This window comes from Bacillus sp. AFS029637 (genome assembly GCF_002584985.1).
Classification (GTDB): domain Bacteria; phylum Bacillota; class Bacilli; order Bacillales; family Bacillaceae_G; genus Bacillus_A.
Map to the genome: position 1 here is coordinate 1 of NZ_NUPZ01000017.1, position 200,205 is coordinate 200,205.

At 34.8% G+C, this 200,205-nt stretch carries 212 protein-coding genes, 14 pseudogenes, 4 riboswitches and 1 other annotated feature; of the genes and pseudogenes, 185 read left to right on the plus strand and 41 right to left on the minus strand.

Features of this window, described 5'->3' with window-relative positions:
* The first annotated feature begins 327 nt into the window (after nucleotides 1-327).
* Nucleotides 328-3,675, plus strand: a complete 3,348-nt coding sequence (locus tag COE49_RS06955; RefSeq protein ID WP_098840882.1) for a trifunctional glycoside hydrolase family 18/polysaccharide deacetylase/glycosyltransferase family 2 protein — start codon at nucleotides 328-330, stop codon at nucleotides 3,673-3,675.
* A gap of 253 nt (nucleotides 3,676-3,928) precedes the next feature.
* The gene (locus COE49_RS06960) at nucleotides 3,929-4,195 is read left to right on the plus strand and encodes an ArsR/SmtB family transcription factor (RefSeq protein ID WP_088229778.1); all 267 of its coding nucleotides are present in this window, start codon (nucleotides 3,929-3,931) and stop codon (nucleotides 4,193-4,195) included.
* Between the two features lie 258 nt (nucleotides 4,196-4,453).
* Here COE49_RS06960 and COE49_RS06965 read toward each other — a convergent pair whose 3' ends face one another.
* On the minus strand, nucleotides 4,454-4,777 hold the full coding sequence (locus COE49_RS06965) for a winged helix-turn-helix transcriptional regulator (RefSeq protein WP_088229777.1): 324 nt from the start codon (nucleotides 4,775-4,777) through the stop codon (nucleotides 4,454-4,456).
* A 124-nt stretch (nucleotides 4,778-4,901) separates the two neighbouring features.
* On the opposite strand from COE49_RS06965, the gene COE49_RS06970 reads away from it, so the two are divergent.
* From COE49_RS06970 to COE49_RS06980, 3 genes are all read left to right on the plus strand, one after another.
* On the plus strand, nucleotides 4,902-5,435 hold the full coding sequence (locus tag COE49_RS06970) for an NAD(P)H-dependent oxidoreductase (RefSeq protein ID WP_140417302.1): 534 nt from the start codon (nucleotides 4,902-4,904) through the stop codon (nucleotides 5,433-5,435).
* Between the two features lie 187 nt (nucleotides 5,436-5,622).
* On the plus strand, nucleotides 5,623-6,186 hold the full coding sequence (locus COE49_RS06975; protein WP_098253171.1) for a GNAT family N-acetyltransferase: 564 nt from the start codon (nucleotides 5,623-5,625) through the stop codon (nucleotides 6,184-6,186).
* Nucleotides 6,183-6,887 carry an SDR family NAD(P)-dependent oxidoreductase gene (locus tag COE49_RS06980; RefSeq protein WP_098883074.1) on the plus strand — a complete coding sequence of 235 codons (705 nt, stop codon included), beginning with the start codon at nucleotides 6,183-6,185 and terminating at the stop codon, nucleotides 6,885-6,887. Before COE49_RS06975 ends, COE49_RS06980 begins: the two co-directional genes overlap by 4 nt.
* A 55-nt stretch (nucleotides 6,888-6,942) precedes the next feature.
* On the opposite strand, the gene COE49_RS06985 is transcribed toward COE49_RS06980, so the two are convergent.
* Complete coding sequence (locus COE49_RS06985; protein WP_088229773.1) at nucleotides 6,943-7,152, minus strand: hypothetical protein; 210 nt, start codon at nucleotides 7,150-7,152, stop codon at nucleotides 6,943-6,945.
* Nucleotides 7,153-7,235: 83 nt separating this feature from the next.
* On the opposite strand from COE49_RS06985, the gene COE49_RS06990 reads away from it, so the two are divergent.
* The 18 genes from COE49_RS06990 (at nucleotide 7,236) to COE49_RS07075 (ending at nucleotide 22,108) form a co-directional block, all read left to right on the plus strand.
* The gene (locus tag COE49_RS06990) at nucleotides 7,236-7,985 is read left to right on the plus strand and encodes a Nif3-like dinuclear metal center hexameric protein (protein ID WP_098945793.1); all 750 of its coding nucleotides are present in this window, start codon (nucleotides 7,236-7,238) and stop codon (nucleotides 7,983-7,985) included.
* Nucleotides 7,986-7,990: 5 nt separating this feature from the next.
* Nucleotides 7,991-8,482 carry an NUDIX domain-containing protein gene (locus COE49_RS06995; protein WP_098945794.1) on the plus strand — a complete coding sequence of 164 codons (492 nt, stop codon included), beginning with the start codon at nucleotides 7,991-7,993 and terminating at the stop codon, nucleotides 8,480-8,482.
* A 108-nt stretch (nucleotides 8,483-8,590) separates the two neighbouring features.
* Complete coding sequence (locus COE49_RS07000; RefSeq protein ID WP_088229770.1) at nucleotides 8,591-9,445, plus strand: aminoglycoside phosphotransferase family protein; 855 nt, start codon at nucleotides 8,591-8,593, stop codon at nucleotides 9,443-9,445.
* A 4-nt stretch (nucleotides 9,446-9,449) separates the two neighbouring features.
* Complete coding sequence (locus tag COE49_RS07005; RefSeq protein ID WP_088229769.1) at nucleotides 9,450-10,007, plus strand: DUF7010 family protein; 558 nt, start codon at nucleotides 9,450-9,452, stop codon at nucleotides 10,005-10,007.
* Between the two features lie 28 nt (nucleotides 10,008-10,035).
* A complete protein-coding gene (locus tag COE49_RS07010) occupies nucleotides 10,036-10,860 on the plus strand; it encodes an MBL fold metallo-hydrolase (RefSeq protein ID WP_088229768.1) in 825 nt (274 codons plus the stop codon).
* Between the two features lie 16 nt (nucleotides 10,861-10,876).
* Complete coding sequence (locus COE49_RS07015; RefSeq protein ID WP_098253165.1) at nucleotides 10,877-11,443, plus strand: SGNH/GDSL hydrolase family protein; 567 nt, start codon at nucleotides 10,877-10,879, stop codon at nucleotides 11,441-11,443.
* Between the two features lie 371 nt (nucleotides 11,444-11,814).
* Nucleotides 11,815-12,210 carry a transcriptional regulator SpxA gene (spxA, locus tag COE49_RS07020; RefSeq protein WP_098253164.1) on the plus strand — a complete coding sequence of 132 codons (396 nt, stop codon included), beginning with the start codon at nucleotides 11,815-11,817 and terminating at the stop codon, nucleotides 12,208-12,210.
* Nucleotides 12,211-12,258: 48 nt separating this feature from the next.
* Entirely contained in the window at nucleotides 12,259-12,393 is a 135-nt protein-coding gene (locus tag COE49_RS07025; RefSeq protein WP_088229765.1) for a BA3454 family stress response protein, read from the plus strand.
* Nucleotides 12,394-12,586: 193 nt separating this feature from the next.
* Nucleotides 12,587-13,000 (plus strand): Rrf2-family transcriptional regulator SaiR, encoded by a 414-nt coding sequence (gene saiR, locus COE49_RS07030; protein ID WP_088229764.1) that lies wholly within the window; start codon nucleotides 12,587-12,589, stop codon nucleotides 12,998-13,000.
* A 121-nt stretch (nucleotides 13,001-13,121) separates the two neighbouring features.
* Nucleotides 13,122-13,457 carry an IDEAL domain-containing protein gene (locus COE49_RS07035; protein WP_088229763.1) on the plus strand — a complete coding sequence of 112 codons (336 nt, stop codon included), beginning with the start codon at nucleotides 13,122-13,124 and terminating at the stop codon, nucleotides 13,455-13,457.
* Nucleotides 13,458-13,832: 375 nt separating this feature from the next.
* On the plus strand, nucleotides 13,833-14,216 hold the full coding sequence (locus COE49_RS07040) for a hypothetical protein (RefSeq protein ID WP_088229762.1): 384 nt from the start codon (nucleotides 13,833-13,835) through the stop codon (nucleotides 14,214-14,216).
* A 101-nt stretch (nucleotides 14,217-14,317) separates the two neighbouring features.
* Complete coding sequence (locus COE49_RS07045) at nucleotides 14,318-14,890, plus strand: histidine phosphatase family protein (protein ID WP_088229761.1); 573 nt, start codon at nucleotides 14,318-14,320, stop codon at nucleotides 14,888-14,890.
* Nucleotides 14,891-15,825: 935 nt separating this feature from the next.
* Complete coding sequence (locus tag COE49_RS07050) at nucleotides 15,826-17,145, plus strand: aromatic amino acid transport family protein (RefSeq protein WP_098253163.1); 1,320 nt, start codon at nucleotides 15,826-15,828, stop codon at nucleotides 17,143-17,145.
* 359 nt (nucleotides 17,146-17,504) lie between these two features.
* Nucleotides 17,505-17,981, plus strand: coding sequence for a heme-degrading domain-containing protein (locus tag COE49_RS07055; protein ID WP_088229759.1), 477 nt, complete (start codon nucleotides 17,505-17,507; stop codon nucleotides 17,979-17,981).
* A 307-nt stretch (nucleotides 17,982-18,288) separates the two neighbouring features.
* Entirely contained in the window at nucleotides 18,289-19,773 is a 1,485-nt protein-coding gene (zwf, locus tag COE49_RS07060; protein ID WP_098945795.1) for a glucose-6-phosphate dehydrogenase, read from the plus strand.
* A gap of 187 nt (nucleotides 19,774-19,960) precedes the next feature.
* Complete coding sequence (locus COE49_RS07065) at nucleotides 19,961-20,083, plus strand: NAD(P)-binding domain-containing protein (protein WP_260985581.1); 123 nt, start codon at nucleotides 19,961-19,963, stop codon at nucleotides 20,081-20,083.
* A gap of 54 nt (nucleotides 20,084-20,137) precedes the next feature.
* Entirely contained in the window at nucleotides 20,138-20,806 is a 669-nt protein-coding gene (gene fsa, locus COE49_RS07070) for a fructose-6-phosphate aldolase (RefSeq protein WP_088229757.1), read from the plus strand.
* Nucleotides 20,807-21,040: 234 nt separating this feature from the next.
* Nucleotides 21,041-22,108 carry a lactonase family protein gene (locus COE49_RS07075; protein WP_088229756.1) on the plus strand — a complete coding sequence of 356 codons (1,068 nt, stop codon included), beginning with the start codon at nucleotides 21,041-21,043 and terminating at the stop codon, nucleotides 22,106-22,108.
* Between the two features lie 126 nt (nucleotides 22,109-22,234).
* Here COE49_RS07075 and COE49_RS07080 read toward each other — a convergent pair whose 3' ends face one another.
* Nucleotides 22,235-22,411 (minus strand): DUF1272 domain-containing protein, encoded by a 177-nt coding sequence (locus tag COE49_RS07080; protein ID WP_088229755.1) that lies wholly within the window; start codon nucleotides 22,409-22,411, stop codon nucleotides 22,235-22,237.
* A gap of 195 nt (nucleotides 22,412-22,606) precedes the next feature.
* On the opposite strand from COE49_RS07080, the gene COE49_RS07085 reads away from it, so the two are divergent.
* Both COE49_RS07085 and COE49_RS07090 read left to right on the plus strand, forming a co-directional pair.
* The gene (locus COE49_RS07085; RefSeq protein WP_088229754.1) at nucleotides 22,607-23,428 is read left to right on the plus strand and encodes a pentapeptide repeat-containing protein; all 822 of its coding nucleotides are present in this window, start codon (nucleotides 22,607-22,609) and stop codon (nucleotides 23,426-23,428) included.
* A 20-nt stretch (nucleotides 23,429-23,448) separates the two neighbouring features.
* Nucleotides 23,449-23,985, plus strand: coding sequence for a hypothetical protein (locus COE49_RS07090; protein ID WP_088229753.1), 537 nt, complete (start codon nucleotides 23,449-23,451; stop codon nucleotides 23,983-23,985).
* A gap of 18 nt (nucleotides 23,986-24,003) precedes the next feature.
* Here COE49_RS07090 and COE49_RS07095 read toward each other — a convergent pair whose 3' ends face one another.
* Nucleotides 24,004-24,888 carry a DMT family transporter gene (locus COE49_RS07095; protein ID WP_088229752.1) on the minus strand — a complete coding sequence of 295 codons (885 nt, stop codon included), beginning with the start codon at nucleotides 24,886-24,888 and terminating at the stop codon, nucleotides 24,004-24,006.
* Nucleotides 24,889-25,346: 458 nt separating this feature from the next.
* Between COE49_RS07095 and COE49_RS07100 the strand changes: the two genes are divergently transcribed.
* The 4 genes from COE49_RS07100 to COE49_RS07115 all read left to right on the plus strand — a co-directional run bounded on the left by COE49_RS07100 (nucleotide 25,347) and on the right by COE49_RS07115 (nucleotide 28,409).
* Entirely contained in the window at nucleotides 25,347-25,754 is a 408-nt protein-coding gene (locus COE49_RS07100) for a MerR family transcriptional regulator (RefSeq protein WP_025149265.1), read from the plus strand.
* A 119-nt stretch (nucleotides 25,755-25,873) separates the two neighbouring features.
* On the plus strand, nucleotides 25,874-27,202 hold the full coding sequence (locus COE49_RS07105) for a hemolysin family protein (RefSeq protein WP_088229751.1): 1,329 nt from the start codon (nucleotides 25,874-25,876) through the stop codon (nucleotides 27,200-27,202).
* Nucleotides 27,203-27,254: 52 nt separating this feature from the next.
* Entirely contained in the window at nucleotides 27,255-27,668 is a 414-nt protein-coding gene (locus tag COE49_RS07110) for an ATP synthase subunit I (RefSeq protein WP_088229750.1), read from the plus strand.
* Nucleotides 27,669-27,860: 192 nt separating this feature from the next.
* On the plus strand, nucleotides 27,861-28,409 hold the full coding sequence (locus tag COE49_RS07115; RefSeq protein WP_088229749.1) for a DUF2179 domain-containing protein: 549 nt from the start codon (nucleotides 27,861-27,863) through the stop codon (nucleotides 28,407-28,409).
* A gap of 521 nt (nucleotides 28,410-28,930) precedes the next feature.
* Here COE49_RS07115 and COE49_RS07125 read toward each other — a convergent pair.
* Nucleotides 28,931-30,790 carry a GMC family oxidoreductase gene (locus COE49_RS07125; protein ID WP_098945796.1) on the minus strand — a complete coding sequence of 620 codons (1,860 nt, stop codon included), beginning with the start codon at nucleotides 30,788-30,790 and terminating at the stop codon, nucleotides 28,931-28,933.
* Nucleotides 30,791-31,272: 482 nt separating this feature from the next.
* Between COE49_RS07125 and COE49_RS07130 the strand changes: the two genes are divergently transcribed.
* Nucleotides 31,273-31,902, plus strand: coding sequence for a LysE family translocator (locus tag COE49_RS07130; RefSeq protein ID WP_098356794.1), 630 nt, complete (start codon nucleotides 31,273-31,275; stop codon nucleotides 31,900-31,902).
* Nucleotides 31,903-32,076: 174 nt separating this feature from the next.
* Nucleotides 32,077-32,604 carry a DUF3841 domain-containing protein gene (locus COE49_RS07135; protein WP_098356795.1) on the plus strand — a complete coding sequence of 176 codons (528 nt, stop codon included), beginning with the start codon at nucleotides 32,077-32,079 and terminating at the stop codon, nucleotides 32,602-32,604.
* 42 nt (nucleotides 32,605-32,646) lie between these two features.
* Here the strand turns inward: COE49_RS07135 and COE49_RS28325 are convergent, their stop codons facing one another.
* From COE49_RS28325 to COE49_RS07145, 3 genes are all read right to left on the minus strand, one after another.
* A complete protein-coding gene (locus tag COE49_RS28325) occupies nucleotides 32,647-32,883 on the minus strand; it encodes an IS3 family transposase (protein WP_141555242.1) in 237 nt (78 codons plus the stop codon).
* The gene (locus COE49_RS27545) at nucleotides 32,847-32,990 is read right to left on the minus strand and encodes a hypothetical protein (RefSeq protein WP_000945246.1); all 144 of its coding nucleotides are present in this window, start codon (nucleotides 32,988-32,990) and stop codon (nucleotides 32,847-32,849) included. The genes COE49_RS28325 and COE49_RS27545 overlap by 37 nt, the downstream gene beginning before the upstream one ends.
* A 97-nt stretch (nucleotides 32,991-33,087) precedes the next feature.
* Nucleotides 33,088-33,230, minus strand: a riboswitch (cyclic di-AMP (ydaO/yuaA leader).
* Between the two features lie 33 nt (nucleotides 33,231-33,263).
* Complete coding sequence (locus COE49_RS07145) at nucleotides 33,264-33,731, minus strand: GNAT family N-acetyltransferase (protein ID WP_098945797.1); 468 nt, start codon at nucleotides 33,729-33,731, stop codon at nucleotides 33,264-33,266.
* Nucleotides 33,732-33,939: 208 nt separating this feature from the next.
* Between COE49_RS07145 and COE49_RS07150 the strand changes: the two genes are divergently transcribed.
* Together COE49_RS07150 and COE49_RS07155 are read left to right on the plus strand one after the other, a co-directional pair.
* Nucleotides 33,940-34,188: a GlsB/YeaQ/YmgE family stress response membrane protein gene (locus tag COE49_RS07150; RefSeq protein WP_088229743.1), complete on the plus strand. Its 249-nt coding sequence runs from the start codon at nucleotides 33,940-33,942 to the stop codon at nucleotides 34,186-34,188.
* Nucleotides 34,189-34,251: 63 nt separating this feature from the next.
* A complete protein-coding gene (locus COE49_RS07155) occupies nucleotides 34,252-35,373 on the plus strand; it encodes an AI-2E family transporter (RefSeq protein ID WP_140417287.1) in 1,122 nt (373 codons plus the stop codon).
* Nucleotides 35,374-35,402: 29 nt separating this feature from the next.
* Here the strand turns inward: COE49_RS07155 and COE49_RS07160 are convergent, their stop codons facing one another.
* The gene (locus COE49_RS07160) at nucleotides 35,403-36,560 is read right to left on the minus strand and encodes a 1-deoxy-D-xylulose-5-phosphate reductoisomerase (RefSeq protein WP_088229741.1); all 1,158 of its coding nucleotides are present in this window, start codon (nucleotides 36,558-36,560) and stop codon (nucleotides 35,403-35,405) included.
* A 138-nt stretch (nucleotides 36,561-36,698) separates the two neighbouring features.
* Nucleotides 36,699-36,906: a binding site (T-box leader), on the plus strand.
* Nucleotides 36,907-36,949: 43 nt separating this feature from the next.
* Here COE49_RS07160 and COE49_RS07165 point away from each other — a divergent pair.
* The 6 genes and pseudogenes from COE49_RS07165 to COE49_RS07190 all read left to right on the plus strand — a co-directional run bounded on the left by COE49_RS07165 (nucleotide 36,950) and on the right by COE49_RS07190 (nucleotide 41,927).
* Complete coding sequence (locus COE49_RS07165) at nucleotides 36,950-37,948, plus strand: tryptophan--tRNA ligase (protein WP_088229740.1); 999 nt, start codon at nucleotides 36,950-36,952, stop codon at nucleotides 37,946-37,948.
* A gap of 211 nt (nucleotides 37,949-38,159) precedes the next feature.
* Nucleotides 38,160-38,723 (plus strand): maltose acetyltransferase domain-containing protein, encoded by a 564-nt coding sequence (locus tag COE49_RS07170; protein ID WP_098356796.1) that lies wholly within the window; start codon nucleotides 38,160-38,162, stop codon nucleotides 38,721-38,723.
* Between the two features lie 56 nt (nucleotides 38,724-38,779).
* Nucleotides 38,780-39,972: pseudogene (locus tag COE49_RS07175) on the plus strand (MFS transporter).
* Between the two features lie 123 nt (nucleotides 39,973-40,095).
* The gene (locus COE49_RS07180; RefSeq protein WP_140417286.1) at nucleotides 40,096-41,136 is read left to right on the plus strand and encodes an ROK family transcriptional regulator; all 1,041 of its coding nucleotides are present in this window, start codon (nucleotides 40,096-40,098) and stop codon (nucleotides 41,134-41,136) included.
* 61 nt (nucleotides 41,137-41,197) lie between these two features.
* Nucleotides 41,198-41,578: a VOC family protein gene (locus COE49_RS07185; RefSeq protein WP_088229737.1), complete on the plus strand. Its 381-nt coding sequence runs from the start codon at nucleotides 41,198-41,200 to the stop codon at nucleotides 41,576-41,578.
* Nucleotides 41,579-41,672: 94 nt separating this feature from the next.
* The gene (locus COE49_RS07190; RefSeq protein ID WP_088229736.1) at nucleotides 41,673-41,927 is read left to right on the plus strand and encodes a YbeF family protein; all 255 of its coding nucleotides are present in this window, start codon (nucleotides 41,673-41,675) and stop codon (nucleotides 41,925-41,927) included.
* 111 nt (nucleotides 41,928-42,038) lie between these two features.
* On the opposite strand, the gene COE49_RS07195 is transcribed toward COE49_RS07190, so the two are convergent.
* Together COE49_RS07195 and COE49_RS07200 are read right to left on the minus strand one after the other, a co-directional pair.
* A complete protein-coding gene (locus tag COE49_RS07195; protein ID WP_088229735.1) occupies nucleotides 42,039-42,488 on the minus strand; it encodes an NUDIX hydrolase in 450 nt (149 codons plus the stop codon).
* A gap of 17 nt (nucleotides 42,489-42,505) precedes the next feature.
* Entirely contained in the window at nucleotides 42,506-43,345 is an 840-nt protein-coding gene (locus COE49_RS07200; RefSeq protein WP_088229734.1) for a DUF2785 domain-containing protein, read from the minus strand.
* A gap of 123 nt (nucleotides 43,346-43,468) precedes the next feature.
* Between COE49_RS07200 and COE49_RS07205 the strand changes: the two genes are divergently transcribed.
* From COE49_RS07205 to COE49_RS07215, 3 genes are all read left to right on the plus strand, one after another.
* Nucleotides 43,469-44,188, plus strand: a complete 720-nt coding sequence (locus COE49_RS07205; protein ID WP_098883068.1) for an N-acetyltransferase — start codon at nucleotides 43,469-43,471, stop codon at nucleotides 44,186-44,188.
* 51 nt (nucleotides 44,189-44,239) lie between these two features.
* A complete protein-coding gene (locus COE49_RS07210; protein ID WP_098945798.1) occupies nucleotides 44,240-45,079 on the plus strand; it encodes a hypothetical protein in 840 nt (279 codons plus the stop codon).
* Nucleotides 45,080-45,174: 95 nt separating this feature from the next.
* The gene (locus COE49_RS07215) at nucleotides 45,175-46,197 is read left to right on the plus strand and encodes a tyrosine-protein phosphatase (RefSeq protein WP_088229731.1); all 1,023 of its coding nucleotides are present in this window, start codon (nucleotides 45,175-45,177) and stop codon (nucleotides 46,195-46,197) included.
* A 94-nt stretch (nucleotides 46,198-46,291) separates the two neighbouring features.
* On the opposite strand, the gene COE49_RS07220 is transcribed toward COE49_RS07215, so the two are convergent.
* Complete coding sequence (locus tag COE49_RS07220; protein WP_098945826.1) at nucleotides 46,292-46,717, minus strand: DUF1648 domain-containing protein; 426 nt, start codon at nucleotides 46,715-46,717, stop codon at nucleotides 46,292-46,294.
* 286 nt (nucleotides 46,718-47,003) lie between these two features.
* Between COE49_RS07220 and COE49_RS07225 the strand changes: the two genes are divergently transcribed.
* On the plus strand, nucleotides 47,004-47,714 hold the full coding sequence (locus COE49_RS07225) for a YjjG family noncanonical pyrimidine nucleotidase (protein WP_098945799.1): 711 nt from the start codon (nucleotides 47,004-47,006) through the stop codon (nucleotides 47,712-47,714).
* A gap of 356 nt (nucleotides 47,715-48,070) precedes the next feature.
* On the opposite strand, the gene COE49_RS07230 is transcribed toward COE49_RS07225, so the two are convergent.
* Entirely contained in the window at nucleotides 48,071-48,568 is a 498-nt protein-coding gene (locus tag COE49_RS07230) for a DinB family protein (RefSeq protein ID WP_088229729.1), read from the minus strand.
* A 697-nt stretch (nucleotides 48,569-49,265) separates the two neighbouring features.
* On the opposite strand from COE49_RS07230, the gene COE49_RS07235 reads away from it, so the two are divergent.
* Nucleotides 49,266-50,228 (plus strand): tubby C-terminal domain-like protein, encoded by a 963-nt coding sequence (locus tag COE49_RS07235; protein WP_098253149.1) that lies wholly within the window; start codon nucleotides 49,266-49,268, stop codon nucleotides 50,226-50,228.
* Between the two features lie 55 nt (nucleotides 50,229-50,283).
* On the opposite strand, the gene COE49_RS07240 is transcribed toward COE49_RS07235, so the two are convergent.
* On the minus strand, nucleotides 50,284-50,487 hold the full coding sequence (locus COE49_RS07240; protein ID WP_000896294.1) for a helix-turn-helix transcriptional regulator: 204 nt from the start codon (nucleotides 50,485-50,487) through the stop codon (nucleotides 50,284-50,286).
* Nucleotides 50,475-50,834, minus strand: a complete 360-nt coding sequence (locus COE49_RS07245; RefSeq protein WP_000859221.1) for a DUF3796 domain-containing protein — start codon at nucleotides 50,832-50,834, stop codon at nucleotides 50,475-50,477. Before COE49_RS07245 ends, COE49_RS07240 begins: the two co-directional genes overlap by 13 nt.
* Nucleotides 50,835-50,992: 158 nt before the next feature.
* Here COE49_RS07245 and COE49_RS07250 point away from each other — a divergent pair, with 158 nt between their 5' ends.
* From COE49_RS07250 to COE49_RS07280, 6 genes are all read left to right on the plus strand, one after another.
* Nucleotides 50,993-51,187 (plus strand): hypothetical protein, encoded by a 195-nt coding sequence (locus COE49_RS07250; RefSeq protein ID WP_048544543.1) that lies wholly within the window; start codon nucleotides 50,993-50,995, stop codon nucleotides 51,185-51,187.
* Nucleotides 51,188-51,275: 88 nt separating this feature from the next.
* Nucleotides 51,276-52,001 carry an ABC transporter ATP-binding protein gene (locus tag COE49_RS07255; protein WP_000570200.1) on the plus strand — a complete coding sequence of 242 codons (726 nt, stop codon included), beginning with the start codon at nucleotides 51,276-51,278 and terminating at the stop codon, nucleotides 51,999-52,001.
* Complete coding sequence (locus COE49_RS07260) at nucleotides 51,994-53,652, plus strand: putative ABC transporter permease subunit (RefSeq protein WP_098253148.1); 1,659 nt, start codon at nucleotides 51,994-51,996, stop codon at nucleotides 53,650-53,652. Before COE49_RS07255 ends, COE49_RS07260 begins: the two co-directional genes overlap by 8 nt.
* A gap of 56 nt (nucleotides 53,653-53,708) precedes the next feature.
* Nucleotides 53,709-54,467 carry an SDR family oxidoreductase gene (locus COE49_RS07265; RefSeq protein WP_088229724.1) on the plus strand — a complete coding sequence of 253 codons (759 nt, stop codon included), beginning with the start codon at nucleotides 53,709-53,711 and terminating at the stop codon, nucleotides 54,465-54,467.
* Between the two features lie 337 nt (nucleotides 54,468-54,804).
* Complete coding sequence (locus COE49_RS07275) at nucleotides 54,805-55,515, plus strand: hypothetical protein (RefSeq protein ID WP_098267523.1); 711 nt, start codon at nucleotides 54,805-54,807, stop codon at nucleotides 55,513-55,515.
* An 84-nt stretch (nucleotides 55,516-55,599) separates the two neighbouring features.
* Nucleotides 55,600-56,670, plus strand: coding sequence for a pyruvate kinase (locus tag COE49_RS07280; protein WP_098945800.1), 1,071 nt, complete (start codon nucleotides 55,600-55,602; stop codon nucleotides 56,668-56,670).
* Nucleotides 56,671-56,720: 50 nt separating this feature from the next.
* Here COE49_RS07280 and COE49_RS07285 read toward each other — a convergent pair whose 3' ends face one another.
* Nucleotides 56,721-57,002, minus strand: a complete 282-nt coding sequence (locus COE49_RS07285) for a DUF1292 domain-containing protein (RefSeq protein ID WP_003271045.1) — start codon at nucleotides 57,000-57,002, stop codon at nucleotides 56,721-56,723.
* Nucleotides 57,003-57,160: 158 nt separating this feature from the next.
* Nucleotides 57,161-57,841 (minus strand): NAD(P)H-dependent oxidoreductase, encoded by a 681-nt coding sequence (locus COE49_RS07290; protein WP_088229720.1) that lies wholly within the window; start codon nucleotides 57,839-57,841, stop codon nucleotides 57,161-57,163.
* 129 nt (nucleotides 57,842-57,970) lie between these two features.
* Here COE49_RS07290 and COE49_RS07295 point away from each other — a divergent pair, with 129 nt between their 5' ends.
* The gene (locus tag COE49_RS07295; RefSeq protein WP_098356803.1) at nucleotides 57,971-58,354 is read left to right on the plus strand and encodes a winged helix-turn-helix transcriptional regulator; all 384 of its coding nucleotides are present in this window, start codon (nucleotides 57,971-57,973) and stop codon (nucleotides 58,352-58,354) included.
* Between the two features lie 314 nt (nucleotides 58,355-58,668).
* Nucleotides 58,669-59,145, plus strand: coding sequence for a hypothetical protein (locus tag COE49_RS07300; RefSeq protein ID WP_098356804.1), 477 nt, complete (start codon nucleotides 58,669-58,671; stop codon nucleotides 59,143-59,145).
* A 79-nt stretch (nucleotides 59,146-59,224) separates the two neighbouring features.
* Here COE49_RS07300 and COE49_RS07305 read toward each other — a convergent pair whose 3' ends face one another.
* Nucleotides 59,225-60,538 (minus strand): histidine--tRNA ligase, encoded by a 1,314-nt coding sequence (locus tag COE49_RS07305; RefSeq protein ID WP_098945801.1) that lies wholly within the window; start codon nucleotides 60,536-60,538, stop codon nucleotides 59,225-59,227.
* 342 nt (nucleotides 60,539-60,880) lie between these two features.
* Here COE49_RS07305 and ybaK point away from each other — a divergent pair, with 342 nt between their 5' ends.
* The 12 genes from ybaK (at nucleotide 60,881) to COE49_RS07365 (ending at nucleotide 74,029) form a co-directional block, all read left to right on the plus strand.
* Nucleotides 60,881-61,357 (plus strand): Cys-tRNA(Pro) deacylase, encoded by a 477-nt coding sequence (gene ybaK / locus COE49_RS07310; protein ID WP_098253142.1) that lies wholly within the window; start codon nucleotides 60,881-60,883, stop codon nucleotides 61,355-61,357.
* A gap of 595 nt (nucleotides 61,358-61,952) precedes the next feature.
* On the plus strand, nucleotides 61,953-62,150 hold the full coding sequence (locus COE49_RS28435) for a hypothetical protein (RefSeq protein ID WP_002096482.1): 198 nt from the start codon (nucleotides 61,953-61,955) through the stop codon (nucleotides 62,148-62,150).
* A 155-nt stretch (nucleotides 62,151-62,305) separates the two neighbouring features.
* The gene (locus tag COE49_RS07320; protein ID WP_000717614.1) at nucleotides 62,306-62,608 is read left to right on the plus strand and encodes a hypothetical protein; all 303 of its coding nucleotides are present in this window, start codon (nucleotides 62,306-62,308) and stop codon (nucleotides 62,606-62,608) included.
* A 623-nt stretch (nucleotides 62,609-63,231) separates the two neighbouring features.
* Nucleotides 63,232-64,851, plus strand: a complete 1,620-nt coding sequence (locus COE49_RS07325; RefSeq protein WP_088229716.1) for an S-layer homology domain-containing protein — start codon at nucleotides 63,232-63,234, stop codon at nucleotides 64,849-64,851.
* 330 nt (nucleotides 64,852-65,181) lie between these two features.
* Nucleotides 65,182-65,285: riboswitch (purine riboswitch) on the plus strand.
* Between the two features lie 174 nt (nucleotides 65,286-65,459).
* A complete protein-coding gene (locus tag COE49_RS07330; protein WP_098253139.1) occupies nucleotides 65,460-66,338 on the plus strand; it encodes a 5'-methylthioadenosine/S-adenosylhomocysteine nucleosidase in 879 nt (292 codons plus the stop codon).
* A gap of 260 nt (nucleotides 66,339-66,598) precedes the next feature.
* On the plus strand, nucleotides 66,599-67,078 hold the full coding sequence (gene rraA, locus COE49_RS07335) for a ribonuclease E activity regulator RraA (RefSeq protein ID WP_098253138.1): 480 nt from the start codon (nucleotides 66,599-66,601) through the stop codon (nucleotides 67,076-67,078).
* Nucleotides 67,079-67,418: 340 nt separating this feature from the next.
* A complete protein-coding gene (locus COE49_RS07340; RefSeq protein ID WP_098253137.1) occupies nucleotides 67,419-69,059 on the plus strand; it encodes a DUF4430 domain-containing protein in 1,641 nt (546 codons plus the stop codon).
* A gap of 56 nt (nucleotides 69,060-69,115) precedes the next feature.
* Nucleotides 69,116-69,913, plus strand: coding sequence for a DUF4430 domain-containing protein (locus COE49_RS07345; protein WP_098253136.1), 798 nt, complete (start codon nucleotides 69,116-69,118; stop codon nucleotides 69,911-69,913).
* Nucleotides 69,914-69,935: 22 nt separating this feature from the next.
* Nucleotides 69,936-70,814 carry an energy-coupling factor transporter transmembrane component T gene (locus tag COE49_RS07350; protein WP_088229711.1) on the plus strand — a complete coding sequence of 293 codons (879 nt, stop codon included), beginning with the start codon at nucleotides 69,936-69,938 and terminating at the stop codon, nucleotides 70,812-70,814.
* A complete protein-coding gene (locus COE49_RS07355) occupies nucleotides 70,793-72,448 on the plus strand; it encodes an ABC transporter ATP-binding protein (protein WP_098253135.1) in 1,656 nt (551 codons plus the stop codon). The genes COE49_RS07350 and COE49_RS07355 overlap by 22 nt, the downstream gene beginning before the upstream one ends.
* Complete coding sequence (locus COE49_RS07360; protein WP_098356807.1) at nucleotides 72,421-73,122, plus strand: ECF transporter S component; 702 nt, start codon at nucleotides 72,421-72,423, stop codon at nucleotides 73,120-73,122. The genes COE49_RS07355 and COE49_RS07360 overlap by 28 nt, the downstream gene beginning before the upstream one ends.
* Nucleotides 73,123-73,306: 184 nt before the next feature.
* A complete protein-coding gene (locus tag COE49_RS07365) occupies nucleotides 73,307-74,029 on the plus strand; it encodes a YwiC-like family protein (protein WP_098253133.1) in 723 nt (240 codons plus the stop codon).
* Nucleotides 74,030-74,061: 32 nt separating this feature from the next.
* Here the strand turns inward: COE49_RS07365 and COE49_RS07370 are convergent, their stop codons facing one another.
* Nucleotides 74,062-74,253 carry a hypothetical protein gene (locus COE49_RS07370; RefSeq protein ID WP_000554029.1) on the minus strand — a complete coding sequence of 64 codons (192 nt, stop codon included), beginning with the start codon at nucleotides 74,251-74,253 and terminating at the stop codon, nucleotides 74,062-74,064.
* Nucleotides 74,254-74,376: 123 nt separating this feature from the next.
* Nucleotides 74,377-74,475, plus strand: a riboswitch (SAM riboswitch).
* A 99-nt stretch (nucleotides 74,476-74,574) separates the two neighbouring features.
* Here COE49_RS07370 and COE49_RS07375 point away from each other — a divergent pair.
* From COE49_RS07375 to COE49_RS07385, 3 genes are all read left to right on the plus strand, one after another.
* Nucleotides 74,575-74,835 (plus strand): hypothetical protein, encoded by a 261-nt coding sequence (locus tag COE49_RS07375; RefSeq protein WP_000171472.1) that lies wholly within the window; start codon nucleotides 74,575-74,577, stop codon nucleotides 74,833-74,835.
* A gap of 204 nt (nucleotides 74,836-75,039) precedes the next feature.
* On the plus strand, nucleotides 75,040-75,477 hold the full coding sequence (locus COE49_RS07380) for an SWIM zinc finger family protein (protein ID WP_098356808.1): 438 nt from the start codon (nucleotides 75,040-75,042) through the stop codon (nucleotides 75,475-75,477).
* 25 nt (nucleotides 75,478-75,502) lie between these two features.
* Nucleotides 75,503-75,865 carry a group-specific protein gene (locus COE49_RS07385; RefSeq protein ID WP_088229705.1) on the plus strand — a complete coding sequence of 121 codons (363 nt, stop codon included), beginning with the start codon at nucleotides 75,503-75,505 and terminating at the stop codon, nucleotides 75,863-75,865.
* A gap of 173 nt (nucleotides 75,866-76,038) precedes the next feature.
* On the opposite strand, the pseudogene COE49_RS07390 reads toward COE49_RS07385, so the two are convergent.
* Both COE49_RS07390 and COE49_RS27200 read right to left on the minus strand, forming a co-directional pair.
* Nucleotides 76,039-76,422 (minus strand): annotated as a pseudogene (locus COE49_RS07390) (TIGR00366 family protein); the annotation flags it as partial.
* Nucleotides 76,412-76,561, minus strand: coding sequence for a TIGR00366 family protein (locus tag COE49_RS27200; protein ID WP_176548502.1), 150 nt, complete (start codon nucleotides 76,559-76,561; stop codon nucleotides 76,412-76,414). The gene COE49_RS27200 and the pseudogene COE49_RS07390, both read right to left, overlap by 11 nt.
* Before the next feature lie 86 nt (nucleotides 76,562-76,647).
* Here COE49_RS27200 and COE49_RS27940 point away from each other — a divergent pair, with 86 nt between their 5' ends.
* The 5 genes and pseudogenes from COE49_RS27940 to COE49_RS27815 form a co-directional block, all read left to right on the plus strand.
* On the plus strand, nucleotides 76,648-76,773 hold the full coding sequence (locus COE49_RS27940) for a hypothetical protein (RefSeq protein WP_222127083.1): 126 nt from the start codon (nucleotides 76,648-76,650) through the stop codon (nucleotides 76,771-76,773).
* A gap of 283 nt (nucleotides 76,774-77,056) precedes the next feature.
* Complete coding sequence (locus COE49_RS07395) at nucleotides 77,057-78,808, plus strand: GMC family oxidoreductase (protein ID WP_098840867.1); 1,752 nt, start codon at nucleotides 77,057-77,059, stop codon at nucleotides 78,806-78,808.
* Between the two features lie 393 nt (nucleotides 78,809-79,201).
* Nucleotides 79,202-79,468, plus strand: a pseudogene (locus COE49_RS27945) (SGNH/GDSL hydrolase family protein); the annotation flags it as partial.
* Between the two features lie 56 nt (nucleotides 79,469-79,524).
* On the plus strand, nucleotides 79,525-80,892 hold the full coding sequence (locus COE49_RS07405; RefSeq protein ID WP_098253127.1) for a short-chain fatty acid transporter: 1,368 nt from the start codon (nucleotides 79,525-79,527) through the stop codon (nucleotides 80,890-80,892).
* A 96-nt stretch (nucleotides 80,893-80,988) separates the two neighbouring features.
* Nucleotides 80,989-81,185 (plus strand): annotated as a pseudogene (locus tag COE49_RS27815) (IS4 family transposase); the annotation flags it as partial.
* A gap of 429 nt (nucleotides 81,186-81,614) precedes the next feature.
* On the opposite strand, the gene COE49_RS07420 reads toward COE49_RS27815, so the two are convergent.
* The 3 genes from COE49_RS07420 to COE49_RS07430 form a co-directional block, all read right to left on the minus strand.
* Nucleotides 81,615-82,874, minus strand: a complete 1,260-nt coding sequence (locus COE49_RS07420) for a serine hydrolase domain-containing protein (protein ID WP_088229698.1) — start codon at nucleotides 82,872-82,874, stop codon at nucleotides 81,615-81,617.
* Between the two features lie 100 nt (nucleotides 82,875-82,974).
* Nucleotides 82,975-84,174, minus strand: coding sequence for an MFS transporter (locus COE49_RS07425; protein WP_088229697.1), 1,200 nt, complete (start codon nucleotides 84,172-84,174; stop codon nucleotides 82,975-82,977).
* A 15-nt stretch (nucleotides 84,175-84,189) separates the two neighbouring features.
* Nucleotides 84,190-84,606 carry a MarR family winged helix-turn-helix transcriptional regulator gene (locus COE49_RS07430; protein ID WP_140417284.1) on the minus strand — a complete coding sequence of 139 codons (417 nt, stop codon included), beginning with the start codon at nucleotides 84,604-84,606 and terminating at the stop codon, nucleotides 84,190-84,192.
* A 174-nt stretch (nucleotides 84,607-84,780) separates the two neighbouring features.
* Here COE49_RS07430 and phaZ point away from each other — a divergent pair, with 174 nt between their 5' ends.
* The 5 genes from phaZ to COE49_RS07455 all read left to right on the plus strand — a co-directional run bounded on the left by phaZ (nucleotide 84,781) and on the right by COE49_RS07455 (nucleotide 88,197).
* Entirely contained in the window at nucleotides 84,781-85,698 is a 918-nt protein-coding gene (gene phaZ / locus COE49_RS07435) for an intracellular short-chain-length polyhydroxyalkanoate depolymerase (RefSeq protein ID WP_140417300.1), read from the plus strand.
* A gap of 60 nt (nucleotides 85,699-85,758) precedes the next feature.
* Nucleotides 85,759-85,983, plus strand: a complete 225-nt coding sequence (locus COE49_RS07440) for a hypothetical protein (RefSeq protein ID WP_088229694.1) — start codon at nucleotides 85,759-85,761, stop codon at nucleotides 85,981-85,983.
* A 111-nt stretch (nucleotides 85,984-86,094) separates the two neighbouring features.
* A complete protein-coding gene (locus COE49_RS07445) occupies nucleotides 86,095-87,291 on the plus strand; it encodes an MFS transporter (RefSeq protein ID WP_088229693.1) in 1,197 nt (398 codons plus the stop codon).
* Entirely contained in the window at nucleotides 87,275-87,475 is a 201-nt protein-coding gene (locus COE49_RS07450; RefSeq protein ID WP_000166302.1) for an NETI motif-containing protein, read from the plus strand. The genes COE49_RS07445 and COE49_RS07450 overlap by 17 nt, the downstream gene beginning before the upstream one ends.
* A 263-nt stretch (nucleotides 87,476-87,738) precedes the next feature.
* Complete coding sequence (locus COE49_RS07455) at nucleotides 87,739-88,197, plus strand: VOC family protein (protein ID WP_088229692.1); 459 nt, start codon at nucleotides 87,739-87,741, stop codon at nucleotides 88,195-88,197.
* Between the two features lie 129 nt (nucleotides 88,198-88,326).
* Here COE49_RS07455 and COE49_RS07460 read toward each other — a convergent pair whose 3' ends face one another.
* Nucleotides 88,327-89,409 carry an S-layer homology domain-containing protein gene (locus COE49_RS07460; protein WP_098945802.1) on the minus strand — a complete coding sequence of 361 codons (1,083 nt, stop codon included), beginning with the start codon at nucleotides 89,407-89,409 and terminating at the stop codon, nucleotides 88,327-88,329.
* Nucleotides 89,410-89,775: 366 nt separating this feature from the next.
* Here COE49_RS07460 and COE49_RS07465 point away from each other — a divergent pair, with 366 nt between their 5' ends.
* The 39 genes and pseudogenes from COE49_RS07465 to COE49_RS07670 all read left to right on the plus strand — a co-directional run bounded on the left by COE49_RS07465 (nucleotide 89,776) and on the right by COE49_RS07670 (nucleotide 117,046).
* On the plus strand, nucleotides 89,776-90,198 hold the full coding sequence (locus COE49_RS07465) for a hypothetical protein (RefSeq protein ID WP_088229690.1): 423 nt from the start codon (nucleotides 89,776-89,778) through the stop codon (nucleotides 90,196-90,198).
* A gap of 27 nt (nucleotides 90,199-90,225) precedes the next feature.
* On the plus strand, nucleotides 90,226-90,531 hold the full coding sequence (locus COE49_RS07470; RefSeq protein WP_088229689.1) for a WXG100 family type VII secretion target: 306 nt from the start codon (nucleotides 90,226-90,228) through the stop codon (nucleotides 90,529-90,531).
* Nucleotides 90,532-90,553: 22 nt separating this feature from the next.
* A complete protein-coding gene (locus COE49_RS07475) occupies nucleotides 90,554-91,273 on the plus strand; it encodes a DUF5081 family protein (protein WP_088229688.1) in 720 nt (239 codons plus the stop codon).
* Entirely contained in the window at nucleotides 91,273-91,596 is a 324-nt protein-coding gene (locus COE49_RS07480; RefSeq protein WP_088229687.1) for an MFS transporter, read from the plus strand. The genes COE49_RS07475 and COE49_RS07480 overlap by 1 nt, the downstream gene beginning before the upstream one ends.
* A 32-nt stretch (nucleotides 91,597-91,628) precedes the next feature.
* Nucleotides 91,629-93,359 (plus strand): DNA/RNA non-specific endonuclease, encoded by a 1,731-nt coding sequence (locus tag COE49_RS07485; protein ID WP_098945803.1) that lies wholly within the window; start codon nucleotides 91,629-91,631, stop codon nucleotides 93,357-93,359.
* Entirely contained in the window at nucleotides 93,360-93,836 is a 477-nt protein-coding gene (locus COE49_RS07490) for an immunity protein YezG family protein (protein WP_098883134.1), read from the plus strand.
* Nucleotides 93,837-94,185: 349 nt separating this feature from the next.
* Nucleotides 94,186-94,314: pseudogene (locus COE49_RS07495) on the plus strand (immunity protein YezG family protein); the annotation flags it as partial.
* 41 nt (nucleotides 94,315-94,355) lie between these two features.
* Nucleotides 94,356-94,550 carry a hypothetical protein gene (locus COE49_RS07500; protein WP_255294742.1) on the plus strand — a complete coding sequence of 65 codons (195 nt, stop codon included), beginning with the start codon at nucleotides 94,356-94,358 and terminating at the stop codon, nucleotides 94,548-94,550.
* 249 nt (nucleotides 94,551-94,799) lie between these two features.
* Nucleotides 94,800-95,557, plus strand: a pseudogene (locus COE49_RS07510) (polymorphic toxin type 15 domain-containing protein); the annotation flags it as partial.
* Between the two features lie 9 nt (nucleotides 95,558-95,566).
* A complete protein-coding gene (locus COE49_RS07515) occupies nucleotides 95,567-96,106 on the plus strand; it encodes a T6SS immunity protein Tdi1 domain-containing protein (RefSeq protein ID WP_098883136.1) in 540 nt (179 codons plus the stop codon).
* Between the two features lie 221 nt (nucleotides 96,107-96,327).
* Nucleotides 96,328-97,074 (plus strand): HNH endonuclease, encoded by a 747-nt coding sequence (locus COE49_RS07520; RefSeq protein ID WP_098945804.1) that lies wholly within the window; start codon nucleotides 96,328-96,330, stop codon nucleotides 97,072-97,074.
* 18 nt (nucleotides 97,075-97,092) lie between these two features.
* Nucleotides 97,093-97,560 carry a DUF6985 domain-containing protein gene (locus tag COE49_RS07525; RefSeq protein ID WP_017673907.1) on the plus strand — a complete coding sequence of 156 codons (468 nt, stop codon included), beginning with the start codon at nucleotides 97,093-97,095 and terminating at the stop codon, nucleotides 97,558-97,560.
* Nucleotides 97,561-97,666: 106 nt separating this feature from the next.
* Nucleotides 97,667-98,235: pseudogene (locus COE49_RS07530) on the plus strand (ADP-ribosyltransferase).
* A 48-nt stretch (nucleotides 98,236-98,283) separates the two neighbouring features.
* Nucleotides 98,284-99,063, plus strand: a complete 780-nt coding sequence (locus COE49_RS07535) for a hypothetical protein (RefSeq protein WP_098883127.1) — start codon at nucleotides 98,284-98,286, stop codon at nucleotides 99,061-99,063.
* Nucleotides 99,064-99,082: 19 nt separating this feature from the next.
* Nucleotides 99,083-99,796: a pentapeptide repeat-containing protein gene (locus COE49_RS07540; protein WP_098945805.1), complete on the plus strand. Its 714-nt coding sequence runs from the start codon at nucleotides 99,083-99,085 to the stop codon at nucleotides 99,794-99,796.
* Between the two features lie 186 nt (nucleotides 99,797-99,982).
* Nucleotides 99,983-100,114, plus strand: coding sequence for a DUF6572 domain-containing protein (locus COE49_RS27950; RefSeq protein WP_255294744.1), 132 nt, complete (start codon nucleotides 99,983-99,985; stop codon nucleotides 100,112-100,114).
* A gap of 105 nt (nucleotides 100,115-100,219) precedes the next feature.
* On the plus strand, nucleotides 100,220-100,876 hold the full coding sequence (locus COE49_RS07550) for a hypothetical protein (RefSeq protein ID WP_071759443.1): 657 nt from the start codon (nucleotides 100,220-100,222) through the stop codon (nucleotides 100,874-100,876).
* Nucleotides 100,877-100,908: 32 nt separating this feature from the next.
* The gene (locus COE49_RS07555) at nucleotides 100,909-101,481 is read left to right on the plus strand and encodes an AHH domain-containing protein (protein ID WP_249278310.1); all 573 of its coding nucleotides are present in this window, start codon (nucleotides 100,909-100,911) and stop codon (nucleotides 101,479-101,481) included.
* The gene (locus COE49_RS07560; RefSeq protein WP_070146731.1) at nucleotides 101,478-101,972 is read left to right on the plus strand and encodes a cytoplasmic protein; all 495 of its coding nucleotides are present in this window, start codon (nucleotides 101,478-101,480) and stop codon (nucleotides 101,970-101,972) included. Before COE49_RS07555 ends, COE49_RS07560 begins: the two co-directional genes overlap by 4 nt.
* A gap of 585 nt (nucleotides 101,973-102,557) precedes the next feature.
* On the plus strand, nucleotides 102,558-103,343 hold the full coding sequence (locus COE49_RS07575; RefSeq protein ID WP_088229682.1) for a recombinase family protein: 786 nt from the start codon (nucleotides 102,558-102,560) through the stop codon (nucleotides 103,341-103,343).
* 156 nt (nucleotides 103,344-103,499) lie between these two features.
* The gene (locus COE49_RS07580) at nucleotides 103,500-104,735 is read left to right on the plus strand and encodes an IS110 family RNA-guided transposase (RefSeq protein WP_088229681.1); all 1,236 of its coding nucleotides are present in this window, start codon (nucleotides 103,500-103,502) and stop codon (nucleotides 104,733-104,735) included.
* Between the two features lie 258 nt (nucleotides 104,736-104,993).
* Nucleotides 104,994-105,257 carry a hypothetical protein gene (locus COE49_RS27955; RefSeq protein ID WP_240522830.1) on the plus strand — a complete coding sequence of 88 codons (264 nt, stop codon included), beginning with the start codon at nucleotides 104,994-104,996 and terminating at the stop codon, nucleotides 105,255-105,257.
* A 37-nt stretch (nucleotides 105,258-105,294) separates the two neighbouring features.
* The gene (locus COE49_RS07590) at nucleotides 105,295-105,993 is read left to right on the plus strand and encodes an SMI1/KNR4 family protein (RefSeq protein ID WP_088229680.1); all 699 of its coding nucleotides are present in this window, start codon (nucleotides 105,295-105,297) and stop codon (nucleotides 105,991-105,993) included.
* Nucleotides 105,994-106,377: 384 nt separating this feature from the next.
* A pseudogene (locus tag COE49_RS27960) lies at nucleotides 106,378-106,452 on the plus strand (AHH domain-containing protein); the annotation flags it as partial.
* A 63-nt stretch (nucleotides 106,453-106,515) separates the two neighbouring features.
* Complete coding sequence (locus tag COE49_RS07600) at nucleotides 106,516-107,490, plus strand: hypothetical protein (RefSeq protein ID WP_088229679.1); 975 nt, start codon at nucleotides 106,516-106,518, stop codon at nucleotides 107,488-107,490.
* Between the two features lie 16 nt (nucleotides 107,491-107,506).
* Nucleotides 107,507-107,962 carry a DUF6630 family protein gene (locus tag COE49_RS07605; RefSeq protein WP_088229678.1) on the plus strand — a complete coding sequence of 152 codons (456 nt, stop codon included), beginning with the start codon at nucleotides 107,507-107,509 and terminating at the stop codon, nucleotides 107,960-107,962.
* Nucleotides 107,963-108,093: 131 nt separating this feature from the next.
* Nucleotides 108,094-108,294, plus strand: a pseudogene (locus tag COE49_RS28330) (cytoplasmic protein); the annotation flags it as partial.
* A gap of 120 nt (nucleotides 108,295-108,414) precedes the next feature.
* Nucleotides 108,415-109,068: an SMI1/KNR4 family protein gene (locus tag COE49_RS07615; RefSeq protein WP_088229677.1), complete on the plus strand. Its 654-nt coding sequence runs from the start codon at nucleotides 108,415-108,417 to the stop codon at nucleotides 109,066-109,068.
* Nucleotides 109,069-109,140: 72 nt separating this feature from the next.
* Nucleotides 109,141-109,608 (plus strand): DUF2004 domain-containing protein, encoded by a 468-nt coding sequence (locus tag COE49_RS07620; RefSeq protein ID WP_088229676.1) that lies wholly within the window; start codon nucleotides 109,141-109,143, stop codon nucleotides 109,606-109,608.
* Nucleotides 109,609-109,636: 28 nt separating this feature from the next.
* On the plus strand, nucleotides 109,637-110,092 hold the full coding sequence (locus COE49_RS07625) for an immunity protein YezG family protein (protein WP_088229675.1): 456 nt from the start codon (nucleotides 109,637-109,639) through the stop codon (nucleotides 110,090-110,092).
* Nucleotides 110,093-110,160: 68 nt separating this feature from the next.
* On the plus strand, nucleotides 110,161-110,628 hold the full coding sequence (locus COE49_RS07630) for an Imm30 family immunity protein (RefSeq protein WP_088229674.1): 468 nt from the start codon (nucleotides 110,161-110,163) through the stop codon (nucleotides 110,626-110,628).
* 12 nt (nucleotides 110,629-110,640) lie between these two features.
* A complete protein-coding gene (locus tag COE49_RS07635; protein ID WP_088229673.1) occupies nucleotides 110,641-111,180 on the plus strand; it encodes a T6SS immunity protein Tdi1 domain-containing protein in 540 nt (179 codons plus the stop codon).
* An 85-nt stretch (nucleotides 111,181-111,265) separates the two neighbouring features.
* Nucleotides 111,266-111,751 (plus strand): immunity protein YezG family protein, encoded by a 486-nt coding sequence (locus COE49_RS07640; protein ID WP_088229672.1) that lies wholly within the window; start codon nucleotides 111,266-111,268, stop codon nucleotides 111,749-111,751.
* A 525-nt stretch (nucleotides 111,752-112,276) separates the two neighbouring features.
* The gene (locus tag COE49_RS07645) at nucleotides 112,277-114,055 is read left to right on the plus strand and encodes a VaFE repeat-containing surface-anchored protein (RefSeq protein WP_088229671.1); all 1,779 of its coding nucleotides are present in this window, start codon (nucleotides 112,277-112,279) and stop codon (nucleotides 114,053-114,055) included.
* A 234-nt stretch (nucleotides 114,056-114,289) separates the two neighbouring features.
* Nucleotides 114,290-114,565: a hypothetical protein gene (locus tag COE49_RS07650; protein ID WP_088229670.1), complete on the plus strand. Its 276-nt coding sequence runs from the start codon at nucleotides 114,290-114,292 to the stop codon at nucleotides 114,563-114,565.
* A 177-nt stretch (nucleotides 114,566-114,742) separates the two neighbouring features.
* Nucleotides 114,743-115,213, plus strand: a complete 471-nt coding sequence (locus tag COE49_RS07655; RefSeq protein WP_088229669.1) for an Imm30 family immunity protein — start codon at nucleotides 114,743-114,745, stop codon at nucleotides 115,211-115,213.
* A 254-nt stretch (nucleotides 115,214-115,467) separates the two neighbouring features.
* Complete coding sequence (locus COE49_RS07660; RefSeq protein WP_088229668.1) at nucleotides 115,468-115,923, plus strand: YrhA family protein; 456 nt, start codon at nucleotides 115,468-115,470, stop codon at nucleotides 115,921-115,923.
* Between the two features lie 60 nt (nucleotides 115,924-115,983).
* Nucleotides 115,984-116,481, plus strand: coding sequence for an ankyrin repeat domain-containing protein (locus COE49_RS07665; protein WP_088229667.1), 498 nt, complete (start codon nucleotides 115,984-115,986; stop codon nucleotides 116,479-116,481).
* A 91-nt stretch (nucleotides 116,482-116,572) separates the two neighbouring features.
* Nucleotides 116,573-117,046 (plus strand): Imm30 family immunity protein, encoded by a 474-nt coding sequence (locus COE49_RS07670; protein WP_088229666.1) that lies wholly within the window; start codon nucleotides 116,573-116,575, stop codon nucleotides 117,044-117,046.
* Between the two features lie 183 nt (nucleotides 117,047-117,229).
* Here the strand turns inward: COE49_RS07670 and COE49_RS07675 are convergent, their stop codons facing one another.
* The gene (locus tag COE49_RS07675) at nucleotides 117,230-117,484 is read right to left on the minus strand and encodes a SunI/YnzG family protein (RefSeq protein WP_000900619.1); all 255 of its coding nucleotides are present in this window, start codon (nucleotides 117,482-117,484) and stop codon (nucleotides 117,230-117,232) included.
* Nucleotides 117,485-117,797: 313 nt separating this feature from the next.
* Between COE49_RS07675 and COE49_RS07680 the strand changes: the two genes are divergently transcribed.
* The 6 genes from COE49_RS07680 to COE49_RS07705 all read left to right on the plus strand — a co-directional run bounded on the left by COE49_RS07680 (nucleotide 117,798) and on the right by COE49_RS07705 (nucleotide 120,495).
* The gene (locus COE49_RS07680) at nucleotides 117,798-118,130 is read left to right on the plus strand and encodes a DUF3895 domain-containing protein (RefSeq protein ID WP_088229665.1); all 333 of its coding nucleotides are present in this window, start codon (nucleotides 117,798-117,800) and stop codon (nucleotides 118,128-118,130) included.
* Nucleotides 118,131-118,228: 98 nt separating this feature from the next.
* Nucleotides 118,229-118,585: an Imm3 family immunity protein gene (locus COE49_RS07685; RefSeq protein WP_088229664.1), complete on the plus strand. Its 357-nt coding sequence runs from the start codon at nucleotides 118,229-118,231 to the stop codon at nucleotides 118,583-118,585.
* Between the two features lie 50 nt (nucleotides 118,586-118,635).
* The gene (locus COE49_RS07690) at nucleotides 118,636-119,142 is read left to right on the plus strand and encodes an ankyrin repeat domain-containing protein (protein ID WP_098945806.1); all 507 of its coding nucleotides are present in this window, start codon (nucleotides 118,636-118,638) and stop codon (nucleotides 119,140-119,142) included.
* A gap of 135 nt (nucleotides 119,143-119,277) precedes the next feature.
* Complete coding sequence (locus COE49_RS07695) at nucleotides 119,278-119,625, plus strand: DUF2185 domain-containing protein (protein WP_098945807.1); 348 nt, start codon at nucleotides 119,278-119,280, stop codon at nucleotides 119,623-119,625.
* Between the two features lie 64 nt (nucleotides 119,626-119,689).
* Nucleotides 119,690-120,178 (plus strand): SMI1/KNR4 family protein, encoded by a 489-nt coding sequence (locus COE49_RS07700; protein WP_098945808.1) that lies wholly within the window; start codon nucleotides 119,690-119,692, stop codon nucleotides 120,176-120,178.
* Nucleotides 120,179-120,261: 83 nt separating this feature from the next.
* Complete coding sequence (locus COE49_RS07705; RefSeq protein ID WP_088229661.1) at nucleotides 120,262-120,495, plus strand: hypothetical protein; 234 nt, start codon at nucleotides 120,262-120,264, stop codon at nucleotides 120,493-120,495.
* A gap of 269 nt (nucleotides 120,496-120,764) precedes the next feature.
* On the opposite strand, the gene COE49_RS07710 is transcribed toward COE49_RS07705, so the two are convergent.
* Nucleotides 120,765-121,382: a DUF4241 domain-containing protein gene (locus COE49_RS07710; protein WP_088229660.1), complete on the minus strand. Its 618-nt coding sequence runs from the start codon at nucleotides 121,380-121,382 to the stop codon at nucleotides 120,765-120,767.
* Nucleotides 121,383-121,964: 582 nt separating this feature from the next.
* On the opposite strand from COE49_RS07710, the gene COE49_RS07715 reads away from it, so the two are divergent.
* The 8 genes from COE49_RS07715 (at nucleotide 121,965) to COE49_RS07750 (ending at nucleotide 126,877) form a co-directional block, all read left to right on the plus strand.
* Nucleotides 121,965-122,270, plus strand: a complete 306-nt coding sequence (locus COE49_RS07715) for a hypothetical protein (protein WP_088229659.1) — start codon at nucleotides 121,965-121,967, stop codon at nucleotides 122,268-122,270.
* Nucleotides 122,271-122,348: 78 nt separating this feature from the next.
* A complete protein-coding gene (locus COE49_RS07720; RefSeq protein ID WP_141552067.1) occupies nucleotides 122,349-123,182 on the plus strand; it encodes a DUF2262 domain-containing protein in 834 nt (277 codons plus the stop codon).
* 200 nt (nucleotides 123,183-123,382) lie between these two features.
* Entirely contained in the window at nucleotides 123,383-124,171 is a 789-nt protein-coding gene (gene imm47 / locus COE49_RS07725; protein WP_141556619.1) for an Imm47 family immunity protein, read from the plus strand.
* Nucleotides 124,172-124,291: 120 nt separating this feature from the next.
* Nucleotides 124,292-124,843 carry an SUKH-4 family immunity protein gene (locus COE49_RS07730; protein WP_098945810.1) on the plus strand — a complete coding sequence of 184 codons (552 nt, stop codon included), beginning with the start codon at nucleotides 124,292-124,294 and terminating at the stop codon, nucleotides 124,841-124,843.
* 63 nt (nucleotides 124,844-124,906) lie between these two features.
* Nucleotides 124,907-125,419, plus strand: coding sequence for a SecY-interacting protein Syd (locus COE49_RS07735; RefSeq protein ID WP_170933748.1), 513 nt, complete (start codon nucleotides 124,907-124,909; stop codon nucleotides 125,417-125,419).
* 41 nt (nucleotides 125,420-125,460) lie between these two features.
* Nucleotides 125,461-125,850 carry an immunity 22 family protein gene (locus tag COE49_RS07740; protein WP_088229655.1) on the plus strand — a complete coding sequence of 130 codons (390 nt, stop codon included), beginning with the start codon at nucleotides 125,461-125,463 and terminating at the stop codon, nucleotides 125,848-125,850.
* Between the two features lie 64 nt (nucleotides 125,851-125,914).
* Nucleotides 125,915-126,343: an SMI1/KNR4 family protein gene (locus COE49_RS07745; protein WP_141524750.1), complete on the plus strand. Its 429-nt coding sequence runs from the start codon at nucleotides 125,915-125,917 to the stop codon at nucleotides 126,341-126,343.
* Between the two features lie 66 nt (nucleotides 126,344-126,409).
* Nucleotides 126,410-126,877 carry a DUF6985 domain-containing protein gene (locus tag COE49_RS07750; RefSeq protein ID WP_088229653.1) on the plus strand — a complete coding sequence of 156 codons (468 nt, stop codon included), beginning with the start codon at nucleotides 126,410-126,412 and terminating at the stop codon, nucleotides 126,875-126,877.
* 159 nt (nucleotides 126,878-127,036) lie between these two features.
* Here the strand turns inward: COE49_RS07750 and COE49_RS07755 are convergent, their stop codons facing one another.
* Complete coding sequence (locus COE49_RS07755) at nucleotides 127,037-127,744, minus strand: DNA alkylation repair protein (RefSeq protein ID WP_088229652.1); 708 nt, start codon at nucleotides 127,742-127,744, stop codon at nucleotides 127,037-127,039.
* 291 nt (nucleotides 127,745-128,035) lie between these two features.
* Between COE49_RS07755 and COE49_RS28440 the strand changes: the two are divergent.
* A pseudogene (locus COE49_RS28440) lies at nucleotides 128,036-128,110 on the plus strand (immunity 22 family protein); the annotation flags it as partial.
* A gap of 204 nt (nucleotides 128,111-128,314) precedes the next feature.
* On the opposite strand, the gene COE49_RS07760 reads toward COE49_RS28440, so the two are convergent.
* Nucleotides 128,315-128,761, minus strand: a complete 447-nt coding sequence (locus COE49_RS07760; RefSeq protein ID WP_098840865.1) for a DUF7832 domain-containing protein — start codon at nucleotides 128,759-128,761, stop codon at nucleotides 128,315-128,317.
* Nucleotides 128,762-129,335: 574 nt separating this feature from the next.
* On the opposite strand from COE49_RS07760, the gene COE49_RS07770 reads away from it, so the two are divergent.
* The 11 genes and pseudogenes from COE49_RS07770 (at nucleotide 129,336) to COE49_RS07825 (ending at nucleotide 140,711) form a co-directional block, all read left to right on the plus strand.
* On the plus strand, nucleotides 129,336-130,103 hold the full coding sequence (locus COE49_RS07770) for a DnaD domain-containing protein (RefSeq protein ID WP_088229650.1): 768 nt from the start codon (nucleotides 129,336-129,338) through the stop codon (nucleotides 130,101-130,103).
* Between the two features lie 78 nt (nucleotides 130,104-130,181).
* Complete coding sequence (locus COE49_RS07775) at nucleotides 130,182-132,572, plus strand: penicillin acylase family protein (RefSeq protein WP_098840864.1); 2,391 nt, start codon at nucleotides 130,182-130,184, stop codon at nucleotides 132,570-132,572.
* Between the two features lie 309 nt (nucleotides 132,573-132,881).
* Complete coding sequence (locus COE49_RS07780) at nucleotides 132,882-133,247, plus strand: hypothetical protein (protein ID WP_088229648.1); 366 nt, start codon at nucleotides 132,882-132,884, stop codon at nucleotides 133,245-133,247.
* Nucleotides 133,248-133,342: 95 nt separating this feature from the next.
* Nucleotides 133,343-133,540 (plus strand): annotated as a pseudogene (locus COE49_RS07785) (hypothetical protein); the annotation flags it as partial.
* A gap of 194 nt (nucleotides 133,541-133,734) precedes the next feature.
* On the plus strand, nucleotides 133,735-134,802 hold the full coding sequence (locus COE49_RS07790; protein ID WP_098252541.1) for a glycoside hydrolase family 113: 1,068 nt from the start codon (nucleotides 133,735-133,737) through the stop codon (nucleotides 134,800-134,802).
* 89 nt (nucleotides 134,803-134,891) lie between these two features.
* Nucleotides 134,892-135,083 carry a DUF378 domain-containing protein gene (locus COE49_RS07795; protein ID WP_002084566.1) on the plus strand — a complete coding sequence of 64 codons (192 nt, stop codon included), beginning with the start codon at nucleotides 134,892-134,894 and terminating at the stop codon, nucleotides 135,081-135,083.
* Nucleotides 135,084-135,295: 212 nt separating this feature from the next.
* Nucleotides 135,296-136,378, plus strand: coding sequence for a 3-phosphoserine/phosphohydroxythreonine transaminase (gene serC / locus COE49_RS07800; RefSeq protein ID WP_098252549.1), 1,083 nt, complete (start codon nucleotides 135,296-135,298; stop codon nucleotides 136,376-136,378).
* A 12-nt stretch (nucleotides 136,379-136,390) separates the two neighbouring features.
* Nucleotides 136,391-137,563, plus strand: coding sequence for a 3-phosphoglycerate dehydrogenase family protein (locus tag COE49_RS07805; protein ID WP_098840863.1), 1,173 nt, complete (start codon nucleotides 136,391-136,393; stop codon nucleotides 137,561-137,563).
* A gap of 122 nt (nucleotides 137,564-137,685) precedes the next feature.
* A complete protein-coding gene (locus COE49_RS07810; RefSeq protein ID WP_098945811.1) occupies nucleotides 137,686-138,843 on the plus strand; it encodes an RNA-guided endonuclease InsQ/TnpB family protein in 1,158 nt (385 codons plus the stop codon).
* 157 nt (nucleotides 138,844-139,000) lie between these two features.
* Entirely contained in the window at nucleotides 139,001-140,248 is a 1,248-nt protein-coding gene (locus COE49_RS07820) for a DUF1015 domain-containing protein (protein ID WP_088229644.1), read from the plus strand.
* A gap of 85 nt (nucleotides 140,249-140,333) precedes the next feature.
* Nucleotides 140,334-140,711, plus strand: coding sequence for a hotdog family protein (locus COE49_RS07825; protein ID WP_098252539.1), 378 nt, complete (start codon nucleotides 140,334-140,336; stop codon nucleotides 140,709-140,711).
* An 86-nt stretch (nucleotides 140,712-140,797) separates the two neighbouring features.
* Here the strand turns inward: COE49_RS07825 and COE49_RS07830 are convergent, their stop codons facing one another.
* Nucleotides 140,798-141,208: a DUF3224 domain-containing protein gene (locus COE49_RS07830; RefSeq protein ID WP_088229642.1), complete on the minus strand. Its 411-nt coding sequence runs from the start codon at nucleotides 141,206-141,208 to the stop codon at nucleotides 140,798-140,800.
* A gap of 217 nt (nucleotides 141,209-141,425) precedes the next feature.
* Nucleotides 141,426-142,457, minus strand: coding sequence for a S66 family peptidase (locus COE49_RS07835; protein WP_098252538.1), 1,032 nt, complete (start codon nucleotides 142,455-142,457; stop codon nucleotides 141,426-141,428).
* Nucleotides 142,458-142,814: 357 nt separating this feature from the next.
* Here COE49_RS07835 and COE49_RS07840 point away from each other — a divergent pair, with 357 nt between their 5' ends.
* The 4 genes from COE49_RS07840 to COE49_RS07855 all read left to right on the plus strand — a co-directional run bounded on the left by COE49_RS07840 (nucleotide 142,815) and on the right by COE49_RS07855 (nucleotide 146,693).
* A complete protein-coding gene (locus tag COE49_RS07840; protein WP_098945812.1) occupies nucleotides 142,815-143,654 on the plus strand; it encodes a YitT family protein in 840 nt (279 codons plus the stop codon).
* Between the two features lie 307 nt (nucleotides 143,655-143,961).
* Nucleotides 143,962-144,639: a response regulator transcription factor gene (locus tag COE49_RS07845; protein WP_088229639.1), complete on the plus strand. Its 678-nt coding sequence runs from the start codon at nucleotides 143,962-143,964 to the stop codon at nucleotides 144,637-144,639.
* A 1-nt stretch (nucleotide 144,640) separates the two neighbouring features.
* Nucleotides 144,641-146,017 (plus strand): sensor histidine kinase, encoded by a 1,377-nt coding sequence (locus COE49_RS07850; protein ID WP_098840862.1) that lies wholly within the window; start codon nucleotides 144,641-144,643, stop codon nucleotides 146,015-146,017.
* Nucleotides 146,018-146,222: 205 nt separating this feature from the next.
* On the plus strand, nucleotides 146,223-146,693 hold the full coding sequence (locus COE49_RS07855; RefSeq protein ID WP_098252536.1) for a DinB family protein: 471 nt from the start codon (nucleotides 146,223-146,225) through the stop codon (nucleotides 146,691-146,693).
* A gap of 102 nt (nucleotides 146,694-146,795) precedes the next feature.
* Here COE49_RS07855 and COE49_RS07860 read toward each other — a convergent pair whose 3' ends face one another.
* Nucleotides 146,796-148,055, minus strand: coding sequence for an MFS transporter (locus COE49_RS07860; RefSeq protein WP_098945813.1), 1,260 nt, complete (start codon nucleotides 148,053-148,055; stop codon nucleotides 146,796-146,798).
* A 69-nt stretch (nucleotides 148,056-148,124) separates the two neighbouring features.
* Complete coding sequence (locus COE49_RS07865) at nucleotides 148,125-148,748, minus strand: ArsR/SmtB family transcription factor (RefSeq protein WP_098945814.1); 624 nt, start codon at nucleotides 148,746-148,748, stop codon at nucleotides 148,125-148,127.
* A 184-nt stretch (nucleotides 148,749-148,932) separates the two neighbouring features.
* On the opposite strand from COE49_RS07865, the gene COE49_RS07870 reads away from it, so the two are divergent.
* Together COE49_RS07870 and COE49_RS07875 are read left to right on the plus strand one after the other, a co-directional pair.
* Nucleotides 148,933-149,997: an ABC transporter permease gene (locus COE49_RS07870; protein WP_088229634.1), complete on the plus strand. Its 1,065-nt coding sequence runs from the start codon at nucleotides 148,933-148,935 to the stop codon at nucleotides 149,995-149,997.
* Nucleotides 149,997-150,674 carry an ABC transporter ATP-binding protein gene (locus tag COE49_RS07875; protein ID WP_088229633.1) on the plus strand — a complete coding sequence of 226 codons (678 nt, stop codon included), beginning with the start codon at nucleotides 149,997-149,999 and terminating at the stop codon, nucleotides 150,672-150,674. The genes COE49_RS07870 and COE49_RS07875 overlap by 1 nt, the downstream gene beginning before the upstream one ends.
* 67 nt (nucleotides 150,675-150,741) lie before the next feature.
* Here COE49_RS07875 and COE49_RS07880 read toward each other — a convergent pair whose 3' ends face one another.
* A complete protein-coding gene (locus COE49_RS07880; protein ID WP_141556620.1) occupies nucleotides 150,742-151,824 on the minus strand; it encodes an LPXTG cell wall anchor domain-containing protein in 1,083 nt (360 codons plus the stop codon).
* 144 nt (nucleotides 151,825-151,968) lie between these two features.
* On the minus strand, nucleotides 151,969-152,553 hold the full coding sequence (locus COE49_RS07885; protein WP_098252533.1) for an AAA family ATPase: 585 nt from the start codon (nucleotides 152,551-152,553) through the stop codon (nucleotides 151,969-151,971).
* Nucleotides 152,554-152,767: 214 nt separating this feature from the next.
* Between COE49_RS07885 and COE49_RS07890 the strand changes: the two genes are divergently transcribed.
* The 7 genes and pseudogenes from COE49_RS07890 to cuyA all read left to right on the plus strand — a co-directional run bounded on the left by COE49_RS07890 (nucleotide 152,768) and on the right by cuyA (nucleotide 157,778).
* The gene (locus COE49_RS07890) at nucleotides 152,768-153,688 is read left to right on the plus strand and encodes a class I SAM-dependent methyltransferase (RefSeq protein ID WP_098945815.1); all 921 of its coding nucleotides are present in this window, start codon (nucleotides 152,768-152,770) and stop codon (nucleotides 153,686-153,688) included.
* Between the two features lie 161 nt (nucleotides 153,689-153,849).
* Nucleotides 153,850-154,275 (plus strand): ester cyclase, encoded by a 426-nt coding sequence (locus COE49_RS07895; protein ID WP_098252531.1) that lies wholly within the window; start codon nucleotides 153,850-153,852, stop codon nucleotides 154,273-154,275.
* A 193-nt stretch (nucleotides 154,276-154,468) separates the two neighbouring features.
* Nucleotides 154,469-154,663 (plus strand): annotated as a pseudogene (locus COE49_RS07900) (RtcB family protein); the annotation flags it as partial.
* 53 nt (nucleotides 154,664-154,716) lie between these two features.
* Entirely contained in the window at nucleotides 154,717-155,052 is a 336-nt protein-coding gene (locus COE49_RS07905) for a hypothetical protein (protein WP_098252530.1), read from the plus strand.
* Between the two features lie 59 nt (nucleotides 155,053-155,111).
* Complete coding sequence (locus COE49_RS07910) at nucleotides 155,112-156,224, plus strand: aminopeptidase (protein ID WP_088229627.1); 1,113 nt, start codon at nucleotides 155,112-155,114, stop codon at nucleotides 156,222-156,224.
* Between the two features lie 182 nt (nucleotides 156,225-156,406).
* A pseudogene (locus tag COE49_RS27210) lies at nucleotides 156,407-156,478 on the plus strand (DUF4073 domain-containing protein); the annotation flags it as partial.
* Nucleotides 156,479-156,782: 304 nt separating this feature from the next.
* Nucleotides 156,783-157,778: a D-cysteate sulfo-lyase gene (gene cuyA / locus COE49_RS07920; protein ID WP_098252528.1), complete on the plus strand. Its 996-nt coding sequence runs from the start codon at nucleotides 156,783-156,785 to the stop codon at nucleotides 157,776-157,778.
* A gap of 312 nt (nucleotides 157,779-158,090) precedes the next feature.
* On the opposite strand, the gene COE49_RS07930 is transcribed toward cuyA, so the two are convergent.
* Together COE49_RS07930 and COE49_RS07935 are read right to left on the minus strand one after the other, a co-directional pair.
* Complete coding sequence (locus COE49_RS07930) at nucleotides 158,091-158,396, minus strand: monooxygenase (RefSeq protein WP_088229624.1); 306 nt, start codon at nucleotides 158,394-158,396, stop codon at nucleotides 158,091-158,093.
* Between the two features lie 414 nt (nucleotides 158,397-158,810).
* Nucleotides 158,811-159,659, minus strand: coding sequence for a DUF2935 domain-containing protein (locus COE49_RS07935; RefSeq protein ID WP_088229623.1), 849 nt, complete (start codon nucleotides 159,657-159,659; stop codon nucleotides 158,811-158,813).
* 182 nt (nucleotides 159,660-159,841) lie between these two features.
* On the opposite strand from COE49_RS07935, the pseudogene COE49_RS27965 reads away from it, so the two are divergent.
* The 15 genes and pseudogenes from COE49_RS27965 to COE49_RS08000 all read left to right on the plus strand — a co-directional run.
* A pseudogene (locus COE49_RS27965) lies at nucleotides 159,842-159,907 on the plus strand (MarR family winged helix-turn-helix transcriptional regulator); the annotation flags it as partial.
* A 326-nt stretch (nucleotides 159,908-160,233) separates the two neighbouring features.
* Nucleotides 160,234-161,679: a L,D-transpeptidase family protein gene (locus tag COE49_RS07940; protein ID WP_088229622.1), complete on the plus strand. Its 1,446-nt coding sequence runs from the start codon at nucleotides 160,234-160,236 to the stop codon at nucleotides 161,677-161,679.
* Nucleotides 161,680-162,600: 921 nt separating this feature from the next.
* A complete protein-coding gene (locus tag COE49_RS07945) occupies nucleotides 162,601-163,845 on the plus strand; it encodes an MFS transporter (protein WP_098945816.1) in 1,245 nt (414 codons plus the stop codon).
* 14 nt (nucleotides 163,846-163,859) lie between these two features.
* Nucleotides 163,860-165,119: an ATP-grasp domain-containing protein gene (locus COE49_RS07950; RefSeq protein ID WP_140417297.1), complete on the plus strand. Its 1,260-nt coding sequence runs from the start codon at nucleotides 163,860-163,862 to the stop codon at nucleotides 165,117-165,119.
* 152 nt (nucleotides 165,120-165,271) lie between these two features.
* Complete coding sequence (locus COE49_RS27550) at nucleotides 165,272-165,433, plus strand: hypothetical protein (protein ID WP_000441003.1); 162 nt, start codon at nucleotides 165,272-165,274, stop codon at nucleotides 165,431-165,433.
* A 419-nt stretch (nucleotides 165,434-165,852) separates the two neighbouring features.
* Complete coding sequence (locus tag COE49_RS07955; RefSeq protein ID WP_088229620.1) at nucleotides 165,853-166,239, plus strand: DUF1259 domain-containing protein; 387 nt, start codon at nucleotides 165,853-165,855, stop codon at nucleotides 166,237-166,239.
* Nucleotides 166,240-166,482: 243 nt separating this feature from the next.
* Nucleotides 166,483-167,055: a TetR/AcrR family transcriptional regulator gene (locus COE49_RS07960; protein ID WP_088229619.1), complete on the plus strand. Its 573-nt coding sequence runs from the start codon at nucleotides 166,483-166,485 to the stop codon at nucleotides 167,053-167,055.
* 184 nt (nucleotides 167,056-167,239) lie between these two features.
* Nucleotides 167,240-169,687: a YhgE/Pip domain-containing protein gene (locus COE49_RS07965; RefSeq protein WP_098945817.1), complete on the plus strand. Its 2,448-nt coding sequence runs from the start codon at nucleotides 167,240-167,242 to the stop codon at nucleotides 169,685-169,687.
* Nucleotides 169,688-170,276: 589 nt separating this feature from the next.
* Nucleotides 170,277-171,305 carry a WD40 repeat domain-containing protein gene (locus COE49_RS07970; protein WP_098945818.1) on the plus strand — a complete coding sequence of 343 codons (1,029 nt, stop codon included), beginning with the start codon at nucleotides 170,277-170,279 and terminating at the stop codon, nucleotides 171,303-171,305.
* A gap of 485 nt (nucleotides 171,306-171,790) precedes the next feature.
* Nucleotides 171,791-175,225 (plus strand): DUF4132 domain-containing protein, encoded by a 3,435-nt coding sequence (locus COE49_RS07975; RefSeq protein ID WP_088229616.1) that lies wholly within the window; start codon nucleotides 171,791-171,793, stop codon nucleotides 175,223-175,225.
* 15 nt (nucleotides 175,226-175,240) lie between these two features.
* The gene (locus tag COE49_RS07980) at nucleotides 175,241-176,347 is read left to right on the plus strand and encodes an ATP-binding protein (RefSeq protein WP_088229615.1); all 1,107 of its coding nucleotides are present in this window, start codon (nucleotides 175,241-175,243) and stop codon (nucleotides 176,345-176,347) included.
* Nucleotides 176,308-178,614: a DUF5682 family protein gene (locus tag COE49_RS07985; protein WP_088229614.1), complete on the plus strand. Its 2,307-nt coding sequence runs from the start codon at nucleotides 176,308-176,310 to the stop codon at nucleotides 178,612-178,614. The genes COE49_RS07980 and COE49_RS07985 overlap by 40 nt, the downstream gene beginning before the upstream one ends.
* Nucleotides 178,604-179,710 (plus strand): VWA domain-containing protein, encoded by a 1,107-nt coding sequence (locus COE49_RS07990; protein ID WP_088229613.1) that lies wholly within the window; start codon nucleotides 178,604-178,606, stop codon nucleotides 179,708-179,710. The genes COE49_RS07985 and COE49_RS07990 overlap by 11 nt, the downstream gene beginning before the upstream one ends.
* Entirely contained in the window at nucleotides 179,686-181,323 is a 1,638-nt protein-coding gene (locus COE49_RS07995; RefSeq protein ID WP_098945819.1) for an SWIM zinc finger family protein, read from the plus strand. Before COE49_RS07990 ends, COE49_RS07995 begins: the two co-directional genes overlap by 25 nt.
* Nucleotides 181,295-181,573: a hypothetical protein gene (locus COE49_RS08000; protein ID WP_098945820.1), complete on the plus strand. Its 279-nt coding sequence runs from the start codon at nucleotides 181,295-181,297 to the stop codon at nucleotides 181,571-181,573. Before COE49_RS07995 ends, COE49_RS08000 begins: the two co-directional genes overlap by 29 nt.
* A 326-nt stretch (nucleotides 181,574-181,899) precedes the next feature.
* On the opposite strand, the gene COE49_RS08005 is transcribed toward COE49_RS08000, so the two are convergent.
* Nucleotides 181,900-182,328, minus strand: coding sequence for a hypothetical protein (locus tag COE49_RS08005; RefSeq protein WP_088229610.1), 429 nt, complete (start codon nucleotides 182,326-182,328; stop codon nucleotides 181,900-181,902).
* 369 nt (nucleotides 182,329-182,697) lie between these two features.
* Here COE49_RS08005 and COE49_RS08010 point away from each other — a divergent pair, with 369 nt between their 5' ends.
* Nucleotides 182,698-183,432 carry a DUF975 family protein gene (locus COE49_RS08010; RefSeq protein ID WP_088229609.1) on the plus strand — a complete coding sequence of 245 codons (735 nt, stop codon included), beginning with the start codon at nucleotides 182,698-182,700 and terminating at the stop codon, nucleotides 183,430-183,432.
* 273 nt (nucleotides 183,433-183,705) lie between these two features.
* Here COE49_RS08010 and COE49_RS08015 read toward each other — a convergent pair whose 3' ends face one another.
* Together COE49_RS08015 and COE49_RS08020 are read right to left on the minus strand one after the other, a co-directional pair.
* Nucleotides 183,706-184,038 (minus strand): hypothetical protein, encoded by a 333-nt coding sequence (locus tag COE49_RS08015; protein WP_098252522.1) that lies wholly within the window; start codon nucleotides 184,036-184,038, stop codon nucleotides 183,706-183,708.
* Nucleotides 184,039-184,136: 98 nt separating this feature from the next.
* Complete coding sequence (locus tag COE49_RS08020) at nucleotides 184,137-184,529, minus strand: VOC family protein (RefSeq protein ID WP_098882360.1); 393 nt, start codon at nucleotides 184,527-184,529, stop codon at nucleotides 184,137-184,139.
* Between the two features lie 111 nt (nucleotides 184,530-184,640).
* On the opposite strand from COE49_RS08020, the gene COE49_RS08025 reads away from it, so the two are divergent.
* The 11 genes from COE49_RS08025 to COE49_RS08075 all read left to right on the plus strand — a co-directional run bounded on the left by COE49_RS08025 (nucleotide 184,641) and on the right by COE49_RS08075 (nucleotide 196,250).
* Nucleotides 184,641-186,950, plus strand: coding sequence for an AAA domain-containing protein (locus COE49_RS08025; protein WP_141556621.1), 2,310 nt, complete (start codon nucleotides 184,641-184,643; stop codon nucleotides 186,948-186,950).
* A 75-nt stretch (nucleotides 186,951-187,025) separates the two neighbouring features.
* A riboswitch (SAM riboswitch) is annotated at nucleotides 187,026-187,127 on the plus strand.
* An 88-nt stretch (nucleotides 187,128-187,215) separates the two neighbouring features.
* A complete protein-coding gene (locus tag COE49_RS08030) occupies nucleotides 187,216-188,421 on the plus strand; it encodes a M20 family metallopeptidase (protein ID WP_098945822.1) in 1,206 nt (401 codons plus the stop codon).
* 319 nt (nucleotides 188,422-188,740) lie between these two features.
* A complete protein-coding gene (locus COE49_RS08035; RefSeq protein WP_088229603.1) occupies nucleotides 188,741-189,094 on the plus strand; it encodes an ArsR/SmtB family transcription factor in 354 nt (117 codons plus the stop codon).
* Nucleotide 189,095: 1 nt separating this feature from the next.
* Nucleotides 189,096-189,536 carry a DNA mismatch repair protein gene (locus COE49_RS08040; RefSeq protein WP_088229602.1) on the plus strand — a complete coding sequence of 147 codons (441 nt, stop codon included), beginning with the start codon at nucleotides 189,096-189,098 and terminating at the stop codon, nucleotides 189,534-189,536.
* A 133-nt stretch (nucleotides 189,537-189,669) separates the two neighbouring features.
* Nucleotides 189,670-191,433 carry a SulP family inorganic anion transporter gene (locus COE49_RS08045; protein ID WP_088229601.1) on the plus strand — a complete coding sequence of 588 codons (1,764 nt, stop codon included), beginning with the start codon at nucleotides 189,670-189,672 and terminating at the stop codon, nucleotides 191,431-191,433.
* 415 nt (nucleotides 191,434-191,848) lie between these two features.
* Nucleotides 191,849-192,154 carry an arsenical resistance operon transcriptional regulator ArsR gene (gene arsR / locus COE49_RS08050; RefSeq protein ID WP_000046018.1) on the plus strand — a complete coding sequence of 102 codons (306 nt, stop codon included), beginning with the start codon at nucleotides 191,849-191,851 and terminating at the stop codon, nucleotides 192,152-192,154.
* 60 nt (nucleotides 192,155-192,214) lie between these two features.
* The gene (locus COE49_RS08055; RefSeq protein WP_098252518.1) at nucleotides 192,215-192,652 is read left to right on the plus strand and encodes an ArsI/CadI family heavy metal resistance metalloenzyme; all 438 of its coding nucleotides are present in this window, start codon (nucleotides 192,215-192,217) and stop codon (nucleotides 192,650-192,652) included.
* Between the two features lie 18 nt (nucleotides 192,653-192,670).
* Entirely contained in the window at nucleotides 192,671-193,711 is a 1,041-nt protein-coding gene (gene arsB, locus COE49_RS08060) for an ACR3 family arsenite efflux transporter (RefSeq protein WP_098945823.1), read from the plus strand.
* Nucleotides 193,712-193,731: 20 nt separating this feature from the next.
* Nucleotides 193,732-194,136, plus strand: a complete 405-nt coding sequence (arsC, locus tag COE49_RS08065) for an arsenate reductase (thioredoxin) (RefSeq protein WP_098252516.1) — start codon at nucleotides 193,732-193,734, stop codon at nucleotides 194,134-194,136.
* Nucleotides 194,137-194,977: 841 nt separating this feature from the next.
* The gene (locus tag COE49_RS08070) at nucleotides 194,978-195,544 is read left to right on the plus strand and encodes a class I SAM-dependent methyltransferase (protein ID WP_098356826.1); all 567 of its coding nucleotides are present in this window, start codon (nucleotides 194,978-194,980) and stop codon (nucleotides 195,542-195,544) included.
* A 145-nt stretch (nucleotides 195,545-195,689) separates the two neighbouring features.
* A complete protein-coding gene (locus COE49_RS08075) occupies nucleotides 195,690-196,250 on the plus strand; it encodes a class I SAM-dependent methyltransferase (RefSeq protein ID WP_098356827.1) in 561 nt (186 codons plus the stop codon).
* A gap of 72 nt (nucleotides 196,251-196,322) precedes the next feature.
* Here COE49_RS08075 and COE49_RS08080 read toward each other — a convergent pair whose 3' ends face one another.
* Entirely contained in the window at nucleotides 196,323-196,793 is a 471-nt protein-coding gene (locus tag COE49_RS08080; protein WP_141556622.1) for a hypothetical protein, read from the minus strand.
* 479 nt (nucleotides 196,794-197,272) lie between these two features.
* Here COE49_RS08080 and COE49_RS08085 point away from each other — a divergent pair, with 479 nt between their 5' ends.
* The 3 genes from COE49_RS08085 to menA all read left to right on the plus strand — a co-directional run bounded on the left by COE49_RS08085 (nucleotide 197,273) and on the right by menA (nucleotide 199,942).
* On the plus strand, nucleotides 197,273-198,337 hold the full coding sequence (locus COE49_RS08085; RefSeq protein ID WP_483295618.1) for an endonuclease/exonuclease/phosphatase family protein: 1,065 nt from the start codon (nucleotides 197,273-197,275) through the stop codon (nucleotides 198,335-198,337).
* 435 nt (nucleotides 198,338-198,772) lie between these two features.
* The gene (locus COE49_RS08090) at nucleotides 198,773-198,952 is read left to right on the plus strand and encodes an FAD-dependent monooxygenase (protein ID WP_088229593.1); all 180 of its coding nucleotides are present in this window, start codon (nucleotides 198,773-198,775) and stop codon (nucleotides 198,950-198,952) included.
* Nucleotides 198,953-199,030: 78 nt separating this feature from the next.
* Nucleotides 199,031-199,942: a 1,4-dihydroxy-2-naphthoate polyprenyltransferase gene (gene menA / locus COE49_RS08095; RefSeq protein WP_088229592.1), complete on the plus strand. Its 912-nt coding sequence runs from the start codon at nucleotides 199,031-199,033 to the stop codon at nucleotides 199,940-199,942.
* Nucleotides 199,943-200,205 lie beyond the last annotated feature (263 nt).

The window sequence follows — 200,205 nt, forward strand, 5'->3', positions numbered from 1 at the left end:
ACAACGGCAGAGGGTCTCAACAAGAAAATAGCGGTAATAATGGGCTGAAAAATGAGGAGAAAAACGTTCCTGCCGAACAACATCAAGGGAATGAAAAGAAGAATTCATAGAAAATTTAAGATGGGAATTCGTTTCATGTTAGGGTTGAAATCATTTCGTGTAGCATGTAGCAACCTCACTAAAGGGTGAAATCTGTCCAAAGTGGGATTGCATGCATTCGTAAGTTATTTGGAGTAGTCATTTGATCTCAAAGCTAACATGAAATTCCTATTAATATAGTTTGCACTTGTACTTAAAATAAGGAAAAAGGAGTATGTGAAAAATATAATGGAGAAAAACATTCAACAAGAGAAAGATAAATCAAAACCTGTTTTTTATGATCCTAAAGGGAGGAGAAACATAGCTTTTAGCTGGTTTCTATGTATCTCAATAGTTAGCGTAAGTATTGTATTTTATTTTTTCTTTCAAAGTATTTTTTCAACACCAGAAATTCCAAATATGAATCCTACTGTAAAACAAGATACTAAACTTGTACCAATTAATCAAAAGCTTAGTGACCAGCAGTTAAAGAAGGAAGAATTCAAACTAAATACCGAAATGAAGGATAATAAAAATTTGGTGAATTCGACGAACGATAGTAAACAAGCTAAAGAAGTGTATGGTTTTTATGTAAATTGGGATGAAAATAGTACAGCGTCTTTAAAGGAAAATATCGATTCATTAACCACGTTAGTACCAGAATGGTATCATTTAAAAGCAGATTTAACGATTAAAAGTGAGATAAAACCTGAGATTGTAAAACTAGCGAAAAAAAATCATGTGAAAATTATGCCGTTACTTACTAACTATACAGAAGAAGCTTCTGGACCTGATAGTGAGCTTATCCATAAGTTACTGAATTCTGCGAATGATGCGAAGACAAAGTTTATTAATGATTTAGTAAACCAAGTTGAAAAGAATCAGTTTTCAGGTATTAATATTGACTTTGAGGCCGTACCTGAAAGTGATAGAGAAAACTTAACAAATTTTATGAAAGAACTTACTACGGTCTTTCATAAACATGATTTGCTCGTTACACAAGATGTTCCAGCTAATGATAAGGCTTTTGATTATAGTGCATTAGCAAAAGTAATAGATCGAATGATTGTAATGATGTACGATGAGCACTATGGAGCGGGGGAACCAGGACCGATTGCTTCAAATAAATGGTTTCAACACACATTGAAAGAACTGAATATTCCGTCTAATAAACTTATAGTTGCTTTCGGTAACTATGGATATGATTGGGAAGTAAATAGTAAAGAACATGCGAAGTCTTTAACTTTTTCAGAAGTTATGACAATGGCTCATGATTCAAATATGAAAATTCAATGGGATAAGATTAGTGGAAATCCTTATTTTAGATATAAAACAGGAGAGAAAGAACATATTGCTTGGTTCTTAGATGGTATCACTCTCTATAATCAAGTGAAAGTCGCAATGGACAACAATGCAAAGGGATTTGCATTATGGAGACTAGGAGCAGAAGATCCTGCAATATGGAAAGTTTTAAAAAATCCTATTGAGATACAAAAAAATCCTAATGTATTACATAAAATTACTAGTTTAGATGAAGTGAATTATTCTGGAGAAGGTGAAATTTTACAGATTGAGAATGAAAGACAAAATGGATTGAGAGATTTTAAGGTGGGGAAAGATGGTTATCTTTCAGATGAAGTATATCAATCCTTATCGTCTGCATACGAAGTGCAACGATATGGAAAACCAAATGGGAAACAAGTAGTGTTAACATTTGATGATGGACCAGATCCGAAATATACGCCGGAAATTTTAGATATATTAAAAGAGAATCAAATAAAAGCTGCTTTTTTTGTACTGGGTGAAAACGCGCAACTAAATTCTAGTATTGTGAAAAGAATATACGATGAAGGGCATGAAATTGGTAATCATACTTTCAAGCATCCTAACGTCGCTGATACGTCTTTACTACGAACAAAAGTAGAGCTTAATACGACGCAACGTTTGATTCAAGAAATAACTGGACATTCTACGGTTTTATTTAGGCCACCATATGAAGCGGATGCTAACCCGGATTCATCAAATGAAATATTGCCTATTTTACGTGCACAAAATATGAACTATACAATGGTAGCAGAAAAAGTTGATCCTGAGGACTGGGCAACACCATCAACAAATGAATTAGTAAAGCGTGCTCTTAATCCCGTTTATAAGGGAGAGGGAAATATTATTCTTCTCCATGATGCGGGAGGGAATCGTACCCATACAGTAGAGGCGCTGCCAATCATTATTAAAGAACTTAAAAAGCATGGATATAGTTTTGTAACAATTTCTGATTTAATGAATAAAGAACGAGATGAAATTATGCCTCCTGTTTCTTCTGAGGGGAAGCAATATGTACTTTACAATAAAGCTGTATTTTCAGGAGCGGGATACTTTAAACATATATTAACAATTATTTTTTATATTGCTATTGGATTAGGTATTTTTCGATTCTTATTCTTAATTTATTTTGCATGGAAGCAGAAAAGAAAAACGCTATCTCGCTCTATTAATTCGTCCTATCAACCTTTTGTTAGTGTTGTCATAGCAGCATATAATGAAGAAAAGGTTATAGCCAAGACAATTCGCTCAATTTTGGATAGCAATTATAGAGAGTTTGAAGTTATTGTTGTGGATGACGGATCGACAGATGATACGTCAAAAGTAATGCAAGAAACATTTTATAAACACCCTAAAGTTCGTTTAATTCAGAAAGAAAACGGCGGGAAATCATCGGCAATGAACTTAGGGTTTCAACAATCTCGAGGAGAGATCATTGTCACTTTAGATGCGGATACTATTATTGCGCAAGACGCTATTTCTCTAATGGTTAGACACTTTGAAGATCAGAATGTAGCAGCAGTTTCAGGTAATGTCAAAGTGGGGAATAGGCGAAACTTGTTAACTACTTGGCAACATGTTGAGTATATTACAGGGTTTAATTTAGAACGTAGAGCTTTTGATGAGTTAAATTGTATTACAGTAGTTCCAGGAGCTATTGGGGCATGGCGTAAAAAGAATGTAGTTGAATGTGGCTATTTAAGCGAAGATACATTAGCAGAAGATACGGATCTTACTATTACATTTTTACGTCAAGGACATAGAATTGTATATGAAGAAAAGGCTTATGCTTTTACGGAATCACCTGAAGATGTGAAAAGTCTCATTAAACAGCGATATCGTTGGTCATATGGTACACTCCAATGTCTTTGGAAACATCGAAAAGCATTGTTTCATGCGAAACATAAAACGTTAGGATTTATTGCATTGCCTAATATGTGGTTATTCCAATATGTTCTACAATTCATTGCTCCTTTAGCAGATATATTAATGATTATGGGGCTATTTGGTAGCAATCCGCTAAAAGTTTTAGGATTTTATTTTGTATTCTTTTTATTGGATCTTCTGGCGTCTCTGTTTGCATTTAAATTAGAGAAAGAGGACCCTAAACCGTTAGTGTGGTTAATTTTACAACGCTTTATTTATCGTCAATTTATGACTTATGTTGTCATTAAATCTATATTCTCATCTATTCGAGGAGTAGCGGTAGGATGGAATAAATTAAAGAGAATGGGGAGTGTTAAGCATTCCTCGGAACATAAGGAGGCATCATAAGAGGGCAGGTTACCTGCTCTCTTTTTCATTGGTTTTATTAAGTTGAATCTAGAGTAGATGTAATATAAAACATTCTGTTTCCATAACGAAATTTCTATTCATTACTGATAGTGAGACATTATGTTAAGACACTCCTTTAGTTTCGGACTAAAGTTTTTAAAAATATTTTTTTTATGACGGACACAAAATCTTATATCCTTTCGAATTATATATATGAATATCATTAATATTTATATAAAAGGGGAGAAAACATATGAAAGAAATGTATGAAGAAATCACTGAGGTATTAAAGGTATTGGCGCATCCTGTCCGTTTATCTTTAGTAAAAATAATGATTACAAAAGGACCAATTAACGTAACAACAATGTATGAAACATTAGGAATGCCTCAAAGTACAATTAGTCAACATTTATCCAAACTAAAAGCTACGAAAGTTGTTACAGGTACTCGAAAAGGATTAGAAATTTATTATGAAGTAACGGATAGTCGCACAAAAGCGATATTATTAAGTTTGGGTTAAAGGGTGACTGTTTAGAATTTAAAATTAAGAAGAGGGTACGAAAGCAATTCAGCGCCTATAATTTTCTTATTAACAGTAGTCGTATGCGTTGTTGTTTTTAATTTGTTTAATATATTTCTTTATTTGGGTCTTGCCGTATCACTATCAAGCTAAAGTTTAAATGGACTATAAAAATGACAGTTTTCTTATTAGGGTCTTTTTGTTAGCTTGATAGTGATGTGCCGTTCCCACTAGTATGTAAAGAAGTTGGTAGTTTTTTTAGTCATGTAATCTTTTGATTTGATGATCTTTTCCCCATGCAAATAATTCATCCATAATTTGTATTAAAGATTTTCCATGTTCACTTATTGTGTATTCAACCTTTGGTGGTACTTCTTGATATACAGTACGATGGATAATCCCATCAGCTTCAAGTTGCCGAAGTTGTTGTGTGAGAACTTTTTGGGTAATGTTTGGAATTTCTCGCTTGATTTCATTTGTTCGCATTTTTCCATCTGCCAAAACACATAAAACATGAACTTTCCATTTTCCACCAATTACTTCGAGTGTCGTTGCAATTGGGCAATCATCATTTTGATTCATATAACACCTCCACAGGTACTTCAAGGTTCCTAAAGCACTTGAAAGTACGTACTTTTCAATTATATGTAACTCATACATACTCATACGTAAAGGATTGAATAATTTACAAAGGGGATGGAAAATGATGAGAACACTTGTAATTGTAGCACACCCTGAAATTGAAAAATCAAAAATTAATAAAAGATGGATAGAAGAACTTGAGAAATATTCGGATGAAATTGCGGTGCATGAATTATATAAAGCGGCACCAAATTGGGAGTTTAATATTGAAGAAGAGCAAAAGCTGTTAGTAGAACATGACAGATATATATTCCAATTTCCGCTTTACTGGTATAGCTCACCACCATTATTAAAAAAATGGTTCGATGATGTATTAACATATGGATTTGCTTACGGATCAAAAGGGGATAAAGTGAAGGGGAAAGAATTTGGTGTAGCTATTTCGATAGGTGGATTAGAAAAAGACTATGAAAATAGCGGAATCACAATGGATGAATTAACGAAACCATTTCAAGCTACGTGCTTATATACAGATATGAAATTTATACCTTCATTTTATTTATACGGTGCAGAATATAAACTGAGCGATGAAGAGATTGATAAAAGCGCACCTGAGTATGTGCGCTATGTGATGAATAAGGAGTATTCGAATATATAAAGAGAAGTATCCCTGAGAAGGGATACTTTTTTTATGTATTAAAATTACATTTTTTTCATTTAGTATACCAGATGATAACTTTGGAGGAATACTTGTTAATAATGGAAAGGTTAATGTTTTACTATATAATTTATATTGTGTAAGATGATATAGAATATTCAATTAACTAATAAGGGAAGAGATGTAAATGAAGCTGCCGTTATTAGAAATAGAGACAAAAAGACTCATGATTCGTCCGTTTCAAAAAGAGGATTATGAAAGTTGGTTAGATGGTTTTAATAAGAGGCTTACATCTCAGTATAAATATGATGATGGCTATCAAGCTATGCCGTCTTCAACAAAAGAATGGTTTACGGAATGGATAAGAGGTTTTGATGAAGCGGCACATCGAGATGAGATGTATGTATTAGGCATTTTCAGAAAAGAAGATGGGGCCAATATTGGAAAGTTAGAGCTTATAAAAATTTTGCGTATGGATTATCAATGGGCGATGATGGGATATTCAATTCATAATCAATATTGGAAAAATGGATACGGGATTGAAAGTGTAAAATCGGCGTTACCGTTGTTTTTTAATAGTCTTCAATTTCATAGAATCGAATTACATATACATGTTGATAATGAGCCATCCGTTCGTTTGGCAGAGAGATCGGGGTTTTCTTTTGAAGGTAAGAGAGAGGCGTTTTCTTTAGAAAATGGTAAGTGGGTGGATTTTCTTATTTATTACCAGAATAAGGAGATGAATGTATGAGAGTGTTTATTACAGGAGGAAACCGAGGGTTAGGACTGCAGTTAGTAAAAATATTTCATGAAAATGGGCATATCGTTTATCCGTTAGTTAGAACTGGGGTTGCGGTAACGCAATTACAGCAAACGTTTAGTTGTAGATGTTTTCCTATATTAGCAGATTTATCGTCTGATGAGAGTACCACGCAAATTAAGGATCAGCTCGCGGAACATACAGAGTATATTGACTTAGTTATAAATAACGCTGGGATACCTGGAAAGGAAACTGAGATTTTACATACGAATTCAGAAGAGTTAGCGGACTTATTTAATATTCATTGCTTAGGTGTAATTCGAGCTGTAAAAGGTACATATGTAGCTTTAGCTAAATCGGATCATCCGAGAATAATAAATGTGTCCTCTCGATTAGGTTCATTGCATAAGATGGCGAACAAAGAGTTTCCGCAAGGGCAGTTTTCATATTCTTATAGAATTGCTAAGGCTGCACAAAATATGTTGACACTCTGCTTACAGCAAGAGCTTGAGAATAAAGGAATTGGTGTAACTGCAATTCACCCTGGAAAACTAAAGACTGAAATTGGTGCTTTTGATGCGAATTTGACTCCGGCTGAAGGTGCCCAAAATATATATGAGTGGGTAATAGAGTTAAATGAGGGAAATTCAGGAAGGTTTATTGAGCCGGGTGTAGGGGAGCTGAAGTGGTGAGAAGTTTGAAATTTCAATATAAAAGAATAAAGCCCAGCACATAGCAGGGCCTTCATTATCTGTTCAATACTTCAATATACGAAGCATCTCCCGTTGTTCGTAAAGCGGAGCGGAAATTATGATTTTCTAACGTTTCAGCAACGTGTTTTAATTGCTGTGCATCATCATGGTGAATAAGTAAACTATCTGAACCGCTTTCTTCTATATGAATGTGTTCGACATTTCCAATGGCATCATGTATAGCTTTTAAAAATTCAGGCTTCATATTGTCCTCCTATATGTATGTAACGTCGTTATTAGTATTTCCTTATTTTTGAAATATAAAAGTGAAAGAAGGGAGAAATAAAAATGAATATAAAGCAGTTTAAAGAGCATATTACATCACTTTTTGAAGAGCATCTTCATAAATACGGTGATGACGAATATGGTTTTACTCATATTAGTAAAGAAGAATTTCACAAAATAGGTTACACAACAAATGTAACGTTAGAAACGATTGAAGAAGCGTATCGAAATGGAGTCGATATGATCGTTACACATCATGCACCTTGGAGTTTTTTATTTGGTATGGAAGAGGCTTGTATTGAGAAATTAAAACAATACGAAATGAATCATTTTTGGATTCATTTGCCGTTAGATTTTGTGGAATTTGGAACGTGTACGTCGCTATTTCATGAAATTGGGATAGATACAATTTTAGAATACTCTACGTATGAGGAAGAGGAATTACCTGGAATAGGTGAGTTTGAAGAAGCGATTCCCTTTTCAAACTTAGTTGGAAAACTGGAAGAAAGAATGGAAGAGAAAGTGAAGAGCTGGAGGAATCATGATAAACCAGTAAAACGAATTGCGATTTTAACTGGTGCAGGAAACAATACAAATTTGATTGAGCGAGCGTTAGAAAAAGGTTGTGATACGTACATAACAGGAGAAAAAACATTATATACGGTGCAACATGCGAAATTTAAAGGCATTAATTTAATTGTAGGTAGTCATACGTTTACAGAGGTGTTTGGTGTAGAGAGCTTGGCTCGTAAGCTAAAGGGAATAGATAAATCAATAGAAATTACTAGATTAAATGAAGATCATTTGGAGTGAGGGAAATGGTAACTATATACGCAAATTATGGGGAATCAAAAGTGAAGTTAACATGGAAAAAAGATTGTATATTGCCAGAATACGAAAGGATCACGAGTGTTCACGGTTTTTGTTTTCATAAAAATAAGGTTTTACTAATAAACCATGAACAGCGTGGTTGGGACTTTCCTGGTGGGCATATAGAAGAAGGAGAACTATCAGAAGAATGTTTTAAAAGAGAAGCATGGGAAGAAGGGTATGTAAAAGGAGAATGTGCTTTATTGGGATATATTATCGTTGATCATAGTGATAATCCTAATTGGAATGAAAATAGTCCGTATCCGAAAGTGGGATATCAGCCATTCTACCGAATGGAGATTAATGAAATACATGAGTTTGATGGGGAATATGAATCTGATAACAGGATGTTTGTTAACGTAGAAGAAATTGCGTCGCATTATCATAAATGGAATGAATTATATGATGAAATATTGAAGGAAGCCGCTGCAATAAAATAATATTGTTTTTTGTTACATTAAGATGTCCCGAGAGGATTCTCCTTATTTTTATCAAATAGTAAAGTTGTCTTTTAAATTGAAGGAATATTCAGAATCGAGAGTGGAGAAATGGAAATTTCAATAATAGCTGAACAACTAGTTAATGAGAAAGTTATTTCACATTATCCAAATAGTATAAAAGCGTTGAATGGAGGAACGACAAGTACAGTATATTTGTTGGACGAAAAATATGTAGTAAAGCTGAATGAATCGGAAGTGATGCGTGAAGAAGCTAATTTTTTCTCATTTTATGAGGGGAATACTTTGTTTTCAAAGCTTTTGTATAAGGACCCTTTACATACATATATTGTGTATTCTTTCCTTGAAGGGAGTACGTCTTGCGAACGAGGACATAAACGAAGTGCACTACGTACACTTGTAAAAGAAGTTATCAATAAGTACAAAATTGTTCCAGGGGCAGAGGGGTGGGGGTGGAAAGAAAGTCCGGTTCAATGTTGGAATGAATTTTTAACGGAAAATGTGATGGAGGCTTATGGAAATGTAAGACGGTATATAAGTGATGAAGAGTATGAAACGGTTCTTAAACTAGCAAATAGTCCGAATAGGGGAACTGGAATAAATCAGCCATTTTTATTGCATGGTGATTTTGGATTTCATAACTTTATATTCAGGGAGAATAAGCTATATGGTGTAATTGACCCGTTACCAGTCCTGGGAGATCCTATATACGATTTAATTTATGCGTTCTGTTCAACCCCGGAAGATTTGACAAAAGAAACAATTAATTATGCGATGAAACAGTGTGTATTTCATAAAAAAGACTGTAATTTACATGAAGAAATAGTCATAGGATTATATTTGCGTATAGATACATGTGTAAGACACCATCCGAAAGATTTAGAAGATTATTTAGTAGCTTGGCGTTATTGGATGGCCGAAATTGAGCCGACTTTGGGGGGATAGTGAGATGAATGTTGCAGAAGCGAAAAAGGATTTAGCAATAAAAACGAAGAGAGGCTTACCAATTATATTAGCTGGCGTTTTATTTTGGATAGTTATGAGTATAACGGGCTTTGTTCTTCCAGAAAAACAAGTGGTGTGGGTATATTTAATCGGTATGGGATGTGTGTTTCCTTTCGGCTTAATGATAGCTGCTATATTGAAAATTGACATGTTTGCGAAAGGAAATCCGTTAGGGATTTTAGCAGGATTAATTGGTGGGATAAATGTATTAAATATTCCGCTTGTATTACTTGCCTATTTTCAATTTCCAGAATGGTTACCTTTTGTAGTAGCAATGTTAATAGGTGTTCATTTTATCCCGTACGTATGGATTTATGAAAGTAAAAGTTATGGTTTATTGTCAGTAGGGACTGTATTCGTAACGTCAGTTTGCGGGATTCTTTTTGCGGAAAAAGGATTTACTGTAATTCCATTATCGGTTACAGCTGTTTATTTACTTACTTTTATAAGTTTATTAATTGAAAATAAAAAAGCAGATCATTATCAACAAAAATCAGCTTAATAAAAATATAGGGATAGGGGAAATGATTATGAAAAATTACGTTTGTACAACGTGTGGCGTACAGTATGCGGCGAGTGTAGAAGAACCGGTGAGTTGTCATATTTGTGATGAAGAAAGGCAATATGTTAATCCAAAAGGACAATCTTGGACGACACTAGAAAGCTTACAAACGAGTGATACATACAAAAATGAAATAATCGAAGAGGAAAACGGGCTTTATAGTATTACGACAAAACCAGGGTTTGCGATCGGTCAAACGGCATTTGTAGTGAAAACAGAGTCATATCGTTTATTATGGGACTGTATTACTTATTTAGATGAAATGACAATTGAGAAGATAAAAGAGGGGGGCGGGTTAGATGCGATTGCACTATCTCATCCTCATTATTATTCAACGCAAGTAGAGTGGGCAGAAACGTTTGATGTACCAATTTATATACATGAAGACGATAAAGAGTGGGTGATGCGCCCGAGTAGTCGCATAATTTATTGGTCTGGGGAGAGTTTACAATTGGCCGATGGCTTAGTTATTCATCGTTTAGGAGGACATTTTAAAGGGGGATCTGTGTTACATTGGGAAGAAGGAAATGATGGAAAAGGAATTTTATTAACTGGTGATATTATTCAAGTTGTAGCGGATGAGCAGTGGGTAAGCTTTATGTACAGCTATCCGAACTTAATTCCATTACCAGCGAGAAAAGTGGAGGAAATGGCGAATCGAGTGAAGCCGTTACAGTTTAATCGTTTATACAACGCTTTTCATCGGGTAGTAAAAGAAAATGCAAATGAGGCAGTGGAACGGTCTGCTGAAAGATATATGAAGGCGGTAGAAGGAAAGTTGTTTCATACGTAAAAGGAGAGTTAGCTTCATGAAAACGTTAGTATGTTTTGGAGATAGTATTACAGCTGATGAAACGTTTTTTGATGGAACGCCGAGGTTAACACCGCGTTTGCAAGAGATGTTTCCGAAATGGAAAGTAGTGAATGCAGGTGTTCCAGGTGATAATACATTCGATGCGCTAAATAGGATTGAAGAGGATGTATTGTCATATGAACCGGAATTTGTAATAGTTTTTCTTGGTACGAACGATGCCGTTTCTTTTGCTCAAGTACCATTACAAATTTATAAAGAAAACTTAGAGAAAATTGTGAACCAGATTTCATCACATAAAGTATTGATTATTAGTCCTGCACCAGTTGATGAAGAAAGGCAGCATAATAGAACGAATAAAGTGCTCGGTCAGTATGCAGACGTGGTAGAGGAAGTGGCGAAAGAAACAGGAAGTCATTTTCTAAATTTGTATGCTGAAATGATTCAAGAAAAGGATTATAAGAGGTTTGTAGAAGATGAAGAGAAGGATGGATTACACTTTGGGCAAGTGGGTTATGAGTATTTAGCGGGGCTAATGGGTGAAAAGTTAAAAGGGATTCTGTAAAAAGCAAAGCGTGGGCGCTTTGCTTTTTTTTGTTCCATGCAGCTTTGGCAAGTAATTGTCTCAAGCTGTTTATTTATGTCCACGAGGGAATTCATCCAGCATTTACCGGTTGATTAATAGAACTGTAAAGTTTAAATTTACAGTATGATTTTTGGAAGTGAATTGTCATCGTTTGGAAAATGAAGTGCCGATAATTTTATTGAAGTAGCATTTTCAAAAGAAACGAATAGTCTAAGATAACTTAAATATTCTCGAATAAATAACATTACGTGTATTTGATTCTAAACTGTAATTTTTTTTAATACATTTCAATAACACATATGTAAATGAATTGTACATTTGATGAAAAACAGTAAAGGAGTGTGTAAAATATGGTGATTCTATATACGACAGCAAGCTGTAGTTCATGCCGAAAAGCAAAAGCATGGCTTGAAGAGCATCAAATTGATTATACCGAAAAAAATATCGTATCCAATTCTCTTACAGTCGATGAACTTAAATCCATTCTTCGTTTAACTGAAGAGGGGGCTACTGAAATTATTTCAACTAGATCTAAAACTTTTCAAGAGTTAAATATAAATATCGAGGCGCTTTCGCTTAATGAATTTTATAAGTTAATAATTGAGTATCCTCAAATGTTGCGTCGTCCAATTATGTTGGACGAAAAAAGATTACAAATTGGTTTTAATGAGGAAGAAATTCGTAAATTTTTACCGCGTAGCGTTCGAACAGTTTTGAATATTGAATTGCAAAAAATGGCTAATTAATAAGTAATATTTTTTAAGGGGAATTTTTTTGAAAGGAGGAAACAGGAGATGATTGAAGTATTGGTTACAGTCAATTATAACAATAGAAATTATCAAACAAATGTTATTGTGAGTAAAGATACGATCTGGACAAAAATTAAACAGTTGGCAGAAGAACAAGTTAAGAAACAGTGGAGTGTTTAAATGTATTTTTAACTTAAAAAGCTAAATGAAGTGATGAGATATAGGGGAGTTCGGATAGAATATAAAGGGATTTATTTTTATAGCAAGAATTATTTATATATATTTTAACGTTCGACTAACCTATCTGTAATATTTATGGCTACAGTATGTGAAGTAGCGAGAAATCATATTTTTTTATCGTAGGAGGAAAACAATGAACAGCGACTTTACCTTGGCCATCCACAGTTTAACTTATTTAGCTTTACAATCAGACCGGATGTCAACAAGTACTGCTATTTCAGAGAGTGCGGGTGTTCATCCAGTACGTATTCGCAAAGTGCTAAGTTTGTTGAAAAAACATAAGTTTATACAATCAAAAGAGGGGACTGGCGGAGGATTTATTTTTGCTCGCAATTTAAGTGAAGTTAATCTTTGGCATATTTATCAAATAACTTCAGAAGGTGCTTTGCAGCCTAAGTGTCCTGAATCAAATGGTCAGTGTATTGTAGGTTCGAATATGAGAAAAGTTCTTTTCACTATTTTCTTAGGTGCTGAAGAACATCTAGGTGAATATTTAAAGAATTATACAATGAAAGAAGTTGTTGATCTTATCAATCCAGAACGTTAAGTGGCTGAATTGTTATATAGCCGTGAGCTCTTAACATTTAAATGTAATGAAAAATAATACAGTTTAGTTTTTATATTTTGTTTATCGTCACGAAAAAATAAATTGTAAGAAGGTGAAAAGTATGATGTCAAATAATAACCATGTTTTAAAAGTTGGAGATTGGGTTCGTGGAATATCAAATGAAGGTGAATTCATACTTGGTTACATTGCATCACTTGATGACGTAGAAGGTGTAGTTACAGTTATTATTGTGAAACGTGACAACAAGTACACAAAAAATGAAGCAATTTTACTTCTTAGTAAACACGTTACGAAACTCCCTGAATCAAAAGCAATCAATAAGGAGCAAATCCTTTATCTTATAGACCTCGCATTATTAACAGGAGATGAAGAGTGGTTTATCGAGCTTTCTTCAAAATTAAACTCGATAAAAGAGCTAGTTAGTGGGGGATTTTAAAAAATTTATAATAAATATAATTTCTTTCAGAATCTTTAGCTGTAATACAATCAATTCTTTAATTTTAAAAGGCCCATTACATTAGGGAATCGGGAAGAAGCGTAATAATATGATTTATAAGTTTAAGTTAAGAGCATGCAGGATTTTATACAGATCTAGTAACAAACGAGAACACCAAAATGTATAAAATCTTGCATCTTTTTTATATCAAAAAATGAGATAATTCCCTCGGTATAGAATGATTACTGATGATATCCAACTGTTTATAATGAGGTGATATGTTAACTTTACATGAATAAGATATGTATATTTCTTTATTTATGGTAATTGTCGTACAATCAAGACAGTAGTATGAATTGTATGAAGGAGGGAGAAATGAAAAAATTTATAGTTAGTTATTTAGTATGTCTCCTGTTTTTTTCTATATTTACATCTAGCTTGCAATTTATAATAAATGACCCAGAAGGGATGGAAGGATGGGGTTCTCCCTGGTCGATGGCTCTGCTTTACATTATGTACGGCAGTATACCTGTACTTATAGGTAGTCTATTAGGAGAATTCTTTTATAGGAAAGTAAAAAGAAGTTACAAATTAAATATTGGAATTCCGCTGTTTATAGTATTAGGTTTTTCTTATGCATATTTAATGGGTATCGGGTTATTAGGAGGATATGTATCTTACTCTATAATGGATTTTATTAAATTTAGTCTTCCAATTACTTTGTCTTCCATAGTTTTCTATTTTATAAGACGTATCTAATTAATTGTCGATAACAAAGATATGTAAGTTGAAAATCTATACCTTCGATAAATGTATAGATGATAAAATAGATTAATTAGGAAAATTAGGAGGTCTTACACATGACCGTTATATATTTAGTAAGACACGGTGAAACGGATTGGAATTCTGTGGGGAGACTGCAAGGAAGAGAAGATATACCATTAAATGAAAAAGGCAAAAAGCAGGCTAATGATTGCGGTCTACATTTAAGTAAAAAAGATTGGGATGTTATTATTAGCAGTCCTTTAAAAAGGGCAAAAGAAACAGCAAGGATTATAAATGTATATACTAAAACATCGATTGAGATCGAAATGAAAGAGTTTGTGGAAAGAGATTTCGGTAAAGCTTCAGGATTAACTGTGGAAGAACGTACAAAACTTTATCCTAATCGAAAGTATGAAGACCAAGAAGAGAAAGAAATCTTTACTCAACGTATAATAAATGGGCTAGAAAAAATTCAACGATGTCATAAAGATAGAAATATAATTGTTGTAGCACATGGAGCTGTTATAAATGCCATCCTTGCTTACTTGTCAAAAGGGGAAATTGGCTCTGGAAAAACTGTACTAAGAAATGCCTGTATAAGTCATATTTATTACGAAGAAAATCAATGGAACATACATACATATAATCAAATTACTCACTTGTCTTAATGATTTATATAATGTTCACTCTCCATAATTATGCAAATAAGCTGTCCATATGGGCAGCTTATTATATTTTTTTGAAAAGTGTATATGAATTCAATATCAATAATATATATCCTAAAATTTGGTTTGTGTACGTTTGAATATATTTCTTTTTAGTCATATTAATTGTTTATTAGAATATCTTTTGTGTCTAAAAAAGATTTTATAATAAAAGAGGGATATAAATATCTTTATAATGAGTAACCTTGATAGGTAATGTGTTATTGTATTTTTTTACTAACTAATCCAACTTTAAACACTTGAAATAATTGCTACATACTAACTGTAAAATATTATCCATGTAAAATTATGGCCGTTAAATATTTCTGAAAATATAAAAATATTAATTTTATAAATATACACGTTATAATGAGGGCGTCGAGAGAAAAATTTATTATCTCTGGAGAAAATACAAAAAATGCAATTACTAGTAAGAAAGGTGTGTGATTAGAGGCGAAAGGTATTTAAAATGCTTTAGTGGCTTGTGTAAGCAATAGCATTTATGCTGACGAAGTTATTAAAGTAATGCACAGAGTCGAGAGACAAATGCCTCACAAATTAAGAGAGGCCGGTTTATCTGAAATTACTGTTAAAAGTAAAAAGAGAGAAACCATTAAGGTAATAAACAGTTAGTAGAAACGTTGTAACGCATTTAGGAAATCTATTCTATATTGTTCTCTTAGCGGGTCTTTATATAAAAGGTCAGTATTATGAGTAAACTATTTTGTGAACGCTAACAATTATATAATGAGGCCGACTAGCGAATGTTTCAATTTGGATTCATTTTGATGAAGGACATACATGTGGGGCAACTTGTAAGTCATTCATTTTTTCAAAAGGAAAATATTCGTTAGCGATAAAGAGAGACGTAAGAATAGGAGATAAGGGGGATTTATTATATGAACGGTAATACTGCAAAAAAAATAGAAGTTCAAGCTGAAAATACCGCAATCAAAAATGAGAACTATCTAGATCCAAAAAAGTGGCATAAGCAGGATACTACTTGGGCACTCAGTCTATTTGGAACTGCAATTGGAGCAGGGGTGCTCTTCTTACCAATTAATGCAGGTTCAGGTGGTTTATTATCATTATTACTCATTACATTACTTGCATACCCAGTTATGTATTATTCACATAGGGCGCTTGCTAAAATGATATATGCTTCTAATTCTGCTGATGAGGGGATCACAGGTACAATTAGAGAGTATTTCGGAAATAAAGCAGGTATCATTTTTAACATCGTATATTTCGTTTCAATTTATACAATCGTATTAATGTATTCGGTTGCGCTTACAAATACTGCAAGTAGTTTTATCGTGCATCAATTGCACATGCCGGAACCTCCAAGAGCCATTTTATCTCTTGTATTAGTGCTTGGTCTTATCGCTATACTAAATTTCGGTCAAGATATTACCGTGAAAATAATGAGTATGCTAGTGTATCCTTTCATAGCTTCTCTACTGTTTATTGCAATATCTTTAATTCCACAGTGGAATACGTCAATGCTTAGCTTTTCAGCTGTTTCTACTGCTTCAACAGGAACAGGATATTTTGGAACGATATTGATGATTCTACCAATCATCGTATTCTCATTTAATCATTCACCTATGATTTCATCATTTGTTGTGAAGCAGAGAGCTACGTATGGAATCGAAGCCACTGATGCGAAATGTGCGCAAATACAAAAAGTTTGTTATATCATGACATTCGTTGTTGTTATGTTCTTTGTTTGGAGTAGCACACTAAGTTTGACTCCAGAGGATCTAAAAATAGCGAAAGAACAGAACTTATCAATCCTTTCATATCTTGCTAATGAGCTTAATTCGCCTGTAATCACAATTGCAGCTCCTATCATTGCTTTTGTGGCTATAACAAAATCGTTCCTTGGCCATTATATAGGAGCATATGAGGTAATGCGTGACGTAATTATTAAATTCGGTAAAACACGCGGAAAAGATATCGAAGAAAAAACAGTTAAGACAATGGTTCTTACTTTTGTCGTATTAACATGCTGGTACGTTGCTTATGCAAATCCAAGTATTCTTGGAATTATTGATGCTCTTAGCGGTCCGTTAGTTGCTGCCATCTTATGTCTATTACCAATGTATGCGATTCGTAAAGTACCAGTACTGGCTAAATACAGAGGGAAAATGAGCAATGTATTTGTCGTTATTATAGGTATCCTTACGGTCTTAGCGAGTATTAAGTCATTATTCTAATCACTATTGTTAATTTTAATGTGATCTGAAAAAAGAAGAAGATTATAGATAAGATATAACGATTTTGGGACAAACTTCTCCGGTTGGAGAGTTTGTCCCTTTTTTTATGTTTTCTCTATGATATTCACTTAAAAGAAGTTCTTAATAAACCAATTAATAAAAGTACACAAAATGTTTAGTGTCGATAGCACTTTACAGTACATACATTTTTGTTGCGTTAAATATAATTCATAATAGCACCAGTAAGAAGAGAGCAAGCTTTACGCTAGTAGATCCAGAAGTATTGAAAGGTCGCACGATAGAGTCACATAATTTCAAAAATATCAATGTGGTAGAAAGCGATTAGGGAGGTTAAATGTATGAGTACTTCAAATTTGAATGAAATAAGTAAACAAATTTTAATAGAAGAGGAGACACTTCAGTTTTCTTCTTTTACAAATGAAGATGCGTTGCAATTAGGCTTATTTATCGTTGAAACAGCGAAGCAAGAGGGGAAAGTGATTGCTGTTGATATAGCCAAAAACGGTGTGCAATTATTTCATTTCAAGATGACAGGGACAACTGAGGAAAATACGAAATGGATTGAACGTAAAAAACGGGTCGTTTCCCTGCATAATCATAGCTCGTATTATATGCAGATACAAAGTGAAATAACTGGCGTCTCATATAATGAAAAATATCTTTTAGATACTTCGGAATATGCTGCGTTTGGTGGATGTTTTCCTGTTCAAATAAAAAACGTAGGGGTAATCGGAATGATAACAGTCTCCGGATTACCACCAGAAGAAGATCATGAATTGGTTATAAGGGCAGTTAAAAATCATTTACAGCAATAATAAAAAGGCAAAAATGAACATGTTTCTGTTCGTTTTTGCCTTTTTATTATTTGGCTACCAGCATTTAATAAACAGACAAAAGTGGAAAATCTTTAATTCGAGATATTTTATATTAATTTCAATAAGTAGGTAGGGTGTAGTAATGCTTTGAATTGCCGCTATTAATGTTGGGGACAATTAGAAAGCGACAAATATAAAAAAATAGAAGCTAATAGCTTTTTGCATTGTATAAAACTGTGAATTAGCCTTCTGTACAGTTCATTTTTACCATATTGACAATGACTATACACCACGAGGGGGACTGAAATTGGAATCGATGACCTTTGTTTTATTTGGAGCAACAGGGGACTTAGCTAAAAGAAAAATTTACCCCGCATTATATAACTTATATATAGATCAAAAACTTCCAAAGCAAATATCCGTTATTGGGCTTGGAAGACGTGAAGTATCTCATGAAGATTTTCAAGGAAAAATAAAAGACTCAATAGAAACTTTTTCTCGGAGCAGAGAGGAAGGTGCTCCAAAAATAGAGGATTTTTTAGAGTATTTTCGTTATTGTCCGTTAGATGTGAATAAGCCGGAAGATTATAAGAGGTTGTTACAAGTCGTTCATGAAAGGGAAGAGGAACAAAATATAACAGGGAATAGAATGTTCTATCTTTCAGTTGCTCCTGACTTTTTCGAGACAATAGCATTAAATATTAAGGAAAGCGGACTTGCTAAAACAGATGGATGGAAACGCTTGATGATTGAGAAACCGTTTGGGCACGATCTGAAGTCTGCTCGTGAGCTTAATGATAAGCTTAGTCGAACGTTTGAAGAAGATGAAATATACCGTATTGATCATTATTTAGGTAAACCGATGATTCAAAACATTGAAGCGCTTGAATTTGCAAATCCAGTTCTCCAATCGATTTGGAATAAAGAACATATAGCGAATGTACAAATAACAGCTAGTGAAACGGTTGGGGTTGAAGAAAGAGCAGGATATTATGATCAGGTAGGAGCCATTCGTGATATGGTTCAAAATCATATGTTACAAATATTAATGATGACTGCTATGAACCTTCCGGAAAAGATTAACGCCTCTGAAATTCGAGAGGAAAAACGAAAGGTAATGGAGACTCTTCGTAGAGTGAAAAAAGAAGACGTTCAGAACCATATCGTTCGTGGGCAATACGCTTCAGGTGAGATAAAAGGCGGGCAAGTTGTTGCGTATAGAGAGGAACCAGGAGTAGATCCTTCTTCTAAAACAGATACGTTTGTTGCTGCTCGCTTATGGATCGATAATCCATTTTGGACTGGCGTTCCATTTTATATACGAACAGGCAAAAGAATGAAAGAAAAATCTACTCGTATTGTAATTGAATTTAAAAATACGTTAAAACAACAATATCAAGATACGAATCCAAAGGCAGAGCCTAATTTGTTAATGATTGAAATTAGCCCAAATGAAAATGTTTCACTGCAATTAAATAGTAAAAACCCGTTGAAAAATGGAGAGCTTGAACCGATACGTATTCATTTTACTTGTGAGCAAACAGGAGTGGGCATACCAGAAGCATATGAAAGACTCATTTATGATGCTGTATGTGGAGATTCTACATTCTTTGCCCATTGGAAAGAAGTTGAATTATCATGGGAATGGGTACAGCCAATTCTTGAAGCATTCGAGGAAAACGTATTGCCTCTTTACGAATATGAGTCTGGTTCATATGGACCAGATGAGGCGAATGCCTTATTGCAAGAAAGGGAATTTAAATGGTGGTTAGATGGGGAATTGAAAAAATAAGTACGTTCTTAAATGAAGGTATTTAGAGTGAAGTTTACTATTGAAACATGTGCAGGAGCTGAAGCTAAGGTCATGCATTTACGACAGAAAATGTTGTCTAATACGTAAAAGTTATATGAAAAAAAGGTATTCATGATTTTAGTGATATGTATTTATGATAAAGGGTAATTTAAGTGGGAATTATATTATGAAAGTAGGATTAATTGGCTTAGGTAAAATGGGATTGAATTTAGGGAGATATTTAATTAATCATAAACATGAAGTAGCAGTTCTGCGCAATGAATTCGGCGGACATGCAGTCGAGAAGTAATAAAAACCCTAAAATTATAACTCGTTAACGTTTAAAAACTGGAGGGAATTGATCATGAAATTTTTTATTGATACTGCAAATCTTGAGGACATAAAAAAAGCATATAAACTAGGAGTTTTAGCTGGTGTTACAACGAATCCTTCTTTAGTAGCAAAAGAGGGCATTAAGTTTGAAGACCGTATTGCAGAAATTTGTCAGGCAGTACCTAAAGTTGAATCTGTTTCGGCAGAAGTAACGCCAGATGCTGTTACAGCTGAAGAAATGATCGCTCAGGCAGAAGAGTTGATTAAAATTAACGGTGGCGATAAAAACGTCACGATAAAACTTCCAATGACGCTAGCAGGGCTAGAAGCTTGCCGCTACCTTACTGAAAAAGGTGTTAAAACGAACGTTACACTTATTTTCACTGTGAACCAAGCACTTTTAGCTGCTCGAGCAGGTGCAACGTATGTTTCTCCATTTTTAGGTCGCTTAGATGATATTTCTGAAGATGGCGTACTATTAGTTGCTAAAATTGCTGAATTATTCGATATTCATCAATTAGATGCACAAATTATTGCTGCTTCTGTTAGGCACCCAGATCATGTAACTCGTGTTGCGATGGCAGGTGCTCACATTGCAACAATTCCTTATAAAGTAATTGAGCAACTTGCTATGCATCCATTAACAGACCAAGGTATTGAAAAGTTTGCTGCGGATTGGGCAAAAGCGCCTAAGTTATAATGAAGTGAGGCTGCCATTCTTCAAAAAAGCATGATAGTTATGAAAAGGACCTCCTTATGAGAGTGAAGTTTGTTAAAACATATCCCTCATAAGAGAGAGTCTTTTTTCGTATATAGTAGGATAATATGGTAAGTTATAAAGAGGGACTCCGACTTTTTAGGATATTTTTTAATATAAAATAGTTTAAAGCTTTAGTTACGAAGTAGGATGAACAAAAACGATAGGGAGAGAGTTATGAAAATGACTGATAACAAAAAATTTATTGGATATGTTGGAACGTACACGAAAGAAAATAGTGAAGGAATATATACTTTTACTTTAGACACGGAAGCAAAAAAAATTAGTAATGTAGCACTTGCGGCCAAACTGGATAACCCTACATATGTAACCATTACCCGAAATAATCAATATCTCTATTCTGTTGTAAAAGAAGGAGAAACTGGCGGGATAGCTGCTTATTCGATTGATAGTCATACTGGAGAGCTTAAGGAGAAGAACAGACAAGTAGTAGAAGGTGCGTCTCCTTGTCATATTAGTGTTGATAGTGGAAATCATGTGGTAGTTACAGCAAATTATCATAAAGGAACGATTGAGTCTTTTGAAGTAAATGAAGAAAATGGAACGGTAAATTCAGCTTCCTCTATCATTACACATGAAGGTTCGGGACCGAATAAAGAAAGACAAGAAAAACCACATGCGCATTACGCGGGATATACTCCTGACGAAAAATATGTGGTGGGTGTTGATTTAGGAATAGATAAATTAATTACATATGAAATGAAAGATAGTACATTAATAGAAGTGAATAGCTTGTCTGTGAATCCAGGAAGTGGTCCAAGACATATTACTTTTCACCCGAATGGAAAGTACGCTTATGTGATGACGGAACTTAGTTCAGAAGTCATTGTATTAACGTATAATCCTGAAGGAGGATCCTTTACCGAATTGCAGTATATTTCTACCATTCCAGAACAATTTGATGAAAATAGTCAAGGAAGTGCGATTCATATTTCTTCTGACGGTCGCTTTGTATATGCAGCTAATCGAGGTCATAACAGTATTGCTGTATTCAGTGTAGATCAACATTCAGGTCAGCTTACATTTGTTGAACATACATATACAGAAGGAAATTGGCCGAGGGACTTCGTGTTAGATCCTACTGAAAAGTTTCTTGTTGCGACAAATGAAAAGTCGCATAATCTTGTACTATTTTCAAGAGATGAATCTACAGGGAAGTTAACGCTCATCCAATCTGATGTTGTTGTGCCGGAGCCTGTTTGTGTTAAGTTTTTAAATGTTTAAGTTGTGTTGAAGCTGAATGCGTATAGAGATGTCGTTATTTGTTGGTAAGTCGATATATTAAAAAAATCGTTGATATAATTTCATATACCTAGAAAACAATAAAAGCAAAGCGATATCGCTTTGCTTTTATTGTTTCTTTTTCGGTCTACGTACCAATTCGCCCCCGCAGTTTGGACAAACGTTTTTTCTTTCTTCTGTACATGGTGCACAAAATGTACATTCATACACGCAAATGTATGCTTCAGAATCTTGCCCCAGTGATTGATCGCAAATTTGACAGTTTGTTTTCATTTCTAGTGCCATTATAGTTCTCCTTTTAATTTGAATATTTACAATTTAATTATAATTCATCGAATAGAAGCTGTCTTTTTCAATTGAAAGGAAAATGACTGATAAAGTTATGAATTGAGATGAAAAATGCCTGTTTCTATTAAAATTGATTATTTATTGCAGTTAGAATATTATGAAATAGTCAAAAGACAACAGGGGGTATAGATTTTGACTATTCATAACGATCATTTAAAAGCGAACTGCGAAACATGTTTCGGTCTATGTTGTGTGGCGTTACCGTTCGCAGCATCGGTAGATTTTGCAGTGAATAAAGATGGGGGTAAACCGTGTTCCAACTTACAATCAGATTTTAAATGTAGCATACATAAAAATCTGAGAGGGAATGGTTATAAAGGTTGTACAGTATTTGAATGTTTTGGCGCTGGACAGAAAATTTCTCAAGTTACGTTTAAAGGGATTGATTGGCGGAAAGATGCTGAGCATGCAAGGAAAATGTATGATGCTTTTCCGGTTATGCATCAGCTCCATGAAATGCTTTGGTATTTGAATGAGGCTATTCTTTTAAAGGCGACGCAGTCAATTCATAAAAAACTAAGTAGAGCGATGGAAGAGACGGAGCGTCTTTCAAATTTAAATGCGGACGAGTTAATGAAAGTAAATATTCCATTACACCGTGCAGAAGTAAATGTTTTACTTTTAGAAACGAGTGAGCTAGTTTGGAAGGAAATGAATGCCGCGCGTAAGAAGCGAATTAGTCACCGCGGAGCAGACCTTATGGGAGCGAATCTGAAGAAGAAAGATTTGCAAGGAGCGAATTTAAGAGGCGCATATTTAATTGCGGCTAACTTAAATGGTGCAGACTTACGAGGAGCAGATCTCATCGGAGCAGATTTGCGGGATGCAGATATTCGCGGGGCGGACTTTACAAATAGTATTTTTCTTACGCAAGTTCAAATTAATGCAGCGAGAGGGGATACACATACGAAATTACCGAAATTGTTGTCCCGTCCCGCGCATTGGAGTGCGTAAAGAGTATGGAGTGAGCTAGTTTGGATATGTTTCAGTATTTAGAAGAGATGCAAGAGGATATCTTTTCGTTATCAGTAAAGCAAGTGGAAGTGAAGTATTATGGTATTTGCAGCACGTTAGCATCAGGTGCGCACGCCGAGCGAATTAAAATGATTCGATTAGATTCATACGAAGAGAGTGTGGGAAAAGGCTTGAGGGAAACATTAGAAATTGCTGAAAGTGAAGAAGTAAAGGCAATTTATTTTGAGTATGATCTCGATAATGAATGGAATAGTCAGTTTTATATTTGTGAGGAGTATGTTCCGCTTGAAGAAGAGGATGATGATTGGGCTTCTGAATGGACATATGATATTGAGGGACCGAAGGCTATAGAATTAGCGAATCTGTATGATGAGAACGGTTTTGATACAAGCGAAAAGGCAATGGGTATTACTTTATATTTAATTGCAAGAACGGTATGTAGTTTTATAAGTGCATGTAGTGAAGTGCGAAGTAATATACAAATTTGCATTGGTTTTCACGATCAAGACCCAATTATGCGAACAGGCAGAGATTAAAAATCTCTGCCTGTTTTTTTATTTCTTTTCAAGAGTGGTAATTAAAACGCTACATATAATAAGAATACCACCAATGAAAAAGTTGCTATTTAATGTCTCGTTTAAGAGAAACCAACCAAGTAACGATCCAACGATAGGTTGGAAGAAGAAAAATAATGAGCCGATGCTTGCGTCCATTAATTGTAATCCTTTATTCCAAAGGAAAAATGCACCTGCCGTTGAGATGATTCCTAAATAAAGCACACCTAATAATACGTACATGTTCATATGGCTAATAGGATTGGATTGGAATTCCAAAATCATAAAAGGTGTGATGAAAAAGAGTGAAAAGAATATTGCGTACGTTGTAATAACTAGTGATGAAAAGCGGACTGAAGCAATTTTTACATAAATGGATAGTAAAGCCCATGTGATAGCGGCTCCAACTAATATAATTGTACCGATAAAATAGGAGCCAATTTCAATATCCCATCCAATTACGATAATGACACCGATTGTCGCTATGATAGTAGATAGCATTCTACGGGCAGTTAGTTTTTCTTTTAAAATGAGCGCTGCAAATATAACCATAAATGCAGGTGTAGCTGATGTTACTAAAGAGCCTGTATGAGCGTCGGATAGTTTTGTTCCGATGAATTGACATGTGATCGAAATGAAATATCCGATAAATCCAATCCAAGCGAATAGGAGCCAGTCTTTTTTGCGAATGGTTGTTTTTTTCTTTTGTTTTTTCTCAGCTATTTTCAAAATGGCATATAAAACAACAAAAGCGATAATAAAGCGTAGCCAAACGAGTGTAAGCGGTGGGATAAAGTCGAGTACATATTTGCTAACAACATACATACCGCCCCATATACTTGCTGCTAGTGATAAACAGATAGCTCCTAAAATTGTTTGTTTCATTTGAATTACCTCCGTCTATGTTTAGGGTTAGGATACATTCCCTAAGACGAGGCATAGCGCACTTGTTATATGAATGCCCGTCTTAGATTATAGACGGCCTACAGGTTGATCGTTTTCGAATGAAGTGTTGTAGTACATGTATATATCCCCCTTTTAATTTTTATAATGATATTATAACTTAATTTTCAGTTTATTGGGGTATGTATTGTGTGGATCTGATTTTTGAAAATGGAGTAGTATGTTCTAAAAGTAAGGGGGGGTGAGAAGGGAAAAGATTTCATTAATATATTTCGTTAATTTGATAATCTGATTATTTAGTTGAAATCATAGTTTATAAATGTAAGAGAAAATGTGGGGATTTGTATAAAATGTGAATGATAAACCATCACGTTTGACTGTACAGTTTGTGTGTTGTATGATGATAGTAATATAAACAAGGGGGGAAGATCGTTGGGAAGGTGTATCGAATCGGACAGTTGGCTCTCATGGCTCACGTGTCGAAACGAACGATTGATTATTATACGAATCTAGGTATCTTAAAAGCGGAGCGATCTCAATCTAATTATCGCTATTACGACGAAACAGCATTTGAGACATTACAATTTATTGAGAAGTGCAAAGAAATGCATATGCCGCTTTGTGAGATTAAAGAGAAAATCGAGGAGAAGAAGAAGCTGCTCGGTATCAATGAACACGTTTCGAAACAAGTGAATGAAGTGACAGACCATATTCATCGATTAGAAGCAGAGTTAACGGAGTTAAAGCCGCTTTTAGATGAGTTGACTGATTCACAACGTGAAAAAATATCGAAATCTTTATCTGGTCAAACGACAGCTTTAATACAGACACTTGCTCTATTATTATAGAAAAAGTGAAATCCGACCTCTTTAATTTTTGTATCGGGCTATGTTTTCTCATGAGCACATAAGAAAACATTATAGTATACAGGAGGTGGACACCTTAGTTTTTTAACTAAGGGGATTCATTGGGAATATTTAATTTAGTCATGGTTGCGATTTTAATCGCATTTACTGGATTTTTCGTAGCAGCAGAGTTTGCGATTGTAAAGGTGCGTTCAAGTCGCATTGATCAGCTTGTTGCGGAAGGGAAACGCGGTGCTTTAGCAGCGAAAAAAGTAACATCAAATTTAGATGAATATTTATCAGCTTGTCAATTAGGTATTACGGTTACAGCGATGGGACTAGGTTGGTTAGGTGAACCGACGATAGAAAAATTATTACATCCGTTATTTGAGAAATTGAATTTAAATCCTTCTATTTCATCAGTATTAACGTTTGGTCTTGCATTTATGACGATGACGTACTTGCACGTTGTAGTCGGGGAATTAGCTCCGAAAACGATGGCAATTCAAAAAGCTGAAAAAGTGACATTGTTATTTGCGGGTCCGTTAATGATGTTCTATAAAGTTATGTATCCGTTTATTTGGGTGTTGAATAATTCTGCTCGTGTAGTAACTGGTTTATTCGGTTTGAAGCCAGCTTCTGAACATGAAGTAGCTCATTCAGAAGAAGAGTTACGTCTTATTCTTTCAGAGAGTTACGAAAGTGGAGAAATTAATCAAGCTGAATACAAGTATGTAAATAACATCTTTGAATTTGATAATCGTATTGCGAAAGAAATCATGGTACCGCGTACGGAAATCGTTGGTTTCTATCTTGAAGATTCAGTAGAAGAGCACATGAAAGTAATCCAAAATGAACGATACACACGTTATCCGATTTTTGGAGAAGATAAAGATGATATTATCGGTATGGTCAATGTAAAAGATTTCTTTATTCGATATATGAACAATGATAAAGAAGATTTATCATCGATTCGCACGTATATGCGTCCGATTATTGAAGTGATGGAAACGACTCCGATTCATGATTTATTACTGCAAATGCAGAAGAAGCGAATTCCGATGGCTGTTTTATATGATGAGTACGGAGGAACAGCTGGAATTGTAACGCTTGAAGACATATTGGAGGAAATCGTCGGCGAAATTCGTGACGAATATGATGAAGATGAAGCACCACCAATTCAACATGTGAACGAGCAACATATCATTGTTGATGGGAAAGTACTTATTTCAGAAGTGACAGATTTATTTGGATTACACATTGAAGAAGATGATGTGGATACAATCGGTGGCTGGATTATGATGCAAAATCATGAAATTGAAGAAGGACAACACGTTGAGGCGGAAGGTTATGAATTTAAAGTGTTAGAAAAAGACGCTTACCAAATTAAACGTGTTGAAATTCGTAAAATGGAACAAGAACAAGAAGAAGAGAAAGCGGCAACTGTGTAAGTTGCTGCTTTTCTTCTGAAATATAAAAAATGCGAGATTAGGAGCGGATATTTTGATTCAAGCAGCCTTACGTGTATATCGATTACAATTGTATGTGATCTTTAGTGGTTTACTACTTATGTGGACGATTACTCCGTTTGGAAAACAAGTAACAGGATTTGGTATCGGATTAGCTGTAAGCGCATATTGCCTTTGGTTATTAGCTCGCAGAGTGGAGAAACTTGGGAAAAGTATCGTAATGAAAGAAAAGGCTCCTGGATTAGGAGTTTTAAACCGGTTTGCAGCTGCTATATTAGGGGCTATCATTATGTATGAAATTGAGCATGAAATGGAAATGTGGGCATTTGGTACAGGTATTTTAGGTGGTCACTTTTTAATGATTGTGAATTTAGCTTATGCAAATATGCAGTTAGTGAAAGAAGAAGAGAAGCGAAGAGAGAAGGCTTCTAAAAACATAGAGCTATGATAAAGGGGCCTAATGGAGGTTCCTTTTTTGATTTTAAGAAAGTAATCATAACTAAACGACAAATATAATACGCTTCTTTTTTTCGTTTTTCAATAGTATGAAAAATAATAAAAAAAAATTTAAAAACCCATCGATTTCTAAAGCTTATGTATGTTATTATGACAAAAGACTTTTGGAAAGAGGTGGATACCAATGTTACAAGCTCTACTTATTTTTGTGCTTCAAATTATTTATGTTCCTATATTAACAATCCGTACGATTTTGCTTGTAAAGAATCAAACAAGATCCGCTGCTGGTGTAGGATTGTTAGAAGGTGCTATTTACATTGTCAGTTTAGGTATTGTGTTTCAGGATTTATCAAATTGGATGAACATTGTCGCCTATGTCATCGGCTTTAGTGCGGGACTATTATTAGGCGGTTATATAGAGAATAAATTAGCGATTGGATATATTACGTATCAAGTTAGTTTACTAGACCGTTGTAATGAATTAGTAGATGAATTACGACATTCAGGATTTGGCGTTACAGTATTTGAAGGTGAAGGTATTAATTCTATTCGTTATCGTTTAGATATCGTCGCAAAACGCTCTAGAGAGAAAGAACTTTTAGAAATTATTAATGAAATTGCACCGAAAGCGTTTATGTCTTCGTATGAAATTCGTTCATTTAAAGGTGGATATTTAACGAAAGCGATGAAGAAGAGAGCGTTGTTGAAGAAGAAAGATCATCATGCATCGTAAGAAAAGGGAATGGTGCAGCTTTAAAATTCAGTTTAATCAAGGCGCACTATGATCTTATATTTAAATGTAAAAGAGAGGAATCTATTTTGAAAAAGATTCCTCTCTTTTTTATAAGAAGATCTCTCAGATAATCTGAGAAATCTTTAAAATATGTATAATTATTTTTTACTGGCAACATAAATAAAGGTTACTTTATTTTCATTAATGCCCTCGGTCTTAATTTCTAATTGATTATCTTTTGTTGTAATCGTTAGTGTTAATAATTTAATATTGCCGTTTCCAGTTTCTAAAGAATCTCCTGTGAAAAAAGTTGTAGTTCGTCAGATACAGAAATAGACATACAAAAAACGCCATCCTTTCCTATGATTCTACAGAAAGAATAACGTATTTTTTCATTTTGAGGATATTTCTTTTTATTAGTTTGATAGCGATGGGGTTCGTCCTCACAAGGCAAGCTAGCATTCTAGCTAAAATGCTAGCTCTAAATCAAAAAATAAGAATAAGACTAATAAATATTTAATTTATATTTTTTTAATCTCATTTTCATAATCATCAAGTTCCATATCTGTCATTACATATGAGGAGGAATCCTCTTTTATAAACCGTACCGCATTTAGTCCGATCATCTGAGCAGCGGCTGACGGCTGACCGTCCGGTAAAAGAGGCGAAATAGACAGGTCGGCAACCTTAAGATTTTGTGTACCAAACACATTAAGGAATCCATCGACAACCCCTTCTTGAATCGTCTGTCCCATCCGACACTGCCCGCCTATAGAGAAGTTCGTGTAAGCGGCTTTGACATAATTCTCAAGCTGACGTTGTTTGTTAGGATCGTTGTCAGGTAGCTGGAATATACTCTCGGGAGGATAAACAACTTTCCCGATGCCGTTATTTGGGTATTTCAGTGGATCTCTAGCTTCTACAATAATATTATAAATTCTCTTATATTGATCGACCATATACGTTAGGTCATTGGGATTTTCTAACGGATGAAAGTCAAGGGATGGATAAGCCTCTGGATCGCTATGCTCCACTAGCACTGTCCCTCTGCTTTTTGTATTCACGTCTATAATACCGAAACTCATGATACTTGGAGTGGTTTGGAAAGTTAAATCAAAACTCCAACCATTGCTGATTACATCTGAAGCAGGGAGAAAAAATGGGATAGGAGCCCCTATCAATTGGAGACGACGACTTTCTAGTAGATTCAGTGGATTCTCTGCTTGGAAAGCACCTAGGATTAGTGGATAGTTTGGATCAGCAAAAAATATCGGAAGAAGTTGAGGGGTATCTATCTCGACTCCCAATCCAACATAACCTTGAATTTGAAGATTGTGACCAACATGTGGACTCTCTATCAATGTTGATATACCTGCTTTAGCCAAATCATCCGATTTACCGATTCCTGAACGTTGTAGAATGAGTGAAGAAAAGAATCCTGCAGAGACGATAATGCCTTTTCTTGCAAACTTTCTATGTGAAACGCCATCCTTGACAAATTCAACACCAACCGCAATGTTCAATCCATCTTTTTTCTTAAATAAGATTTTGTTAACGGTTGTTTTAGTTAAAATAACCAACTTTCTTCCATCAACTCCAAATTCATCTGAATTGGACTGGTTTCCTTGGCTGACAACATGGTCATTTAAATACCCTGTTGCGGTTGAGGATCGGACAAATTCACCGGGGCTAACCTCTTTTTGAATAATTTGCGTTTGATGAAATGTACAATCCCTTATGCCGGTATTATAGTCCGTAGCAATCGGTGTTCCCAATACAGTGTTTGTTGCTTGAACTAGCGTATTGATCAATCCATTAGGGGGGATACTCTGTTGCCTAATAAAAATCGGCCCTTGTGTTCCCCGTTCACTAGGGTCTTGTGTTGATCCTGTATAGGTTTCATTTTTTATGAACAAGGAGCTAATATTATCATAACTCCATTGATTACCAATAAGGCTTGCCCAATGGTTATACAACTCTTTACTCCCACGTACGGCGTACATGTCACTAATTTCTGAGCTTCCCCCTATGGTGCGACCATTTGTTGCAATAAGTGTACGTGAAATAGTTGGCTCTAGTTCAGAAGTAACATTAAAACTAAACCTGTTACCACGGGTTGTATTAATGGCGGCAATAACGCTAGGGTTACTTAGCTCATTCGTCATATTTGTTCCTGCTTCAAGCACTAGTACAGAAGTACTTTTGTCATCCGTTAATTCTTTGGCAATTACCCCTCCAGCAGTTCCAGCACCAATCACGATATAATCAAATTTGGTAGGGTCAGGGGGGATCGGCTCTGGAATGGCGCAAGGAAATGCACAAGGAAATAATGAATAAGGAAATGCACAAGGATTGAAACAATTTCTATTTTTTGATGGCATAAATAATCAAGCTCCTTTTTTTGCATTTAGTATATTAAATGTAAAAAAAGGAGTTGTCTCTTGTACCAGTGTCATTACTTTTAAAAATAATGTATGTTCTATACATGTAAGGTTATAGGGGGATTTTGATTCTTTAGGTTGGTGAGCATGGGATATCGCCAGCATTGCGAACAACCTAACAATAGAAACTATCCCATCGCCATTAAGTTAACGGTGCTAAAAGGGGATATGTGAGAGTTGTTTTTTTAAACTTCTACGATTGTACTAAAGATGGGCATAACAAATAAACCTTAACGTAGGTTGTATATTAGTGAGTTAGCTCCACTCCGTTAATTAATAAATAAAAATATGTAATTTTATTTATTAATTATAAACAAAGTGTTATTATTTTATTCTGAATATTAATCCTAATAAGAACTGTTATAAACACAAAAATAATTAAATCCACAAAAGGATAGTCTTAACATCGGAGGGATATTAAGTTGGTTTTTGAATTGTTTATCAAGGGAATAATCATTGGCATTAGTATAGCTGCTCCTGTCGGACCTATTGGAGTTTTATGCATAAGACGTACACTTGAGTACGGAAAATTTATTGGTTTTATTTCGGGTTTAGGCGCAGCAACAGCTGATGGTCTGTATGGAATGATTGCTGGACTCGGTTTAACAGTTGTAACTAATTTTTTAGTTGAACAACAAGGTTGGATTCATTTTATTGGTGGTGTGTTTTTACTATATCTAGGACTGAAAATTTTTATTTCAAAACCGTTAAAAACATCAGCTAAAGCCAATGGTAATACTGTTTTTGGAGCATATACTTCTACCTTTTTTTTAACCATTACAAATCCGGTAACCATTTTATCTTTCTTAGCCATTTTTTCTGGGTTAGGAATTTCTAATCCAAATGATGATACTATGACTGAATTGGCTGTAGTATTAGGAGTTTTTTTAGGTTCTACATTATGGTGGTTAACTCTCAGTAGTGTAACTGGAATATTGAAGAATCGAATAAAAAACTTTCCTTTCAATATTGTAAATCGTGTTTCTGGATTAATTATATTAATGTTTGGTTTATGGTCTATGTACAATTTATCGAAAGGATTTTTTAGTTAAAATAGAGTAGATAAGCTAGAATGGTGCCAACGACGTTTATTAAGGTGAGAAAGTAATGTACTAAGAAGAAGCCAATTGCAAAAGCTGCGTAGTCAATCCATCTTATTTGATGAGTTGTTATTTTAGGGTATATTATAATAAAAGATGATTAATAGTTAGATAGGAAGTGTTTATTTGATAGTATACACAGTAAAACCTCTTCATATATATAGGAAAATGCGAGACGACGGTTTTTATAAGGGTAATGAAAAATATGTTTGGCCAGAATTTAAATCTTCGTATGCTTGGATGATGGGACAGATGAAGGAAAGGCTTCCTAATTATGATGGTTCAACTTATCCTGTATGGCTTTGGCATAAAAGACCAGATCAGAACCGACCAGGGATGCTACCTAAAGGTCAAAAAGGTGTTATCATTGCATTAGACATACCGGAAGAGGATATTCTTTGGTCATGTTTTGATTCTTGGCATTATGTTTTAAACAAATGGCTATTAACTCAAACAGAAGAAGAGTATAACCAATTAGAAGAAGTTTATTCTGAAGAAGAAATGATATCTTCATGGTCCAATATTTTTGATTTTGATTGGTTAAAAAACTCAGAAGAAGATTGGCTTAGATTTGATCCAGATTGGATTCAGGGCGTAACACCACGTATTGAAATGAAAAACGTAATTAAAGTAAATCGGTTTATTGCTAAATAGAGGAGAGGGTTGACACTACAGTGACCTCTTTAAAAGGGGCAACTAAGCAACCTGAGTTCTATATTCATATGGGCTCAGGTGATTTGCTTTCTTTTGAAACCTTTGATGATTATAAAAATGTCTATATTTGTGTACGGCAAGTTTAAATGTAGTGAGGATATTATAAAAGAATAGGAAACAAAAAAGACAAGGAACGTCTTTATAGACACACCTTGCCTTTTTTGTTTTAAATAAATAGTGTTTTATCTTTTCGGTTGAAAAATATGCTGAAAGAAGTATTTGTGATGTAAGTTATCTACAACTTTATTTGCTTGATATGTGCGGTGTTGTTCGAGTCGAAGTCTTTGTTCCATCATTTTTATTGCGTGATCAGATAAACGTAACATAATGCATATCTCCTTTTCTATAAATATAGTCGTCTATTCGGTATCGATTCCATATTTATAATTAAGGAGGCAAAATGTGTAACATAGGCAAAGAGCACCTTCCTCTCCCATTACGCTTACGAGGTTAGCTGTCGGACTCGGGAAGTGAGAGTTTCCCTACTTAAAAAAGATTCGCCCCAAGTAGCATAGCTACAAAAATGGTTCCCCCGCTCCAAATTTTGGATTCAGCAAAAGGTTATATAAGGTAAAAAATAACATAAATAAACGAATGAGTCAAACTATTTTATTTTTTCTGTCTTTTTTAAGTTGTGTAAGTACTAGACCATCAGGGAATTCTGTATTTGTTACTTCAATGAAGCCGTGTTTTTTATATAATGCGATAGCGGGAGTATTTGCTTTTCCTGTTTGTACAATATATGTCATGGAAGAAGGGAACATGTTAAAAATATAAAGTAGTAGTTTCGTTGCGATTCCTTTTTGAAAAAAATCGGGCGATACAACGAGTCGGTGAATATCAATTAGATTTTCTTCGTGTATAAAAGAAATAAAGCCGACAAGTTTATTTTCAGAAAAATATCCATAGAATGTTTCACCGCAACTTTGAATATCGTTTACAGTATCATATAAACGAGGGATTGCGGTACTGTTTATATAGTCCGCTTCAATTGTATAAGCTGGTATTTGAACTTGTAAAATAGATGTTGCTACTTCATAAGAATGGGAAAGTAATTTATGAATCATAAAATATGAATCCTCCTTCAGAATAGTTATATCGATATAATTGATTGTTGGATAAGTTTGACAATGTTTTTCTGTTTTGCATATAATATATGTATCTCCATACGTAAAATAGTAGTAGGTATATTTCTATAGTGAAATATGATTAGTATTGATAAATACATATTTTTGTATTGAATCATACAACTATAATAGAAATGGAGGGCTAAAAATGGGATGGATTATCACATTAATAGTTGGTGCTATTATAGGTGCAATTGCTAGTTCTATAACGGGTAAAAATTTCCCAGGTGGTATGTTCGGCAATATTATCGCAGGCTTATTAGGTGCTTCGGTAGGCAGTAGATTATTTGGATCTTTTGGGCCATCATTTGGTGGGATTCATGTCGTGCCAGCATTATTAGGAGCAATCGTTTTAATTCTTATTGTATCATTTGTAGTGAAAGCTGCAAGGAAATAGAGATATAGATTATGATGAAAAGCCCTGATTAAGGGCTTTTCATCATTCAAAGAGGTGGTTTCATTGGATAAAGAAAATGTAAGAAAAAGAGATAAGTTGAAAAAGTTTTTTAGAGAACAAAATTATTTAGCGGTGTTACTTGGATTTGCATTATTGTTCATTAACATATTATTGCTAACAAAAATCTCCTTTGTATTTACCCCGTTTATTGTCTTTTTAAAAACAATTTTCTTCCCAGTATTATTGGCGGGCGTACTATTTTATATTTTACATCCATTCGTTTCACTTTTAGAAAAGAAAGGTGTTTCAAGAATCGTATCAATAGCTTCTATATATATAATAGTACTAGGATTATTTGTATTTTTAGTAGTAACAGTAATCCCGATTATTAAAGATCAAATTGATGCGTTAATACGTAACTTACCATATTTCGGTCATGAAATTGAACGTGCGGCACGTAGATTTGGGGAAAGTAATGTACTCGGTAAAATTCAAGAGAATTTAAATATAGATGTGGCAAACATGGTAAAAGACTACACAGTTGATTTTACAAAGTCATTATCATCAGTAACTGGGAATGTAACGGGATTTTTGAGTACTGTTACAGAGGTTGTGTTAACATTTGTAATGGTTCCGTTTATATTGTTCTATCTTTTAAAAGATGGTGAGCAATTACCGAATCACTTTTTGAAGTTTATTTCAGAACAAAGACGACCAGCAGCGAAGAACATACTAGATGATATGCATTATGCGATTAGCTCGTATATTAGAGGCCAAATTATCGTTAGCTTATTTATCGGTATTATGCTATTAATCGGTTACCTTATTATCGGTATTAAATATGCAGTACTACTTGCTATTTTAGCGATGATTGTAAATATCGTTCCGTACGTAGGGCCAGTTATTGCAATTACACCAGCTTTAATTATTGCATTTATTGACTCGCCAGCAATGGTTTTAAAAGTAATTATCGTTATGATGGTTGTACAATTAGCAGAAGGGAAATTTATTTCTCCGCAAGTTATGGGGAAAAAGCTAGATATTCACCCAATTACTATCATTTTTATTATTTTAACTGCCGGCAATTTATTTGGAATTATGGGGGTTATTTTAGCAATTCCAGGGTATGCGATATTAAAAGTTTTAGTTACGCATGGTTATAGATTTGTTAAGTTGAATACGTGAAAAAAAGAGCTAAAACAGTGGGAACTGTTTTAGCTCTTTTTTATTAACAATTCATTTGCATATTGGCGCGCCCATTGGTCCGCTTCTAATATAGCATCTAGTGAAGGATCTTTTACGTTATGATGAGCTTCAACTGTTTTGTAAATTGTTTTTTCAATATCGAAAAAGGCAATTTTATTTTTTAAGAATAGTGCATTCGCAATTTCATTTGCTGCATTTAATACAGCGGGAGTAGTACCACCGATTTTGCCACATTCATATGCGTATTGTAGACAAGGGAACTTCTCTAAATCTGGTTTTTCAAAATGTAAACTACCGATTTCTAATAAATTTAATTTTTCATAGGAAGAAGGTAGCCGAGTAGGATAGTGAAACGCATATTGAATCGGCATTCTCATATCAGGAGCACCGAGCTGTGCCATAACTGATCCATCAATAAATTCTACTAAAGAATGAATGATACTTTCTTTATGAATCATTACATCAATTTTTTCATACGGAATATCAAATAGCCATCTCGCTTCCATTACTTCAAAGCCTTTATTCATTAATGTGGCAGAATCAATCGTTAGTTTTGCACCCATTAACCAGTTTGGATGTTTTAAAGCGTCCTTAGCTTGTAATGTTTGCATTTCTTCACGTGTTTTATCACGAAAAGCACCACCGGAAGCTGTTACAATTAACTTCTCAATCTCTTTATTATTTTCGCCGTTTAAACATTGGAAAATAGCTGAATGCTCACTATCTACTGGAATTAAGCGACATCTGTTTTGTTTCGCTAGTTCAGTTACGATATGTCCAGCTGCAACCAAAGTTTCTTTATTAGCGATAGCGATATCTTTCTTCGCTTTTAATGCTTCAATTGTTGGGAGTAATCCTGAAACACCGACAACAGAGCTTAATACAAGATTTGAATCAGGGTGAGTAGCTACTGCAATTAAGCCATCAGTCCCGTGTATGATTTTTGTATTTGCTGAAATACGCGTACGAAGCTTGTCTGCTAAGTCTTTTGTCGCAACGCTTACAATACGAGGTTGAAACGTTTTGATTTGTTGCTCAAGAAGATCGATATTATAATTTGCGGTTAAACCGACGATTTTAAAATGTTCAGGATGAGCTGAAACGACATCTAATGCAGATGTGCCGATGGATCCTGTTGAACCTAAAATTGATATATATTTTACCATGAAAAAACCTCCAAAGTTGTTTCGAATATTTCTGCAAACCTATATAACATTAGACAATTGAAGTGGAAATTCCTGCTATATAAAATAGAAAATTAGGGTTTGTTTGGAAGTGAAATGTGATAAACTGTAAAAAATAACGAAAAAGCAATGAAAGAGAAGAGTACATATTCGGAACTTTTTAGAGAGCTGATGTGTGGTGGAAATCAGTAAGGGATGAATATGGAATGGGCTCCGGAGCTTCTAACTGAAATGAGTAGGTAAAGACGGTTACTTCACGTTAAGAAGTTGAAGTGAGCTATAATGATAGCTAATTAAGGTGGTACCGCGGGAGTTTCTCGTCCTTTTTAAGGATGAGAGGCTCTTTTTATTTTGAGAAAGGAGGAGTTAGTGTGAGTGAAAAAATAATGTTAACAGGAATTAAGCCGACAGGTTATCCACATTTAGGCAATTATATTGGTGCGATTAAACCTGCATTGCAAATGTCAAAGAATAATGAAGGAAAAGCATTGTATTTTATAGCGGATTATCATGCGTTAAATGCTGTGCATGATTCAGAAAAGTTCAGTAGTTATACGAAAGAGGTAGCAGCTACTTGGCTATCACTCGGGCTTGGAGAAGATGTTATTTTTTACCGCCAAACAGAAGTGCCGGAGATTCTAGAATTAGCTTGGATATTAGCTTGTCTAACTCCGAAAGGTCTTATGAATCGTGCTCATGCGTATAAAGCGAAGGTAGAGCAAAATAAAGAAGCGGGATTAGAGAACGATGCAGGAGTGAATATGGGGTTATATACGTACCCGATTTTAATGGCAGCTGACATTTTATTATTTCAAGCTACTCATGTACCGGTTGGAAAAGATCAAATTCAGCATATTGAAATTGCTCGTGATATTGCGACGTATTTTAATCATACGTTCGGCACGACATTTACGCTTCCAGAGTATGTCATACAAGAAGAAGGAGCAATATTACCAGGGCTTGATGGAAGAAAGATGAGTAAAAGTTACGGGAATGTGATCCCATTATTTGCTGAGCAAGAAAAACTGCGAAAATTGATATTTAAAATCAAAACAGATTCTTCACTTCCAAATGAACCGAAAGAACTAGAAACGTTATTTACAATATATAAAGAATTCGCGACAGAGGATGAAATACAGTCCATGCGTGAAAAATATGAGACTGGAATCGGATGGGGAGATGTGAAGAAAGAGTTATTCCGCGTTGTAGATCGTGAATTAGCAGGACCCCGTGAGAAATACGTTATGTATATGAATGAGCCAAATTTATTATATGAAGCGTTAGAAAAAGGTGCAGAGAGAGCGCGTACTATTGCGAAGGCAAATTTAGCAGAAATTAAAAAGCGGATTGGATTTGAGAGGGGACGCTGAGCGTTCCCTCATTTTTTCTATATAAATTATTCGTCATATCGATACGTAAAGTAAGGGGTTCACATTTCCTTTCGAAACTTATAAGTTGCATATATGAAAAAGTATGCTAATATAGGGGTACTTATTAAATGTATTTAATAAGTATAATCAAAGTCACTTATTAAAGTTGTTTAATAAGTGTAATTCATTCTATAACGAAGGAGATGATTGTATGAAAACAGAGAAAGAAAAGATGGTGGCAGGGGAAATGTATATGCCAGATGATGAAGGATTAGTAGCTGATAGGATTGAAGCAAAACGGTTAACGCGTCTTTATAACGAGGCTATGGAAACAGGAGATGAGTTGCGTTTTACTTTATTAAATCAGCTTTTAGGTTCTTCAGCTGACGGAATATCACATATTAAGCCTACTTTTCGTTGTGATTATGGTTACAATATCCATATTGGAAAGAACTTTTTCTCCAATTTCAATTGTGTGATTTTGGACGTTTGTGAAGTTCGAATTGGTGATAATTGTATGTTTGCACCTGGTGTTCACATTTATACTGCTACTCATCCGTTACAGGCAGCGGAACGGAACTCTGGCAAAGAATATGGAAAACCTGTAAAGATAGGTAACAACGTTTGGGTTGGCGGGGGAGCGATTATTAACCCTGGTATTTCAATTGGAGATAATGCTGTAATTGCTTCTGGAGCAGTTGTGACAAAAGATGTACCTAATAATGTAGTAGTTGGAGGTAACCCAGCTAAAGTGATTAAAACGATAGAAGAATAAAAAGTGTTTTCATTAGAGTGTAAATTATCGTATAGACAATTTGAAAGGTGTTTCATATGAAGAAATATTGTACCGATAATCATACAAAGACATTATTTGCCGCTAGAAATGCTCTATTTCTTTTATTTGCTTTGCCAGGTGTCGCGTTTGCTACATGGATTTCAAGAACAGCAGCGACGCGGGATATTTTAGCAGTGTCAAATGCAGAAATGGGCTGGATTTTGTTCGGACTATCTGTCGGCTCAATAATTGGTCTACTAAGTGCAAGTCATTTCATTGACTATAAGGGAGCTAGAGACGTTATTATAGGCAGTATGTTTTTGATGATTGTTGGATTACTATGTTTAGGTATTACTATTTATTTTGTTTCCAGCATGGGGGCTTTTAGTAGCTTACTAGTATTTGGAGTAGGATATGGATTGGCGGAAGTTTCATTGAATGTAGAAGGTTCTTCCATTGAGCAGAAACTAGGAACGACACTTCTTCCGAAATTCCACGGTTTTTTAGTATAGGAACTTTAGTAGGTGCGCTTAGCGGTTCTGTTGCTGCCTCGCTCCATATCCCTATTATATATCAATTTTTTGCAGTTTCTCTTGTGTCTTTATTACTTGTATGTATGTTGTATCGTTTTCTTCCGCATGGAATAGGAAAGAAGGAGATATCGCCGAACAAAAAGCGAGCGAAGCATACGTCCTTACGTATGGAAAAAAAGGTGCTTTTAATTGGTCTTTTTGTGCTTGGAATGGCATTTGTAGAAGGAAGTGCAAATGATTGGCTACCTATTATAATGGTAGACGGACATGGACAAAGTGTAGTGACAGGTTCTATTATGTACACTATTTTTGTATCGGCAATGACGTTAGCTCGTATGTGTAGCAGTTATTTCCTTGATCGGTTCGGTCGTGTGGCTGTCGTACGTGCTACGATTATGATGGCGATTATAGGAATTTCAATCGTCATATTTGGGAGTAACTCGTATTTTCTAGCATTTGGTGTCGTGCTGTGGGGGACTGGTGCGGCGCTAGGTTTCCCGATTGGTCTTTCAGCCGCTGGAGATGATAGTGAAAACGCGACTTCTAATGTTGCTGCAGTTTCTATAATCGGTTTTACAGCCTTTTTAGTCGGACCACCATTTTTAGGTATACTGGGGGAAGCATTCGGAATACGCAATGCCTTGCTAGCTGTTTTATTATTTGTTCTCTTGTCCGGAATCGTATCGTCTGTTACGAGAGAGAATACATCGAGCTAAATAAGGAGTACATGCTAGCGGAAATATAGCATCTCTATTGCTTTAGAAAATGATGTATGATATATTGTCAACGCAACTTATTAAAAGTGTTTAATAAGTATGTTGATTAAGGTGGTGAGCGATTTGAGTGAACAATTTGTTACTCAAAAATCGATTAAAGAGACGATCCTTCGCGGCATTCGTACAGCTCTTCTAGAGCGAGGTAGTGCAACGAAAGTTGAACTTAGTAATACATTAGAAATTAGTTTTCCAACGATAAGCAAATTTATAGAAAAAATGAAACAAGACGGTGAAGTCACTTTAGTCGGTTTAGATGATTCAAGTGGCGGAAGAAGAGCAAAACGATATGCATATAATCCGGAATATATGTTAGGAGTAGCGATATTTTTAGAAAAAAATGAGACGAACTATACAATTTTTAACTGTTTAGGGGAAGTGAAAGAACAAGGCAGTACGTCAAGTGTATTAATGGATACGGGCCTAAGTCTATTAACAGAACATATAGAAAGTCTAATAGCTACATTTCCGAAAATAAGTTCAATATCAATTGGTGTGCCTGGTGCAGTCGATAATGGGCGTATTTTCTACATTCCTGGATATGAAAAGTTTCAAAATTTTAATTTGAAAAATCACTTGGAAGAACGGTTTTCTATACCTGTAGTAATAGAAAACGATATGAATGCTGCAGTGCTCGGCTATCATAAAAACTCAGGAAGTAATGACAATTCATCTCTTGTATATTTGTATGCAGGTCAAAACGGTCCAGGTGCCGGGATTATGGTAAATGGAGATGTCGTACGAGGAAGTACCTTTTTCTCAGGAGAGATATCTTTCGTTCCGCAGTATGATAATAAAAATTTCTTGCAAGCTTTGAGAAGTGGGGACGAAGTGAAAAAATCCGATAATCCAGAGGAATATAATATAGATGCTATGACCCGTTTAATAGCTACATTTATAGCTATTATTAACCCTCATGCTTTTATTTTCTGCGATGATGAAGTGAACCAATTTGTAATAGATCAAATTATAAAAAATTGTCCGCAGTACATTCCAGCAGAGCATATTCCGAAAATAACAGTGAGTGATTGGAAAGAAGATTATTTATATGGATTAAAAAGCCTTGGACTTGATCTCATGATTACGAAAACAAACAAAGAAAGTTAAATGTACTGGCAATGAAGCATCCAATTGCCAGTTGAATAACATAAAAGAAAAGGTGTCGATTATGAAAATTGAACATGTAGCAATTTGGGTGAATGATTTAGAAAGAATGCGTGATTTTTATAAACAATACTTCGATGGTGAAGAAAATAGCTTATATCACAATCCGAAAAAGAAGTTTGAATCTTATTTCATAACTTTTGAAGGTGGTGCGCGTCTAGAACTTATGAAGCAGGTAGGGATAGATGATGCAATACAAACACAAACAATAGGATATGCACATATTGCTTTTTCTGTAGGTAGTAAAGAAAAGGTGAACGAATTAACGAATATATTAAGAGAAGCAGGATACCCTGTGTTAAATGGTCCACGCACTACAGGAGATGGTTACTATGAAAGTGTAGTAAGTGACCCTGAAGGAAATCAAATTGAGATAACAATCTAACATTTTATTACTAATTGATAAAAGTATAAAACTTTGTTGTTCCCCAAAATGTGTATGAGAAATCTATTATTTCTTTAGAAAGGGGGACATAACGGTGAGTGAGTCAATTTTGATTTTCTGTATATATCCATTGCTTATTTGTATTTTTTCAATAGCTGTGACATATAGAATAGGTACACTTTACGTGATGCCAATGGTCACATTTTTTATTTTTCTTACGTTAAATGTTACATTGCATGATCCATCATTTTTCTTTTGGGTTGGCATGTATACTATTTTTGCATTTCTTGTTTCCTATATAACTATACTTTTTGTAAAGGGATATAAAGTTGTAGAAAGAGAACGTTAATATCGTTTTGGGGGAAATAGGGATTTATGGTGAACGGTAACAACCTCATTTCGCGTTATCATGACGGGAAATGAGGTTGTTTTATTTCTATATAAAATTATGTAACGTTTGTTAATTGGAGTGCTGAAACTCCTTAATAATACGCTTAATAACTGGATGAAGAGTACTAGGCAATTCATCAAGTGGGAAAAAGCGTAATTCTTTTGACTCAGTTTGATCACATACAAGCTCACCTTGGAACTCTCGGCAAATATAAACAGCGAGTACACCGTGTACTTGATCGCCATTTGGATAGATTTGAAAGAAATCTGGTCCTGAGTATGTGCGGAACAGTTCTGGCTTTTCAATGATAAGCCCAGTTTCTTCAAATACTTCTCGTTTTAAAGCATCTTCTAACGTTTCGTTATATTCTAAGGCACCGCCAATAATGCCCCAGCGGTTAAAATCTGTCCGGAGCTGCAGTAATACTTCATCGTTTTCATTTAATATAATGGCGTGTGATCCTATTAGAATAAGTGGATGATTTCCTACTAGATTTCTCATATCTTCAATATAACCCATGTCATTGCTCCTTGTATTTAATAATAGTTAGGAAGTTCTTTTAACATTCTTTCTGTTTTACGTGCTGTAAAGGCTAAGTTATGATCATCTTTTGTTCTAAAAAATAATGTGCGTAAAAAGATTTTAATGTTCGCACATAAAATACAATACTCATTAAGTGAAAGGCGTTTTCTAATTTGAGGAAGCCTTTTTATTTTTTTATGAATAATTGAAATTAAAGTATCTTGCGGGAAGTCATGATACAGCATTGCTAGTAATGGAGTAACGATACGTTCATCTTCGTTATTATGAAAAAGATCAGACGGAATGAAAATTTTATTTAATAAACAATGAATTAATTCTTCATACCACTGAAAGGTCGTATAAGAATTGTGAACAATTTCAGTAATGGCATCAGATACGTGGGCGATACAATGAGCCCATCCTTTATTTTCAATATAGCCTCGAAAATCCATTTCCAAGTTTGTATATGTAATGAGTTTGTTTTTTATTTCCTCGATATCCTCCTCTGTAAAAAAGTAGTGCGAGTTAGCGAATTGGAGTATTAATGCAATTAACGAAACAGTGTAAGAACGTGTGAAAACCCCATCTGTTTGTGGGGAGTGAATGTCACAATATAAATACTCATCACTTAAACAAGTATGTAAAAGTAATTTCAGCTGATCGTCCATAAGGAATTCATGATGAATAAAATGAGCAAAACATTTATATATAAGTTGGTAACGAACATAACTGTCAGTCGTTCCGATATATTGAAGCATGTTTAAAGTTAACTCATTTATATCTATATGTTGCAGTTGCGTATAGTCATTTTGTTGTATAAGCTCTAACTGTTGTTGCAGCGCTGTAATATCCAATGGAGAACCTCCTTCGCACTTTAAAGATGCGATCTTTTCTAGTATTCTATATATTCAAGGACAATCCTGCACATGCAAAGAGAACGAGTAGAAATTCGAGTATGACATAGATGAGGGCTGAATATGACGACTATAGAACTGTTAGAAAAACATTTTAAAATAAGAAGAAGTGCTTCTTTAATAATGATAAAAGAAAATAATGCAGAGGTTTTTACAGAAGAGCAATTGGAAGAGATGCTGCAGTATTGCGTTGCTGAGGCGGAGAAAGATGGAATAGAAATACATATTGAGATTTCTTCAAAAAGCCCAAATTATGATGTGTATAAGAAATGTTTCGAAACGTATTCAATTGAATATGTTACGGAAAACATCATTGTATATAAGGATATATACGAAGTAGAAGATGTGGAAAGTGAAATTGATTTTAAGCTTATTGAAGAAGTGGGAGAAGATGCTTTTTATTCCCTTTGGAAGGAAGTAACGGGAGAACAAGTCGCTTCGGATCAATTTGTAATTATGATGGAACAAGAAATTGGTGGGCAATGGAAAGAACATTGTTTAACAGCGGGTGTAGGTGAAAAGCAAATAGGAATTGTAATCCCGCACATTGAAAGAGGTACGTTAGAAGAAGGGAAACTTATGTATTTCGCAGTCACTCCAAATATGCGAAATAAAGGGTACGAAGCAGCATTCTTTACAGGGGCGATGTTCGTTTTAAAAGAAATAGGCGCATCTTATTATATTGGTGAAGCAAATGTGCAAAATGAGTGGATGAAGGATGTTTTTGAAAAGAACGGATGTCAGCTGCTGAGTTCAACTGAGAGATATGTGAGAAAGTTTTAGGAGGATGAATGATGTATACTCTCGAACTCGTATAGCGGGAGGGGACTATATATGTTAAAGCAATCCATGCATTCATTTGTTTTATTGTATCCAGAGGTATTGTTAGAAGGCTGGAAAGTTGAAAAAGTTTCAGAACGTTATGAAGGTGAAAAGTGGGAAACTTTTTGGTTTCAAGTTGTTACGCCAACTAGTATGTTTCGGGTAAAAGAGTTTTTTCTCGATATTATGGAACCAGTATTTCCGGATAGCTGTATTTCTCAAGCAAAAGGAGATTGTTTTCAATATAAAAGGCTTGTGTATTGGAAAGGTGTAAATTATAAGGGAAAAGAAAGTTATGTTACATCTAGATGGAAAACACAAATTGAAATTTCTATTGACCATGGATATGTAAACCAAGATGAAATGGAAAGATTTCTATTTGGGTTACAACCGGTAAATATGGAGTTTGTGAAAACGATACTACATACACCAGTTCACTTATTAAGCTTTCAAGTGAAAAAAGGTGGAAGTGGTGAGATAGGAAGATGCAGAGAGTGGAATTCTCCAGATGACGTATCATATTCGAAATTACCACTTCATGAAAAGTTAAGCTGGAAACTTGAATCGGTCGGTTTCGGAAATGACGAAATGCAGTATGTATATTGGGACGAAGATAATAAACTATATGCGCTTTGGGTTTGTCGGCATAAAAACAAAGCGTATTATCCTGTTTCTTCATGGACAATGAATTATGGCGTGAAACAGATTATAAACGGGTTAGAGTTTTATTCGCACCCTAATCGCGGAACAGTTGTATATGAAAGCCTAGGTAATGAACAAATCGCATACGTATTTCGAGGGAATCCGTGTACAAGTTATGAACAAGTAAAAGAACTTTTCACATGTTTGTAAGATAAATAGAAGAATCGAAACGACAAAGCATGCTTTTCTATAATACAATAAAGAAGGATTAAACTATACTATACGAGGAAAGCGTTGGTGAAAGAATGGAGCAGCAAAGACATTGGCTACAAGCAACTGTAGAACGAAATGCAGATGATACGTTACATATAAAGTGGGAAAATAATATAGAAGAAGTTCGCATTTATTGGAGTACTTCACCAGATCATATTGAAGAGAATGGAGAATTACTTGCAACGGTAAATGGAGAATCATCATATACAATTGAAAACATAAGTGAAAATGAGCGTCCATATTTTAGATTAGTAGGAAGTAATGGACAAGCAGTTACAGTAGCGGAGCGCAGATTACCATTACAAGGAGCTTTTAACTTCCGTGATATGGGAGGATATGAAACACTTGAAGGCCGTAAAGTAAAATGGGGCAAATTGTACCGCTCTGAAGAACTAGCAGGACTAACAGAATGGGATATCGAGTATTTACAAAAGTCTGGACTAAAGTTAATTTGTGACTATCGCACAGACTTTGAAGTAAAGCATAAGCCAAACCCAAGTATTACAGGCGCTCGTCAAGTGTGCTTACCAGTTATGCAAGAGTTGGCGAAAGACTTAAATATAAATGAGTTTTTCCAAGTGGGTGACTTATCTATGTTAGGGAAACCAGGCGAATATCTTGTGAACATGAATCAAGATTTCGTCGATGGCAACGAGGCTTTCGTTAGCTTTTTAAAACTCGCGCAAAATCCGGAAAACTTACCGTTAGTAAACCACTGTACAGCTGGAAAAGATCGTACTGGATTTGGCTCAGCGTTATTATTACTGTTACTAGGTGTACCGGAAAAAACAGTAATGGAAGACTACTTACTAAGTAACGGCTTCCGTGAAAAATTAAACGAAAAAATGATGGCCTTTTTAGGTGCAAAATTACAAAACGATGAAAGTAGAGCAATATTAGGTGCAATGTTTGAAGCACGCGCCGAGTATTTACAAGCTGCGATTGATGAAATCCAAAAGCAATACGGATCAGTTGAAGAGTATGCTGAAAAGGCTCTTGGCTTTACGGAAGAGTCGTTAGAGGAAATGAAAGTGTTATTGCTCGAGGAGAAATAGTGGGGAGGGAGGCTGATTGGATTAGCCTCCTTTTCTTATTGTTGCTATAATTTTGTTCCATAAAGTAATTGATAACCGGATTACGTTGTCCATATTATGAAATTTTTCGTTGCCTTATTATTCCTATGACAATTGGAATAGCTGTTCCGATTAATAATATCGGTAAAAATAATTTTCCAAAACCGCCACTCCACTCTAAAGCTATTGAAATTGTTTCAAATTGGATAAAAGCAAAAATAAGTAAACAGATATTTTTTAATTGATTAAGCATTTTTCTACTATTTAAATAAAACTGCTCAGCATTCGATTCATCAAGTCTTTGTGGATAGTTATGAACTTCTGGAAACTTTTCTAAAGTCTGTATTAATAGGAGTATGAATGCTCCTACTCCTGGTAGCTGCAGAAGTTCCCACTTTGATCCCCAGCGATCTACAACCCCATATGCGTTATAATGTGCAGGTACTTCCTCGGGTAATTCTCCCCAAATGATGATCAAAAAAATGATTGACCCAAAGAACAATGAATATCCAATAATATCTCCAATCCATTCACTTTTTGTTTTTGGGATATTTATTTTTGGTCTTTTCCATGAATTTACTATATTTTCCCGCCCCTTTCTATAGTATCCATTATCCAAATTATCTCAAATTTATAGTATTTTCACAATTAATTATTTTTGAATAACATGACTCGTGTGTCTTAAGCAAGTGTAAAATTTCTGTACAGTAAAAACAAAAAGTTCGACTTAAGAGACAATTAATGAGAAACTACAAGTTATAAATAACGTAATAATTGAGGAGAGAAAAATGAAATACAAAGTTATATTATTCGACGTAGATGACACATTATTAGATTTTCCTGAAACGGAGAGAAACGCATTACATAATGCGTTTGTACAGTTCGGTATGCCTACAGGGTATAATGATTATCTTGCAAGTTATAAAAAGATTAGTAATGGATTGTGGAGAGATTTAGAAAATAAAATGGTTACGTTAAGTGAATTAGCGGTAGATCGATTTAGACAATTATTTGCCCTTCATAATATAGAAGTAGATGCGCAGCAATTTAGTGATGCATATCTTGAAAACTTAGGAAAAGAAGTACATCTTATAGAAGGTGCAGTGCGATTATGTGAGAATCTTCAAGATTGCAAGTTAGGTATTATTACGAATGGATATACGAAGGTGCAACAATCTAGAATTGGAAATTCGCCTTTATGTAATTTCTTTGATCATATTATTATTTCAGAAGAAGTCGGCCATCAAAAGCCGGCACGTGAGATTTTTGATTATGCATTTGAGAAGTTTGGTATTACTGATCAATCAAGCGTACTAATGGTTGGAGATTCGCTAACTTCTGATATGAAGGGCGGAGAAGATTACGGCATTGATACGTGTTGGTATAATCCGAGTTTGAAAGAGAACACGACTGGTGTTAAGCCGACTTATGAAGTGGAGAGTTTGCTACAAATGTTAGAAATTGTAGAAGTGGCGGAAGAAAAGGTAGCCTCATTTTAATCATGGTGATATTTGACGAATCGTCAATATAATTTCATATACTAAGATATGGAACAAAAAAGATGGCACCAAGTCAAAACAATTTTACTGAAAGAAAACAGAAATAACGCTAAATAATAAGCTGTTTGTAATTTGTCATTACAAACAGCTTAAAAATAAAAAAAGATTGCCTCTTAGGATATGAGCAATCTTTTTTTATTTTTTTAGGAGATGAAATGTATATTTTTCTACCCTATCTCCATCAAGTAAAAAAATGTATTTAATTCTCATAAATAACTGTAAAGTGGTAAAAATTTCGTTTTGGGGGTAATTCAAAATCTTAAGTTAATGGGTATGGGGTGGAACCCTTTCTTTGTTTAGAACGGATATCCACCTGTTGGCGGTGGCCAAGCACTAAATAATCTGCGAATCAGCACAATTTCTCCTAAATGGTAGGAGTTGTGAGATGCAATATTGCGTAGAACACCGCCAGTGGTTTCACCAGGCCATTCCTCCAATGTTTTGTCCAATTGAACAGTTTGGGCAATCGTACATGCCTGTTCAATCCCTTGAAGAAAATACTGAATAATCTGTTGCCACTCTTCCTCACCGGCAGGCCCTTCTTCTTCAGGCCAGCTCTCTTTTACATGGGCAGGTAATGCAGGCTTCTTCCCCTGGGCGGATAATAAGAGAAAATCTTGCCAGTAGGTCATGTGTTTTACTAATTGATAAATAGAATAAGGCAGTTCCTCTCTGCGTTTTCCCGCAAGCGCCATGTCTATATCCGACAAAGCATTTTTGATGGGAAGATGTCCTCGTTCTCCTCTTAACGATTTTACTAATGCTTGGCTAAATGCTTTATTTGATTGATCCATAATAATTGACTCCCATCCTGTTTTATTTTCTAATTTGCTGATTTTAAGGTTCCGTCTCTTTTATCCCGCATTAACGGGCAGTAAGACCCCCACCTCAAAATTCACCGAAAGCGAAGAAGTTAGGTGGGGGTCTTACTGCCCCTAAAAGCCCGATTGGTTCAACTAATAATCAGTGGGGGATGGACAAAACCCCCACTGATTAAAGTTTCACTTTATATGTACTAAATAAATTATAGAAGATTTACGACTATTAAGAGAAAGTAAAATAAGGCAAAAATAATAAGAATCACTGACTTCTTAACGCACAGGAAATCGTTGGTTTTTATTTAAATAGTACCTTAATGTACAATTGTAGTAACAGATAAATCAAAGGTTCGAATGACAATATCCAGGTCTGCAATAATGTCAGCCACTTTTGATTTTAGCTTTTCCGATCCCTCCTGAGTTTTATCCAATTGATTTTATTGTGAATGAACTATGAGTTGATTATAATGATTAGAGTGAACTCTAAGTCAAGAAAAAAATAATAAGAGGATAGTTATTCTATTATGAGGGAGTTCGCAAAGCAAAAATAGTATTTCTATACTAAGGTCATTTACGTGTTATAATACATGAATTAAATGTGTATATATACATAGTTTCTCAGAGTGATGCAATGTTAGGTATGAGCTGTGTATCAACTAGAGGTGAGTAAAGGATGTTAACGTTTTTATTTGAGTTAGACAAAAGTATTCCAGATAAGGATGACCCACGATATGCTGCTTATGCAAAAGGCTTTATTGAAGGTGATGTAACGATTTGCGCGAGTGACAAAGTATTTTTTCAGAAGTCACGCATGAAAGTTGCAGAGCTTGGCATTTATTTAGGACAGTGGATGGAGCAAGTGCAACACGGGCAGAACGAACAGATGAATTATGAAACGCCTGAACGTGATGAAGTCATTCTCAGATTCTTCTATGAAGAGGACGATCAGTGGAAGATTTATTCCAGTTGGCAACAATTTGAAATTCAGGAAAGTATCTCTACTACAACATTAGTAGAGAGCGTTCAACGCTATTTATATGAGCTAAATAAAGAACTGCGCGCGATAGAATATCCTGTGACGTTTGATCAGTATTTAAGAGGAGAGCGAATGATGCAGCTTTCTTACAAACGATTGTGTGATAGTAAAGCGGATACTACGCCTATCGAGGTTTACAATGAAAGCAAACAAGTAGGCGTAGTACGGGGCTATTATAAAAATACGTTGATGAAAGTACTAGATTTCATTCCAAAAGTTGGTAGTAATATCATTTATGAAATAAAGGATAGTAAGGACAATATTCGCGTCATTGCAAAGGATGTAAGTAGGCAGCGACAAAGAAAGATTTTAGTAACGTACATCGATAATTATGATGCAGAGCATGAAATACTTGTATGTGATGGAAAGTTATTAGATGCAAATTTCTTATTTACTTTTACATATAAGAGAGAAGAATATGTTGTTCAAAAAACTTCAATTGGGCTTGGAAAGTTATTACGAAAAGGCTATGTGACTGCAGATTGGAATATTCGTCTTGAGGAAGATATGTATTATATCGAGATGAATGTGTTTGATGATGATTATATAGAGGATCAATACTTACTGTTAGGTGTATTTCATGCGGTTTTGTATGGGTGATAGTTGTATAAATGAAAAATACCGATATTCTTTATGAAAAGAATGCCGGTATTTTTTATTTATCTTCAAAAATAAAAATCTCATCAATCGTACTATGAAGTGCCTTCGCTATATCATGAGCAAGCTGCAAGGAAGGATTATATTTTCCTTTTTCGAGATGGCTAATTGTTTCACGGCGTACACCAACTTGCTTCGCTAAATCTTCCTGTGTCATGTTCAATTTGGCGCGGTATTCTTTTATTTTCGTTACGAACGCCATGGTGCATCTTCCATTTCATCAACTGGTTTATCGTAAAAGAACATGGAGAATCCGAATGTAAGAATGAGTGTGCCGAAAATAAGAGCGATATCAATTTCTTGTAGCACCGGGTTTGGAAATAGCATTTCAATAAACATAATGATAGCGGTTGTTAATAATGTAACGATAAATGCATTGCGGCACGATTTATTGACGATTTGTTCAAAAAGCTCATCGTGTTGAACCGTTCTATACGAAGTGAAAAAGGAGAAGAAACAGAACATAGTAAACAATCCTTTTTCGTAAAAAAAGCCGAGGAAACCGAAGAAACCGAGAAATCCTAAATATTTGATCCAAGTTGTTTTCATGATAGGTCCTCCTTATAATGTTATAAATATATCACATTTGGAAATGTATAGTAATAATAGTTTTCCAATTCTTTTCATAATAATAGTAAAAAGAGGAAATATGCTGCGAAATAAAGAGGATAATATTGTAAAATGGTTGTAAGGAGGGGGAGGAAGAAATGTTAACTGGGATCATGATCGTCGTATTACTTGTAGTGATTACTGTAGTGGCGACGGTGTTAATTGGACGAAATGGTGATGCAAATTATAGTAAAGCGACAAAAGGGAATATTAAACGGCTAACGATGATTTATATTATACTAGCTGTCGTTTTAATCGTTGGATTAGGAGTTTACATTTATTTTAAAGGTTAAATAAACTGAAAAATACAAAAATCTAAAAATAGAAGTATGCTATAATATCAATATAGTTATTTGGTAATTAAGGAAAGGATTGGATGTAATGATTGAAATTACGAATGTGTCAAAAAGTTATAATGGATCTACTTATGCAGTAAAAGATTTAAGTTTATCGGTACCTAGTGGAGAAATTTTTGGGTTTTTAGGACCGAATGGTGCGGGTAAATCAACGACAATTAAGATGATTACTGGTATTCACGGAGTGGATAAAGGGACTATTACGATCAACGGCAAAGATATTATGAAAAATCCAATGGAAGCGAAAAAGACGTTTGGTTATGTGCCAGATAGCCCAGATATGTTTTTGCGACTAAAAGGAATCGAATATTTAAATTTTATGGCAGATATGTATGAAGTGCCGAAAGAAGTACGACAAGAACGAATCGAGTCTTTAGCGAAGAAGTTTGATCTTTATAATGCGTTATCTGATCAAATTCAAAGTTACTCACACGGTATGAGACAAAAGATTGTCATTATCGGCGTGCTCGTACATGAACCAGATGTGTGGATTTTAGATGAACCATTAACAGGGCTTGATCCGAAATCTGCATATATTTTAAAAGAAATGATGAGAGAGCATGCAGATAAAGGAAAGATTGTATTTTTCTCGACGCACGTATTAGAAGTAGCGGAAAAAATATGTGACCGCGTTGCGATTATTAATAAGGGGAATTTGCAGTTTAAAGGGAATTTAAATGAAATGAGAGATCATTTTAAATCCAATGAATCACTTGAAAAAATGTTCTTGGAGATGACGGGCAATGAGTAAAATTTGGACGTTAACGAAAGTATTGTTGAAATTAAATTATGCAGATTTTATAGCAGATAAGAAGAAACGATGGGCGTATTTATTTTCATTTGCTGCAATATTATTTGTTGGCTTTTTAATGTTCGGTTCTTTAACGCACGCAATGTATGAGGGAATGATACATTTAGGGCAAGATCCAGGAATGATTATCGCAATGGGACTTGCGATTGCGAGCATATGGGTATTTTTAATGAGTATAACGAACATTTTAACTGTATTTTACTACAGCAATGATATTGAAATGTTACTGCCATTACCATTAAAACCAGCGCAAATTATTTCGGCAAAATTTTTAACGGTATTAATTACACAATACGTAATGAGTTCATTCATTTTACTACCTATCTTCATTACGTACGGTTTAAAAAGTGGCGCATTTATTACATATTACATATACATGATTTTTATTTACTTACTCTTCCCGATCGTGCCGCTAGTATTAGCTTCGTTACTGATGACAATTATTATGAGGTATACAAATATAGCGAAAAATAAAGATCGAGGAAATATATTTATTGGAATCGTAAGTATACTATTTATTGTAGGAATTAACGTATTTATGCAGTGGAGAAATAAAAGTTCGTTTTCTGAAGATGCAATTGCGGATTATCTTGCGAATAACCAATCCTCTCTTTTAGTACAAATGACAAATTATTTTCCAACTACATATTTTGGAGCGGTGGCATTAGTAGAAAATGCAAATTGGAAGGGTCCTTTATATGTAATGATCTTTGCCGTTATTTCATTTGTATTTTTTGTGTTGTTTTATTACATTGCAGAGCGTACATATTTAAAAGGGGTTATTGGACTTTCAACGAGTACTGCAAAAAAAGAGGTCATTTCAGCAGAAGGGTTACAGAAATCAACGGTACAAAGCTCACATTTGAAAGCGTATGTGAAAAAAGAATTTAAAACGTTATTCCGTACACCGCAATTTTTCTTAAATTGCATTGTACAAACTGTCGTTATGCCGATTATGCTGTTCTTTGTTTTATTTGCACAGGACGGAAATTTAAAATGGATTACAGGGTATATTGATAATCCAGAATCGGCAGGTCTTGCAATTGGCGTTGGTCTTTGTGCATCACTATTTTTAATGGGAAGTAACGTTATTGCAACAACGTCATTTTCACGAGATGGAAGCTCATGGTTTGTGAATCGATATTTACCAGTAAAAGCTTCGGATATCTTTTTTGCGAAAGCGATAACGGCTTGGTTAATTAATGTGACTATTTTAGCGATATTCGGTATCACGATGGCAGTTGTAGCGGGAGTTTCTCCAGTCTTCATGATACTTTGGTTCTTGCTAAGTGCGAACGGTTTATTGTTAATCAATTTAATCGGTACACGCTGGGATGCACAAACTGCAGATATTCATTGGGATACAGAGCAAAAATTATTTAAAAGCCGATATACAACTTTGTGGAATTTTTTAGCTAATATTTTAATAGCTTTAGTTATTGTGGCCGGAGTAAGTGTACTATACTTCTTCCTTCAAGTAGGACTGTGGATTATGTTTATTGTTTTATTTGTATTGTTTACCCTTGTTAATTATATTTTAATTAAAATATTAAAATTAGGCGCAGAACGTATATTGTCAAATATTCAATAAAAAGATAGATCCTCTGTATTTGTGCAGAGGATCTACGTATAGATGGAGGAGAAAAGGTGAAGAAAATAGCAATTGTAACAGGGGCCACTCGTCTGAATGGAATTGGTGCAGCTGTATGCAAGGTGCTTGCTCAAAAAGGGATAGACATTTTTTTCACGTACTGGTCTCAGTATGATAAAGCGATGCCGTGGGGAATGCATGACCAAGAACCCTTTTTGTTGAAAAAGGAAATTGAAAGTTACGGTGTCCGATGTGAAATGGCAGAAATTAATTTATCGCAGTCATATTCGCCAAATCGTTTGTTTTATATAGTGTCAGAGCGTTTAGGCGATCCATCTATATTAATTAATAATGCAGCGTATTCTACTCATACGAGAATTGAGGAATTAAATATAGAACAGTTAGATAAACATTATACCGTGAATGTCCGGGCTACTATGTTGTTAAGTTCATTGTTCATAAAACATTATGCACGGAAAACGAGTGGGAGTATTATTAACCTTACTTCAGGACAGTCGCTAGGGCCAATGCCTGATGAACTAGCATACGCAGCAACGAAAGGAGCAATTGAAGCATTTACAAAATCAGTAGCACCGGTTGCGATGGAGAAAGGGATTACAGTGAATGCCGTTGATCCAGGACCGACGAATACAGGATGGATTACAGAGGAGCTAAAGCATCATTTAGTGTGGAAGTTTCCGCAAGGTAGAGTAGGAGAGCCTGTGGATGCAGCACGCTTAATCTCTTTTTTAGTAAGTGAAGAAGCAAAATGGATTACTGGGCAAGTCATTCATTCAAATGGTGGTTACTCATAAATATATTATGTTAACAATTATTGAGAAACAAAAAAATGAAAGGAAATTTTATTTTTTTTGTACAAATAAAATGTCAAGAAAGATAAAAATTTGATAGGAGAGTATATCGTCATATGAAGATAGTAATACTTCATGTGACAATATACTCTTTTTCTTTTACAACAGAGCAGAAAATGAAGTAGAAGAAACTCGAATATTCAAATCGGTTTATCAGTTTTTGTACGTATTATTATGAAGATTACTGTCGGAAAGATGGTAATTCGTGTGAAAAGGGATTTTTTAAGGGGAAATCGAATCGTAAAGGGGAGGGTAAAAATGTAAACATAGGGGGATTTATATGAAAATGAAAAAGGTCGCTATCGCATCGATAACAATTGGTACAATGCTTACTATGGCAGCTTGTAGTCCTTCAGCAGATAAAGAGACAGAAAAGAAGGAGCAAGTAACGGCACAAAATGAAGGCGAAGCAAAAACGACAAGTACAGATGAAGCGTCAAAAACAACGAAAGATACTGAAAAAGAAACAAATACTTCTTCAAATGAAAAAACAGATAAAGATGCAAAAAATACGAAAGAATCATCTGGAACAGAAAGTAACGGCAAAACATCAACTCAAAACGAGAATGTGAAAACAAAAGAAAAAGAAACGACAGGTAAAACGAATGACCAAACGACTAGCGGAAAAACAACAGATCAAAGTACAAGTACAAACTCAAACGGAAAAACAACGAAAGATCCGAAGAAAAGCGTAGCTGTGAAAACAAATGTAAAAGAAGTTGTTGCTTTAATTGATAGCTTAGACAAGCAACTAGCTGCTAACCCTAAATTGGAAACAGTGAATAAGCTTGGAAAACAAATTAATGAGAAATGGGATGTAATTGAGAAAGATTTAGAAGCATCGCACCCAACTGACTTTAAAACCATTGGCCAAAGTATGTACCCGTTAATTGTAGGAGCGGAGAAAGAAAAAATAGATGTTACTAAAATGAAGTCATTAACGACGAAAACGAAAAAAGATTTAAATCTTTTATTGACGAAGTTATCGTAGTGTGAAAAGAGCCTACTCGTGTGAGTAGGCTTCTTTTAGGTTGAGAGTTTATTTTAAAGTTAATGGGAAAACTATCTAAAAAGGATGGTGACAAAAATGACAATCGATCGAATTTGTACAATTGGGCCAGCAAGCAATAATAAAGAAACGTTAGCGCAGTTAATAAAGAACGGTATGAAAATTGTTCGGCTAAATTTATCACATGGCACGCATGAAAGTCATAAAGACATCATTCGTTTAGTGAAATCTTTAGATGATTCTATTAAATTTTTAGGTGATGTACAAGGTCCTAAAATAAGATTAGGTGAAATGAACGGAGAACAAATTACACTTCAGGCGGGCAATTCTTTTATTTTACATACACAACCAGTTACAGGGAGCAATACAGAAGCAAGTATCGATTATGTTGGAATTGCGAATGATGTGAAAGTTGGAAGTAGAATTTTAATTAATGATGGAGAAGTTGAATTAATTGTTGAAAAGGTAAGTGCAGAAAAAATAGAAACAAAGATCAAAACAGGTGGTAATATCTCATCCCATAAAGGGGTGAATTTACCAGGGGCGATTGTTAGTTTACCAGCTATTACAGAGAAAGATAAAAAAGATATTCAGTTTCTTTTAAACGAGAATGTTGATTTTATTGCGTGTTCTTTTGTGCGAAAACCTAGTCATATAAAGGAAATACGGGATTTTATAAAGCAGCATAAAGAATCTTCCCCGAGTTTAATTGCAAAAATAGAAACGATGGAAGCAATCGAGAATTTTCAAGATATATGTAAAGAAGCGGATGGAATTATGATTGCGAGGGGTGATTTAGGAGTAGAGTTACCGTTCCAATTTATTCCGCTCTTGCAGAAAATGATGATTCAGGAATGTAATCGAACGAATACATATGTTATTACAGCAACACAAATGCTTCAATCTATGGTAGAGCATTCTATACCTACAAGGGCTGAGGTGACTGATGTGTTTCAAGCTGTGCTCGACGGAACGAATGCTGTTATGCTTTCTGCTGAAAGTGCATCAGGAGAACATCCAATCGAAAGTGTAAGGACATTACGTCTCGTTTCTGAATTTGCCGAGCATGTAAAAAAAGATGGTCCTTTTGCGATGAAAGATGTACTGGAATTACTGCATAGATCGTTCGGTGAGTGATGAATAAAAAAGAGGGCGGATATGCATCCCCCTCGTGTTTTTAACTCATATTACTCTTGCTCTTGCTCGTCCAAAATCTTATCAAAGGCAGCAGATACTTTGTCAAACTCTTCGTCATTTTCAATGTAGGAAAACTCATTATCTTCTTCTACTTTTAAAAAGAAGATATCAATGTCTTCCTCAGTTTCTGTTTGAATGTCTTCTACGAAGGCAACTGCAATATATTCTGCACCTTCGACATCCATCGCTCCAAGCACTTCTACTTCCTGATCCTCATTATTCTCATCACTAAGTGTAAACACTTCGCCAACTTCAATATCAGACATATTCATTCTCCTCCTGTTCGACTCTAAAAAATTGAGCACTCAAACTGTATACATACTAACATATCTTTCCATGAAAAACCAAATTCATACGTAAGAAAACAACTGATTCTTCTTTAGTATGAGTATACAGCTATTAGGAGCATTATTTTTTGCGTGCTATATTACTAAATCCATTCAACAATTTTATCTGTAGTCTGTCTTGTTTTATCACGCTTTGGCTCTTCTTTACGGTAACCAAAGGCAACCATAACAGATACTTCAAGATTATCGCCCTGTATAATGCCTTCTTGACGAAGTAAAGAGTCTACTTTCTCTTTATCAAATCCTTCTATTGGACAAGAGTCAATGCCAATTTGAGCTGCACTCGTCATCATATTACCTAAAGCAATATAAGTTTGCTTAGATGCCCAATCAAATACAGCCCGGTCGGATTGTAATAAGTTAAAATCTGATTCCTGGAACTTTTTGAAGAATTCATATCTAATTTTTTGAGTGTCTTCAGGTAATCCAATAATATCGTTCATCATATATTTAATATACTCTGCATCATAATGCATATCTTTAATGTTTCTTGAAAGAACAATGACAAAGTGACTAGCTGTTGCAAGCTGCCCACCAGCGCCCCATGAATACGGTTGTAGTTTTTCTCTTAATTCTTTATTTTGTACGACAAGAAATTTCCAAGGTTCATATCCAAAAGAAGAAGGAGATAATCTTCCTGTTTCTAAAATAAATTTAAAATCTTCTTCTGAAATTTTCTGCATAGGATCGAACTCTTTACATGCATGTCTGAAATGAAAAGCCTCCATAATTTTTTCTTTTGTCATTTGTTTTGTATTTGTCATAAAAGTTCCTCTTTTTATTATTTTATTTTTGTAAGTAAATTATATTTTTAAAGTAACATAGAAATAAGTACGCACATTTATGTGGTATAGTATCAAAAAAGATACTATTGATAAGGGAAGGGATTTCTTATGGATTGTGCAAACGAAAATAATATAAATCACCCATTTTTAAATAAATATTCTTGTCCAGTCGAAGCGATGGTTGAGGTGATTGGAGGGAAATGGAAAGGGGTTATTTTGTATCATTTATTAGATGGTAAAAAGAGGTTTAATGAATTAAAGAGATTAAAACCTAATATCACACAAAGAATGTTAACACTGCAGCTGAGAGAACTTGAAGCAGATGGCATCATACATCGTGAAGTGTACCGTGAAGTGCCTCCAAAAGTAGAATATTCGTTAACTGAGCTTGGTGAATCACTTCGTCCAATGATTCTATTAATGTTGGAGTGGGCAACTCATAATATGGAGAAAGTTTTGGAGAGTAGGAATATACAAAATAATAGTAAATAGTTGAATTTGGTATAGTAGAGAGAACGGATGAGAAGTGATGTTAAGAAATAACATTATTGCACTGCGGATTCATCTTTTTGTTGGCGTTTTCATGTGGTTATTATCAAATTTCACAACAGATATATTAAATACGCGTAGTTTTTAGTGTATTATAATTATTTTATGTAAACTGATTTTCGAGTTGCTCTCATCTATATAAAAACTTGTATACGAGATTCTATAATGGTAGGACGGCACTTTTAGTTTAACGGATAATACATCCATTGTTTTTAGGGAACAGTAATTCAAAACTTAAAACAATGGAGGTTATATTAATGAAAAAAGTGCTTTTTTCTTTCTTTTGTATATTTTGTTTCGTAATTGGAAGTTCTTTCACTGTTCATGCTTTTTCTCCAAAGCAGTTACCGATTTCTCAAACGTCAGATCGATGGAAAATTGAAATTAAGCAACCTGATAAAAAACCTGGCTTAGTGACAGCTAAAAAGGATGTTTTTAATACGTATGGTTTCGAGGTTAAGGATATAGGGAAGGACGCTTATCATGTAACTGTTGAAGTATTTCGAAATGAACCAGATTCCCAGACGAAGTATGAGCTTTTCACTTCTAAAAAAGATCATGTGTTAAGTAAAGAAGTTGCTTTTAATCATGCGAATTTTCCTATATCGGTTCAGTCTGATGAACTTGAAGTTATTATAACTTGGCAAGAAAAGCCTTCTAGAATGCTAAAAGATGGAGAAAAAGATTGTGAGGCGGAAAGAAAATATAAACAGACATTTATATTTAAACATTAATAAATAACAGTAAAAACTCCATTATTATTAAATGGAGTTTTTTAGCTTACATAGCTTATGTTTTAGGAAGGATTCACAGTTATAACTTAATGGGTATATTACAATAATTATTAAATGTATTATCTTTCAAAGAAGAAAGGGGAACCTTCACCTCACTACCTTCCTTCATATTCCGCAGCACAACAGTGTCTGTACTAAGTTCTTCTTCCCCAATAATAAGTACATAAGGGATGTTCTCTTTATTGGCGTAATTAAGGGCACGTTTTAATTTACGTCCTGCTAGTTCGAGTTCGACTTTTAAGGAAGTTGTAGAACGTAATTGCTGGGCAATTTGCAAGCATTGTAATTCTGTCCCGAGTGGGATGATAAATAAATCGGCTGTAGATGATGCAGTTTCTTTTTGTGATAGTGCTGTATAAATAACATCCAAACCGAATGAAATACCGACTGTTGGATAGTTCATATTATCACCACGGAATGCTCCGATAATGTTATCGTAACGACCACCGCTACCGATGCTGGATGTAATTGATCCATCTTTTAGGAAGATTTCATACACGGTACCTGTATACATTGTGAGTCCTCGTGCTAAAAATGGATTGAATATAGCATTTTCGTTTATTCCAAGGGCAATCAAATATTGCTGTAATTGTTGCAATTCGTTTATTCCATCGGTAACGAGTGGATTATTAAATGCTTCTTCAAATTCAGTAAGCTTAAACTTCATACAAGATAAAACGGTATTACATATCGTATCGGCCATTTCTACAGTAATTCCTCGCTCCAATACATCTTTCCGTACACCATCTATCCCAATCTTTTCGATTTTGTCTAATGATAAAATTACATCACTCGTTAATTCGGCAGGGATGTTCATAGACTGGAGAATACCGTTTAATAATTTTCGGTTATTATATTGAATGGTTACTTCTAAGTTTAACGTTTGGAACAATTCAAATGCCATGCTCAAAAGTTCCGCTTCCGCCATGACAGACTCTACACCAACTATATCAACGTCGCATTGAATGAACTCGCGAAATCTCCCTTGTTTAATCGGACCATCTCGAAATACTTTTCCAATTTCATACCGTTTAAAAGGGAGGCGAATATTCGGATTCATTGCCACGACTTTTGCGAATGGAATTGTTAAATCGTAACGTAAGGCAAGTTCACGTTTTCCTTGATCTTGAAGTGTATATATCTCTTTTAAAATTTCATCGCCACCGCCGTACTTGTAAGACATAAGCTCATACATATTTAACGTTGGTGTCTCTAACGGTTTACAGCCATAACGTTCAAACGTATCTTCACATGCTCTTTTAATTTTATTTCGCAACACTTGTTCCTCTGGTAAATAGTCTTTCGTTCCTTTTACATTTTTCATTTCCATCATAATCACTCCTCTTTTAAATTAAAAAAAGCTATGCAGGTATAAAAATACCCACATAGCTTTATGAACGCTTCGTGGGTCAACAGGAAAAGCCCTGTACCCACGAAGAAAAATTTTTCTTCGGATACACGGCGTTACGTATGATGATGAAGTTGGAAAGAAGTATTAAAATTTCGCATTACAAATCTCTCCTTAACATAAGTTTTTCCAAATTATATCAGATGTTTTTTGAATTATCAATATTTTTAGTTTTGAAATATACGTGAAGTTATGTAGGAGAAATGGAAAAGGGTGTATAATAAAAGAAAACTTAATAATATGAAATAACCTTTTAAGGAGACCACTATGAAAAAAGATAAAACAAATGCGATGCGAATATTAGATAAAGAAAAAATTGAATATTCGATGATGTCATATGACTCTGGCGATGGGAAAATTGATGGCGTATCAGTAGCTGAGAAAATTGGACGAGAAGTGAGAGAAGTATATAAAACGTTAATTGCTCAAGGGAATAGTAAAAATTATCATGTGTTTATCATTCCAGTAGATGAGGAATTGAATTTGAAGGCTGCCGCAAAAGCAGTAAGTGAAAAGAAAATTGAAATGATTGCTGTAAAAGATATTACGAAAGTGTCAGGGTATATTCGCGGCGGTTGTTCACCAGTCGGAATGAAGAAGTTATTTTCTACATGTATTGATGAGAGTGCTCAATCACTTGAAACGATCATTGTAAGTGGAGGGAAAATCGGTATACAAATTGAGCTGAAAGTTGAAGACTTGGCGAAAGTGACAAGAGCGCAGTTTGGTGAAGTAACGAAGTAGATATACATAGGGAAAAGAAGTTTTAGTTTTATTGAATTTAGATAATAATTTATAGGATAGTTAGTCCATTGTAGGGCTGATCGTCCTTTTTATTTACATGCCTAGATTAAATCTGAAAAGATTGAATGTTCAGTTTAATTTAGGCGTGTAATATGAATCATTTGTTTGGTTTTGGGAGGACGACAAAATCTCGGTGCGAGGACTTTAAATAAACGAGCAGAGTTACTCTTAAAGATAGACAAGTGACGGGGGAGTGTTAATGGTGGTTCAAGAAATACCCATAAGAAAGCATGTATTGGGGGCCAGTATTTTGGGGTAATCCTACGCTAAGAGTATGCAAGATTTTATACAGTTTTTTGGCTAATCAAGTAACAAACAAGAACACTAAAACCGCGTTAGGATAGGGATGTATAAAAAATGTATAGATTCATAGAACTAAAAAAGAAGATTCCCTTGTGAGAGCAGGGTTCTCCTTTTTCCTTGCTACTGATAATAGGACGTTATGTTAACCTCACATGTATAGAATATACAAGAAAAACACGATACATCACTTTTTGTAAATGGTATAATAAGGAAAAAGCGAGGTGAAAAACTAATGGACGACTCTATGTTTGCGTTTCGAGTTGTTTTCAATGCACTAACATCATTCTTTTCCAACGGGGTCTGGGTCGTTTTGTTCTTCTTCTTGTTAAATAAAACGTATGAAAACAAAACTTTCAAAACAGCATCGAGTATTATTACTGTTGTTGTCTTAGTATTTTATTTGTTTTATTGCATTCGGAATAGCATGTAATGCCTTTCTTTGAATAAGGTAGGGAAATCCCCCAGTATCCAAGACTAAATTTTACCCATACATCATTTTTTGGATCTAGCTCTTGAAGATAAAAACTATTTAATTTTCAAGGAACAGTTATTAACTTAAAACTTATTATACGAGGAGGGTGTATCATGAAAAAAATATGCTTTGTATTAATTGTCGACGCTGGTATAAATTATGGTTCAATATTTTCTCTACCATTTTTAAGGAATCAGGATGATTTGAAGGAATATTTTTCTAAGTATTATGATGTTTCAATTAATTATATTAGGGATAAAAACTCAGTTGACTATTTGGTAGTTCCCAAACCGTGTCCACCTTTTGATAATGAAAATAATCTTCCAATAATTGAAGTACCAGCAATCTTATTTATGGAAAAGGATTTTGAAAAAATAAAGACTTATATAGACAATTATTTTTCTAATAACTCATAAAGAAAATAAAAGTACAGTAAAAAGAAGTCCAATAAAAAAACGAGTGGCGTAGAATATTTCTATTAATCATTCGTTTTTTATTATATTTACATATATTTTTTAAAAGAGGATTATAGACGTTCTGAAAAAAATTAATTATAACAAGAACAGTGTTCGTGCTACTATGGGGTTTACTTTACTTCCAATAACGATAATTATGTAAATAATCTATTCACCGGATTCTCATAGAAACCTGTGGTGAGATGAAATTTTTGATTTTGCAGCACTTCAAAATCTTAGCTAGATGGCTATGTATCGGTACCCACAATAAAGTTTCACTTTATAGAAAAGATTAAAAAAAATGTGAATTTCATAGAAAAAGAACGACATATGAAGTAAAATGTTATGTATTGTTTTATCCATTTCGATGGTTGAAATGGATAAAACTATTTTAGTTTCTATCATTCTCTTTAATAATTGTTTGAAATGTTCTTACATATTGATTTATCTGGGAGAATGTATAGATTTCGATTGATTATATGTAATGAAAAATGAAGGTGTTATGTAACAATTAGGATGTACATTAGAAGAAGTGTGAGGAGGAAGGTATATCTATTAAAATAGCGAGATATACTAAATTAAATATGAGTATTAGATTGAATAAAAAAGTAGTAGCATTAACAGCAGGACTAACGGTATTATCCTCATCGATGGTATCGTTTGCAGAAGAACAACCATCTGTAAATAACAATCAATCTATAAGTGTTCAGGAACAAAGCGGGACAGATCAACTTCAAGTATCAGAAGAACAAGTTTTAAAAAGTATTGAAGAAAGTTTTGAAGGGGTAGATGGACGCGGTGGAGGTACTGTCAATAATAAGAAAGTGGACAGTCTTCAAAGTTCAGAAGGTATTTATGAAGAAACGGGTACATTAACGGTTCCTCACAATTCAGGTAGAACAAAGCGTAGTTTTGCTTTCTCAGCACCTACAGTTTCTAGTACGATAAACGGGGTTCCATTCACGGAATGGATTGTTCCAGCAGGTAACGAGAATATTCGCCCTCAAAATCATATGATTCCAAAGTATATTACAATTCATGAGACTGATAATAAAAGCGTAGGAGCAGGAGCTAAAAGCCACGCTCAATACTTATATAACCAAGCAGTAGGGGAAACAGACCGAGCTGCATCATGGCACTTTACAGTAGATGATAAAGAAATTTATCAACACTTACCATTAAACGAGAACGGATGGCACGCAGGAGATGGTGATGGGCCAGGTAATAGAGAATCTATTGCAATTGAAATTGCAGTTAATAGTGATGGTGACTACAATAAGGCAGTCGATAACGCAAAGAAACTTGCAGCTTATTTAATGAAAGAAACGGGTGTACCATTAAACAACATCGTAAAACATCAAAAATGGAGTGGTAAAAACTGTCCCGATATGATGATTAATAGTGGACAATGGGTTCCATTCGTAAATGGCGTTGAAGGATATTATAATAAATTTTATCAACCGACAGACGATATAACGGGAGGTTGGTATGAATCGGCTATTCGTGATTTGAATAGAAGAGGTATTATGGTAGGAGAAGGAAACGGCATTTTTGCGCCTAATAGATCTGTAACAAGAGCTGAGTTTGCGCAATTAATCTCGAATTCTTTAAGTCTTCCAGCTGGAGATGCGACGTTTAAAGATTTAAATGATGCAAATTCAACTTTACGAGATGGTATTAAACGTTCTGCAAGTGCAGGCATCATTTCTGGTAGAGGAGACGGTAATTTTGATCCTAACACACCTATTACAAGAGAAGAAGCAGCGGTCATTGTAAATAAAGCTTTACAGTATAAAGGAATAAATGGACCATTGGTAAACTTACCATTTGCAGATAAAGATCAAATTATCTATAAAGAAGCTGTACAAAGATTATACGGCTTAGGTATTGTAACAGGTATGGGAGATAACATGTATGTCCCTAAAGGAACAACAACTCGTGGTGAAACTGCAGCATTTATTTTAAACATGCTTCAAGTTATTGAAACTGGGAATGTTCAAAAAGGAATTGGTACGGTTGAAATAAATGGTATTGGGGTAAATGTTCGCAGCGGAGCAGGATCTAGCTACTCTGTTGTTAGAAAAGCAAGCAAAGGTGAAAAAGCTACAGTATACGAAGAAAAGAATGGTTGGCTAAGAATTGGTACAGATGAGTGGATTTATAATGAGCCTAGCTACATCGTCTATACGAAAGATAAAAATTAAATAGTTAAGAAGTAAGTCATACATCACATATTTCATGTATTCCCAGGCAATGGACAGCATTTTCTCCATTGCCTGTTTTTGTGTTTCAGTTTTTTAATAGTTATATAGAAATTTGAAATGGAGTTAGAAGGAAGAGTAATTGTCTGTAAAATATTGGACGTTTTAGGTTGGTTTAGTATATGGATATTTAAGTTTTTACGTGATTTTACATTTGTAAATGAGGGTTTTCGTTGTTTGATGGCGATAAAAACGAACGTTATTAAAATATTTCTGAAAAACATTCATATTTTAATTGCAAATATACAAAAAGTTTGTTATATTACCAATATAATAATTTTAAATAACACCACTCGTATATACTCGGTAATATGGTCCGAGCGTTTCTACCTAGTTCCCAATGAAAGAACTGGACTACGGGTTAAAGTATTCGGTCGTTCTGTGTAATGAGCGCTACCGATCTATAATTTAGCATTCTCCTTACCTTTTGCTGAATTCACTTTGACTACCGTAGTTCTAGAAAGTAGAGATTCTTCTACAATTTCTAGAACTTTTTTGTTTGGACCAAAGCATCGAGTATAGAAAACAACAAGAGAAAGAGGAGATTATTTATGAAGAAGAATACGTTAAAAAAATGTGCTGCCCTAGTAACTACTGTTGCATTGTCATTCTCGATACTTGCGGGATGTAATGCGAGTCCGAAACAAGTTGAGGCAAAAAGCAATCAAAAACCAATCTTAATTCAAGGGCCAATGCCGATAGAAGCTGAAAATTTTGCAAAAAGATTAAAAAATGTGAAAGAAGAAAAGTCTGGAACTTTCGTATTTTATAAAGGAACTGTCGATAATTATCCTGTCATCGTAGCGAAAACAGGTAAAGGAATGGAAAATACAGCAGCCGCTACAGCAGTGGCTATTGAAAAATATAAGCCTCAGGCGATTATTAACCAAGGAACATCAGGTGGACATGATCCAAATTTAAATGTATTTGATATCGTTTTAGGAAAACAAGTAGCAAACATAGGTTCATTAAAAACAACAAATATGGATGAGAATCAAGGGATTGAGCCGACAAAATGGATATCTATGGACTTAATGGCTTCTGAAGGAAGTGCAGGAGAAGATCCAAATGCTGAGAAAGTCCGATACTACGAGGGAGATAAGGATTTACTTGCAGCAGCGAATGCGGTAAAAGACACATATACAAAAGGTAAAGTAGTTGAAGGTACGATTGGCTCAGCAGATGTTTGGAATAATGAAGTGGATAGAATTAAATGGTTCCATACAAAATACGGTACATCTGTTGAAGAAATGGAAGGCGCTGCAGCAGCGCAAATCGCAAAAGCGTATGACGTACCATTTTTAGGAATTCGAGTATTATCTAACAATAAAACGAACGGCGGAAAATACAATCCAAACACAGCAGCGGCAAATCAAGAATATGTATATGAAGTAGTTAAAAAGTATATCGATACGTTGCCAAGTAAATAACATTATTTCTAGTAAAGAAAGGCTAAGTAACCCCGACATGAACGACAAAAGTTGTTTGTTTCGGGGTATTTGCTGTTTTCTTATTCACTACTAAAGTAGTTCGTAACGTTTCAATCGTATAGAAGTTTTTGCTGAAGCAAATTGCAATCTAGTTTTCTAAGATCGTTCGTCTACATACAAATTATTGCAACAATAGACAGGGAAACGAAAATAATCCAAGAATAAGTTATATAGAAAGAAAAAGGAAAAGAGGGAAAAAGATGTGGAAAACTACGGATCTATGTGATGAGTTTGAAAAAGAATTACAAATATGCCGCCAGTCTTTTCGGTCTTTTGGGAAGAAAGAACAATTCCACGGGAAAATTGCAACGGTAAAAGTGAAGGATGATAATGTACTAGTGAAGGAAGGATTGCAAACATTACCAGAAGGAACGGTATTAGTTGTTGATGGAGGAGCTTCTACGAATTGTGCGTTACTCGGCGATAATTTGGCAGCTATTGCGGAAGAAAGAAAGCTGGCAGGGATTATTGTGAATGGATATGTTCGTGATTCTAGTGAACTAAAGAATATTAATATTGGTATTTTAGCGTTAGGAACGATGCCAAATAGAAGTGTAAAAGAAGGAAAAGGCGACAGGAATATTTCATTACAATTTGGAGGAGTAGAATGGAAGCCAAATGAATATGTTTATGCGGATGAAGATGGGATTATTATTAGTGAAAAGAGTTTGCATAGTTAAGAGATTAGAAAGTTATTATTCTTACAAAATAAATCCGATAAAGCGTGGACAAAATCCTTTGTCAATAGTAAAATAATACAGAAATTTATAATTTACAGAATGTATAGGTTTATCGTTTTACGATAACTTAAATGGAAGTTAGTTTTGCCTAGAAAAGTGAATGTTATCACAATGATACGTTCATAAACGAAATTATTTTTCCTATACAAATATAGCCGCAAATGATGCGGGTAGGAGGTGTTGTGCATTTTTGTTCGGCACTTACAAAAAAAGAGTGTCAATCGCACGCCCTTGAAGGGCCTTTTTTTGTGTAAATGGTAGTAAGGGAGGAAATTTTGGGATGGCAACATTAAAAAAATGGCTGCTTACGTCGTTAATGGCAGTTACACTTGTATTTGTTTCTTTTGCGAATACAGTACATATTACGTTTGCTGAAGGAAATACAGCAAAACTTGCAATTATTGGTGAATCACAAAAAGGCATTATGTTATGTCCGAAAGAAGAGCAAATTGAAGATGGGGAAACAGCTTTAAGTTTGCTGCAAAAAGTCATGGGGGACAAAGTAACATCTGAAACGATGTCGTTTGGAACGTATGTAAAAGGCATTGACGGCTTAATGGCTGGGGACACAAGCGGTTGGTTGTATGATGTAAATGATAAAGCTGCACAAGTTGGGGCAGATAGTTATAAATTAGAGTCTGGAGACGTTATTGTATTCCGCTATGTTTCAGACTGGAGCAATATGAGTCAAGAAACATTACAACAAACATTAGATAAATTTGGAACTTGTAAAACTGTTGAAGAACCAAAGACAGATGATCCAAAACCAGAAGAACCAAAGCAAGAGAACATTCAAGTTCCTGCAGCACAAGTAAACGAAGCAATTTCTAAAACGTCTGAAAAGATGTTACAAGATGGAATTGAAAGTGATTGGGTAGCTTTAGGACTTGCTCGTTCTGGTAAGAATGTACCAATTGAGGCGCAATTAAATTACGTTAAAGCAGTAACAGAAAAAGTAGAAAAGCGTGTGAATCGTTTTTCAGCAACAGATTTAGCTAGAACGATTATTATGATGAATGCAATGAATGCAGATCCTAAAAAGGTAGGAGAACATAACTTAGTTCAAAAATTGTATGAATCAGATAAAGTGAATTCTGTTACAGGTTATGCATTTGCTTTACTTGCATTTGATACGAAGAAATATGAGATTCCAGTTGAATCAAAATGGAATCGAGTTGCGTTAGTAGAGTCACTTTTAAACACGCAACACACAGATGGTGGCTGGACTTATGATAGTGCAAGCAGTAAAGAAAGTGCTAGTAGCGTTGATGTAACGGCTATGGTGTTATCAGCATTAGCTCCTTATCAAGAGCGACCAGATGTGAAACCAGCTGTGCAAAAAGCTGTTGCGTATTTATATAAAGAGCAGCTAGAAAATGGCGGGTTTTCTGCAGATGGACAAGAAAATTCAAATAGTACTGCGCAAGTAATTATTGGATTATCACTTGTTAAAGATGTAGATCAAAATCGTCTTCACAAGGCAATGCAAAATCTACTGTCATATCAACTTCCAAATGGTGAATTCAAATGGTTACCAAGTGATCAAAACGGTAGTGGAATAGCTACAGAGCAAGCATTATTAGCTTTAATTCAGTTTAAAGAGCCTGGGAAATCGATTTATGATTGGTCAAATGTATCTGTCACTGAAATAGATACAAAACCTAATGTGGATTCAGAAAAAGTTGTAGTAGAAAAAGAAGTTACTGAACAACCACAAGAAGAAAAACAAGTGCAACAAGAAACAAAAAATGAAAATGTAAAAGTTGTTGTAGATAACGAACCGGCTAAAAATAAAAAATCCGGAAATGATAACATGCTACCAAAAACAGGAGCATCTTCTCATAGTGTGGCTGCAGAAGTAGGTATGGGTGTATTATGTATTGCTTCTGCATATGTATTATGGAGACGTAAAGCAGCTTAACAAAAATTAGGAGCAATCATTTGCTCCTAATTTTTGTATGAAAGGTGAGAGATAAGATGAGTAAGGTGAAATGGTTCATTTCTTTAATGCTTTCGCTCGGGCTACTTGCCGGATGTGAAGAGGCGGCTGTACAGCCAGAGAAGAAGGTAGAACCAAAGCAAGAAGAGGTAGCGAAACAAGAAGAACAAAAAGATAAAGTAAAACCGGAAGAAAAACAGGCTGAACCAGAGCAAAATAAGCAAGAAGAGCAAAAAGAGAAACAAGAACAAAAAGTAGAAGAGAAGCCTCAGGAACAACCAGAAGTAAAGAAAGAAGAAAAGCCTCAGGAACAACCGGCTGCTACGAAACAACCAGAACAACAAAAAGCACAAGAAGAGAAACAACAGCAACCGAAAGCGCAAGAAGTAAATGAAGAAGCGAAGGTTGTGAATCAGCCGAAAGAAACACCGAAGCAGGAGCAAAAGGTTGATCCGAATAAAGAGGAGAAAACGATACCGACTCCGGCAGTACCAACTCCTGAACCAAAAAAACCAGATCCAATACCAGAACCTAAAGCAAAACAAGTTACTATTTCCGTAAAAGGTAATGAAGGATACTTATTAGGTGCGAAAAAGATTGATGTACAAGAAGGCGATACTGTTTATAAAGTATTGCAGCGTACAGGATTAGATGTGGATGCGATGGGCTCTAAAGACGGTATTTATGTAAAAGGGATTAATGATTTATATGAAAAAGATATTACCGCTACTAGTGGATGGAAATATCGTGTGAACGGTTCGTTTCCAAACCATAGTGCTGGTGTAGTGACAGTAAAACCAGGAGATACAATCGAGTGGGTGTTTGTATTAAAATAAGAAAGGCATTCGGTAAAGGACTATGAAAATAAGTTTTTCTTCTTTACATCCTTTTGTGAATTTTTTCTATTATATCGGGGTGATGATACTATGTATGATGTGTCTTCATCCTCTTTTTTTAATTGGAGCAATACTATTAATCGTTATGTTAAATGTGATGCAAGGGAATAGCGAAAAGATAAGAAAAATGTTACCGGGCACAATCGTCTTCTTTTTTATGGTGATTTTATTTAATTCGTTATTAACGCATAGAGGCCGAACTACGTTATTCTGGTTAGGTGATAGCCGTATTAAGCTTGAGGCAATTATGTTCGGACTAGTAATGGGATTATTACTAGTTGCGATTATGTTCACGTTCGCGTCGTATAATGATATTATTTCAAGTCATAAATTTTTATATTTGTTTTCTAGAATTTCACCGAAAGTTGCATTGTTAACGATGATTACAGTAAGGTTTGTGCCGTTGTTTATTAGGCGGTTGCAGAAAATTACACTCGTACAAAAAACGAAAGGTGTACAAGTTGATGCAGGTTCCATTATTGAACGCGTGAAAAATGGTATGCAATTGTTGCAAGTGTTATTAATTTGTTCGTTAGAAGATGCACTGCAAACGGCCGATTCTATGCAAGCTCGTGGATTTGGTGTAACGAAGCGTACAACGTATATTCGATATAGAATGGAAAAACGCGATTGGTATATGCTCAGTTATTTAATAATTCTATTTATAGCTGCTGTCATCTTTAGTAATTATGGCGGAGGAAAATTAATTATTTATCCGAAAGTCGAATCTATGCTATTTCAGCAATACGACGGGATGATGTTTGTAGTATTTACGATGTTTATTAGTTTACCAATTATGATGGAAGGAAGGGAGTGGATATGGTGGCGCATGCAGAAATAAACAATTTATCATTTGTATATGCTGATGAAAACGAATACGCGTTACAGCATATTTCTCTTTCTGTTCAAAAAGGTGAGTTCATTACACTTGTGGGCGGATCGGGTTCTGGGAAGACGACTTTATTAAAACATTTTAAAAAGGAGTTACTTCCAATCGGTACGCGTTCGGGAGAGTTGTTTTATGAAGGTGTTTTATTAGAGGGAGTACCAGATTTATTATCTGCACAAGAAATTGGAATGGTGTTTCAAAATCCAGAAAACCAGCTCGTAATGGATACAGTGATTCAAGAATTAGCATTTTCTTTAGAAAATATCGGGTTACCATCTCATATTATTCAAAAACGAATAGCTGAGCTTATTAGTTTCTTAGGATTTCAAGATTTATTGCACCAATCTGTTCATACGCTATCTGGCGGGCAAAAGCAACTTGTCAATTTAGCTGCGGTATTAGTTATGCAGCCGAAACTACTATTATTAGATGAACCGACAGCGCAGTTAGATCCGATTGCTGCAAAAGAGTTTTTAGGATTGTTAAAGCGTATTAATGAAGAGCTTGGAATTACGATTATTTTAAGTGAACATCGTTTAGATGAAGTAATACCACTCGCAACGCGCATCATTTGCATGAATAACGGACGAATCGTGTATGACGGTAGTCCGAAAACGGTTGTATCGAATATGTGGGAAGTAGAAAAGTTCCGTCCATTTATTCCGCAAATTCCAAGATTGTTTTTAGAGTGGAATGCGAAAGATATTCCGTTTACAGTGCGAGAGGCGCAAATGAAAATGAATGATTTTTCAGCAATATCATATGTATATGAGCCAATAGCACAAAGTGAAAAGCAAGAAATTATTTTAAGTGCAGAGCATATATCTTTTCAATATGAAAAAAATAGTCCGCTTATTTTACGAGATTTAACAGTATCGATCGAGAAAGGAAAATGGGTAGCTCTTGTTGGAAAAAATGGTACAGGTAAGTCTACACTTTTGATGATTTTAGCGGGGTTACAAAAAGCGAGAAGAGGGAAAGTAAAGTGGAATGGGAAAGTGATACATAAAATTGATTCGAAAGAACGGTTTAAAAGGATCGGGTATGTATCGCAGCATCCATATTATCATTTTACATTTGATACAGTGTGGGATGAAGTGTATGAACGTGCACGGGAATTATACGGAGAACAAGGAAGAGAAATGGCAGAACAACAGCTTAAAAAGTTTTGGCTATATGCGCTTAAAGAACGCCATCCGCATGATTGTAGCGGGGGAGAGCAACAATTACTCGCGTTATGTACAACGTTATTGTCAAAGCCAACGTTATTATTACTTGATGAACCGACAAAGGGACTAGATCCATGGAAGAAAAAAAGAGTAGGAGAGCTATTTAAGAAGTTGCAAAAAGAAGGGACAACAATTGTAATGGCAACGCATGACATTGAGTTTGCGGCGAAATACGTGGATCAATGCATGATGTTATTTGATGGAACAGTTATTATGAATGATGCACCGAAAGAGTTTTTTAGCGGCAATTTCTTTTATACGACATCGATTAATCGATTCATTCGAAAAGAATTGCCATATGCATTAACGTGGGAGGATGTGTACGAAGCGTGTCCAAACGATATGTTGCATTCATAATATGTATTTTTGCACTACTAATAGGCACATTACTCTTTACGACACTTATTATGGACGGTTATTACATGTTAAGTAGTTTGTTTGTATTAGCTGTTATTATATTACCTTTCTATGTCCGATTTGAAAGGAAAGCATTTGTTTCACGTGAAATTGTTCTCGTTGCCGTATTAGCAGCAATTGCAGCAGTAAGTAGGGTACCATTTTCTATTTTACCAAGTGTACAACCAACTTCTTTTGTCATTATCGTTTCAGCAATTGTGTTTGGGAGTGAAACTGGTTTTATGATCGGTGCAACAGCGGCGATTGTGTCCAACATTTTTTTAGGACAAGGTCCGTGGACGCCGTGGCAAATGTTTTCATGGGGTATGATTGGTTTCATAGCTGGATTATTACGCAATACATTTTTAATGAAAAAGTTATGGGGAAGACTACTATACGGATTTTTCGTTGGCTTTTTATTTGGCTGGATCATGAATTTCTGGGGGCTGCTCGGTTTTATACAGGAAGCAACGTGGGAAACAGTTATTTCATACTATATCGCAAGTTTTTATTTCGATTTGAGCCATGCGATTTCGAATGTTGTATTCTTACTACTATTTAGTACGTCTTGGATTACAATTCTTACAAGATTTAAAAGGAAATATGGCATATTAGATAAGCATAACATGGCATAGAAAAGCATACTCATATAAGGTAGGGTCGCGACTTACATATTCGTTTGCCTCTTTCATGCTTCTTACATATTGTAAGGAGCATTTTTTGTTGTCAAAAAATAGATCCAATATATATCCGTTATTATATAAAATTATTTGTATAATAGTAGGTGAGAACTGTTTTCAAAAGGGAGGTGTATAGTTAATGAAGTTAGTTATTCCGAAGCAACATGGTGCATGGGCCATGCTTGTTATACCATTTCTATTAAGCGTCATAATTGGGAAACCTACTATGTATCATATTCCATTGTTTTTAGCTTGGTTTTTTATCTATTTAGCTACGTATCCATTTCTCATGTACATAAAGCAAAGACGAAAAAAAGAGTTTTTACACGCTGCAATTGTGTATTTTATGATTGCATTCATATTTGGAATGATTTCTTTATTATATGAATGGCGAATTCTTTTATTCGTAGTAGTCATGATTCCATTGTTTATTGTAAATATGTATTACGCTCGTCAAAAGAATGAAAGAGCATTACTAAATGACATTAGCGCGATTATTGTTTTCTGTATCGGTGGTTTAGTCAGTTATTATTTTTCAATGAAACTCATAGATACAACAGCATTATTCATTGCGCTTATTTCATTTTTATATTTTTTAGGAAGTACGTTTTATGTAAAAACGATGATTCGTGAGAAAAATAACCCGAAATATCGTCTTATATCTTGGGGGTATCATATTGTATTAACGATTATCATTTTTACTATGAATCCGTGGTGTTCTCTTATTTTTATACCAAGTGTTATTCGAGCAATAGTGTTGTATGGCAAAAAGATTTCTATCATAAAAGTAGGAATTTTAGAAATTGTTAATTCTGTATATTTTCTAATCATAACGGCAATAATAATGAAGTATGCCATTTGAAAAAGCTTCCCACCGTATGATGGGAAGTTTTTTCAATCTTGTTCTAAAATGTGAACGGTGTAATCGCAGCGTTGAATAGCTTGTTCGATCGCATAAAGGGATTGTTCAATACGAGCGCGATTAAAATCTTTTTCAACAGTCTGTAGTGCTTCTTCTAAACAATGTTTTGCTTCTTGTAATGATTGAAAAGAATCTTGTACATATCCACGGGCGTTTTGATGCATTTCATACTCCTCCTTGAATGTTCATATATGTATAGTATGAACAGTAAAAAAGAAAATATAATTTGTTATATTTGTTTGACAATTAAAGTGAAATTACGTATAGTTAATTTTAAAGTGAATATTTTCTTATCCAGAGAGGTGGAGGGACTGGCCCGATGAAACCCAGCAACCGCGATGCAGGTGCTAATTCCAGCAGAACATATTTGTTCTGGGAGATAAGACGAAGATATACGTAACTTCTTCTTATCGGAGAGGTTTTTTTGTTGCAAAAAAAACCGATTACGAAAATTTATATTAAGAAGAAAGGGGTTGCGCATTACTGTGACACTCGAAAAATACGTAAAACTGCGTAGTACAGTTTATGAATATATGATAGAGCAAGATAAGCCAATATCATTGTTAGATATTCAAGAACATATCGTTTCGCATCATGAAGGAAAATTCACGAAAAAGATGTTACATCAATTTTATTTATCAAGGCTATTAGACGAACTAAAACTGGATGGGAAAATTACTTTAGCTGATGATGAATATCTCTATGCTGAAAAAGGGGTATTTTATAAGGCGAGAAAAGGGAGCTAGGCTCTCTTTTTTTTGAAGTATGTAGTGTAAAAGACTGCTAAAGCAGCCTGATACAGGGAATGGTGTTGAGTGTGTAGTGTCAAAGATTGAATGTGCCTGAAAGAGGCACTTCGTATCGGCTGCAAATGAAAAGAGACACCTCCGCCGAATAGGTGTCAGTCGTTTTGTCATATAGACTCGCTATTTGACAGTTATTAGAATAACATGCAGGTTTTTTTAAGTCAAAAGGGAATTAAAGGAAGAGGTGCAAGTATGTACGCTTACTTATTAAAAGATATAACGAAATGGATTCCAAAGTATATTATAGATAGAGGATATGAATATTACGAAGATGGGCATGTAGAAGATGTTGAAATACACAACAAGAAAGTATTTGCTTTTGTTACTGGAAATGCAGGAAACTATGAAGTAATTATTGATCTAGAAGATTTCGCAGAAAGTAGCTGCGAATGTCCGTATGAGAATCTTTGCAAGCATATGGCGGCAGTTGTTTATGATATTCAACATGTAGGTGAGAGTACAGTTAAAGAGAAACTGGAAGATTTAGAAAAAGAGGAGTTACTTACAGTATTAAACCGATTGTTGCAAAGTTCAAAAAACGTGCAAGTTGTAGAGAAGATGTTAAAGAAGGGGAAGCTTTAACTATGAAAGAAAAGGCTCGTACATTATGAATGAACTTGATCGTATTATAAAGTGTTGTCAGTATGATGATGAACTTTTTCGGACGTACATTACATGTTTACTTCAATTGAAGAAATGTAGCGAAGTGTTCGGGCAAGTTCAAATACAATTAAGAAATGATTATTTAATACGAGGCATTTGTGAAAGAGAAGTGGATGAGGTGGTACGGGGAAGTAAAGAATATGAAATGTATTTTCTTCCTAAAGTGTTACGGTGGGATTTCTTAAGGGGAAATCCACATCTAATTGAAAAAGTATGTGAAGATTTTTTTGCATTTGAGTCATTACATCTTACGGAGATAGAGTGGGAAACGATTATAAATTGCATGGGAAATAAAGTGAAACTTTAATCAGTGGGGGTTTTGTTCTTCCCACTGATTATTAGTTGAACCAATCGGGCATTTACGGGCAGTTGATCTCACACCTAACTGCTTTGCGTATGGATGAGAGTTTACTGCCCGTTAATGCGGGGTAAATAATTTATTATGTAAAAAAGCTAGTATAAAACTAGCTTCTTATTTATTTAAATAAATAAGAAGCATAGACTAATGATAAAACCTGCATATAGTAAGTTAACAACGCAAAATCCCATAATATCACGAGCACCTAAACCAGCTATCGCTAATGCTGGTAATGCCCAGAAAGGTTGAATTAAATTCGTCCAAGCATCGCCTCGCGTAATGGCCATCGCTGTTTTTGCAGCAGGTACACCAAGTTCAGCGCCAGCTGGAATCATAATTGGTGCTTGTACAGCCCATTGACCGCCACCAGATGGAACGAAAATATTAACGATGCCAGCACTTAAAAATGTAAAGAGCGGGAAAGTCGTTTCGTTTGAAATGCTAATAAAGAAATTAGAAATAGCTCCGCCAAGTGAAAGTCCTTCACTATTTGCCTCAATGATTAATCATCTCAACCGGTGTTTGGTGCGTTGCAAACATGCTGAAGAAGATAACGAAAACAGTTAATAAACATGATAAAATAAACGGTTCTGGCAAGAAGCGTTGCACTAAGGCGACGCAACCATTTGTAAATGAACGAAACAAAATAGATCAACCTCCTTATGTATGTCAATTATTCGAGGTTGGTTAGGTGATAATCTTCAATAGATTGAAAATTCGGGTATTTAAAGGTGCTTGAAGTTACAGGAACAGACGTTGTTGCTTTCTGCGATGGACTGATTGAAGAGGTGAAAACTTCGGTTGATCTCTATCAAGAAACGTTCGATCAAAATGTCGATAAGGCTATGAAAAAATAGAAGGAGTAAACAATCTTTCAAATCGGCGGATGGTTGCAATGATTTAAAAACAAAAATCTATAAATGTCTATATATAGATTTTTATAGGCTAGCTACATCGCTATCAAGCTAAGTTTATGCAATATGATATTCATGTAAAGTTAACATAGCATCCTATTATAAGAGCTAAGCCATTTCTAAACTATTAATCTACTACATAAGTACAGGCAGCCAACCCGATATGTTAATAGTATATTGTATAGGAATTTATTGTTTTAAATTTTATACTGAAAGGAATAATAGGATGTCAAAGAAATATATTTTTGATTATATTGTGATTGGTGCCGGTACTGCCGGAGGGGTAATTGCTAAAGAATTAACGGATGATAAATGTACTTCCGTGCTTGTTCTTGAAGCAGGAACAAATATGACAGAGGAATTAAGCAGTCCTAATCTTATAGTTTCTATTTTAAATGCTGCTGATAATAGACATTCATTTCATGTCACTACTATAATTGAGCAAACGTTAGGTCGTCAGTTGATAACACAAAGTGGTCGTGTCATTGGTGGAAGTTCTGAACATAATCAGATGTTAGCTGTACGTGGCAGTCGTGATCTTTATGATGTATGGGCACAATTAGTTGATAATAACGCATGGAATTATGATAGTATTCGCTCATTATTTATTAAAAATGAAACGTATACAGGAATGACGCAAAGTCCTCAAGAACGTGGAAGTAACGGACCTATTTTTATTAGACAACAAAACATTCCTGATCAAGGATTAATCCAAACTTTAGCACAAGCCGCTTCAGAAGTTTTTAATATACCAATTGAAGAGGATTACAATACAGGGATAAGAGATGTTACATCCTTAAAAGGCCAATATATTCAAAAGATGGAAAATGGAAAATTGGTTCGTTCCTCGACAGCAACCGGATATTTAAACAATCAAATTGTTACGCAAGGAAATGAATTCCAATCAGATGAATTTGGAGTTGATCAGAGAAAATTGGTCATCTTTTCAAAAACAACAGTAGATAAAATTCTATTTAAAGAAAAAAGAGGAGTTAACATTGCTGTTGGCGTTCAATATGTTAAGAATGGGGTGTCACAACGAAGTTATGCCCGAAAAGGAATCATTGTCTCTGCAGGCCAATTTTCCTCCGTCATACTTCAACGCTCAGGTATTGGTAAGCCTGAAGATTTAGCTAAAGCTGGCATATCGCCTTTAGTAGAAAGCCCTCAAGTCGGATACAACTTCCAAACACACTATTCTGTCGGTATGGGAATTAGAGTGGAAACAGGAAGACTTCTTCAGGTATTGGCTGCTGATCCTAATCAGCCAGGAGCATTTGGAGCATTTAAAAAAGTCAATAACCCTATTGGTGGCCGGCGCCTTCAATTATTAGGCCTTCCATTTCCGTTTTTTGTACCCAGTCAGGAAATTGCGATAAATGGTTGGGATTTTAATGAGACAAATCCTAGTAATATTATGAGTATCGGAATTGCAGATGTAAATCCAAGCAGCCGAGGTACTGTCATGGTTTCTCATAGTGACCCAGAGGCATATCCAACTATTGATTTAAACCCGTTGGCAAATCCAGATGACCTAAATTTCATGGTGGATCAATATATTGAGACGTATAATATGATTGTTAGAGCACGTGAACTCGATCCGGAAGGCATCTATCAAGTAGTCTTTCCTGATGAAAGTATATTTAAAATTTTGGACGATAATGAAAAGCGGGCTAAATTGGCTGGTTTTGTCAGAGCTTCGTATTCCCTTTTCACTCACTTCGGAGGGCAATGTAAGATGGGGAAAAATATTAAAGAAGGAGTTCTTGATGGATTTTTGAATGTCTTTGGGACCAAAAATCTTAAAGTTGCTGACCTTTCTATCTCTCCGATTTTACCGGATGGTAATACGTCAATACCAGCCCAAATGATAGGATTAAATGCAGTACGTTTTATTCGAGAGGATCCTTGCCCATATGTGGTGGATGATCAGGAAATTAAAGATTATGAATGTAAATCGATAAGAAATAAAAAATGAATTCTATATACATCAATAGTTAACATAACCCCAAATTATCGGGAGTCAATGTATTTAGGAGATTACCAAAAGCCCTCCAGTTAAGTAATATGGAGGGCTTTTGTATTCACATAATTAAGGTTATTGGTAGTTGTATCGTTGTAACATACCTTACTAGCCGAATAACGTAAAAACAGCCAGTCCATTAGGAACATTTAAATCTTCTGCACCAAACTCTCCGACAGCATTTCTTTTGTTTTGAAAAATATGAATTCAAAATTTTTCGCTCCTTTTTTAAAATTGGATATAATTATTTATATTCAAATTGAATAGTTTAGCTTGTATGCTTATCTAATAAAAAGAACTACCCCCTAAAATGAAAAAAATTGCTATTCCTGGAGATTTAAAATAAAGATTCCTGTAGTTAAAGAGTTAAAAAATGAAGCGGATTTAGGAAACTATGTCATTATTGGATTAGGTACAAATGGAGTCTTTACTACTGAGCAACATGTTTCATTAATAAAATTAATTGGAAATGAACGTAAAATGATATGTATTAATAAGAGGATACCACGTTCGTAGGAATCAATCGTAAATGAGAGATTGAAAGTAACGGCATTTAGATATTCGAATGTAGATCTAGTTGATTCGTGTGCAGCAAGTGTAAAAGGATTTTATTTTCTTTTGTGGAATGTTATTTATATTTACCTTATTAAAATTTAGAAAGGAGAATATTTATGAAACATTCCTTATTGGAGACAAATCCAGAACCAGGAAAGAAAGAATCATTGCTTACACGATGTGCAAATGTATTTTCGAGATGGTCTCAGAAATATGTCCCAGATGCCTTTGTTATTGCGGTGCTGCTCACTTTATTTACTTTCATTATAGCTTTGTTGATGAATCCCTCAGATCCGTACAAAATCGTAAAATCTTGGGGGGATGGATTTTGGACTTATTTAACGTTTACAATGCAAATGGTATTGCTAATGGTTACAGGGATGACGCTAGCTTCTGTCCCGTTTATTAATAGAGGCTTGCAGTCTATTGCAAAGTTAGCCGATACACCTCAAAAGGCTTATACGATGACATTTTTGATCAGTGCAATTGCATACTATATCAATTGGGGACTAGCTGTAGTTGTGGGAGCGATCATTGCGAAGGAAGTAGCGAAAAAGAATCCGAATGCACATTTTCCATTACTTGTAGCAGCTGCTTATGCTCCGACAGCCTTATATAGCGCAGGTCTTTCAAGTTCTATTGGCCTGACAATTGCCACAAAGGATCATTTTCTTGTAGATATGATTGGAATTATTCCTACCTCACAAACAATCTTTAGTTATTCTACTCTAATTATTTTTTTCGCTCTACTCATCACGATGCCAATTATTATTGTACTTATGGCTCCAAAAAGTGGGATTATCAGCTATAAAGCACCCGAAACTGATACAAATTCTTTTGTAAAACCTCCTCAAAAGAATTTAACTGTTGCGGAAAAACTAGAATGGACACCGGTTCTAGGAATAGTATTAGGTGCAATTGGCACGTTGTATTGTGTTTATGAATTCGTGAACGGTCGTAGTTTAGATTTAAATATCATTAATTTGTTTTTCTTGTCACTTGGTTTGCTCCTGCATGGTTCTCTTGGTAACTTTGCACAAGGATTCAAAGAATCTGCGCAATCCATCTCTCCGATTATCCTACAGTTTCCATTTTATGCGGGGATTATCGCTGTTTTAGGTAGTTCAGGATTGGGGAGCTCAATCATTGAATGGATGGCATCCATTGCGTCAAAGGATACATTTGATATATTTACATATTGGTCAGCGGGATTGGTGAACTTATTGGCACCATCTGGCGGGGGACAATGGGCTTTGCAAGGGCCACTGCAGGTTCCGGCAGGATTGAAGTTAGGTGTAGATCCGGCTACTATCGCTATGGCGGTAGGCTGGGGGGACGCATGGACAAATTTGATTCAGCCGTTCTGGGCACTACCTCTTTTAGGTGTGCTGGGATTGAAAATTAAAGACATTATGGGGTATTGTTTCATTCTCTGCATTTGGGTTGGGATAGTTACAAGTTTATTGATGTTATTTGTATATTAGCTTTCATAGGAATACACATCACTATCAAGTAATACCATTAAAATGAAAAAAACGCTATTCTTTCTGTAAATACATAGGAAAGGATAGCGTTTTTTTATGTCTATTTCTGTATCTGATGAATTACAATTATTTGCTCAAGAATTTTAAAGATTCTTATCTTCAAATATCTTACGAGATATTGCTAGAGATGTTGGTTTTGTGCAACAAACAGGTAGGTACCAAGCAAGTATTTAGTTACTTTATGTGCTTGGGTGAGTCAAAATGCCACTAAAACTTCTTTCACATGTATGGAATATACAGGGGTTTTTATCCGCAAGCTGTTCTTTATCAAGCTCAGCATGATGACCACCATCAACACCGTGGTTAAAAGTATTCAATATGGTATGGCAGAACCGGGAGTGTTGGAAGTACTACGAGAACTGTTGGACATTATGAATAAGAGACAATAAAAAACTCTTCTTGGATGCAAGAGGATTTTTTTATTGGGAATAGTAAGGGTGAAGGGAGGGATTACATATGGGAAAAGGTAGAAGTAATAATGCTGGTAAAAAGCAACCGAATTTCGATGATTCATCTAATTTCGCTAAACAAAGCCAACCGACAGAAAAGAAAAAGAAATAAGAAAAGAATCTCTCTTTATCAAGAGAGATTCTTTTTTAAATGGTATTTCTTGTTGCAGTATCTTCTAATAACTTATAGGTTTGGTGTAAATAAAACTTCCACTACTGTGGAAGCTTCTCCAAATGATGCGCAATATCAATATACATATTGGAGTAAACTGAATGGATTTCATTACTTGGCGTAGCGTTAGAAGAGAAGTGGACAATTACCATATTTGCTTTCGGATCGATGTAAAGTGTTTGTCCGTAACTACCTAACACTTCGAAAGCATCTTGTTCATTGTGCGGAATCCACCATTGATTATGATAAGAAATGGAAGCTCCAGGGCCAACCTCAAGTTCACCTTCTTGGACATTTTTTATATCTTCAGTAATAGAAGAGGGGAGGATTTGTTTTCCATTATATTCCCCGTTGTTTAATAGTAATTGTCCAAATCTAGCCATATCTCTAGCAGTTGCATTTAAGCCAGCGCTTGCTTGTTCTACTTTTGTTTCATCTGTAACGTAATACGCGTTTTCTTCCATACCAATTTGAGACCAAATTCGTTCACTTACATTTTCAGCTAGAGATTTACCAGTAATGTTTCGAATAATCCAAGCGAGCGTTTCAGCTGATCCGTTATCGTAAGAAAAAGTAGAACCAGATGGTGCAGTTTCTTCCGCTTCTCGCAACATATCATAAATGCTCATCGGACCGTCGTAGTTTTTACCTCGAGGTAAAATATTGCTAGCTAAATATAGTTGCGCATCTTGATTTTCTAACGCTGGATGTTCATATCCGTGAGTCGGGTATTCTGCAGAAACTTGCATGTCCATTAATTGTTGCAGCGAGGCATTACCGAAAGGTGTGTTTTTTAATTCTTTTACGTACGTTTCAGCCGTTTTCTCTACATCAATACGATTTGCTTCAGCGAGAGATTGTATAATTGCCCCGGTAAATACTTTTGCTAATGATGCCATACCATGAGGTTCATTCTCTTTATATCCATTGAAATATCGTTCATAAACAAGTTGTCCATTATGTAAAACGACGAAAGCATCTGTTTTGTTTTCGTCTAAAAGTTTTTTTAGAGGCGTTGTATTTCCGAATCTACGCTCCACAGCAAAATCGTCTAAGTTTTGTAATGCAGTAGGGAAGTGGGAAATTTGATTAGGGTTATTATGTACCTCGTTAATTAAGGTGAATTCTTTCATATGCGTGTACGACCAACGTAAGTAAGGATCGTCTAACCAATTTTTCTTAGTGACATTATCTTTAGATGGAGTCATTTTATTATGTTTGAAGTAAGTAAAACCAAGCCCTGTAATTACAAATATAAATGTGAGTATGAGTAAGAGTAGGGGAGATTTTTTTAGTTTCATATAGGTCCCTCCTTGTTGATGCTATTATAAGTATACGCTTCTATTGAAAGAAATACAAAATAAGGAAAGTAAACGGAGAAGTTTACTTTCCTTATTTATGTTAAGCGGATACTTGTCCGTCTGTACGTTGTTTCTTGAATTTTTGTTTTCGTCCGTGTAATCCATAATATAGAAGTAAAGTGAACGCAACGATAATAGCCGCGATAAAATACATATTATGATAACTTGATTTCGCAGCGACTATACCTAAAATGAAAGAACCAAAGCCAATGCCGCTATCAAAGAACGAGTAGTAAGTAGCTGTCGCAGAACCACGTCGATGGTTTGGAGCGGCAGAAATTGCAATCGTTTGGAAGCTAGGAATTAATGTTCCGTAGCCTAAACCGATTAATACACCTGCGCTTAGGAACCAAAATGGAGTTTGCGCTTGACTTAAAGCGAACATTCCAATTGTGAAGATAATAATAGCTGGATAAATAAGTACATTTTCACCGAAACGATCAAAGATTTTTCCTGTAAATGGACGAGAAATTACAACAACAAGTGCGTATACAATAAAGAAGTAACTAGCAACCTCTCCTAAACCGAGTTCTTTTGCATAAATAGGAATAAAGGATAAAATACCACTATAAGAAAAGGCTAAAACAAATCCTGTTAGAGCGATTGGAATAGAGGATGGTTCAATTAAGTCTTTCCAGTTCATTTTTTCTCGTTTTTGTTTGCTTACCGGTTCTTCATGAGGAATATTCACTACTAATCCTAATAAAAATGCGAGTAATGAAAATACGGAACAAACAATAAATAGTACAGTAAATGAAAAATGGGAAATAATTGTTAAACCTAAAAAAGGACCAATTACCATTGGCAGACTCATAAATACGCCGTAATAAGCAAGTGCTTCACCACGTTTATGAATTGGCGCAACATCAGTTACAATCGTACCAGTTGCAGTAGTTGCCATCCCGAACCCAATGCCATGTAAGAAGCGAAGGGCAAGTAATAAAAATAAACTTTGCGCACCGAAATACATAACAGTAGCGGCTAAAAATAGTGAAAGTGAAATAAATAATATTTTCTTTCTTCCTAAATCATCGAGCCATTTTCCTGTGAATGGTCTACATAAAACAGATGAAATAAGAAAAACAGTTGCAACTAAACCAATTTCCTCAGGTTTTCCTTTTAGGCCGTCTATAACGTAGACGGGTAGAGTAGTCATAAGCATGTAAAATGTTAAAAAGAGAAATAGACTACTAAAACAAGTTCCGAGGAAATCCTTCGTCCAAAGTTTTTCACTTTGCATCGTCATCCCTCCAATTTAATCTAAGTTTTTAATTATTTGTTGTAACACTTGAAATGCTTGATGTAAGTCAGCTTCATTAATACCTTCTAGCGCCTTTTCTTCGAAAGCATCAACTTCTTCTTGCCATAGCGGAATCATTTTTATCGCTGTTTCTGATAAAGAAATGAGCTTCTCGCGGCGATCTTTTCCTTCTGTACGAATAATCCAGCCCATTGTTTCCATACGTGTTAACGTACGAGTCATCGTTGGGGATTCAACATTTAAATACTGGCACAATTCTGTTTGGGTACAAGATCCAGTTTGATTAATGCGAAAAATTACAGCCCATTGTGCACTAAACAACCCAGTTGGAGATACGCGTTCATTAAACTTCTTCGTAAACTTTCGAGAAGTCTGGCTGACAATGTGAAAAAAATGTTGTTTTTCGTCCATATAGTTTGATCCTTTCAAATTAGTTACCTAGCTAACTATATACCTTTTTATTCTTATTGTCTAGTAATAGACATGTTGATTTATGTAAAAAATTCGTAGAGGTTTTATGTTGAGAACATATATTCTACATGGTATTCTTTAATTAAGTAAAGAATTTTCTTTCTATTGAAAAGAATGGGGGAACTTGTGATGATTAAGCCTGCAACAATGGAGTTTGTTTCACTATCAAACGGAGAAACGATTGCGTATCAGGAAGTTGGAAGGCAAAATACAGAAATTCTTGTACTCATTCATGGGAACATGACATCGTCACAACACTGGGATTTAGTCATTGAAAAATTGCAAGGTCAATATCATATTTACGCTCTTGATTTAAGAGGATTTGGAAAATCGACATATAATAAGTCGATAGATTCATTACAAGACTTTGCTGAAGATGTAAAACTCTTTATCGATCAATTAAAACTAGAGAAATTTTCATTAATGGGATGGTCAATGGGCGGTGGTGTTGCGATGCAATTTACAGCAAATCACCCGGATTTTGTAGAAAAGTTAATCTTAGTAGAATCAGTAGGGATGAAAGGCTATCCAATCTTTAAAAAAGATATTAACGGGCAACCGATCGTATCAAGTTTAGTAAAGACAAAAGAAGAAATTGCGCAAGATCCAGTACAAATCGCTCCAGTACTAGATGCGATAAAAAATATGAATAAATTATATTACCGTACAGTATGGAATCTATTAATATATACAAATAACCAACCCGAACCAGATCGTTATGAAAAGTATTTAGATGATATGTTAACGCAGCGCAATTTCGTAGATGTGAATTATGCGCTCATTACATTTAATATTTCGGATGAACATAATGGAGTTGTAGAGGGAAATAAACAAATTCATCATATTAAAGCTCCTACACTCGTCATACAAGGTGACAGAGATTATGTCGTACCGCAAGTCGTCGGTGAAGAGTTAGCAAAGCATTTGCCGAATGCGGAATTGAAGGTGTTAGAAGACTGTGGTCATTCACCGTTTATTGATTGTTTAGATGTGTTTATAAAGCATGTAGAGGATTGGTTAGAACAGAAATAATCCCCGAAATGAACAGTATTGCATATACTATAACATTGTAAGTAAAAGGGGAGAACATCCATGCATCAACCAGTCTTAATTGCACAGTCACCATATAATCATCATTTATATACAAAAATAATGATTAATCCGATGTATATGCAAGTTTCACCAGCTGTAGTTCCTATGCAAATGCAGCAGCCAACAGCTCATGCTCATCATTATTTATATGGACCATCATTTTATGTAAATCCATATTTTAAGCACTTTCATTACAATGTGAAAGCACAAGTTTGGGAAGGGTAAGAAGCTAAAAGGTCCATTCTTTTAGCTTCTTTTTTTATTATTATGAATATTTTGTACACGCATTTGCAGAAACAGTTTATAATGGAAAGCGGAAGAAGGTGAGGGAAGAGGATGTCAATGCGTTTTACATTTTGGATTATGGCTGGGGTTGCAGCAATTTCTGGCTTATCGCAAGGAATGCTACTACCTACAATCGCCATGATTTTTGAACAAGAAGGAGTTAGTTCAAGTATTAACGGTATTCATGCGACGGCCTTATACATCGGGATATTATTTATTTCACCGTTTCTTGAAAAACCGATGCAAAGGTTTGGAATGAAACCAATTATCGTAATTGGTGTTTTTCTCGTTATTATTTCATTATTCTTTTTTACAAAAATATTTTCATTTTGGGTATGGTTTATTCTTAGATTTCTAGTTGGCGTTGGAGATCATATGCTTCATGTCGGAACACAAACGTGGATTACAACAACATCGGACCCTAGTAAAATAGGCAGACAAGTATCGATATACGGCGTATTCTGCGGAATTGGTTTTGCAATTGGTCCTTATTTGGCAAGTACAGTTCAGTACGGTCTAGCAACGCCATTTATCGTATCTACTATACTTTGCTTAATAGGGTGGATTTTACTATTACCAACGAAAAATGCATTCCCAGCACAAGATAAAACGAATACGGAAAGTGAATCATCATTTTCTCGTTATAAACAAGTCGTTGGATTAGCTGGGATTGCACTTATTGGTCCACTTGCATATGGTGTGCTTGAAGCGATGTTAAATAGTAACTTACCAGTATACGCACTTCGCCAAGGGTGGTCTGTATCAGATGTTTCTTTCTTAATACCAGCATTCGCGATTGGAGGTATTATTACACAAATCCCGCTCGGTATATTGAGTGATAAATATGGAAGAGACCGTATATTAACGTGGACGTTCAGCATAAGTACGGGTATTTTCTTGCTTGCGGCAGTATTTGATCAATATTACTGGATCGTCTTTGCCTGTATGCTTTTAGCTGGTATGGTCATTGGATCGTGCTTCTCTTTAGGACTTGGATTTATGACTGATTTATTACCGAGACACTTACTACCAGCAGGTAATATATTATCTGGAATCGCCTTCAGTTTAGGAAGTATTATGGGACCTGTATTAGGAGGCGTATTTATAGAAAAAATACAGTATACAAGCTTTTTTATTGCGGTTATGATTATAATGGGAATTCTCGCAATGGTATATATAATCTACATGAAGAATCAATTCGCATCAAGAAAAATAGAAAGTAGGTTAGGTCATGACAAAACAACCTAATAAAAAGAAATTTGAAGTACTCGAAAACGAAACAATTACAGACTGCTTAGCACGTATGGAACAAGAAGGCTACGCACCGTCTCGTCGCATGGAAGAACCAATCTTTCATGAAGTGAAGAAAGACGGCAAAACAGAAGTGGAACCGTGCGGTAGAAAAATTGTTTTTGAGGGGAAATTGAAGTAATACGAATAGCAAATTTTCTTTCTGGTATAGAGCCATCCAATTCATTTGAGTTGGGTGGTTTTTTTACAATTCAAAAAAAACAAGCTCATGCGGAAGGGTTTGCTATACAAAAATGTAAAAGTAAATTGAAAAGTCCGTAATGGATAGAATTTCGGCGCTGGGACATATTTATACCTTTGTAGGAACGAACAATTATACAAAAGTAGGATGATTTCAAATATATGTATTTGTATTATAAAAATATGAAAGGGGGGATGAATATAATGATACAAAGCATATATGAAACTCATTTACATGTAAGAAATTTAGAAAAGGCGATAAATTTCTATCAAAATAAATTAGGTTTAACATTAGCAAAAAGACTATCGAAAAGACGAGTTGCATTCTTTTGGGTAGGAGAAAACAAAAAACAAATGCTCGGATTATGGGAAGTACATACAAATGTAGATTTTGAGACGAAACACTTCGCTTTTCGTGTAGATTTAGAGTTTTTAAAGACTTCTAAATTGTGGTTAGAGAAACGTGGAATAGAGGTAGTAGGGAGTCAGGGAAAAGGAGATCGAGAACCAATTGTCCAAAGGTGGATGCCAGCTGCAAGCGTATATTTTTTAGATTGTGATGGAAATAAATTAGAGTTTATTTCTATACTAGATGATGATCCAGATGAACTAGAATATGCAACGTATTTAAGTGAATGGGATGCGGAGCATCAAGAAAAATAAAGTTTAATCAGTAGGAGTTTTATAGCTTTGTATTATGTTAAATAGATAGAGACAAATAAAATCCCTCAAGAAAAGGCATGTTCTTGAAGGATTTTTTATGCTTTATATATTTATATTATTTGTAACTTATTAATTATATTCATGATTAGATATTTCAGCGCGTTGAATATAACCATCAGAGAAGCTGAAATAAAGATAATAGCTTCCTCGATTATATACAAAGCCTTCGCTAGTCATATCCCCTCCGATTTCATCGGGTTCACCAAACCACTCTTTTAATTCATTGATAGTTATATCCATTTTTACCCATATATGTCTTGCGTCCGAAGGGTACATGTCAATATTATAATCGCCGTATACTGCTATATTAGGTGCATCACATTCTGTACATGGTGCTTTTTTCAAAACATCAGGCACTCCATATTCTTTTTTTACATCAGATAGATCTTTACCCAATGCATTTAATGTAAATGGACCAAACGTTCCATTCTGTAAAGCTGTTGTTAACATTTGTTTCATTTCTTCTTTTGAATTGATGTTGAAATTATAATCTCTGTTTTTTGCTATTGCATTATATAAAAATTGTGCATACTCCTCACGTTTCACAAGCGTGTTGCCATTGTAATTACCTGCCTCATCACCGTAGGATATTCGGTTACTACGTAGCGTATTTACAAATTTATAGGCCCAATGATCTTGAGGTACATCTTTAAAGTTACTTTGGCCTTTTGATTGTAATTGAAATGCTTTTTGTAATACTACTGCCATTTCATACCGAGTTAATGCATCATCTGGACGAAAAGCACCTGTTCCATCACCTGTCATAATTCCAGCCTGTACAATAGCTTTAATATCCTTTTCAAACATATGATTTTTAATATCGTTAAACATATTGCTCTGTTCATTGTTTGCTGTTAAACCTAAATGACGAGCGATTAAAGAAGTTACCTGGCCTCTAGTAATATTATCCCCAAAACCAAATTTTCCATTTCCATATCCGTTAAAAAGTCCTGCTGACGCTAAGTAATCAATGGCATCTTTTGACCAGTGGTCCTTTGGTACATCTGTAAATACAGTGTTCGCATTGCCAGCTACTTTATAGTTATTCGTAGTTGTTTGTGCGTTTGCTGTGCCTACCATCATTGTAGTTGCTAGTGCTGTGGTGATCACGAATCCCAAAATTTTTTTAGCTTTGCTTGTTTTCTTGCCCATTAGCGAAAGCCTCCCCAGTTTAATTTAACTTTATTAAACATACGTATTACACATATACATCTAATACAATTAAATGTATACATCGCAATTATAACATGTAAACGATGAATATTTGTCATTAATTAACTTAATATAGATAAAATTCCAATAATCTATATAAAACTATAATTTTTAGATGATAAATATTTATTGCTATTTAATTGAAGAAAAATGCGAAAGCTTTGTATAAAATATGGAAATGTTAAAATTGCTTTGATAAAATAGCGATATGCAAAAATAATTATTTGTTAATTCTTAATGTAATGAATATTCATGTTTAAATATACGAATTTAACTACATAGTTATTGTACTAAAGGGGGAGAAAGATGTTAGATGAATTGTACAATGCTTTTTTAAATGCATCTGGTTTTACAGAAAGTGCGAGAAAACGAGATCAGTATGATAAACTGCATGATGAATTAAAAGATGCAGAAAGAGAGTTACAACAATTAATTCAAGACGCTGAATCGGCGAAGAGAGATTATGAGAGTAAAAGCAATGGTTTAGAAGCTAATAAAATTCCGGCAGTGGAATTTGAACAAAAACGTCATGAAAAGGATGAAAAATTAAATACATTAGTATCCTATTTTAAAAGTGCATTAAGCGATGTTGGATCTGCAAAAGGTACAGCTTATGCAAAGTATTTGGAATATAAAGCGAAAGCAGAAGCGGAGAAAGCAGCCGCATATGATGCTGCGACCAAGGCTTTTGAAGAAAAGAAAAAGGAACTTGAAAATCTTATCCATTAAGCATACAAAGAATGTGGGGGAACTAACATGAGTGGTAAAGAGGTTGAAATTATAGGAAGTAACACGACAAGTGCCATTTCTTACGCACAAAACATTGAAAATGGTATGAAGGATTCTTTAAACCAAGCGAAAGACTTAAAAGCATATGTCACAGGTGCGAAATGGAATGGAAAAACGAGAGATGCCTTTTTAAGTTATCTTGATTTAATCATTCAATATAACTCAGAAATGGTAGAGGCATTTGAAGGGCATACGAAAGCTTTGAAAGAGTTAGATAAAAGTATTCAAACGTACGGCGATATACCGAAAGTAAGGGCGATAAAACAATTGTGATGGAGAAACGAGGGATAAAAGAATGGGGAAAGAAATGAGTTTTGCACCTGCTGAATTATATGTTCTCGCAGGTGCAGCTGGAGTTACGGATATATTTGGATTGCCAAATCGTGACGTAATTATTTTACTTGATGAAGAATGTGTCACGAAAGCAACAACGAGCTTAAAAGAAAAAGGCTTACTTACAAGTGAAAATGGAATTACCCGTGCAGCTTTTCAAATGATTGAACTATTAAAGGAATATGAGAATTGTCACGATTACACGAGAATTAATAATTTGTTAATTGGTTTTTTGAAAGAGGATAAAGATCGAGTGGCTGTATTAACAGAAATAGAGCCAAATAAAAAATACGAAATCGACTACATACCAAAGCCAGACGTATATTTTTCATTATTAACACGCATTCCTTTCTTATTGAGAGAACCGAGGGAAATAGAAGATACATTTTTCTCAAAGAGAATGACAGAGGCAGAACAACAAACATTTGAGGAAAAAGATTTATCAAATAAAGACGTTATAGCGATAGAAACGTATACGAGGCCTCGAAGTAATAGAGGAGGAAAATGGGAATGTTTCTTATATTTCACTGAAGGAGAAGATTTCGTTCAAATAGATGTAGATCGTAATCGATATGACTGGGTGAGCCTCTATGCGGTTAATAAGAAATTGTATGACGTGTTAAAAATGCCATATAAAAAGTTAATTGACCCGAGACAATTCTCGTTAGGAGGTATTCAATAATGCAAGTATCAATGGGAGATAGTGGTTCTGGTGGAGAAGAAGTATTAGTTAATTTTCAAGAACTACTTGATATAGTAATGAAATTAGAAAATATATATAAAATCCATTTAGACGTCATTGGAACGAATATTGAGAGTTTATTAAGTAGTGATTTTTATCAAAAAGGTGAAGCGATGAGAGTAATTGAAAAATACCCTGATATATTACACAAAACACTTGAATTGTCTGAACACTATTATAGGTCGGCGACAGTTGTAAGGGACGCATGTGTAGAAATGTTTGAAAAGGACGAACAATTACGTGAAATATTAAGTAAGTTGTAGAAATCACCATACGGCTGGGGGATGAAAACGAAATGGATGTGAAATATAGACCTGAACCATGGCAAAACATGGGGGATGGTATGAATCGAATTACAAAAGATGCACTCATGAAATTACAGAAAGCAAATGAATTATTAAAAAGTGTAGAAGGAAGTATACGAGGTTTAGACTCGGATGGTAGTATACATTTTAATCATAAAGATCAATCGGAAAAAATAGGGGAATTACTTGAAAGCTATACGACATTACAAAAATATTGCGGAGAAGCAGGGGGATTGGTCTCTGAACATATAGATAAACCTTTTTTAGTAGAAATGGATAAATTTGCTCAAAAAATGAGAGATACATCTATTCTCAGTTTCAAAACAGATAACCGAATTGGCTCCACAACAACGACAGTATTACCAGGTGCGCACGCGGGGTACGGAAGTGTACCACAAACAATAAAAACAAAAAAAGATAAAATAACAGTAGAAGATATTTTTAGAGATTCACCTGCATTTGATAACGTACTGAGAGCGGAGTACAAAGAACTAAAAAAACAAAACCCAGATGCAAAACTAAATTATGAAGAATACAAGAAAGTAGTCCCATCCACACGAGGATTCGAATACAAATCGATAGAAGATGAACAGAAAAAACTAGAAATGGTGCGAGACATAGGAATAGGCTTAGGAATCATCATCACAACAATCCTTTGTCCACCACTTGGGACCGCTGCCGCAGTAGTATACGGCGCTGTACAAATAAAAAGCGGTATCGACGGAGAAGACTGGGGAACACACCGGAAATTGAGCCAAGAAGAACGCACAGCAAACATCATTTTTGGCGGATTAGACGCAATTCCAGTTGTTGGAGCAGTAGGAAAAGGAGTAAAAGCATTCAAAGGCACGAATGAATTAGCTGATTTAGCGAAATTATTAAAATTCAAAGAAGGAATGCCTGGTTTTAATCCAAATTTGGGTAAAAATGTGGTACAATCGCTTAAGGAAAATAATCTATTAAAAAATTTAAAAATACAAGGTTGGAAAACCGTAGATAAGATTAATGATGCAGACTACTTCATAAAAGGTCTAGTAGCAAAAGGTGCGGACTCCGTAACCCCATTCGCTAAAGGTGTAGAAATAATGCCAGATGGAAGTGTCGTTAGATCTGGAACGAACTATAGCGGGAAATTCCAAGAAGCCCATGATGTCTCAAAGGTGAGTATTCAGAGTAGGATCTCGAATTTGGAGAGTGGTGGGGTTAAGGGTACGGGTAATACTAGTAAGGCTGTTGATGATGTAGTTAAAGATGGTAGTCACTTTTCAGATGAATTTAAATTGAAACCTAATGTAAAATATGAAACGAATGGATATCTATATCAAACAGATGAACTAGGAAGAATTGAGAGAGCTTCTGGAGAATTAACGTTAGAGATGGGAGAACGTAATAGTAAGCATCAGCTAGCTGCTGGAGGAGAAGACCGAGTTAAAGCTCCTAGTACTCAAGGCGATCATGGTGGACATTTAATCGGTACGCAATTTAATGGATCTCCGCTAATTGATAATATAGTTGCAATGAATGGTAATGTGAATGTAAGTGCTTATAAAAAACTAGAATATGCTTGGGCAAAAGCTTTAAACGATAAGCAAAAGGTTATAGTGGATATTAGACCAATATATGAAGGAGAATCGTTGCGACCAAGTAGATTTAAAATAAAATATAAAATTGATGGTAAGAAGCATGAAGAAATTCTTGAAAATGTATATGGAGGTAAGTAAATGAATACAAAAGGGATGGATCAATTATATCAAAAGATAGGAAGGCAATTAAATTTAATAATTCCTGAATCTTGGGATAAAATTTTATTATATTCAGAAATAACAGAGTGGAGCAATAGAACTTATTTTTATTATTATCCTCATGGGAAAGAAACACCTATTTACAGTTTAGATATTGAAGATATGGACTATATTAATGAAGAAGAGATTAATAGTCAATTACATCAATTATACGAATATTTAAGAGAGTTATGGGAAGAATTTAGAAATAACAAACAAGAACAGTGGACGAATCTAACTTTTGAATTGACATCAACTGGGAGATTTAATATAGATTATAATTATAGAAACTTAGAAAATGATGACAGCTACGAGCAACAAGTGATATGGGAATATGAAAAATTAGGTATAATTCCTAATGAGAATAGAAAACGTGATTTCCGGATAATTGAGGAATATAAAAAGAATAAGGCATAAAGAAAAGCAATTAATAACGTGACACTTGCAAAATAATTGTTATGTTAAATGTTCGCCAAATGACTTATATCTTGGAAGTATTTTACAAGAAAGAAAGCGTTCAACCTTAATTTATTTACTATAAAATGTTTAATAAAAAATTTAAAATAGAAATTTAAATATATAAAATGACTTTGATTCTGTATCAAAGTCATTTTTATTTTAATGTCAATAGACTTTCTTCTAAATCTTCTATATAAAAGATTGGGATTATGTAGTAAAAGGCGTATTTACCAAGGGGGCTATGAAATAGAAAAAGGATTGCTAAAAAAACTATTGAAAATAAAGTAGGATGTTGACTGCATTGAGTATGGAAAAGGGAATGAATAGATTATATAGAGAGATAGCTAAAACAGTTAATGAAATGATTCCAGAAGATTGGAATAAATTTTATTTTTATGCTCAAATATCAGAAAATGGGGGAGGAACTTACTTTTTTATAATACAATGGATAATATAGCTAAAATGGACGGATTTGAGATGTTAACAAGAGAACAACAAATAGAAGTTTTAAATAATCCTAAGAATTTTATTGGATTGAGTGAAGCGGCTAATAAATCAAAGGGGCCGAAATCTTATTCTGATTGGACTGTTTATAAGAAAGAAAATTTAATGATAGATTCAACTTTTAGAAAAAAAATGATTGAAAAAGAACGACAAATAGAAATAGAATAGAAAACAAGGTACAAGCTTAGGCGAGATGACATTTTACTGGATGATGAATATTAAGGCATGGAATGGACATAAAACTAACGAACTCGTACAAACTCGTAAGTTTTAACGTAGTAGTTGTCGCGACATATAAAAGGTGTCATACCGTTACTACAAAACTTACAAATTTACGCTACTTAAAAACAGATGAACTTAAAGCACTTGATTGTCAATTATGGCAACAAGTGCTTTTTTGCATTTTAGCATAGAAATAATGTGGTACAATCGCTTAAGGAAAATAAGACTTTAAAGAATGCACTAGATGCGATGAAAAATACTCCTATTCCAGTAGCAGTTAGGACGGTGGATACTGGAATAGGAATGAAGCTTCCTTATATAGAATCTTCAACTGTTGGAGAAGTAGCTGGAAATTTTTCAAAGGCAAGTACGGCAGTTAAGGATGACGCTTATCAACTTGCGCATGGGCATAGTAAATTAGAAGGAAGTAATAAAACTAGCGGAGTGGGTAATAATAGCTCGCGTACTGACGAAATTGGAATCGAATTTAAACGTAATCCAAAACATAATGAAGATGAGTTTATACGACAATTAAAAAATCAAGAAGATGGACTGGGAAAATTGACAGTTGATGAGTTTATTCAGAATCGGAACCAATTTTTAAAATATGGAAGATCAAAACAAGCAAATTCAGCTCAAAGATTAGCACGAAAACAAGCTGTGCAAGATAAAATAGATGAATTTATGGAAGAAGGTTTTTCATTTAGGGAAGCAGAAGAGCAAGCTTTAAAGTGGATAAAGGATAAAGCTGCATTACATGACCCAGATCAAATTGCGGGTGGAAATCCATTAAAAATAACTGGCATGGGTGATTCTAGAATTAATTCATCAATAGGTTCGCAGTGGAAAAGCAGGATTGGTAATGTGGATAAGGAAATTAGACGAGTTGCTGACACCTTATCGGAGGAAGAAAAAAATTGACATATCTTAATGTTAGATTGAAATCGGAGTAGGGGGATACTATGGAAAATATAAATGATTTTATATCTTTCGAAAAACCATCAACAGAGGTTATTGAAAAGTATACAGGGAAAGTTCCAGATCAAATAATAGATTTATGGAAATGCTATGGGTTTGGGAGTATGTTAAATGGATACTTAAGAGCAATAAACCCAGAAAAATATTTAGATATATTAAAGGAAAGTTATATCCGTTATGAAGAAGCTATCCCAATTTTTACAACAGGTATGGGAGATATTCTTGTGTGGGAAAATAACTATTTATTATTACTTAAGTATCGAAAAGGTACGGTAGATGTAGTAGCTGGAAAATTCAAGTTTTTCTTTAAAAATACGAAAGATGATTATTTTTTAGAGAAAGTATTGGATTGGAAGCATTATCAGGAGGCATTAAATAAATACGGAAAGCTTGAAATAGATGAATGTTTTGGTTACACACCTTTACTTGCACTAGGTGGACCAGAAAAAGTAGAAAACTTACAAAAAGTCAAACTTATCGAGCATGTTTATTTAATTACTCAATTTATGGGGCCGATAGAATAATGAAAGAAGAAACTGGAAGGTGGATTAATCCTCTTTCAGTTTTTTTATTTAAAAGGCTATTAATGTAAATGAAGCTTTAAAAGATACGATTGAGTTAATGTTATAATATAGAAATGTGGTAACGAGAAACTTGGGTTAAATTTATAAAAAGTAATTTTTTATGAATTAAGGCTAACATAAATTCCTAGTATTATATAATTGAAATTAAACTAGCAAAAGGTGTGGACTCCGTAACCCCATTCGTTAAAGGGGTAGAAATACTGCCAGATGGAAGTGTCGTTAGATCTGGAACGAACTATAGCGGGAAATTCCAAGAAGCCCATGATGCCTCAAAGGCGAGTATTCAGAGTAGGATCTCGAATTTGGAGAGTGGTGGGGTTAAGGGTACGGGTAATAGAGAGGCTGAAGTTCCACCAGCCTTCAAGCAAGAGGAATTTGCCAGTACATATGAATCAAGATTCAAGCAAACACCCGCAGAAACGAATTCAAATGTCGTTTTTGAAGGGGTTAGAGGTGAGTCTTTATGTACCCTAAAACCACCACCAGATCCTACGTTACAGAAAATCTTAAATGAAGCTGGTATTAATGGAATTGAGTATAAAAATGGAGTTCCTGATTTTTCACCAGTAGCAAAAGCGCAATTTGAAATTGAATACATGTTAGGCGGGACCGGCAAGCACGGAACAAAAGCTAGAACTATTAATTTTAAACAAGCAGATCAAAAGTTGACTGAACAGCTTAACAATTCACCAGAGTTGGCAAGCAAATTTGGAATGACTCCTGGGAAAATTAAAGCGGGAGACATTGCAGATTATCGAGAAGAATACAAGTTAACGTGGCACGAATTAAATGATGTGAAGACTATCCAACTTGTACCATCAGAAATAAATGGCAAATTTGGGCATCTTGGCGGCGTAGGAGAGATAAATGCAGGAGCGTTTAAGCCAGGGGAATTTGCCAATAAATAGAAAGGGGAAAAATTAAAAATGAAAATAAATGATGAAGTTTTTGGTGAGCTTGAATATGATTATGTCTGGAGTAGAGATACTACCATTGAGTTTTGCGGCAAAGAAGCCGATATTGCTTTGATGATAGATGGTGAAGAAGATGGTGAATTTAGTGAAAAACAGTATGCTTCGTATAATTCTTTAATACAAAATTGGGGGCATCTTCAACAAAGTATTTTGCAACCAATTTTAGATTATTACAAGCAAAAACGACATGAGCTTGGGTATGATGTTTCATATAATGAAAATTATCCTTTAATTGAAACGATTGATCAGCTTCTTGAAAGGATCAGGCTAGTGGGGATTTATGTCCCATCTGCTAGACGCTTTGAAGGCAGATATATTGGACTAACATTTGACTGTACATGGGACATGGAAAATGGGGTAGGTATTCGTCTAATAAATGAAGAAGTAGCTAGGGTAGGATACCAAGATGTTGCAATTTAAGCATTACTATTTGTTATAAATACACATAACAGAGTATGAAAAATTAGTTCGTTTTGGAAGTTAATGAAAAAATTAATCTTGAAGGTTATTCCTATTGTACATACCATTGAGGTCTTTTCCTAAAGATATTGAATTTGTAAATCCATCTGATAAGGGTACGGGTGATAGTAGTAAGGCAAACCCAAACAAAATTAAGTCAACTCCGGAAAGAGAAAAATACTATCGAATGAAAATAGATGAAGCCAAAGCGCGAGGAAGAGAAGAAGAAATAAAAGGGAGAAAAGCTTTGGGAGAACACCTAAATCGTACATTAGAGGACAATAACTCTGGCAAGGTTGTTACGTATACATCCAGTGAAGGGCATTTTACGCTAAGGATGAAATCGATTTAGTTCATGATCACAAACACAAAATAAGTGACAAAGAACACGTTATTCATAATGACAGTCAAATGCGAGCTGAAAGGGAAATGCTCGAAGATAAAAGTGGAAGTCATATTGTGACAATATCAAGTGATAAACCCGATTTGAATGGAATTCCTCCTCATCCAAGACCAAGTGGACCTTTGGGTAAGGATAGTGATGTTTACTACACTGATCCAAATAGCGGTAAAGTGACTCATAAATGGGAGAACAATACACGTTTACCTGGTGGAGGTAGGTGGAAAAAGCTGTGAATAAAAATTATTATTTGACTATATTTTTTAATATTAAGGGGGATATACATGAAACCAGATTTTTTCACAATTACAATGTATCCTACAGTATCTTTTAACGAAGAAGAATTATTAGGTCGTCTTTTGGATGTGTTTGAGTCAAATGAAAAATTTGCTCCTACTCATTGGGGCAACTGTGAAACGGTACGGGTAGAATATAACCGTCAGGAAATGCTGGAAAAAGTAGTTTCAGAGCGTATAGTATCAGAAGTTTACCTGTATCGTGATAAATCTGTGAACTACACAGGACGTTTTCAAGTTAACTGGAGCCATCGTTCATTTTTAGAGTTTGAGTTTCATAAATCAATACCTAAAAAATTATGGGCTGCTTTTTTTGAGTTATCTGACCAAATCGCAGAAATTGCGAAACCAAGTTATGGAGTAACTCAAATTTTTTGGCCTTTATCATATCCGTGGAATACCGAACATGAACGCTTACAAATGTGGATGGAAATATCTTCCCAACCAATACCAGTTAGGTTTCTTCCTAGCGGTCCCTTAGGGATAGGGGCTAGAACATACTTTAGTGGTCATATTTTAGAAATGTTTGATAAGGAATTATTACAAAATAGTCCAGCTGTGGTATCTGAGCTAGATTGGGGTGGTCTTTGTATTGATATTTTAAATAATCCATTAGAGAGTGACAGTGATACATTACTTGATAATTGGCTACAAGTAATGAAGTATTTGGAACCAGCACAAGTAATGGCTATACCAAGTTTTGATGAAGATCAGATGGGTATAACTTATTCTCCAAATGTTGCTTGGAAGGAGTATCTGGAAAGTTAAATGAAAGGAATTTGTAATCATGGATGAGAAAAATAATGATAGAATAAAAGTCATGGAAATATTAAATCGATCTCAATACAATGATGAAATTATAGATGGGCTAGATATGAGCAATTTAGACCTTACTTTTTCTGATTTGTCAGAGGTGATGGCAGAGGGTATCATGGCAAAACAAGTCCATTTAAGAGCTTCTTCACTAATGAGAGCATCTTTTTTTGATTGTGATTTTGAGTTTGCTGATTTCAGAAGCTGTAATTTAGAGGAAATACATATTGCAGATTGTAGATTTGGTGAAGCTAATTTCTCTAAAGCCAATATGAAATATGCAAAGGTAAATATAAGTAGTTGTTTTGAAACATGTTTTGATGAAGTTGATTTTTCATATGGAGAATTAGTTGGAACAATATTAAATCATGCTACTTTTCGCCATGCAAATTTATCAGGAATCAATGCGGAACAGGCCGACTGTACGGGAACAAATTTCAGCAACGCGAATCTTACAGAAGGTAACTTTGAAAAAGCATATTTAGAAGATGCTAATTTATCAGAAGTAGATGCTAGAAATACAGATTTTACAAACGCGGATTTAACAGGAGCGAACCTTTTAAATGGGAATTTCACGGATGCGAATTTTACCGGTGCCAAACTAGACAATGTAGTTTGGAAGGGAGCACAGGTAGAAGGAGCCAAGTTTGACGAAAATGTGAAGGAACAAATCTTAAAAATGATTTAAATATGATGGGAAGTATATACATTTGAGCACTCGAAAACCTATTATTGGTAGCGAGTGCTTTTTTTGTAGAGATATTAGAGATTACTAAATTAGTGAAAATCAATATAGATTATTTTTAAGGATTATTAGATAGATTAAGTCGGGAATATTATATAATTGAAATTAAACTAGTATAGGCTGCGGAAAATGCAACTGTCTTCAGTAAATAAGTTATCACTAATGATTATAGATCATTTAGATTGGGAAAATACACTTCAGCATTTAACGTTGTTACAAGATAAAATTAATGCCTATGTATCTTTTATAGAAAATGGATAAATTATAGTATTTATCCGGATGTTAAGTTAGTAGATGGATTTATATTTAATTTAAGATGCAAATGTAAATTAATTGGAAATTACAAGGAATTATTGGAGGTGTAATGTGAAAGCTAATAAAGCATTTGAATGCGTATGTAATCTAATATCTGAAAAGTATTTAGATAATGGTTGGAAATATTCTAAGTCTGGTCATTGGATGAGTAAAAAAGATAAAAATTTCATTTATAAGGTACTCTTTTATACAAGTTGGAATAATATATCTGATAAAAATGTAGTATTTTATGGTGAATGCGCAATTCTTCCTTTAAAATCTAAAGATAAAATATTTCATATTAATACACGTCAGTGCAATGTACCAAGCGGTCAGTTATATTGGAACATAGCAAATGAGGAAGAGTGGGAGCGGACAGTTAACGAATTCACTAATTGGTTAAATAGTGTATTTATGCCAATTGTAGAAAGGTGTACGAATGATTTGAACAACTTTGTAAAAGAGGTTGTTGAAAGGGGTTTTTATCCTCAAAAGGGTTATATGGTAGATATTAATTTTATATTAACGCACGGGTCGCGTGAATTGGCAGAGGAAGCTATCAAAAGATACTATGACAGTTTGGAAGAGTCAATAAAAAAAGAATTTAAAGATAACTATGAAAGTATGGTGTGTGGTAATGAAGCAGTTAGTGCATATGGTAATAATATGATGAGAAATTACACCAATTTTAGAACTATCATAGATAATAAAATAATTGTTACTTTATAGTACATCAAATGGTTTGACTTAGTAAGCGATAATTGGTAACCCAATTATCGCTTTTGGTTTTAAATAAGGGTACGGGTGAAGCTACTAGACTTATTCCAGGTACCCCTGGAAAGGTTACAGGAGGTAGTTCTACAAAATTAGGGCAAAATTTATTGGAATCCATGGGGCTTCCACGTTCTGCATCACGGAAAGGATATCAGGCGCAACATATAATACCTAAAAACTTAAGAAATCATCCGGTATTAAAGAAAATTGGAATGGATATGGATCATGCTGATAACGGGATATTTTTACCGATACCAGCAAAAGATCCAAGTGCTTTGTCTAGGCATAGAGGATTTCATAGTGTATATAATAATGTGGTTAAAGATCAGTTAGATAAATTAAATATCAATCAAAGTATTAAGGAGTTGGAACAACAAGTATTTGAATTGCAACAAAAATTAAAAAAAGGTACAGAAAGTGGCTTGCCATTATACAAATCAAAGGTATTAGAAATTGGTATTGAGAAGTTTTACAAGACAAAATTAAATGAAGAAATAAAGATTTGGCAAAGAGGTGGCGGCGCTACTGAAGAACTTTGGGAAAGGTGGATAAATAAATGAAGTACGGAAAAAACACTCAATTAGTCGAAGAGGTTATTAATTTTATTACAAATTTACAACTTTTTCATTATGAAAACCTTCTAAATCGTGATGTTGTTATGGTTAATGAGTATGAAAGAGCACAAGAATTGGCATGGTCTCAAGATTTGGATGAGGTTGAAAACGTTTGGGAAGATATTAAATCCTCAGAAGGTGGGGAAATAATAGGACAATTATATGAGCATGATTTAAACTCTATGGAGCGTCCTATAAGGGAGATTATTCAATCGTCCGAGAACTATTCAGGTGATTTTGTATTACAATATATTGATATTTTTGAAGAAATAATTGGAGATTTACATATGTGTGCACTAAATCGTTTAGTAAATGGAAAAGTTGATAATTTTTATGAAAGAATCTTTGAGGTTTATAAGCTTGGGGGATGGCCATGTGGATGGGAAGGTGAATATCCAGAAGGGAGAATAATTGTATATTCACCAGATAAAAAATAAAGTATATTTGCAGTGGAAAGAAAAACAATAAGTGGTTTAAAAGTAGAGACTCATGATGGTTGTACCATCATGGAGTATTACGTACAATGATAGAACAGAAAACGAGGTGCGAGCTTAGGCGAGATGACATTTTAACGAAAGATGAATATAAACGCATGGAAGAGACATAAAATTAACGAACTCGTACAAGCTCGTTAGTTTTAAATTAATATTTGTCACGATATATATAAGGTGTCATACTATTATTATAAAACTTATAAATTAAAGCTACTTAAAAACAGATGAACTTAAAGCGCTTGATTGTCAATTATGGCAACAAGTGCTTTTTTGCATTTTAGCGTAGAAATAAGTTGGTAAACGTATAATTTTATAAATGTATTAAGTGTTAAATTTTATAAACTGTAGTGGCTTTGTACAGTGTACGACACTACTAGAGAAAAAACTATTGTAAAAATAAAGGGTTGTATTATGTTTTGAAGTCATCGTAAAGTACGTTTTAACGGATTTACGTTACGAACACGTTATCCGCAAAAAACAGGTAAACGTTACAGGGACTAAAATTACTGTAACGGGAGGGAATTTATAATGGGAGAGAAAGTAGTTGGTTACATACGAGTTTCAACGGAAGGACAAGTACGTGATGGGTATAGTTTAGCGTATCAAGTAGAAGAGATTGAACGTTACTGTAACGAAAATAATTTAGAACTACTTCGTGTGTATGGAGATAGAGGATTAAGCGGAGCGATTGTTGATGAAGAGGGATTAACAGTTGAACGTGATGGACTACAAGAGCTATTGTCGGATATGGCGTATAAACAAGTAAGCTATGTTGTTGTGTTGAATACATCACGATTGTGGCGCTCTGATATGGCGAAAGTATTGATACAACGAGAATTAAAGAAACATGAAGTAGATGTGAAGGCAATTGAACAATCAAGCTATAGTATTTACATACATGAGCCAAATGACTTTTTGGTGAATGGCATGTTAGAGCTATTAGACCAATATCAACGACTTGAAATTGCATTGAAGCTAAGTAGAGGTAGAAAGAAGAAGGCTGAACAAGGTGGATATGCAGGTGGTGGTGTATTGTTTGGCTACAAGGCAACAAAAGGACAAAAGGTGTTAGAAGTAGATGGTGAGAAAGCAGTAGTTGTACGTAGACTATTTGAATTAAGACAATTTTTTAAACATTGGTCGCTAACTCAATTGGCAGAACGACTAAATAGGGAAGGGTATTGTACTGAGAAAGGAAAGTTGTTTACGAAAGTGCAAGTGAAACGTATGTTAGACCGAGAGAGCTTTTATCGAGGGATATATACATATGGACAAATACAAGCAAATGGGAAACATCCAGCAATTATTTTATAAACTCACTTAAAAAATTAGCTCATTTTACTATACATACTACTAAAGTTATGAAAAATGGATAGGCTTGCGTACCTATGCGCATCGAAAGATGAACGCTCGAACTAAGGTTGCCGACATTTTTATATATGACTAAATCATTGAATAGAGGGATGAGTTATGCATAATAGACAGAACTATTTGTATGTAGGAGTAGATTTACATAAGGAGCATCATACGGCTGTTATTATTAATTGTTGGCAAGAGAAACTAGGAGAAATACAATTTGATAATAAACCATCTGCATTTTCGAAGTTCTTATTAGAAGTAGAGACATATGTGAGTGATGGTTTATCAGTTGTATTTGGTTTAGAAGATGTTGGTGGTTATGGAAGAGCGTTAGCGAAATATTTAGTAGATCACGAACAGGTAGTAAAAGAGGTAAACCCAGCTTTATCATTTTTAGAACGAAAAAGCCAAGTGATGATACACAAAAATGATAGTTGGGATGCGGAATGTGTGGCACGCATATTGATAAACAAATTTAATCAATTACCAGATGCAAAGCCAAACGATTTATTATGGTCAATACAACAATTGGTTTCAAGAAGGAATGCATTAGTAAAAGCACAAAGTGCATTAAAGAACCAATTACATATTCAATTAAACCACCATTATCCAAGTTATAAAAAGTTTTTCTCAGAGTTAGATGGAAAAACAGCATTAGCGTTTTGGCAGCAATATCCGTCACCCTCTTGTTTAGAGGGGGCAAATATAAAGCAATTAACAGCTTTTTTATTAGATGTTAGCAACAATACATGTTCAGTAAAGAAAACAAGCGAAATATTAAAACTTGTAAAAGAAGATGGACATACAATGAAGGAATATCAAGAAACACGAGATTTTTTAGTAAGAAGTATTGTACGGGATATTGAGTTTAAAAAGAAAGAAATGAAATACATCGAGAGAGAATTAAAACAGCTAGTAAATCTACTAGATTATCAATTAGAAACGATGCCGGGAATAGAACTTGTGACGGCATCAGCATTAATTGCAGAAATTGGAGATGTAAGACGATTTCCAAATGCCAACAAATTAGCACGATTTGCGGGGATTGCGCCTGTTTACTTTGGTTCTGGTGGGAAAGGTAAGACACACAAAAGCAAACAAGGAAACAGGGCGCTACACGCTTTATTTTATAATTTAGCAGTGCAGCAAGTGCAAGTAGCAAAAGGAAGTAAGATGCCACGAAACCCAGTGTTTCATGCGTACTATCAAAAGAAACTTAAAGAGGGAAAAACAAAAGGACAAGCATTGGTATGTATTATGAGAAGGCTTGTAAACATTGTATATGGCATGATGAAATATAAAACAGCTTATGAATTGCCGATAGTGGAAGAAAAAGAAGTAGTTTAATAAGGTTTTACAGGGGTTGCTTTTTTATTGTTAGGGTTTAAGATTACAACATAGGGTACGGGTAATATTGGAACACCGCCTCGATACGGGGAAAGAAGAATCTCAAAGGAATTATATGATGAATTAAGAGATGGAACGCCTACTGCAAAGCTACGGGAAAAAGTTAATGAGGGCATTGAGGATAAAATAGGAACGCCTGACCCTGCTTTACCTGGTAAGTATATTACAGATAGACTTCAAGCTGATCATATCGTATCAATGAAAAATATAGAAAAGATGGAAAATTTTTATAAATTAACGAAAGAACAACAACTTAAGGTTTTAAATAATGAAGAGAATTTTCTAGGATTAAGTGAAGCAGCCAATAAATCTAAGGGGTCTAAATCTTATTCTGATTGGACAATTTATAAGAAAGAAAAAATTGAAGTTGATCCTAAGTTTAGAGAAGAAATGATAAAGAAGGAAAAAGAATTAGAAATGAAATTACAAAAACAAATTGATGATTTTGTTGAAAGGAAATAAAAAGGATATAGATAAATAAAGGAGATGACATAGCATAATGGAACAAAAACTTGGGTTTTTAAGAAAATATAAAAGAAATGCACAACTTATATCATGCCATGAGATTAATAAACTTGATTGTGGGAAAATACCAAATTCATGGTATGAATTGTTTCAAGAAGAAAACGTAGACAAGAGAGTTGAGAGTATTTTATCGATATGGAAAGAGCAAGTAGGAGTGGAATTAAGAAACACTATTTCTTATTTGTCTAGGCACCTTGAAGAAGTAGAGTTTATGGACAAAAATGGTAAATATTCAATTTTATACACTATTAAAACAGATAATGGTGAAATTCTATATTATGAGGGGGGAAATCCCAAAGATGAGTTTAATAATGAAGAACTAGAAAAATCTTGGGATAAGATTCCTTCAACAATACGAAATTTTTATCGAACTGTTCATAATGGTTTCTATTTTTATGCGAGCCAATCTATGGGTTTAGTTCCTTTAGAAAATGTAACTTTTTTTGATGATGATGAATGGGGTATTATTGAGGAGTTAGAAGAGCCTTTACAAATTGATTTACAAACTACTTTTGGTTTCTTTAAAAGTGGTATGGGTGGTTATGTTGCAGTAGATTATAAGAATTCTAATAATGATAATGCGACTTTATGGTGGACGAATAAAGAGCCTAGATATAATATGAATTTTTGGGACATAGTTGATGAATGGATAGTAATTGGATTTGAAGTTTAGTTTCAAGGTTCTGTTGCAAAGTTTTTATATAAACAAAAAAATCCTAATTTAGTAGGTAGAGTTTATACAACTTTGAATAGGTTCTCTAATTCATTGTACGTCGAAAAAACGAAGTACGAGCTTAGGAGAGATGACATTTTAATGTGCGACGAATATAAAGACATGGAATGGACATAAAACTAATGAACTCGTACAAGCTCGTACTGTTACTATAAAACTTACAAATTCATGCTACTTAGAAATAGATTAACTTAAAGCACTTGAATGTCGACTAAAGGCAACAAGTGCTTTTTTTATAGATAGGCATGCTATGAATGTATAAAAATTATTTTATGAATTAAGATTAACAGAAATTACTAATATTATATAATTGAAAATACATAAGCCAAAGGTGTGGACTCCGTATCCCCATTCGTTAAAGGTGTAGAAATACTGCCAGATGGAAGTGTCGTTAGAACTTGTTGATGAGTTAAAGGTAAAGGACTGGAATAAGAAAATAGATTAATTCATAGGGAGGATGCAATGATGAACCCCAGAAAGTTAGAAATGGCTTTTAAAAGATATAGCAAAAATTTTGTGGATGGAATCAAATTTGAAGATGTTAAAGATAAATATAATGTCAGTAGAAGTAAGGTTGAGAAAATTGTTGAACAAAATGAAACAGAGAAAGATCACATCCTACTAATCAATTTAAGCAAAATTTTCTCATATCACTTGTCACTATGGAAAAACGATGTATTGATAAGCGGTGGAAACAATGTAGAAGGATTAAAGAACATGCAGAAAGTCTTATTTTACCAGTGCATGGGACAAGATCTTTATAAAATCAGATATCCAAAGATGATTTTGGGGTATACGTTTAGAGAAGTCGTCCTCACATTAGTTCATTTTGCAATGTATGGATGGGAGAAAGAAGAAAATATATTATATGATTTTATGGTTCATCACTTCGGTGGACATTTAATAGATGCTAATGAAGAGAATAGACATATTTGGTTTTTGCTAGAGCTATACTCGCAGTATAGAAATAAAACCATCATGGGGACAAATGAAAAATTGCATCTAGTCGTGAAAAATAAGTTTAAAGAAGCTGAACTACGATGCGATTTAATCCCTGAAGACCTAAATATATATGATGAAGTGTTAGGACGTTGGTCGACTCGTGACTTAGAAGAAATAGAATATCTAATTTCGATAATGTCTCAGTATCATTCTGCGTTAGCTTCTGAAATCGGACAGCTAGGTGAATTTGATGATTTCAGATACGGATTTTATCCTTTTGAAATATTATTTTTAATCCATGTAAGGAAACAACTAGGGTTGCCAGTACCTACTCAAATCGATAATTTTCTGATGAATACTCCAGAAGCTAGAATGGTATTTGGGGAACATGAGTCATATCCTGAATGGGATCCCGTACTTCAGATGATTGATCAATTTTATCATGAAAACTATCCGGAATATATTCCTAACAAGCATGGAGAATTATTTCAATAAAAGGGAGGAAGCTAATATGCATGATCAAGGGATAGCGCAGATTATATTTCTTGATAGCAAGGATTTGGAAACGTTTTTGAAGGAGCAAGGAGGTTATGACTTACATGAAGACCTATTAAAATATGGATTGACGACGAAACAGTTTTTATACGTTGACTATAAAGGTGAGCAATACCAAGAAATTGTCAATTTTATTCTTGATTACGAATTTGCCCACCAAATTGAATTAGCAAGACAAGAGGAACTTGAGAAATTAGAAGCATTTAATTATGAATTTTTACCTGATAAGATCGAGATGGCCAACAAAATACTGTCACCAAAGGGATATGGTCTATTTTTATATCCAAGTTCGGGCGACTTTTACGCATTATTCATTGCGAAAATAGAGAATGTAACAAAGATTCTGCAAGAAGAAGTGCTGCTCGATGATAAAATCCCTTTTCAAGAAAGGTGTATCAAATATTATAGATAGGCCTAAGGATTGTACGCCTTCAACCTTGAATCCGGTCAAGATTTCCTTATAAGTTAATATCAAGATTGCATAACCATCTAGAATGTGCTATTTTTGGCCACGTACGATTTTTATAACACCATGTGTTACTTATTTCTATTGATCATATAAATATTCTTGAAGAAGTAGAAAGAGACCTTGAGATGTGTGCACTAAATCGTTTAGTAAATGGAAAAGTAGATAATTTTTATGAAAAGGTATTTAAGGTGTATAAAATGGGAGGATGGCCCTGTGGATGGAAAGGTGAGTACCCTAAAGGGAAAATGATTGTTTACTTACCAAATGAAAAATGAAGGCTTACATACCGATATACTTTATAAATTTAATGAAATTTATAGTGAAATAATTATAGAGAGATGACAGGGAGTAATCGATACGTATAAATATCTTGATAGTTTAGGAGGGATTATTAAATGATTAATCTATCTAATATTCCAGATTTGATAGCAAAGTCGGCAGCAAGTGATATTGAAATTCAAGCAGTAGAAAATCGTATGAATGTTACATTACCTAATGTATATAAGGAATTATTGAGATGTACAAATGGCTTTTCAATTGGTGGTGGGTTACTTATTTATGGCACGGAGCATATTGCAGAAAGGAACGAGGTTTGGGAAGTAGATGAGTATGCAATGGGGTATGTCGCAATTGGTGATGACGGTGGCGGTAATGTATTTTTAATGGCTCAGCATGCAAAGGAAAAAGAGGTGTTAGTAATTGGTTCTGGGGATATGAATCCAAGCCATGCTACTGTAATTACCGCTGATTTTAAAAAATGGGTGAATAGTGGTTGTTTAAGTGAAATAGAACAGAAAACAATAAATAAGTTATCTGATATTTGTAATATAGTGTTAGTGAAAACTCCTAGTGAAGGTTTGAAAGATTTAATAAAAATAAAGAACGTATTAGGGCTTGAGATTGCCACAGTAGATTTGCTAAAGGGTTCAAAAAATCTTCCTTATATATTAGTAGAGAGATTTCCATACGGTAAGGCGAAAAAACTCATTGAAAAATTAGCAATTGATAGTACTATACTGAGTATAGAAGTGGCTGGAAAAAACAGTTAATATTAGAGGGTAACTTTCATACGAATAGAGAAATCTATATGGATCCAAGGGAGTAAATAGGGAGAGTTAAAAATGATTATAAATGATGCAGTTTTTGGTGAGATTGAGTATACATATGGATGGGTTAAGGACATTACCGTTGAATTTTGTGGAAAAGAAGTTGAAATAGCATTGATAGTGAAAGGTGAAAAAGACGGTAAGTTTGATGAAGAACAATATACTGCTTATAATTCATTATTGCAAAATTGGGAACGACTGCAGCAAGTTTTTTTACAAGCGATTTTAGACTATTACAAGCAAGAGCGTCAACAATTAGGGTATGCTGTTGAATTTAATGAAAATTACCCGCATATCGAAACAATTGATCAATTACTTAAGAGGATCACTTTAGTTGGAATTGTAGTCCCATATGGAGATATTCATGAAGAACGAGATATTGGGATAACTTTCGATTGTACGTGGGATACAGAGAATGGACTAGGAATACGTCTACTAAATGAAAAAGTAACTGAAGTGGGGTATCAAGACGTTGCCATTTAACTTTTAATCTAAGGAGTGAAAAAGTAGTATGAAAGAATTTGAGGAAAAGTTTAGTGAATTGCAAGCTGATATGATATCTATATGCATGGAATATGTTGAAAATAGAGCTGATAAAGTATATGTGTACGCTTCATGTGAAGAAGATATGATTTCTAGTAGTTTCTTTTATTTAATTAACAATAAGTATGTAGAGTGTCACAAGGTTAATGATGCATTGAAAAATGGGGGGAAAAGATATGATGTATATCCAGAACGAATGTTTCAGGTTCTACAAATTATAAGTGAAGATATTGAAGGAATTGAAATGTTATGCAAAGAATACGAAAAAGATATGCCAACTGAGATGAAATTAATATACGATGCTAAGAGTGGTAAGTTTAGAGCTGAATATGAGTATGATTTAATCCATACAAATGATGATATAAAAACGGCTGATGATTTTGCTGATGAGTGGTTTGAGGAAGTGAAAAATAATAACCTTTAAAAGGGGTACAGTAATAGTTATATCTTAGTTAAATAGATAATGAGTGGGAGTAGAAAATGGAGAAATCGATGGATTTTAATGAGCGAATAGCCATTTTATATAAAATGCGTTTTCTAGAGAATGAAGGGGATGATATTGAAGTTTTTGAGAGTATTCTTACTGAATTAGCGAATAAAGGGACAAATGATATAATTCCTGATCTTTGTATAATTTTTGAGGATGATATTGCTGAGCCATCAGCGGGTGACTACCTTATTGAAACGATTTTTTATATTGCTGAACATTCCGGGGTAGAGGAAGGGCTATACAAATTAGCTATTAGTATTCCTAAAATGTTACCTCATGCAGAATTCTGGGCGGAAAGAATTCATCGGACTCTTTTACATTCAAAAGGTTTAGTCGTATCGTATATGAATGTTTTAGAAAATATAAATAATTCAATAAAGCAAATAATTAAAGGGATTCTTCTTGAGATAAGGGAGGACGACCCAGATTTATATTTAGAAAAAGTAAATTCAATCTTAGAGAAATTGTGATAAGGGGATACTATGGAAAAGATAAGTGATTTTATATGTTTCGAAAAGCCGTCGCAAGAGATTGTTGAAAAGTATATAGGTAAAGTTCCTGAACAAATAATAGATTTATGGAAACAATATGGATTTGGAAGTATGTTAAACGGATATTTAAGGTTGGTAAACCCAGAAGAATATTTAGATATATTAAAGGAAAGTTATATCCGTTATGAAGAGGCTATCCCGGTTTTTACAACAGGTATGGGAGATATTCTTGTGTGGGAAAATAACTATTTATTATTACTTAAGTATCGAAAAGGTACAGTAGATGTAGCGGGTGGGAAATTTAAGTTTTTCTTCAAAAATATGAAAGATGACTATTTTCTAGAGAAAGTATTGGATTGGATGCCTTACAAGCAGGCAATACACAGGTACGGAAGTCTTGAAATTGATGAATGTTTTGGTTACACACCGTTACTTCCATTAGGTGGATCAGAAAAAGTAGAAAACTTACAAAAGGTTAAACTTATTGAGCATGTTTATTTAATTACTCAATTTATGGGCCCAATAGAATAATGAATGAAGAAACTGGATGCTAGATAAAGGGGCTTTCAGTTTTATTATTTTGAAAAAAGGATATTATTGTAATGGAGGAAAGTAAATGAATACAGAGAACGTAGAAAGTATTTATCAAAAAGTAGCTATACAGTTAAACAGTATTATTCCAGAAACATGGGAAAAAGTAATGGTATATTCAGAAGTTGATGAATATAGTGATTCGACGGTATTTTTCTACTTTCCAAAAAATAAGCGGGAACCGATATACAGTTTAGATATTGAAGATATGGAAGGGATTGATGAAGACGAGACTGAACGTCAATTAAATCTTCTCGACAGTATCTTCAGAGAGTTATGGGAAGAATTTAAAAGAAATAAGCAGGAACCTTGGACCAATTTAACATTTGAGTTATATTCTACTGGTAAGTTTGATGTTGAATTTGATTATACTTTACTAGAGGAAGAAAATAATTATAATCATTATGAGAGATTAATTATATGGAAGTATAAAAAGTTAGGAGTTTCTCCTGATGAAAAGAGAGAAAGTGATGTGAAACTAATTAGAGAATATATGAATACACAAAAATAATCTCTACTAGAGTTATAGATATAAGGTGTTTGAAAATACATACTCCATGATGGTTGTACCATCATGGAGTATTACGTGCAATGATAAAATAGAAAACGAAGTACGAGCTTAGGTGAGATGATATTTTACTGGATGATGAACATAAAGCTAATGAACTTAAAGCACTTGATTGTCAATTAAAGACAACAAGTGCTTTTTTAATGTAAGTGTCAAATATTCCCCACGCTATTTGTGAGCAGTAAACCTCCCACCTTAAAATTCAGCTAGAGAAAAAAAGTTAGGGGAGAATCGGGCTGCCCGTAAAAGTCTGATTGGTAAAGGCTGATAATTAGTGAAGGATGAACAAAAAACCACTAATTAAAGTTTCACTTTATTTTAAAACAAGTTATGGATAAATCCCTATAATTAAAATTTAAAAAATCAAAAAAATGTTAAAGTATGTAATTTTTTATTTTATAATGGAATTGCAGTTTGGTAAGAATATTTTAAATGTTTGTAATGTAAATCAAACAGGAGGTTGTAAATATGGGGAGGAAATATGTAATTAGGATTCTAGCTTTACTCTCTGTCATATCTCTTTTCTTTAACTTAATGTTACCAAAGGCTAGCGCAGAAATTGAAAAGATTCCATCAGTGAAAACAACAGCTACAAACAAAGCTGATGGCGGAAAAGAGATGCATGCAAAGGAGTCTATCACGATCCAAGACAAAGTTGAGTACACCAACTTAGTTGTTGGTAAAGAGTACACTGTAAAAGGTAAACTAATGAACAAAGTTACGAATAAGCCGTTATTAATTGATGGAAAAGAAGTAAAGGCTGAGACAAAGTTTACAGCAAAAGAAAAGAATGGTTTTGTAACATTAGACTTTCCTTTCGTTGGTGCAGAACAGCAAGGTAGAGAAGTAGTAGTGTTTGAAGAGCTGTATCAAGATGGTGTCTTAGTGGCAACTCATGCTGATATTAATGATGTAGGGCAAACAGTTCGATTTGTAGAACCGACAATCAAAACAACAGCAACAAATAAAGCGGATGGTGGAAAAGAGATGCATGCAAAAGATTCCATCACGATTCAAGATAAAGTGGAATACAAAGATTTGATCGTAGGAAAAGAATATGTTGTAAAAGGTAAACTAATGAACAAAGTTATGAACAAACCATTATTAATAGATGGAAAGGAAGTAACAGCTGAGACAAAGTTTACAGCAAAAGAAAAGAACGGTTTTGTAACATTAGACTTTCCTTTCGTTGGTGCAGAGCAGCAAGGAAGAGAAGTGGTAGTGTTTGAAGAGGTATATCAAGACGGTGTTTTAGTGGCAATTCAATCTGACATTAACGATGTGGGGCAAACGGTTCGATTTGTAGAACCAACAATCAAGACAACAGCGACAAACAAAGCAGACGGTGGAAAAGAGATGCATGCAAAAAAGTCCATCACAATCCAAAATAAAGTGGAATATCAGGACTTAATCGTAGGAAAAGAATATGTTGTAAAAGGTAAATTAATGAACAAGGTTATGAACAAACCATTATTAATAGATGGAAAGGAAGTAACAGCTGAGACTAAGTTTACAGCAAAAGAAAAGAATGGTTTTGTAACATTAGACTTTCCTTTCGTAGGTGCAGAACAACAAGGAAGAGAAGTAGTAGTGTTTGAAGAGGTATATCAAGATGGCGTTTTAGTGGCAATTCAATCTGATATTAACGATGCAGGGCAAACAGTTCGATTCGTAGAACCAACAATCAAAACAACAGCAACAAACAAAGCGGATGGTGGAAAAGAGATGTATGCAAACGAATCTGTCACGATCCAAGATAAAGTGGAATACAAAGATTTAATCGTAGGTAAAGAATATGTTGCAAAAGGTAAACTAATGGATAAAGCAACAAAGAAGCCTTTACTAGTTGATGGTAAAGAAGTAGCAATAGAATCTAAGTTTACTGCAAAAGAGAAAAATGGTTCTATCACAATTGATTTCACATTTAATGCTTCTAAGCTACAAGGTAAAGAAGTAGTAGTATTTGAAGAGCTATATCAAGATGATATTTTAGTAGCAATCAATGTTGACATTGAAGATGCGAGCCATACAATGAAGTTTAAAGAGAAAAAATTAGGAAAACCACAGCCAGAAAAGCCACAGTCAGAAAAACCGCAATCAGAGCAACCTAAAACAGGAAAAACATCAAAAGCAGGAACATTACCAGCTACAGGTGGAAATACGTTCTTTATGTGGTTCTCAGTTGGAGCCGGTCTTTTGTTATTAACTCTTGGAGCCATATTATTTATGAAACGTAGAAATGCATAATAAATAGTTTTTTAGGCAGAAGATATGGATATGAAATAAAGTCATAAAGAAAGGCTCTCTTTTGATTCGTTTTTTCAAAAGAGGGTCTTTTCTTAGTAACATGCTGGTTGGTAAACGAAATGTTACTAAGGAATATATGTATAGAACTAGATACAAGTAATAGTTGAGGAAAGGCCATTGTTGGAGTGGTGAAAAATAGAAATAAAATTTATGATAATTAAATAGGAGGACATAGTGAACAAGAAAAGGCAGTTAATTCAACAAGTAAAAGTCGTGATACATAAGTTGGAGAAAGACTATGTGAAAGATATTAATAGTGGCATTTTACAACTAATATATATAAGATATAAAAAAGCATTAGAAATATTAGAGAATAACGAGGATATTAAGGGAATAACCATTGTGGGTGGTGTGCATGCGTATATGGACAGTTACAATGACTATCCGCATACGCTATTAGAAGAATTACATAAGGCTGAAACGATAATTAAAGAATTAACTAATAGATAGTGATAGAGAAAAAACAAGAAGTGATAAAATAGGGGAGAAGTTTTTTACGAAAAGAAAAATATAATTCTTGCAATGTTAGAGAATAAGGAGAGCTATTATGAAGTTATGGCAACTTATTAAACTATAAATTTTTTGAAATTTTTCAATAAACTCTACTCAAAGTATGGAGGGAAATAAATGTCATTAGAAAAAAAGATATTTATTTTAAAAAGAATACGTTTTCTGGAGCATGAAGATGATAGTATTGAGCTATTTGAGGAAATCTTAAATGAAATATTGCAAACGGCAGATAATAAAGTAATTATTGATTTGTGCAGTGTATTTCATGATGAAATAGATGAACCTTCGATTGTTGGTGATTTAATTGAATCGATTTTTTATATAATCGAAAAAAATGGAGTTGAAGATGGTTTAAATAAAATTATTGAAGGGATAAGCATTGTTTTGCCACAAGCTAAATATTGTGCTAAAAGGTTCTATAGAAGTCTTCTAGCTTCAGATGATTTTATTATTCCATTTATTAATGTGTTGAAGAAGGCTAAAACTACAAATAAAGAAGACGTTATTAAAATTTTGAAAGAAATAAGTGAGAAACAACCACAACAATATTTTGAAAAAGTTGATTTGATTTGTAAAGGGGTTATTTAATACTTTAATTATAAAATAACTCTAAAGTTTGCGTGTAGGATCATGAAAATAGCTTTAATATGTTTCATTAAAATATCAATCTAGATAAATCATATGGTTAATGCTATCTAGAGTGGTTTCGAAAAATATTTGAATAGCACGCCAAAAGCAATGGGCAATTTGAAACCAATTCTTGTAATGGGGTGTACTATTGAGGATTACTTTGTGTAATTCTAGCCTAGAAAAGGATTGAATATTTATTAGAAGGTGAAGTTATGTGGAGAGAGAAGATTAGTCATATATCCAAAATAAGAGAGAAACGAAATCGAAAGCTCAATTTACCTATCAACGAAAAGGAGTTATCAAAAATTCGTAAATCTGTAGTAAAAAAATTTGGTGAAGATGTCCTGCCACAGCAGTACTATGAATTTTTACAAACAGTTAATGGAATTGAATTTAATGGATTAATAATATATGGGATTGACCAAAGTTTTTTAGATTTTAAGCCAATAAATCAGGTAGATAATTTTTTTGATGCTAATGAAGTATGGGAATCAATTAAAGACGAAGATGAGCTGATTTTTTTCGGAGATTCAGATATAGCTTGGTATTGCTATAATGTGTCCAAAAAGAAATTTGTTGAGCTAGACAAGCCTTCAGGCGAGCATATGGAAACTTTTTGCGATTTTGATACTATGCTTAAATCCGCTCTCTCAGTAGCACTTAGCTAAATGTATCCGTAGTCAATGTCTAACTGTTTAAGCTAGATGAAAATAATGCAGGGGGATTCTATGGAAAGTAAGGAAAAAGCGATAAAAATCTATGATTTAATTGACAATGGTGATATAGAACAAGCGAAAGAGATCATTATTACTGATAAAAGTTTACTTGATTTTGTAACGCCGTTTGGAACTTGGCTACATGTTTCGGCTAGAGCTGGTGAACTGGATATGATAAAATTTCTTGTTGAATCTGGTATGGATATTAACCGTAATGAAGGTGTACCAAAGTCAGCGCCTATTGCACATGCAGCTAGTGAAGGTGAAATTGGTATTGTAGAGTACTTATTTGATAATGGTGCAATATTAGATGTTAGTGATCCAAATAGAAATCCTCTATTCTCAGCGATTTATGGTGGGCATCTTAATATTGTAAAGTATCTTGTTCAGAATGGTATTGATAGTACTGTAAAGTATACAGGGGATACTATGAAAGAGATGGGAGCTTACGAATTTGCTATTGAAAGAGGGCAAGTAGAAATTGCTGAATATTTAAAAATGTACACTTGAGATGGCAGCCATATATTGATGTAATAGAAAAGTTGAAAACTAATGGTCATATTAATTTAATTACCCAATTCATTTAAAAGGAGAAATTTATATGGACTCTCAATCTGAGGTTAAGAGATTATATAGTTGTAGATTTTTAAAAAATCAATCGGAATGTGAAGAGTTTGACAGTGTATTAGAAAACTTAGCAGATTGTACTGATGAGAAGCTTATTAAAGAATTGTGTATAGTATTTGAGGATGAAACACAAGCGGAAGAGGTTATGTTTGGTCTAGTTCATTGTATTGAAAGTTTTGAAATGGAAAAATATTTAACAGAGATGCCTAAAGCTTTACCAAAAATGGTTGAGAGTGCAAAAGAGTGGGCAATGCTACTAAACAAAAGAATTTTAAATAGTGATTTATGTAGAAGTGAGTATGCTAAAGTACTTGTAGGAATGAATCATGATATACAACTAACGGTAATTAATTTACTTAATGAAATTATTGCTGATAACCCTAAAAAATTTGAGAGCACTGCCAATGAGGTTCTTAGTCAATTACAAGGAGTTCATAAAATTAAATGAATATTGTAGAACTACTGTATATAGATAAAACTAAGAACACCCTAGCGAAGAGCTAGGGTGTTTGTGTTATATAGTTTCACCATATGCTTCAGAATTCGGAGCAGGAGTAATCAACGAATCTTTTGTAGCGTTTCCTATAATAGAATGTAGGTGTTTAACATTTAAATATAGGAAGAAAAACAATTAAGCTTTTATTTTATTTAAAATGGATACTCTATTAGTAGTGAATAGTAAATAATTTTGCTTTACGGTCTTAATTAAAATACGGTCAGTTGTACCATATGCTGTTCCAATTCGGATTGCGCTTTTTTCTTCAACACCAGCATATGTATTATCTTCCGTTACCTCAGTGATTTCACATAATGGAATATGAATTTTAGAGAATTGCCATGAAATAATTAGTTCATCTTTTGTTTTTTCAACATGAATACCTAACATGTTACCAGAACCTTTCTATAATAAAATTTTACTCTTGCTATTTTATTATACAAATTTATAGATTCTATTTCTATTTTTTTACAGGGGGTATACAACTAACAACGAGAAAAATGTTCATAATTACTTTCATTCCTATTATAACGAATTCTACAATAGAAAACAGAACGTATATTTGGTATAATCGAAATATACTATATGAAACGATGTACATGAGTTTGAGATTTATGAAAAAAGGTAAGTAATACATAATAATAAATACGCTATAGGATTCAGTTCATGTTATACAAATCAATCGTTAGAAAGGAAAAGAAGTATGAATCAAATTTCATTCGAAGATTTATTTGAAGAAGAAAACAAACCAGAAAAGGTGGAGGTAGCTGAGATCCCAGTACCTTTATCGCCCTTACAAAAGGATATTTTAGACTTACTTCATTCTGAAGAAATAAGTGCACTTGAGTTATGCGAACAATTAATACGAGCTGGTAAAATATCAGATGAAAGATTCACAACTGATAAGCCTAAAGCATATGGGCAAGTATGCTTACTATTAGAAGGTTTTGTTAAAGAAGGAAAGCTTATTTTTATCAAAAATGATGAAAAAAGAGATAGGGTATATAAATTGAAAGAAGAAGTTTCTAACGTATAAAATGTATTAAGTATAGTCATGAAATAAGAAAGTCCTTATATTTGTGTTGAAAGATTATTTTCACATAGGTGTGGGGATTTTTTTTTGAGGGAGGATGTATGAAAGATTGGGAGTATAACGAATTATTTCATGCAATTCGGGAGGCGTATGAAGAGTTATTAGATGAAGAGGGAGGGTATCGATATGCTATAGCAAAACTAGCGGATGAATTTGATAATTTAGGAAAGATTGAAGATGTTATTGTTGATACTGCCATAGGAGAAATAGCAGTCAATCATCATATGGTTTTTGCTGGGCGTATTAAAGGTATAACAAAGAGGCTAAGTATGTTTAACCTTCAAGAGGCAGAAGGTGAATTGACAGTAGAGGAAATACAAGATTTATCGATAAGAATAAATAATGTAATAGAAGGATTAAAAAATGTAAAGGTTGCTTATAAATCTTCGATTGAATAGTTCATGGAGACATAGTTAGACAAGAGAACAGAAATATAGGAGGTGATGTTATGGAGGAGAAAAGTATAAATAAAACAATAAGAAATGCTATTAAGCTTGGTGATATTAATGAAGTAAAACGTCTAATAGGTGATAATCCAGAATTTTTACATTCAATGACACCATTTGGTACGTGGTTACATGTTGCAGCAAAGAAAGGGCATATCGAAATTGTTCAGTATTTGATTAATAAAGGGATAGATATGAATGCTAGAGGCGGTACATTTGATGCTTCTGCATTAAATTTGTCCGCAGGAGCAGGACATTTGGAAATAGTAAAATATTTAGTAGAGTCTGGTGCCGAATTGGATGTAAGTTTAGCAAAAAGAAATCCACTATTTGGAGCAATTTATGGCGGACATAAAGAAGTAGTTGAGTTTCTAGTTGAAAAAGGAATAGACATTTCAATTAGATACACTGGAGAAAACTTTAAGAATATGAATGCTTATGAATATGCTGAAAAATTCGGACAAACAGAAATTGCTGCATACATAAAGCGTAAGATGGATAAGAGATAATAAAGATTGTAAAAGGGATAAGACTAAGAATAAAGAGATTAATAGGGGCAGCGTTTAATGATTGTGATTTTGAACTGGCTGACTTTAGAAGTTGTAATAGTTATTGCCTTATTAATATTGTAAAGGAGTATGAACATGGCAATTAGAAATGATGCATATGGAGGGTTTATTGTATCTAGAAATGTTTTGAATGGAGTACCTATTCGATATAGTTTTCGAGAAGAAAGTTCTATTTCTCAATTAAATGGTTGGAACATCTTTTCAGAAGTGGATGATGATGAATATGTAAACAATCCAAAAAACTTTTGCATAATTAGTGCAGAATCAATGTCTTCAATTGCACCTCAAATGCTAGAAATATTTGAAGCACCATATGGAACAGACCTTTTTTGGGTATATGAAGATAATGTACATGTTGGTTTTTACGATTTAGTGAAAGACTGTATGACAGATATAAATAAGATTTTAAATGTAATTTATTAAGGTTTCTTATAACTGTTTTAGATGTGTAGTAATTAATTGAGGGAATTCAGAGGGATGGTGCGAGATGAGTAAAGTGGAATGGAGATCTCCAGATAAGCCTTTATTGCGAGAAAATGTAAAGAATGTGGAAAAAGAGTTGGGCATTCATTTCCCTTTAGATTATATAGAATGTGTAATGAAGAATAATGGAGCACATGTTAGCCCAGAAGTATTTGAAGTTGAGGGGAAGAGAAAAGTTTTTGGTACATTACTAACTTATGATATGGATGATGATGAAAATATTATTGAGGTATTCAATGACTACAATGGCACATTACCTAGTGCATTGGTGCCATTTGCATTTGATCCAGCAGGAAATTTAATTTGCTTTGATTATAAAAATCATAAAGAAGATCCAATTGTCGTCTTTTGGGAACATGAGGGGGCATGGGAAAAGGAAATATTGATGGAAAGTGAAGGGGTTACGGCTGAGGAGGCAGAGGAAGTAGCGAGAGAAAATGTATTTTTTGTAGCTAATAATTTTACGGAGCTTTTAAATAAGTTACATGATTAATAGTGGGAAAGGATTCAAACTTATCTGGCAGTGATAAATGAAAATAGTTACATAAGCTCGTTCTTAATAAAGTAGGGATTAAAATGAAACCGAATAATTTTACAATCGCAATGTATCCTACAGTAGCATTTAAAGAAGAAGAGATATTAAATCGTCTTTTAGATGTATTTGAGTCAAATGAAAAATTTGCTTCTACTCATTGGGGGAACTGTGAAACAGTGAAGGTAGAATATAACCGTCAGGAAATTATAGAAAAAGTAATTTCGGAGCGTAGAGTATCTGAAGTTCACCTGTATCGTGATAAAACAGTGCACTAGTAACTCTAAAATCAACCATTATGAATGTTTTGGAGTTACTTGACGTTAACTCTACATCAGTAGAGTTAATAAATTATTTAAATAAAAAACTGTTAATATACAACTAGAATTAATGACGGGTTATATTCACTTAAGAATATAACCCTATCTATCAGAACCAGTAGTATATAAGGAGATTATCCCACGGGTTATTTGCAAATATTAGACGAGGAATATTTGGCGCTGTAAAAGAAAAAATATTGACTCTTATATCATAATTGATGTTGTCCTCAATTTTCCTCATGTAGCACTTGAAAATCAGTAACAAGTGAAACGATTTTTCCTGCTTCATCGATTCCCCAATAGGAAGGATAAAATCCATCTCCATAACCTGAACGGAATATAATGATATTACTTCTTGTTTCCTCACACACCACGCAATTTCCCCAATCTTCATCATGTTCTGTTAGTATGTCATCTATAAGATCATCATACAAACTAGTAAATTCTTCTCCTAGTTCTTGTTGTAACCTATCTTCTATTTCTTCTAATTTACCAATTGCTTCAACATCTGCAAAGCACCCTAAGCCTGTATCAACTGGGTAACCAAAAATATATCCGTCTTCCAGTTCACTGACATTTTGTCCTGGTTTTGTTGCCATCTTCCATCCTACTGCTTTTGAATCCGACAATTTCAATTCAGCACCAGCAATGACTCCATCTTCCTTATGCCACCAAGCAACAATTGGATATGTACCTGGCTGAATTGTTTGTTCGAAGTGATTTTCATTAAAAATAAGAGGATCACAAGCAACAATTTTACCTGAAGTAACTTTCAACTGTTCTAGTGCTTCGGAACGCAGGGCCTCACTATCCGGTTTAGATAATTCACGTAATAACTTTGACATAATGTTTCTCTCCCTTTCCTTTTAAAAAATTTGTTGGTGCTGCCTCCCATATATTTTTACATGAGTTACATTTGTGTTCTGCGGCATATCGTACACGCGTTTTTCTAATAGTTCCGCAACATATTCTTCATGCGTTTTACGTTTTCGGATATATTGCTCCTCCGTACAAGTGTAGATAGAACAAACCTTTACTCATTGAAAAATATAACAAATGAATTTGACTTTAAGATTAGACCCAGTTTTGAGGATGTAAATAATAATCCACCCGTTGATTATATTATTTTAAGGGTAAAAATGCATTTATTAAAAATTCAATAAAAGAAGATCGAATTAGATAGTCTTTCTAGATTGATCTTCTTATTGTATATTCCCCTTCACTGCAACTCATTGCAAGATGTCTACTTCTGTGACACATTACACAATTGTACAGAGATAATGAAGGAATATGAAAAATAATATAAAGATTTTAATTTAATCCTATATATTTTTTATAAATTCTAAAAGTAAATCCCTTATTTTTGGTATGATTGACAGAGACTATTTAATTTCTTATGAATATTCTTGAAAAGGGAGTGATGCTGTATGAAATCAATAAATGTAAATGGGAATATATATCATATTGAATCTGTTCCTTTTGAAGATAAGAGTGAGCAGGATGAAGAGGGATACTACGAATATTTTTACAAAGGAGTCAATTTATCGTTTCACTCGGACAAAGAAATAATTAAAGCCCGAATTTATGACGACGAAGAAATAATATATTTCTTAAAAAATCCATCTCTTGCTTTTGGTAAAGATTTTGAGGCTATAAAAGTATATATAATTAAAGAATATGATGTAAATAAATTTAAAATTCCAGGTGAAAAAAAAGCCTATATAGAATTATAGCTATAATTCTATATAGGCTTTACCATGACCAATTATAATAAAACAGGAAAACTCACAAAGTACTTATGCCTGTGGGTGATGAAAGGAATGTATTCGAAATTGAGTAAATCAAGTGAAATAAGTAGATTTGAAAATAGATTCTCAGAAAATGTGATTGAAATAGCAGCTGTCACAGGAGCATTAGGAATCGGTGCATCAAAAGGCGGTGACAACATTTTGTGGACTGCGTCAATTGATTTGATTGCGTGGAAAGACTTACATAACAATGAAACGATTACAAAAGAAGACATACGACTCGCATGGTTGGTTGATGATGCAGAATGGAGAAAATCAAAAGACATTTTGACAGCAAATACAGTTGTAGCATTACAGGTGCGCAAGTCAGAAAATTCATTGATGCTTGTTAAGGTTTTGGAAACACCATATAAAGATGATGAGTTGGAAGTCATCTTACAAGATGCAATGAAACCGCTTTATTATCATGATGAGATGTTGGGTGGGTTTGAACTTGATAAAAGAGTGAAAACTTTTGAAAAGAGAATATCTTGGGCTGGTGAAGAATGTCATTTATATTTTGATTGGAGTGAAGACAAACATATGATGAAGTCTGCACTGGAAACAGCACATGCACTTTTCAAAGAGCAAGATGAATGGAAAATGAAAATGAAAATGTACGCTGCAAAAGAATTGGTAGAGTTAGCAAATGAATGGCTACAAGATGATGATGAAGCAGAAATCGAAGAAATTACAAAAGAAATGTTCGTTAATTCCATCACATTAAGCAGCTTAAGCGTTTATTCAGAAGGTGATTTTGAAATATTCTTTTCGGATGGAGATCTATTTTGGGGACATTCTATCATTGTAAGCGGAAATATTCATGAAGGGCTCTCTTCGGCTGAGATTGCAGGATAAAGTGAAACGTCCATCAGTGGGGATTTTTCTGATGGATTATTTGAACCACTCGGGCACTTACCGCCCAAAAGTAGCGCGAGAACATGTATTTTTTGTGGCTAATCATTTTACGGAGTTTTTAAATAAGTTACATGATTAATAATATTATCCATATATAATGGTTCGTATAAATGTAAGCAGCAATAAAAGGAGAGAGAATGATGGACTTAGAGCATTTTAAAAAAGATATTTGGTATGGAGAAGTTTCTAATCATACAATTGAAACTCTTAAGTCTAACCTAAGGGATAGTGCAACAGAGAAAGAATCCTTTATCTTAATTAATGAATTGTTAAAGCTTGGTGATTTCTCTGTAAAGGGGTTACTAATCGAACTTATGAATAGTACTCGAGATGAGCTTGTTTTACATTTATGCACTAGACTATTTTGTTCAGTAGCTACTCATGATGATTTATTAGAAACGAATAATTTGAAATTCCTTTCAAGTGCTTCAGAGGATGGAGTTCATAATTTTGTAGTAAGTGCTGGTGAAACTCTTTCATATCATGTAGTACCATATCTTTTAGCATTACTAGAAGAGTGGGAAGATACCTTTGTTGAAAAAGCTATTAGAAATGAACTTTCATGGATGCTTGGAATTGAGGACGAGTATTATGAAGTATCGTTAGAAGAATTTAATGAAGCTTATTCTGGTTTTATCGAAAATAATGATACGCAAGAATATTATTATCATAATAGACTATCTTTTCCTGGAGACTTGGCAAAGAAGTTAGTGCCGGAAGTTATGAGTTCTTTAAGAGATAGAACTACTTATAATGTTGTTACTATACCTTCCGTTTTATCAATTTGGAGTGGAAGCAAATGTCCAATTCAATACGATACGATTATAACAAATGAAAAAAATAGAGAGTTGATGTCATATATTGATGTTTTAACAAAGAAAGAATGGAAGATTGGTAAAAAGTATTTTTATGGACATGTAGTCGTATAGGGAGTTTTAGTGAATAAGTGTAGATAATAATAGAGGGTATTTTTTATGTGGAAAAATAAAAAAACAACTAATAGCCCAATTAAATCTTAAAAGATATAAACACGTCAAGAAGGTGAAAGAATGATACTACCAGAGGATTTTCGAGAGAAATGGGATGTTAATAAAGATGGCCCACTTATTACATTTCATGAAAAAGAATTAATGGACAAAAACTTTTCAGATGAAGTGAAACGATTTTTGTCCATAGGAGGCTTACCAGAAACACCGTCACCATATTTAGAGTTTACTTCATCTCAGTCTTTCGTAAGGTCTGTTACAAATGTATTTCATATGCCAGAAGAGTTTCGAAAATATTGGTTTTTAGGAACAACTAGTTCTGGAGATCCAATTTGTATAATTGAAAAACAAGAAAATGTAGTATTTCTAAATAGTAGTGATGAGTATAAAGCAGTGTTTATGAATTCTTCTATACATCAATTTGCAGAATGTTTATTAGTATATTCAAAAATGATCGATAAGGCAGTAGAGATAAATGGTGAGGATGCCTTTATCGATAATAATATACCAGAGTGTACAATAAGTTGGTTGAAGGAAGAGTTGAAAAAAATTGATGATAAGTGTATGGAAAAGGGATCTTTTTGGTTTATTGAAATTGAGAACTTATATGAATAATTGAAAGTGAAAAGGAAAATGTATGGTGCATGGAAGAGGAGTATGGTGATAGTGAAGAATGCTATGAGTACATATTTTAAATTAAGAAAAGAATATTTTGATAGAGGTTTGAATTTCTTATTTAAAACACCATATAACGAAAAAGTTGATTTTGTTATATATCAAGGTGAAATAGAGGAAGATGAAATTTCATGGAAACCGGTTGAGAAATATATTGAAACTGATTTAATCCTACTTGAGGAGCAATTTGCAATTAAGTTTCATGATTCAGTTTATCACTATTTTAACTCATATTGGTTTGCTGATTTGGATGGGTTTTTCGGTGACCATTATATTAGTTTAGAGGCTGTATTACCAAATATAGAATTGGATTCTTTTGAAGAGAAGTTAGAAGGATATGAAAAAAATCATCGTAAGCTAGATAAGATTCCTATAGGAGTAGAAGGAAATGGTTCACTAGTTGTTTTAAATAATGTAAGTGGAAAAGTCGAATTGGAGGATTTCGAACGTGGGTTGTTTATAGAGGTTTCGAATAGTTTAAATGAGTTGATTTCCAGTTTGAGGCTACAAAAATAATGTTTATATGAATTATAGACCGGCTAGGTGGGAGTGGAAAAGTGGAATATAGTGGAATGGTTTCAGTTTGGTTTGGAATTTCTAAATCACTCCAAAATCTTGAGGAGTATGTCGATATAGATTACACGATAGATGGTGATTCAGTTCATTCAAAGTTTGGGACGAGCTTTGAATTCGGTTATTATGATGAAGATAATATTGAAGTTTGTTTTTATGAGAATAGTAAAAGGGACGTTGGACATATTTTAAGTGATTTTTCTTATAGTGAACGAATTATTCCTATAATAAAAAAACTAATAAATGGAGATAATTTAGCGAACGATATTAACTTTGCTATTGTTCTTTATGATTTTAAATATAATGAAGCGAAAAGAGAAGATATGTTTGATGGTTTAGAGGTTACATTTATTGGTTCTATGCCATACAGGTAGGTTGTACGGAGTTGCTAATTTATTTCACAAACACATGGATAAACCTTATAAAGGAGGGATACAAATGCATGCTTTGCCGAATTGTTTAGAAGAAGTTTTGGAAGAAGACATATATAAACGGGCAGATAAAGAGCAGGTGAATGAAGTAATAAATAGATTAGGTGTAGAAGTATCTGATACATTTAGAGAGTTTTATTACCGATTTGCAGGACCTTTTTGGGAAGAGCACGTTCCTTATGAATTACTTGATATTATAGATGAAGAGAATAATATTGAATACTACACAATTATTGCTCGAAAGGAACATAGATTTCCTAATAAGTATTTAGTTTTAACAGAAATGACAGCAAATGCTGCATTGGTACTTGATAGTGTAACCGATCAAGTTTACTCAGTAAATTTTGAAGGTGGAGATGAATTACTTTTAAGTGGAAAATTAAAGGAGAGTTGGCCAACATTTTATCTGTTTTTGAAAGACTATTTTAAATGTTAGGTGTTAACAGAAATGAATAATAAACAGGGACGTCTTAGTAATGAGTGCGAGAGGAATGACGGATAAATGACAATGAACGATTCAGTTTTTGGAGAGCTTGAATATAATTATGCTTGGGCTAAGTGTATGCCTATAACTTTTCTAGGAAATGAAACTGAGATTGATTTGATGATAGATGGTGAAGAAGATGGGATGTTTGATGAAGGGCAGTATGTAGCGTATCAATCATTAATGAAAAATTGGGAAGAGGTACAAATAAGTTTATTACAGTCTATATTAGACTATTACAAACAAAGGCGATGTGAATTAGGATATGATATTGGAGTGCATGAAAATTATTCATTAATTGAAACAACTGATCAAATACTAGAGATGATTAGTTTAGATGGTATTGTTGTTCCGTATGCAGATATTATGGGGGGAAGAGAAATTGGAATTACATTTAAGTGTACGTGGGATATAGAAAATGGTGTAGGAGTTCGTTTATTAAATGAAAAGGTAGTTGAAGTAGGGTATCAGGATATTACTTTTTAATTTAAATACGTCTCAACAAACGCCTGTATATTACTTTGAAAATAAAATAGCTGATTCACTGATGGGATTTATGATAAAGATCAATCGGGACAGTGAATATTTTGAAGATAAAAAAAGGTATCAATCTTTATCGGATTGACACCCTAATACGAATCTTTTTTAACACCTTACATATTTACGCTTAAAACCAAGTCTTCCTCTATCAAGTTCTTTCTGAATACTTTCGGAAGCATTTAGAAGGCTGCTTTTTTTCTTATCACGTTTCACTTCAACTATACCAACTTCTTTTGCAGTCTCGACTGCTTTTTCGTGTAGTGGTACATATGAAATTGCTACAGTGTTTAGGAAGTTATTCATAGCGGATTTTGTTCGTTCTGGTGAATCATGAATTGTATTTTTCACCATTTCAAGCATATCGGAAATTTTGCTTTCGGAAAACTCATTGTCTTTACGATTTCCTAAAAGCCAGCAGTAGCAACTCCATCCCGCTGACATTCTCAGCTCGTCCCCACTTGTAATCCATTTATCAGCAACGTCTTGTGCAATATTTGACTCTGATAAAGTTACTGCCACCACATAATCGGATAGCATATAAAAATATGCTCCGTCTATCCAGCGATCAAAATCAGACTCACTCATAGCTTTTGGATCTGCGATAATACCTGCAAAGTACATAGCATCGTAGTTTCCTGTGGCATACAGCTCCTCGGCTAACTCTTGATTTAATTTTATTTTCTTAGCGATTGGTTTCATAGCGCCTGTAGCTACGCCAAAAACTGGTTCGTGTGCACCGTTAGATATGTATATTTTTTTCGTTCGTTCCTTACTGAGGGCTTCAAGCTCTTGCATAACTGTTTTAAAGTCCATAGCTGTGCACTTCCTTCCTTAATATAAAAACCTTTTTAAGTCTTGTATACTTCTCAATGTTAATACTAATTGTATTCTGGAGGTATGTCTACTTTCTAAAGTTCATCGAGACTTGGTCTGATTGTTGAATAAAATGAAGCCAGAGATAATCTGGAGAATGGTATAATATAGAAAAATTGGGCAGTAAAAATCACATAGGGGGAATTTAATTGGAAAAAGAGCTAATTAATAAGTATGACAATGAATTTCCGAATAATCCTATTTGACTGAAAGGAAATAAGAAATGGTTTTTATAATTTTCAGTATGACAATGCCGTTAGTAATTTTGAAGGCTTTGATTTTGTAACTGCTACAAGCTATCTATAGTTGTGAGACAATTACAGTAGGGTAAGGAAGAATAAAAAAATATACAAGTTGTTAGTGGCTAATAAAAGGGGGGATCGTATTGAAAAGAACGCTTGAATTCGTACTAAGTGAAAAGATGTATATCGATGCTAATCAACAAATTGAAATTAAATTCTGTATTAACAAGTCGATTCCTTATTAACATAAGGAATCGACTTGTTATAATTATTTATTTTGTAAGTTGTCTTTCCAAAAATTATAGCTATAATCAATAACTTCTTTTAATTTGAAATAGTTTTCCCAAGTATCTTGCACATGGTAGAGAGTTTCGCCTTCATCTGTAAAAACATCACTGTAATCATTTATATACTTCCACTCCTCGTCATGGTTAAAGTAGTACATTGCGAATTGATTGCCCTCATCATTTAACATGTCGTCTGCTAAAACGCCATCCCAATTCATATAAATTTGTGTACCAGTCATTTGTCTAAGTTTAAACTGGTTAATTTCGTCTTGAGACTCTTCTTCAAATTCTTGACTAAATAAATCATGTTCAATTATCCATCCTAAAAACATGCCAGTATGTACAAAAGCTTGATCGATTGGTAAGTCCTCAGGAAAATCACCTTCAAAATGGTACTTCGCTTTATCATAAACAATCGTATTTAACAATTAGTTCATCTCCTTTAACATATTATCTAATAAACTCGTACTGTTTGTTTTAATATTTTTACTATGTTTTCAAGCCCTTCAAATTCAGTAAATGGTTTCATACGTAAGCAGTGATTTTTATTTAGTGGTGCATGAGCAAAAGATTTTAACTTACTAATTAGTTTCTTCATTACTTTTTGTTCTTCTTTACTTAATGTATCAATATTAGCGAGTAAAATATATCCCCCTTTACATTTGTATTATAGCAATATTTCAAAGGTTTTTTTGGAGGATTAATAACTCTAGAAATTATATTTTTGCAAAATGTAAGTAGAGTGTAGTAGGAATGTGTATGTAGATTGAATTTTTGTATTTCCAAGCCCCTTCCAAGCCCCTTATAAGCACCTACCAAGTAATAAATCACTAAACAAAAACAAAACAAAAACAACTACAAGAACAAAAAGCGCGAAAAAACGTCGTAGTAGTAGTTGTAAAAAAATTTGAATTCAAACGCCAAAAACTAACCCCACATTCCTATATTTAAATTGAAGGATTGACTTGTATCTTTTTACGAATGAAGGGAGGAGGGAAATGTATGGCGGTGTACCGTAATGTGCGGGTGAACTTTTGGCAAGATGAATTTATTTTAGATTTAACACCAGAGGAGCGTTATTTTTACATATATTTGTTAACTGGTACGAAAACGAAGCAATGTGGAATTTACATATTACCGAAGCGTTTGGCAGAGCTTGAAACAGGTTACAGTATGGAAACTGTTGAGAAGTTGTTGAACCGCTTTGTTGAATACGGGAAGATTTTATATGATACGGAAACGAAAGAGTTATACATAATAAATTGGCTACACTATAACCCTATTTTAAATACAAATGTAGAAAAGTGCGTATTACGTGAGTTAAAGGCTGTGAAGAGTAAAGAGTTCATACATATGTTTTTACGTAAATGTCTTGAAGAAGAATGGAAGATTCCATTATTACTACAGCATTTTGGTATGCCGAAAGAGGTGGATAATAGTAGTTCGGAAGCAGTTATTGAAGAAACAGAAGATGTGGAAAAGATAGAAACGGTAGAAGAGGCTACTTCGCATAGTGAAGTTTACAAATTTTACGAACAAAACATTAGTAGTTTATCTCCATATATTGTGAAGGAATTGAAAGGGTGGATACAAAGACTTTCAGGAAGTACAGTACTAGAGGCACTTAAAGTTGCGTTTGAACATAATAAGCGAACGCTCGCTTATGTGAAGGGGATTTTGAGGAATTGGTGTGAAAAAGGGCGAGTAAACTTCAGTAAAGAAAAGGAAGCAGTGCGTAAGAGAGAAGTATTTAGTTTGTATGATCCATAACATGAGAAAGTAAGGTTTTTTCTTTTCTAAAAGGTTCTTTTACGATAGAAGCGAATAGTTTGAGAAAGGAGGGATTGTATGGAAGTCGTCATAAAAAAGAAACGAACGAGGGGTAAGAGAATTTTTCTTTGGTCTAGTAGTATCGTTCTTTTATTCGTTATCTGTACAGCGATTTTTTTGAACATATATACGCTTAGATCTGTGCCAAAGATAGATGGAACGATAAAGCTAGAGGATTTACAACATGCTGTTACGGTGAAGCGTGATAGTAAAGGGGTACCTCATATTAAAGCAGAAAATGCACATGATTTATATTTTTCACAAGGATATGTACAAGCGCAAGATCGTTTGTTTCAAATGGATTTAAGTAGAAGGCAAGCTTCCGGGATGTTGAGTGAAGTTGTAGGGGAAGCGGCTGTTGATCGAGATAAGTTGTTTCGAACGCTCGGTTTACGGCGAGCAGCAGAAGCGTCTATTAGTCAATATGACGGGGAAGCGAAATTTGCCCTGCAGTCATTTGCTGATGGAGTGAACGCTTTTATACGTGAGGCGAAAGCAGACAAGAAATTGCCAGTTGAGTTTACTCTATTAGGCTATGAACCTACTGAATGGTCAATTGTTGATACGTTAACGATTGGAAAGTATATGGCGTTTGATTTAGGTGGGCATTGGCACGGACAGGCGTTTCGATATTGGGCGCTGAAAAACCTCCCGAAAGAGCAAGCAAATGAGCTATTTCCAACATATCCGAAAGATGCTCCGAGATTGCTAGCGGAACTGCAAAATACAAATGTGAATGTAGCACAAAGTTTTTCAAAAACAATTATTCCACCTGAGTTTAACGGTAGTAATAACTGGGTTTTGAGTGGTGAGAAGAGTGCGTCAGGTAAGCCGATTTTAGCGGATGATCCCCATCTTTCTCTTGCGACACCTTCCATTTGGTATCAAACGAAACTAGAAATGAAAGACTTACATGTAAGTGGTGTTATTTTCGCTGGCGTACCAGGTGTTATATTAGGACACAACGACAAAATAGCATGGGGTGTTACGAATACTGGTCCTGATGTGCAAGATTTATATATTGAGAAGCGAAACCCTAAAAATGAAAATGAATTTTTGTATAACGATAAATGGGAAAAGGCTACAGTTGTTGATGAATCTATTAAAGTAAAAGGCGGGAAAACAATTCCTTATAACGTCACGGTTACGAGGCACGGTCCAGTCATTTCAGAGTTTGCGGATAAAGGGAAAGAGAAAACGAAAACTGTATTTGCTTTAAAGTGGACTGCTTTGGAACCGTCAGCTGAGTTAAAGGCTGTATTAAATATGAATAAAGCGAAAGATTGGAATGAGTTTGAAACGGCTCTTCAAGATTTTCATACACCGACTCAAAACTTTGTATTTGCATCAAATGATGGCACGATTGCATATAAAGCGAATGGAAATATACCAGTGCGTAAAAAAGGAGATGGTAGTCTGCCAGTGCCAGGGTGGACAGATGAATATGAATGGGAAGGATATATCCCGTTTGATCAATTGCCAAAAGTAATCAATCCGAAAGAAGGATTTATTTCAACTGCAAATAATAAAATTGTTGATGATAATTATCCGTATCATATTAGTAATACGTGGGCGCAGCCATATAGACAAATGCGTATTCAGGAGTTTTTGCAAGAGAAGGATAAGTATACGGTAAAAGATTTACAGAAGTTACAGATGGATCAAAAAAATTTATATGGGAAAGAGTTTACTCCTATATTTTTAAAAGAGTTAAATAAAGCAGATTTAAATGAAGTTGAGAAAGAAGGCGTAAAACAATTAACAAAGTGGAATTTTTACGATAGTAAAGATGAAGCGGCACCGTTAATTTTTCATTTATTAATGAAAGAGATTTCAAATACGCTCTTTTCAAAAGAAATACCGAAAGATGTGATGGAGTTATTTGAAGGAAAGTCACAAGTTGTTGATGAATTGATTCGAAAACAAGTAGCGGGAGAAAATAGCGCTTGGTTTACGAAGTATGGAGGTTTCACGAAAGTTGTGCATACATCGTACGAGAATGTAATGAAGAAATTACAAAAGGAATATGGACCGAATGTTACGGAGTGGAAGTGGGGCGATTACCATCAACTTGCTTTTACACATCCAATCTCAAAATCATCTAGTATGTTAGCATTCCTTGCATTTAATCGTGAGAAACCAGTTCCAATTGGCGGAAGCCAAGTTACCGTTCAAGCAGCAAATTATGATGATAACGGTATTGTAAATCACGGGGCGTCTTGGAGGTTTGTTATTGATACGAAAGATATGTCAAACGGTTACCATATCGTAGGGCCAGGCCAGTCAGGACATTTTAGAAGTGATTGGTATCATGATCAAATAGATGATTGGGTAAATGGCACGTATCATACGACTACATTGAATACGGATGGAATAGAGGGGAAAGTGTTAACTTTACAACCAAAATGAAACTATGCTTTATTAGCGGATGGCTTGAATCCTGTCACTAATGAAAGTTTCACTTTATGAGAGACTCTTACTATTGTAAGAGTCTTTTTTATAGAGATGTGACAAGTTTTGACAAGAAAATACAAAAGAGCTTGTTATAATACTTTTTGGAATATTATGTTTAGCCCGCTATTTGTGGGCTAATAATCAGTGAGGGATGGACAAAACCTCCACTGATTAAAGTTTCACTTTATTAAAATGGGAATGGATTAGTACGCAACAAGGGAAATTTCTTAATAGTTGCAGTGAAATCTAATAGGGGGATTCTATATGAGTATTAAAGTAATAAGGGCAACAGGAATGATGGGCGGAGCAGCAAGAGTTGCTGTAAAGGTAGATAATGAAGTAGTAATGAAACTTGAAAATAATGAAGAATATACGCTTCCTTTTGAGTTAGATGAAGCAAATATAAAAGTGAAACAATTCTTTTTTGGGAGTAAAGAAAAGAAAGTAAAGGATGGCGATGTAGTGGAAATTAAGATTAATGGTATTGCCATACTACTCATGATTGTGTCAATGATGGCTGTTTTATTCGGGTCTTCAATGGGCATAAATATTGTTGTTTTTGGTGTGATAGGAGCGTTAGTTACGTTAGCATATGGATTGAATAACTGGTTTAGTTTAGAGGTTAAATAAAGTATTGTATCTATTTTTATGTTGATTCATTTGATTTACTATACATGAAGTGTAATGGTTTTTTATAGGGAATGGGAGAGGATCATTATGAAGAAATGGATGCGTTTAATGTTGAATATATAATAACAAAAGATTATAAATTTGAAGAGATGCGCACAACTGTAAAAGTGAGTGAACGTAATGCAGATAAGAAATCTAGCGCGGACAAAGAAAAGATGGATGCAGTTGTGAGTATAAAAATTGATTCATATGAAAAATTTGATTCAATTAAGTTACCAGAGGGAATTCAATAATTTCAATTGTAACAGGAATAAAAGGAGCGGAAATACGCTCTTTTTTTTATTTACCTTACTATTTTTAGGAGGTTAGTATGAATAAGGGATGAATACTCATTTTTTTTGAGGAGAATTCATTAATTTTTTTATGGAATATATGTGAAACGTTGTATAGAATAAGCAAGTATGCCAAAATTTATAGGAGGGAAGTTGTGAAGAAAAATAAGAGTGTATTAAGTTTTATAGGAGTGTGTATTATGCTGTTTTCTTTTTGTTTTCAAGGAAATGTACAGGCAGATGTAAATACTGTTCAGTCTGGAAAAATAAAAGCAGGAAACGTAACGGTATGGGAAGTTGGAAATGTAGCGAAAGTGTTAGAAGATGTGGAGCGCTTGAACTTAAACACAGTGAATGTACCGATCCAAGTTGATATTCCGAATGTAACTTCTACTAATATGGTAATTAATCAGGCGCAAAAGAAACAGGCTATTATTTTAATTCAAGAATTATTAAAGCGTAATATTCAAGTTATAGTGGAGCCGTTCCCATTTATTCAACAAGGAAATGTAGGAGAGACGGAATGGAATCCGAGTAATATGAATGATTTCTTCTGGAATTGGAAAACGGTTGTACTGCAGGATATTTTTAATTCCATTACTAGTAAATACAATGTGTATGGATTAAAGATCGCTTCTAATTTCGTTAATATGGAATATGCGGAAGGATATTGGAGCGATACGATTGACTTCGTCCGTAAGCAGTATAAAGGAAATGTTTTGTATCAAATGAATTGGTGGTTAACGGCAAGCTTTGATCCTTCTTATGAAGCGAAGTTTGTAGAGAAAATAAACCGCCCGTATTTAAAGAAGGTAGACATTGTTAGTATCGATAGTTGGTTTGAAGTGTCAGGAAATAAAAATCCGTCGTACGAAGAAGTGAAGCAAAGTTTATTTGCGACGACAGTATATAATCGTGGACAAAATGTTGTGCAGCAATTGGAACAATTACATAAAGCAACTGGGAAGCCAGTTTATTTTGGTGGATTTAACGTTCCAGCGCGTGAATTTGGCTTGCAAAATCCGTGGAATCCAGATGTTTCAAATGTGTTTTCAAAAGATGTACAATTAAATGGATGGCGTGCTTACCGAGATGTATTAGAACCGATGCCGTATTTTAAAGGTTTTTCCATTTGGTTTATTGGCTCTAATAATAGTACGCATGCGTATCAAATCCATAGCAAAGAAGCAGAGGCAGTTATTAACGGTTGGTACCGAAAATAAATTTTTGAAAATAGGCAAGTTTTGAAGTATAGTACATATATTTTTAGTGAAAGGCCTTTCACCATCTTATCACCTAGGGGGCAATCACAATGAAATTTTTGTCTTACCTTACAGTAATTTTGGTGATTCTTGGCGGTTTGAATTGGTTGTTTGTCGCGTTAGATTACAATGTAGTTGAGAAATGGTTTGGTTCTATGCCGGCGCTTGTGGACACCATTTATTGGCTCTTTGGTCTTTCTGCTATTTATCAAATTTTTGATCGGTTTTTTACGAGTAAGTAGCTATTATACTTTTATTACTAGAGTGTTAAGTACGATTATGTACTTAACACTTTTTTGTATGTTTATGAAAAAAGTGTTTGCATGTGCAAGCGATTCCATTGCGTCTTACGCCGTAATAATAGAAAAGAAATTGACCGTGTCTCGTATTGTGGGGTATAATTCAGAAAGTTTAAAAATTCATAAAAATGAGAAATAGGGAGGTCATCCGGGTGATGGAGAGAGTGTATAATTTTTCTGCAGGACCATCAATACTCCCTTTGCCAGTTTTAGAGAAAGTGCAAAAGGAGCTTGTAAATTATAACGGGACAGGCATGTCTATTATGGAAATGAGTCATCGATCTTCTTATTTTCAAAGTATTATTGATGAAGCGAGCAGCTTGCTTCGTGAATTAATGAACATTCCTGATGAGTATGAAGTATTGTTTTTACAAGGCGGTGCTTCATTACAATTTTCTATGGTACCGTTAAACTTAATGAGTACGTACAAAAAAGCTGGGTACGTACTGACTGGCTCATGGTCTAAAAAAGCACTGCAAGAAGCAGAAAAAGTAGGAGAAGTACAAGTGCTTGCTTCTTCTGAACAAGAGAAGTTTACTACGATTCCTAAAATGGATGATTTACAGCATGATGAAAAACTAGATTATGTACATATTACAACGAACAATACGATTGAGGGGACAAAATATGTGGAAATACCGCATTTAGAAAGAGTGCCGCTTGTTGCGGATATGTCCTCCAATATTTTATCAGAACGATATGATGTTTCGAAGTTTGGTCTTATATATGCGGGAGCGCAAAAGAATTTAGGACCAGCTGGTTTAACGATTGCGATTATAAAAAAAGATTTAATTGGCGGGGCAGATGGCTCTTGTCCGACAATGTTAAACTATGAAACTTACAGCAAAAATAACTCCTTATATAATACACCGCCATCCTTTAGTATTTACGTAACAAAACTTGTACTAGAGTGGTTGAAAGAGCAAGGCGGGGTATCTGCGATTGAAGAACAAAACAGAATGAAATCGTCACTTCTTTATCATTTTTTAGATGAATCTAAATTGTTTACTTCACCAGTTGATCCTATGTATCGATCACTTATGAACATTCCGTTTACAACACCGTCAGAAGAGCTTAACAATCAGTTTTTACAAAAAGCGAAAGAACGTGGTCTTGTTACACTAAAAGGACATCGCTCAGTCGGTGGTATGCGCGCTAGCATTTATAATGCGATGCCAGTACACGGCGTACAGCAATTAGTAAATTATATGAAGGAATTTGAGCTTGAAAATAGATAGGGAGATGGGGATATGTTTCGTGTTCAAACGTTAAATCAAATTGCGGAAAAAGGTTTGCAAGTCCTTGGCGGAGAGCGTTATGAAGTAGGGGATCGCATTGACCACCCAGACGGTATTTTACTTCGCAGCTATTCTTTACATCAAGAAGATTTTTCAAAAGACTTAAAGGCAATTGCAAGAGCTGGTGCTGGTGTAAATAATATTCCTGTAGATCGATGTACAGAAAAGGGAATTGTAGTATTTAACACGCCAGGGGCAAATGCCAATGCAGTAAAGGAACTCATTATCGCGAGTCTTATTATGTCTTCACGTAACATTATTAATGGCGTAAGCTGGACGAAAAATTTAGAGGGTGAAGAAGTACCTCAGCTTGTTGAAACAGGGAAAAAACAATTTGTTGGATCAGAAATTGCTGGGAAACGACTAGGTGTTATCGGCCTTGGCGCAATCGGTGCTTTAGTGGCAAATGATGCGTTAGCGTTAGGAATGGACGTTGTCGGATACGATCCTTACATTTCAGTTGAAACAGCTTGGCGTCTTTCTACACATGTACAAAGAGCGTTTAGCCTAGATGAAATTTTTGCAACGTGTGATTATATTACACTGCATATTCCTCTTACGAACCAAACGAAGGGGATTATTGGTGAACACGCTATCGAGACGATGAAAAAAGGAATGCGACTATTCAATTTCTCAAGAGGAGAACTTGTAGATGAAAAGGTTCTTCAAAAAGCGTTAGAAGAAGATATTATTACACATTACGTAACTGACTTCCCAAATGAAAATGTGATAAAGATGAAAAATGTAACAGCGACACCTCACCTTGGTGCATCTACGTCTGAATCGGAAGAAAATTGTGCGGTCATGGCAGCTCGTCAATTACGTGAGTATTTAGAGACAGGAAATATTCGTAATTCAGTAAACTACCCAAACGTAGAACTGCCGTATATCGGTAAGAAACGAATTACAATTATGCATCAAAATGTACCGAACATGGTAGGACAAATTTCAGGATGTTTAGCTGAACATCATATTAATATTGCAGATATGATTAATCGTAGTAAACATTCTTGGGCGTACACAATGATTGATATCGATAACGGAATTGATGATATAATTAAAGAGAATATTGTGGAAAATATAAGCAAAATTACAGGTGTTGTAGCCGTTCGAATGATTGTGTAAATGAAAAAAATATCTTCATAAGAAGAACTTCTTCAAGATTGGATATCTATCATTCATGTATATAGCTGTAGGATGTATGGATTTAGAAATTATAAAAGTAAAATGTCGGAGGATATAGGGTTATGAAAAGAGCCTATTTGATCGAAATTAAACCGACAAATGAACAAATAGTCAAGATAAATCAAACGATTGGGGTCTGTAGGTATGTTTACAATCTGTATCTTTCTAAAAACAAAGAGATGTATGAATCCGAGGGAAAGTTTCTGAGTGGATATGACTTTTCTAAATGGTTAAACAATGTCTATACAAAAGAATGTAGCCAATGGATTAAAGAGGTATCTAGTAAAGCGGTAAAACAGGCAATTATGAATGGAGATAAGGCCTTTAAGAGATTTTTTAAGGGCTTATCAGGATTTCCACGTTACAAGAAAAAAAAGAATCAAGATGTGAAGTGCTATTTTCCTAAAAATAACAAAACGGATTGGACAATAGAAAGACATAGAGTAAAAGTCCCTACGATTGGCTGGATGAGAGTAAAAGAATATGGTTATATTCCTAAAAATGGGATTGTAAAAAGTGGAACAATCTTTAAAAAAGCAGGGAGATATTTTGTATCTGTACTTTGTGAATTGGAAGAATCAGTAACAAGGGTAATACTCAATCAAACAGGTTTGGGTATTGATTTAGGTGTGAAGGATTTCGCTATACGTAGCGATGGTATCGTTCATGCAAACATCAACAAAACAATACAAGTAACAAAGATAGAAAAACGCTTTAAACGTGAACAACGCTCTTTATCGCGTAAATTTGAAAATGAAAAAAAGAGAGGTGAAAAATCTGTTACTAACAAAAGAGCGAATATAGAAAAAAATATTCTTAGAGTGCAAAAATTGTATGCTCGATTAGCCAATATTCGACTAGAGTATGTAAAGTCTATTGTAAATGATGTGGTGAAAACCAAGCCAACGTTTATTACAGTGGAAGATTTGAATGTAAAAGGTATGATGAAGAATAAACATCTAGCTAAAACAATTGCTAAGCAGTGTTTCTATGCGTTTAAAATGTGGCTCTTGACTAAATGTAAGGAATACAGAATTGAATTACGTCAAGTAGATACATTCTATCCATCATCAAAGTTATGTTCTTGCTGTGGTCAAAAGAAACTGGATTTAAAGCTATCTGACCGAGTATATACCTGTGAATGTGGAAATACAATGGATAGAGATTTGAATGCAGCGATCAACCTTTTACAAGCAAAAGAATATATAATACTAACGTAAATAGACTGTATATATGTACGGTGGGTTACATCGGAATTTACGCCTGTGGAGTGTTACAGCAAACTGTAGTAGCGAGTGATTGGCGAAACAGGACACATAGAAACAGGAATACTCTAAGAATATACATTTGTCTATATTTTTAGTAGCAGAGAGGAATTTGGCAAAAATCCGACCGTTTCGGGCCATTCGTCCAGTAGAAGGTAAAGCATTGCAAGTTGCAGCTTTACCGTATGACGTATTAAATAGTGAAGAAGCAAGAGAAGTTGTAAAAGGAAATCCGTATTCTTTTTTACACGTTGATAAAGCAGAAATCGACTTAGATCCGGCACTTTCACCATACGATGATCGCGTATATGAAAAAGCGGGTGAAAATTTAAAGCAATTTATACGAGAAGAAGTATTCATTCAAGATGAAGAGCCAGCGCTATACATTTATGAGCTGACGATGCAAGGAAGAACGCAGTCAGGTCTTGTCGTTTGTACATCAATTGACGAGTATGAAGATGACACAATAAAAAAACATGAGAGAACGCGTCATGAAAAAGAACTAGATCGTATTCGCCACGTTGATGTGTGTGACGCAAATACGGGTCCTATCTTTTTAACGTACCGTACTAAAGACGAAGTGAAACGTTTAATTGCAAGTTGGAAAGAAGAACATACACCAATTTATAAATTTACAGCAGAAGACGGCGTTAGGCATGTTGCGTGGAAGATTGCAGACGAAGAAGTAATTACGACTTTAGTAAACGCATTTGAAGACATTCCGAACTTGTACATTGCAGATGGACATCACCGTTCCGCATCAGCTGCAAAAGTTGGACTTATGCGAAGAGAACAATATCCGAATTACACAGGAGAAGAGGAGTTTAACTTCTTCTTATCCGTTTTATTCCCTCACGATGAATTATCCATTTGGGACTATAACCGAGTTGTAAAAGACCTAAATGGCTTATCTGAAGAACAATTTTTAAAGCAAATCGCGCAATACTTTTATGTAGAAGAAGCAAATGTTTCTCCGTATAAACCAAATGAACCAAAATCATTTGGCATGTATATAAATGAGAAATGGTATAAGCTCACAGTGAAAGAGGAAACGTTTGATGCGAACGATCTTGTGAGAGGTTTGGATGTATCTATTCTGCAAGATCATTTATTAAGCCAAGTACTTGAAATACATGATCCGCGCTCTGATTCACGCATTGACTTTGTCGGAGGAATCCGCGGATTAGAAGAACTAGAGCGTCTTGTAAATAGCGGTGAATATAAAGCTGCATTTGCATTATATCCAACGTCAATGGAAGCTTTATTAGCAATCGCAGACGCTGGGGAAGTTATGCCGCCAAAATCAACGTGGTTCGAACCGAAACTGCGTAGCGGGTTGTTTGTTCATTCTTTAAAGTAAATATAGACTTCTTTAGTTTGAAAAACCGAAATGATGTTTAATTTCGGTTTTTCTTTTTTTAAAGTGTGTTTGAGGAGGGGTATCAATGAAATTGCAAGTAGGGGAGAAAATCACCTTTGAGCGAACGTTTACGAAAGAGGATGTTGCGTTATTTACAGAAGTGTCTAAGGATGAAGGCGTTCATCATGTTACACCAGATGAGCAGGGGAGATTTGTTGTACAAGGACTTTTAACATCAACGCTGCCTACAAAAATTGGTGGTGATTATAACGTACTAGCTCGCAAAATGGATTTTGAATTTTTACGTCCTGTTTTTAGCGGTGATACAATTCGTTGTGACGTAACCATTGAACAATTTGAACTAGATGAAAAAAATCGCACGAAAATTATTACGACGTTTACATGTAGAAATCAACTAGAAAAGGAAGTAATGAAGGGGAGTTTTTCGGGGATTATTCTTTAGTTAGTAGGAAAAGTAATGAATAGGTGGATAAACTCGTTAACAAAAAGGACATTCCTAGTATTACAAGGAATGTCCTTTCCACTAAATTATAGGATATTTTGCTGAAATTCAAACTCTAAAATTAGTTTACTGGTTTGACCTGTAAACTGATAATTATAGGACCCTCTCAGACTTTCTAAGTTACCGGTGGCTTTGATAATTGTTCCTGGGGAATCTAAATTTCCTTTATCAAATATTCCTTGCTCTATAGCTGTAAATGTCCCTTGTTGTCCCTTATAAATTCCTTCAAAGTGTAAAAATCCAGAAATTTTAGCAGTAGCCAAGTGACCATCATTTATATTTGAGTCTAAATAATATAATAAGTATTCAACAAAAGCTTTTCCTTTTAATTCACCATCAATATCATATTCAACATGGGCAATATTAATAGGGAAATCTTTTCTAGTATCATCGAGTAGTTTTTCATCCCATTTACTTACTGTAAATGTTACTTCCATACACGTAAATCCCCCTTTATCATTAGATAAGTAATCTCCATATCATTTAAAAAGTCCCAATTCACTGTCATATCTCATAGGAGTGTTTTTATTTATTTGAGTGCCGCTATATCGTTATTAAGCTAACAAAATAAAATGCTCCCTAAAATGAAAGATACGCTATTCTTTCTGTAGGATCAGGACAACATAAAACTTATGGCTCTACTTATTTAAAGTTTCACTCCACGCCACTTTCTAAAATAGAGAAAGATCTATTTTCACAATCAATTTCTGCCATCGCGCCGTAAGTTAAAATAAACTTCGGTTCAGTATGACCAAAATTTAAATTATAAAGAATCGGCAAATCTTCTAAGTTATATTCCTTCATAATTTTCAGTATTTCATGTTTATATTCTTCGTAATATTGTTCGTCTTTTGGTTTACCAAAAATGATTCCCTTTGCTTTTTGCAGAATGCCTTGCGCTGCATAATTTCGCAACCAATATTTTATATAACTTGGTTCTGGATGTTCTTCAGATGTTTCAAAGAAAAGGATACTATTCTCCCAATGTTTTTTCTCAGGCCAAAGTTCCGTTCCTTTTACAAATTCGAGTACTTCTATACATCCACCAATTAAACGCCCTTGTACAGTGGTAGAGCCTTGAAGTAGCTCATATCCATTGTTTTGCTGCATCGTACGCCTTGTATTTTTATTTATTTCTATCCATTCCAAACGCTCACTCGTCCATTCATGAGCTGGTTGAATTTCGCCAATCGTTTCATTGGAAAAGAGCGTTCGATTTACCATCTCAATCGTATATGGATCCATTGCTACATTTTCGGCAAAGTCGGTCAAAATTGCTGGACCGTATAAAGAGGAAAGACCTGCTTTATGACAAAATAAATGTGAAACGGTATCGTCAGAGTACCCCATAAAAATTTTCGGGTTTTCACGTATCACATTAAAATCTATATAAGGAAGCAAACGGATGCTATCGTCTCCACCTATATTCGTAATAATTGCTTTCACGCGCGTATCTTTAAATGCAGTCATTAAATCTTCCGCACGAGCCTCTGGGTTGTTATAAAGGTATTCGCTACCTTTTAAACTATTCGGCATTGGGATAACGGTAAGACCGAAAACTTCTTCTAATCTTTTTACTCCTTGCTCATACCGCCATCGTAGCTTAGCATCACCTGCGCCTCCCCACGAAGCACTTACTGTCGCCACAATATCTCCTGCTTGTAATCTTTTTGGTTTTATTAACATTTTAACTCCGCTCCTACATAATGTAATGGACTACGATTATACAAACTGTATAGTTGAAAAACATTGTATGTGACATTAGTTTCTGCATCATGAACCGATATACCTGCTGAGATTCAAGAACATCGCCTTATTGCTGAATATGGGATAATCTATAATGTTAAGCAAGCATGGCATGTGAAATCAAAACTGTACTTGCAGTACATAATAAATAAAGTTACAGCACTTTTTTATGCCATACCGATTTAGAATGAATTTTAATTAAAATAAAAATAGACTACTGTTCGATTTGAATATTCCACGATATAATAGTGAGAGTTTATGGCAGAATAAATATTTACATAAGAAGTGAGGTACTATATGAAAAAACGAACGACAGACATTATTTTTATTATTATTGGTGCATTCCTTTTTGCATTAGGTGTGAATTTATTTGTTATCCCGAATGAGTTCGGTGAGGGCGGGGTAACAGGTATCACGATCATTACGTACTATTTATTTGAATGGTCACCAGGTTTAGTCAACTTAATTTTAAATGCGATTTTATTAATAGTTGGATACAAATTTTTGAATAAGATCACAACAATTTATACAATCATTGCTGTAGTTACGAACTCGCTGTTCCTTCATTTGACAGAAGGATGGACGATTACTTCGGATGAAATGCTCGTAAATGCCATTTTCGGAGGAATATTTATAGGATGTGGTATTGGGCTAATCATTCGAGTTGGCGGAACAACTGCAGGTACTACCATTTTAGCGAGGATGACGCATAAATATTTAGGTTGGAGCATTAGCTACGGTCTATTGTTCTTCGATTTAATCGTTGCGTTCTCATCTTATTTCATCATTGGTGCAGAAAAACTAATGCTGACAATTATTATGCTTTATGTCGGAACGAAAGTAATGGAATTTGTAATCGAAGGTTTGAATCCGAAGAAGGCCATTACGATTATTTCTGATAACCCGAATAAAATTGCCGGGAAGGTTACTACTTTAATGGGCAGAGGGGTTACAGTGTACTCAGGTCATGGCTATTACACGAAAACGCCGAAGGAAATTCTTTATATTGTTATTAATAAGCAAGAAGTAGTGAAGTTAAAGCGGATCGTTCAAACTACGGATCCGGCTGCTTTCATCGCTATACACGATGTTCGTGATGTGTTTGGTGAAGGATTTGTTGATATTTCTAAGGCTTAATAATAGTTAGAACTTGTTTTTTTGTTAAAATAATCTTAATACTAAAATGTGAGAATCTATTTTGAATAATCTTTTTTCAAAATAGATTCTTTTTAATTATCCCGCTATTTGCCGGGCAGTAAGACTCCACCTCAAAATGCAGCGAAAGCAAAGAAGTTAGGTGAGGGACGGGCTGCCGGTAAAAGTCCAATTGGTTCAACTTTTATAAGAAACAACTGTTTCATACCATATTGTTTTTCTTTTTCTTGCAAAAAAACCAATTGTTTCTTAATGTAAGAATGTAGAAGGACGAACGAGAGAGGGTTTAATGAAGATGATACATATTTTATTAGCTGATGATGATAAGCATATTAGAGAGTTATTACATTACCATTTACAAAAAGAGGGATTTAAAGTTTTTGAAGCGGAAGATGGAAAGATAGCGCAAGGCGTGTTAGAGAAGGAAAATATTCATCTTGCGATAGTGGACATTATGATGCCGTATGTGGATGGCTATACGTTATGTGAAGAAATCAGAAAGTATCATGATATACCGGTTATTTTATTAACTGCAAAAGATCAGTTAGTCGATAAAGAAAAAGGATTCATTTCTGGTACGGACGATTATATTGTAAAACCATTTGAACCAGCTGAAGTGATTTTCCGTATGAAAGCATTATTGCGCCGTTATCAAATGCTGAGTGCTGACATTATTACACTCCACGGAACGACAATTGATCGTAAAGGTGTCGAGGTAAAGTGTAACGGTCAAACAATTTTGCTTCCTTTAAAGGAATTTGAGTTATTATCACAACTTGCTAGTTATCCTGGAAGAACATTTTCAAGAGAAGAATTAATTGAACTAGTATGGGGAATGGATTTTGAAGGGGATGAACGAACAGTTGACGTTCATGTGAAAAGACTGAGAGATCGTTTCTCAAAGCGAACAGATGATTTTCAAATTACAACGGTGCGCGGACTCGGTTATAAGTTGGAGTTGAAATAAGATGAAATCATTATATTCTAGATTTGTTTTTATGACGGTTGGTATTATGCTACTTAGTAGTATAATTGGCTTTTTATTAACAAATGTATATTATCAAGTGAAGTTAAAACCTTATAATAGTGAAAAGATTTTAACGTATGCCGAGGAAGTAAAATCATTATATGAAAAGCAAAGTGAAGAGAATAAAGAGGCATACTTACAGTCTATTGCGAAATTAGGATATGAAATTTATATTGTCGATGACCAAAAGAATGGAAGGCGTATCGGCAATGCGTTTCGTAAGACGACAATAAGTGATGATACTGTTCAGAAAGTATTGCATGGCGAAACGTTTAATGGCGTTTCCACATATCCGACCCGCCTATTTATTACAGGTTTCTTCGATAATGAGTTAATTAATAGCGTCGGTGTACCAGTGCAACATGGTGATAAACAGTACGCTTTATTTATTCGTCCTGACATTCAGAACCAATTTGGCGAGATGCGAATTTTCTTAGCGGTATTACTTGTGTTTATCGTGCTATTAAGTATCATTTTTATAGCAATTGCAGCAGGTTATATCGTTCGCCCCATTCGTACATTTACGAGGGCTACGCAAAAAATTGCAAGTGGTAAATATGATATCGAATTAGACGTAAAACGAAAAGATGAAATTGGTACGTTAGCTACGAGCTTCCAGAAGATGACGAAAAGTATAAAAGAATTGGATGAAATGAGACAAGAATTCGTTTCGAATGTCTCGCATGAATTTCAATCGCCGCTTTCTTCCATACAAGGTTTTTCGAAAACATTGCAAACAGAAAAGATGAGTGAAGAAGAAAGAAATTATTATTTACGAATTATTGAGGGCGAAAGTAAGCGAATGTCTAGTTTATGTAAACAGTTACTTACGCTAGCTTCTTTAGATAAAGAAGAGAAAGTATTGCAGATAAAAGAATTCAATTTACAAAAGCAAATTAAAGACGTCATTTTTATGCTCGAATGGAAATGGCGTGAAAAAGATATAGCTGTTGAGTTTGATGTGCCAGACATTACAATACAAGGTGATGAAAACTTACTTCATCAAGTATGGAGTAATATTTTTATGAATAGTATTAAGTTTTCAAACGATGCTGGGACGATTGAATTTTTCGTGGAAGAATTAGAGTCTAGCGTTATGATCTCTATATCCGATAATGGAATCGGCATGGAAAAGGAAGAAATGGAACGTATTTTTGATCGTTTTTACAAAGTAGATACGGCAAGGGCAAGAAACGTGGAAGGTAGCGGATTAGGATTATCGATCGTACAGAAAATCGTTGAACTGCATCAAGGAACCGTTTCGGTATATAGCAAGAAAGGGGAAGGGACGACTGTTCGGGTTGAGCTTCCGAAATAAATGTAAGGGAAGAGGCTGTTTGGAACGGCCTCTTCTTTTTTGTTCGTTAGTCTACGTGTAAAGTGAAAAAATGTGAGTCATTTTAATTACAGAATCGGGACGAGTTTGTGGAGTGAGATTAGCAGGAAGTTTATTTGAAAATGTAGAATCCCTACAGAGTTATAAGGGTTTGATGAGAACTGTAACTATTTAGGGGGAGATTATTTTGAAACGAGTTGATTTGTTATTAAATGCACTAGATTCAACATTCGATAAAGAGAGTTGGTATGCACCGTTTAAACATGCTATAGAAGGACTTACAGCCGAACAGGCTATGTGGAAGCCATCTGGAGAGGTAACGAACACCATTTGGGAGAACGTTAATCATCTCACATATTACAAAGAGCGGCTTGCTGCAAACTTGGAAGGCCGTGAATGGACAAATAATCTCGATGGTGGTGAAACCTTCTATCTTACCAATCAATCTAATGATGAGAAAGAATGGAAGAAAGTCGTTGAACGTTCTGAAAATGCTCAACGTAATTTAAGACAGGTGTTGAGTGCAATTACTGAAAAAGAGCTTGAGCAAAATTCACTTGAGGGGAAATTACTGGACATCATGCTTCATGATGCTTATCATACGGGCCAAATTATTCAATTAAGGAAAATGCAGGGGGCATGGCCAGCAAATCGTTGATAGAACGTTCTAGTTCGTTCTATTAAAGAGCGTTATTATTGAATAAAACTTACATCCGAGCATAACCCCGTTCTAAATTTAGAACGGGGTTATGCTTGTTTGCTATAAAGCTGCACCTTTCCCACGTTCTTCCTTAAACCGAACCCCAAAAGTATCCGCTGTAATTTCATCAGCTTTCGGCAATGCTCGTAATTTCGGATGAAGTAGCCATACGAGAGAAATGAATAAGATTCCGATGCTTGCGAGCGCGAAAATGAGTTGGCTACTAAATACATTCGCAGTGTATCCGCCAATTAAAGAACCAAACGGCATCGCAATGGTGCCCATACTTCGCATGACAGAGTTGATGCGTCCAATATATTGATTTGGAATTACAATTTGACTAATTGTCGCAAATAATATGTTGGTCGCACCAATTGGTATCCAAGCTAGGCCGAATAAGAAAATAGATAGCCATTGAAACGGTACAATCGTAGAGAAAAACCAAAAGACAGCACCAGCCGCAAAGCTAATAATGGAAACACGGCCAACATGACGTTTACCAACCCACGAACTGAATAGTGCTCCGATTAGACTACCAGCTGATATAGCGGCTAAAAAGAAGCCGTATAATTTCACACCGCCTAAAGAGTCAGCGAAAGAAGGGAGTATTGCCATCGTCATACCGATTGAAAAATTAGCGACAACGGAACCGATTAAGAATACGCCCATTAATGAACGGAAGACGATTGAAAAACCTTCTTTTAAATCAGAGAAATATTGTTTAGTTGAAAGTGATGTGTTTGCTTCGGTTTGTTTCGGTATTTTTAATGAAAAGAACAAAAGGGCAGTAATCGCGAATGTAAAAGAGTCGATTACATATAAAGTAACGGCGCCAAATAGTGCTACTAATATTCCAGAAAGAGTCGTACAAATTAAATCGATGCCTTGATATGCAAATGAGAAGAGTGAATTTCCTTTTAATAGTTGTGTTTTATGCAGTAGAAGTGGTAAAGCTTTCGATTGTGCGGGATAGGCGAATTGTTCGATAAAAGCTACGATGGGCATAACGATGAGTAGTAGGTGGACTGTTAGTAGGTCAAAGTAGTGTGTAATAGGAATGATTAAAATAAGAATGCATTGCAAAACTTGTGTGATGACGAGGGTGTTTTTAATTGACCATCTATCAACGAATGGACCGGTAAGAAATTGAAGTGCAGAAGGTAATAACGTAAGAAAACCAGCTAATCCAGAATAAAAAGGATTGCCACTTAGTTTATATACGAGCCACATCGCCGCTACATAATACAAACTATCTCCTATGTTTGTAAAAATTCTCCCTAAAAATAATAAGAAGAAATTCCTGTTTTTTAATACGTCCACTTTATCTACTCCTTTATAAAAAAATTAATCGGTAAAATAAAATTGACCGTTGTTGTAAAAAAAATCGTATTACGATTTTTCTTCTTTTTTCACAAACCGCTGCATTGCTTTTTCATCGATTTGTAGTGCAGTAGTTGAAATGTAGTAGGATTTACTATTTGGATCTTTTTCCGCGTCTTTTATGATCTCGTCTAATTCATACATTAATTCATAAAATTTTTTCACCCACACTTGAAATTGTTCTGGCGTGGCATCAAACTCCCAGCAGGATGAAACGTAATTCCACTCAGCTGGGTCTTCGCTTATTTTTCGTAATGTAAAAGCTTCTTCCGGTGCAGCGAGAATATGGCTTTTCGTTGTCTCCGTCATTTGTAAAAAGATTTGGCGACTTGATTCACTTAATATTTCTAGATGAGGTAATAACTCTGCGGCAGGGGTAAAGCCTTTCGCGACAGATTGATAAAATTTTTGAACGATGCCATTCTTTTCTTCTGTATAAACAATCTCTATAAAACCATTCTTTTCTAATTCTTTTAAATGATAATGAATTTTCGCCCTTGAAATGCCGAATTTCTCAGATAGTAATTGTCCTGTATAAGGACGTTCACATAGACGCATCATCATTTCGACACGTAGTGGATCGCTTATTGCTTTTAGTTGGCTATAAGTAGTGAGTGTTAACATGGGCTTCAAAATGATCAACTCCTTAAATAAAATTACTCGGTCAATATTATTTGACTGAATTGTATCAAGGATTCTATTTGTTTTCAATACTTTCAGAAAATTTAATCTTTATTTTTTGATCTTCTGTTCATCTTCCGTTCATATTTCTTTTTTATTATAAGTGCATAGAAAGTAAGAGAAAGGAGCGAGCGAAATGTTTTTAGCTCTGCGTGAATTAAAACAATCAAAATTAAGATACGGATTAATCGGACTTATTATGGTGTTATTATCATTTTTAGTCCTTGTGATTTCAGGATTAGCAAATGGATTATCATATGATAATGCTTCATCGATTCAAAATATGGAGGCAAATAAGTTCGTTTTAGCAGATGATGCGGAAAATAAATTACTTCGTTCACAAATTAAGCAAGATGAGGTAGATAACGTAGTAAATCAAGTAGGCGAGAAAGAGGCCGTTCCGTTTCGTGTGAAAAATTCAACTTATGAAAAGAAAGGTAGTTCGAAAAAAGTTGATGTTGCTATTTTCTCAAGTGAACGCGATTCATTTTTAGAACCGAAAATTGTAGAAGGTGAGAAATTAGGTACAGCAAACAATGAAATGGTTGCTGATGAATCAATTAAAGAAAAAGGAGTCGATATTGGAGATACAATTATTGATCCTGTTTCAAAGAAAGAGTTTAAAATCGTTGGATTTACGAAAAATCAAATGTTTAGCCATACACCAGTCGTTTATGTAAATGAAGACGTATGGGGCGATATTTCACAACCAAACCAAAAAGATTATAATGCAATTGCACTTAATACAGATAAAGAAGTAAAAAATGCTCACGTAATTGATAAAAAAGAAGTATTACAAAGTATTCCAGGATTTAAAGAAGAGCAAGGAACATTAACGATGATTATTGCGTTCTTACTTGTTATCGCTGCGTTACTAATCGGTGTATTCTTCTACGTAATTACATTACAAAAAACACAACAATTAGGTGTATTAAAAGCAATCGGTACAAAGAACACTTATTTAGCAAATAGCTTAGTTGTACAGGCGTTATTCTTATCAATCGTTGCGATGATAATCAGTATTGTTCTTGTACAAGGGTTAGAACAAATTTTACCAGCAGGTATGCCGTTCTTATTAACAACACCAATGATCGCACAATATGCAGTAATCTTTATCGTAATTAGTATTTTAGGAACACTTATTTCGTTATATCAAGTATTAAAAGTTGATGCATTAGAAGCAATTGGAGGCGGGATGTAATGACTTCATTATTAAAATTAGACAATGTAAGTAAAGTGTACGGAGAAGGGAATACTGAAGTAACAGCCCTTCATCCGATATCGCTTGATGTGAAAGCTGGAGAATTTATCGGAATCGTCGGTCCTTCTGGATCAGGGAAAAGTACGTTATTATCAATCGCGGGTGCATTACTATCACCGTCAAAAGGGGATATTTACATTCGTGAGCAAAATATTACGAAGTTATCAGAAAAGGAAATGACAGACATTCGTTTGAAGAAAATCGGTTTCATTTTCCAATTCGCAAATCTTGTTCCATATTTAAATGTAAAAGAACAATTACTGTACATTGCAAAGCTTAAAAAAGAAAACAAACAAGAATCTGAAAAGCGCGCGGATCACTTACTAGCAACATTTGGATTAGGAGAAAGAAAAAATCATTATCCAAATCAACTATCTGGTGGAGAAAAACAAAGGGTCGCAATCGCTCGTTCGTTCATGAACAATCCAGATTTAATATTAGCTGATGAACCAACGGCAAGCTTAGACTCAAAACGCGCACGTGAAGTTGTAGAAATGATGAAACGTGAAGTGAAAGAAAGTCAAAAAGCAGCTATTATGATTACACATGATGAAAGAATGCTTGATGTATGTGATCGTATATTGACGCTTAGGGATGGACAGTTAATACAAAATTGAACAATGAAAAAGGACAACAATGCATATAAGCGTTGTTGTCCTTTTTATAAATATATTTATAATGGCGTTATTTCGAGAAGTACGTTTTAATTTTTTTTTGTGTTACTAATAAAAGTCCACCTAGAATAGATAACATTCCTAAAGCCATATGACTCGATTGCTCGCTACCAGCGTTAGGAAGTTCTCTAGCATTGTTTTTTGCTGGAACAGTAGTATTGTTATTATCCGCTGTCGTTGGTTTAGGTTGTGATACTTCGTTAATTTTGTTATCTACATTTTGCTGCGTTGTATGTAACTCAGCTAAATTGTCATCAATTTTTTTCTCAGTATGTTTAAAATCGTTTATTTTAATGTCTAAGTCTAGCTTTTTCTGTGTTAAATCATCTGAAACAGTTTGTTTAGATTGCTTAATTTCATTTAATTTATTTTCTAAGTCTTGTCTCGCTTTTTGTAACTCAGCTAGTTTATTTTGTACATCTTGTTTAGCTAGTTCTAAGTTAGCGGAAAGACTATCTAAATTACCTTTAATTTTCTTCAGTTCTTCTAACGTGTTACCAGTATTCGGCTTATTTTCTTTTAACTCAGCAAGTTTATCCTCAGCAGTTTGTTTCGCCTTCTTTAACTCAGCTAATGTTTCATCCGCACGTTTTTTAACTTCCTTCAGTTCAGTAACCTTCTGATCGATGTTCTCTTTATGTTGCTTCATTTCATTCACTTTTTCATCGACAGTTTGTTTATGTTCTTTAATCTCATTAACCTTTGTATCGATAGCTTGTTTATGCTCTTTAACTTCAGCAATTTTCTCATCGGCGATTTGTTTGTCTTGCTGAAGTTTTGCATCTAACTCTTGTTTATGTTGTTTAATTTCGTTGATTTTTTCATCAGCAACTTGTTTATGTTCATGTAGTTCATTCGCTTTTTCATCGATAGTTTGCTTAACTTGGTTAAGTTCTTGTAACGTTTGATCCACATTTTCTTTGTGCTGCTGCAATTTCGCATCTACCTCTTGTTTATGTTGCTTAATTTCAGCTAATCGATCTTCTGCGCTTTGCTGAGGAGTAGCCTCATTTACTTCCGCATGAGCCGAGTTTGCGCCAGCAATCATTGCTAAAGCTAGTGTAGACGCAGCGATTGTTTGTTTTGTTTTCATATTTTGTACCTCTTTCCTATGGATGAATTCCATTGTGTAAAATTGAGCATATAAAAGCAGATTATTATATCATTATATACTATGTTCGGCTCCTAGAGGAATTATTTGCATAATAATCTATGATTATGTAATGTTTAAAATCTATTATTTAGGTAGGGGGATGGGCAATTCTTCAGCAAGATGAACAATTTCTTCTATAGTAGAATTTACATCCTTACTGTCGTGAATAACAAACAAATAATCAGCCTCGTTTTTTATAGGATCTACGACATCTTCATGTAGTGATTCAGCCTGTTGTCGATTGAGTACTTTTTTGAAGCTAGAGTAATCACCTCTAAAAATATTGGTGCTTCGCTTACTACGAGCCACTCTTTCATAAAGTACATTATCTGGGATGTCAAAATGAACGAGTATGCGTACATATTCGTTTTGTGGAAATAATTCGTTTAGTAAATATAATCTTCCGTTTTTACTGCGGTTAGAGTTACAAATAATAAGGTGTAAATTTGTATATTCTTTTGCATAATCAACAATGAATTTTGAAAGTCCGTGTTTAAATGTATTAGGACCTTTAGCCGGCTGTAATTTTTCATAATGCGTGTTAATAAATTCGGCTTGGTTGTCTTGATCCATAACGAAAGAGTGGGGTAACTCTTTTTCAAGTTCTCTAGCAAATGTAGTTTTTCCACTGTGAGTTTTTCCTACTGTAATAATGACGAATCGTTTCATATTGTCCTCCATATATATCGTTGTAATCTGGAATATTCTGCGTAAATCGACAATTTTCCTGCCAGAGAACATACAAAGCACCGGAGAGATAACGAGCTGAAAACTTGACAAAAAAACTTATTTATGCTATAATTTACCAATATAAAAATAACGTGTATAATAGGGTTCTCCTGGCCAGGGGAACCCTATTTTTGTTGTTAAAATGAAGGAGTGTATGTGCGTGAAAAAAGGTGAAGCAAGTATAACGTCGCTAGTATCAGCTTTTGGAAGGGCGTATCATAGTGAGTTTGATAGTTCTAAAATTTTTGATGATTATATCGCCAAAGAGTTCATTTCACAAAAAGAACGTCATGATATTGAAACGAACATGGTTCAAGGGATACATTTTTTCAATAAAGACATTGCACAGCAGTTTCAAGACAATCCGAAAGAAATATTAAAATGGATTACACAAGTGCAGTTATCACCAACACCGTTAGCACGTGCAGCATATTGTGAAAGAGTATTACTACATGAAATGACATTAGGCGCAAAACAATACGTCATACTTGGTGCAGGCTTAGATACGTTCAGTTTTAGACACCGAGAGTTAAAGAATAAAATAGAAATATTTGAAGTGGATCATCCTTCTACACAACGGTTTAAGAAGGAGAGAATAAAAGAAGCAGAACTTGAAGTTCCAAATCACCTTCATTTTGTTTCGATGGATTTTACGAAAGGAATTTCCTATGAACAGTTACGGAATGAAGGATTTGAACATAAAAAAACGTTCTTTAGTCTGTTAGGTGTTTCGTACTATTTAACGAAAGAGGAACTTGCTAGTTTAATAGAATGTTTATTCGAGATGGTTCCAGAGGGGAGTTCTATCGTTTTCGATTATCCCGATGAAAACTTATTTACGGAAAAAGGATTGTCCAATCGAGTTGAAAACATGGTGAAAATGGCTGCAGTAGGCGGAGAACCGATGAAGTCATGTTATTCTTATCGCGAAATGGAAGCACTGTTAGAGAAGTCGGGTTTACTCATTTATGAGCACTTATCGCCAGAGGACATAAATACAGTATATTTTGAAGGACGAAATGATTATTTGAAAGCTTTTGAGACGGTGCAGTATGTGCATGCGGTGAAGAAGTAGATAATTAGTATTGTGAATTTTCAGGAGGAACAATTGGGATATCTTAAGAAAGAAGAGATTTTGTCTTTTTATTGTATACACGAATCAGTTTACTTTAATAGGTAGATTAAAATAAACTATGATATGATTAGCATGGGATTTCTTAATAAGGGGGTTTTTAAATGACGCCAGAACAAATTGTTAGAAAATTTTTTGAAGAAGTACGTTCAGGGAACAATCCGGACTATTCAAATCAATTCATGGCAGAAAAAGTATTGGCACATCAAATTGTATCTGAAGAAGAACAAACAGTTTGCAGAACACCTGAAGATTATGCTGAACATGTAAGAGAAATGATTGAAGTATATGGTAATTTTTCTTTAGAAATTCAAGAATTTTTAGTACAAGAAAGTAAAGTATATGTACGTTGGAAACAAGTAGGTATGCATGTAGGAGAAATCGATGGGTATCAGCCTACAGGACTTCCAATTATTCAAATAGCAAGTGCAGTGTATAGAGTAGAAGATGGGAAAATTGCAGAGTATTGGATTCAAATTGATAGGTCAGGAATTCAAAACCAATTAGAGCGCAATAAAAATAATCAATAGTTAACTTTTAAAGCTATAAGTAGGCATGGGGAGAAATCTCTGTGTCTCTTTTTTTAGGGAAAACAAGGAGATTAAATGTAGTGATGGAAAATATAATTATAAATATATTGCTACATATATATGTGAATACTGCTTTGAGGAAGTTGAAGGAAAGGAGAAATAGAAGATGTTGAAATTACAAGGAAAATACAATGAAGCGAAAGAAGTACTTAACTTAGAGGATTTCCAAAATACAATGACAGAAGTTTGGACTACATCTGTTGCAGAAAGCACGTTAGATGAAACCCTAATGGTATATAAGCCAATGGATGAAATTGTTGAGAATACAAAGGACACAATCGATATCAAGCATGTTATTAAGCCGATTTATAATTTTAAAGCGAACTAAAAAGGGAGTAACGTTTATACATCAGTATGTTGCTATTGGAAGGAAGATAGATTATGAAAAATAATGTATATGTTTATATAGGAGTTTTAGCGGCTATAAGCATTTTTATCCTTTCGATCGTTTTCCTTTATTTCAATCCTTACAGCAATCAAATGCTTGATAGGGAAGTATATATCACTGTATTTTTCATTTTGTTACTTCCTTCTTTTTTAGCAGTAATTGCAGTGCTTGTTAGGAAACCTATTTTGATGATATTTAGCGGATTTTGGTTATTACCTGGGACTCTGTACCTTAGTGTAGCTGCAATACCTACGTTATGGAATTTATACATTATATTTTTAATGATTTATTTTATATCTGTCATTCGGATGAAAAAGAGAAATGCTTGAAGAGTATTTCTCTTTTTTTATTAAGTTTTTGAAACGGGAATGGAAGGGTGAGGAGCGTAATGAAGCGAGGGTTATCTAAATTAGCAGATGTGCTAGTTAATCATTCCACTAAAGTGAAACCTGGTGACCAAGTATTAATTCAAAGTGTTACTGAAATAGATCCTATAGTAGTTCGTGAAATTATCAAGTCAGTGGAAAAAGTAGGAGGATATGCACATGTATCAATGCGTGACGTTTCTGTTACGAGGCAATTGATTTTGTCTGGATCTGAAGAACAATTTAAGTTATTTGCAGATTGGGAGTGTTATCGTTTAAGTAAGATGCAAGTATATATTAATCTCCGTAGTCCTAGAAATGCATACGAATTAGCGGATGTACCAGCAGAGAAAATGAAATTGTATCAAAAGGTATTTGGGAAGGCACATAGTGAAGCAGTGTATAAAACGAGATGGGTGACAACTCGAATTCCGAATGCTGCTTCAGCGCAAGAAGCGAATATGAGCACGGAGGCCTATGAGAAGTTTTATTACGATGTTTGTACGTTAGATTATAATAAAATGTCCAAAGCAATGGATCCGTTAAAAGAATTAATGGAAAAGACAAAGCAAGTGAAAATCATTGGGAATGGTACGGATTTGAATTTTTCCATTGAAGGAATTGGCGTTTTAAAGGGAGATGGTACAGATAATATACCTGATGGTGAAATATATACAGCGCCTGTTAAAAATTCAGTGAATGGGATAGTAACATTCAATACAGTATCTGTTCAACAAGGTTATGCGTTTCAAAATATAAAGTTACGTATTAAGCATGGAAAAATAATAGAGGCATATTCAAATGATACAGAGCGAATGAATCAAATTCTTGATATAGATGAGGGAGCAAGATATATTGGAGAGTTTGCACTGGCTTTTAACCCTTACATACTACATCCGATGAATAATACGTTATTTGATGAAAAAATAAATGGTAGTTTTCACCTAGCGATTGGAGATTCGTTGCAAGGTGCAGACAACGGGAATACATCAGCGATACATTGGGACTTAGTACATATTCAAAGGCCAGAGTATGGCGGGGGTGAAGTTTGGTTTGATGATGTACTGATCAGAAAAGATGGGGAGTTTGTTTTACCAGTGTTACTAGGATTAAATGAAGAGAACTTAAAAAAGTAGCGTATTTTGTTGTGGTTATGTAACGGAAACTAAAAGATTTATCATCTAAATTTACATTTATGCAATGTTAAAGTCTAGAAAGCTAGATTGGCGCGAATGGCTAATTGTGGATTGCAAAAAAAAAAGAAAAAATCTCTTAAAAAACACTTAATTTTTTATTCCATCAATCTTTACAATCCCTCCTTCGCCATAAAGGAGAAATGAATTTACAGCCGGGATTAACACAGCTACTTCGTTTTTCGATAAATAAGTAGATTGGAAGAGGGTCTACTTTTTAATGAGTGGGCTCTTTTTATTTTGTCATTTTTTGTCGGTAAGTCGATATTCCGTGTCGAATCGCTGATATATTTCAAGTTATGAACGATATATTTGAAAAATCGCTGATATATTTCAAGTTATGAACGATATATTTGAAAAATCGTCGATATAAATTTCATATACCGTACTGAAATTGAAATTCAATACATTTTCAATTCAGAAAGATGACGTCATCATTTTTCCGTGTAATAATAGTATCGTTACATATATTGTGAAAGAAGTACAAAAGGAGCGTCATTGATGAATTTATCTAAATTCCCAAGAAAAAAATATACAGAGTCATATACACCAATTGAAAAGTTAAACAACTTTTCTGAAGCACTTGGTGGCCCAACTATTTATTTTAAACGAGATGATTTACTTGGTTTAACAGCTGGTGGTAATAAGACGAGAAAGTTAGAGTTTCTAGTTGCGGACGCACAGGAAAAAGGTGCAGATACGTTAATTACAGCTGGTGGTATTCAGTCTAACCATTGCCGTTTAACTCTTGCAGCTGCGGTAAAAGAAAAAATGAAATGTATCCTTGTATTAGAGGAAGGTCTTGAGCCAGAAGAGAAGCGAGACTTTAACGGTAACTATTTCTTATATCACTTATTAGGTGCTGAAAACGTAATTGTTGTACCGAACGGAGCAGATCTGATGGAAGAGATGCAAAAAGTAGCGAACGAAGTGAGTGAAAAGGGTAATACACCATATGTAATACCAGTTGGTGGATCGAATCCTACTGGCGCAATGGGATACGTTGCTTGTGCGCAAGAAATTATGGCGCAATCATTTGAACAAGGAATTGATTTCAGTTCAGTCGTTTGCGTAAGCGGTAGCGCTGGTATGCACGCTGGTTTAATCACTGGTTTTTCCGGAACGCAAAGCCAGATTCCTGTAATCGGAATTAACGTAAGTAGAGGAAAAGCGGAGCAAGAAGAGAAAGTAGCAAAACTTGTAAACGAAACTTCCGCTCACGTTGGCATTCCGAACTTTATTTCACGTGACGCTGTTACATGTTTTGATGAATATGTAGGACCTGGTTACGCGTTACCAACAGCAGAAATGGTAGAAGCAGTTCAGTTACTTGCGAAAACAGAAGGTATTTTACTCGATCCAGTGTATACAGGTAAAGCAGTAGCGGGACTAATCGACTTAATTAAAAAAGGTAAATTTAATAAAGAGGACAACATTTTATTCGTACATTCAGGTGGTTCACCAGCTTTATATGCGAATACGTCTTTATTTGCGTAAGTAAAAAAGCATTGGGTATCCAATGCTTTTTTGTTATATACCGGAATTATTAGAAGGTGAGAGGGGGGATTGTATGAGTTCAAATTTAAAATGGATCGTATATACGGTACTTAGCATTTCTATTCTATTAATTTTATTTGTAGCTTATGGGGTGTATTTGTATTTCACATCTTAAAAGCATAATGGAAGTGAACCATTATATATATTAAAGGCTGAGAACACTCCTTTATGTACACCTCCACGTGAATTGGAACTGCTAATCTTGTCCTGATACCTTTACTTTCTGTTCATTCTAGTTTTGCGTATCCCTTATTATTTCACATAACCATGATTAAGTTTAGTTAGCTCTTCATTGATGTTAAAAATTCTTACTCTAATATCTTTAACACCAGATGCTTGAAGTCTGTTCTTGTGCATTTCCCCATATTTTTCAGCATCTTGTTTTTCTTCAAATACATAGATGCCTCCAGCTTCTTTTGTTTCTTGATTTTCTGTCCATATTTTCCAATGGAACCCTTCTTCTTCGTTAATACTTTTTGCTAAATCCCAAAATGCTTTTTCCATTTCTTCACCAAAAGGACCTTCGAACGGAAAATCAACTTGTAATAGATATGCCATTTTCACTCACTCCTATTTTCAATGTAAAGTTCACTGGAAATTTCTTTGATTTGATAGCTACTTGATAAAGGTTTCCTTTGTATAAAAAATTGCATCCCATTTGTTGGCTGATTATGATTTTTTGATTCGAATGATGGTAATGTCTCAGTTAATCGTACTGCTATTATTATTCTGCACTAAAAAGTAAGAAAGCTAACAAACCAATGCCAATTCACATTTAGTATATCAGTTAAGAGACCAGCAAGTAACGCTCCAAATGCTAAGTTACACACATTATATTATCTTAATTAGCCACTAAAATACGTAAGATTAATTCCATTACTCAGAAATTCTGAAAGTCATAAGGAAAAGAAGCTAACAATAAATTGTTAACTTCTCAGCGTGAGGAAAAATAGTATCTTTCCTTATTTTCTACTATCTAGGTTGTGATTTAATATTTGTAAGATGAGCATCGAACATATCAATTATTTCAAGAAATCTATCAGCTTCACGGAAAACATGGTCTGCTAATAATGGATGAATGATACTCTTTATTTTGCATTGCTCAATTAAATCACGTGCCGTTTTCTTAAAATCCCGAAGAGATGTAACTGACACACGATTTTGATCTAAAAATTGATCTAAAAGAGGAACAGTTTGAGATTGTGGTTTCATAGATTCTAAATCAATTGCTTGATACATCAATTCATCAAAATCATTGCTAAAATTCCGGGCTGTATCTACAAGCTTTCTTTCCGATGGATCAAGAAGATGACCAATAAATTTAGCATGGTCTGCCATAATCCTTAAAAAGAAAACATTTTCTTTAATAATAGCATCAGGAAGAGCATCTAATTTACCTTCATTTAATTCAATTAAACGTCTTCTAAAATAATCAGCTTCCCTACTTGTATGGTCAACTAACAGTGGAAAATTATTTTGTCCTGGCAATTTACATGTGAGAATTAATCCTAGAATTTTTCGTTTAAATCCCCAAATATTAGTTGCAGCTTGTTGTACTTCTGAATTAAATCTTTTTATTTGCCCAGGATCTGTTTCATTTGTATAGGAATACGCTATTTGTTCGATATGTTCAAACAATCGATAAAATTGATTAGCCTCTTCGATTAATTGGGTATCCTCGCATCTAAACCCCAATCGAAGAAAAAAAGAATGCTCCTTCATGATTCTAGACCAAAAACGAATTTCATTTAATGATCGTTCAACAAACATTACAGATGTAACACCCGTATCAGGATGTAATGAGGTTTCATTTCTATTCATTCTTAATCCCCCCAGTAAATACTAATCTAGTTCTATTCTTATGAGTAAATATATATATAAATACCATCAATAAAAATTCATTATTGATAGCCAAAAAAGCTCACTCCGTATCTATCTTTATATGAATGTATGGGATTGATTTTGACTTAGAAAAATAATAGGTAAATAATTTGACACTTAAAATGACCAATTATTTTACCAAGAGATTAATGCCTTATGGAGTTACCCCAGAGCAGAGGGGGATTATTATTCTTTAACGTCTTAGCGTTTCTCGCTATATTGACAACAAGTATTGTTGTTGGAACCGTTTTTGGAGCAACTTGTTCAGTTAGATTGATAGGCATAGAGTGAGAACACTTGTTATAATAATTTATTACTTGTAAGGGACTATTCAGTGTGAATTGAAAAAAATATCTACCATTTTTCTCTGTCGTTCTATTAAAAAGTCTAAATTTATCAATTTAATGCGATAAAATCTAGTAAAAAATAATGAAATTTCAGGGAAAATCAGGTACACTAGTCAATGGTTTTGGTTTAAAATCGATTGACGTTAATGTATACGGGGGAAAGATTGATGAACAACAATCAAGTAAATGAATCAGTTGAAGAAGTGGGTAAGAAACGGGTAAGATCAAGAAAACGTTTTACAAATTGGAAGCTAATCGCAGCGGGTGTTGGTATAATTGCACTTCTCATTGGGGGAATGAGTTATTATCAGGCAACGCATTTCAATTCAAATGTTACGATTAACGACACAAAAGTCGGTGGTCTGAGTGCTGATCAGGCAATGCAGAAATTAAAAACTTCTGGACTAGCAAATAAAGTCTATGTCGATCAACAGCAAATTTTAGATGAAAAAGATACAAAAACGGAACTTACGGAAAAAGATTTGCCGCAAGTTGAGAAACTATTAAAAAGTCAGTGGACATTTTTCCCTTCTGCAAAGGAAAAAAATTATTCATTGCTACCAGAAGAGGTAGATCAGTATCGTAGTAAAACGATGAAAAAACTTGTAGAAGAAAAGCTCATCTCTATGAATGAAAAATTAAAAGCGCCTCAAGATGCTATGGCGAAGCTTGAACAAGGAAAAATTGTTATCTCCAAAAGTGTTGAAGGAAAACAGTATGACGTTGCGAGTCTACTAAAAGATTACGATAAGCAGAAGCATAAAAGCGAGATTCATTTGAAGTCTACATACATACAACCTATTAAAGAAGACGATCCGATTATCAAAAAAGAAGAGAAAGCACTACAGAATCTTCTTGGGCAGTCCGTTGAATATAAAGTGCAGAATGAAGTGTATCCTTTAAAAGCAAAAGATTTAATTCAAAATGCATCTATGTCAAAGGATATGAAAGTGACAATCGATGAGAGCGACATTAAGAAAAAGATTGCTGAAATTAATAATGCTAAATCTACATTAAATAAAGACTTCGCTTTTAAAACACATTCTGGTTCGGTCATATCAGTAAAAGGACAAGGATACGGCTGGGCATTAGATGTTGAAAAAGAGACAAAACAAGTTGGGCAAGCCTTTGAGAAAGGCGAAAAATCGCTTTCTGCTTCTAATATTCACGGGAATGGCTGGGATAAAGAAGGTATCGGTTATGAAACAACATCGAATAATGGCATCGGAGACACGTATGCGGAAGTTTCAATTGCAGAGCAACAAATTTGGATTTACAAAGATGGAAAATTAGCAGTCACAACAAATGTAGTAACTGGTAAACATAGCACGGGTGAAGATACATCACCAGGTGTGTGGTACGTCCTATACAAACGAACACCATACACGCTGAAAGGCAGCGCAGTAGGTAAAGCTGATTATGCAGTTAAAGTAGATTACTGGGTTCCATTCACAAATAGCGGTCAAGGATTCCATGATGCCGGCTGGCGAAAAGACTGGGCAAATAATGCCTATTTAACAGGCGGATCAGGCGGGTGTGTGAACCTTCTTCCTAATGTTGCAAAAACTGTTTATGATAGTTTGAGCACGTATGATCCAGTTATCGTGTACTAGAAAATAGCTACGTATCAATAACTTAAACGAATAAACAAAGCAGGAAATCTTACCTGATGGTACATGAAAAAACACCTCTTGCATTCGCATACTAAGTGCAAATGCAATAGAGGTGTTTTTGTTTGAAGACAACAGTTTATTGCTTATAAGAAACAAAGTGGCAAGAGATTGAGATAAAAAAATAAGTGTTCAAATAGTCAATAATAATCGATAATGAATATCGCATATTTTAAAAAACTCCTAACAAAATTTGTTAGGAGTTTTTTCATGTTTCTACTCTACTATTTTAAAAGTGGGACCACTACATCGTTATCAAGCTAACAAAACAAAATAGCATCTAATATGAAAAAATACGCTATTCTTTCTGGAGAATCATAGGAAAGGAGTACTTGATATATCACCGCTATAAAAGTATCGGTCCAATCCAAGTGTATAGTTGTGACGTGTTGAATTCAAACTTGATACCTTAGATTCACAGATTTTTCTCCAGTCGTGCGAATTTGATTACGTATAATTACATCACAACTTGTCATTGTAACTTTGTTATCTTGCTGTTACATTCCAAAATGCGTACAACAGCGTACCTTCAAGGTTATACTGAGTCTGGAGGTGATTCAGAGTGACATACGATCGGAAAATGAATTCGAAACAAACTAATTCATAAACTGATTTTTACAAGTAAATTCCATCTGTATTTCAATTGGTTTATAAACGAATGCGGAATTATTTTTCGGAAGATGAGCTTTTCATTAGCCAAGAGAGTTTTAAAGATCAAGTCTTCATTTTGAAACTAAAATCGCTATTATATTAGGCTTCGAATTTTTATGTGGTACAGACATTAGTTGAAAGATAGGTTTTTCCTGTTCTTATTTAGATCGTTAACTTGATAATTTGTAAATATGAATTTAATGGGGGGATATTATGAAAGATAGCAAACGTTTTAATTTTCACAAGCTTTGGCTAGGACAGTCTATAAGTTTATTAGGTACTCAGTTTACAATAGTAGCTTTGCCGCTTTTTGCATTAGAGGTGTTACAAACAAGTGAAGCAAATGCCGCTATGATTCGCGGGGTTATATTCGTCCCATACCTAATTTTCGGGTTAGTAGCCGGTGCTTTAATAGACATTTTTCATAGGAAAAATGTCTTGCTAATTTGTAGTTTATGTCAAGGAGTATTGTTTTTATCAGTATTCATACTGACTGTAACAAATATTATAACGTTCCCTCTACTGGTATTTATCATGTTTTTAAATGGAATATTCACCACATTTTACAACATTGCCATTCCTTCTTTCTTACCGGAAATACTAACAGATAAAGACAACTTAAAAAAAGGAAACGCTCAACTAGCACTTTCGGAGTCTCTTTCTATAGTAATTGGTCCTATGCTTGCTGGAATCGTCATTACTCTAGTCGGATTAACAGGCTCATTCACTGTTGACGCAGTAACGTATTTTCTTTGTTTTATGTTTGTATTATTTATTTCAAAGTTTAAACCACATACAGAAGGTTCTTTAAAAGACGTAAATTTAAAATCTATATACCAAAACATATATGAAGGTTTGGTATATTTCAAAAAACACCCTGTATTGGAACCAATTGTGACATGTGGTGCTGTTTATGGTTTTTTTAAATACATATTAAATAGCATTTTAGTAATATTCCTTTATAAGGTAATGGGTCTATCTGAAATTGAAATAGGATTTGTTGTAGGTTCAGCAGCGGTGGGGTTTTTAATAGGTAATACGATACTCATGAAAAAAAGTCAACAAATTAATAATACAAAAATGCTTATTTATAGTGCCACTGTATCAGTTACCGGTTTGGCTTTTATACCGATAATGGGATATATGGGAACAGTTTACGGAATAGTAGCCGCAAGTATCATACATGGTATGGGAGAAGGTGTATTTGGCCCTTACGCTGCAACTATACGACAACTTGCCTCACCAAATCACATGCTAGGCCGAGTAAATGCTGTACAGCGTACGCTGAATTGGGGAGCTTGGGCATTAGGAAGTTTTGCTAGTGCATTTTTAATTTCTATATTTGGGCTTCAAACTACGTTATTTATAGGGGGATTCGGAACAACATTGTGTTTAGTGGCGTTGTTAAGACGAGGTGTATCAAAAGGAAATGATATTGAATATACGAATTCATTTTAGGGGAGATGATTATGATGCATAAGGTATTAAAAGGAACTGACATAGAAAATAAAACACACATTTTATTTATAGGGGGATGGACAAAGCCTATACAAGATGCATTAGACAGTGGCTATACTGTTTCGTACATAGGATCGTACGCTAAACACATATATTTTGATGGGACTATCTTAGGAAAATGTTTCTATAAAAAAGAATTAGACACGACAAACATACCCTTGTCTATATACTATGCTGAAGAATTATTCAAAGAGAAACCCTTTGATGTGGTTGTATCTTTCAACGAAACAGCATTAGATACAGCTTGCATAATTGCAAAGATTTTTAATGTTAAAGGGCCTTCTTACAATGCTAATATGATAACCCGCAATAAAGACATGATGCGTGAAATGCTAGCAGGTAAAGACTTTTCGATAGATTCGACAGTTTGCAATAACATTAAAGATATTAATAAATTTTTGAACAAAAAAGATAGTATTATAATAAAGCCCCCGATTGGCGCAGGTGGTAAAGGTGTATCTAAGCTAGACACGGGAGATGACGTAGAGGTATTTATTAAAAAAAATGGTATTGAACTACCTGTTTTAGTGGAAGAGTACATTGAAGGTGATGTAGTTTATACGGTTGAAACCGTTTCGTATAACAAAAAACATTCTATACTAGCGATATCAGCTGAAGTATTTAAAGAAGATACGTTTATAATAAACTATACTATTATGCCGGCACCTATAGATGAATCTCAAAAACAATTAATTATGGAAAAAGTAATGCTATTTTTGGACGACATGCAAATGGAAAATGGCATTACTCATACAGAAATAAAGTTAGACAAACAAAATAAGCCAATAATCATAGAGTCTCAAGTTAGAATAGGTGGTGGCAACATCTGGAAGATGGTGGAACTAACAACTGGCATATCTCAATTTGGATACTATTATGATGCGCTAGTTACTGAGACTATAGATGAATTTAGATGTGTACCATCAAAATGTCAAGCTATGTCTTTAAGCTTAATTCCAAAACCAGGTTGCTTAAAAGAAATCAAGTATAAAGGGTTAGCTAACATATCCGAGGTCGTATTAATTGATCTATTAGTAAAAGAGGGCGACACCATACCAAATATTGTGGATAGCACTCAGCGCAAAGGATGTATATTATTTACGGCTAATGATATAAAACATATGTACGAGGTTGCAGAGGAGATATGTGACAATATAACGTTTGTTTATCAGGATTTATCAGAATGGAAGCCTTCTTTTAAAAAATATATGTAAAAAGAAATGTAGCAAATGACTGGTCTATATAAAAAAGAGGAATTTTTGAATTCCCTGATAGTGTTAAGCCTAAGCAAGATAATTAACCATCCAATGCAAGAAAGTTCAGGTAGCTAATCGCATATGTTTTATGGAAAGGATGTGATTGAACTATGGAACGGCCGAATTGGGGAATTGGAGGATTAGTATTCGTTGGCTGCATGTTTCTTGGCGGAGGAGTGGGATCTATATTAGGTGATACTCATGCTGGATGGCTAATAGGGATGGGTGCTGGATTTATTGGGATGGCTTTAACGAGACTGATCAGAAAGTAATGTAACTGGGATTCTTCTTCTGGTAAATAAGGAAATATGTATGTAATTAATTCATGGCATAAGAGCTCTATAAATTATAGTTAGCATCTTCTCTTTTGTATTTGTCTTTTCTAAATTTCTCCATACATAGTTACGATTCTCAAGTCGGAGGATGGCACCTTAGGGTGTCTTTTTTATGCTCTTTAAAAATGTCTTACCATATAATAGCTGAGTTTTGCTTTCAGTCTCCGATGTCCATTAAGCATAAAATAAAAATTCTGCACCATTTAAACTCTAATAACAATTTATACGATCAAGAATAATTGAGTTAATAGCTTTCGGTAGATTGCCATCATCTTTTTTATAATAGAATAGATTCATTACCGTTTCAGACATATGTATGAATTCATATCCTAATAGTAAAAGGGGGGATTTAAGGTATGGCATGTAATGATGAATCAATTTGTCAACAATTTGCAAGAATTATCGGCGGACAAGAAGGATTCGCCGGCGGGAAATGTGTGGCAACGATAAATCGGGATGAAATACAAGCTACAATCTTAGGAAAACGTTTTAGAGTAACAACTTCCTTCTCATTTGAATCACGAGATAATAAAACTGGACGAGCATTATGTCTAGGGCGGGTAGCGCTCTTACAAAAGGAAGTTACAGAATTTGTTGCTGCAATTATTAAACAAGGAATAATCGTTTCGTCTATACACAATGAGTGGTTATGTGATAATCCCAATTTGATTTACGTTAATATCGAAGACGTTGATGATCCACTACATTTCGCTAGAAAAGTAAGACGAGCGTTATGTAATTAACAAATTTATTTAGTTATGAGTGATTAGGTTAATTAGAATATTTTAGAGTGCTAAATGTTATATTAGGAAAACAAATTTAAGTGAATAGTTTTATAAAATAATAGAGGGCATTCCATATTTGGAATGTCTTTTCTTGTTGGAAATAAATAAAATGAGAGGACTTGTAAACAACGGGAAACCGTGATAATATCAAAAACGAACTTATTGACTATATTACCCAAAAGGTCATTTGGAGGTGGAGATGTGGCAGTAGATCGAAAACATTCTATTATTGAAGCTGCAACAAATTCTTTTTCAACGTTTGGTTATAAGGCAACAACAATGGACCAAGTTGCAAAGTTAGCGAATGTTGGGAAGGGAACGATTTATACGTTTTTCAAAAATAAGGAAGAATTGTTTGGTGAAATCATTTTTAATTTGATTACAGAAATGAAGCAAGTAGCAGAAATGACTATCGATTCAAATGAACCATTTTTTGAAAACGTACATAGTACTTTATATAGTATTTTAGAGTTTCGAAAAGATCACCAACTCATGATTAAGCTTATTCAAGAAGAGCGAGATATGGGAACAAAAGAAGTGCAAGATGTGATGAAGCAACTGGATGCTACAATTATTACGTTTGTTAAATCGCGTCTTGAAGATGCCATTGCTAAAGGTGAAATTGTGGAATGTGATCCAGAAATTACAGCATTTATTATGGTTCGTTTGTATGTAGCTCTTATTTTTGATTGGGAAAAACACCATGAACCGTTAGAAAAAGAGCATATTGCTAAACTTTTTGAATTATATTTATTAAAAGGATTGTCAAAATGAGATAATCCTCTTATTATTATAAAATATGACCAATTGAATAATTCAGTCATGTGTCAGTGGAGGAGGAAATGTAAGAAAATACAAACATATACGAGAAGATGAATTGTTCGTTATTTTCTTCTTTTTTTTGCAAAAATTGACTATATGAACAAAGTGGTCAATTATTTAGGAGGAGGAGTAAACAATGCGAGGATTGAAACTGCTTGGAAAAGAGTTTGCTACCATTATGAAAAACAAAAAAATCTTAATTCCAATTATTGCAGTCTTATTTATTCCAGTATTGTACGCTGGTATGTTTTTATGGGCGTTTTGGGATCCATATGATCAATTAGAGGATTTACCAGTTGCAATTGTAAACCTTGATGAAAGTGTAGTGTACAATGGAAAACCGATTGAAGCCGGTAAAGAACTTGTTGATAATTTGAAAGAAAAAGAGGGAGAGGGCTTCAAATGGGAGTTTGTCAGCGAGAAAACAGCAAAAAAAGGAATGGATGATCGCAAATACTACATGACGATTCGCATTCCAAAAGATTTCTCGAAAAATACAACAACATTGATGGATGCAAACCCGAAAAAATCAGAACTAGAGTACATTCCAAATGAAAGCTTAAACTTCTTATCTTCACAAATTGGTGGATCAGCTATTGAAAAAATTAAAGGAGAAGTTTCAGCTGCAGTAACAAAAACATATGCTGAAACAATGTTTGATTCATTACAGGATGTTTCTAAAGGCTTTGCGGATGCGAGTGAAGGTGCTGGTAAGATTTATGATGGCACAGGGAAATTAAAAGACGGTTCTGGGAAAGTAACAGATGGATTGAATAAGATAAATAGCAAGACTGGTGAAATGCAAACTGGTGTTGGAAAACTATTAAGTGGATCTCAGCAAATCGAGGGCGGCTTAGGAAAATCAATAACTGGCTCCCAGCAAATTACGGGAGGTTTAGGACAGTTTGTCGATCCAAAAGGAGAGTTTCAAAGTGGTTTAGGCCAATTATCAGGCGGTTCTAAACAGCTAGCAGATGGGCTTGTTCAATTTCAAGAAGGGCAAGGAAAGTTAGCTGGTGGAGCAAAAGAAATTCAAAAAGGTATGAATGATTTACATGGTGGTTTAGAAAAATCATCAGCTGGCGTTCAAGAAATGCAAAAGAAATTGCCAGATTTAACAAAAGGAACTGAAAATCTTAGCGCAGGTGCTTCCGAGTTAGCGCAAGGTGCAACAAAGTGGCAACAAAAAGCAAATGAGTTAAGTGGTGGCGCTGATAAAACAGCAAAAAGCGCTCAAGACGTTGCGAACGGTTTAGTTGCTTTAAATGAACAAATCAAAAATCTACCTGATGGTGAAGCGAAACAACAATTACAAGCAACTGTTCAACAATTAGAAGCAGGTAGCAAAGGTGTGGCAGCAGGTACAGAACAAGTGTCACAAGGTGTGAAAGGACTTGCTGGAAAAACAGATGAAATGAAAGACGGTGCTACAAATCTTGCCGGTGGCGCAAATGCGATTCATGCTGGTCAGGTAGCGCTTCAAAATGGTGTTGATCAATTACAAAATGGTCAACAGCAGCTTGTTGCTGGCGCCGGTAAATTAGCAGAAGGTCAACAGTCATTTGTAACGAATTTCGAAGTGTTTGGTGAGAAATTAGGAGAAGCATCAAAAGGTGCAAGTGGTTTAAATAGCGGTTTAAATCAACTGTCTAGTAAAGCAACAGCAGGTCTAGGTCAGTTATATACAGGCTCCAATCAATTAACAGGTGGCTTAGGTCAGTTATATACAGGCTCAAATCAACTAGCAGGTGGTTTAGGTGAATTATCTTCTGGTTCAAAACAAATGGCAGACGGTATTAGCCAGTTAGCAGACGGTTCTGGCAAAGTAACAAACGGTCTTGGCGAAGCAAATGACGGTTCAAAAGAACTAGCAACAAAACTTGGCGAAGGTGCTGAGAAAACAAGTGAAACAAAAGGTGACGAGAACAAATATGACATGTTCGCGAGTCCTGTGAAAGTGGAAACTGAGAAAGTAACAGAGGTTCCAAACTACGGAACAGGCTTTACGCCGTACTTCTTATCTCTTGGTTTATTCGTTGGGGCATTGTTATTATCTATCGTGTTCCCGTTACGCGAAACAGTTGGTATACCGAAATCAGGATTTAGCTGGTTTATTAGTAAGTTTGGTGTACTACTTGCCGTTGGTGTGATGCAAGCACTTGTGGCAGACGCAGTGTTACTGTTTTGGTTAGGTGTTGAAGTACAAAGTGTTCCATACTTCATATTATTTAGTATTATTACAAGTTTATCGTTTATTGCGATAGTTCAATTTTTAGTAACAGCTTTCAGCGATGCAGGGCGTTTTATTGCAATCCTGACATTGATTATACAATTAACAACAAGTGCGGGTACATTCCCACTTGAGTTAATTCCGAAACCGCTGCAAATCTTTAACGCATGGTTCCCGATGACATATTCTGTATCAGGATTTAAAGCAGTGATTTCAAGCGGAGACTTCAGTTATATGTGGCAAAACGCAGGTATTTTAATGATTTTCATTGTTCTGTTATCACTTGGAACAATTGGTACATTAACTTGGATGCATAAGCGTCAATATGGAAAGCTTGCTGATGGAATTAAATAATATAAATAAGACGAACAGTCCTTTACTTGATTTTTCTAGTCAAGTGAAGGACTGTTTTATATGTAAGGAAAAAGTATGACGATTACCTTCACGGCAGATTTACGACTTCCACTCCAATAATCAAAACCTAAAATATGTAAGCATAGAAACAATCTTTAAAACTTTTTTCTTATAGGGATCCCCATACATGTCCATCAAGCTAAGGTTTTGACGTACCTCCAAAGTGAAAAATTTTTTCTCTACAGTTAGTTATTTTGAGAAGTTAGCTCTTTTTTTCGTTTTGGGGTATTTATTTTTTGTTAGCTTAATAGTGATGTGGTGGTATCCCTTATAAAACATGTAATTATTTTTAAGCATCGAATTTATTTTTTTATAATATTCAAACCGATTTGTCCATCTGTACGTTTACATAGAACGAAGGGATAAAAATTCAGACACGATTACAAAAGGAGGGAATCAAAAGACGTATAGTAAGTATATTTGCACAGATTCAAACACCCTGTTTACCTGCTGGGCTTACGTGTACCTATGGAAGTTATTCGTTTGTCTTGAAGATCTATTATGTGAAAAAATTTAACGAGGTGAAGAAATGTTAAAAAAAATGAAAATTAAAGGTATATTGGTTGTAGCTTTGATGTTTGTTATTATTCTTCCGACTGCCATTTTTGCTTCATTTACTGAAAATAAAAGCTCCATGGAAAAGGAGAGCTTTGATGGAAGCATCACTAACAACTCCCTCGCTATAAGTCCCGATGAGCAGATTGCGATTGTTTCAGATAGTCGCGAACAATCCATCCGTATTTATGACCTTGCTAAAGGTACTTTACGCAAGAAAATCGATGGCTTTGTTACACCGAGAAACATCGTGTTCGTTAATAATGGTTCAGAATTTGTTGTCTCGGACAGTACGCTAGGCACTTTACGATTCTACAACGCAAAAAGCTTAACCTTAAAGGATGAAGTCGTAGTCGGTCCAGGTGCATTCGGCACCAGCGTCAGCCCGGATGGAAAGACGCTGTACGTGAACAATCAGGCACATAGTTCTGTAACCGTCATAGACCTTGAGAAACGCAAACCGACTGCAGTTATTACTGGTTTCTCCCAACCACGCCAAGGTATTACAGTCTCTCCGGATGGAAAATATGTGTTTGTAACAAACTTTAAAGGAGATAAGGTGTCCGTAGTTGATGCAGCCACTAAGAACATCGTACGTGAGATTGTTGGTTTCTCTATGATTCGTGGAATCTCCGTGACTGCCGATGGTCAAACATTGTATGCCGCAAACAGCGGTCGTGACAGCATTTCCGTGGTGGATATCTCTCTAGGACAAATCGTTAACGAGATAAAAGTTGGACGTGAGCCATATGGTGCAGCCTTGTCGCCCGATGGTAAACTGCTTTTTGCAAGCAGCAAGGCGGACAATACTATCGATGTGATTAACGTCTCTGATAATCATGTGATTAAGACAATCAGTGGTTTCACAGAACCACGGCAAGCCATTGTCTTTAGCCAGGACGGAGAACGCGCTTATGTCCTTAATCGTGACCTCTCCATTTCCCGTGTGAATGTAAAAGACTTATCCATCACCGATACGGTTCGTGATAAGTCAAACAAATAGGTTCTTGTGCAAAAAAAAATAGAAATATCTGGAAGTGATATTTTAAACTTGGACATACTGATGCTAGTACTCTAAAAAAGGACGTGATCAGTATGTTCAAAACCAGAAAAAATTCATCCATCAATTGTTTGGACTAACAGCATAAAATACAATTCCGCTAGAAATATATGCGCTATATTCTCTTTTATTTTATCTTTGTACCAAGACCCGTCAATATACTTTCTCCAAACTTGGTACTTATCTATCATAAAAACATGCATTACTTACTTTGTTTATCTCTAAACCAAATTTTCAATGATTGTTTTAAATTAATATGAAATTTTTAGAAGAAACGTATGTTCGTATTCGAGTTGATATGATATACTAATAATGTAAATATATTCCGAATTTTCGTATCTGAAATTTCAGATTTGTGAGAGAATGGGTATTAGTATATATAAATGATATAACGATGAATTCATAAAAGAACTAGGGAGGCAGTGAAGATGGCAGTCAGTACATATCAGTTGTTTCAACATCTTAATATAACAGGGGAACAAGAAGAATTAGCGTTGCGTTACTTGCAGACGAGAGATGAAGAAGTTTTAAAACATATAGAACAAACGACGATTCGCGAAAATAAGCGTAGTGATTTTTCTTGGCAGTTTATGAATGATTTTAGGAAAACGTATAAGCAAGATTCTGGGTTTTTTCGGTTATTTTATCATTTGCTAGAGGATCAACTGTTGAATGTTCTTCTCGTGCGTTTTTCATATATGAGTTTTCCAGATATAAAGGTTTATTTCGAAAAAAGCGGTCTTTCATTCGATAGACTTGTAGTATGTGCATGTAAGTATTTAACGAATCTTTCACGTTCTGTAAATGAAGCGGATGTTTTTCTTAGACAATTAATAAAGGAGAATCCGAAATATATAGAAGAGCAGTTACAAGTTATAACAGGACAGCAAAAATTACTTTTACTTCTCGTTATGTTAGATGCAGATTATGAGAGATTTCTACCTTATCGTTCTTTACTGGAAGATGAATTGCAAGAGCAAGCGGAGTATATATTGAGGTTAAGCGGAGCAGAAGAGAAGATTGAAGCAGCCAAAAGGTACGTTCGAGGTGAGTCTGTTAGTAAGGTATTAGCTGGTGGGTCTTTACCTGATTTTACTTGGCAGCAAATCTTTCGTATATATCCGCATTCGGATGTTGCAAGAAGATATATGGAATTGTTAATGAAATGCTCTACTAAAAATTTTATGAATTATGCAATTTCACATGTCAGCCATACTCTTGAACAGTCTGGAAATTACAAAAAAACAAAAGGTTTTTATGCGCAATTGTATGAAACAACCCGAGATTTGTGTGAGCAATTTGGTATTTCAGAGGAAAGGTTTTTCGCATATCGCCTTGCGCAGCATCAGTTAGGTATTGTTGATTTTGATCGCGTATATGAATACCAATTGTTGTTTCGTATGGTGGAAGAGCAACCGGAATTTGTGAAGCGTACACTGCAATATGTAAGTAAAAGTCATTATCTTTTTGTATCAATGCTTTTAGCGGAAAAAGGGTACGAGTTACATAGAAACAGAGTACGTGAAGAGTTTTTAACGGTTGTCCTTCAAACGAAATCATCTGACGTACGTGGTACATATCGTGACTATTTATTAGGCAATGTATCATTTGAGGATATGAAGCAACTATTCGAAAGTTCGAAGTATAGAAATAATTACTGGAGAATGCCTGTTTTAGAAATCGCATTACTTTGGGATATAGAGGAAGCTGCAAAGAGAGAAGCAGCTCTTACACTTCAACTTGGGAGAAATTACAGCTATCACTATAGTTTATACGAACTTCTGCAGCGGTATGCTGCGATGGAGAACTCACCAGAACAGGTGCTAGAAGATCTGCTTTCCTACGGTTTATCGATGGAGAAACTCGTTTCTTATTCCATTGAACAAGCTTTCGGGCATAGTGAGAAGCGAGATAAGGCGACGGAGGCACTCGTTCGTTCGTTTGTAAAAGAACGGACATATGTAACGGAGAACTTCGCGGAGTATTCTGCAGATGAACGAATTTTTATTTTGGATGAGTTGACAAAGGATAACGCGGTTCAGACACGTGATCTTCTCATTCAAAGTCTTGGGGATTCTTCTAAAAAGGTACGTATCGCTGCAGTTGAACTTCTTACAAAAGATACGGAAGCTGCAGAAGATGTAGCAAAGGAATTGAATCATAGAAAGAAAGTTGTACGCGAAAATGTAATGCAAACACTTTTATACTATAAATCTGAAAAATATACAAAGCTTGTACAAGAGGCTTTACAAGAAAAGAAAAATGCTTCTTTGATGGAGAAATTTGCTCCATTGCTTAGCGATGGAGACTTAGAAGGAGCATCAGGAAATATAGAAGCTCTTTGCGCACGTATTTTAACGCTGCAAAAAAGGAATGCACTTGTGCAGTGGCTCGAATTTGAACCACAAATTCGTCTTCGGGATTCCGAAACAATTGCAGATGCAATGATTCCACTTGCATATTTTCAGCAGTATATATCAGATTCTGTTATTGAGAAGAAGGAAGTAGCAGAAGCGATTAGCGCTACCCTTAATGAACAAGACTTGAAGGAAAATATACAAGCAATCTATCAGCTATGGGTTTCGCAAGGCGCGGAATCGAAGAAACGCGGTATTCTTTCGCTATATGGTATGTATAGTGATGATGAAATGGCGATGCAACTCAAAAAGCAGATTGATGAGTGGGCACTTGGCATGCGCGGAGCTATTGCTGCTGCAGCTGTTCAGGCGCTAGCGTTGTCCCCGTCACATATTGGACTTATGTCTATTCATGCGATGTCATTTAAGTATAAACATAAGCAAGTGCGTAATGCTGCGAAAGAAGCGCTGAATCTCGCTGCTAAAACGCGTGGTATTACAGAAGAAGAGTTAGAAGATCAACTTGTTCCACACCTTGGTTTTAATAAACGTGGTGAAAAGACAATTGATTACGGAAGCAGGACGTTTACTGCCTATTTAACTCCTAACTTGAAAATCGAATTAAAGACAGAAGAGGGGAAACGACTGAAGTCGCTTCCGAAACCAAATGCAAAAGATGATGCGGAAAAAGCGGAAAGGGCTAAGGCGGAGTTATCTTCTATAAAGAAACAGCTTCGAGGTATGATTACGATGCAAACTCAGCGTCTTGAAACAGCGCTTTCTCTTAATCGCTATTGGTCACAAAATACATGGCAGTCTCTGTTTGTAGAAAATCCAATCATGCAGCAGTTTGCTATCTCCCTTATTTGGGGTGAGTATAAGGAAGGGAAGTTGCTTGCGATGTTCCGCTATATGGAGGATGGCACATTCAATACGATTGAGGAAGAAGAGCATGAACTTACGCCAGATACCGTTATTGGTTTAATCCATCCGCTAGAATTGTCCGAAGAGGAACGGGAATTATGGAAGGAACAGCTAGATGACTATGAGGTGACTCAGCCATTTCCGCAAATTGACCGTGAAGTATTTCAGGTTGAGGAAAATGAGGAAGTTACTGTGGAGAGGTTTGCTGGTATTGAGATGAATGGTCGTTCGCTGTTTGGTAAGATGACGAAGCACGGTTGGAGCCGTGGATCGGTTCAAGATGCCGGTGTATATTATACATTCTATAAAGAAGATACTCGCGCTGGATTAGGGGCGGAGCTTGCGTTTGAAGGGGCACCGGTTGGGTATGAAGGCGAGGAAGATGTGTGCGTCTTTGAAATTCAATTTTACAAAGCAGGCACGGTGAGCCGTGGTTCATATGACTACGACGAAATTAATCATGAGAAACGTGTTTTACCAAAGCAAGTATCGGAACGCTTTTTCAGCGAAATCTTATATGATATAAAACGGGCAACAGAATCGAACCTTGGCCGTGATGAAAACTGGCGCAGTAAGCGATAAGAAAGGAAATGACATATGCAGTCTATTAAACCATTAATGGAAGAATTATATGAAATAGAATTGAATGCGTTAGAAGCGAATGATTCGTTTCCTAAACCACCTAACTGGCGATTGTCGCCACGTGCCGTCCGTACGTTTATTATCGGACAAGAAGAACCACTTCTTTTGGAAGGGAAGGAAGTAGAAGTTAGTCGTAAGTTTTATGGGAATGATGCACTTGTGGAACGAGCGATTGTCACATTAGCGGGAAATCGCGGACTTATGTTAATCGGAGAGCCAGGAACAGCAAAGACAATGTTGAGTGAGCTACTTTCTGCTGCGATATGTAGAAATAGTCGCAACACTGTGCAAGGAACAGCTGCTACGATGGAAGATACAATTAAGTACTCGTGGAACTATGCGCTTCTTCTTGCGAAAGGACCTGTAAGAGAGGCGCTTGTGCCAGGGCCACTTTTCGTTGGTATGGAACAAGGGATATTAACTAGATTTGAAGAATTGACGCGATGCCCGCAGGAAGTGCAAGATTCATTAATCAGCGTTCTAAGCGATAAGGTGCTGAATATTCCAGAGTTTGGAGAACAAGGAATTCTTACAGCAAAGCCAGGCTTCAATATTATCGCGACGGCTAACACACGCGATCGCGGTGTGAATGAGATGAGTAGTGCATTGAAGCGTCGTTTTAATTTTGAAACCGTACATCCAATTAAGGATGTAAAACTAGAAGCAAAAATAATAGAGTCACAAGTAACGCGTCTATTAGGAGCGTCGGGTATCACGCCAGAAGTGGATGAGACGGTTGTTCAGCTGTTAGCGACTGTTTTTCATGAATTACGAGAAGGTGTAACCGCTGAAGGGAAACGAATTGATCAACCTTCTTCTGTAATGAGTACTGCAGAAGCCGTATCTGTATATTATCAAAGTGCAATGGATGCCTACTATTATGGAAGCGGACAAGTGAAAATGGATGCGCTGGTTCGGTATTTATCGGGCACAATTGCGAAAGAAAATAAGGATGATTTAGAAAAGCTGCGTAGTTATTTTACAAGCATCGTTAGGGCGCGAGGTCAAGTAGGGGGAGAGGTATGGAAGTCGTTTTTCGAAGCTCGCAATCAGCTGAAGTAAATGCATTGTTTCAAAGAGCTTACAATTTAGATCACAACGTCGTATACGTGCCAATTCGCCATCATAGTCCTGCGTGCTCTTTTCATGTACAAAAGATCGTTTCATTATATAAACCGGATGCAATCCTTATAGAAGGACCGATAGATTGCAACCCTCTTATTCCGCATATTGTGAGTGCAGAAAGTGAGACCCCGATTTGTATATATTGCAGTTATGATGATAAAACGGATGTGCTTGAAAGAGGAGAAAGTGGAAAGTACCGTGCGTACTATCCCTTTCTTGACTATTCACCGGAACTTGTCGCGCTGCGGGAAGGAACTGCACAGAGCATTCCTGTTTCATTTATTGATCTTCCTTATAAAGAATATTTATTTTTAGCAAGAAATGAGGAAGAGAATGGGAAGTATGACGAACAATACTTTCGACATAGTCAATATGTCCGTATGCTTTCGGAAAAAACTGGGTGTCGAAGTTTCCATGAGTTTTGGGAGAAATACTTTGAGTTGCAAGGCTTTCATATGACAAGTGAGGAGTTTGTCCGTCAGTTATTTCATTATTGTTACTATACACGCGCGGATTACACGCAGGAGATGCTGACAGAAGACGGTTGCGAAGCTAGGGAGATACACATGGCCAAGGAAATTGAAAAAGCGCGTAAAGTGTATGATAAGGTGCTTGTTATTACCGGAGGCTTTCATGTGAAAGGACTTCTTGAATTAGAAGGAAAACAGAAAAAACTGTCCAAAAGTCCATTGTCTAAAACATATGCCAAAAACTGTCTTATGCCGTATTCTTTTTTAGAAAGCGATCAGACCCGTGGCTATGAAAGCGGTATGCCTGCACCTGCTTTCTACCAACATATTTGGGAGAACAGGGATGAAGCGGTAGCTGAGCAATTTATGATACGAATTGCTAGGCAGCTAAAGGCAGAAGGTATATCAATAGCAGATGAGATTGAAGCTGCGCGAATGATACGTGAACTTGCGCTACTTCGCGGAAAGATGCAACCGGGATTGTATGAGCTGATGGATGCAGTCCGTAGTGCATTTGTGAAAGGTGAGATATCCTCGGTAGATAAGTCTTTAACGATGCTTCAGACGAGTTTGCAAGGGACAAAGCGAGGCAAAGTGTCAAAAGAAGCGGATGTACCGCCGCTCGTACATGATTTTCGTGCTTCTGTTCGTTCGTTTCGTCTTCCAGCGCGTTCTACTGTACCACACGAGACGATTCTTGACATATATAAGAAAGAACGACACCAGCGTTTAAGTCAATTCTTTCATTGCCTCACTTTTTTAGGAGTTCCATTTTGTGAGAAGTTGCGCGGTCCTAATCTTGCGAGAAAGCAGAACATCAATCTTATGCGCGAAACTTGGAAATATCGTTTTTCAGCACAAGTGGAAAGTGCTCTTATTGATTTATCTGTGTATGGCGGAACGGTGAGGGAAGCCGCACAGGAAGTGCTAAGAGCAAAGCTACACAAGGCAAAGGGACGAGCTGGTGAGGTGGCCCTTTTATTACTAGAATCCTACCTAAGTGGTTTGTTTTCCGACTTTTCTATATACATCCAATTTATAGAGGAAGCTATACAAGAGGATGGAGATTTTGCTTCAATGGCAGATTGTGCTTACTATTTATCACAAATAGAAAAAGCAAATCAGCAAGCGGATCATGCTAGACATAAAGCGCTTTCGTTATTTTCTGTTTTAGATGGAGGCGAACCAGCAATTATTGTGGAAAAGCTTATTGATTTGTATACAATGCAGCCTGCAGATCAGCAATTTATTGAAGCGTTGGAGCTTTATTTGCAAAAGGAAAAACGAGAAAGCCAAGTAGAGGGAGCAGTATTTGGGCTGTTAACTTCCTTAGCGAAGCGGACGGTAGATGAGGTCATACAAGTGGCAGAAGGATATTTTTATGGAAGTGGCGATATGCAGAAGCAGGCTCCGATATTTTTGAATGGTTTATTGGCTGGCGCAAAAGATATCTTTTTATATAACGAGTCACTGCTTGACGGGATGTCTCATGTTCTAGAAGTACTTGATGAAGAGACATTTTTACAAGTGTTGCCGCACTTGCGCCTCTTGTTCAGCCAATTCACGCCGCTTGAGGTGGATACGATTGCTAGACAGGTGGCCCGGTTATATGGCGCGACAGAAGAAGTGATAAAAGAAGAAGCAATTTCAGAAGATGCGCTCGCGTATGCAATGCAATTAGATCGGAAAGCACGGGAGATTTTAATGAGACGGGGGCTAGAAGATGGAGAATAACATTTCTTTAAATCGCTGGCGTCTTGTCCTTGGAAAATATGCGGATGACCAAATCACATTTCAGGAAGAAAACCATGCATACAGGGAAATGGATGAGGTGCTGGAGTTTTTATACGAACGGGAACGCGGAGAGGAACGTGGCGGGTCGCTGGATCCTTCTCAGTTAACAGTGCCTACTTGGGTTTCGAAAGTGCGGGAGTTATTTCCTCAAGAAACAATTGAAATTATGGAAAATCATGCGCTGGAAAAGTATGAATTAACGGCTCTATTACAAGATAAACAAACACTTGAAAAAATGGAGCCGAATATGAATTTATTAAAATGTATTTTGCAATTTAAGGATTATGTAAAGCCGGATGTATTAGACACAGCTAAACGTATTGTAGCGAAAGTCGCTGAGGAGTTACGCCGTAATTTAGAGCAAGAAGTGAAGCATGCTTTAAGCGGTAGACCGGACCGGAATCGCTCTAGCCGAGTGCGTATGATGCGTAACTTTGATTTTAAGAAAACGATTCGAAAGAACTTAAAGCATTTTGACAAGGAAACGAGCACCATTCATATTGAAAAACCATACTTTTATGCTGCGACAAAGCATGTTAGCCCATGGCGTGTGATCCTTGCAGTAGACGAGAGCGGAAGTATGATTGATTCTGTTATTCATAGTGCAGTTATGGCAGGCATTTTTGCAAGTTTACCGACGATTAAGACAGATCTGTTCATCTTTGATACAGCTGTTGTTGATTTAACGGATCGTATTGAAGACCCGGTGGAAACGCTTATGAGTGTACAGCTTGGGGGAGGTACATATATTGCTCAGGCGCTGCGCTACGCAACGAATAAAATCGAGATGCCTCATAAAACAATTGTCGTGCTTGTAACGGATTTATATGAAGGTGGCAGTTACGCTGAAATGTACCGAGAAGCGATGAAGATTGTAGAATCAGGAGCAAAACTGATTGTGCTTACTTCTCTTGATCCGACTGCACAGCCTTTTTATGATAAACAGGCAGCTAAAAAAATGGCGGCGCTCGGTGCTCATGTAGCCGCGTTAACACCAGGGAGGTTGGCACAGTGGATCGCAACAATCATTTCTTAAATGTTCTTTCCTCTATTGATGAAACATATTTAATCGCCATGTCCAACAAAGGAACATATAAGAGAGCAGTGAAGGATTTGGCTGTTGCAACAAATATCAAAATGGACGTAGAAGAGGGTGCAGCGCAAGTACATCTTGATGATGAAACTACTGTAACGTTTACGGGAGATATACGCAGTTACTCCTGCACTTGTGAAGCACGCTCGATTTGTAAGCATGTCATTATGGCTTTATTAGAAGCAAAGAAGATGTACGAAGGTGAAGAGAACATAAAAGTTGATTTCTCTGCCCTTTTGAATGTGGACGTTCGCAATATCGTCCCCGAAAAAATGTGGGCTGAAATGATGTTCCGCGAAACATTTCAGCAAAAGTTTATTTTGGAAGAAGAGGGTGCTTTAATTACCTCCTTTCCAGAAGAAGATATAACGGTTCGTTTTCTGACAGCTGAATCGGTAGCTGATGCGATTTGTACATGCAAAGCAGAGGGAATATGCCGGCATAAGGCGGAAGCGATATATTGGTATCAAAAAGAGAGAGGAATTTCGCATGAAACGAAACAGATGCAGCCTCTTATTATTGCACCGGATAAGCTATCTATTTTCAAAGAGATGATTGAGCAAATTGTTCACTTTGGATTAACACGTCTTACCGAAAATACAATCTATGAAATAGAACAACTTTCTGTAAAAGTGCGTTCTTTGAAACTAGCAAAGTTAGAAAATTTATTTCGTAAGCTGGGGGCCGATATTAGGCTATACCGGATGAAACATGCATCTTTTCAAATGACATCCTATCGGCAAACGCTGTCTGCGATTTATGAATACATTGTGTTGTTAGAACGTCACCGTCTGCAAGAGAGTCCGTTTCGTTCGGAATACTATGAAGTTCCACCGCTTACTTTGCATGCCTTTGGCGCATCCGGCTGGCAAACGAAGTCCGGTTATGTTGGTGTGACATATTATTTCTATAATCGAGAACAGGAAAAGTGGATCACATATACACAGTCACGCCCCATGTTTTATGAAGGGGGCAACACAACTTCTGAAGAGCTCCATGAAAAGCAAGTTCCATGGGAAATTGCAGGGAAAGGATACGAATTGTCTCGTTCATCTTTCGGGTTAAAGCATGCAAAACTTAACGCCGATTTTCAACTGTCATCTAGCTCACAGACGGTAGGAGAAGTGGAAGGGAAAACAAATGTGGCAGAGTGGCAATCTCTCTTTTTAACCTCATGGGAAGACTTACTAAAAAAAGTAAAAGAGAACAGGTTAGAGACAAATAAACAGGGAGTCTTTTGTATCGAAGTTGCGGAAATAGGAGATTGGCTGTTTCAGAAGCAAGAACAAAAATGGATCGTACCTCTTATCGATAAGAATGGTAAAACATTGCAAATGCAAATGATGAAACGACCAGAAAACGAGCGGATGATTCGACTTGTAAAAATATATTTGGACTCGCTATATGTAAAGAAAATGTTAGTCCATCCTTATCAAGAAGGAACGAAGCTCGTTGTTACACCTGTTATTTTATATACAGAAACAGGAGAAGTTATAAATATTACACTCAATGAAGGGGAAACGTTTTATGATAGAGTTAGTACGCATAATCGATGAATTAGAACAAGTTCTAGATGAGATGCTTATTTCAGGAGCGGGGACTATACCACTTTCTTTGTTCCATGATATAAAACGGGAATGCGAAAAGTACGGACTAACTTATGCTGCCGCGCAGCTGCTTGTCATAGAGGAAGAACGAAACAAAGCCCGCTTTCTTCATAAAGACGAAACAGGGAAATTGACGGAAGCGTTTTGCAAGTTGCAGGAATATATTCAAGTTGTAAAGGCTGAAATGCTACATTTATAAAGATGTGATTGAATAGGAATTTAATTTATCCCGTATTAACGGGCAATAAAATTCCCACCTCAAGATTTAGAGAGACATGAGGAAGATAGGTAGGAGAGGAACTGTCCATAAAAGCCCGAATGGTTCAACTAATAATGAGTGGGGAATGAAGAATCCCCCACTCATTACAATTTCGCTTTATTCATCATATTAGCAGTGGAGGACAAGTAGTAGGAAGACCCATGCCTAGACACACTGATTTTGAAGAAACTTTCTAAACACCTAATCAGTATTTATGGAAAGTCCTTTCGGATAAGAAATCTGTTGATTTGTTATAAAAACGATTATTAAGCCGTTGTAAACCAATATACGGCAAAATAACTTTCTTCCGTTTCCATAACAAAAAATTCATCATTCCATTCTGGTTCATAAGCATAAGCAATTCGGATTCCTTCAATAGGGAACTCGATAGGTTTAATAAGTGGGGCATATCTGTTTCTCAATTCTGTGAATTCTTCTTGGGATATTGTTTTCAGTTTTTCTTGTTCAGCTCTAAATTTTTTTTCGAATTCCCAAATAGGCATATCTTCAACGTGTTTTCCTTTATACCAAAACCAATGCGTATTTCTTCGTTCAATGAATTGGCATGTTGCTGCAAAATCTTCCAAGGTTTTAATCGTGTCGTAACTGTTTTTTCCTTTGCTATGTTCAAAAACATATATTGTCTCTTCACCACAGCTTGATAATTCATCATCTTCTATTACAAAATATTTCATATGTAACATCTCCTAGCTTCTTGTCTTGTAAATAATCAATCTTTTTCTATACCATATTGAACAAGAATAAAAACTAAAAAACTGTTTTGGTAATGGATTTTATGTAGCAAGTATATTCACTGTGTTTTTAAATAAATTACATGATTAATAGATTGGAAATAAACATACTAAAATTAGTCAAGTAGTGTTAGAAAAACATTAGAAGTACTGAATTTGATACTTACTTAAAAATAACACTTTTGGAACAGTTTCACCATTCATTTAGATATTAATGGAATTATATTTAATGTAAATGCTGTTAAAATATTCTATTGCCCCTTATGTAAAAGTAATTCATATAAAAGGAAAAAATTGAAAGGTTGGATCAAAATGATTAGTGGCTTAAAAAAAGCGGCCGTATCTTCATTAAAAGACAAATGGGGATTGGCGGTATTGTCATCGTTTCTTTATCATATTATTTCTAGGGTTTGTATGCTAATTATAGGATTTCCACTTTTGTTTCTTGGTATCTTATTAAGTGAAACAATGAATGCTAGTTATTCCATTACAGGAGACGAAAAATTAAATGCAGCAGGTGCTTTTTCTTATTTACTTGTTTTTGTTGTTCTATTTATTTGTTTAGTAGGTGTACAAGGCATTATGAATTATGGGTATCTTAAAGTTACATTGCGTTTAGCGAAAAAAGAATCTACTACAATTGGTGAGTTATTTGAAGGATTTCGAAAAAGTAATGTGTTTAGATCTATAAAGGTGACTACTTTAATGACTGTATACACACTTTTATGGAGTGTATTATTAATTGTACCAGGTATTATAAAATTTATCTCTTATTCTATGGCTTACTATATTTTGTTAGATCATCCAGAATATACGGCGAGTGAAGCAATTAAAAAGAGCCAAGTACTGATGAAAGGACATAAATTAGATTTATTTCTACTATCGTTAAGTTTTATCGGGTGGTTTATTTTAGGGGTTATCATCGGATTTTTCACATTTGGTATCCCGTTTCTTTGGATCTTTCCATACTACATTACAACAGTATCGCATTTCTACTTGAAAATAGTGAATAGAGATACTGTTATGGAGGAAAAAACAGTTATCTAGAAGGAGAATATAGTTTGTTTTATATTGCTACACGAGGATAGTATAATTTACGAAGAAACTTTGCTGGTAAAGAATTAGTAGATACCTAGGGTTTTGAGAAAGACGGTAATTTTACACATTTTCAATATGAAGATGTCGATTTTCTTGTTTTTGGATAGTTGTTTTCTCGAGAATAAAAAACACTCTTAAACTGCTAAGGAAAGGAGTCAAGAGTGTTTTTATTCTTTCTATTGTTTTAGAAATTATCCCATTATGTCCACTGCATCACTAATTTTATCGTTTGAAAAACACTTTATTTCTATAATAAAATATAATTAGTAAGTCGAAAGTGAAAATAATGATTAGAAGTAACAAGTGTATAAGTGCATCAGTTTTCCCATGTTGTAAAGACTTTATAAAGAAACCCCATTCTTCTTCATAGGGAGGCTCTACCCAATTTCGTTGCATCCCTAAAACGATTCCATTAATGAAAAAGACAATACTTAATAGAACCCTTCCAACAAATACGGCAACTACTTTTATATTCCAATGCTTTATCTTGATTATATAAAGGATTGGAAATAGTATAAGCACCCAAAACAACAAAATATAGACTGTATTCATCATTTTTTACTCCTCGCAAAATGATTGCTTCTTAATCTAGATGAATTTTCAGGGTGTATGGTACTTGCGAAAAAAGGAGTCAGAATCCCGGCTCCTTTTTTCTATCTCTCCGTCTCAAAAAACTCAATCCATTCTCCATCAGGGCCAGCGAAAAATATGTAACGTGTTCCATCTGGTAATGTTTCGATTTCTTCTCCTAGTAAAAAGGTTACGCCGTGTTTCTGTAGTCTTTCAATTTCATCTTCTAATGAATCTACTTTAAAGCAAATGTGATGCACTTTTCCTTCTGCCGGAAGGGAAGAGTTATAACCTTCAATGAGTTCAAGTATCGTTTCCTTCGATTCTTCCACACCTAAAAAAGCGAGTTTTAAGTTTGGGTTTGGATGTTCCATACGTTTAATAAGCTGTAAGCCAACTACTTTTTCATAAAATGAAATAGATGTTTCTAAATCTGCAACCATAAGTCCTACGTGTTCAATTCTTCTAACTGGCATGTAGATTCCTTCTTTCTGAAAATTATATATAAAATAATATTGAAAATTAAGAAAATAAGCAAGATATAATTGTTACAATTTTTAGGGTGTTATATGGTATAGTGAGAAAGTATGTTTGGGGAGAAGGAAGGAGATTATACGATGAATACACCTACTCAAACTCCTTCATTATCGGAAACGATGAAAGAGTGGCATTATGCATTAGCGTATGAAATTAAACATTGGAAAACGATTGGCGGTAGTAAAATTTCTATCATGAACGGTCGTTTTTTATATACAGATTATGAGAATACAGTATATGTATTTCAGCTTATTTCAGAAGTAAGCTTACCTGAAGGTTCACCAATTCGAATTGAGTTCGATGGTGAGGAAGCGACAGGGGAAGTATTATCTGTACATGGATTAGAAATAGAACTGAAATTAAATGATTATATACAAGGTGAAATACGAGAAGCGGTTTTATATAGTGAACCGTGGCAACTTTTAGAACAGCTACAAGAGCGATTAAAAGAAGCTCGTCAAGATAAGCAAAGACGTCAACGAATTAAACGTTTAGTAGAGGGAACGAGCAGTCCGAAGCATCTTGAGAAGATGAAAAATCCGAAAAATGAATTGGCATATCGTTCTTTTTACAATCCGACAACGTACGTGTGGGGACCACCTGGAACAGGGAAGTCTTACAATTTATCGCGTATTATTTCGGCTCATTATCAAAAAGGAAAATCAGTACTTGTGTTAGCTCATAGTAATGCGGCTGTTGACGTATTAATGAGTGAAGTAACGAAGCAAATTGAGAAGAAAAAGAAATGGACGCCTGGCGAAATCGTTCGTTACGGTTATAGTCAACATGAGCATATACGAAATCATGAAACGTTACTCGCGTCGAAGTTAGTTGAAACGACGAACGGGTCATGGGGAGAAGAAAGGCTCTATTTGGAAGAAACACGCCAAGAGCTTCGTGAAAAGATTTTATCGTATAAGGCAACGTCCTCTGATAAGAAACGTATGCAGGAGATTGAAAGCGATCTTCGAAAACAACGAGCGAAAATTAAAGAAGTAGAAAAAGAATACATTGAAAATGCACAAGTAATCGGTGCAACTTTATCGAAATGTGCCATTGATTCACTTATTTATGAGCGTACATTTGATTTAGTTGTCGTAGATGAAGTGAGTATGGCGTTCGTTCCGCAAATTGCATTGGCTGCTTCACTTGGAAAACGTATCGTCGTTTGTGGTGACTTTTTACAGTTACCTCCGATTGCGATGGCAAACCATGAACTCGTTCGAAAATGGCTCGGCGAAGATATGTTTTACCATGCCGGGATTGTTGATTCTGTAAATAAATCAGAAGCACATCCGAACCTTTTCATGCTGCAGGAACAAAGACGTATGCATGCGGATATATCGAAGTTTACAAACTCATTTATTTATAAAAATAGAGTATACGATCATCCGTCTGTTTCAGAACGGAAAGAACTTGCGCAATTGCAGCCGTTCGCAAATGAGGCGAGTGTTTTATTTGATACGAGTTTAATGGGAGCATTTTCGTTAAAAGACGCGGCTTCTGGTTCTCGTTTTAACATTATGTCTGGTTTAGTAGCGATGCAAATGATGTTAATCGGACTGTTAGACGGTGTTCAATCGATTGGTGTTGTTACACCTTACAGGGCACAGTCACGCTTTTTATCAACGTGTATCAGGGAAATGTTGCAGAGAACGAAATATCAAAATATACCAGTATTAGCGGCAACGGTTCATAAGTTTCAAGGTTCTGAAAGAGATATGATGATATTTGATACGGTTGATAGTTATCCGCAAGAACGTCCTGGTGTGTTGTTCTTTGATCATAAAAACCATCGCCTTGTCAATGTAGCAGTAACGAGAGCGAGAGGAAAGTTCATTCAATTATCAGATTGCCATTATATGCGTAAAAACCTTTCGAGAAAACAAGCGTTATCACAATTAACATCGCATATAGAACGCCACGGAGATGTGTATGATCGCACGACATCAAGACAATTGTGGGAACGAAAAATTTCGAAACGATTACGCTGGTTTATGGAAATGAATCTTGAAGAGTCGAAAGGGTTATTAAAAGATATTTTAGCCGCGAAACGAAAAATTATTATTTCACTTCCAAGCACAAAGCAAGTGGATAAACGAGTGTGGCAAGCGTTAATGCGTACAAATGCGCAAATAACAGTGTATAGTGATGGACCAGTTCCGTTAAAGAATGTAAAGTTACAAAGACAAAACAAAGCATTCCCGTTTATCGTAATTGACGATGAAATCTTCTGGGCAGGCGCACCGCTCACATCTCAAATGATATTTGAAGGTAGTACGGAGTTTCCGTATGTATGTGCAAGATTGCAAGCACCGGAAACGATTGGTGTATTAAAAGGATTTTTAGATATTCGGTAAATTCGGATAGGAATTCCTTGACTTTTGCCTGGAATAAATTTAGAATGAAAATAATTTAATATAATTTTATGAAAATTCTTATCACGAGAGGTGGAGGGACTGGCCCTATGATACCTCGGCAGCGGATTCTTTATGAATACTGTGCCAATTCCAGCAAGGTAACTTGAAAGATAAGAAAGAAGCTCATTTTGACTGTATATGCAGAAGCCTCTTTCTATCTTTTAGAAAGAGGCTTTTTTATGTGAAAATAAAAGGAGGAAGAAAAATGGGAGCGACTGGAGTCACGTCACAAAGAAAAACAATTGAAGAGAGTATAGAAAGAAATAAGGAAAAGTACATAGAAACAAGTCATAATATTCATGCGAATCCGGAGATTGGTAATCAAGAGTTTTACGCATCAAGAACGTTAAGTTTATTGCTAGGAAGTGCAGGATTTCAATTGCAGCACAATATAGCTGGACATGAAACAGGATTTATCGCGCGAAAAAGTTCAGGAAAACAAGGACCAGTTATCGCATTTTTAGCTGAGTATGATGCTCTGCCAGGACTCGGTCATGCGTGTGGTCACAATTTAATTGGTACCATTAGCGTTGCGGCAGCAATTGCATTATCAGAAACGCTTGAAGAAATTGGCGGAGAAGTTGTTGTGTTTGGGACACCAGCAGAAGAAGGCGGGCCAAACGGTAGCGCGAAAGCGAGTTATGTAAAAGCAGGTTTATTTAAAAATATTGATGCGGCACTTATGATTCATCCGAGCGGAAAAACAGCGACAACGAGTCCATCACTAGCAGTGGATCCACTTGATTTTCATTTTTACGGAAAAACAGCTCACGCCGCAGCTTCACCAGAAGAAGGGATTAATGCGTTAGATGCGGTGATTCAGCTGTATAACAGTATTAACGCACTTCGCCAACAACTTCCGTCAGATGTGAGAATTCATGGCGTCATTACAGAGGGCGGAAAAGCACCTAACATTATTCCTGACTACGCCGCAGCAAGGTTCTTCATTCGTGCAGCAACGCGAAAAAGATGTGCGGAAGTAACAGAAAAAGTAAGGAATATCGCAGAGGGAGCAGCGTTAGCAACAGGCGCAAAAGTAAAAATTCATCAATTTCAAAATGAAATTGATGAACTACTCGTAACAAAAACATTTAACGACGTCGTAGCCGAAGAACTAGAACTACAAGGTGAAGATGTAAATCGTAAAGAAAGAGTGGGCATTGGTTCAACGGACGCAGGAAACGTAAGCCAAGTCGTACCGACAATTCATCCGTACATTAAAATCGGCCCAGATGACTTAATTGCACATACGAATGAATTTAGAGAAGCAGCACGTTCAGAACTAGGAGATAAAGCATTAATTACATCGGCAAAAGCATTAGCGAATACCGCTTATCGATTAATTACAGAAGAAGGGTTGTTAGAGAAGGTGAAGGAGGAGTTTAGGGAGGCGCAGAGGAATCAGGGGTAGAAGGTTAAAGGGAGTGGGTTTGACCACTCTCTTTTTGTTTTTTTGTATAACTCAAGCTTATAAACTCTCATTATTAAGGGGGGCATGCTTGATACTTGTTCTGGAATAGATGAAGATTTGAAATGCTGTTCTGGCGTTAATAATCCTTTTGCACGCTTTGAAGGAGCGGTTTTCTTTTTTGTAAAATGTAGGGTGAAGTGTATTTTTTAAAAATTTGTATTGAAATTTCAAATTTCTAGAAGTATCATATACATATTCAAAGATTTGAAGATGTATATGATACTTCTGAAAAGAAAAAATAACCAATGGAGGTATTGGAATGGGAAACGAAATGCAACAATTTAAAGCCGATTTCTTTAAGGCTTTATCTCATCCTTTGCGAATAGGTATTCTTGAACTATTATCTGAAGGTGAAAAAAGTGTAAATGAAATACAAACGATCCTAAATAAAGAAGGTTCAGCTGTTTCTCAGCAACTGAGTGTATTACGTTCAAAAAATATTGTTGTTGGCATAAAAGATGGAAAAAGAGTTTTATATTCACTACGAGATCCTATGATTGTGGATTTATTACTAGTTGCAAAGCGAATTTTTAACAATCATTTAATTGATACAATTTCAATGTTAGAGGAACTGGATGAGACAGAGCGTGCACCTATGGTTAAGGAGGGATAGGTTGAGCATTGAAGTTAAGAAAGAAGATATCATCCAACATGGAATAGAGGTATTTCGCTCGATAGGAGCTCATTATGTTTGTAATGTTTGTATTAAAAGTGGGAATTCTTGTTGTTTTTCATGCCAGCATCTACAAGATGGCGTCGGATGTCAAAAAAGAAATACGGCTTGTACAGCTTGGTTATGTGGGATCCAAGGTTTTTTATTTGATCAAATAGGATTATTAGATGAATGGAATCGTTTTTGGATTGAAATTCCAGGTAAAATGTTTCGTAGAGATATTACTCCAGATAAGATAAGGATTACAACGTTTATAGACACGAAGAAGCTAAACAGTCGAGCAGGGGAGCTTCTAGCGGAAAGATTGGAATCCTACTTACAACAAGGTGGAGATATAAGTAAATTAGAGAGACATTTAAGCAAAACGTATAGTAAGTATTAGGCTGGCGTTCTATAAGGGAACAAGAAATACATTTTTAACCTAGATTAATTTCGCATTAACTGCCCGTAAACGCCTGATTGGTGCGGGCTGATTAAAGTTTCACTTTATTAAGAATAGAAAAGAAGGGTTTATAATGAGAGGGTTATTTACAGGAAGGTTTGAAGGCTATTCATTAGGGCATTTGCAAAAGGATCTTCTGTCAGGAATGATTGTTGGGGTTGTTGCGATTCCTCTTGCTATGTCTTTTGCCATAGCTTCTGGTGTTAAGCCAGAGTATGGAATTTATACAACATGTATTGCAGGGATACTTGTTTCGCTATTTGGTGGTTCAAAGTATCAAATTGGGGGACCTACAGGTGCTTTTGTTCCAATTCTTTTAGGAATTGTCATCACCTATGGATATGAAGATTTACTACTTGCTGGTTTATTAGCGGGAATTATTTTATGCCTTATGGGAATTTTTAAGCTAGGGTCTTTAATTAAATTTATTCCACGTCCTGTAACAATTGGCTTTACGTCAGGAATCGCTGTCATGATCTTTACAGGACAGATTGCTAGTTTTTTAGGTCTAACAGGTATAAAAAAGCATGAGGACTTTATAGCAAATCTGCAAGAAATCTTTATGCATATCAGTACGACCAATTTTTACAGTGTAATAACTGCTTTAATTTGTCTTCTTGTCATACTCATAACACCAAAGATTTTGCCAAAAGTACCAGGTTCATTAGTAGGTGTTGTGATTTCGACTATAATTGCAACGGTATTTTTCGCAGGTCATGTACCTACTATTGGCACAGCATATGGTACGATTCCGAATACACTGCCTCAGTTTGATATACCAGAAATCACGGTAGAGCGTATAAAACAGTTAATTGGTCCTGCATTTGTGATTGCTATGCTCGGTGGGATTGAATCTCTTTTATCTGCTGTCGTAGCAGACGGTATGACAAATAGTAAACATAACAGTAATAAAGAGCTTATCGGTCAGGGAATTGCCAATATTGTTACACCATTATTTGGAGGTATTCCCGCAACTGGAGCAATTGCCCGCACAGCAACCAATATTAAGAGTGGAGCTGTATCTCCGTTATCGGGTGTTATTCATGGAGGATTTGTGTTACTCACGCTTTTATTATTAGCTCCATATGCTTCACATATTCCCCTTGCTAGTATGGCTCCTATTTTAATGGTGGTAGCTTGGAATATGAGCGAACAAAAGCATTTTATTCACATATGTAAAATGAAGACAGGGGATTCCCTTGTATTACTTGTAACATTTCTGCTGACTGTATTTACAAGTTTGACAACAGCTGTGGAAATTGGACTTATTTTGGCTGTTATTTTATTTACAAAACGTATGAGTAACATGCTTGTTATATCTAAAGTGCTTCCAGATCACACAAGAAAGAACGAAAAATTGTTACCGCATGTGGTAACTAAAGCTCATGATTGTCCACAAATAAGTATTTACACAATAGAAGGACCATTATTCTTTGGGGCTGCTCAAACATTTGAACAAAACATTCTAGCGACCATTCATTATAAACCAGAAGTTTTAATTTTACGTATGGGAAAAGTTCCTTTTATTGATACAACAGGAGAATCATATTTTAGGAATATTGTTCAGCATTTTAAAAAGCAAGGTGGCGTACTTCTTATATCAGGAATTCAATCAGAGTTAAAAACAACTCTAGATAAGAATGGATTATTTGCTGAAATTGGAGAACAAAACTTTTTTGATCATACAGGGGAAGCGATCAACTGTGCTTTAAGCTATTTGAATACGAAAAAATGTATAGGATGTAAGCACTTCGCTTTTCGTGAATGTACGGGGCTTGCTCAGCAAATTCAGGAAATGGATACGATAAAGAATAAAGTAAAGACATTAGATTATTAAGAAGTTGAAATTTGAATTTGTTAAAAAGGTTTAAATGTGAGGTTCATATAACAGAACTAGTTTAATCTAACTGTTTGAATTCAATGAATATAAAATACTCTTAAGATAGTAGAAGTTAACCATTTTTTTAATAGAAAGACCGCATTCAAAGATACGTATCAAAGATGAGGTCTTTTTATTTTTTGAAATTATTATGAATATACTCGTATATTTTTGAATTAACTATTGTGTTGTAAAAAGAATCGTAGTTTTTCATTCTCAGAAAGCTAAGGTTCTTTTACTTGTGATACAGGTAGGATTAGAGAAAGTGGATCTATATTAATCAAAAAAACTTGATGAATAAGTTGCATAAAGAACTAAACAACGTATATACTATGAATATCAAAAAAATTTGATGAAAGGAGAGTGAACTACAATGGCACAAGATTTTCAGTTATATGAGAAAAAGTTTAAAGCATTGGCTGATCAAAAGCGTTTAGAAATTATGTATGAACTTTGTCAGCGAGGACAGACATGTGTATGTGATTTAACAGAGGTTTTTGAAATGACACAATCTAAGTTGTCCTATCATTTGAAGATTTTATTAGACGCAGGTTTAATTGTAAAAGAAACAAAAGGTACGTGGAGTTATTATGATTTAAATGATGCGGAAGTGAATAATTTATTGTCAGAAGAATTGTGCTGTATTTTTAGAAAAACAGGAAAAGGTAGTTGTTGTTAAAATTTTGCACTATTAATCAAAAAAAATTGATTAATTACATATAAAGAGGAGGAATAAGGTATGAGATATGCTCACGTTGGTATAAATGTTACGAATTTAGAGAAGTCTATTGAATTTTATGAAAAGGTATTTGGTGTGTCACCAGTTAAGGTGAAAACGGATTATGCAAAATTTTTATTAGAGACGCCAGGACTTAATTTCACGCTGAACGTACGAGATGAAGTGAATGGAAATCAAGTAAATCATTTCGGTTTCCAAGTGGATAAAGCTGAAGAAATTACATTACATAAAGAAAGATTAGAAAAAGAGGGGTTCTTTGCGCGTGATGAGATGGATACGACTTGTTGCTATGCGGTGCAAGATAAGTTTTGGGTAACGGATCCTGATGGTAACGAGTGGGAGTTCTTTTATACGAAAGCGGAAAGTGATGTTCACAAAATAGAAGAGTCATCTTGTTGTACGACTTCTAATGAAGTAGCTAAAAATTCTTGTTGTTAATAGGAGATGGAGAATAAAATGAAACGTTTATCATTTCTAGACCGATATTTAACACTATGGATCTTTCTAGCGATGGCTGTTGGAATTGGTTTAGGGTTTGTATTCCCTAGTGTAGTAGACGGACTAAATACATTACAAGTTGGAACGACGTCTATTCCGCTTGCTGTTGGTTTAATTGTAATGATGTATCCACCATTAGCGAAAGTTCGCTACGAGGAAATGGGCCGAGTGTTTAAAGATGTAAAAGTGTTAGTGCTATCTTTAGTGCAAAACTGGATTATTGGGCCGGTACTTATGTTTGTTTTAGCAATTATTTTTCTTCCTGATAAACCAGAATATATGGTCGGACTCATTATGATTGGCTTAGCACGTTGCATTGCAATGGTAATTGTTTGGAACGATCTAGCAGATGGTGATAAAGAATATGCAGCTGCTTTAGTTGCTTTTAATTCTGTATTCCAAATGTTGTTCTTCTCGGTTTATGCATACGTGTTCGTAACAGTAATCCCAGAATGGTTAGGAATTGAAGGGGCTATCGTTGCTATTACAATGGCAGAAGTTGCGAAATCAGTGTTTATCTATTTAGGAATTCCTTTTATAGCAGGTATGTTGACACGATTTGTATTCGTGAAGTTAAAAGGAAGACAGTGGTATGAAGAGGTGTTTATACCTAAGATTAGTCCACTTACATTAATTGCATTGCTATTTACAATCATCGTTATGTTCTCTTTAAAAGGGGAAATGATTGTTAGTGTACCACTAGATGTAGTAAGGATAGCGATTCCGTTATTCATTTATTTTATCGTGATGTTTTTCGTTTCTTTCTTTATGGGAAGAAAAATTGGTGCAAGTTATCCGGTGACGACAACGTTAGCATTTACGGCAGGCAGTAATAACTTTGAATTGGCGATTGCTGTAGCAGTTGGTGTGTTTGGTATTCATTCGGGCGCAGCATTCGCAGCTGTCATTGGACCGTTAGTCGAAGTACCTGTCATGATTGCACTTGTAAATGTCGCTTTTTGGTTTAAAAGTAAATATTTTAATGATCAATCAACTTAAAAACAAAGGTGGAAAACAACATGGAAAACAAAAAGATAATTTACTTTTTATGTACAGGAAACTCATGCCGAAGCCAAATGGCAGAAGCTTGGGGAAAGAAATATTTAGGAGATAAGTGGAATGTATATTCTGCAGGCATTGCAGCACATGGAGTGAATCCAAATGCTATTAAAGCAATGAATGAAGTAAATATCGACATAACAAATCAAACATCAGATATAATTGATACAAACATTTTAAATAGTGCTGATTTAGTTGTTACGCTTTGTAGTCACGCAGATTCTGTCTGTCCTTCGACACCTCCGCACGTGAATCGTGTTCATTGGGGATTTGATGATCCGGCAGGAAAAGAGTGGTCTGAGTTTCAACGTGTTCGTGATGAAATTGGTGAACGAATAAAACGTTTTTTAGAAACAGGTGAATAAATAAAAGAAAGAGTCAATCTTCTATCACAGAGGAGAGTGGCTCTTTTTTTACTATATATTTAACGAGACAAAGTTGATAAGTTTATAGATAGCAGTTACTAATCTCTTCTAGCATACAAAAAAATGATTTTTTACATGTAGTTCTCTTTTTTGTCATCATATCTGTAGAATAAGGTTAATTATAGACAGAAGATCTTATGAAAAAAGAAAAAGAATTCTTAAGTTTTTGGAGGGGAATTATGAGTTTTCTGTATAAGAAATGTTTTAATTTTAATCCCCATAAAAAACCAATAAAGAATACATGTTTTTTGGCTAGGAGTGATTACTTTGTATGACTATTATTTGTGTAGATCTACGTAACTTTTGTGTAATTGTTTCATATATTAAAAAAAGACTCGATTCGCGGTATATAAAATGGGCTGTAGTAGGGGATGCAAATCTGAGGAGAAGAAGTACCTTTAAAAACCGTATGGATGAATAGATGACCAGATTGTACGAAAGACGAAAATGCACTAAATCTACTTATATAATAAGTTTAGCTTTACAATACGTTACACCGGAAAATTTTTATGGATATGACCGCAAGTATGCATGTATTTCCGGGTAATCTCATAAGTTTTATTCGAAATATGAGTGAGAAATATATGGTTTTCTGTACATACCTTTTCCTAGTTCTCTTTATCTGAGGTTTGAAGAAACTATGGTAAAGGGAGGGAGTGTTTGGGGGTACTTTTAGAAAATTCATTCAAACCTTAAGGGTTCTCAAGGATTTTCACTCCAGTTTCTTCAGGTTTAAATTTAAAACTATAGTAATACATTCAAACTATTGGAGTGAGTAAATATGAAACTGTTATCTTTTTTCTCTCTATATATAACTAATCCAAGAAACATTGGTGCAGTACTTCCAAGTTCAAAGTTTCTTGCAGATAAAATGGTGGAAAGTATCGATTTTAAGAAAGCTAAATATATTGTTGAATATGGACCAGGTACAGGTGTATTCACTAATAAATTGCTTGAAAAACGAAATTTGGATACTACTCTTTTATTGGTGGAAAATAATAAAGAATTTTATTTATTATTGAAAGAAAAATTTAAACACGAGAAAAAATTATTCGTTGTATTGGGGTCTGCGGAAAATATTGACGAATATTTAAAGTGCTATCGTATTCCTTATGCAGATTATATTGTTTCTGGTCTTCCTTTTTCTAGCTTGCCCTCAAGTGTTTCAAATAAAATTTTATTAACTAGCACCAAAATTTTAAAGGAAGGCGGAAAATTTGTTACTTTTCAATATACTAAGTTGAAAGAGAAGTTTATTAATCGATTTTTCACTAGAATAGATGTGAAAAGGGAGCTTAGAAATGTACCACCAGCTTATGTTTTTAGCTGTTCAATCCCAAAAAAATAATTGGTTATGGTTGTTTTGCCTACGCAAGTTTTGAATCGAAAGAATTAAATTTAGTTGGACGAACTGGTAGTTTAGTTGAAGAAGGAAAACCTATAGTAAACATAGAAAAAGATTAACGACTTGAAACTCATGCGGGGTGAAAATAATGGCAATAAAACAAGATGAAATAAAAGTAGTAGTTGGAGCTGGGGCATTTAATAACAATCTGGGCTGGATTCAAACGCAAGAAGATACTCTTAACTTATTAGTTGAAACGACGTGGGAAGAAAGATTTGAACATAACTCCATTTCAGCTATTTTAGCAGAGCATGTATGGGAGCATCTTACTTTTGAAGAAGGGGTAAAAGCAGCGGAAATTTGTTATAAATTTTTAAAACCGTCAGGCCATATTCGGTGCGGTGTCCCGGATGCATTTTTTCAAGATGAAACGTATCAAAATATAGTTCAAGTAGGCGGACCTGGCCCGAAAGACCATCCAGCTGCAAGCCATAAAATTGTTTATAATTATAAAACATTAACGAAAATGTTTGAAACAGCTGGATTTGAAGTGGTTTTACTGGAATACTGTGATGAGAATGGGCAATTTTATTACAATGAATGGGACGCAAATGATGGTGTTATCTTCCGCTCCAAAAGATATGATTCTAGAAATCAAGGAGATAAACTTGGTTTCCCATCGCTAATTGTTGATGCGATTAAACGGTAAGTGATTAACGGCATGAGTTAGTATTATAAGTTTATGAGCCGCAAATGCGGCTTTTTATTTATGGTGTAATTATTACTGGGGCGTCTTTTCGAAAAACTGAATGATTTTTTTAGAATTATCTTCACGTAAATCATAACCTTCACCGTGCGTTTCATCGCTCGCTTTTGCCATTACGATGTCACCATCCGATTCTATCCAAACAAAAAATTCCTGTATAGATTTATCTTGATAAGTAATCTTCAATTTTGAATGCATATGACTTCTAGCATCCTGATCTAGAAGAAGTTTTTTCTTTTGGGCGCTTTCCATACTTGTGAAAATTGTTTTCATATTTTCTTTATTTACTACTTTATTACTACTTTTTGAATTCACAGGACTAATCTCAAGTTTTCTCACTTCTTTTTGTTCAAACATAACGTTTTCATATACAATTTCTTTTTCTTTCACTGTTGTGGATGCTTTCGTTTCATTTGAATTGCTTGTACATCCAATTAATAAGGCGATACATAATGCTCCAATTATACCGAATTTTAAAGTCTTCAATAATATGCCTCCCATCTACTATTTTCTATAATTCTATTTCTAATTTGCAATATCCTAGCTATGCTTAATTATGTGAAATACATTTTGTTATGGAGAGCAGAATGAATTACATTCTTACTGAATCACTTCATATGTCTACGATTCACAAAATAAAGCATGAGAGGTGTTCTAAAAATGAAAATTATATATGTATCTTCAGTCAATCGAATCCTCTTATTACACAAGAAATACCCTATAGGATAGATTTTTTTAGTGTCTATTCTATAGGGTACATTTATTTCTCGGCACAGCTGTGTCTTATGACGAACAAGCGATTGAAATTGCGAACAAATCAGAGTTCGATTTCGTTTATATAATGCGTGAATCGTTTCAATCCCTCTTATCGTGCTTGAAGCCTTTAGAGTTACGTTATATATTTTAAGCATAGAAACATTTTAAAATATTTCATATACAAACTATAGAAAGAGAATAAAGGAGCCATGAGATTGAAGAAGACAGCGAAATGTTTATTATGGGGGACAGGCTCTATATTTGGTGCTTTCACAGCATTTATTACTTATGTGGCAATTAAGAATGTGAAGCATAAGGATGTTGAGAAATTGAAGGTGACCAATAATAACGAGCACGTTCTTAAAGTCGGTAAAGAGTTTAAGGTGACAACGTTTAATATTGGCTACGGCGGTTTAGATAAAGAGCAAGATTTCTTCTTAGACGGAGGGAAAGGCTCGCGTTCTAGTAGTAAAGAACAAACAGAAAAGAATATCAGCAATATGCTGTCTTTTTTACAAAAGGAAGATTCTGATTTTATATTAACGCAAGAGATGGATGAGAAGTCACTTCGTTCATTTGATGTGAATCAGTATAAGGCGTTTCAAGATGGACTGAAAGATCATGCGTCTACGTTTGGTGATAACTTTAATGTGCAGTGGGTGCCGGTACCAATTAAGAAGCCACACGGATATACGAACAGTGGACTTGGTTCGTTTTCAAAATATAAAGTAGAAGAAGCGACGAGATATCAACTTCCTGGAAGAGAAATGTGGCTTCGTCAATTATTCGATGTAGATCGGGCGATTGTTGAGCATAAGGTTCCGGTTGATAACGGAAAATATTTACGAATGGTGAACGTTCATTTATCTGCATATGATAAGGGTGGAAACATTCGAAAGCAACAAGTTGAGTTTTTGAAAGAGTATATGAATAAACATTTCAAAAGTGGCGATTATATCGTGCTTGGTGGAGATTGGAATCAACTATTATCTGATGTGCAGTTAAAGGATTCGAAGTTTAAAGAAGGATGGCCAGAGTGGTTAGTACAGTTACCAGAAGATTTCACTGATGATGGGTTCCAGTGGGCTGTTGATGATACGGTTTGGACAGTTCGTGATAATGTGAAGAGCTTTGTTGAAGGTGAGAACTTTGTTACGATTATTGATGGGTTTTTAGTCTCTCAAAATGTGGAGATTGTAAGCGTACAAGGGCATGATTTGAAATTTGAAAACAGCGATCATAATCCAGTTAGTGTGGTATTGAAATTAAATTAGCAAGGGAAGACAATGGTTTCAAGGGAGTATGTGCAAGAAGGGTGTAACCACATGTTGTCTGAAGTTTTATCCAATGTAAATAATCTTTGCCCATTCATTTCATTAACCGGTTCCTTACGTATAAGGTACCGGTTAATTTGTGTCACAGTTTCCTGAAATGATGGGGTGATCCTTCACGGTACAGTTGCTTTTTCTTTTATCAATTCCACAAATGCATCTTGGATTGCTCTTTTGTAAGAACGACTCGTAAATCGATATATATATCACGTAAACGATATTCAACCATCATTTTTTCAACACATTAAGAAAAAATGATGGATATACGACACATCCATCATTTTTAATTGTTGTTAGGAGTTTTACTCAAGATTTATAATTTGAAGTAAAAAACAACACGTTGTTCATTAGTTTGCTTGAAAATGGGGAGGGAAGTTTATGAAGGATCAATTGTTAATTGTTGGAGCTGGATCAACTGGATTAGTTTTAGCTATTGGACTTACAAAACAAGGAATCCCTTTTAGAATTATCGATAAAAATAAAGGACTTGGAGAAACTTCAAGATTTATAGGTATACAAGCAAGGACATTAGAGTTCTATGCCAATTCGTTTTTTTGATATAATAGATGTGCAGCAAGAGATAGAAAGATATTTCTAGTAATTTATATTTAAAATGCAGGGAGATTGAACAGAGTTATGGGGAATGAAAAAGAAATTAGTTCCGCTAAATTAATATGGAAGATGACGCGCCCACATACATTAACAGCAACGTTTTCTCCTGTAATTTTAGGGACGGTGGCATCACTTTATGTTGCCGAAATTCATTGGCTTTTATTTATTGCGATGATGAGTGCATGTTTAGCATTGCAAATAGCAACGAATTTATTTAATGAGTACTATGATTTCAAACGTGGGTTAGATACCGCTGATTCTGTTGGGATTGGTGGTGGAATTGTCCGTCATGGATTAAAGCCAAAAAACGTTTTAACAGTTGCGCTTTTATTGTATGTGGTAGCAGCACTTATTGGTATTTATATTTGTATGAATAGTAGCTGGTGGTTAGTGGTCATTGGTTTAATTGGGATGGCGGTTGGCTATTTATATACAGGTGGTCCATTACCGATTGCGTACACCCCATTTGGAGAATTAGTTTCTGGCTTGTTAATGGGGACATGTTTTGTATTAATTGCTTTCTTTATTCAAACGAATACTTTTACGATTGAAAGTGTATTGATTTCCATTCCAATTGGGATTTTAGTAGGTACGATCAACATGTCGAATAATATCCGAGATATCGATGAAGATATTAAAGGTGGAAGAAAGACGTTAGCTATCCTCCTTGGGAGAGAGAAAGCAGTGGTAACACTAGCTGTAGCCTTTTTTATTGCTTATTTATGGATCGTTGTGATTGTGTTGATGGGTTATATAAGCCCTTGGACATTAATTATGTTCCTAGGTTTGAAAAAGCCAATCTCTGCAATTCAAGGTTTCCAAAAAGGAGTAAAGGAACCTGGATATATGCGCATAGCAATGAAATCAACAGCGATGACAAATACGATTTTTGGCTTCTTATTATCAGCAGGATTATTAATCAGTTATTTGTTTTAAATAAAAACCCTCAACAATCGGGCTTTTTAATATTGAAATTTCCAGAAAGATCAACGTCTATAGTATTAACATGGTTATTTTAAAAAAATTGTTCTTTATCAGTAACATGTTATCTAATTTTACTAATAAAGAATCCGATAGTGCTCCGAACAACTTCATTTAGAATCGATTCATACAATTTAGTTTATGGGAAAAGTAACATTATAAAACAAAATAAAAGAGCCAACTCATAAGAGTAGGCTCTTTTCAGAGTGTTTGGAAAC

What these genes read in the sequence shown, in the direction of transcription:
- COE49_RS06955 (WP_098840882.1), top strand. Translation starts at nt 328, where the DNA reads ATGGAGAAAAACATTCAACAAGAGAAAGATAAATCAAAACCTGTTTTT.
- COE49_RS06960 (WP_088229778.1), top strand. Translation starts at nt 3,929, where the DNA reads ATGAAAGAAATGTATGAAGAAATCACTGAGGTATTAAAGGTATTGGCG.
- COE49_RS06965 (WP_088229777.1), bottom strand. Translation starts at nt 4,777, where the DNA reads ATGAATCAAAATGATGATTGCCCAATTGCAACGACACTCGAAGTAATT.
- COE49_RS06970 (WP_140417302.1), top strand. Translation starts at nt 4,902, where the DNA reads ATGAGAACACTTGTAATTGTAGCACACCCTGAAATTGAAAAATCAAAA.
- COE49_RS06975 (WP_098253171.1), top strand. Translation starts at nt 5,623, where the DNA reads ATGAAGCTGCCGTTATTAGAAATAGAGACAAAAAGACTCATGATTCGT.
- COE49_RS06980 (WP_098883074.1), top strand. Translation starts at nt 6,183, where the DNA reads ATGAGAGTGTTTATTACAGGAGGAAACCGAGGGTTAGGACTGCAGTTA.
- COE49_RS06985 (WP_088229773.1), bottom strand. Translation starts at nt 7,152, where the DNA reads ATGAAGCCTGAATTTTTAAAAGCTATACATGATGCCATTGGAAATGTC.
- COE49_RS06990 (WP_098945793.1), top strand. Translation starts at nt 7,236, where the DNA reads ATGAATATAAAGCAGTTTAAAGAGCATATTACATCACTTTTTGAAGAG.
- COE49_RS06995 (WP_098945794.1), top strand. Translation starts at nt 7,991, where the DNA reads ATGGTAACTATATACGCAAATTATGGGGAATCAAAAGTGAAGTTAACA.
- COE49_RS07000 (WP_088229770.1), top strand. Translation starts at nt 8,591, where the DNA reads ATGGAAATTTCAATAATAGCTGAACAACTAGTTAATGAGAAAGTTATT.
- COE49_RS07005 (WP_088229769.1), top strand. Translation starts at nt 9,450, where the DNA reads ATGAATGTTGCAGAAGCGAAAAAGGATTTAGCAATAAAAACGAAGAGA.
- COE49_RS07010 (WP_088229768.1), top strand. Translation starts at nt 10,036, where the DNA reads ATGAAAAATTACGTTTGTACAACGTGTGGCGTACAGTATGCGGCGAGT.
- COE49_RS07015 (WP_098253165.1), top strand. Translation starts at nt 10,877, where the DNA reads ATGAAAACGTTAGTATGTTTTGGAGATAGTATTACAGCTGATGAAACG.
- spxA (WP_098253164.1), top strand. Translation starts at nt 11,815, where the DNA reads ATGGTGATTCTATATACGACAGCAAGCTGTAGTTCATGCCGAAAAGCA.
- COE49_RS07025 (WP_088229765.1), top strand. Translation starts at nt 12,259, where the DNA reads ATGATTGAAGTATTGGTTACAGTCAATTATAACAATAGAAATTATCAA.
- saiR (WP_088229764.1), top strand. Translation starts at nt 12,587, where the DNA reads ATGAACAGCGACTTTACCTTGGCCATCCACAGTTTAACTTATTTAGCT.
- COE49_RS07035 (WP_088229763.1), top strand. Translation starts at nt 13,122, where the DNA reads ATGATGTCAAATAATAACCATGTTTTAAAAGTTGGAGATTGGGTTCGT.
- COE49_RS07040 (WP_088229762.1), top strand. Translation starts at nt 13,833, where the DNA reads ATGAAAAAATTTATAGTTAGTTATTTAGTATGTCTCCTGTTTTTTTCT.
- COE49_RS07045 (WP_088229761.1), top strand. Translation starts at nt 14,318, where the DNA reads ATGACCGTTATATATTTAGTAAGACACGGTGAAACGGATTGGAATTCT.
- COE49_RS07050 (WP_098253163.1), top strand. Translation starts at nt 15,826, where the DNA reads ATGAACGGTAATACTGCAAAAAAAATAGAAGTTCAAGCTGAAAATACC.
- COE49_RS07055 (WP_088229759.1), top strand. Translation starts at nt 17,505, where the DNA reads ATGAGTACTTCAAATTTGAATGAAATAAGTAAACAAATTTTAATAGAA.
- COE49_RS07065 (WP_260985581.1), top strand. Translation starts at nt 19,961, where the DNA reads ATGAAAGTAGGATTAATTGGCTTAGGTAAAATGGGATTGAATTTAGGG.
- fsa (WP_088229757.1), top strand. Translation starts at nt 20,138, where the DNA reads ATGAAATTTTTTATTGATACTGCAAATCTTGAGGACATAAAAAAAGCA.
- COE49_RS07075 (WP_088229756.1), top strand. Translation starts at nt 21,041, where the DNA reads ATGAAAATGACTGATAACAAAAAATTTATTGGATATGTTGGAACGTAC.
- COE49_RS07080 (WP_088229755.1), bottom strand. Translation starts at nt 22,411, where the DNA reads ATGGCACTAGAAATGAAAACAAACTGTCAAATTTGCGATCAATCACTG.
- COE49_RS07095 (WP_088229752.1), bottom strand. Translation starts at nt 24,888, where the DNA reads ATGAAACAAACAATTTTAGGAGCTATCTGTTTATCACTAGCAGCAAGT.
- COE49_RS07115 (WP_088229749.1), top strand. Translation starts at nt 27,861, where the DNA reads ATGTTACAAGCTCTACTTATTTTTGTGCTTCAAATTATTTATGTTCCT.
- COE49_RS07125 (WP_098945796.1), bottom strand. Translation starts at nt 30,790, where the DNA reads ATGCCATCAAAAAATAGAAATTGTTTCAATCCTTGTGCATTTCCTTAT.
- COE49_RS27545 (WP_000945246.1), bottom strand. Translation starts at nt 32,990, where the DNA reads ATGTTACGTTTATCTGATCACGCAATAAAAATGATGGAACAAAGACTT.
- COE49_RS07145 (WP_098945797.1), bottom strand. Translation starts at nt 33,731, where the DNA reads ATGATTCATAAATTACTTTCCCATTCTTATGAAGTAGCAACATCTATT.
- COE49_RS07150 (WP_088229743.1), top strand. Translation starts at nt 33,940, where the DNA reads ATGGGATGGATTATCACATTAATAGTTGGTGCTATTATAGGTGCAATT.
- COE49_RS07160 (WP_088229741.1), bottom strand. Translation starts at nt 36,560, where the DNA reads ATGGTAAAATATATATCAATTTTAGGTTCAACAGGATCCATCGGCACA.
- COE49_RS07170 (WP_098356796.1), top strand. Translation starts at nt 38,160, where the DNA reads ATGAAAACAGAGAAAGAAAAGATGGTGGCAGGGGAAATGTATATGCCA.
- COE49_RS07185 (WP_088229737.1), top strand. Translation starts at nt 41,198, where the DNA reads ATGAAAATTGAACATGTAGCAATTTGGGTGAATGATTTAGAAAGAATG.
- COE49_RS07195 (WP_088229735.1), bottom strand. Translation starts at nt 42,488, where the DNA reads ATGGGTTATATTGAAGATATGAGAAATCTAGTAGGAAATCATCCACTT.
- COE49_RS07205 (WP_098883068.1), top strand. Translation starts at nt 43,469, where the DNA reads ATGACGACTATAGAACTGTTAGAAAAACATTTTAAAATAAGAAGAAGT.
- COE49_RS07210 (WP_098945798.1), top strand. Translation starts at nt 44,240, where the DNA reads ATGTTAAAGCAATCCATGCATTCATTTGTTTTATTGTATCCAGAGGTA.
- COE49_RS07215 (WP_088229731.1), top strand. Translation starts at nt 45,175, where the DNA reads ATGGAGCAGCAAAGACATTGGCTACAAGCAACTGTAGAACGAAATGCA.
- COE49_RS07225 (WP_098945799.1), top strand. Translation starts at nt 47,004, where the DNA reads ATGAAATACAAAGTTATATTATTCGACGTAGATGACACATTATTAGAT.
- COE49_RS07230 (WP_088229729.1), bottom strand. Translation starts at nt 48,568, where the DNA reads ATGGATCAATCAAATAAAGCATTTAGCCAAGCATTAGTAAAATCGTTA.
- COE49_RS07235 (WP_098253149.1), top strand. Translation starts at nt 49,266, where the DNA reads ATGTTAACGTTTTTATTTGAGTTAGACAAAAGTATTCCAGATAAGGAT.
- COE49_RS07240 (WP_000896294.1), bottom strand. Translation starts at nt 50,487, where the DNA reads ATGGCGTTCGTAACGAAAATAAAAGAATACCGCGCCAAATTGAACATG.
- COE49_RS07245 (WP_000859221.1), bottom strand. Translation starts at nt 50,834, where the DNA reads ATGAAAACAACTTGGATCAAATATTTAGGATTTCTCGGTTTCTTCGGT.
- COE49_RS07250 (WP_048544543.1), top strand. Translation starts at nt 50,993, where the DNA reads ATGTTAACTGGGATCATGATCGTCGTATTACTTGTAGTGATTACTGTA.
- COE49_RS07255 (WP_000570200.1), top strand. Translation starts at nt 51,276, where the DNA reads ATGATTGAAATTACGAATGTGTCAAAAAGTTATAATGGATCTACTTAT.
- COE49_RS07260 (WP_098253148.1), top strand. Translation starts at nt 51,994, where the DNA reads ATGAGTAAAATTTGGACGTTAACGAAAGTATTGTTGAAATTAAATTAT.
- COE49_RS07275 (WP_098267523.1), top strand. Translation starts at nt 54,805, where the DNA reads ATGAAAATGAAAAAGGTCGCTATCGCATCGATAACAATTGGTACAATG.
- COE49_RS07280 (WP_098945800.1), top strand. Translation starts at nt 55,600, where the DNA reads ATGGTGACAAAAATGACAATCGATCGAATTTGTACAATTGGGCCAGCA.
- COE49_RS07285 (WP_003271045.1), bottom strand. Translation starts at nt 57,002, where the DNA reads ATGAATATGTCTGATATTGAAGTTGGCGAAGTGTTTACACTTAGTGAT.
- COE49_RS07290 (WP_088229720.1), bottom strand. Translation starts at nt 57,841, where the DNA reads ATGACAAATACAAAACAAATGACAAAAGAAAAAATTATGGAGGCTTTT.
- COE49_RS07295 (WP_098356803.1), top strand. Translation starts at nt 57,971, where the DNA reads ATGGATTGTGCAAACGAAAATAATATAAATCACCCATTTTTAAATAAA.
- COE49_RS07300 (WP_098356804.1), top strand. Translation starts at nt 58,669, where the DNA reads ATGAAAAAAGTGCTTTTTTCTTTCTTTTGTATATTTTGTTTCGTAATT.
- COE49_RS07305 (WP_098945801.1), bottom strand. Translation starts at nt 60,538, where the DNA reads ATGATGGAAATGAAAAATGTAAAAGGAACGAAAGACTATTTACCAGAG.
- ybaK (WP_098253142.1), top strand. Translation starts at nt 60,881, where the DNA reads ATGAAAAAAGATAAAACAAATGCGATGCGAATATTAGATAAAGAAAAA.
- COE49_RS28435 (WP_002096482.1), top strand. Translation starts at nt 61,953, where the DNA reads ATGGACGACTCTATGTTTGCGTTTCGAGTTGTTTTCAATGCACTAACA.
- COE49_RS07320 (WP_000717614.1), top strand. Translation starts at nt 62,306, where the DNA reads ATGAAAAAAATATGCTTTGTATTAATTGTCGACGCTGGTATAAATTAT.
- COE49_RS07325 (WP_088229716.1), top strand. Translation starts at nt 63,232, where the DNA reads ATGAGTATTAGATTGAATAAAAAAGTAGTAGCATTAACAGCAGGACTA.
- COE49_RS07330 (WP_098253139.1), top strand. Translation starts at nt 65,460, where the DNA reads ATGAAGAAGAATACGTTAAAAAAATGTGCTGCCCTAGTAACTACTGTT.
- rraA (WP_098253138.1), top strand. Translation starts at nt 66,599, where the DNA reads ATGTGGAAAACTACGGATCTATGTGATGAGTTTGAAAAAGAATTACAA.
- COE49_RS07340 (WP_098253137.1), top strand. Translation starts at nt 67,419, where the DNA reads ATGGCAACATTAAAAAAATGGCTGCTTACGTCGTTAATGGCAGTTACA.
- COE49_RS07345 (WP_098253136.1), top strand. Translation starts at nt 69,116, where the DNA reads ATGAGTAAGGTGAAATGGTTCATTTCTTTAATGCTTTCGCTCGGGCTA.
- COE49_RS07350 (WP_088229711.1), top strand. Translation starts at nt 69,936, where the DNA reads ATGAAAATAAGTTTTTCTTCTTTACATCCTTTTGTGAATTTTTTCTAT.
- COE49_RS07355 (WP_098253135.1), top strand. Translation starts at nt 70,793, where the DNA reads ATGGTGGCGCATGCAGAAATAAACAATTTATCATTTGTATATGCTGAT.
- COE49_RS07365 (WP_098253133.1), top strand. Translation starts at nt 73,307, where the DNA reads ATGAAGTTAGTTATTCCGAAGCAACATGGTGCATGGGCCATGCTTGTT.
- COE49_RS07370 (WP_000554029.1), bottom strand. Translation starts at nt 74,253, where the DNA reads ATGCATCAAAACGCCCGTGGATATGTACAAGATTCTTTTCAATCATTA.
- COE49_RS07380 (WP_098356808.1), top strand. Translation starts at nt 75,040, where the DNA reads ATGCAGGTTTTTTTAAGTCAAAAGGGAATTAAAGGAAGAGGTGCAAGT.
- COE49_RS07385 (WP_088229705.1), top strand. Translation starts at nt 75,503, where the DNA reads ATGAATGAACTTGATCGTATTATAAAGTGTTGTCAGTATGATGATGAA.
- COE49_RS07395 (WP_098840867.1), top strand. Translation starts at nt 77,057, where the DNA reads ATGTCAAAGAAATATATTTTTGATTATATTGTGATTGGTGCCGGTACT.
- COE49_RS07405 (WP_098253127.1), top strand. Translation starts at nt 79,525, where the DNA reads ATGAAACATTCCTTATTGGAGACAAATCCAGAACCAGGAAAGAAAGAA.
- COE49_RS07420 (WP_088229698.1), bottom strand. Translation starts at nt 82,874, where the DNA reads ATGAAACTAAAAAAATCTCCCCTACTCTTACTCATACTCACATTTATA.
- COE49_RS07425 (WP_088229697.1), bottom strand. Translation starts at nt 84,174, where the DNA reads ATGCAAAGTGAAAAACTTTGGACGAAGGATTTCCTCGGAACTTGTTTT.
- COE49_RS07430 (WP_140417284.1), bottom strand. Translation starts at nt 84,606, where the DNA reads ATGGACGAAAAACAACATTTTTTTCACATTGTCAGCCAGACTTCTCGA.
- phaZ (WP_140417300.1), top strand. Translation starts at nt 84,781, where the DNA reads ATGGGGGAACTTGTGATGATTAAGCCTGCAACAATGGAGTTTGTTTCA.
- COE49_RS07440 (WP_088229694.1), top strand. Translation starts at nt 85,759, where the DNA reads ATGCATCAACCAGTCTTAATTGCACAGTCACCATATAATCATCATTTA.
- COE49_RS07445 (WP_088229693.1), top strand. Translation starts at nt 86,095, where the DNA reads ATGTCAATGCGTTTTACATTTTGGATTATGGCTGGGGTTGCAGCAATT.
- COE49_RS07450 (WP_000166302.1), top strand. Translation starts at nt 87,275, where the DNA reads ATGACAAAACAACCTAATAAAAAGAAATTTGAAGTACTCGAAAACGAA.
- COE49_RS07455 (WP_088229692.1), top strand. Translation starts at nt 87,739, where the DNA reads ATGATACAAAGCATATATGAAACTCATTTACATGTAAGAAATTTAGAA.
- COE49_RS07460 (WP_098945802.1), bottom strand. Translation starts at nt 89,409, where the DNA reads ATGGGCAAGAAAACAAGCAAAGCTAAAAAAATTTTGGGATTCGTGATC.
- COE49_RS07465 (WP_088229690.1), top strand. Translation starts at nt 89,776, where the DNA reads ATGTTAGATGAATTGTACAATGCTTTTTTAAATGCATCTGGTTTTACA.
- COE49_RS07470 (WP_088229689.1), top strand. Translation starts at nt 90,226, where the DNA reads ATGAGTGGTAAAGAGGTTGAAATTATAGGAAGTAACACGACAAGTGCC.
- COE49_RS07475 (WP_088229688.1), top strand. Translation starts at nt 90,554, where the DNA reads ATGGGGAAAGAAATGAGTTTTGCACCTGCTGAATTATATGTTCTCGCA.
- COE49_RS07480 (WP_088229687.1), top strand. Translation starts at nt 91,273, where the DNA reads ATGCAAGTATCAATGGGAGATAGTGGTTCTGGTGGAGAAGAAGTATTA.
- COE49_RS07485 (WP_098945803.1), top strand. Translation starts at nt 91,629, where the DNA reads ATGGATGTGAAATATAGACCTGAACCATGGCAAAACATGGGGGATGGT.
- COE49_RS07490 (WP_098883134.1), top strand. Translation starts at nt 93,360, where the DNA reads ATGAATACAAAAGGGATGGATCAATTATATCAAAAGATAGGAAGGCAA.
- COE49_RS07500 (WP_255294742.1), top strand. Translation starts at nt 94,356, where the DNA reads ATGTTAACAAGAGAACAACAAATAGAAGTTTTAAATAATCCTAAGAAT.
- COE49_RS07515 (WP_098883136.1), top strand. Translation starts at nt 95,567, where the DNA reads ATGGAAAATATAAATGATTTTATATCTTTCGAAAAACCATCAACAGAG.
- COE49_RS07525 (WP_017673907.1), top strand. Translation starts at nt 97,093, where the DNA reads ATGAAAATAAATGATGAAGTTTTTGGTGAGCTTGAATATGATTATGTC.
- COE49_RS07535 (WP_098883127.1), top strand. Translation starts at nt 98,284, where the DNA reads ATGAAACCAGATTTTTTCACAATTACAATGTATCCTACAGTATCTTTT.
- COE49_RS07540 (WP_098945805.1), top strand. Translation starts at nt 99,083, where the DNA reads ATGGATGAGAAAAATAATGATAGAATAAAAGTCATGGAAATATTAAAT.
- COE49_RS27950 (WP_255294744.1), top strand. Translation starts at nt 99,983, where the DNA reads ATGCAACTGTCTTCAGTAAATAAGTTATCACTAATGATTATAGATCAT.
- COE49_RS07560 (WP_070146731.1), top strand. Translation starts at nt 101,478, where the DNA reads ATGAAGTACGGAAAAAACACTCAATTAGTCGAAGAGGTTATTAATTTT.
- COE49_RS07575 (WP_088229682.1), top strand. Translation starts at nt 102,558, where the DNA reads ATGGGAGAGAAAGTAGTTGGTTACATACGAGTTTCAACGGAAGGACAA.
- COE49_RS07580 (WP_088229681.1), top strand. Translation starts at nt 103,500, where the DNA reads ATGCATAATAGACAGAACTATTTGTATGTAGGAGTAGATTTACATAAG.
- COE49_RS27955 (WP_240522830.1), top strand. Translation starts at nt 104,994, where the DNA reads ATGAAAAATATAGAAAAGATGGAAAATTTTTATAAATTAACGAAAGAA.
- COE49_RS07590 (WP_088229680.1), top strand. Translation starts at nt 105,295, where the DNA reads ATGGAACAAAAACTTGGGTTTTTAAGAAAATATAAAAGAAATGCACAA.
- COE49_RS07600 (WP_088229679.1), top strand. Translation starts at nt 106,516, where the DNA reads ATGATGAACCCCAGAAAGTTAGAAATGGCTTTTAAAAGATATAGCAAA.
- COE49_RS07605 (WP_088229678.1), top strand. Translation starts at nt 107,507, where the DNA reads ATGCATGATCAAGGGATAGCGCAGATTATATTTCTTGATAGCAAGGAT.
- COE49_RS07615 (WP_088229677.1), top strand. Translation starts at nt 108,415, where the DNA reads ATGATTAATCTATCTAATATTCCAGATTTGATAGCAAAGTCGGCAGCA.
- COE49_RS07620 (WP_088229676.1), top strand. Translation starts at nt 109,141, where the DNA reads ATGATTATAAATGATGCAGTTTTTGGTGAGATTGAGTATACATATGGA.
- COE49_RS07625 (WP_088229675.1), top strand. Translation starts at nt 109,637, where the DNA reads ATGAAAGAATTTGAGGAAAAGTTTAGTGAATTGCAAGCTGATATGATA.
- COE49_RS07630 (WP_088229674.1), top strand. Translation starts at nt 110,161, where the DNA reads ATGGATTTTAATGAGCGAATAGCCATTTTATATAAAATGCGTTTTCTA.
- COE49_RS07635 (WP_088229673.1), top strand. Translation starts at nt 110,641, where the DNA reads ATGGAAAAGATAAGTGATTTTATATGTTTCGAAAAGCCGTCGCAAGAG.
- COE49_RS07640 (WP_088229672.1), top strand. Translation starts at nt 111,266, where the DNA reads ATGAATACAGAGAACGTAGAAAGTATTTATCAAAAAGTAGCTATACAG.
- COE49_RS07645 (WP_088229671.1), top strand. Translation starts at nt 112,277, where the DNA reads ATGGGGAGGAAATATGTAATTAGGATTCTAGCTTTACTCTCTGTCATA.
- COE49_RS07655 (WP_088229669.1), top strand. Translation starts at nt 114,743, where the DNA reads ATGTCATTAGAAAAAAAGATATTTATTTTAAAAAGAATACGTTTTCTG.
- COE49_RS07660 (WP_088229668.1), top strand. Translation starts at nt 115,468, where the DNA reads ATGTGGAGAGAGAAGATTAGTCATATATCCAAAATAAGAGAGAAACGA.
- COE49_RS07665 (WP_088229667.1), top strand. Translation starts at nt 115,984, where the DNA reads ATGGAAAGTAAGGAAAAAGCGATAAAAATCTATGATTTAATTGACAAT.
- COE49_RS07670 (WP_088229666.1), top strand. Translation starts at nt 116,573, where the DNA reads ATGGACTCTCAATCTGAGGTTAAGAGATTATATAGTTGTAGATTTTTA.
- COE49_RS07675 (WP_000900619.1), bottom strand. Translation starts at nt 117,484, where the DNA reads ATGTTAGGTATTCATGTTGAAAAAACAAAAGATGAACTAATTATTTCA.
- COE49_RS07680 (WP_088229665.1), top strand. Translation starts at nt 117,798, where the DNA reads ATGAATCAAATTTCATTCGAAGATTTATTTGAAGAAGAAAACAAACCA.
- COE49_RS07685 (WP_088229664.1), top strand. Translation starts at nt 118,229, where the DNA reads ATGAAAGATTGGGAGTATAACGAATTATTTCATGCAATTCGGGAGGCG.
- COE49_RS07690 (WP_098945806.1), top strand. Translation starts at nt 118,636, where the DNA reads ATGGAGGAGAAAAGTATAAATAAAACAATAAGAAATGCTATTAAGCTT.
- COE49_RS07695 (WP_098945807.1), top strand. Translation starts at nt 119,278, where the DNA reads ATGGCAATTAGAAATGATGCATATGGAGGGTTTATTGTATCTAGAAAT.
- COE49_RS07700 (WP_098945808.1), top strand. Translation starts at nt 119,690, where the DNA reads ATGAGTAAAGTGGAATGGAGATCTCCAGATAAGCCTTTATTGCGAGAA.
- COE49_RS07705 (WP_088229661.1), top strand. Translation starts at nt 120,262, where the DNA reads ATGAAACCGAATAATTTTACAATCGCAATGTATCCTACAGTAGCATTT.
- COE49_RS07710 (WP_088229660.1), bottom strand. Translation starts at nt 121,382, where the DNA reads ATGTCAAAGTTATTACGTGAATTATCTAAACCGGATAGTGAGGCCCTG.
- COE49_RS07715 (WP_088229659.1), top strand. Translation starts at nt 121,965, where the DNA reads ATGAAATCAATAAATGTAAATGGGAATATATATCATATTGAATCTGTT.
- COE49_RS07720 (WP_141552067.1), top strand. Translation starts at nt 122,349, where the DNA reads ATGAAAGGAATGTATTCGAAATTGAGTAAATCAAGTGAAATAAGTAGA.
- imm47 (WP_141556619.1), top strand. Translation starts at nt 123,383, where the DNA reads ATGGACTTAGAGCATTTTAAAAAAGATATTTGGTATGGAGAAGTTTCT.
- COE49_RS07730 (WP_098945810.1), top strand. Translation starts at nt 124,292, where the DNA reads ATGATACTACCAGAGGATTTTCGAGAGAAATGGGATGTTAATAAAGAT.
- COE49_RS07735 (WP_170933748.1), top strand. Translation starts at nt 124,907, where the DNA reads ATGAGTACATATTTTAAATTAAGAAAAGAATATTTTGATAGAGGTTTG.
- COE49_RS07745 (WP_141524750.1), top strand. Translation starts at nt 125,915, where the DNA reads ATGCATGCTTTGCCGAATTGTTTAGAAGAAGTTTTGGAAGAAGACATA.
- COE49_RS07750 (WP_088229653.1), top strand. Translation starts at nt 126,410, where the DNA reads ATGACAATGAACGATTCAGTTTTTGGAGAGCTTGAATATAATTATGCT.
- COE49_RS07755 (WP_088229652.1), bottom strand. Translation starts at nt 127,744, where the DNA reads ATGGACTTTAAAACAGTTATGCAAGAGCTTGAAGCCCTCAGTAAGGAA.
- COE49_RS07770 (WP_088229650.1), top strand. Translation starts at nt 129,336, where the DNA reads ATGGCGGTGTACCGTAATGTGCGGGTGAACTTTTGGCAAGATGAATTT.
- COE49_RS07775 (WP_098840864.1), top strand. Translation starts at nt 130,182, where the DNA reads ATGGAAGTCGTCATAAAAAAGAAACGAACGAGGGGTAAGAGAATTTTT.
- COE49_RS07780 (WP_088229648.1), top strand. Translation starts at nt 132,882, where the DNA reads ATGAGTATTAAAGTAATAAGGGCAACAGGAATGATGGGCGGAGCAGCA.
- COE49_RS07795 (WP_002084566.1), top strand. Translation starts at nt 134,892, where the DNA reads ATGAAATTTTTGTCTTACCTTACAGTAATTTTGGTGATTCTTGGCGGT.
- serC (WP_098252549.1), top strand. Translation starts at nt 135,296, where the DNA reads ATGGAGAGAGTGTATAATTTTTCTGCAGGACCATCAATACTCCCTTTG.
- COE49_RS07805 (WP_098840863.1), top strand. Translation starts at nt 136,391, where the DNA reads ATGTTTCGTGTTCAAACGTTAAATCAAATTGCGGAAAAAGGTTTGCAA.
- COE49_RS07810 (WP_098945811.1), top strand. Translation starts at nt 137,686, where the DNA reads ATGAAAAGAGCCTATTTGATCGAAATTAAACCGACAAATGAACAAATA.
- COE49_RS07825 (WP_098252539.1), top strand. Translation starts at nt 140,334, where the DNA reads ATGAAATTGCAAGTAGGGGAGAAAATCACCTTTGAGCGAACGTTTACG.
- COE49_RS07830 (WP_088229642.1), bottom strand. Translation starts at nt 141,208, where the DNA reads ATGGAAGTAACATTTACAGTAAGTAAATGGGATGAAAAACTACTCGAT.
- COE49_RS07835 (WP_098252538.1), bottom strand. Translation starts at nt 142,457, where the DNA reads ATGTTAATAAAACCAAAAAGATTACAAGCAGGAGATATTGTGGCGACA.
- COE49_RS07840 (WP_098945812.1), top strand. Translation starts at nt 142,815, where the DNA reads ATGAAAAAACGAACGACAGACATTATTTTTATTATTATTGGTGCATTC.
- COE49_RS07845 (WP_088229639.1), top strand. Translation starts at nt 143,962, where the DNA reads ATGAAGATGATACATATTTTATTAGCTGATGATGATAAGCATATTAGA.
- COE49_RS07850 (WP_098840862.1), top strand. Translation starts at nt 144,641, where the DNA reads ATGAAATCATTATATTCTAGATTTGTTTTTATGACGGTTGGTATTATG.
- COE49_RS07870 (WP_088229634.1), top strand. Translation starts at nt 148,933, where the DNA reads ATGTTTTTAGCTCTGCGTGAATTAAAACAATCAAAATTAAGATACGGA.
- COE49_RS07875 (WP_088229633.1), top strand. Translation starts at nt 149,997, where the DNA reads ATGACTTCATTATTAAAATTAGACAATGTAAGTAAAGTGTACGGAGAA.
- COE49_RS07880 (WP_141556620.1), bottom strand. Translation starts at nt 151,824, where the DNA reads ATGAAAACAAAACAAACAATCGCTGCGTCTACACTAGCTTTAGCAATG.
- COE49_RS07885 (WP_098252533.1), bottom strand. Translation starts at nt 152,553, where the DNA reads ATGAAACGATTCGTCATTATTACAGTAGGAAAAACTCACAGTGGAAAA.
- COE49_RS07890 (WP_098945815.1), top strand. Translation starts at nt 152,768, where the DNA reads ATGTGCGTGAAAAAAGGTGAAGCAAGTATAACGTCGCTAGTATCAGCT.
- COE49_RS07895 (WP_098252531.1), top strand. Translation starts at nt 153,850, where the DNA reads ATGACGCCAGAACAAATTGTTAGAAAATTTTTTGAAGAAGTACGTTCA.
- COE49_RS07905 (WP_098252530.1), top strand. Translation starts at nt 154,717, where the DNA reads ATGAAAAATAATGTATATGTTTATATAGGAGTTTTAGCGGCTATAAGC.
- COE49_RS07910 (WP_088229627.1), top strand. Translation starts at nt 155,112, where the DNA reads ATGAAGCGAGGGTTATCTAAATTAGCAGATGTGCTAGTTAATCATTCC.
- cuyA (WP_098252528.1), top strand. Translation starts at nt 156,783, where the DNA reads ATGAATTTATCTAAATTCCCAAGAAAAAAATATACAGAGTCATATACA.
- COE49_RS07930 (WP_088229624.1), bottom strand. Translation starts at nt 158,396, where the DNA reads ATGGCATATCTATTACAAGTTGATTTTCCGTTCGAAGGTCCTTTTGGT.
- COE49_RS07935 (WP_088229623.1), bottom strand. Translation starts at nt 159,659, where the DNA reads ATGAATAGAAATGAAACCTCATTACATCCTGATACGGGTGTTACATCT.
- COE49_RS07940 (WP_088229622.1), top strand. Translation starts at nt 160,234, where the DNA reads ATGAACAACAATCAAGTAAATGAATCAGTTGAAGAAGTGGGTAAGAAA.
- COE49_RS07945 (WP_098945816.1), top strand. Translation starts at nt 162,601, where the DNA reads ATGAAAGATAGCAAACGTTTTAATTTTCACAAGCTTTGGCTAGGACAG.
- COE49_RS07950 (WP_140417297.1), top strand. Translation starts at nt 163,860, where the DNA reads ATGCATAAGGTATTAAAAGGAACTGACATAGAAAATAAAACACACATT.
- COE49_RS27550 (WP_000441003.1), top strand. Translation starts at nt 165,272, where the DNA reads ATGGAACGGCCGAATTGGGGAATTGGAGGATTAGTATTCGTTGGCTGC.
- COE49_RS07955 (WP_088229620.1), top strand. Translation starts at nt 165,853, where the DNA reads ATGGCATGTAATGATGAATCAATTTGTCAACAATTTGCAAGAATTATC.
- COE49_RS07965 (WP_098945817.1), top strand. Translation starts at nt 167,240, where the DNA reads ATGCGAGGATTGAAACTGCTTGGAAAAGAGTTTGCTACCATTATGAAA.
- COE49_RS07970 (WP_098945818.1), top strand. Translation starts at nt 170,277, where the DNA reads ATGTTAAAAAAAATGAAAATTAAAGGTATATTGGTTGTAGCTTTGATG.
- COE49_RS07975 (WP_088229616.1), top strand. Translation starts at nt 171,791, where the DNA reads ATGGCAGTCAGTACATATCAGTTGTTTCAACATCTTAATATAACAGGG.
- COE49_RS07980 (WP_088229615.1), top strand. Translation starts at nt 175,241, where the DNA reads ATGCAGTCTATTAAACCATTAATGGAAGAATTATATGAAATAGAATTG.
- COE49_RS07985 (WP_088229614.1), top strand. Translation starts at nt 176,308, where the DNA reads ATGGAAGTCGTTTTTCGAAGCTCGCAATCAGCTGAAGTAAATGCATTG.
- COE49_RS07990 (WP_088229613.1), top strand. Translation starts at nt 178,604, where the DNA reads ATGGAGAATAACATTTCTTTAAATCGCTGGCGTCTTGTCCTTGGAAAA.
- COE49_RS08000 (WP_098945820.1), top strand. Translation starts at nt 181,295, where the DNA reads ATGATAGAGTTAGTACGCATAATCGATGAATTAGAACAAGTTCTAGAT.
- COE49_RS08005 (WP_088229610.1), bottom strand. Translation starts at nt 182,328, where the DNA reads ATGAAATATTTTGTAATAGAAGATGATGAATTATCAAGCTGTGGTGAA.
- COE49_RS08010 (WP_088229609.1), top strand. Translation starts at nt 182,698, where the DNA reads ATGATTAGTGGCTTAAAAAAAGCGGCCGTATCTTCATTAAAAGACAAA.
- COE49_RS08015 (WP_098252522.1), bottom strand. Translation starts at nt 184,038, where the DNA reads ATGATGAATACAGTCTATATTTTGTTGTTTTGGGTGCTTATACTATTT.
- COE49_RS08020 (WP_098882360.1), bottom strand. Translation starts at nt 184,529, where the DNA reads ATGCCAGTTAGAAGAATTGAACACGTAGGACTTATGGTTGCAGATTTA.
- COE49_RS08025 (WP_141556621.1), top strand. Translation starts at nt 184,641, where the DNA reads ATGTTTGGGGAGAAGGAAGGAGATTATACGATGAATACACCTACTCAA.
- COE49_RS08030 (WP_098945822.1), top strand. Translation starts at nt 187,216, where the DNA reads ATGGGAGCGACTGGAGTCACGTCACAAAGAAAAACAATTGAAGAGAGT.
- COE49_RS08035 (WP_088229603.1), top strand. Translation starts at nt 188,741, where the DNA reads ATGGGAAACGAAATGCAACAATTTAAAGCCGATTTCTTTAAGGCTTTA.
- COE49_RS08045 (WP_088229601.1), top strand. Translation starts at nt 189,670, where the DNA reads ATGAGAGGGTTATTTACAGGAAGGTTTGAAGGCTATTCATTAGGGCAT.
- arsR (WP_000046018.1), top strand. Translation starts at nt 191,849, where the DNA reads ATGGCACAAGATTTTCAGTTATATGAGAAAAAGTTTAAAGCATTGGCT.
- COE49_RS08055 (WP_098252518.1), top strand. Translation starts at nt 192,215, where the DNA reads ATGAGATATGCTCACGTTGGTATAAATGTTACGAATTTAGAGAAGTCT.
- arsB (WP_098945823.1), top strand. Translation starts at nt 192,671, where the DNA reads ATGAAACGTTTATCATTTCTAGACCGATATTTAACACTATGGATCTTT.
- arsC (WP_098252516.1), top strand. Translation starts at nt 193,732, where the DNA reads ATGGAAAACAAAAAGATAATTTACTTTTTATGTACAGGAAACTCATGC.
- COE49_RS08070 (WP_098356826.1), top strand. Translation starts at nt 194,978, where the DNA reads ATGAAACTGTTATCTTTTTTCTCTCTATATATAACTAATCCAAGAAAC.
- COE49_RS08075 (WP_098356827.1), top strand. Translation starts at nt 195,690, where the DNA reads ATGGCAATAAAACAAGATGAAATAAAAGTAGTAGTTGGAGCTGGGGCA.
- COE49_RS08085 (WP_483295618.1), top strand. Translation starts at nt 197,273, where the DNA reads ATGAGATTGAAGAAGACAGCGAAATGTTTATTATGGGGGACAGGCTCT.
- COE49_RS08090 (WP_088229593.1), top strand. Translation starts at nt 198,773, where the DNA reads ATGAAGGATCAATTGTTAATTGTTGGAGCTGGATCAACTGGATTAGTT.
- menA (WP_088229592.1), top strand. Translation starts at nt 199,031, where the DNA reads ATGGGGAATGAAAAAGAAATTAGTTCCGCTAAATTAATATGGAAGATG.